Source organism: Xenorhabdus sp. TS4 (assembly GCF_014467265.1).
GTDB classification, from domain to species: Bacteria; Pseudomonadota; Gammaproteobacteria; order Enterobacterales; family Enterobacteriaceae; genus Xenorhabdus; species Xenorhabdus ehlersii.
On record NZ_NKHQ01000024.1, the window covers coordinates 57415 to 271911 of the forward strand.

Here is a 214497-nt window from a genome sequence, read left to right on the forward strand (position 1 = left end):
ACTCCTAATGTGATGGTGACGCCCTGCTCACGCAGGGTATGACCAACCAAGTGCCCCTGGCTCATTAGCCAGGCTACCGGTTGGGAGACACAGCCTATGCCCACTGTTTTTCGGACAAATTCAGAGACCGGAAATGCCTGTTCACACTGGGCAAGCTGATTAACAGAGAAAATTTGGTATGGAATTTGACGCTCTTGTGCCAATTGGATTAACGCCGGCTCGTTTTTTTTCAGTTCGACACTGCCGACGGCTTTTAGCGCCAAGGGTTCAAGGTTATGTTCCGCCAGATGGTGATCCAATAATTCTGCGAGCCGTTCCGCTTCCACTCCCCGCCGACAACCCATGCCTGCAACGATACGGCGCGGAATTAATTTAAAAGTGGGGATTGCCAGTGCCAGATTTGTTCGTTCATAGCTGATGTATACCAGAGCGTCCAGCTCAGGCCGATCTTCCAGAACATCAACTGGAATGAAACCGCGCGTGTCATAGCGATCTTTTTCATCGTCTAAGTTGGGATGCCACCAAATTCCTACCCGCTTGCCACTGACCAGCATTTGATTAACGGTTTTGACATTGGCACGGAAATTTTCCATTTTTCCATCAATTTCTTGCGATAACAGATCCAATGCGGCGACCTGATTAACATCTGTTGCAGTGGTGATCACCGCCTGACCATCGAGAATATCTGCGATCTGTTGTGCCAGCTTATTCGCCCCCCCCATATGCCCCGACAATAAACTGATAGCAAACTGCCCTTTTTCATCCAATACGACAACCGCCGGATCGGTCATTTTGTCCTTGAGCAGCGGGGCGATAACCCGAATAGTGATCCCCGTTGCACCAACCATGATCAACGCACCGTATTGGGTGAATACCTTACGTACCGTATTAGCAAAACCACCTTCAAATGCCATAAACCTGCTACTGGCATCCGTAAATTCACTCTCCACCAATTCAGGGGAAGTGAAACAATCCATCGCTAAATGAGATTGCAAGCGGCGAGCCAACGCCATGCCCCCTTCTGTCAGGCAAAACAAGGCATATTCTTTGTTAGGTGACATTGTCTTAGATGATACGGTGTTAGGTGATATTAAGTCAGGTGCTACGGTATTCATGGCTGAACCTCGCATCGTACAATTTTGAGTAGTGATACTCTTCGCCAAGAAAAGCACCCACCAGGATCAAAGCCGTTTTACGGATGCCGGCGCTACGTACCTGTTCAGCAATCGTCGCCAATGTTCCCCGCACAATCTGGCAATCCGGCCAGGTTGCCTTGTAAACTACGGCAACAGGGGTTTCCTGCCCATATCCCCCCTGAATTAACCGAGCCATAACCTCTGTCATGTTCTGTACCGAAAGGAAGATCGCCATCGAAGTTTGGTGGGCAGCAAAGGCTTCCAGCGTTTCCCGTGGCGGCATTGGCGTTCTGCCTTCCATACGGGTGATAATCAAACTTTGCGCGACTTCGGGCACGGTGTACTCCACGCCCAACTGCGCAGCAGCGCCAAGAAACGAACTCACCCCAGGCACAGAGACAAAACCAATAGCATGATTTGCCAGTTCTTCGGCCTGTTCACGTATGGAGCCAAACAGCGATAAATCTCCCGTTTGCAGGCGAACCACCAATTTGCCCGCTTTCACACCATTCACCATCAATTCCGTGATTTCCGATAACGTCAATCTCGCGCTGTCATGGCATTCGGCATCTGCACGGCAATAATCCAGTAACTCCCGATTAATCAGCGAACCGGCATAAATCACCACTTGGGCCTGACGTAATAATTGATAACCTTTCAGAGTAATCAGGCTCTTATCCCCTGGCCCTGCACCAACAAACCAGACTTTTTCAGTATCAAAACTGACGTTATCTATCTGTGCAGAGTTAATATATTCAGGCATCATCCTGCTCCTTTTGCTCAGACTCTTTCTGGCAAGACAGCAAATAAGTGGGATTGTTGGGTTTGAAATAATGTCCTTGCCCTAGTGCTGTCAGTTCTCCCACCTGAATTTCACGTCCATCAAGCGCGCTCACACGACAGGATTTCAGGTGCGACAATGCTTGCGTGAAGTTTTCCAGCAGGATAAAAGTCATCACCAGACGCCCACCTGGGTTCAGGTGTAGCAATGCCCAATCAATGACTTCTGTCAGATATCCACCCGTTCCGCCAATGAAAATAGCTTCTGCGGTATTGTCTAATGGCATAGGAGCAATACCAGACTGGATACGAACCCTATGACAGCCAAAATGCTGAACATTTTCAGCAAGCAGTAACAAGGCATCTTCCTTGCGTTCAATGGCGAGGATATCCAATGCGGGATAGCGCAATGCCGCTTCAATACTGACGCTGCCAGTACCCGCACCAACATCGATAAGACGGCTGGCTTTTTCCAGTTCCAATCGCTCCAATGCCAGCGCCCTAACCGCTTCTTTGGTCATGGGGATGCGATGACCGCGCAAAAACAGTTCATCTTTCATTCAGGTTCACCATTTAAAATCACCACTACATTCAGGCCATAATCAATGTCGCCGCGGTGCGCGACCTGTTCCGCGTGCAAACAAATAATTTGTTCATGTTCATGGGATAAATTTTTACCAATCACCATGCGACGCTGCTGCCCACGCGCCAGAATCTCTTGCGCAATCTGGTAAGGGCCAATAACGTCATCCGTTACCATGGCGATTTTTTCGTGTTGCAGTAGCCAATCAAAATCCGGTTTACGTCCGTGACTGCTGGTCAGGTAAATGTCGTTCATATCCAGCAAAATCTGGGCGCACAAATATTGGATCGAGCTGATGCCGGAGATAATGCGGGTATTTTGTCCAGAAAAATGCTCAGTGATTCGTTTACCGATGCCATAAAAGAGGGGATCACCCGAAGCCAGCACAATAATTTGCCGATGCTGATTCTGTTCAAGCCATTGCATCAATCCATCCACATCAGCATCCAAACGGCGGGTTTCCCCCTTGAAATGAGGAAATTCGGCAAGATGGCGCTTTCCTCCGACCAACACTTCAGCCTGTCTGATAGCCTCCAACGCAGCCAATGTTTGGTTTGCAACAGCGCCGGGGCCAATACCAACAACGGTGATCATCGGCAATCCTCCATAAAATCCTTCACTATCGCGTCCACAGGCCGATTGCAGCCCAAGACCTGGTTATCAAAAGAGAATAGAATGGCGTCACACTGCGGCTTACCACTGGCGAAACGTAGCATTTGGTCGATACGCCCGCAGATTTTCCGGGCAATTTGTTGGTACACGGCCTGCCAGCCCTGTTCTGCAATCAACTCAATGGCCGCTTCGGTGGTATCACATTGATCCACAGCCTGAATCAGTTCGAAAGGTGCGCCTATTAAGGCCAGATTGGCAATCAGCGTTTCCATGCGACCATCAGCAATATGGCTGTGGGTATGAAAGATACCGGCAGCGATTTTTACCAACTTGCCGACATGCCCTACCAGAACTATATGGCGGAACTCCAGACGCACGGCTTCTTGCAACATATAACCGACAAAATTACTCATCGTGACGACATAATTCCCATCAATACCCAACTGCTGGCTGACAAAACGTTCACCGTGATTTCCCGGCACAAAAATAATGCGATCCAGCCCATCGGCACGTTTGGCTTCTAATTCCAGCGCCAGAGAACGTTTCCAGCTCTCTTCCGACATCGGCGTCACAATGCCAGTCGTGCCAATAACCGAAATACCGCCCTTAATTCCCAACCTGTCGTTATAGGTTTGCTTCGCCCGTTCCTCACCTTCAGGGGCGAAGATGACGATATCTGCCCCACGGTACGGACCGATTACCTCCCGTACTGCTTCTTCAATGGTATGCCGTGGGGTTTTATTAATGGCTGCCCAGCCAATGGGCAAACCAACCCCCACTCGCGTTACCCTGCCAATACCTTCACCGCCATCCAATGTGATCACTTTGCTGTCATTCAGGGAGACACGGGCAAAAATCAACATACCGTGGGTTGCATCCACATCATCGCCACCGTCTTTGCGGATAGCCGCAATCGCCTGTTGTCCTTCAATCAAAGGTTGCTCGACATTCAAGACCAGGGTGACACCAGAAGGTGTGACAATCGAAACCTGATGAATAATCTGCTGACGCAAGATCATCAATGCAGCAACCCGAGCGGCGGCTGTAGCACAAGATCCCGTGGTGTAACCCTTGCGATACTGCTTTCCCCGATGCCAAACTGTTCCGAGGCCATTAGTTTGCGTCTCACTGATTTCATTCATGCCTTACCTCCGGCATCCGATACAAAATGGCGTTGGTAATGGCAGCGGCAATATTGCTGCCTCCCTTGCGCCCTTTTGCTGCAATACAGCTTAATCCGCTATTGATCAGGGCATTCTTTGATTCTTCTGCGCCAACAAACCCAACAGGCACACCAACGACTGCAATGGGTGCAACTTGATGTTCCATCAAACGAAACAGCGCAGTCGGAGCGTTGCCAAAGACAAAAATCTTCTCCCCCGGTTCTTGCAGGGCCAGATCGACTGCCGCCATTGAACGTGTAATTTGCTGGGCTTTTGCCATTTGAATGGCGCGGGGATCGCTGACATAACAACGGCATTCGCTACCATACTGAGCCAGACGCGTTTTATTGATGCCAGATAGCGCCATTGTCGTATCGGTATATAACGTACAGCCACGCAAGATACCGTCGCGAATGAGGTGCAAGACATCGGGGGAAAAATAGAGAATATCAAGCCAATCAAAATCAGCGGTAGTATGGATCACCCGTTTGATCACTGCTTCTTGATCCGCATTCACAAAACGATAATCAGGCCGCGATTCGAAAATAAGCTGGCTGATAATGTCAAAGCTATTTCTTTCGATCTGTTGGGGTTGTCGGATGTAATCGCTCATGCTGTTTCCTCCTTACACCATCACACTGACCAGGCTATGCAGCAGCGCAAACAACAGGAGCGCCATCACTGATGCCACCACCATCATCTGAACAGACTGTGGGATATCGACAGGCGTGACTTCACGCCTTGCATCACCAATCCACGGTTTTTCGACAAGCTGATTAAAGTAGACATTCGGTCCACCAAGACGGATGCCCAATGCCCCTGCTACAGTTGCTTCCGGCCAGCCACTATTGGGACTACTGTGTTGGTAGCGATCACGCCAGCCAATGCGTAGCGCCTGCCTAAAATCTAATCCCTGCCATTTCGCGGCTATTGCCAGCAGAAGCCAACCCAAACGGGCAGGCAGCCAATTCGCCACATCATCCATACGTGCCGAAAACATCCCCAGTGCCCGATAACGAGGCGTTTTATAGCCCACCATTGAATCGAGGGTATTGATTGCCTTATAAGTCATGGCAAGCGGAACACCGCCAAGCATTAAGAAGAACAATGGGGCAATCACCCCATCCACACTGTTTTCAGCCACGGTTTCAATCGCAGCACGGCTGATTTGTGGCGTTTGCAATTGGCAAGTGTCCCGACCGACAATGTTGGCAAGCTGCTTACGGCTGACGTCCAAATCCCCCTGACGCAATGCCTGATAAACAGCGTTTGCCGCATCACCCAAGCTACGTCCTGCCAACACGGTATAAATCAGCCAAACTTCAACCAAACATCCCAGCCAAAACGTCATGCCATAAGCCAATTGCAAAACCCAATAGCTCGCCAGCCAAACACTCCCTACTACCACCAGCCATAACAATACACCGCCCCATTTCAAGTCGGTTTCGGTTTGGCAAATCCGGCGAATAAGCTGCTCAGTCTGGTGAGTAAGTTGCCCTATCCAGCGCACGGGATGCGGCCAATGAGGGGGATCACCCAATTTCATATCCAGAATAAAAGCCGCAAACCACAGTAAGACTGTCATAACAGCCTCCGTGCCATCGTCAGCCAGCGATGGAGAAAATTGGGGCGTTGGGCAAAATGAATATGCAGATAGCCCGCCAGAGTATTGCCATTCTGGTAGCCTCCCAGCCAACTTTTCTGCACTGTTTTTAATGTTCCTGTTGGATCACACCATTTAACACATTGAAAAACAGGAGGTTGAGTCGAAATAAAATCCGAGTAATGGAATTCATGCCCGCGCAGCGTTTCTCCTTTCGCCACTAACGGCGTATCACACATTGCCGTGGCTTCGCAGTAACCAAAACGTTTCAGGTGATCTCCCATCTGGCTTTCACCGGCAATTAACCCCACCATGCCATGCCATACACCGTCCGCATCTGTCAGGGCATCGCCGAGATACATCAAGCCGCCGCATTCCGCATAAATAGGGATACCTTTTTGCTGCGCCTGACGTAATGCCGTATGCATAGCGTGATTGGAAGATAAGGCTTGGGCATAAATTTCAGGGTATCCTCCACCCAAATAGATCATCTGGCATTCAGGCAACTGATGATCATGCAGGGGGCTAAACCGTTTGATAGTCACACCGGCTTTTTCCAACAACAACAGGTTATCAGGGTAATAGAAATGGAATGCCTCATCTTCTGCCAGAGCCAGCGTTAAGCCTTGCCCCATCGCGGGATCAATAAGGGAATCGATATTTCCTTTTGGCAAGGAAGATAGCTGGGTTAATGCCAGCAACTTATCCAAATCCACCGAAGCTTCGATCTGCTGAGCCAGACGAGTCCAGCATTCTTCGCGTTGACTGACTTGTTCTTGCGCAGGGATCAGCCCGAGATGGCGGGAAGGAAGGGTAACCTCTGGCATCACCGGGAGCCGCCCCAAAACAGGAATACCGCAATAACTTTCAATCGCTTGTTTTAATAACTGAAAATGGCTATCCCGATTGACGCGATTGATCAGCACACCCACAATGTTGACCGCTGGATCAAATTGTTGAAACCCCATCACTGTAGCGGCAATTGAGGTGGAAACCGCCTTACCATCCACCAATAAAACCACCGGACAGCCAAGTTGTTTTGCCATTGCCGCGCTACTGCAATAGTTGGGATCAATACCATAGCCATCATACAACCCCATAACCCCTTCAATTACGGCAATATCTTGCTCAACCATAGCTTGGTTAAACAAACCATTCAGGATAGGTTCGGGTAGCATGAAAGCATCAAGATTACATGAAGCGACTCCCGTCACAGCACGATGCCAACCACCATCCAGATAATCAGGCCCGATTTTGAAAGGCTGTACCCGCAGTGAACGGTTCATCAAGGCTCGCATGATGCCCAGCGCAACTGTTGTCTTACCACATCCGCTACCTGTACCTGCAATGACAAAAGCATGTTTCTGTTGCATGTGCTTACCCCAAAACATGTAAATTTTGTATTGGTGTTAAAATCGGTATTAGTTTTAAATCTGCAACTCATATTCTCATTCATTGATATTTATCAAATAAAAGTCTTTTAGTTCATTTTCGACAAAACAATTAATATTTCATGGATAACGCGGATATCTACAATCCCTTTATCTCGTAACAAATAAGCAACTTAATAAAAAGCATTATCACAATATTAATTTCGCATAAAAATAAAATAGAAAAATAGATTTATTTTCAAAATACACATTTTTCATTTTTATAAAAACACCCTTTATTATTTTTGTGATCTTGTTCATGATTATTAATTTTTAAACACTATTTTTATTTCAAACAAAATAGAAACTAATATACAACCACAAACCATGCAATCAATAATCCAACATAACACATTGAATTAATTAAAAAACAATGAGATTAAAATCATTACCTCAATAAAGAAACTTTAATATTGACAAATATTTTCAACAGATAACAAAATTCGATTTGAAAATAATTCATACTTAAGAATACGAACATTGATATAAATCAACTTTACTTACCCCACATTAAAGCAATAATTACAAAAAATTTAAATCGACATAACACCACTCATAAGGAAAAGAGGAAACCATCCATAAAGCAATAAATAAAAAAGTATAAGTCAGAATAAACCGTCCTTTATAAAAATAAAAAACAGAACCTCACCATCCTGATGAAAATATATTTTTCCCTTTGATAATTTATATTTTAATTCCATAGAGGTAATCCAATGAATAAAGGTAACGTATGGTTAGTGGGAGCCGGCCCTGGTGATGCAGGTTTAATCACGGTCAAAGGGCTGCACTGTATCCGATCGGCGGATGTCATTGTCCATGACCGTCTCGTCAATCCTGAACTTATTGCTCAGGTACCAGACCATTGTAAAATTATTAACGTTGGGAAAGAACATGATTACCACCCCATCCCACAGGAAGAGATTAATCAAATTCTGGTAAGGCATGCACAGGCGGGGAAACGGGTTGTTCGCCTAAAAGGTGGCGATCCCTATGTCTTCGGCCGTGGAGGGGAAGAAGCGGAAGTGCTGTCACAACATGGTATCAAATTTGAAATCATTCCGGGGATCAGTTCCGCAATTGGTGGATTGGCCTATGCCGGCATCCCTATAACCCACCGCAATTATGCATCGGGTTTCCACGTTGTGACCGGACATACTTCTCAAGACAACGAACAACAGAACTGGGAAATACTCGCTCAATTGGAAGGAACATTGGTTATTCTAATGGGAATGACCCGCCTGATGGAGATCTGCCAACAGTTGATGCTATATGGTAAATCCCCCACAACACCTGCTGCGGTGATCATGTATGCCAGCCACCCCAAACAAGAGAGTGTTACAGGCACACTGGAAACCCTGGCTGCAAAAGCGGAAGAGAAGGATCTGCATGCACCCGCACTGATTGTGGTTGGTGATGTCGTCAATTTAGGGTCAATGCTCTCCTTCCCTCCCACTTACGGAGCAATACCATGAGTGAACATGGCGGTAATATCATTGGCATTGCCCAGCAATATGGTCTTCCAGCCGATGAGCTGATTGATTTCAGTGCCAATATCAATCCACTAGGTGCTCCAGAACGGGTTAAGGCATTAATCAAAAATAGTCTTGCTGATATTGAAAAGTACCCAGATGTGGAATATCGCCACTTGCATCAGGCGATCGCAGAGACCCATCAATGCGATTACAACTCAGTAATAGCAGGCAATGGTGCAACAGAACTGATCTATGCCGTCACCCGTTACCTCAATCCCAAGCGAGCTTTGCTTTTTATCCCAGGATTTGCTGAATATCGACGAGCCTTGCAGCAAATTGGAACAGAAATTATCGACTATCCATTGACAGAGGAAGCCGGATTTCAACCTGATTTACACCTGCTAGATACACTTTCCACGATTCAACCCGATTGCGTTTTTATCGCCACACCCAATAACCCTACCGGATTAATGCCAGATACCCAATTTATGCAATCGCTGGTGGAATATTGTGAGCGACAAAAGATTTCGCTGATTGTTGATGAATCCTTTATTGATTTTCTCCCTGATAACCGAGGGCTGATTCCGCAACTTACTGTCACTAAGCATCTTTATATATTGCGTTCAATGACCAAGTTTTTTGCTATCCCTGGGTTACGCTTAGGCTATTTAGTCAGCGGAAATATAGCAGGGATCGCAGAGATGAAAAATCGACGTGAACCGTGGTCAATTAATGCCTTTGCTGCGCGAGTTGGTGAGATTTTATTTGATGAACATGACTATATTGCTGCCACACATCAATGGCTAACATCGCAGCAACACTATCTATGGACTCAGCTTTCAACTTTTCCTGAACTGATTGTCTGGCCGCCATCGGCTAATTTTCTGTTCTTCCGCTGCAATCAACCCAATGTTGATTTATGGCACGCTTTGCTTAAACATCGGTTGTTAATTCGCCATTGTAAAAATTATGCAGGGTTAGACGAACGTTACTATCGCATAGCTGTACGCAGTGCGTGGGAAAATCAGCGCCTAATCGCAGCCATGCAGCAGGTTTTTGCCTATGGCTGAAGCCTCTTGTCCCGCTTCCTGTGGAGAACTGCTACAAGGATGGCTGTTTGGCGGAGAAAAGTTAATCTCCTGCCCAATCAATTGGTTCAGTTGTGTTTCCGTTAGCGAAGGTATTCCTATACCGCACGAACGACCACGTATGCGCCAGATGGTAAATTTACTGCTGGATTACTGGCAGGAGCCACCAGAATTGACTTTTGGTTTGCGTATTGAATACCAATCGACAATTCCAGTCGCCAAAGGCATGGCCAGCAGCACAGCAGATATTGCCGCTACCGCCCAAGCCACCGCCAGATTATTGGGCAAATCACTGAAAAGCACAGAGCTAGCGCAACTCTGTGTCAAACTGGAGCCAACAGACAGTACGATATTTAAGCGATTAACCTTATTTGATCATCTCACGGCCCAGACGCAAATCCCCTTTGACTGGCAACCGGATATCGATATTTTGCTGTTGGAAAGTCCACAAACCATTTTGACAGAAGAATATCACCAACAGGATCATCGCGCACAATGGCAAGATAACACCTGTTTATTCCAACAAGCATGGTGGCAATTCCATACAGCGAATCAACGGCACGACAATTACCGCCTTGGGGAAGCTTGCACATTAAGCGCCATCGCCAGCCAATCGATACTACCGAAACCCTGTTTTGATCAACTGCGGGATTTAGTCGAGCAGACAGGCATTTATGGCCTGAACGTTGCTCATAGCGGCAGTATCATTGGCCTGTTATTCAACTCACATCGCCATGACGTAAATTACCTGCGCTGGTGGCTGCATCAAAAAAAGATTTCTGAGCACTATCCGAAAATTCACCAAGTCAAACTCATTGCGGGTGGTGTTCGCTGAAATCTATGCATATCCTCACATTTCCCTTATTATAAATAACATAATTTAAACAATGAATTAAACCCTATGGAAAAGACAACTCTGACACCCGCTACAACTGATACCTTTATGTCACGCGACATTCGCGTTGGAAAAATCATCAATTTCCCCCACCTCAAGGCGTGTTGCAGGATTCAAATCCGAAGTTTTGGTTTTGGCTGCGGTTTGTGACGAGCAAGGAACCGTCCTTATCCAGCCAGCAAGAAACGTGGAATTAGGCACCCGCAGGTTGTAATTTTTAAGCCGTAAAATAGTAGGAATACTATGAGAACACAAAAAAGATGTATGGGTTACGTTGCTATCGTTGTAGATGATTACGATAAAGCTATCGACTATTACACTAATAAATTGGGGTTTACGTTGGTAGAAGATACGCCACAGCCAGGAAAAAGATGGGTTGTTGTAACTCCAAATCCTGAAAGTGATTGCAACTTACTGTTGGCAAAAGCATCTAACGAAAGGCAAGAAGCGTTTATTGGTAACCAATGTGGTGGACGGGTATTCTTGTTCCTGCAAACTGATGGCTTTTGGCGCGATTATCACAAAATGAAAGAAAATGGTGTCCATTTCTGTGAGGAACCTCGTCAGGAAGAATATGGCATGGTAGTCGTTTTTGAAGATATTTATGGGAATCGTTGGGATTTATATCAAAATGCAGTTGCTTAGAGAATACTTATAAATATTACTATTAGCCCAATAATATTGGGCTATATTTAATTATATTAATGTTTATTTATAGAAGTAAACTTATATTATTAACAATAGGGCTATTTATACCTTACACTAATAAAATTATCAATCTTATTCAAAATAGACATGCTATTATTTATCCATACCTATTAATAAATGTTAACCATATCTATATACCAATAATATCATTTCAATAAGCAGCATAATTTTTAAACCAAACTTACATTTTTTATATTTTATCCAACCATACCAATATGTTTAGAATAGCCGCGGTCATAATATATAGATTCATTCTCAATAATAAAATAAATCTCAACTGTAAGGAGAAATCTACCATAATTATAAATAATCACATACTATAGCCATAGTAAAAACGCCGTAAAATAAATAACCAAAAAATTAAAAGCAACAAAAACTATATTTTAATCAATTTTTAAAATAGGATAACACCGTATGAATACAATCAATATAAATATAAGTGGCAGTACCGTTACAGTCATAAGCAATAACGATTCCAATCCAGAACCATTAACTTATAATACAAACACACCAGCATCAGACCCTCTTACAGCCAGTCCTTATAGGGATATGACAATAGAGCCACACTCTTCTATTGAAGCAACAAGAACCGATACACCGATTATTCCCGAAACTCGTCCCAATTACTATGTAGCCAATTCTGGCCCCGCATCATCAGTTAGGGCTGTTTTTTATTGGTCTCATTCTTTCACATCAGAATGGTTCGAATATTCCTCTATCATAGTGAAAGCCGGGAAAGACGGAATATTACAATCACCGAATAACGCTTTATATTACAGTAAAGTTGTCATTTATAACGATACCGATAAACGTGCCTTTGTTACCGGATATAATAAGTAACAAGATGAAAATAACTAACGCACTATTTAACTAAGGAATTAAGGTAAAATAAAATTATGAATATCTCACCGATTAATGTATCTGAAAATGAAACATTACCTGAACTCACTGATGTTATGCTTATTGTGCCTTATACAACATCTACCCCTGATTATGAATGGGATATGTCATCAATTATAAAGGATGCGATTATTGGCGGCGTAGGGTTTATTCCAGGAGCAGGCTCTGCAATGTCCTTCCTATTGGGACTATTTTGGCCTCAACAGAAAGATAATACATGGGAACAGATCCTCCAAAAAGTAGAACAGATGATAGAGAATGCCGTTCTGCAAACTATTAAAGGAATACTTAATGGAGATATACAAGAAATCAAGGGGAAAATGGAACATGTGCAATACATGCTGGAAACCTCGCCTGGCAGTCAGGAAAGTCATGACGCATATATGTTCCTGGCTAGATACCTGGTGAGTATAGATGAAAAATTCAAGTCTTTTGATAATAAAACAAACTACCAGATCCTGCCGATGTACACTAACACGGTTATGTTACAAATCCCTTATTGGAAAATGGGAATAGAGAAGAAAAATGATATTGGGCTGACAGATATTGAAGTCAATGAGTTAAAACAGCTTATCGATAAATTGGTCGACAAGGCCAAGAGTTACATCCATACGATGTATACGAATGAATATAATGATGCCATAAATACATCAACAGCATCGAGTGTCACTAATAATTTACTCTCTGTAAGAGGATATTGTTTATTACACGGTTTAGAGTGTATTGAGTTAATTGAACATCTACAAAACAATAGCCTCGAAAGTGGTTTTTATCCTAAAACTATCAGTTATTCAACTGTATTTGATCGTCAGACTAACAAAATGAGAATTCAGGCTCTTACAGAAGACGATCAAATGCAGGAACCCTTTAAGCCATCTTTAATCAACGGCAAATACAATAAAATACAATCCTTGCTTGGATATGTACAAAGAATTGGAAATGCACCTAGAGTGGGGGGTATTAAAATCACCTTTGCCAACGGTTCATCCTATACACTTGGCACAGTAACATCAGAAACGAGTTCAATTGAACTCAATGATAGTGTTATCGAAAGATTGGAAGTATGGGGCAATGGCGCTGTTGATGAGGCATTATTTACGTTAAGTGATGGGCGTCAACTCAGAGTCGGTGAGCGCTACGCGACAAAATATAGAAAATATGCTGTTGATGGACACTATATTGCAGGACTGTACTTAGCTAGCGATGAACCTTCACTTGCTGGTCAAGCCGCAGGTATTGCCGTTTCATACCATATGTTGGATGATAAAAAATAATACCTGACTAACGGAATTTGAATTGTAGATTAACTCCCCTGGTTACATAGCTAACTATATGTAGCTAGGGTTTTTCCCCCACTATATATTCCAGTTTTACCTCGCCATGAGAATCAACAGATCATAAAAACCAAACATATGTTTGCAATTTCCATAAATCGACCTAATACACTGTTTTAAAAGGGATTATAATAGGATATAATATAGTTTACTTGCTTGATGTATTTAGGTATCTAATTTTTATTAATTTTTCAGCATAATATTTGAGATGAATATCACATTTTTATGTCATTTTTTGGCCTTATCAATCTTACGATCATATTCTCATAAATGAGAAATAAATACAAAAATAGCCTTTACTGTCCGTCAGATATGCAATAAAACATCAGTGTAAAAAAACAACCAAAGGTGTGATATGTCAAAAAGGGAAAACCAGATATTGCAACTTCTAAAGCGTGATCCTTTCATTCAGCAACAAGAAATTGCTGATATTCTCAGAATCAGTCGCTCATGTGTTGCAGGACATATTATGAACCTAAGTAAAAAAGGTTATATTAAAGGCAAAGGATATATCTTATCTAATGATATTTATACTGTAACGGTTGGCGCAGCTAATATAGATTTAACAAGTTATACCTCTGCCAAATTAATTTATGAAGATTCCAACCCAGGGAAAATTATTTCTACACCAGGTGGTGTAGGAAGGAATATCGCTCAAAATATTGCCTTATTAAAAAATGAAAGTTATTTAATTTCTGTTATCGGTAATGACTCAAACGGCAAAATACTGTTTGATCATACAAAGTCGATAGGGGTTAATGTTAACTATTTCCATAAATTAGATGGTGAAAAAACCTCAATCTGCAATTCTGTTATAGATGAAAATGGAAAATGTGTCGTTACAGTTAATGATATGAGTATTCTGGAGAAATTAACTCCTACGTTATTAGCTCAAGCTAAATCTTTAATTCAACATGCGAATGTATTAATCATTGATTGTAATTTAACTGAAGAAACTCTAAAATGGCTATTTAATAATGCCGGCAATGTTCCAATTTTTGTTGATACGGTTTCAAGATCTAAGGCATCCAAAATTCGCAATTTTCTCTCTTATATTCATACTTTAAAACCCAATCGAACTGAGGCAGAAATCCTTAGTGGCATAAAAATTGAAACTCAAAAAGATGCCGCTGATGCGGCACACTGGTTTCATCAACATGGCGTCCAACGCTTAATTTTGAGTATGGATGCAGAAGGTGTTTATTATAGTGAAATGGATAATACATCAGGATGTTCAAGTGCAATCAGTACCAATATTGTTAATACCAACGGAGCGGGTGATGCCATGATGGCTGGCCTGGTACATTGCTGGTTAGAGGGGATGGAACTGAAAGAAAGTATTCGCTTTGCACAACAATGTTCAGCACTAACACTATATTCAGAAAATATTGAAATATTCCCTAAGAATCGTATGTATTTTTGAACGACAAAATTAGAACCATCTGATATATGGGACTGGATTTATCATTCCTATCGCGCCTGTCAGGCCGAAATTAAAGAGCAAATCGTTGATCTCACCATGAATAATTTAGGTATTCGTGTACCGCCCTGGCATTACATATCAACATTAATGCTATTTCTTGCTAGAATTCGCGGCGTGAAATAGGCATTATCGTAATGAATTAACAACAAATAATACCAACAGGGTTAATTAAATGGAAAATATGTGCCAGAAACTAAATGTTCTACGTAAAGTTGATAACTTCTTAATGGCTCATGTGCCTAATAACAGCACAGATGTTAAGCGATTTATTTTAGAGTTTCTTTTTTTTGGATTGATTAATGCACGCTCGTGCTTATTTGCTGGTTTCTTTTTTTTGGCTTTATTTTTGGTTCCAGCAAAAGGCATAGTGGGCATACCACGTTATGATATACTATTAGTATTTGCAGTGACCTTTCAAGCATTACTAATACGGTTAAAACTCGAAACATGGGATGAATTGAAAGCAATTTGTGTCTTCCACTTAGTCGGTTTTATGATGGAGCTATTTAAAACATCAGCATCTATTAGTTCATGGCAATATCCTGATGCTGCGTTTACTAAGCTTTGGGGAGTCCCACTATTTACAGGTTTTATGTATGCGGCCGTGGGGAGCTACATTATACAGTCGTGGCGCTTTTTTAAAGTACGGATTGAGCATTACCCACCTTATTGGATGGCAACACTGGTCGCACTGGCAATTTATATCAACTTCTTTAGTCATCATTATATTGATGATTATCGCTGGTACTTAACTGCTTTTATTTGTGGTTTGTATGCACGCGGCACTGTTTTTTATACGCCGTTGGATAAAGAACGCAGTATGCCACTATTACTTGCTTTTATACTGATTGGTTTTTTTATTTGGTTGGCGGAAAACTTCGGTACCTTCTTTGGGATCTGGCAATACCCAAATCAATTAGGCGCTTGGTCTGTTGTTCATGCGGGAAAATGGGGGGCATGGTCATTATTGGTGGTTGTGACCTTTACGATTGTAGTTCACCTTAAACATATTAAAGCGGATGTGGCAATTGCCCGTTAATTTAGAAATGTCCCTTTTTCATGCATAACAGTATGAAATGATATCATCATAAGGGCATAAAGATCTAAATATATAACCTACAAAAGGGGTCATGATACCAATAGTTAGATGTTGTGATAAACACCTCGTTTTTTATCGGTAAGATGTAGGGGGTGAATAGTTACAAAGCGTATAATTGCTCATGCGTTCGGAAGACAGAACGAAAAAACGCTTAAAAAGCCCCTGAAAAAATTATCTCGATTCAATGTCGCTTTCCCCTGAAATGCCCGACAAAGTTATCAGTACTTTTATCAAAAGAGAATACTACATTTAAGGTAGTTCAACGGATTGAATACGTGCCCCATTGTTTCAGGATATATTGAAATAGATTCTACGCTCTTATTTTTCGTAATTCTATAAACAACAATTTTGTGCAATATTTAACATTTAGGCAGGAATATCGTTAATGTAAATTAAACTTAAGCGAATTATGAGATGATATTTAACACTGATAACTTTTGGATTAGGAACCCCCAACAAATCACTTCAATCGCGACTCTTGGACCTGAAGGAACAAGCAGTCAATCAGCAGCGAAATATCTGACCAACTTAATTGGAGGCCCCTTAGACATACTTCTTTTTGATACTTTTGAACTCGCTTCTGAGTATGTGGAAAAGAATGAGTCATGCATTTTTCTAGTCGCCAATGCATATCAGCGAGTAGATAACTTTTACATGAACAAAAATACCCTTCTACTTGGGTCGTTTTTCTATTCACCTCCCGCTTATTATCTTGGTTGTAAAACGTCCCTCGCCTTAGAGAAAAAGATAGCTGAGCACCAAACCATAAAAATAGCTACGCATCACGCGCCTCTATCTCGTTTAGAGAGCCTAATTGAATCAGCTGAAGACAAGATTTTTGGAATATCTGATGCTCATTTAGAAATAGAGATTACGAACTCTACAAGCAATGGAGCGAGGCTAGTTGTAAACGGCGACGTTGATTGTTGCTTAGCAAATGCTGATGCAATTAAACATTATGGACTTACAGCAATATCTCACCCTCTACATATTGAAATGACATGGGGGGTATTTTCTAACAACCAAATTCATAAAAGGAAAGTGGCATAATGAATGACAAAAAGTGTGTATTGGTAATCGATAAAGATCTTCCTCTTGGAGTCATTGCAAACACAGCAGCAGTGCTAGCTCTTAGCCTTGGCAAGGCTCATCCTGAGCTCGTAGGTGACAATATCAAGAACCGTGATGGAGGGGAACATTTTGGGATCACTCGTATCCCAATCCCAATTCTTGCGGCAACGGCAAGCGAGATAAAGGAAATTCGTTTTCAATTACAATCACACGCTACGATAGTTGACTTCTCGAACGTGGCAAAAAGCACTAAGAGTTATGAGGATTACTCAAGTAGGTTAGAGGCTGCCAGTGAGGACAGCATCGAATATTTGGGCATAGCGGTGTACGGCGACAAAAAAGTCATCATTAAGCAAACTGGAAATATGAAGTTAATACGATGAACAACTTAATTGATATGGTTTTAGTGACAGGATCTCCTTATCTACGCGGTTCAGAGTTGAGCCCTGATGAGCAGCCTGTACACGTAGTTACCCTTAGTGATTTTTTCATTGATGTTCACCCTGTAACCAACGCTGAGTTTGCGGTATTCATTGAGCAGGGGGGCTATAGAAGTAGGGAATATTGGTCAGAAGAAGGTTTTCAGTTTATCCAAGATAATGGCATTTCAGAACCTTTATATTGGCATGATTCTAATTGGAACCAACCAAAGCAGCCAGTAACCGGCATTAGTTGGTATGAAGCTGTCGCATACGCAACATTTGTAGGTAAGGAATTACCAACTGAAGCACAGTGGGAGTTTGCTGCGAAGGGGAACGATAATCGACTCTATCCATGGGGAAATAGCGAGCCATCTATTACGATTGCAAACTATGCCCCAGACTGTGAGCCAGCTGAGCTCAACCGAAAATCCACGGATTGGGATGCACATCCACAGAATCGCTCCCCATTTGGTTGTATTGATATGGCAGGTAATCTAGCTGAGTGGTGTCTAGATAATTACTACCCAAATTACAGTTGGGATAAAACTCATATTGATCCCGTTTATCTTAGTATCCCTACTGACGATCATATAGTTCGGGGTGGTTCAGGGCTGCATGATGAAGATTATATGCGCTGTACATGCAGAGATAACTACCCTCCAACAGTACGAGACAACATCGTAGGTTTACGCTGTGTCAAATCTCTATAATAGATACATAAGAAAGGAAAATATGAGTACTCCATATATTGATAAGAAACCTTCTTCTTTACGGTACTACCAAGAAGGGCCACCTGAATCATATGATTCTATTGATATGAAAGAATGGGCGCTCAAGATATTTTTACCTCATGAGTCAACACCAATTCTTGTCGCATTCGAAGACCTTAAAAACATTGCACCAATAACAGAAAGCCGCCGAGTTGTGTGTGTTTGCAATTGGAGTATCAGAAGAAACTGGACAGGAGTCTTACTAGAAGACCTATTGAAATATCTAGGGATAAACCAAGCAAAATATCTTTCATATAATTTGAAGCAGATAAGTTTAGGTACAAGTAAGGGAGTGTATGACTCTACAATATCCCTTAGTAATGCATTAGAAAATAGAGCGATGATTATTTGGGCGGTGGACGGTGAACCCCTATCTTTGGAAGAAGGTTACCCTATCCGTCTAGTCGACTTTTCTCTATATCGGTACAAAGGGGTTAAGTGCTTGTCTGAATTGTACTTTACTGATGAGTTCGAACAAGGATTTTGGGAAAGCAAAGCTGGTTATTGCAAAGAGGGAAAAATCAAAGCAAAACGGTACCGCATTGTTGATTTGCAAGAACATCGCTTTATTAATGGCTCTGGAGAAGTAACTGATTTTTAGGAGGTAGATGCTTATGTCTCAATTAATTGCAATGGCAGTTTTTGCCCTTGTAACTTCTATATCGCCAGGACCTGTAAACATAATAGCGACAGTTACCGGAGCCAATTGCGGATATATTCGAACTATCCCACATATAACCGGTGCTACAATTGGTTTTGTATCGATTCTATTTTTACTAGGTTTTGGATTAGCCCAAGTTATAAATGAGGTGCCATATCTAACCGAAATGCTTACCTATATAGGAGGCTGTTTCTTGTTATATCTGGCATATAAAGTTGCTATGCAAAACCCGATGATCGGTGATGATAGTGAACTAGAGACCAGTGCTCCATCCCTTATACAAGGAATAATGTGCCAATGGCTTAACCCGAAAGCATGGATTGTATCTTTAGCAGGCATATCTGTTTTTAATAGTCACGATGCAGAGATTAATGCACTACTACTTTTTTGTGCGATTTTTTTTATTGTCTGTTATGCATCAATTTCAGCATGGGCTGTTTTGGGAATAACGATTAGGACAGTTTTGGACATACCTAAACATTATAAGCTTTTCAATCTCACTATGGGGCTATTGTTAGCAATTACGGTCGTATATACTTTTTTTATGTCAAGTTAGGGTCTGTTGATGTTTTAAGGTCATAATTCATTCAACCCACATCGGTAACCAGATAATGATAAATGCCAGTGCCAACATACTGGCATAATTCCGTTCAAGTTTATCGTATCTTGTTGCTATTGCCCTAAAATGTGTAACTCTGGCGAACTGAACAGGCAAACCATAACTATCGATTACCAAATGGATTTTGGTTGAACATCCTCTACAACTTTTGCCAATAGCCTCATCATCTGAAGCCACTCCTGCACTATGCTGGTGAGCCCGGACGATACTTCCGTCAATAAATGACCATTCCCTATCAGCAAATACAGATAACCACTTGAAAATGAGCGGTAGAATACCTTTCTTTGACCAGACATAAAACACTGAAAAACGCTATTCCATTTGCCGAATTCTGACGGTAAATCGCACGCCAAGGAATGCTCGTTCTCATTCGGTAAAGAATGCCTTCAAAGGTCAAGCAATGTTCAGGTTTGTGATAAATCCAAACCGTGTGTTGCATTAACGCAGATAACTTATTCCAATGGAGATCTGTGTTAACATGATTCGCGGCATTGATGGTGAGATCTGGTCGTTTTTTGGCGAAAGTAATTATACCAAATCATCTTACTGTCTAATAATTCCTCACAAAACATCAACAGCCCCTGGAAGGGTATGAACACAGATGACCAAGCAAAAATTCTATCGTTCGAGCGCAGTACCCATTGAGCTGCGCTCTTCTAAAAACTCGAAAGCCTGTTACGGGAAACACACTCATGAAGAATTTTCCATTGGAGCTGTAGATTGCGGTTATAGTGATTACTTCAATAGTAATATTGAACGTAGAATACAAAAAGGTTCTCTTGTCATAATTAACCCTCTAGAGGTCCATTCATGCAACCCAGTACCAGATACAAATTGGAGCTACAAAATGCTGTATGTATGTCCCAAATGGTTAGGTTATGTGCAATCGATGGTTGTAGGTGAAAGAGTAACAAATTTTATCCCGTTCTCAATTAATCATACCGATTCTCCAGAACTTTATGTACAGTTTCAAGAATTAGCCAACACAATTATTCTTGATAAAGACAAAATGAAAACGGAAGAAGAAAGCATCTCTTTTTTTTCCAATCTGTTTTCACAGTCCAACTTAATACCTTTAGAGAAAGTTGTACCAAAAGGTAATGTATCTAAGGCGTATGAATATATTTGTGAAAATTTTCGAAACAATATATCGGTAAAGGATATTGCTGTTCATTCTCAATTGAGTGAATATCATATTATCCACGCATTTCGAAAGGCATATGGTATTACTCCACATGCTATGCAAATTGCAATGCGCATTAATGAAGCAAAAGTACTTTTGAAACAGGGAATGAATATAGCATCTGTAGCCACTGAATTAGGTTTTTATGACCAAAGCCACTTTCATAGAAACTTCAAAAAATTGGTTGCAGCGACTCCTGCGGAGTATAAAAAAATATAGGTCACGTATTCAATCCGTTGAACTACCTTAAATGTAGTATTCTTTTTTCGATAAAAGTACCAATAACTTGGTCGGGCATTTTAGGGGAAAGCGACATTGAATCGAGATAATTTTTTCAGGAGCTTTTTAAGCATTTTTTCGTTCCGCCTTCCGAACGCATGAGCAATTATACGCCGTGATCCTCAACTTGGCCCGTCAATCAGCCAAATTTTCGCCCAATGAACCCGCTAAAAGAGAAAGCTGATTTTCCCGATTTGAAATCGGAGAAGAAATTACCACTTTGAATAAATGATCTTGTGCTTGCCAAGGTATATCAATACGCAGCATCAGTTTCTCTCTGAATAGATTAGGGTTATGAAAGCAACTAACGCCGATTTTTATTATTTATTCTGGCTTTCAGAAACCACCAAATTTCAGGGGAGTAAAGGACTGCTATCAGCACTGAAAATAACAGCATGAATTCGAACTTCAGACTAAATCCACCAATGAAAGTAAACAGCACAAACATGGCTGCTATAAACCCTCTAATTTCCTTAAAAATGCCTTTTATTACCCAAATAAATGCCCGTTTAACCCATTGCAGAAACATCAATATCATCCTTGTTCGTTGCTGTAGTCAGATTATATGTAATACATTCCAGATATTGGAGTCGCCAATTTATCAGCGGCTCTTTATCTGTTTCATTTTTATACCTGTTCTATTTTTCCCATTTTCCTATTCTTTAATCCATCCATAAGTGTTATATCCTTGCGGCTCTTCCGCTGGAATACTGTTCAGATAAGAAACAGAATCCTCGTGGTTCATCGCTAGCTAAGTACAGTTTAGGGGGTACAAAAATATACCCCCATATATCCCCCTGATTGGGATATATTGCAATAGATATCAGTAGACGATAATAGAGTGTAATTTGGGGTTTTTCTTTTATTTTACTGGTATTAGTAGACTTTCATTGACTGCGGGAGATGTTTATTTGGAGCGAGTGAAGGGAATCGAACCCTCGTATAGAGCTTGGGAAGCTCTCGTTCTGCCATTGAACTACACTCGCATCAACGAAGTGATGGCGTTAAATATATACCTCTTACTGAATCTCAACAAGTAGTATATCGTTAATATTTATCTGTATTTTAGCCAGTTATTTAAGTTTTTTTGATATATGTAAAAACGCTCTGGCCGATTAATCGGACAGAGCGTTTAACTGGTTTTAATCAAAAAATGATTATTTATGCGTATGCGGACGCATTGCCGGGAACAGGATAACGTCACGGATGGTATGGCTGTCAGTGAACAACATCACCATACGGTCGATACCAATCCCTAAACCTGCTGTTGGCGGCAAGCCGTGCTCCAACGCAGTAATGTAGTCTTCATCATAGAACATCGCTTCGTCATCACCCTGATCTTTCTGGCGAACCTGCTCTGCAAAGCGCTCTGCCTGATCTTCCGCGTCGTTCAGCTCCGAGAAGCCATTACCAATTTCACGGCCACCAATGAAGAATTCAAAACGATCAGTAATGAATGGGTTATCATCGTTACGACGTGCCAACGGAGAAACTTCTGCCGGATATTCTGTAATGAATGTCGGCTGAATCAGGTGGCTTTCTGCGGTTTCTTCAAAGATTTCACACTGAACACGACCTAAGCCCCAGCCCTTTTCAACATCAATGCCCAAGGATTTCGCGATAGCAACCGCTTTGTCCATATCATCCAGATCCGCCATGTTGGTTTCTGGACGATATTTGCAGATCGCTTCTTTCATAGTCATCTTGGCAAAAGGCTGACCAAAATCGAATTCCTGTTCGCCGTATTTCACCAATGTTGTACCCAGTACTTCTTGAGTCAAAGTACGGAACAGTTCTTCGGTCAGTACAATCAGATCTTGGTAATCCGCGTATGCCATGTAGAGTTCCATCATAGTGAACTCTGGGTTGTGGCGCGGAGAAACACCTTCATTACGGAAGTTGCGGTTGATTTCGAAAACACGCTCAAAACCACCTACCACTAAACGTTTCAGGTACAATTCCGGCGCAATGCGCAGGTACATGTCGATATCCAGCGCGTTATGGTGCGTAATGAATGGACGCGCACTTGCACCACCTGGGATCGCCTGCATCATTGGCGTTTCAACTTCCATGAAGTCTTTTTGGATCATGAAGCTGCGTAATGCCGACATCACGTGGGAACGGATCTGGAATGCCTTGCGTGATTCATCATTCGAGATCAGATCCAAATAACGCTGACGATAGCGAGTTTCCTGATCCGCCAAGCCGTGGAATTTATCCGGTAGTGGGCGCAATGCCTTAGTCAGCAGGCGCAGCTCAGTACAATGGATAGAAAGCTCACCCGTTTGAGTTTTAAACAGCTTACCGCGTGCGCCTAAAATGTCACCCAAATCCCACTTCTTGAACTGAGTATTGTAAATACCTTCCGGCAGATCATCACGGGAAACGTAAATCTGAATGCGACCACCCATATCTTGCAGGGTGGCAAAAGAGGCCTTACCCATAATACGACGTGTCATCATGCGACCAGCAACGGTTACTTCGATGTCCAGTTCTTCCAATTCTTCCTTAGTCTTGTCATCGTATTGGGTATGCAGATCTGCGGAAATGTTTTCGCGGCGAAAATCATTTGGGAAAGCAATGCCATTGCTGCGCAGGGCTGCCAGTTTTTCACGGCGAGTTTTCAGTTCGTTATTTAAATCAGGAGCCTGTTCAGCTCCCTGTTGTTGTTGTGACATTTTAGTTCCTCACAAGCCAGCTTTTAAGCTTGCCTCAATGAATTTATCCAAATCCCCATCCAGCACTGATTGTGTATTGCGGGTTTCTACACCAGTACGCAAATCTTTAATGCGGGAATCATCCAAAACGTAGGAGCGAATCTGACTGCCCCAACCGATGTCCGATTTGTTATCTTCCATTGCTTGTTTATCTGCATTCTTCTTCTGCATTTCCAGTTCGTACAGTTTTGCTTTCAACTGTTTCATCGCCTGGTCTTTGTTTTTATGCTGAGAACGGTCTGTCTGGCATTGGGTTACAATACCCGTCGGTACGTGAGTGATACGTACTGCAGATTCGGTTTTGTTAACGTGCTGACCACCAGCACCAGAGGCACGGTATACATCAATGCGTAAATCAGCCGGATTGATTTCGATATCAATATCATCATCCACTTCTGGGTAGATAAAGGCAGAGCTGAATGATGTGTGACGACGACCACCTGAATCAAAAGGACTTTTACGTACCAAGCGATGAACGCCGGTTTCTGTACGCAACCAACCGTAAGCATATTCACCCATGATCTTGATAGTGGCAGATTTCAAACCAGCAACGTCACCATCAGACTCTTCAATAATCTCTGTCTTAAAGCCTTTGGACTCTGCCCAACGCAGGTACATACGCATCAACATGCTGGCCCAATCCTGTGCTTCTGTACCGCCAGATCCCGCCTGAAGATCCAGATAGCAGTTTGCGCTGTCATATTCGCCAGAAAACATGCGACGGAATTCAAGTTGGCTTAGCTTCTCTTCCAGCTGTTCCAACTCAGCGATTGCCTCATTGAAGGTTTCTTCATCATCAGCTTCAACGGCCAGCTCCAGCAGGCCGTTCACATCTTCCAATCCCTGGGTCAGCTGATCAATGGTTTCTACGATGCTTTCAAGTGATGAACGCTCTTTACCCAACGCCTGTGCCCGTTCCGGTTCATTCCAGACATCAGGCTGTTCGAGTTCAGCATTGACTTCTTCTAAACGTTCTTTCTTGGCATCATAGTCAAAGATACCCCCTCAGAACTGCTGTCCGCTCAGACAGGTCCTGAATGTGATTTTTTACCGGATTAATTTCAAACATATTTTGTGTCTTATACTTGTGTATTATGAATAAATGATGGTCGCATGGATATTTTCGAACCGCGTATTGTAACGGATCTATCAAGGGGTTTATAGCCTTCATCTTTTAAATGCAGTTCGAAAACTAAGTTCATTCAATAGGGCCAAATATGCTGGATCAAAAGCTGGACATCACGATTACCACGAAATTCGTTAATATCCAGTTTATAAGCCAATTCTACCGTTTTAATACTATTATCCGGCCAGCAACTGACATCAATATTAAATGCAATGCCATCTAACATTGGTCCACCATTTAATGGTTCAAGCATGACTTTCAGGTGCTTTTCACCCACGATGCGCTGTTGCAGTAGCTTGAATTTGCCGTCAAAAACGGGTTCCGCAAACGCCTGCCCCCACGGGCCTCCATCACGCAGAATTTCAGCAACTTCCAGCGATAACTCTTCCAATGCTAATTCACCGTCGCTCCAGATCACCCCTTCAAGTTGGGCTATATCCATCCAGTCTGCTACCAACTCGGAAAAATAGCGCTGAAAGAGGTCAAATTTGTCTTGTTCAATCGACAATCCCGCTGCCATCGCATGACCACCAAATTTCAACATCAATCCTGAGTGCAGAGTATCAAGACGTTCAAGTGCATCTCGCATATGTAAGCCATTTACGGAACGTCCTGAACCTTTCAAAGTGCCATCGCCCGCCGGAGCAAAAGCAATGACAGGACGATGAAAACGCTCTTTTATACGTGATGCCAAAATACCCACAACCCCCTGATGCCATTCGGGATGGTAAATTGCTAATCCGTAAGGTAATTGGGTATGGGTTCGCTCGATTTTATCGCAAATCTGCAAGGCCTCTTGCTGCATACCTTGTTCGATTTCCCGACGAGTTTGGTTCAGGCCATCCAACTCGCAAGCAATCTGACGGGCTTGCGTCATGTCATCGGCCAGTAATAATGCCACCCCAACGGACATATCATCCAGACGTCCGGCTGCATTTAATCGTGGCCCCAACGCAAATCCCAAATCACTGGCTGCCAATTTTGTCAATTCCCGTTTGGAAATTTCGAGCAGCGCCCGTATTCCCGCACAGCAACGCCCTGCCCGAATGCGATTGAGTCCTTGATATACCAGAATGCGGTTATTGGTATCGAGGGGAACCACGTCAGCCACTGTACCCAATGCCACTAAATCCAGCAGCTCCGCCAAATTGGGTAATGGAATACCTTGTTGCTCAAACCATGCCAATTTGCGCAATTCAGCCCTGAGTGCAGACATCAGATAAAATGCAACACCAACCCCTGCCAGGGCCTTAGAAGGAAAGGAGCAGTCAACTAAATTGGGATTAATAATGGCATCTGCGGCTGGCAGTATTTCGCCCGGTAAATGGTGATCAGTGACGATCACCTTGATGCCATGTTGATGTGCCGCAGCTACACCATCATGGGACGAGATCCCATTATCTACGGTGATAATCAGATCTGCGCTTCTTTTAACAACTTCATCAACCACCTGAATGCTTAATCCATAACCATCCTCAAAACGGTTTGGAACAAGATAGTCAAGGTTACGATATCCCATTGCACGCAAGGCGCGGATGCTCAATGCGGTACTGGTTGCCCCATCAGCATCAAAATCACCAACAATCACGATACGCCAATGTTCATGTAATGCAGTGATCAACAAGGCAACTGCCTGCTCAATGCCATTGAGGGATTGGTAATTGAGAAGTCCCTTTGCACTACGCTCCAATTCATCGGCTTGACGTATGCCACGCATAGCGTATAAGCGGCGCAATAACGGATGAATATCGTTGGGAAGATGACCAGGATCCGCCACTGGCCGGCGGCGGAGTTGTATTTCTCTACTCACAGTTTCTTATTCACTGATTTTTTATTCACGAGTTTTTGTATTCACTGAATGGGAACATGAACGATTTCAATTATTCGCCATGATGTTCCAACGCAGCCTGCAAATCTTTCGGTGACAAGTAACCACCGAGCACGCTGCCATCTTTTAGGACGATCGCCGGTGTGCCCTGAACACCAAACTGCAAGCCTAACTGATATTGTTTAGCGATATCTGTCTTACACTCTTTAATTGGGGAGATATTTTCGCCTTTGAAAGCAGCATTCAGTGACTTACTCGGTGTTGCACTGCACCAAATAGACTGCATATCTTTAGCTGACTGGTGTTGCAAACCATGACGAGGAAACGCTAGGTAACGGACAGTAATCCCCAATTCGTTGTATTCTTGCATACTCTCATGCAATTTACGGCAATAACCACAGGTAATATCAGTAAAAACAGTAACAACCTGTTTTTCTTTTGGCGCTTTGTAAATAATCATTTGATTTTTCAAAGCTTCCAATTTTTTAATCACAACCTGGCTGCTGACATTTTTGGGTACTTTGCCACTAATATCATAAAGTGGCCCTTGTAACAGGTACTTACCATCATCAGACATATAAATAATGCCATGCTCGGTTAAAATTGAACTCACACCTGGTAGTGGTGATGGAGTGATACTTTCTGCCTTAATTCCCATTTTAGACAGTGTATTATTGATAGTACTCTCATCAGCAAAGGCATTGCTGACAACAGCTGTCAACAGTAATGAAAGGCAAAACGCGATCTTCTTCATTATTCGTTCCTTTATTTTCACTTAACTCCGCAGCTATCCACGGGGGTGATGTTGTTGATGCAGCACTTTGAGACGTTCAGTGGCTACATGGGTGTAAATCTGGGTTGTGGAGAGGTCACTATGGCCTAATAACATCTGCACAACACGCAAGTCTGCACCATGATTAAGTAAATGTGTTGCAAAAGCATGGCGTAAGACATGGGGTGACAAGCGTTCAGCATCAATGCTTGCCAATACGGCATAATGTTTGATCCGATGCCAGAATGTCTGGCGTGTCATCTGCGTTCCGCGCTTACTGGGGAAAAATACATCAGATACAGAACCATTTAATAACCACGGGCGTCCATATTCCAGATATTTTTCCAGCCAATAAACAGCCTCTTCTCCCAAAGGAACCAATCTTTCCTTATTTCCCTTACCCACAATTCTGACCACTCCCTGACGTAAGCTCACATCAGATAAGGTCAGGCCAACCAGTTCTGAAACTCGCAATCCGCAAGCATAAAGCACTTCCAACATAGCTTTATCCCGCAATTCGATTGGTTGGTCAACTAAAGGCGTGTTAAGCAAATCTTCAACTTGTTTTTCACTTAAGTCCTTAGGCAGTCGTTTAGGCAATTTAGGCGCAGATAATAATGCTGTTGGATCATCTTCCCGCATTCTTTCACGATATAGATACTGAAACAATCGTCGCATTGCGCTCAACAATCGGGCTGAACTACTGGCTTTATAACCGCCATCCACTCGCTCAGCCAAAAATGATTGTAATTCTATCGACTGCACTGAAAGTAAATCATGACCATAATGTACCAGCCAATTGTTCAAGGCTTGTAAATCAAGTTGATAAGAAATCAAGGTATTTTCAGCCAGATCTTTTTCCAGCCAGATGGTATCAAGAAATTGCTCTATCAGGGGATTGGCCGATGGATGTGGTTCCGTTGGATGCTGTTTAATTCCATCATCTTCCGATGAGTAGTTATCTGATAGGTGGTGTTTTCTTGGCATTATTTCTCCTTATTCCCCCTTTCTGTCTGCCTATCTGCGCCTTCCAATCGGCTATTATGCCTGAAAAAGCAATTATTCTGTTACAATACCGATCTTGATATTCGAAATTCCCTGATAATTAATGATGAAAATTGGTCTCTTTTACGGCTCCAGTACCTGTTATACAGAAATGGTAGCAGAAAAAATACGCGATATACTCGGTGAAGATCTGATCGAACTACATGATGTCAAGGATTGTGATCCCCGCTTGATGGAGGAATATTCTGTCCTGGTCCTCGGTATCCCTACTTGGGATTTCGGTGAATTACAGGAGGATTGGCTGGCTATTTGGGATCAACTTCCCTCGTTAGATCTGGCAGGAAAAATCGTTGCTATGTATGGAATGGGCGATCAGATCGATTATGGTGAATGGTTTTTGGATGCATTGGGAATGCTGTATCACCATCTGCTACCAACGGGTGTACAGTTTATTGGGTTTTGGCCAACAGACGGTTATGAATTTACCAGCCCGAAACCGCTGTCCGAAGATGGTAAACATTTTGTCGGGCTGGCTCTGGATGATGTGAACCAATTCGAACAAACAGATGAACGCTTAGGCGAATGGTGCATGCAGATATTGGCTGAAATGGAAGCGCTGTTTTAACGGTCGTCACCGTCCAGGGTATTGGCGCATCAATTGATTCAAATGACGCCAGGCAGCAGGCGATATACTATCTGATGCTATCCATAATCGAATTGGCGGTTGGTAGCGCATATTTTCTGCCTGACTATTTTCTGCCTGACTAAATGCATGGAGCATAACCACCATTCCATAGCGATGGAACCACGGTGGCTGAGTGATGCGCCAGGCAGCTTTTTGCCAATGCACTTTGTTGCCTTTGAACAGTACCAACCTGCCCTGACACTGCCGGATATTTTTCTGGCTCCATGCCCAACTGCTTATAATGATGGCAAACAGTGAAAACCAGAAAAATGGAAGCCAAAAACAAGCGCTGTTAATCGGCCAGAGTGCCACCAAAGCAGCAATTGCGACTACACCATGCACGCCCGTGGAAAACAGGCGAGTATGGCGAGACTCCCTTAATTTATTGTTCCACAGGACCACGGGCTTGGTTTCTGCTCTGGATCAATTTCACCATATGATACAGCTCATCATCTTCAGGCCGTCCATGATTCATGAGCCAATTGAAAAGGTCGGGATCTGGGCACTCCAGCAAACGGACGAAAATTCGTTTGTCATCATCACCCAATGAATCATATTCATATTCAAAAAATGGCATGATAGAAATATCCAGTTCACGCATTCCACGACGACATGCCCAGTGAATACGTGCTTTATTATCAATGTCCATGTTTAAAAAGCCTCTTTATCATTTTCATTCGTGCCATTAAGACGGTAATAAGATTATTAACGATTCTGGCCTGTTTTTCATCATCTGCATCGGTGGGATCATGAGATATATCGACAAGATGCGAAGCCTATCGCAACAAATTGACCATGCATGCCTTATCCATAAATAACAAGAATAACTCCTTTGCATTAAACCGCATCTCTTTTACCATTAACGTTATTTCTTAGTTAGTTTACTGGCAGGAGCTGCTATGACTTATCAAACTCCGTTTTCTGCACAAGATCCATCCCCTTCTGCAACACTACCACTGACTTTAATTTCCCTTGATGATTGGGGGATAGTGACAGCCATTGGCGCTGATACGAAAAAGTATCTGCAAGGTCAGATTACAGCCGATCTTACTTCTCTGAATGATAACCAGCATGTGTTAACTGCCCATTGTGATGCCAAAGGCAAGATGTGGAGCAACTTACGACTGTTTCAGCGTGGTGAAGGTTTTGCCTATATTGAACGCCGCTCATTGTTAGAAACCCAATTAACTGAATTGAAAAAGTATGCTGTGTTTTCTAAAGTGACGCTTGCCAAAGATGAAGCAAATATCTTGCTCGGTGTCGCTGGCACAGGAAGTCGGGAAGCGCTGACAACCCTCTTCCCAACCCTGCCTGATACCGAATCTCCTGTTATCCAGCACGAAGCCACAACCCTTCTCCACTTCGCGCTTCCCGCTGAACGTTTCCTTATCGTCACGGACAAAACAACTGCCGCTAAATTGACCGAAACGTTAGTTGAAGAGTTTCAATCGCAGTTGAATGACAGCCAACAATGGCTGGCGCTGGAGATTGAAGCAGGGTTCCCAGTGATTGATGCTGCCAGCAGCGCACAATTTATTCCACAAGCAACCAACCTGCAAGCAATCGAAAACGGTATCTGCTTCAAGAAAGGCTGTTATACCGGTCAGGAAATGGTAGCCAGAGCCAAATATCGTGGGGCAAACAAGCGAGCCATGTACTGGCTGGCAGGTAATGCTTCTTCCCTGCCTGCCGTTGGCGATGATTTGGAATGGCAATTGGGCGATAAATGGCGTCGGACAGGCTCAGTATTGGCAGCGGTCAAACTGGTTGATGGTTCAATCTGGGTACAAGTTGTCATGAATAATGATATGGAAGCAGAGAGTGTATTTCGTATCCGCGATGATGAAGGTAGTGTTCTTACCCTTCAAACATTGCCTTATTCACTAAACGAAGAAAAATAACTATTGAGGTTTTTGTATGTCATTAGCTGTACCTCCTGTTGATTTCGGCCCTTTTACCGATGTCATTGCGTTTATTATGGAACTGGATCAATTAAAATATGTCCATCGCAGAACAAAGTTATTGAATAATACGCGCCATGAAAACTCCGCTGAACATAGCTGGCATTTTGCTATTGCTGTGCTTGGCTTTGCTCCTTATGCCGGAGATGTGGATATTAGCCGCGTCGTACAGATGGCTTTGATTCATGACATAGTTGAGATCGATGCGGGTGATGTTATCGCGTTCGATCTGGCTGCCCGTGAAGCCATTCACGAACATGAAGTGAAAGCAGCTAACCGTATTTTTGGCTTATTACCGGAAACCCAGGGAAAATACTTTTTGGAACTTTGGCACGAATACGAAGACGCCATCACACCGGAAGCGCGTTTTGCTAAAACCCTCGATAGAATTATGCCGGTATTTATGAACCTGCATAACGAAGGACAGAGCTGGGTTGAGAATAATATTCGCTTTGAGCAAGTTTACAATCTGCTCCACTTTGTTGCCGAAAGTTATCCTGAACTATGGAAATACCTGCTACCACAATTAGAAGCAGCAAAAGAAAAAGGCTGGTTGAAATAATTTCCTGCCTTTTCTCCTCTAATCCCCTAAATCAAGCTGTCAGGTACCACTGGCAGCTTTAAGATTCTTTCTTAGTTCCTTTTTTAAGCGAAGCTCACGTTATTTAAGCAAAATAGAAATTCAAGTTGCCAGATACGACGACAAATCACATCAATTTTTGTCATTTGAATATTATGCAAAATCGAAGAATTATAAAATCAATCAGCAAATTGTTATCATGACAGTCATTACCCCGTATATTAATTTAATTAATAAAAAAAGCAGTGTCAGCAATATTTCCTAACACTGCTTTCGTTGAGTCTCGTTAATTTATTTATGACTAACGATAATTTTCAATTGGCGCACAAGAGCAATGTAAATTGCGATCACCGTAAACATCATCAAGACGTTTAACCGTCGGCCAGTATTTATTGGCTTTCGTTTCCGCAGTTGGGAAAACAGCTATTTCACGGCTATAGGCATGATCCCAATCAGAAATGAGTTCAGCCTGAACGTGTGGGGCATTGACCAATGGATTATCTTCCAAAGGCCATTCTCCGCTTGCCACTTTGCTGATCTCTTGTCGAATTGCCAGCATTGCGTCAATAAAACGATCAATTTCAACTTTACTCTCTGATTCCGTTGGTTCAACCATCAAGGTTCCCGCAACCGGGAATGACATGGTTGGTGCATGGAAACCGTAGTCAATCAAACGCTTGGCAATATCCATCTCACTAATGCCGAATTCTTCTTTCAGTGGGCGAATGTCCAGAATACATTCGTGAGCAACGTACCCATCACGTCCGGTATAGAGGATTTCATAAGCGCCTTTCAGACGGGCTGCAATGTAGTTTGCATTCAGGATCGCAACCTGGCTGGCCTGTTTCAGCCCTTTTGCCCCCATCATGCGAATATACATCCAGCTAATTGGCAGGATAGATGCACTGCCAAATGGCGCTGCGGATACTGCACCTAATGTAGTGACTTCATCCATTTCAACCACTGAATGACCTGGCACAAATGGTGCGAGATGTTTTTTCACACCAATCGGTCCCATTCCTGGACCACCACCACCGTGTGGAATACAGAAGGTTTTATGCAGGTTCAGATGCGAAACATCCGCACCAATAAAGCCCGGAGTTGTAATCCCGACTTGTGCGTTCATGTTCGCACCATCAAGATAAACCTGCCCCCCGTTTTGATGAATAATTTCACAAATTTCACGGATGGTTTCTTCATAGACACCGTGCGTTGACGGGTAAGTCACCATGATACAGGCAAGATTGTCACTGTATTTTTGCGCTTTTTCACGCAAATCAACCAGATCAATGTTGCCTTCTTTGTCACAGTCCACAACAACAACGGTCATTCCTGCCATATGAGCAGAAGCCGGGTTTGTGCCATGCGCAGAGCTTGGAATTAAGCAAATATGGCGATGTTGTTCACCACGGCTGGCGTAATAGCGACGAATTGCCAGCAGACCGGCATATTCCCCTTGGGCGCCAGAGTTAGGTTGCATACAGAATGCGTCATATCCGGTCAACAATACCAGCCAATGGGAAAGTTGGCTGATCATCTGGTGATAACCCTGCGCTTGTTCTGGCGGGCAGAACGGATGCATATCAGTGAATTCAGGCCAGGTAATCGGCATGATTTCCGCCGCTGCATTCAGTTTCATGGTACACGAACCCAGCGGGATCATGGCTTGATTCAGCGCCAGATCTTTACGCTCCAGACTGTGCATATAACGCATCATATCAGTTTCGCTGTGGTAACGACGGAAATTGTCATGTGTCAAAATGTCGTCATTACGCAGCATGGAAGCTGGAATAGATTGGCTGCCTGTCGCGATTTCACGATCAAGAGCATCAATATCCAGCACTGAGTCAGAACCTGTAATCACTTGATACAGGGTTACTAAATCATCGCGGCTGGTTTTTTCACTCAAGGATACACCGACGGCACCAAGAATATCGGTACGCAAGTTAATTTGTGCTTTAGCCGCTCTTGCCAGTACCTGAGCCTTATCTGACACTTCAATCGCCAATGTATCAAACCATGTCTTATGACGTAGTGTGATACCCGCCTTTTGCAAACCAGCAGCCAGAATATCTGTCAGTCGGTGAATACGGTTAGCAATGCGCTTCAAACCTTCAGAACCGTGATAAACGGCGTACATTCCCGCAATATTGGCCAGTAAAACTTGCGAAGTACAGATATTGGAATTCGCTTTCTCACGACGAATGTGCTGCTCGCGGGTTTGCATCGCCATGCGCAGTGCCCTGTTACCCGCTGCATCACGGGAAACACCGATAATACGACCCGGCATGGAACGTTTGAATTCATCTCTACATGCAAAGAAGGCAGCGTGAGGGCCGCCATATCCCATCGGCACACCAAAACGCTGTGCAGAACCAAATACAATGTCGGCACCTTGTTTGCCCGGCGCGGTCAATATGACCAATGCCATGAAATCCGCAGCAACGCTGACAATGATTTTACGCTCTTTCAGTTTTGCAATCAGGTCACTGTAATCATGGACTACACCCGTCGTTCCTGTTTGTTGCAGCAGGACACCAAAAACCCCTTCCAGTTCCAGTACTTTTTCTGCTTTATCAACAATGACTTCAAATCCAAATGTTTCAGCACGGGTATGTACTACATCCAACGTTTGTGGATGAATATCATCTGCCACAAAGAAACGTTCAGCCCCTTTCAGCTTACTGATCCGTTTTGCCATTGCCATCGCTTCTGCGGCTGCTGTTGCTTCATCCAGTAGTGAAGCAGAAGCAAGATCTAAACCTGTCAGGTCAATTGTGACTTGCTGAAAGTTCAGCAAGGCTTCTAATCGGCCTTGAGAAACTTCCGGTTGATAAGGGGTATATGCAGTATACCAGCCCGGATTTTCCAACAAATTACGCAAAATAACGGGGGGAAGAATTGCGGGTGAATATCCCATACCGATATACGATTGATAGCGCTGGTTCTGGCTCGCTATCGCTTTCAATTCAGCCAGGGCCTGTTGTTCAGTCACACCTTCACCAACCGCAGGAGGTTCTGATAATGCGATATCACGAGGAACAATTTTATTGGTCAAATCATCAAGAGAATTTGCACCTACTATCGCCAGCATCTCTGTTTGCTGTTCAGCAGAAGAACCAATGTGGCGACGAATGAATTCACCTTGATTTTCAAGTTGGATTAATGTCTGAGTCATTGATGATAATTTCCTGAAACTCGCTATGCCTTCTATCTTTCAAGTTACAGTTTTGATGCCTATCACTTGAAATCCATTGGCTATAAAAAACGGCATACAAAAAAACGCCCCACTCACAATGTGATATGGGGCGATTCAAAAACATTATTCGTCTTCTTCCAAGAGTGACCGATAGCTTTCGGCATCGAGCAAATTAGCGAGTTCACTCTCATCGGTTATTTTAATGCGGAACAGCCAACCTTCGTTATAGGGTTCACTGTTCACTAATTCGGGAGAACTTTCCAGGTCAGAGTTAACCGCAATAATCTTACCACTCACTGGTGCGTAAATATCAGAAGCCGCTTTGACTGACTCTACAACAGCACAATCATCACCACTATTTACTTTTGTGCCTATTTCAGGCAAATCAACAAATACCATATCTCCCAATAAATTCTGGGCATGTTCGGTAATGCCTACGGTATATTCACCATTTCCTTCCGAGCGAACCCATTCATGTGATTCTGTATATTTTAATTCTACTGGTACATGACTCATCGTTGCCTTCTCCTTGTTTTTTGTTCAATCTACAAGTGATTTGCCCATCCGTACAAAGCCAGGTTTAACAACCTGAACAGGAATTTCACGATTACGGAGCTGGACAACCGCCTGTTCACCAATACCTTGCGGTACACGTGCAAGGGCTATACTAAATCCTAAGGTTGGAGAGAATGTTCCGCTGGTAATTACTCCAGAACGCATTTCTCCGGAACCATCAGTGAAACTGACAGTTAAACCACCACGCAATACCCCTTTTTCACGCATGACCAGTCCAACTAATTGTTCAGTATTCGTTTCACGTTGTCTTTCCAATGCTTCACGGCCAATGAACTGACGATCTTCCGGTTTCCAGGCAATTGTCCAGCCCATGTTGGCGGCCAACGGTGAAATAGTTTCATCCATTTCTTGACCATAAAGGTTCATGCCCGCTTCAAGACGCAATGTGTCACGCGCCCCCAATCCTGCAGGTTTTACCCCTACAGCCAACAACTGCTGCCAGAAATCTGCCGCGTGTTCTTTAGGCAGTGCAATTTCATAACCTGCTTCACCGGTATAACCCGTCGTAGCAATAAATAGATTTCCCGACTGGACACCAAAGAAAGGTTTAATGCCAGTTATCGTCTGCTTCTGCTCATCGCTTAGCAGTGATTGAACTTTCACTTGCGCGTTTGGTCCCTGAACAGCAATCAGAGCCAAATCATCACGCACAGTCATTTCAACGTCATATTTCTCAGCATGTTGGTTAATCCATGCCAGGTCTTTCTCGCGGGTCGCTGAATTCACAACCATGCGATAAAAGTTATCAGTGAAGAAATAAACAATCAGGTCATCAATAACGCCAGCGGAAGCATTTAACATTGCGGTATACAGTGCTTTGCCCTGCTCGGTGAGTTTAGCAATGTCATTGGCCAGAAGATAACGGAGAAAATCACGACAACCTGGACCGTGTAGATCCACAATTGTCATATGGGAAACGTCGAACATACCGGCATCAGTACGCACTGTATGATGCTCGTCGATTTGTGAACCATAGTGCAGGGGCATCATCCAGCCATGAAAATCTACCATGCGTGCTCCGCATGCCAGATGTTGATCATATAGTGGGGTGTGTTTTGACATTATTTCCCTCTTTACATTCTTGACATGAAAACATTCGTGACCTGAAAAAACAGACGGCGCATTAACCGGCAGGTGTTGGATCATGAAGCAAAGAAACGGTTAATCACGCAAACGATACCTTGGGATCAGAAGTTACCACTGAAACAGGAAATGAACCATAAAATAAATTAGCTGCATTGCAGCGGCAATCCAAAAAGACCCTTATTGCCATGCAGAATTTTTGTCTAATTTATTACACAAAAACACTCAAAATTTTTAACAAATGACAGAAAACAATATTTTTAGATTGAAAAAAGGCTAAAGTATGAAGTAAATCGACTTAACACACTTTAGCCTAATATGAGAAAAACTAATTCTAATTCGCGGGCTGAATTAGATTTTTTCAACCGAAGCGGTTTGAGAGATTAGCCAATCAGGAAGGTCATTTAGCCCCATTGCATGACGAAGCAATTGCGGCTTCATTGCCGGTAAGTGATCAGCCAAGGATAACCCAATACCGCGCAATAATTTTTTAGCCGGGTTATTGCCATCAAATAGCTGACGAAAACCCTGCATACCTGCAAGCATAACCGCCGCACTGTGTTTACGGCGACGCTCATAACGCCCTAAATAGAGATACTGGCCGATGTCTTTTCCTTGCTGGTTTAAACGGCTCAATTCACCTATCAGTTCTGCCACATCCATAAATCCGAGATTAACCCCCTGACCAGCCAGTGGGTGGATAGTGTGTGCTGCATCGCCCAAGAGTGCCAATCTATGAGCGGCAAAATTGCGGGCATAACGCCCCGTCAATGGAATGGTTTGTCGATCACTGATCAGTTCACATTGACCAAGACGCATATCAAATGTCGCGCTTAGCTGCCGATTGAACAACGCGGATTCCATAGATTTGCGCTGTTGCGCAGATTCAGCCGGTAGTGACCACACAATTGAACATAAGTGAGGATCTGGCAGGGGCAGGAAAGCCAGTATCCCATCACCGTGGAAAACCTGACGCGCAACACCTTCATGAGACTCTTCAGTACGAATTGTCGCTACCAATGCATGATGTTCATAATCCCAGAAAGTCAGCGGAATATCTGCATGTTGACGCAGCCAAGAGTGAGCACCATCTGCACCAACGACTAAGCGTGAAGTCAGCATCCTTCCATCAGATAAAGTGATGAAAGCTTCGTTTTCTCCCCAGACAACATTCTTGAGAGAAGATGGAGTAAAGATCATCACATCTGGCAGATTTTCCGCGCGTTGCCAAAGTGCTTGCCGGATCACACAGTTTTCGATGATATGGCCCAGGTGTGTCAGTCCATTTTCCCCCGCATTAAACTGAATACGCCCGAAACTGTCCTGATCCCAAACTTCCATTCCCTGATAAGGACTCGCTCGCATTGCAAGAATATCTTGCCAGACACCAAGATGGGTGAGTAATCGTTCACTGGCTGCATTGATGGCTGAAACACGCAACGCATATTCATCATTGACACCAAATGGCTTTGTCGGTGGGTGCTCTTCTACAATCGCGATGCGCAAACCACTACCTTGTAAACCACAAGCCAGCGCAAGGCCAACCATTCCGCCCCCTGCGATCACCACATCAAATGATTGCATTTTTTCTTTCCTCTTAATCTGCCAATGGTGACTGTGCAACCCAACCTAATGTCTGACGGGCAAAGAGATCCCGCATTGGGGATAATCTTTCCATTGTCTTCAAGCCAAGATTACGCCCCATTTTTAACGGTAAGTAGTCATTAGCGAATAACCTGACCAGCCCATCCGTGAGTTCAATGGTAGTTTCACGATCTGCCTGACGCTGTTGCTGATACTGTGCCAGTACTTTATAGGCGCCAATATCCTGTCCAGCAGTGGCCGCTACTGAAATGACTTGAGCCAAAGCCATCACATCACGCATCCCTAAGTTAAAGCCCTGTCCGGCTATCGGATGCAAAGTTTGGGAGGCATTACCTACCAGTGCTAAACGGTGGCTAATTTGCCTGCTGGCTGTCGACAACGTCAATGGATAACTATATCGTTGACCGGTTCCCAGCATTTTCCCCAAACGCCAACCAAATGCTTTTTGTAGCTGTTGGAGAAATTCATGCTGGCTCCAGTTATTGACTTCTGACTGTTTTTCCAGTGGATGACACCATACCAGTGAACTGCGCCCTTCCGACATAGGCAACAATGCCAATGGTCCATGTTTGGTAAAACGCTCGAATGCCCTTCCTTGAGGGTGTTCAGAAGTCAGCACATTGGCAATAATGGCTGCCTGTCCATAAGATCGCCGTTGAAAGGGTATATTACACGCCTGAGCTATCGCAGAGTGGCTACCATCCGCCGCGACCAGCAGTTCTCCTGTCAGTTTTTCGCCATTATTCAGCGAAACCACCACAGAACTTTCTAAACGTTCAACGGAACTCATTTTAGCCGGACAGTAAAGTTTAATATTTGGAGATTGTTTTAATAAATCAAAAAGATGAATTCCAGCATCATGCAATTCAATTACATTGCCCAATGCCGAAATATCATAGTCACTGGCGCAGATGTTGACGAAACCGCTATTACCGCGGTCGCTGACATGAACGTGAGTTATTGGGGTAACACAATGTTGCAATGCAGGCCAAATACCGATCTGATGCAAGCGCTGACATGTACCATAAGCCAAGGCAATAGCCCTCGCATCAAAACCAGGATGTTCCTTGGCCGGTTCTGCTGCTTCAATCAAGGAGACTTGTAATTGCCCCCGACTCAACGAGGCAATAGCCAGAGCCAATGTCGCTCCCGTCATTCCTCCGCCCACAATAATCACGTTCATTATAACTTCCTGATTACTTTAACCTTAACTGTGCTTTGCCTGAGCCATCAGAGCTTCTATTTCATCTGGATCTTTCACGACAAGCTCAGTCAGGTTTTCATTTCCTGTTTCCGTTATCACAATGTCATCTTCAATACGGATACCTATACCACGGTATTCCGGCGGGACATCTGCATCGGGTGCAATGTAAAGCCCTGGCTCTACAGTTAGCACCATACCAGGTTCCAGAATTCTATCGCGATCAACGCCGTAATCGCCTACATCATGCACATCCAGCCCCAACCAGTGACTCAAACCATGCATGAAAAATTGACGATAAGCATTGGTTTCGATCAATTGTTCGACTTCACCATGCATAATTCCCAATCTTACCAATCCCTTCACCATGACACGTACAACCTGTCTCGTGACCTCGCTTATGCTGATACCTGGTCTATACAGTTCCAAAGAAAGATTGATAGCTTCCAGCACAATGTCATAAATTTCACGCTGAGGGCGCGTAAACTTGCCATTTACCGGAAATGTCCGCGTAATGTCACCGGCATATCCCTCATATTCACACCCCGCATCAATTAACACTAAATCGCCATCGTTCATACGACGTTCATTTTCAGTGTAATGCAGAATACAGGCGTTTTCTCCCGCGCCAATAATGGTGTTATAAGCCGGATAACGCGCCCCCTGACGGGTAAATTCATGGTGAATTTCGGCTTCAAGCTGGTATTCAAACATACCAGAACGGCAAGCCTGCATCGCCCTGATATGCGCCTGAGCACTGATTTCCCCCGCTTTGCGCAAGATTTCTAATTCAGCTTCTGACTTAAACAGACGCATTTCATGCAGCCACGGGCGCCAGTCTGCCATGATCGTTGGCGCCTTAAAATTACGACGGCTGTTTTTTCGCAATTTATCCAAGGCACTAAAGACGATGTTATCAGCGTACTCAAATTCTCCCTGGGCGTGATAAACCACTTCCAAGCCATTCAATAACAAATAGAGTTGTTCATTGAGATCATCGAATGGCAGGGCACGATCCACCCCCAACTTTTCCAATGCAGCTTCTTGTCCAAGACGACGACCAAACCAAATTTCCGCAGTCAAATCGCGAATACGATTAAACAACACACTATGATTGTGGGTTTCGTCGCTTTTGATCAGTATCAGAACCGCTTCCGGTTCACTGAATCCTGTCAGATACAGAAAATCACTGTGCTGACGGTAGGGATATTCACTATCTGAATTACGTGTCGCAGGCGGAGCCGAAAAAATAATAGCCGCACTGGCTGGTGCCATTTTCGACAATAATGCCTGACGACGAGATAAATATTCTTGTTTAGTCATACCCTCTCCTGCAATTCCATATTGTTAGTTGGGATACCCCTTATCTTTCAAGGCTTGAAATTTATAGGGTGAATACCCCCAATCAGTGCAATGTTGGTTTTTCATTTTTTGCACTGCCTGAGGTTTTAGGTGTCGCAAACGCGATATAACAGAGTTGAACTGCAACACGGACATATTCCAGCACTTCTTCAAGGGCTTGAGATAGCTCTTCTTGATCTTCGTCTTCATCATAGCCCAACATGCCGATGTTACGTAAATCGGTGATAACTTCCTGAATTTCTGGATTTTCTGTCAATTTAGGATTGGCTACGCCCAATCCGAGCAGAAAGTGGTTGACCCATCCCGCCAACGCTTCTGCGCATTCAAAAACCCCCGCCTCTTCATCAGGAAGCAACAGATGGAACGAGAAACTACTGTCATCCAGCAATTCAAACGTCGTTTCGTACAATTCCCTAAGCGGCAGAGCCAAAACCTGAGAAAATGCCAGGCCATCATTCGCAAGATCATGCACCAGTGTCTGCCAACTACTCTCGTGATTACCGCCATGATTTCCACTGCATAGTAACCCACTGATTAAGCCATGCATTTCTGCTGCTGTCAGTGCAACGGACTGTTGATGCAAAATTTCATCAAATGATTGATAATTAGGTAATGAGTTTTGTATAGACATGTATATTGATCATCGTTGGCGATATAAGTTCATGCTATGCTACCATCAAGGGGAGTCGCTATACCAGACAGCACACACCGATATATCCCCAATCGATTTCGAGATGCCGCGTTGATAGCAAGGGCACGAATCCCCAAAACATAGATACTTTATATCTATAACTAATTGACTGGGATAAGTGAACATTGCCCAAAAGCAGCAGTTTGAAGATGAAGGGAAGAAAAAGGGGCTTTTGGTATTGTACGGTAATGATTGGTGTCGGCCTTGTTTTATACCATAATTTACTTTATACCCAATAGATTTCAAATTATAGCTCTGGCAACAAAGCCGCAATTTGAGAGATAAGGGATATATATCAACATCAAGGTATCGGCACAATAATAAATCAGGAAGGTGTCATGTCTGCACAACCAGTAGATATTCAGATTTTTGGGCGGTCATTACGTGTCAATTGTCCAACAGAGCAGATTGAAGCGTTGCAAGCTGCTGCTGAGGAACTTGATCAGCGTTTGCATAACCTTAAAGAACGCACCAGAGTCACTAACACTGAGCAACTGGTTTTTATTGTGGCACTGAATGTCTGTCACGAGTTGGCACAGGAGAAGATGAAAACCCGTGATTATGCTTACAATATGGAACAAAAAATAAAAATGCTCCAGCAATCCATTGAAAAGGCACTGTTAGAGCAAGGTAAAGTTACCTGATACTCCTACCCGCCTACCCGTCAGCTAAATCTTGTTGATAAATCAGGCAGTAGTCACTATAGATTAATATAAGCAGTTGCTTTCTTCGTTTAGTTCCATACAATAGGCTTCATAGCGTTGCTTAAAGCCTATTTAGTTGGTTTAAGCAGCAAAAAATTTCTCTGAGGTGTTCGTGAGCAGGGAAGTCCCCTGAGCCGATATTTCATCTCTATAGAATGTGGTGCTACGTTTCTTGTGAGCATGCTTGGCTAGACCAAGAAGCCTAATAGCAACGACGCTGCGTTCACCTTGAACCAAGGGTTCAAGGGTTACCACCTGTAACGGCATCTTGGAGAACCTCCCATTCTTTATCTGTTTTGTATCCTTTTCTGCGTTAATTAACAGGCAGGTATCATGCAATCAGATGCTCCTTTTTCTCTGCGCAAATCCATTAGAAAAAAAATTCGGCAACTACGTCAAAATCTATCTCCCGAACAACAATTGCAATTTGCCCAGCAAGCCGTTAAACAGGCTATAGCGCACCCTAAGATCCAGCAAGCTGACAAAGTTGCCCTTTACCTCTCCTTTGATGGGGAATTAGATACACGTCCGCTAATGCAACAACTTTGGCAGCAAAACAAACAGGTCTACTTGCCAATATTGCATCCTTTCAGCCGGAATCACTTGCTGTTTCTCCGTTATTGCGCAGACACGCCTCTTATTCGCAACCGTTTTAATATCGAAGAGCCTCAGTTGGATATCCGGCAGGTTTTACCCATCTCCGAACTTGATGTCATGTTTATTCCTCTGGTCGCTTTCGATTGTACGGGGCAACGCCTGGGGATGGGCGGCGGTTTTTACGATAGGACTCTCGCGAAATGGCAACAACAGAATTTTTATCCGATTGGATTAGCTCATAATTTGCAGTTAGTTGAGAAACTGCCCAGTGAGAGTTGGGATATTCCTCTGCCAGAGATCATTACACCAGAAAAAGTATGGCAATGGATATGAATTAGTATGCTACTCAGTGAGTTAACAGGGACTATTGTGCCTTCAATAGCCCCTTATTTTTAATGCGTTTTTTCGTCTTAATCAATAATGACCTTTAACCAGTCATTATATCTTAGTAAAGCAAGCGAGAACGGATCGTGCCTGGCAAGGATTTTAGTTTCTGCAAGACCTGTTCAGCTTGGGCTGAATTCTGCGTCGTAATATCAATCACAACATAACCAATACCGCTGTCAGTCCGCAGATATTGAGCATCAATATTGATTTCTTGCTCAGTGAACACTTGGTTAATACTAGTCAAGATACCTGGGCGGTTTTCATGGATATGCAGTAATCGGTTAGTATCCTTAGCATGAACAGGGAGCGATACTTCAGGGAAATTAACCGCTGATAATGTAGAACCATTGTCGGAATATTTGACCAGTTTACCTGAAACTTCATAACCGATATTTTGCTGGGCTTCTTGCGTCGATCCCCCAATATGTGGCGTCAGCAGCACGTTATCAAACTGGCTTAATGGTGAGATGAAAGGATCATTGTTTGTTGCGGGTTCATGGGGAAAGACGTCAATCGCTGCGCCAGAGAGATGCCCTGTTTCCAATGCCGTGCTGAGTGCATCAATATCGACCACAGTACCACGTGATGCATTGATCAAAATCGAGCCTGGTTTCATCAATTCCAGTTCTGCTACGCCAATCATATTTTTGGTTGAAGCGGTTTCAGGAACATGCAGGCTCACGACATCACTCATATTCAACAATTCAGACAAATGATGAACTTGCTGTGCATTACCTAATGGCAATTTATTTTCAATATCATAGAAATAGACATTCAGGCCAATATTTTCAGCCAATATGCCAAGCTGTGTACCAATATGCCCGTAACCGATAATACCTAATTTTTTACCACGCGCTTCGTAGCAGCCTTTTGCTTGCTTATCCCATATCCCATTGTGGGCTTTGGCATTCGCCTCAGGAATACGGCGCAATAGCAACAACAGCTCACCTAATACCATTTCAGCGACCGAACGCGTATTAGAAAAAGGGGCATTAAATACCGGAATACCACGACTTGCTGCGGCTTTCAGGTCAACCTGATTAGTACCAATACAAAAACACCCAACTGCAACCAGCTTTTCCGCTACGCCGAAAATCTCTTCGGTCAATTGGGTGCGGGAACGAATTCCGACAAATCGGGCATCACGGATCGCTTCTTTCAATTCTTCAGGTTCTAATGCCCCTTTGTGATATTCAATATTGCTGTACCCTGCCGCTTTTAGGCTATCTACTGCGCTTTGGTGAACGCCTTCCAGCAGCAGAAATTTAATTTTGTCCTTTTCTAAAGATACCTTAACCATTTGCCCACCCTAGTTGTACTCACTTTCATAATGCATATCGATTCCACCAAAATAACAAAAAAAACAGTAACGGCAATACAATCGATTGCTTATATTACAGAATAAGCAACAGTAAATAAGTTGTTATGCAAAGTAAAATAATTCGTTACGGGATAAAGACAGAGTTTTGAGGTTTTTTTAGACAGAAAAGTGATATATATCACTAAATTTTCCATTTTGAATAAATATAAAAATATTTTGAGGGCAGATTATTCTGCCCTCAATAAATGATTATTCAGTGAGCGTCTTAACGCCATCCGCAGTACCTACCAGCATCACATTAGCTCCTCGATTAGCAAACAGTCCCACCGTTACCACGCCAGCGATCCCATTGATCTTATCTTCTAACTCAATGGGATCGACAATAGAGAGATTGTGAACATCCAGAATATGGTTGCCATTATCTGTTACTACGTTTTCACGATAAACCGGTGTTCCGCCCAATTTCACCAGCTCACGAGCCACATAAGCCCGTGCCATTGGGATGACTTCAACTGGCAGAGGGAATTTGCCTAACACATCGACTTGCTTAGACGAATCAATAATACAAATAAATTTCTTCGCAACCGCCGCGATGATTTTTTCTCTGGTTAACGCTGCGCCGCCACCTTTGATCATCTGCATTTGGCCATTAATTTCATCAGCACCATCAACATAAATATCCAAAGTGTCAACCTCATTGCAGTCAAACACAGGAATACCGAGACTTTTCAATTTCTCAGTTGATGCCTCTGAACTTGACACAGCACCTTCAATTTTATCTTTGATAGTGCCTAACGCATCAATAAAATGCGCTGCGGTAGAACCTGTACCAACACCGACAATTGTGCCCGTTTTAACGTATTCTAATGCCGCCCAACCTACTGCTTTTTTCAGTTCGTCCTGAGTCATATTGATCACAGCCTATAATCAGTTACAAGGAAAAATCTGACGGCTAGTATAAACAATATTGGCTCACCTCATGAAAAAATATGGCATAGTGCTGGTTAGGCCACATAATGGTTTTAATATTGAGCTGTAACACAAAAAGAGCAAACACGGAGAATCTTATTTTCAATGAAACGTCCTGATTACCGATCATTGCAAGCATTAGATGCAGTGATCAAAGAACGTGGTTTCGAGCGGGCAGCGCAAAAACTTTGTATTACCCAATCAGCGGTATCCCAGAGAATCAAGCAATTAGAAAATATGTTTGGTCAGCCGCTATTGGTACGCACTGTTCCTCCCCACCCTACAGAACAAGGGCAAAAGTTACTTGCGCTATTACATCAGGTGGAACTACTGGAAGCGCAATGGCTTGGTGATGAAAATAGTAATGAGATCCCGTTATTGCTTTCCCTTGCTGTTAATGCGGACAGCCTGGCGACGTGGCTTTTACCGGCTCTCCACCCTGTTTTATCCGATTTGCCTATTCGGCTAAATATTCAAGTGGAAGATGAAACCCGGACTCAAGAGCGTTTGCGGCGTGGTGAAGTTGTCGGAGCGATTAGTATTCAATCCCAGCCTTTGCCAAGCTGTTTAGTTGATAAATTAGGTGCTCTGGATTACCTGTTTGTAGCCTCTCCAGCGTTTGCAAACCGTTTTTTCCCGAATGGCGTCACGCGTTCAGCATTACTGAAAGCACCTGCGGTTGCATTCGACCATTTAGATGATATGCATCAAGCATTTCTACAACAGAACTTCGATTTATCACCGGGAAGTGTGCCCTGCCATATCGTGAATTCTTCCGAAGCATTCGTTCAATTGGCAAAACAAGGTTCGACTTGTTGCATGATCCCACACTTGCAAATCGACAAGGAGCTAAAAGCCGGTGAGTTAATCGATCTCACACCAGGACTATGCCAACGCCGTATGCTTTATTGGCATCGTTTTGCGCCTGAAAGTGGAACGATGAGAAAAGTCACTGACACCCTGCTAAAACGAGGGCGCCAGATGTTACGTCAGGAAGATGAAACTCATTAACGCTGTAATTCAAAAACAGCATCAACGTGATCAGAAAACTCAATACTCTGTGGCTCATAAGTTTCACTGGCTGGGTCAGAAGCTGGTGCTGCCAACAGATCTGTCTGGTATTTCAGACGGCTCATAGGAACAGGCACAGCTTCAGGCGCACGGTAATTAATGCTATATACAGGACCTAACTTACTGTTGAACCCTTTTGCCAATGTAGTTGCCTGTTGAATAGCATTCTCAATAGCTTTTTGTCTGACTTCATCACGATAACGTTGCGGATTGCTTACACCAAACTGAACAGAGTTAATTTCATTCAGCCCTGCTTTCAGGGCACCATCCAATAAGGCATTCAGTTGCTCTAGCTTGTGAACTTTCACTTCAACTGAACGCGACGCCCGATAACCTGTAATACTCGATTTTCCACTCTTTTGTTCATATTGATATTCTGGCTGGGTGCGCAAATTAGCAGCATCAATATCTTTCTTTTCGATGCTACTGTTTTTCAGAAAATCAAAATATTTCGCAACCCGTTCATCGACTTTTTTCTTTGCTTCTGCCGCACTCTTTTGCGTTTCACTCACATGGATTACCAAAGTAGCCATATCTGGTGCCGCTTTAACTATCGCATTACCAGAGGTGGAAATATGTGGAATAGAGAGTGAATCAGCAGCGGAAGCTGTCATGCAAGACAGGCTTCCTAAAGCCATCATTGCAGCCAATACCAGTGATTTACGTTTCACAAGACCTCCTAAAGTTACATGAATAAGGTGCTTTCAGAAACATTAGCACACTATCTATAGAGAAGTAATCTATAGCGTATCTATGGAGAGATATTGTAATTAACAAAAAATCTATATCCTTGCTTAATTAAGCTCCAAGCGATATACCACATCACACAACCAACGAAGATATTGATGATCCGTTGTGCTCTGGGCCGATTAAGGACAGGTGCAAACCACGCAGATAAGAATGACAAGGCAAAAAACCAACTGATCGATGCCATTACTGCTCCGGTGGTAAACCACGGCCGAAGCTCGGCTGACAATTGTCCTCCTATGCTTCCCAATACGACAATGGTATCCAAATAAACATGAGGATTCAGCCATGTCACAGCGAATAGCGTTACTATGACTCGCCAACGGCTTTGGACAGTTTTTTCAGTACCGGAATGTTCGACTTCTGCCGATAACGCTGTTCGAAAAGCCCCCCATCCATACCATAGTAAAAATGCGACGCCTCCCCATGTCACAGTTTGCAATAAAAGTACCGATTGTCCCAGTAAGGCACTACCACCAAATATCCCCGCTATGATGAGCAGAGAATCACTGGTGGAGCATAATGTTGCACTCATTAAATGGAACTGCTTTCTGCTCCCTTGCTGCATCACAAATACATTTTGTGGCCCAAGCGGAAGGATCATCGCAGCACTAAGAAAAAAGCCCTGAATAAATGTTGAGAACATGCAAAGATTCCTAATAATTATTCAATTAGTTACGATATCAATGCATATTAAACAAGATGACGCATTAGTAAAAATGAATGATTCTAATAGATCATTAGGAAAGGTGATGTGAGAAATTCTCACATCACGATATCTTGATTATTCGTCCGTCTTCTTCTGTAAAACACTATTTTGCTGATGCAGATAAACATCCATTTGTGGGAATGGAATGCCGATATTGTGTTTATCCAAAGCACACTTAAAATTTTCCATCAAATCCCAATATACATTCCAGGCGTCACCATTAGTAGTCCACACACGCACAATAAAGTTCAATGATGAAGGAGCCATTTCATGCAGGCGGATAGTGACTCCTTTTTCATGTTGAATGCGTTTATCTGCTTGAATCACATCACCCAACACTTTTTTCACTTCATCAATATCCGCATCATACGCGACCCCCACCATAATTTGGGTACGGCGGTCAGGTTCACGGCTGGTATTGATAATATTGTCTGCAATAATTTTACCGTTGGGGATCACAATGATACGGCCATCTGCCGTGCGCAATGTTGTTGAGAAAATCTGCACTTGCATGACCGTTCCTTCCACAGCGCCAATACTGACATATTCGCCAGTACGAAGTGGGCGGAAAATCACCAATAGCACACCAGCAGCAAAATTAGACAGTGAGCCTTGTAATGCCAGGCCTACCGCCAAACCTGCGGCACCAATTACAGCAATCACAGATGCGGTCTGAATGCCCAATTTCCCAAGAACAGCAATAATCGTAAATGCTATGATAGCGTAACGAATAATCGCGGATAGAAAATCAGAAATGGTGGTATCAATGCCACGCAGTGACATAACACGCTTAGTTGCTTTATTAGCCAATTTGGCAATAAACAAGCCAACGATAAGAATCAAAATGGCAGATACAATGTTTACCGCATACTGAATCAGTAGATCCTGATTGTTGGTAAACCAACTTGCCGCTTTATCAATCTCATGTGACAGATTGATCTTTTCCATACAAAGTCCACCGTTATTGTTGGAACCTATCTCCATTCGATGCCGTTACTCACAATGAACGCCACCAGCAGGGTGTAGGCTCCTGTTCAAAAATAGTTTTCTGTTCAAAAAAATAGAAAACCACTATCACAACACAAAAATGTAATGGAATATAAATTATGGCAGAAAGCCTTCATTGCTTGAACACTAATCCTTACGTTTTCTTTTTTTGTAAAATAAATTCTCTGTAATCAGCCAACATATCGATAAAATCGTCTGTCCCACAAAAAGCCAAACTCTCGTTATCGTAGTAACTCATTCCTTCTTCTATAACCTCTGTATCAAATTGAAGTTGATTAGCCCTGATCATGATCTCATCTTCACTCATCAATAGCGTATATTCATGACCAGCCAACTGCCACTGGCGTTCACTCCCTTTAATCTCTTGCAAGGCCACAATGATTTTATCCAATACACGCAAATCGCCTTTCACTTCTTCATTCAACCAATGACCAATGGCTTCATGATCCATTGAAAAGGATGTTGTTACTTGGCCGGTAACATCCTGCATAAATTCATATTCCATCACATACCCCCTCACCCACTATTTTTACAAATGCCAAATAATTCCATTTGGATTTTAAACAGTTCTGCTACCTCCACCTTGGAAGCAGTCCACAAACTGATACAAAAACTACTACGAAATTGTTATAAAACGGTAGGCAGAAAAACAAAAAAAGGGGAAGCATTTGCCTCCCCATGCATTGCAATATACTTTTTTATACTGCGGTTTGGAAGATCACATCTTCCGCTTTTTCTGTGTATTGATTCAATTGATCAAAATTAAGGTAGCGATAAGTATCTGCAGCGGTTTCATCGACTTGAACCATGAACTGCAAATACTCTTCTGGCGTTGGCAAGCGTCCCAACAATGAAGCGACAGCCGCCAACTCCGCCGAAGCAAGGTAAACATTGGCACCGGAACCAAGGCGGTTAGGGAAGTTACGAGTAGAAGTGGATACCACTGTTGCACCATCCGCCACACGCGCCTGATTCCCCATACACAATGAACAACCAGGGATCTCAATGCGTGCCCCGCTCTTGCCGAAAACGCTGTAATAACCTTCTTCCGTCAATTGGGCGGCATCCATCTTAGTCGGAGGAGCAACCCACAAGCGAGTCGGTAGCTGGCCTTTATGCTGATCCAGCAATTTACCCGCCGCACGGAAATGACCAATATTCGTCATGCAAGAGCCAATGAAAACTTCGTCAATTTTACTGTTAGCTACTTCAGATAACAGACGTGCATCATCAGGATCATTAGGCGCACATAAAATAGGCTCTTTAATGTCTGCCAGATCGATCTCAATAACCGCTGCGTATTCAGCATCTGCATCCGCTTCCAATAATTGAGGATCTTTCAGCCAGTTTTCCATGCCGATAATACGGCGTTCCAATGTCCGGCGATCACCATAACCTTCCGCAATCATCCATTTCAGCAAGACAATATTCGACTGCAAATATTCAATAATTGGCTCTTTATCCAGCTTAATGGTACATCCTGCCGCAGAACGTTCGGCAGACGCATCAGCCAACTCGAACGCCTGTTCGACTTTGAGTTCTGGCAAACCTTCAATCTCAAGAATACGGCCAGAGAAGATGTTTTTCTTGCCTTTCTTCTCAACGGTCAGCAAACCTTGCTGAATCGCATAATAAGGAATGGCATGAACCAGATCACGCAAGGTTATTCCGGGTTGCATTTTTCCTTTAAAACGAACCAGTACGGATTCTGGCATATCCAACGGCATGACGCCTGTTGCCGCAGCAAATGCCACCAGACCTGAACCAGCCGGGAAAGAAATACCAATTGGGAAACGGGTATGGGAATCGCCACCTGTACCCACAGTATCTGGCAACAACATACGGTTCAACCATGAGTGGATAATACCATCTCCCGGACGCAGCGATACCCCACCACGGTTCATAATGAAATCAGGCAGAGTATGGTGTGTCGTCACATCAACAGGTTTTGGATAGGCAGCGGTATGACAAAATGATTGCATGACCAGATCCGCAGAGAAGCCCAGACACGCCAAATCTTTCAACTCATCCCGCGTCATTGGCCCAGTGGTATCCTGAGAACCCACAGACGTCATCTTAGGCTCACAATATTCCCCCGGACGGATACCGCTCTCACCACACGCACGTCCAACCATTTTCTGCGCCAATGAGAAGCCACGATCGCTTTTCGCCACCGCTTTTGCCTGACGGAACACATCACTCAGTGGCAAACCCAATGATTCACGCGCTTTGCCAGTCAAACCACGGCCGATAATCAATGGAATACGACCACCCGCACGTACTTCATCGATCAGTACATCGGTTTTCAATGCAAAAGTAGCCAATAACTCATTTGTTTCGTGATGGCGGATTTCACCTTTATAGGGATAGATATCAATTAAATCCCCCATATTCAGTTTGGAAACATCCACCTCAATTGGCAACGCACCCGCATCTTCCATAGTGTTGAAGAAAATGGGGGCAATTTTTCCACCCAGCACCACACCAGCACCCCGTTTATTGGGCACAAACGGAATATCTTCTCCCATAAACCACAATACGGAGTTAGTTGCCGATTTACGGGAAGAGCCAGTACCGACAACATCTCCAACGTAAGCCAATGGATAACCTTTCTTGCTCAGGGCTTCAATTTGCTTAATTGGGCCTACGACACCGGCTTGATCAGGCTCAATACCTTCACGGGCATTCTTAAGCATAGCCAAAGCATGTAGGGGAATATCAGGGCGTGACCACGCATCAGGGGCAGGAGAAAGATCATCGGTGTTGGTTTCCCCCGTAACCTTAAAGACGGTAACGGTGATTTTTTTCGCTAATTCAGGGCGTCCAAGAAACCATTCTGCATCAGCCCACGATTGCATAATCTGTTTGGCATAGACATTACCCGCTTTTGCTTTCTCTTCTACATCATAGAAACTGTCGAACATCAGCAAAGTATGAGAAAGTGCTTTCGCCGCAATTGGAGCCAACTTTTCATCATCCAGGGCATCAATTAAAGCGTGGATATTATACCCACCCTGCATGGTTCCCAATAATTCAATGGCTTTTTTCTGAGTCACCAAAGGAGAGGTAGTTTCTCCCTTAGCAACGGCAGCAAGGAAACTTGCTTTAACATAAGCAGCTTCATCTACTCCAGGAGGAACACGATTGGTCAGTAGATCTACCAGAAAAGCTTCTTCACCTTTAGGTGGGTTCTTCAGTAATTCGACCAGCGCTGCTGCTTGAGCTGCGTCTAACGGCTTAGGGACGATGCCTTGAGCTGCACGCTCGGCTACGTGCTTGCGGTATTCTTCTAGCACGACTTTCTCCTCGCTCTCATTGTCATTTTATATACCCGGCTGTCAGCACCCGCTAATGATCATTGAAAATGATCATCTGAAAACAATCATCAAGGGTGCCAGGTCAGAGGATTTTGCTCGCATAACATTAGAATTATGCTCAGCTTCGGGCGTTTAGCATACCAAAATTTGAATAGCATGTTAATTCATTCACATAAAATCAACATTGAACCATAATAAAATTCTGGATAAATGAGCTTAGAAAGGGTATTAAAGTTTTAAATGCTACCTGTTGTTATTTTGGCCTGAAAATTCCTTAATTTCTCTCTGTAAACATCTGCAAATAAAAACGGCTTCCCTATTTGAAAGCCGTTTGGAATTTTTTCTTAACCTACTACAAAATCTAAAGAATTACTTCTTTTTCTTTGCTTTAGGGTTTGGTAAGTCAGTGATGCTGCCTTCGTAAATTTCCGCAGCCATACCAATTGATTCGTACAGTGTTGGGTGAGCGTGGATAGTCAGAGCGATATCTTCTGCATCACAACCCATTTCGATAGCCAGACCGATTTCACCCAGCAGTTCACCGCCGTTAGTACCAACAACAGCACCACCAATAACGCGGTTAGTTTCTTTATCGAAAATCAGCTTGGTCATACCATCTGAACAGTCAGATGCAATTGCACGGCCAGATGCTGCCCATGGGAAAGTCGCAGTTTCGTAGCTGATGCCTTTTTCTTTCGCTTCTTTCTCAGTCAGACCAACCCATGCTACTTCTGGCTCGGTGTAAGCGATAGATGGAATCACTTTTGGATCGAAGTAATGTTTCTTACCAGAAATAACTTCAGCAGCAACGTGACCTTCATGGACACCTTTGTGCGCCAGCATTGGCTGACCAACGATATCACCGATAGCAAAGATGTGAGGCACGTTAGTACGCATTTGTTTATCCACGTGGATAAAGCCACGATCATCAACTTCAACGCCTGCTTTGCCAGCATCAATCAATTTACCGTTTGGTACACGGCCGATAGCAACCAGAACCGCATCATAACGCTGTGGCTCTGCCGGTGCTTTCTTACCTTCCATTGTTACGTAGATGCCATCTTCTTTAGCTTCTACCGCGGTCACTTTAGTTTCCAGCATCAAGTTGAACTTCTTACTGATGCGCTTAGTGAACACTTTAACAACGTCTTTATCCGCCGCAGGAATAACTTGATCGAACATTTCTACCACGTCGATCTGAGAACCCAGAGCATGGTAAACAGTACCCATTTCCAGACCAATAATACCACCGCCCATAACCAACAGGCGCCCTGGAACCGTTTTCAGCTCCAGTGCATCGGTAGAATCCCATACACGAGGATCATCATGTGGAATGAAGGGTAGCTGAATTGGGCGTGAACCCGCTGCGATAATGGCATTCTCAAAATTAATCGTTGTTGCGCCGTTCTCGCCTTCTACTACCAGAGTGTTAGCACCTGTAAATTTACCAACACCGTTAACAACGTTAACTTTACGGCCCTTAGCCATACCGCCCAGACCACCTGTCAACTGAGAAATAACTTTTTCTTTCCAGAGACGGATCTTATCGATATCAGTTTGTGGTTCACCAAACACGATACCGTGTTGTGCCAGTGCTTTTGCTTCTTCAATCACTTTGGCAACATGAAGCAGAGCTTTGGATGGGATACAACCAACATTAAGGCAAACACCACCCAAAGTAGAGTAACGTTCAACCAGAACAGTATCCAACCCTAAGTCCGCACAACGGAAAGCGGCAGAATACCCTGCCGGGCCTGCACCAAGCACCACTACCTGGGCTTTAATTTCAGTACTCATCATGACCTCTTAATTGTTTGTCCGGCGAGTCAGACGAAAAAAAAACATATTCCACCGGGACGTACACACCGCGAGCAGTTTACAGAATTGTAAATAACCTGAAAAGCGCGTTAACGTGACAGAAATCCCAACCTGCCAGATGCAAGGTGAAAATCTCTGTCACGGTAGTAATCATTAGGCCGGTTATTTACCGGCCTTTGCATTACATGACCAAACGGCGGATGTCGCTCATCAATTGATTAATATAAGTGATGAAACGTGCACCATCTGCTCCGTCGATCACACGATGGTCGAAAGACAGAGACATAGGCAGAATCAGACGTGGAACAAATTCCTTGCCATTCCAGACTGGTTTCATGGAAGAACGAGACAGACCCATGATTGCCACTTCTGGCGCATTCACAATTGGTGCAAAACCGGTAGTACCGATACCACCCAGGCTAGAGATGGTGAAGCAACCACCCTGCATGTCGGAAGCGGTCAGCTTACCAGCACGTGCTTTCTTAGAAACTTCAGCCAATTCTCTGGACAGTTCCATGATGCCTTTCTTGTTGACGTCCTTGAATACAGGAACAACCAGGCCGTTAGGTGTATCAACCGCAATACCGATGTTGACATATTTTTTCAGGATCAGCTTCTGGCCATCTTCAGAAATGGAGCTGTTAAAGCGAGGCATTGCTTCCAGTGCTTTCGCAGCGGCTTTCATGACGAACACCAGCGGAGTGATTTTCACGCCCAGCTGTTTCTTCTCAGCTTCTTTGTTCTGCTGTTTACGGAACTCTTCAACTTCAGTGATATCCGCTTCATCGAACAGATTAACGTGAGGGATCATGACCCAGTTGCGGCTGAGGTTAGCACCAGAAATTTTCTGGATACGGCTCATTTCAACTTCTTCGATTTCACCAAATTTGCTGAAATCAACTTTTGGCCAAGGCAGCATACCTGGCAGACCACCGCCCGCAGCCGCAGGTGCTGCTTCCGCACGTTTAATCGCATCTTTCACATAAGACTGAACGTCTTCGCGCAGGATGCGACCTTTACGGCCAGTACCTTTTACTTTAGCCAGATTTACGCCAAATTCACGAGCCAGACGACGAATGACTGGAGTAGCGTGAACATAAGCGTCATTTTCAGCAAATTCATTTTTGCCTTCTGCTGGCGCTGGTGCCGCTTTCGCAGGTTCAGCCGCCGGAGCCGGAGCCGCCGCTGGTGCTGCCACAGGGGCTGCACCCGCAACTTCAAATACCATGATCAGAGAACCGGTTTTAACTTTATCACCAGCCGCAATTTTGATCTCTTTCACAGTACCTGCAAAGGGTGCAGGAACTTCCATCGAAGCCTTGTCACCTTCAACCGTGATCAGTGACTGCTCTTCAGCAATAGTATCACCTACTTTTACCATGATTTCGGTCACTTCAACTTCGTCACCACCGATATCTGGTACGTTGACTTCTTTGACCGCAGAAGCCGCAGCCGGTGCTGCCGCTGGAGCTGCACCAGAACCTGCCACGTCAAATACCATGATCAGAGAACCGGTTTTAACTTTATCGCCTGCCGCAATTTTGATCTCTTTCACAGTACCTGCAAAGGGTGCAGGAACTTCCATTGACGCCTTGTCACCTTCAACAGTAATCAGTGACTGCTCTTCAGTAACAGTATCACCTACTTTTACCATGATTTCGGTCACTTCAACTTCGTCACCACCGATATCTGGCACATTCACTTCTTTGCTTTCTACTGCTGCTGGTGCCGCTGCTGCTGGCGCTGCTTGCTGCGCAGGTGCCGCTTCTGCTGCACCGTTTGCGGATTCAAAAACCATAATCAGTTTGCCGGTTGCAACTTTATCGCCAACCACAACTTTGATTTCTTTAACTACACCCGCCTGTGGAGAAGGAACTTCCATAGAAGCTTTGTCACCTTCAACCGTGATCAGTGACTGTTCTGCTTCTACTGTGTCACCAACTTTCACCAGAATCTCGGTAACTTCAACTTCATCTGCACCAATATCAGGTACGTTAATTTCGATAGACATTAATCTTTACCTCTTATGCCAGACGTGGGTTAACTTTTTCTGGGTTGATGTTGTATTTCTTGATAGCGTCTTCAACGACTTTCACATCAACTTCGCCACGTTTAGCCAGTTCACCCAGAGCTGCAACAACCACATAAGAAGCATCAACTTCAAAGTGATGACGCAAGTTTTCACGGCTGTCAGAACGACCGAAACCGTCGGTGCCCAATACACGATAGTCGCTTGCAGGAACGAAGTTACGTACTTGCTCTGCAAACAGTTTCATATAGTCAGTAGAAGCAACTGCTGGAGCTTCATTCATGATCTGAGCAATATAAGGAACGCGAGGTTCTTCTGATGGGTGCAACATGTTCCAACGCTCACAATCCTGGCCATCACGAGCCAGTTCCGTGAAGGAAGTTACGCTGTACACATCGGAACCGATGCCGTATTCAGCAGACAGGATTTTCGCTGCTTCACGAACATGACGCAGGATAGAGCCAGAGCCCAGCAGCTGAATTTGACCTTTCGCACCTTCCAGGCTTTCCAGCTTGTAGATACCTTTACGGATGCCTTCTTCAGCACCTTCAGGCATGGCTGGCATGTGGTAGTTTTCGTTCAGTGTGGTGATGTAGTAGTAGATATTCTCTTGTTTCTCACCATACATACGCTCCAAACCATCTTGCATGATAACAGCAACTTCGAAAGCGAACGCTGGATCGTAAGAGATACAGTTAGGAATAGTCAGAGACTGAATATGGCTGTGGCCATCTTCATGCTGCAAACCTTCACCGTTCAGAGTTGTACGACCAGAAGTACCACCAACCAGGAAGCCGCGAGCTTGCTGGTCACCCGCTGCCCAACACAGATCACCGATACGCTGGAATCCGAACATGGAGTAGTAGATGTAGAATGGGATCATTGGCAAGTTGTTGGTGCTGTAAGAAGTTGCAGCAGCCAGCCAAGATGAAGCAGCACCCAGTTCGTTGATACCTTCTTGCAGGATCTGGCCTTTTGCGTCTTCTTTATAGTATGCAACTTGCTCACGGTCTTGCGGAGTATACTGCTGACCATTAGGGCTGTAGATACCGATTTGACGGAACAGACCTTCCATACCGAAGGTACGGGCTTCGTCAGCAATAATTGGAACCAGACGATCTTTGATTGACTTGTTCTTCAGCATAACGTTCAGTGCACGAACGAAAGCGATAGTGGTAGAAATTTCTTTGGATTGTTCTTCCAGCAGAGAACTGAATTCTTCCAGCGCTGGAATTTCCAGTTTCTCGTCGAAATTAACGCGACGGCTTGGTACATAACCACCCAGTGCGTTACGACGCTCATGCAGATATTTAGATTCTTCAGAGTCTTTGTCGAAAGTTACATATGACAAGTTTTCGATCTGCTCATCAGATACAGGCACACTGAAACGATCGCGGAATTGACGAACGCCTTCCATGTTCATTTTTTTAACCTGGTGAGCGATGTTCTTACCTTCAGCGGTATCACCCATACCGTAACCTTTGATGGTCTGAGCCAAGATTACAGTTGGTTTGCCAGTGGTATCCTGTGCTTTTTTCAGTGCAGCGTAAACTTTCTTCGGATCGTGACCACCACGGTTCAAAGCCCAAATTTCGTCATCAGTCATATCTTTAACTAATGCAGCAGTTTCTGGGTAACGACCGAAGAAGTGTTCACGAACATAAGCGCCATCTTTAGACTTGAATGTCTGATAGTCGCCGTCCAGCGTTTCGTTCATCAATTGAACCAGTTTACCGCTGGTGTCTTTACGCAGCAGTTCGTCCCAACGCTCACCCCACAGGACTTTCAGTACCTGCCAGCCAGCACCGCCGAAGATACCTTCCAGCTCGTTAACAATTTTGCCGTTACCGGTTACTGGGCCATCCAGACGCTGCAAGTTACAGTTGATGATGAATACCAGGTTATCCAGTTTTTCACGAGTTGCGATAGTGATCGCACCTTTAGATTCTGGTTCATCCATTTCACCGTCGCCCAGGAAAGCGTAAACGGTTTGTTTAGAGGTATCTTTCAGACCACGATTTTCCAGATATTTTAGGAATTTAGCCTGATAAATAGCGGAGATTGGTCCCAGACCCATTGAAACAGTTGGGAACTGCCAGAAGTCCGGCATCAATTTTGGATGCGGGTAAGAAGACAGGCCATTACCACCGATTTCTTGACGGAAGTTGTTCATCTGTTCTTCAGTCAGACGACCTTCAAGGAAAGCACGGGCGTAAACGCCTGGAGAAATGTGACCCTGGAAGTATACCAAATCACCGCCATCATTTTCGTTACGAGCGCGGAAGAAGTGGTTAAAACAAACTTCATAAACAGTAGCGGAAGACTGGAATGAAGCCATGTGACCACCCAGTTCCAGATCTTTTTTAGATGCGCGCAGAACGGTCATCACCGCATTCCAGCGGATAGCAGAGCGGATACGGCGCTCTAAATCCAGGTTGCCAGGGTAAGCAGGCTCATCCTCAACAGGAATAGTGTTGATGTAATTGCGGCTTGCAGCACCTGCAGCAACATTAACGCCACCTTTACGAGCTTCGTTCAAAACCTGATCAATCAGGAACTGAGCACGCTCAACACCTTCTTCACGGATGACCGATTCGATCGCCTGTAACCAATCGCGAGTTTCGATCGGATCCACGTCATTTTTCAAAATATCTGACATGGTGTATTCCTTATCTGTTATCTATTTCTAATGGTTATTGGAGCCTATCTTCTGGTCATACCTTTTGACGAAACTGCCTGTTATGACCGGAAGATAGGCCCTGCTATATATTGCCGCTAAAACTCTCGGTAAAGAGTCGACAACTGTACAAACGCAGCAGTCAGGATCTGTACAGTTAAGTTAGAACCTATCCCATTCGGGAATGTGATTTGTCTACGACGCCCTAAGGGACAGGCTCTTATTCCTGATGTTGCTGGAGCCGCCTCAATGAACGCTCACGACGAGTACGCTCACGAGTCAGATCCAATAAAACTTCTTCAATAAAGGCCAAATGACGATGAGAAGCCTCACGGGCTTTTTCCGGTTCTCTCGCCATGATAGAGCGAAAAATTTCAGCCCTATGGTCACTAACTGCTGCCAACATTTCTTTACGGGTATAAATGACTTCAAAATTGCGCCTGATATTTTGTTCTAACATTGGGATCATACAGCGCAATAAATGCAGCAATACCACATTATGGGCAGCTTCCGTGACAACAAGTTGGTATTGCAAGACAGCATCAGATTCCGCATTCACATCACCACTTTGTTGTGCTTCTTGAATGGCAAGATGGCTTTGCTCAATGCGTTGGAAATCCTCATCAGTTCCTCTCAGGGCTGCATAATAAGCAGCAATCCCCTCTAACGCATGACGCGCTTCAAGGAGATCGAACTGGGATTCTTGATTCTCTGCAATAAGTTGGGCAAGTGGGTCGCTGAAACTTTGCCACAGATTGTTCTGTACGAAAGTTCCGCCCCCTTGACGACGGAAAAGAAAGCCTTTGGCTTCCAATTTTTGAATGGCTTCGCGCAATGAAGGACGTGATACTTCAAACTGCTTTGCTAGCTCACGCTCAGGCAGCAGTTTTTCTCCCGGGCGTAGCGAGCCTTCGAGAATGAGCTGTTCAAGACGCTGCTCAATCACATCTGATAACTTTGGTTGGCGAATCTTGCTATAGGCCATATCTGCTGTAAGCCATTCAATAAGTAAATGTTGCTTTGGACTATGCCCTGCTCAACTAAGTCTCACTGACTAAATCTTAGTCATTAAACCCTAGTTAACAGGTCAAAGTCAATTGGTAATACCAATTTAGAATACAGGGTCTTAAAGTAACAAAGTATTCACTAGCTGTCTATAAAGACCTTGGGCTAAATCATAAAAATCTGCAAATTTTAACAAAAGATTTTAAATTTTATTAGAAAATTATAACCGAAGAGGATTTTCAGATGAGAGATATTAAGAAGATTTAACGTTTTTCAAACGCATAGATGAGTAAAGTGAAACGTTACAGCAAGATAACAAATCGGAATTTATGCAAAAAATATGAATTAAAATTCAAGGTAAAAATCATTACAGACAATCCATAAGTCAATCAAAATAGCCAAACTCAAATAGCGACTCCCGATGCCACTGGTAAGCTCAAGCCGCTATCCCTAAAAATTCCCCCAGCGCTATTCTTGTTGCCATAGCAATGTATCAATTTCCTTATACCAAGACTTATTATTCTAAGAGCAAAATAATTTTAAAAAGAAAATCAAAAAATAAAGGGCCTACCTAGCCCTCTATCTCTCTTGTTTGTCAAACTAATGCCCCATAAATCGTCAACAATGCGACAATAATCACAATAGTAAAGGTAGCTTTTTTCGCTAACGTTACAGCAGCAACAGGCGTTTCTATAGGGTCAAGATGGGGTTCTTTACTTAATGCAAATTGTGCTAATTGACTGATTACCTTGTATTGTGATGACCGAAAATCAGTGAGTGATGCAATCCAAGCGGGTAAGGCTTTCTCTCCATGTCCTAACAAAGCATAGGCAATACCTGCCAATCGTGCAGGAAGCCAATCCAGCCAATGCAGTATGCCGTCAACGCCAGATTGTGCTCTCTGCACTGCCGTTGCGTGCTGGGCCAACCAACTTTGATAAGCTCTGAGGCAACCATATCCCATCAAAACCGCCGGACCGAATTTACCCAATACAGCCAACCAAAAAATAGGGGCAAGATAATAACGGAAATTTATCCAAATCAATGAATTCTGTATCTCACGTAAGCGCTCTTCTTTTGTGGTGTCAGGTAATGTTCCCTGAATCATCGTCAGACGAGCAAGATACTTTTTCTGCTGTCCAAAATCATCCTGGCGCACAGCCTGGAGATATCCACGGTAATCATGCCGCAACCTGCCTGCGCCAATACATAACAGACTGATTATGATACCCAGCACAATCGCCAGAATACCAAAAGCAACAGAGCTAGAAATATCAATAAGCTTCCATGTCAATAAAGCGACCAGAAAGGTCATGCCCAAGCTACCCCATAGTGAATGTGATTTGAGTCTGGCAAAAGCCGGGACTAAATAGCGTTCCAGTTGCCAGTGATCCCTCATCTTAAAAACACGTTCCCATGCCAGTATTAACAATAGAATAAAGAGAGTCATCCAACTCGCTCCTTCAATAATTGACGGTAATGTTCCCAATAAAAATAAGGTCCGGGATCGGTTTTCCTTCCCGGCGCGATATCGCTGTGTCCTGTAATATTGTCACGAATATCAGGATATTGGCTAATAAGCAGCTCAGTAACTTCCGCTAATTTAGTGTACTGAATTTCAGTAAATTCCTCATAATCTGTGCCTTCCAGTTCAATGCCTATCGAAAAATCATTACATTTATCACGGTCACAGTAGCAGGAAACACCAGCATGCCAAGCTCTTTTATTGAAAGGAACATATTGTACAATCTCACCATCACGCCGGATTAAGCAGTGAGCAGAAACACGTAAGTGCTTAATTTCATCAAAAAAAGGATCGGTTTTAGGATCTAATGTTCCCATAAATAATTGATCAATATAAGGGCCACCAAACTTGCCAGGAGGTAAACTAATGTTATGAATAACCAATAATGCTGGTGTTTCTCCTTCTGGGCGCAGATCACAATGCGGGGAAATAACCTTTCTCGCACCATCAATCCACCCTTCATGCAGCTTCATTCTTTTACCTCCCCCCTTAATATTTAATATCACCTTGCCAAAATCACTATTCCAATATGACCAATATCAATCAGCTTCATTAAGCGTAATGCCATGGCTTAAAGTGTAACAGGTTAGCATGTTAGCACCTTCAATCGGCCAATATATCGGGTGTTTTCTTATTTACGGGCAGGCTCGAAAAATTTGTGCAAAAAAATGTAATATAAAGTTATTTTTTCGAGCTGGCTTCATAATTTTTATTAACCATATTTTATTTTTCTCTTTTTTCTCCATGATTATTGGCGCCGATACCCAATAGATTGCAACTTAAAAGATGAGGGGTATATCTGCTATTGAACATGGCAATCAACCCAGAGATGTATACAAGGAGAAAAAATGAAGCAACAAGGATTTACATTAATTGAAGTGATGGTTGTTATGGCTATCGTGTCTATTCTCGGCGCAATTGCCATTCCCAGTTATCAGGGATATATCCAAAAAGCCGCATTAACCGATATGCTACAAGCTATTGTGCCTTATAAATCTGGTGTGGAACTGTGTCGCTTCGAGGCTGAAAATTATAAAAATTGTCACTCTGGTCATCCCTCCATTCCATCAGGTCACAATAGCCGCTATATCAGCACCATCTCAGTAAAAGAGGGGGAGATAACGATAGTGGGTCAGCAAAACCTTAATGGACTCCATGCCTCGTTAAAACCTATTCAAGATACGAAGACTGGTTTCACTCAATGGAACGCGATTTGTGAATCTGAAAATGAATCGTTAAAACTAAAATGTCAGGAAACCTTGAAATTTTAAACACCTCCTTTCATTCCTGACAGGCTTTAAATGGAAGAGAAAACAATTAAGTCACGCCAATATTAAAGAAATAAAGATAATGATAAATAAGGATCATCTCTTAATGGAAAAAGAAATAAAAGAACTGTGTCAACGACATCAGGCCATTTTTATAAAAAAAGATTTCCATACGATCACAATTGCCTGTAATAAATCACCTAATGAGGATTTCATTGCTGCACTGAGATTTATTTCAGGTTTAATCGTTAATGTAGATATTTATCCACAAGCAAAAATAGAATCAATGTTGACAGAAGAAAATTCATTAATGTCAGCAAAAAATTACTGCTCAGAAAGTGATGAAGAAGAACCGTACCGTATAGATCGCCTTGATAGCCGCCATGCTCATTATAATGATGCAATACAAACCAATAATCTCCATGATGAGGAAATAGACACACCTATTATTCAATTAATTAATCAGACAATATTAACTTCAATACAAAAAAGAGCTTCAGATATTCACTTTGAACCATCTCAACGTGGCTACCAAATACGTATTCGAGTTGATGGTACATTACATACCATGCAGGCACCTCCTCCTCAAATGAATACGGGTATTCCTGCCCGCTTAAAAATTATGGCAAAGCTCAATATTGCTGAAAAACGCCAGCCTCAAGATGGGCAATTTGACTGGAGTGACAACAAAAACAGTTATGCGATTCGTATATCAACACTCCCCACACTACATGGGGAAAAAATAGTCCTGCGTATTTTAAATACCATACATCAACTATCTCTGGAACAGTTAGGGCTGCCTGAACCACAATTACAACTTTTAAAACAGAAACTCCATTTACCACAAGGGATGATTTTAGTCACTGGCCCGACGGGTAGCGGGAAAACTGTCACATTGTATAGCTGCCTGCAATATTTAAATCAGGCGCAAAAGAATATCTGTAGTGTCGAAGATCCTGTCGAAATTCCTTTAAATGGCATCAACCAAACGCCTGTTAATAACAAAATTGGTCTCGATTTCGCCAAAGTCCTCAGGGCATTATTGCGGCAAGATCCCGATATCATTATGGTTGGCGAGATCCGTGACAATGAAACCGCTGAAATATCAATGAAAGCGGCTCAAACAGGCCACTTGGTTTTATCAACCCTGCATACCAATTCCACTATTGATACGTTATCTCGCCTGCATAATCTGGGAATTTCTGGCTATACCACAACCTCATGTGTGAAATTGATTATTGCACAGCGACTGGTTCGTAAGCTCTGCCCCCATTGTCGACAACAAGACAGTATACCCACAGAAATCCCTAATATTACTGGTTCAACAGAGGGGGCTATTTCTGTAAGACCAGGTTCTACAAGACAATCATTCTCTATAAAAAAATGGAATGCGGTCGGTTGTGATCACTGTTTTTCTGGTTATTACGGCAGAACTGCCATCTATGAATTTCTCGAAATCAAACCTGAACTCCAGCAAGCCCTGTCTGAGTGTTCTAACGCCAGCCTTTCACATTTACTTGCCTTACAACAAGATGCAACGCTTTTTTCAGCAGGACTGACATTAGCGGAAAAAGGAATAACCACTCTTGAAGAGATTTATCAGATTACAGGCCATGAGACAGTATGAAAATAGAATATATTTACCAATGGCAGGCAATTAACAAGAATGGAAAAGCCATAACAGGAGAGAGTATTGGGCACAGTAAAAAAAGTGTATTCCAATACCTCAGCCATCTCGATCTTCAACCCTATGCCATTAAATGTAAAAAAATTATTCATTACAGCAAAAAGGAAGTTGCCTATCGCCTGCATTTTATTCACCAGTTAAGTACGTTACTGACTTCAGGCATCCCTTTACTCAAGGGACTGACTATTTTACTGCAAGAGTGTAAATATGCTCTCTGGCGATGTGTATTGGCGGATATAATTCAGAAAATTCGTCAGGGAGAAGCATTCTCCGCCACACTCGAACACTATCCGAAGCTATTTTCTCCCTTGTTTTGTCAACTTATCGCAGTAGGAGAACAAACCGGTCAGCTTGAAAACTGCTGCCAATTAATCATTAGTCGGTTGGAACAGCAAAATAAGCTGGGGAAGAAAATTCAAAAGGCTTATCACTATCCCTTGATAGTCGCTTTTGTGAGCTTTTTGGTTATTATTCTGATGTTGATTTTTGTTCTGCCAGAATTCCGACAAGTCTATTCTTCGCTAAATGCCACCCTGCCCTTGTTAACACGGTGGGTTCTATCAGGTTCTGATTTATTAATCCATCATGGCGTATTACTACTGTTAATAATATTTATATTATTAACCAGTTATCTATGGCTACGTCACCGTTTTCCCATTTTTAAAGCAAAAGAAAAAATGTTCTTCCTGAGACTCCCTATTTTTAAACAACTCACAATTTATCAACAAACTAATCAAATATTTCATATTCTGTTTATGACACAGAAAGCGGGATTAACACTAATGACAGGGCTTGAATGTGCCCTCAGTGCAACTCAGCATCCTGTTTTTATCGCTGGAGTGAAAAACCTGCACAGGCAAATTCAACAAGGCATTCCAATAAGTGACGCATTGAAACAAACAGCATATTTTCCTGCGTTATGCCAACAATTTGTCATGATAGGTGAAGAATCAGGAGAATTAGAATTATTTTTATTCAATCTTGCAGAATGGTATCAAGAAAAGTCAATCAACCTTGCTGATAGTTTGGTTCAATCATTAGAACCTTTGTTGATGTTAATAATGGCTTTGATTGTCGGTTTATTATTACTGGCTATGTACCTGCCCATTTTTCAATTAGGCGCCATATTAACCTAACAAGGTATTTACATGTTTTGTTATCTTTTCTCAAAACTGCCAAAGCAAGAATTGTACGTGTTTGTTTATAGCCCATCAGCTTCCCTTGAGTTACAATTTGATTATGCTATCAGAGATATTTAAAGGGATAGAATGACTTATATTGTTGCACTTACGGGTGGAATTGGTAGCGGTAAAACGACTATCTCTAATGTATTTTCATCCCTTGGTGTCCCGCTTGTTGATGCAGATATTATCGCCAGAGAAGTTGTAGCGCCTGGCACCCCCGCACTACAAGCAATCACAGAACACTTTGGGGCCGATATATTATTGCCCAATGGCAGCCTTAATCGTGCCATGTTGCGCCAAAAAATTTTTGCTGCCCCAGAAGAGAAACAGTGGCTCAATGCACTTTTACATCCACTGATCCAAATAGAAACACAGCGGCAATTAAACCAGGTGACTGCCTCCTATGTCATCTGGGTAGTTCCTTTGCTCATTGAAAACAATTTAATGCATTTGGCAGAGCGTGTTTTAGTTGTTGATGTCCCAGTTGAAGTACAGATTACCCGAACCATGGCTCGTGATGGAGTAAGCCGTGAGCAAGTAGAAAATATTCTGGCTGCACAGGCCAGCCGTCAGGACAGACTGGAAAAGGCAGATGATGTCATCGTTAACCACAACAGTGAACAGGATATTACCTCTCGTGTGGTCGAGCTACATCAACAGTATTTAAAACAAGCAAAATCAGTCAGACAGGAAAACCGTAATGAGTGATGCAACCTCCACTATTATTTTTGAACATCCACTCAATGAAAAAATGCGTTCATGGTTGAGGATTGAGTCTTCACTGCAACAGTTGGAAAAACAACGTCATCTGGATTCTCAGGCGAGTAGCCTTTCGTTTTTCCGTACAATTGCTGAATTAATTGAGATCATGGAACGCGGTGAAGTCCGTTCTGAGCTATTGAAAGAGTTGGATCGCCAGCAAGCGAAATTAAAACAATGGCTCGGCGCTCCGAATGCCGATACGGCTATGATCCATAGTTTGACAGAGCAACTTAAAGAACGCAGTATTGCCTTGAACCAAGCTCCACGGCTTAACCAATTTATCAAAGAAGATCGTATTATCAGCATGGTACGTCAACGTCTCAGCATTCCTGGTGGATGTTGTAGTTTTGACTTGCCAACATTGCACCTGTGGCTGCATTTGCCACAATCTGTCAGGGATAAATCCGTCGCAGCCTGGCTGGACAGCCTTCGTCCATTACAACAAGCCTTAGAAAGCATTCTGGAACTCATACGCCACTCCGCCGTTTTCACCCCTAAAATCAGCCATAACGGATTTTATCAGGGGAATGCCGATGAAGCCGATTTGTTGAGATTAAAATTGGACGTGGTACCAGATACATTGGTTTACCCACAAGTCTCCGGCTACAAAACACGTTTCGCCATCCGTTTTTTACCAATGGAGAGTGAGCATGGTGTTGTACCTGCCCATTTGTCATTTGAATTGGCCTGCTGTTAACATATGTCCAATAGATTTAAAATTGCAGAACGACAGTAAGGGAATAAACTCCCAATAACATGACTCATTCTGTATTTATATAACTCTGCATTTATCAATACATCACTGAAACAATGAGTTCAGCTAACAAAGCTGCGATATGAGAATGGAGGGTATGACCTTCAAATCAAGCGGGAGAGTGTATTATGTCTGAAGTATTGACTGTCGAATGTCCAACGTGTGGCAACACGGTAGTATGGGGAGAAATTAGTCCATATCGCCCATTTTGCAGTAAACGTTGCCAATTAATCGACTTGGGTGAATGGGCCAGCGAAGAAAAACGAATAGCAAGCCAAAGTGACTGTTCAGAAAATGATAACTGGAGCGAACAGCCTGAATAATATAAGTAATATCACGTAACGTATGTTATAGCGGTGCCTGTTTTATTTGGCGCCGCTTATATTGAATGATTTAACCACCCTAATTTATTAAAAATCCTTTAGCGTGAACCATTTTGGGTTAGAAAGCCGACAATACTACGGTTTGCTGGAGGAAATTCATCAGCAATTAATTCTGATTGTAAAACCCAACGGGAAGGTTGCCCTTCTTTACCAAACGGCTTATCTTTCCATTCATCAACCAGGAAAAAATCAAGGGTGATACTTCTATCAGGAAAATCATGTTTGATGGTGTCAATTAATTCACAATGCGTTACTGTGATCCCAACTTCTTCCTTTAATTCTCTAATCAATGCTTGTTCAGGTGTTTCTCCCTGTTCAAGTTTTCCTCCAGGGAACTCCCAAAAACCACCCATATGTGAATCAGCCCTACGCTGAGTGATAAAAATTTCATCATTGCTATTTTTAATAATACCTGCTGCAATATGCAGATGTTTTTTTTCCATAATCGCTTTTCTTACCGTCTATTATTCAACTTAAGTAACTATCCCTTGCAGATTACATTAGAATGAGTTTAAGCCGCAAATTTGTATTTCATGCAAAGTGTAATCGCTTTTTATTACCAATTACCTCTCTGGAAAAAACAAATCATGTGAAAACAAGCTGTAAACAGTGTCAGAAATTAACCTACAAATAGATTGAAATAACTATTTTAAGAATTAAGGACGCACGGTTTATGCTAAATGACGTTCAATCATTGATCGAAGCACGGCAAATCGCCTATCAATTTTCTGGTGAAACAACGCCCCTATTTTCTGGTATCGATATATTTTTAAATGCAGAACAACATGCGTTAGTTGGACGCAATGGTATTGGTAAATCCTGGCTGGCATCAATACTGGCACAGCAGACCCTTCCCACAGAAGGTAGTGTAAGACATTTTTGTGAGGTGGGCTATTTGTCACAAGATTTAACACCTTTTTCCGGTAATGCCGCGGATATGCTGGGATTAACCAAAATCATGAAAGCCAATGAACGTGTCCTGGCTGGGGTTGGTGATGAAGCAGATTTTGATGCTATGGAAGGAAACTGGGATTGGCAATTTCAAACTGAATCTTTACTGGCAGAAGGTGAACTCAATCCAAGCGTATTAAATCAACCTTTTAATTCCTTGAGCGGTGGAGAACAAACACGGATCAGGTTGTTGGCGCTGAAGCGTCAAAGCGCAGGTTTTATGATTCTGGATGAACCAAGCAATCACCTTGATCGACAAGGCCGCCTTTGGCTGGTTCAATGGTTAAGTGCTTTTGATGGCGGAGTTATGCTGGTTACCCATGATAGCCAACTATTACAGCATGTATCAGTTGTTTACGAACTCAGCGGATTAGGGTTATCCCGCAGTATCGGTGGATGGGAAATCTGGCTGGAAAGTAAAGAGCAACTCCAGCTGGGCATTCAACGTGAAGTGGAGCAAACCAGAAAAAGCCTAAAACAAGCCTTACGTGATAAGCAAAAAGATCGTGAGAAGATCAGCAAAAGGCAAATTCAGGGTAAGCAACGGCGGGAAAATGCCAATCAGGCTAAAATCCTTCTTGATCACGCATTAGGACGCTCAGAAGCAACATTATCACGGATAGCAAAACAAAATGAAGAGCGATTGCAACGCAGCTCTTCATTAGCTACAGAAGCCAGAGCAAAACTCGAAATTATCGATCCGCTGTCAATCGCTGTTGCGACTCCACAAGCAGCAACTTCTCCGTTACTTTATCTTCAGGATGTCATTCTGCCCTTCGGCTCCGGCACTCCCATTAGTTTAACCATCAATAATGGTGATCGGATCGCTATCACAGGTAAAAATGGCAGCGGAAAATCCACCTTATTAAAGGTAATGACAGGTTCACTGGTTCCGAAACAGGGTATCTGTCGTATCACTTCTTCACACAGTCTGATGGATCAGCATTTTTCGTTCCTTGATAAAAACCAATCTGCGCTACATAACTTTCAATTACAGTCACCAGGCTGGACAGAAGATCGTTACCGTACTCGGTTGGCACAATTGCGTATTCGCGGTGAGGAAGCCTTGAAACCTATCGGTTATCTCAGTGGAGGAGAACAACTTAAGGTCGCGCTGGCTTGCCTGTTTTGTGGGCCATATGCACCTGCCCTACTGTTATTGGATGAACCAGATAATCATCTGGATATTGAATCACGTGAACTGCTGCAAAAAGCGCTACATGATTATACAGGAGCGATGGTACTTATTTCCCACGACGATAATTTCATTGAAAATGTAGGCAACATGCAGGAATTAGTATTGTGACAAAACCCTCAAATCTATTTCTTAAGCAAGTTCCATTGAAGAATATTCTTGCAGAATAAGATCTAAGGGTTTTCGATAAATTAACCCATGCCAGTGGTAACTGAATTCGCCACTGGCACGAATTTTTTGCTTATAAACTCACTCTACTTATAAGCGACCGTGGCAATGCTTATATTTTTTACCAGAACCACATGGGCAAGGATCATTGCGTCCAACTTTACGTTCTCCCGTTGCTATTTGAGCTTCGGCCTTTGACATCAACGCACCCTGTTCAACTTCATGACTCAAATGTTGTTGTTTTGCCAAACGCTCAGCTTCTTCACGACGCTGCTGTTCAAGCGCCTCAACTTCTTCCGGCATTCTAACCTGAACTTTGCTCAAGGTACTGATCACTTCATATTTCAGTGATTCCAGCATATTGGCAAACATGGCAAAAGATTCGCGTTTGTACTCTTGTTTTGGATCTTTCTGAGCGTAACCACGCAAGTGAATGCCTTGACGGAGGTAATCCATCGCTGCCAGGTGCTCTTTCCACAATGTATCCAGGGTTTGCAACATGATGCCTTTTTCAAAGTTACGCATCATTTCTGCACCGACAATTTCTTCTTTTTGCTTATAAACTTCTATCGCCTTCTCAAGAATACGTTCACGCAATGTTTCTTCGTGCAATTCAGGCTCTTTGTCCAACCACTCTTTGACTGGCAGATTCAAATCGAAATCGTTGCTTAAACGTTCTTGCAATCCTTCAACATCCCACATTTCTTCCAATGATTGCGGTGGAATGTAAGCATCAATTGTTGCCTTGAAGACATCTTCTCGGATGCTGGTGATAGTTTCGCTAACATCACTCACATCAAGCAAGTCGTTACGCTGAGCATAAATTGCCCTGCGCTGATCGTTCGCAACATCATCATATTCCAGCAATTGTTTACGGATATCAAAGTTACGGCTCTCAACTTTACGCTGAGCATTCGCAATAGCTTTAGTCACCCATGGGTGCTCAATTGCTTCCCCTGGCTGCATACCAAGTTTACGCATCATACCGGTCACACGATCGGAAGCAAAAATGCGCATCAAGGAATCTTCCATTGAGAGGTAGAAACGTGAAGAACCCGCATCACCCTGACGGCCTGCTCGACCACGTAACTGGTTATCTATACGGCGTGATTCATGACGTTCCGTACCGATAATATGTAAGCCGCCTGCTGCCAATACCGCATCATGGCGCTCTTGCCATTCTGCCTTGATTTTCTCGATTTGTGCTTCAGTTGGCTCTTCCAATTTAGCGATTTCCGACTGCCAACTCCCCCCCAACATGATGTCTGTACCACGTCCCGCCATGTTGGTTGCAATCGTCACTGTACCAGCCTGACCAGCCTGCGCGATGATGTCAGCTTCCAATGCGTGGAATTTTGCGTTCAGAACGTTATGTGCAATACCTGCTTTCGTTAATGCGTTAGACACCAATTCCGATTTCTCAATCGATATTGTCCCCACCAAAACAGGCTGCCCATTACTTGTCCGCTCTCTAATGTCTTCAATGATCGCCTCAATTTTTTCCACTTCTGTCATATAGACCAGATCCGATAAATCCTGACGGATCATTGGGCGATTAGTTGGAATAACGATGGTATCTAGTTTATAAATGGATCTGAATTCAAAGGCTTCCGTGTCGGCTGTCCCTGTCATCCCTGCCAATTTTTCGTATATACGGAAATAGTTCTGGAATGTGATTGAAGCCAGCGTCTGGTTTTCATTCTGAATCTCAACACCTTCTTTCGCTTCCACAGCTTGGTGCAAGCCATCAGACCAACGACGTCCTTGCATAGTACGCCCGGTATGTTCATCAACGATGATAACCTCGCCTTCTTTAACGATATAATCAACATCGCGGGTAAACAGAGCATGAGCGCGCAGAGCGGCTGTCACATGGTGCATCAGCATGATATTAGTCGGTGAATACAAGGATTCGCCTTCATCCATCAATTTGGCATCCACCAATAACTCTTCAATCAATATCAGGCCACGCTCTGTCAGGTTGACTTGGCGTGCTTTTTCATCAACAGAGAAATGTCCTTCCCCTTGGAAGGTATCTGAATCCTCTTTCTCCTGACGAACCAGTTTCGGGATCAGCTTGTCTACTTTGATATAAAGCTCAGAGCTGTCTTCCGCAGGTCCAGAAATAATCAGTGGGGTACGAGCTTCGTCGATCAGAATCGAGTCAACTTCGTCCACCAACGCATAGTGCAATTTGCGTTGAACTCGCTCTTCTGGACTAAATGCCATATTGTCACGCAAATAGTCAAAGCCAAACTCATTGTTAGTACCGTAAGTGATATCCCTAGCATAAGCTTCACGTTTTGCCGGTGCTGGCATACCCGGTAAGTTAATGCCGACACTCAAACCAAGAAACTCAAACAGTGGGCGGTTATTTTCAGCATCGCGCTGTGCCAGGTAATCGTTCACGGTCACAATGTGAACGCCTTTACCACTTAGGGCATTAAGATAAGCTGGCAATGTTGCGGTCAGTGTTTTACCTTCACCTGTACGCATCTCTGCTATACAGCGTTCATTCAAGACCATCCCGCCCAGTAGCTGCACATCAAAGTGACGCATACCAAATACACGTTTACTGGCTTCACGCACAGTAGCAAACGCTTCTGGCAGAATTTTATCCAGTGATTCTCCCTCTTTTAAACGGGCACGAAATTGCTCTGTCTTCGCTTTCAGTTCTTCATCAGAGAGTTTTTCAAAATCCGGCTCCATGCGGCTGATTTCATCAACCACTTTGCGCAAACGACGCAAGGTACGGTCATTACGGCTACCAAAAATCTTTGTCAGTAATTTAATCAGCATAATTAGTACATCTCAAATAGGGCTATTGTTGTAGCCAATCAATCATTTATTAAAAATTGCCTTATTACACTTCATTGAAATAAGGCAGTAGCATTAAAGCAAAAATAGATGATTGAGCGTTGGCCCTGCCCTAATTCCCTGAACTTTAGCAATCCAGAGAGCTGGAGTATGGGTATCAGGAAGCACGGCATCAGCCAGCGCAACATCTGAGATCATTTCTTCAAATGGCGCTGGTGCTTGTGTCAGCATAGCATGCAACGTATCCAGCATCAGTTGTTGCATGGATGGAGAAGAAATCCGGGTACTTTCTTTTGCGCCTTCGTACTTGATTGGTTCTGCAACCGAAAAAGCAAAAGAAAGTTGACGGATCACATTACGAACGGCATGTTGCTGCCAATAATTTAAATAATTAGCGGGTTGGCGCTGGACACTTTTTAATTGGAGTAAGTGTAATTTAAATAAGTGCTCAAAAGAGGAAAATGCCTGGTGACGGCTTCCTTGGGCAGAAGAGGTATTTGTATGATGCAGACTTTCTGCCACTCCAGCGAAAACAGTAGGAACACCAATTCCTGTAGCAACCATGCCCAGTAAAAGGTGAGACCAAAAATAACGCCTACCAAATTGTCGCCAAAGATTTAAAATACTCATTAATCCTTCATTAATAAATACTGGAACTGCCCTTATTATGCGAGATAGCCGCCCACAATCACTGGATAAGCTGTTTGAAGACGCGGCAACTGTCGGAAAAAGCCCACTTCAAATCATTCAACAACATGCCATCGCATTATTGAAACTCAACCGTGCCGTTCTCAGTTTGCTTCCTGCACAATTGCACCCATGGTGCAGGGTTGCCAATTATCGCAAACAAATTCTGGTACTGGAAGCAGGAAATGCCAGTTGGATGACCCGGCTGCGTTATGAAATTCCTGTCTTGCTGTCTACATTGAGGAGCGAAATTCTACCATCTTTATCCTCAATCGACATCAGGATTAACCCATCATTAATGGTTAAGTGTGATAATAATGAACAAGGATTCTCAAAATTATCAACAAAAGTACTCAGTAATGATAATCAGGAATTACCAAAGCGCCAGCTCACTCATGAAAGCGCAAAAACATTAATGATATTGGCTGAAAACAGCCCTGAAAAATTAAAAAGGAAATTGGAGCGGTTGGCTGCGCTGGCCGGAGAGGGTACCAGTACAGCCAAAAAGAAGCGTTAGCGCTGAATAAAAAACATCAGCGAAAGAAGCGTGACAGATAGCATAACCCATTGGGGCATCATAGGAATGTTCTCAACATTCTTTATCAATACACATGTCAGCCATTATGCCAACACCAGTGATGGAGCGCGGAAAGCCAATGGCATTTCAGCTTCATCTTCAAATGTGACAAATTCCCAAGCGCTTTCCTGTGCTAAAACAGTTTGCAGTAACTTGTTGTTTAGTGCATGGCCTGATTTAAACGCAGTAAAGGCACCAATGATATTATACCCACACATGAATAGATCGCCGATGGCGTCCAACATTTTATGGCGGACGAATTCATCTTTAAAACGCAAACCATCTTCATTGAGTACACGGTAGTCATCAACGACAATCGCACAATCAAAGCTGCCACCAAGGCACAAGCCTTTAGATTGCAAATACTCAATATCACGCATAAATCCGAAAGTACGCGCACGACTAATCTGGCGAACAAACGAATCCGCAGAGAACTCCAGTCCATAGCGCTGGGTACTCGCATCAATCGCCGGATGATTAAAGTCGATGGTAAAATCCAGACTGAAACCATGATAAGGTGCCAATTCAGCCCATTTATCACCGTCTTCCACACGGACGCTTTCTTTCATTCGCACGAATTTCTTCGCGACATTCAGCTCTTCAATACCCGCATCCAATAACAGGAAAACAAACGGGCTAGCGCTGCCATCCATAATCGGGATCTCTGGTGCATCGACTTCAATAACAATATTATCGATCCCTAAACCTGCCAGCGCTGCATTCAAATGTTCAACTGTTGAAATACGCACATTATGCTCATTCACCAGACAAGTACAGAGCATAGTATCACGCACAGATTTGGCATCTGCCGGAAAATCAACCGGAGGATTCAAGTCAGTACGACGATAGATGACCCCGGTATTAGCCGGCGCTGGACGCATTGTCAGCGTGACTTTTTTACCGGTGTGCAAACCGACGCCGGTCGCTTGAACAATACGTTTTAGTGTCCTTTGTTTGATCATCGTTTATATCTCGCAATGTTACTTATCCCGCCAATCACTATAATGTATGACTGGCAGGATAGTTTAACACAAAAAGCGGAGAAGCCAATTTTTTAGCAATTAATCAGCCTGCTTACGCAAAAATGCAGGAATGTCCAGATAATCAGGCTCTTTACTCGTATGTGCATTTTGGTCATTGACGACTTTTGCTACCGTTTTGTTCTCATCAGATAATGAAGAGATTCCGCCAGATATCTGCTGGTAACGGCGCTCCATCGGGTTTGTCTGAGGAGCCTTGTTATTGGTCACCAGGGTGATTTCTGGACGTTTGTCCATGCCAATGCCTGTTGCCACAACGGTTACACGCAGCTCATCATTCATATCTGGATCCAGTGACGTACCGATAACCACCGTTGCATTATCAGAAGCAAATGCACGGATTGTGTTACCCACTGTTTCAAATTCATCCAAACGCAGGTCGAAGCCCGCAGTAATGTTAACCAGAACGCCACGTGCGCCAGAAAGATCAATATCTTCCAACAATGGGCTGGAGATAGCCATCTCTGCGGCTTCTTCCGCACGATCTTCACCTTGTGCAATACCTGATCCCATCATGGCGTAACCCATTTCCGACATCACGGTACGAACGTCAGCGAAGTCAACATTCATCAGACCTGGACGAGTAATCAGTTCAGCAATACCCTGAACCGCGCCTTTCAGAACATCATTGGCTGCACCGAATGCATCCAACAGGGAAATGCCTCGTCCCAGGACTTTCAATAACTTGTCATTTGGAATAGTGATCAGTGAATCCACATGCTTGGATAATTCAGTGATCCCTTGTTCCGCGAAGGCCATACGTTTTTTGCCTTCAAAATTAAAGGGTTTAGTAACAACAGCAACGGTCAAAATACCAAGTTCTTTGGCAATTTCAGCCACAACAGGTGCGGCCCCCGTTCCCGTGCCACCGCCCATACCAGCGGCAATAAATACCATATCTGCACCTTCCAGTGCAGTACGCAATGATTCGCGGTCTTCTTCTGCAGCAGTACGACCAACCTCAGGGTTCGCACCAGCGCCTAATCCTTTCGTAATGCCGTTGCCAATCTGGATAGTTTGACCAACAGCCGTCTTACGCAGTGCTTGAGCGTCCGTGTTAACCGCAAAGAAGTCAACTCCTTCAATACGCTCACGCACCATGTGCTCCACAGCATTACCGCCGCCGCCGCCGACGCCGATGACTTTAATCACCGCGTCGTTGGTTAATTCCAGTGGTTCAAACATAATTTCTCTCCGTTTTGTGCCTTTATATCGAGGCCGGCGACATTGTCATGGCCTCTGTATAAAAAATCAAAATTCTTTTTTCAGCCAGTTGCTGACTTTCTTAAACCAGCCACTTACTGACGTTCTTTTATCGGCATCGGAATCTCCGCCAAGGTGGGATTCTTTGCCATAATGCAGAAGTCCAACCGCTGTTGAGTAGCAAGACTCCTGCACATAATCTGTCAATCCAGTGATGTTCAGAGGGCGGCCAATGCGAACCTGGGTATGAAATACCCGCTGAGCACACTCGACCAGACCATCAATCTGGGCGCCTCCTCCTGTCAGGACAATCCCTGCCGCCAGGTGGTGTTTTACTCCCTGCCGCCGCAATTGCTCCTGCAATCGCAAAATTTCATCGTTCACTAAGTTCAGCAGTTCGGTATAACGGGGTTCGATCACTTCAGCTAATGTTTGGCGCTGTAAGCTACGAGGAAGGCGTCCTCCCACACTTGGGACTTCTACACTCTCATCCTTGCTCACTATCGAACCCAATGCGCAGCCATGACGAACTTTGATGGTTTCAGCATCACTGGGAGGGGTACCAAACGCATAGGCGATATCACTGGTCACTACATTGCCTGCATAAGGAATTACCTTGGTATGACGCAATGCACCACCAGTATATACAGCGATATCCATCGTCCCGCCGCCGATATCAACGACACAGACCCCCAATTCACGTTCATCTTCTGTTAACACAGCATAACTTGCTGCCAGTCCTGCAAAAATAAGTTGATCAACTTTCAACCCACAACGTTCTACAGCTTTTACGATGTTTTTCGCCATGTCGTTATGGCAGGTAATCAAGTGGACTTTCGCCTGCATACGCACACCAGAGAGTCCAACTGGATTTTTGATCCCTTCCTGATAGTCAATCGCGTATTCCTGTGGGATCACATGCAAAATACGGTGTTCATCACGAACACGAACTGACTTAGCTGTATGGACAACACTGTCCACATCATCCTGTGTAACTTCTTCTTCTGAAACCGGCACCATGCCAATTTCGTTCTGGCAACTAATATGCTTGCCGGAAAGCGCCAGATAGACTGAAGATATCTGGCAATCCGCCATGAGTTCAGCCTGATCAATGGCACGCTGTACGCACTTGACGACCGATTCAAGATCGTTGACACCGCCTTTGTCCATGCCGCGGGATGGGCAACTTCCTACTCCGATAATATTAACCATACCATCGGGCAGAATTTCACCAACCAGAGCAGATACCTTTGCTGTACCGATTTCAAGGCCAACTACCAATTTTCTGTCCGTTGATTTGATCATCGTTATTCTGCCTGTCTCTGTATTATTACCAGTCACTGTTTGTTTTCTTGCCCGTTCATTGAAACAGGCGTATCAGTTAATAAAGGAGCCCAACCTACCGCAGCACCACTGTCATAACGTAAGTCAACATAAGCCACACGTTTTTCAGTGTTTCTCAACAACACAGGATAAAGTTCAACAAAACGTTTCATTCGTTCCATTTTATCTCGATTTCCTAGCTCTAAACGGATATCGTTATCCAAAATCAGTTGCCAGGCATTACGCGCAGTCATGATCACTACTTTTAATTTCATCTGGTGTTTTCCAAGAAAAGTCGCCATTGTGTGGTATTCATTCAATGCGTCTTTTTCTTTGCCTTCTGGCCCATACAACATCGGATACTGCGCATTTGCACTGCGCTCTATAGGTAAGCTAAATACCCGACCTTCAGCATCCAACAGTTGGGTATCATTCCAGCGCGCATAAGGTACGTATTCTACCAGATGTATTTTAAGTTCATCAGGCCATTGTTTCCGAACAGTGACCTGCCGGATCCACGGCAGTTGTTCAATCTTTTCCTGAATGACGTTGACATCCTGAGTCATAAATGTTCCTGGAGATCCCAGGGACAAAATAGCCTGCCTTACATCATCATTCGTGGTGTAATGGCGCTCACCAGTCAGTACCAGCTTTGAGAGCGGTAATCTGCTAGGATCTTTCATCCAGTCCAGTGTCATCCAGCCCCCCCATATGATGGTGCCAACCACCATCAAGAAGAAGGCAATCCCTGCCAGATAGTAACCATTACTGGGACGAGATCTCTGCGTTTCACCCTCCCGCTCCCGGCTATTCCGGGCTGCCTGCGACATATTAATCAGCCAACTCCAAAATTCTCGCTACGAGTTGAGAAAAACTTAATCCAGCCTGACGCGCAGCAGTTGGCACAAGGCTATGGCTGGTCATACCAGGGGAAGTATTCGCTTCCAACAAATAGAAATTACCATTCCCATCATCCATGATATCGACTCGCCCCCAACCATGACATCCCAGCACCTTGTACGCCTTTGAGGCAATATCTAATAGCTCTTGCTCTTTTTCCGCACTCAAACCGCTTGGACAAAAATATTGCGTTTGGTTGGAGATATATTTCGCATCATAATCATAAAATGTGTTTGAAGCCTGAATACGGATAGAAGGAAGAGCCTCGTCCCCCAAAAATCCGACGGTATATTCAGGACCAAATAGCCATTTTTCAACCAATACATCAGTATCGTATTTAAATGCCAGCTCCAGGGCGTTACGCAATTCGGCATATTCATTCACCTTAGTCATCCCTACGCTGGAGCCTTCCAGATTCGGTTTAACCATTAATGGCAGACCTAATTCTTGAACATACTCTTTGAGTTGAAAATCATTAAGTTGTTCAAATTTTGAAGAATTAATTACGACATAAGGTGAAATAGGCAGTTTTGCTCCCTGCCAGAGTTGTTTTGTGCGCATTTTGTCCATTGACAAGGCACATGCCATTACTCCGCTGCCGGTATAAGGAATTTGCAAAAACTCAAGCAAACCTTGCAACGTACCATCCTCACCACCGCGACCATGCAGTGCGATGAAGACTTTATTGAATCCTTCCTCTTTGAGTTTAGTCACATCAAAGTCTTTTGTATCAACTGAATAAGCATTAATGCCTGCTTCCTTCAGCCCTGCCACAACCGCATGTCCTGATTGCAATGAAACTTCGCGTTCAGCGGAAGTTCCGCCCAACAGAACAGCAACTTTATCAACCATGATGTCCTCCCTCATAAAAAGATGGCTGCAATTTTGTTTCAGCCAAATTGCGCGCTATTTTACCGATATTACCGGCACCCTGTACCAAAACTAAGTCATTGTTTTCTATCACCTGCGACAGAATGATTGAAACTTGTTCAGGCTCTGATACAAAAATCGGGTCCAACTTGCCACGACTGCGGATAGTACGGCATAAAGAACGGCTATCCGCGCCTGGGATCGGTGTTTCACCTGCGGCATACACATCCAACATTAATAAAACATCTACCTGACTCAGGACATTGGCAAAATCATCATATAAATCACGAGTTCTTGTATAACGGTGTGGCTGGAATACCATGACAATGCGTTTATCACTCCACCCCGCTCGTGCCGCTTTAATCGTGGCATCAACTTCTGTTGGGTGGTGACCATAATCATCGACCAACATCACGCTACCTTCTTTGCCACTGATATGTTTAAGAGGAAAATCCCCCAGAAAATCAAAGCGGCGTCCGGTTCCCTGAAACTCGGCCAGAGACGCCAGAATAGCGGTATCATCAATGCCTTCTTCTGTTGCCACTGCAACCGCAGCAGTTGCATTCAGCGCATTGTGGCGGCCAGGGGCATTTAACACCACATGCAAATCCGGCAAATCCAATCGGCTGATAGTGAAAAATCCCTGAGCGCCTTTCTGCTCATAATGGGTAATACGGACGTCTGCTTCCTCACTGAAACCATAGGTCGTGATATAACGCCCAATGCGGGGAATCAGTTCTTTCACGACAGGATCGTCAATACACATAACCGCACGCCCATAAAATGGCAGGTTATGCAGGAAGTTAACGAATGTTTGCTTTAAGTTTTCGAAATCCCCTTGATAGGTATCCATGTGGTCGGCTTCAATATTGGTAACAACCGCCATCATGGGCTGCAAGTGCAAGAATGAAGCATCACTTTCATCTGCTTCTGCAATCAGATAACGGCTACTACCTAAGCGAGCGTGCGTGCCCGCCGCTTTGACCAACCCACCATTCACAAATGTAGGATCAAGACCCGCCTGTGCATAAATGCCAGCAATCATTGCCGTCGTCGTGGTTTTTCCATGTGTTCCCGCAACAGCGATACCGTGGCGATAACGCATAAGCTCTGCCAGCATTTCCGCACGGCGGATCACTGGAATTCTCGCTTCACGTGCAGCCACAATTTCGGGGTTTTCCGCCGAAATAGCCGTGGATGCCACCACTACACTAGCGTCCCGCACATTTTCTGGACGGTGATTAAAATAAATAGTTGCACCCAGTGCAATCAATTGCTGTGTGACAGGATTGGGTGCCAGATCAGAACCACTTATCTGATAACCTTCATTAGCCAACACCTCGGCGATACCACCCATGCCAGCACCACCGATGCCAACAAAGTGGATATGCCTGACTTTTCTCATTTCAGGCACTGAAGCTCTTAATTTCGCCAACTGTTGTGTATTCACGTTTTAATCTTCACTCGTTATGTTTACATCACCGTTCTACCTGGAACGGCCTGAATGATTCTCTACAGCCTCAATCAATGCTGCTGCTACACGCTCGGTTGCATTAATGATAGCTACTGAGCGTGCTTTTTCCGCCATTTCTAACAATTGTGGGCGTTGCCACTGGGTCAATAACCCGACGACCGCATCAACCGTAAATTCGGGCTGTTCGAGTATCTTTGCGGCTCCCGCTTTTTCCAGAGGCAAGGCATTCCAATATTGCTGTCGATCTTTATGCTGGAAAGGAACAAAAATCGCCGGTAAGCCTGCGGCGGAAATTTCACTGACCGTAAGTGCACCAGAACGGCATACGACAATATCAGCCCACGCATAAGCCTGCGCCATATCATCAATAAATTCAGTCACTTTGAATTCAGTTTTAACCGAATCTTCATATTGTTTCTGCGTCTCTTCCCTGGCGCCCTTGCCTGCCTGATGCCATAAAGTGATTTTATCGCCCAAGCGAGCGGCAACTTCTGGCATAGTTTGGTTCAGAACCCTGGCACCTTGACTACCGCCAACGACCAGCACTCGAACAGATCCTTCACGCCCAGCCAAACGCCGCATTGGTTCTGGCAATGCCAATACATCCTCCCTTACCGGGTTACCAACAACCGGCGCGCTGGGGAATGCTCCTGGAAATGCCTGTAAAACTGTTTTGGCAATTTTGGCTAACCAACGATTAGTGAGCCCTGCAATGCCATTTTGCTCATGCAATACCACCGGAATGCCACACAACCATGCTGCGATTCCACCTGGCCCAGAGACATATCCTCCCATCCCCAGCACCACATCGGGCTGATAACGGCGCATAATGGCTTTTGCCTGTCGAATAGCCTTAAAAATTCTAATTGGGGCAGCAAGTAACGCTTTAATCCCCTTGCCCCGCAAACCTGAAATCTGAATAAATTCGATATCAATGCCATGTTTCGGAACTAAATCAGCTTCCATGCGATCCGCGGTTCCCAACCAGCGAATATCCCACCCCTGCTCTTTTAAATGGTGGGCAACGGCCAGGCCTGGGAACACATGCCCCCCTGTACCACCAGCCATCACCATCAAACGCCGGTTTTTGCCACTCATTTAGGGCTCCTTACAAACGCCTGTGCTTTTGCCAGACGTACTTCATAATCAATTCGCAACAACAAGACGATGGCCGTTGACATCACTATCAAACTAGAACCACCGTAACTGACTAAAGGTAATGTTAATCCTTTGGTTGGCAACATACCTGCCGCCGCGCCAACGTTAATGAACGCCTGAAAGCTGAACCATATGCCGATGGCGCAAGCCAAAAAACCAGAAAACCGTTGATTAAGCTGCAATGCCCGACGACCGATCATCATGGCACGGAAAGCGACGAAGAATACCATTGCCAGCACTAAAACCACACCGAAATAACCCAATTCTTCGGCCAGAATGGAGAAAATAAAGTCAGTATGGGCCTCTGGCAGATATTCGAGTTTCTGAACTGAATTTCCCAGTCCTTGTCCAAAGAAGTCGCCACGACCAAATGCCATTAACGATTGGGTTAACTGATAACCACTGCCAAAAGGATCTTCCCACGGGTCCAGAAAAGAGGTCACCCTGCGTATACGATAAGGTTCAGCAACAATCAGTACGCACACGGCAAATATTCCGCAGCCAATAATGGCCAGGAACTGCCACAATTTCGCACCTGCCAGAAACAGCAGTGCCAAAGTTGTTACAAATAACACCACCACTGTCCCCAAATCGGGCTGTGCTAACAACAAAATTGCCAGTGCAACCATGACACTCATCGGTTTGCAAAATCCCCAGAAGTTGTTTCTTACTTCCTCAACTTTTCTAACCAAGTAGCTGGAGAGATAACAAAAAAGTGATAGTTTCGACAATTCTGCCGGCTGAATGCGTAATGGGCCAATCGCTACCCAACGTGATGCCCCATTGACTGAACTTCCCACAAACAGCACCACAACCAGCATCATGATTGTCACTAATAACATGACATTGCTATAACGCAGCCAGAAGTCCATCGGAATGCGCAGCGTAATAAGGGACAAGAAAAAGCACAGTGACAAATAAATGGCATCACGTCGTGCAAAGATAAAAGGATCTTGGGCAAGGCGCTGCCCAACGGGCATTGATGCCGACGTTACCATGACAAAGCCAATCACAGCCAACCCTAATATCATCCAGACCAGGGTACGATCATACATAACGGTATCTGTGGCATCGGCCTCCACATTTCCCGCTAACCAAGTTTTAAATTTACCAAGGCCTGGAAGGGTCATCAGCCTAACTCCTCTGCCAAACGGGCAAATTCATGACCACGATGTTCAAAACCATTGAACTGATCGAAGCTCGCACAAGCGGGTGACAGCAGTACCATGTCGCCAGAAACCAGCCTGGGTGCAATTTCTCTCATCGCCTGTTCCATTGTTTTTGTCAGTGTTGCAATTTCCGGGCGCAATTGTGCTAGCTGCCCTCCATCACGACCAAAACAGTAAAGACGAATATGATCTCCAGATATATAGGGTTTCAATGGGGTAAAATCTGCCGCTTTTCCATCTCCCCCCAATAAAAGATAGAGTGTCCCTTCCGGCTTCAATCCACTGAGTGCCGCCTGGGTACTGCCAACATTGGTCGCCTTAGAATCATTCACCCAACGGACACCATTTCTCATGTGAATCACCTGAAAACGGTGTTCTAGTCCAGCGCAAGTACGTAAAGCCTGAAGGCTGGCCGCACGAGGAATACCTACAGCATCTGCCAGTGCTAACGCTGCCAATCCATTGGCATAGTTATGTTGCCCAGCCAACTGCATTTCACGTGTTGCCAGCACAGGATGTTGATTAACCATCAGTTGTTGGTGTTTACTATCAAGCTGATAATCACCACTACCCACACCAAAGCTGATACAACGGCTGTCTTTGCCTGTTTCTGGTAGTGTCAGAGCATCCTGTTCATTGACCACACAAATTTTTGCCTGATTGTAAATACGCAACTTTGCTGCACGATACTGTGCCAACCCTTTGGGATAACGAACCATGTGGTCTTCGGTCACATTCAATACCGTCGCTGCCGCTGCTTTTAAGCTGTAAGTTGTTTCAAGTTGGAAACTGGACAGTTCCAGTACATAGAGCTGACAAGGCTGTTTCAGCAATTCCAGTGCAGGGATACCAATGTTGCCCCCCACACCAACCTGCCACCCCGCTGTTTTCGCCATTTCGCCAAGTAGGGTAGTCACGGTACTTTTACCATTTGAACCCGTAATGGCAACGATTGGCGCAGTCGCTTCGCGGCAAAACAGTTCAATATCGCCGATAATTTCAACACCAACATCAGCCGCCGCTTGCAATTCAGGCGTTGACAGCGCAATCCCTGGGCTGGCAACGATTAAATCGGCATCCATCAACCATTGTGTATTCAGGCTGCCGGTGTGACATTCGACACTATCAGGCAGCTTATCGCGGCCCGGTGGCACTATGCGGGTATCCATCACACGTGGGATCACGCCACGTGTAATAAAAAAGTCAACGCAGGACAAACCTGTCAGCCCTAAACCAACGATAACAACTTTTTTACCCTTGTATTCCGTCATGAGACGCTCAGCCATGATTAACGTACCTTCAGCGTTGCCAGACCAATCAACACTAACATTAAGGAAATAATCCAAAAGCGCACGATAACGCGTGGCTCTGGCCAACCTTTCAATTCATAGTGATGATGAATCGGCGCCATACGGAAAATACGCTGTCCACGCAGTTTGAATGAACCAACCTGCAAGATGACAGACAACGTTTCCACCACAAAAACGCCCCCCATGATGATCAGCAGGAACTCTTGGCGCAGCAACACAGCAATGGTTCCTAATGCCCCGCCCAGCGCCAATGAACCAACATCTCCCATAAACACTTGCGCCGGATAAGTGTTAAACCACAAGAAACCCAACCCTGCACCGACAATCGCAGTACAGACAATCACCAGTTCACCCGCGTGGCTCAAATAAGGGATATGCAGGTAGTTAGCAAAATTCACGTTACCCGTTGCCCATGCCACCAAGGCAAAACCTGCTGCAACGAGTACTGTTGGCATAATGGCAAGGCCATCCAATCCATCAGTCAGGTTCACCGCGTTACTGGTTCCTACAATCACAAAATAAGTCAGCAGAATGTAAAGCAAACCCAGTTGTGGCATAACCTCTTTGAAGAATGGCACGACTAATTGGGTTGCAGATGTATCTTTGCCGATGCTGTACATAACAAACGCGACACCCAGAGCAATAACGGACTGCCAGAAATATTTCCAACGAGCAATGAGTCCCTTGGTGTCTTTACGCACCACTTTGCGGTAATCATCCACAAATCCCACAACGCCATAACCGATTAAAACGAGCAAAACACACCAAACATATAAATTATCCAAACGCGCCCACAGCAACACAGAGATCGTGATGGAGAACAAAATCAACAATCCCCCCATTGTCGGTGTCCCACGCTTACTAAAATGGGATTCAGGACCGTTATCGCGTACAACTTGACCTATTTGCAATTTTTGTAGATAAGCGATCAACCTTGGCCCCATCCATAGCGCGATGAATAATGCAGTAAGCAAGCCGACGATGGCTCTGAACGTCAAATAAGAGAAGACGTTAAAGCCCGTGTGATACTTAACCAAATATTCGGCCAGCCAAACTAACATTGGAAGTTCTCCTTCAGTACGTTCACTACCTCTTCCATTGCGGCACTGCGTGAACCTTTAATTAATATGGAAATCATTTCGTGTTGTTCCAATAAAGGAAGCAGCGCTGCAACTAATTCAGCCTTGTTCGCAAAATGCTGCCCCCGACCACTCGCGTCACTAATATGGGCACTGAAAGCCCCAACGCTGAGTACCTTATCTATATTTGTGGATGCTACGGCTTCGCCCACCTCACGATGGCATTCAATCGCCTGCTCCCCCAACTCTCCCATATCACCAACAACCATGACTCGATAACCGGACATCTGCGCCAGCACATTCGCCGCAGCTATCATGGAGCCGGGATTCGCGTTATAGGTGTCGTCTAATATCATTTTTTCCTCAGTCAGAGGAATAGGAAATAAACGTCCTGCAACCGCTTGCAACCCCGATAATCCGGTACGAATATCATCCAGTGATGCGCCAACAGAAATTGCCAGCGCACTGGCTGCCAATGCATTGGCAACATTGTGTTTTCCCGGCAATGGCAATGTCAGTTCAACATTCCCAATTGGGCTATGGAGACAAAAATGCGTGGCCAACGGTTGTTCTAAAATGTCTGTTGGGTAAAAATCCGCCCCCGTTGCTGATGAAGCAGAAAAGCGCCATACTGTTTGCTGATCGCTAATGCTGTGCTGCCAATTTTCCCAATCATTGCTATCCAGATTGATTATGGCGGTTCCGGTTGAAGCAAGGCCTGCAAAAATTTCACCTTTTGCCTTTGCAACCCCAGCCAACGAACCAAATCCTTCCAAATGAGCAGAAAAGAGGTTATTGACCAATGCACTTTCAGGACGAGTCATTTCAGTGGTGTAAGCAATTTCACCGATATGGTTCGCTCCCAGTTCAATTACAGCAAACTGGTGTTCATCAGTAAGCCTGAACAAAGTTAATGGCACCCCAATGTCATTGTTGAAGTTGCCCGCGGTATAAAGGGTACTTCCACACTGATGCAAGATCGCCGCAGTCATCTCTTTTACCGACGTTTTACCCGATGAGCCGGTTAACGCCACAATGCGTGCTTTACTTTGCTGACGAACCCAGCCCGCCAGTTTTCCCATCGCCAGACGAGTGTCTTTAACCACAACCTGCGGGCAATCAATATCCAGACAATGGCTCACCAATAAAGCGCCAGCGCCCTGCTGTGCTACATCAGCAGCGAAATCGTGGGCGTCAAATTTTTCCCCTTTTAAGGCAATAAACAAACCGCCATGCACGATGTTACGGCTATCAGTTTCCACCGTATGAATTTGCAAAGTTTCAGCTTGTTGCTCGGTAACGCGATATAACAAGCCATCCGTCAACTGTGCCAATTGCTGTAGGGTCAGAGGGATCATGCAATTACCCCCAGCAAACGCGCAACGGTCAGGCGATCTGAGTAATCCAAACGACGATTGCCAACCAGTTGGTAATCTTCATGACCTTTGCCCGCCACAAGAACAACATCTTTCTCACTTGCCTGCATAATGGCACTGGTGACTGCCTCAACCCGCCCATGAATCGCTGTCGCCTGTCCTGGATCGATGAATCCTTGCAGGATATCATCCACAATTGACTGAGGCTCTTCACTACGAGGATTATCATCAGTGACAATCACACGATCAGCGCCCTGCTCTGCGATACTCCCCATTAATGGACGTTTGCCTTTGTCGCGATCACCACCACAACCAAATACACACCAAAGTTGCTCTTTACAGTGCAGGCGAGCCGCAGATAATGCTTTTTCCAAGGCATCAGGCGTGTGGGCATAATCAACCACAACCGTCGGACGACCAGCAGCAGAAAAAACTTCCATACGTCCACAAACAGGCTTCAGACAAGAAGCCGTCGATAGCAGTTTCTCCAGGGGATAGCCCAGGGACAACAAAGTTGCAAGCGCCAATAGTAAGTTACTCACATTGAACGCGCCCATAAGAGGGCTACTGAACGTTCCATTCCCCCAACTGGAATTAAATGTGATGGAAGCACCTTTATCGTGATAATGCACCTCACTGACCGATAACCAACGCCCCTGCCAATTTTCTGGCAAGTTATTTTCCATCGAGACAGCAACTGCATCCGGCAGACGAGACAACCACTTCTGCCCAACAGCATCATCAGCATTAATGATTTTCTGCTTTACATCATGGTCACTGAACAGTCGCCATTTGGCCTCTTCGTAATTTTCCATATCACCATGATAATCAAGGTGATCACGGCTTAAATTAGTAAAAATAGCAGCCTGAAATGGCAGTGCAGCTACTCTTCCCTGAACCAGACCATGCGAAGAAACTTCCATCGCAACAAAAGTGGCATTTTGATTAGCAAGTTGCTGTAATTCAAGCTGAATATCAACCGCAGAGCCAGTCGTATTTTCGCTGGGTACTATCATGCCCAACAAACCATTTCCCACTGTTCCCATCACGGCACTGGTTTCACCAAGCCCCTGGCTCCATTGCGCCAACAATTGGGTTGTTGTTGTTTTTCCGTTGGTGCCAGTCACCCCAACCAATTTCAGTTTATTGCCGGGATGTTGGTAAAACTCGCCGGCCAGCCTGGATAATTTATTATTTAAATCATCCAGATAGACAACAGGCACACCGTGCATTTTCTGCATCGTGCCGTGATCCGCTTTTCCCTTCGCTTCTGCAATCACCGCAACGACGCCTTGAGCGATGGCTTGAGGAATATACTTTCGGCCGTCTGTCTGATGCCCTTGAACCGCAACAAACAGATCTCCGGCAGCCGCCTTACGGCTATCCAATGTCATTTCACGCAGCGGAAGCTCAGGTGTATCAACACCCCAAGGAGCCAATAAATCGCGCAAATTACGATCTGCCACTTTTATCCTCTTTATTGATTAATCACAAATTCGTTTTTATCGCCTACAGGCAATGCATCTGGTTCAACATTCATGATACGCAAAACACCACTCATGATTGTGCCGAAGATAGGCGCTGCAACTGCACCGCCATAATATTTGCCTGCTTGTGGATCATTAATGATCACAACCAGTGAAAACCGTGGATTACTCGCCGGTGCAATCCCGGCGGTATAAGAAATATGCTTATCATTGAGATACCTGCCATCCGGCCCGACTTTTCTTGCCGTACCCGTTTTAACGGCAATGCGATAACCTTTTATCGCAGCCCGTACACCACCTCCTCCCGGTAATGCCACACTCTCCATCATGTGCACCACTGTCCGCATAACAGTTTCAGGAAATACTCGGATGCCCGGTACGGGAGGATCGACTTTGGTAATTGACAATGGGCGATAAACGCCCAGACTGCCTATCGTTGCATAGACTCGCGCTAACTGTAACGGCGTTACCATTAGCCCGTAGCCGAAAGAAAAGGTGGCCCTATCAAGATCTGACCACCGTTGTTTATTAGTTGGAAATAAGCCACTACTTTCTCCGACCAGCCCCAAATTGGTCGGTTTTCCCATCCCAAAGCGTGAATAGGCATCTACCACCTCTGAGGCAGGCATCGCTAACGCCAGCTTGGAAACACCAACGTTACTCGACTTCTGTAAGATCCCAGTGATAGTTAACTCAGGACGTGGTGCAACATCTTTGATTTCATGCCCCCGCGATCCATACGTTAATCGGTATGGTCTGGTATCTAACACTGTATTTTCTTTGACAATGCCACTATTCAGTGCACTCATCACCACCAACGGCTTCACCGTGGAGCCAGGCTCGAAGATATCGGTGATGGCGCGGTTACGCATCGCATCTTTCGGCGTTCCAGCCAAATTATTTGGGTTATAAGATGGGCTGTTTGCCATCGCTAGGACTTCGCCGGTATTGACATCAACCAATACGGCTGTACCTGATTCGGCTTTGTTCAGTGCAACCGCTTTCGTCAATTCGCGATACACCAAAGTCTGAAGACGCTCATCTATGCTGAGCGTCAAATCGTGGGCAGCCCTGCTATCTGTAGATGAAATATCCTCAATAACACGACCCGTACGATCTTTACGAACAGTTCGGCTTCCCGGCATGCCGGTCAACCAGTTATCAAAGCTCTTTTCAACGCCCTCAATGCCTTTGCCATCAATATTAGTCACTCCAATAATATGTGCTGTCACCTGCCCTGCCGGATAATAACGGCGGGATTCCTGACGCAAATAGATACCAGGTAACCTCAATTTCTCGACATAATCGCCGATAGAAGTATTCACTTGACGAGCAAGGTAAACAAAACGTCCCTTGGGATATTCGCTAATTTTGCTGGTTAACTGATCAAGAGGGATAGAAAGGGCATCAGCCAAAGCTTGCCAACGAGTGTCATTTGTGATGCCGCCTTTTTCAAACACTTCCTTGGGATCTGCCCAGACCGCATCAACAGGCACACTCACTGCCAGTGGGCGCCCATTGCGATCATTAATCATGCCACGGGCAGTCGGGATAGATTGGATACGCAGGGAACGCGAATCACCTTCTTTTACCAAACGATCAGGATTGATGATCTGCAAATAGGCAACACGAATCAAAAGCCCGATTAAAGCAACCCCAATGCCTCCACATAGCAAGGCAAAACGCCAGCTTACAAAACTTGCTTTATCTTCTTGCTTTTTCAACTTTAAAGAGCGTGCAGCTTTCATCGCCCACCTTTTGGTTGTCAACTGGACTTATTGAGTAATCACAATATTCTCTTTACTTGGATCAACGTGTTGCATCTGCAATTTTTCAGTCGCAATCCGTTCAACCCGAGTGTGATCACCCAGTGCGTTCTCTTCAAGGAGCAGGTTACGCCACTCAATATCCTGAGCATCAAGCTGGATCACTTGACGCTCTTTTTCCGCAGTCAATAAGCGGGTTTGATGTGCGACCGTCACAACGCTGATAGCTGAAACGACAACGGCTACCAGCAAAATCAGTGGGAGTTTGGCATTACGAATTAAATCATTACCAATCACGCCAACTAACCCATGACGTTCACCAGCCATCACTCACCCGCCTTTTCAGCAAACCGCAAAACCGAGCTTCGCGCTCTTGGGTTTGTGGCTACTTCACCTTCTGAGGGTTTCATTTTGCCAATAGATTTCAGACTTCTTCCTCCCAGCGTTTTTAACTGCGCTTCCGTGAGAGGCAAACCAACTGGAACCTGTGGCCCCTGACTGTGTTGTCGGATAAAGCGTTTCACTATGCGATCTTCCAACGAATGGAAACTGATGACAGATAATCGCCCTTGTGGTGCCAGAACGCGCAGTGCGCCATCTAATGCACGTTCTATCTCTTCCAGTTCACTGTTAATGTAAATCCTGATAGCCTGAAAGCTGCGTGTTGCCGGATGCTTATGCTTTTCTTTAACTGGGCTGGCCTGAGCAATTAACTCTGCCAGCTCTCGGGTACGCGTAATAGGTTGTTCCTGATTACGTGCCACAATGGCTTTCGCAATACGTTTGGCAAAACGTTCTTCGCCAAATGTTTTTAACACCCATGCGATGTCATCTGCTTCAGCCTTCATCAACCATTCTGCGGCAGACTGTCCGCGTGTCGTATCCATACGCATATCCAATGGCCCATCACGCATAAATGAAAAACCACGTTCAGGATCATCCAGCTGTGGGGAAGAAACCCCTAAATCCAGCAATACGCCATTAATTTTTCCAACCAGACCAGCCTCTTCTACATAAGTTGCCAATTCAGAAAATGGCCCATGAGTGATAGAAAAACGCTTGTCCGTAATGGCCTTTGACGCTTCAATGGCTTGTGGGTCACGATCGATCGCCATCAAACATCCATTGGGCCCCAATTTCGACAAAATCAGGCGAGAATGTCCCCCTCGCCCAAATGTTCCATCAATATAAATTCCATCTTCTTGAATATTTAGTCCATTGACAGCTTCATCCAGCAGTACACTGGTATGCTCAAAATGATTATTTGCCATGTTATAGTGATAAATCCTGTAGCCTTGCTGATAGAGGTTCTTGTGTGGATTGCTCAACCGCAATATCATCCTGTACCTGTTGATACCAAACTTGTTCATCCCACAATTCAAATTTATTAAATTGCCCAACCAGCATGACCTCTTTTGTTAGCCCTGCGTGCTGACGCAGTGTGCTGGCTAATAAAAGACGTCCTGCACTGTCCATTTGACATTCACTGGCGTGTCCCAATAACAAACGTTGAACACGACGTTCGGCTGGATTCATGCTGGATAAGCGAGATAATTTTTTTTCGATGATTTCCCATTCGGGTAATGTATAAAGCAACAAACACGGCTGATGAAGATCAATAGTACAAACCATTTGGCCTGTTGATGCTTCATTCAGCATTTCTCTATATCGGGCTGGTACAGTAAGCCGCCCTTTGCTATCGAGATTAACCAGCGTTGCTCCACGAAACATACTCAGGTTACCCCTTGATGGCCCAAATCTCCACATTATCCCACAAATCACCACAATTAAGAGTTTACGGATGGTATGAAAACCTTGTCAAGCCAGAGCCAGTGCGCTTTAGCTAGATTTACAGAAAGATTCGGAAGAGAAAAAGATGGATTTTTTAGTTTTGACTATATTAATAATAGATAACACTATGATAATTTTGAATAATTTAATAAATCTGTAGAGAGCCTTATTGAGGGTGGAATTAAGTGCAATTAAGTGCAATTAATTACCACTTAAATTAATTTATGTAACCCATCTCTCATTGTTGCTCAATTGTTGATCTCTATAAACTTATTAATAATAACTATATATTTAGGTTACAATAGTATAAAAAATAATAACATATTGAAATTTTGCATTTATCTAAAAACATAAAACAATTATATATCAATAAAGTAAAAAAATAACCCTTAAACAACAAATAACTTACATAAACAATAACTTCTTATCACAAAATTATTCATCTTATGAATTTAAATAACACATTATCGATTTTCACGGTTATAAAAAGCCGTTTAGAAGAATTTTAGTAAGAATAATCTCAAAATTACCTCAACACGCGTATTTTGATGATGTTAGGCAGGCAAACAGCACCCTCATCTTTAATGAGGGTACTCAATTAGGCTTTTCGGCTTAACTTACCGCGACGGCATAGATGACGACGCATTCGGGTTATTCCGGGGGTTGGACGCTGCTTTTCATCCAAACTGGCTAATACCAGTTCAAGAGCACGTTCAGCCACATCACGATGGCGTTGTGCCACCGACAATACCGGACACTCAAGGAAATCAAGCAACTCATGATCACCAAATGTGGCAATAACCAATTGACTTGGTAACCGGCCACTGCGCTTGAGGAGTGTATCCATAACGCCCTGAAGTAACGCAAATGAAGTGGTATATAAGGCCTGAGGAACAGGGTTTGCCTCCAACCATGACGCAAATACTTCAGCCGCAGCTTCACGTTCATAGCTATTGGCATAAAGATAGTTTACTTCCCGTGGATCATGCTCCCATGCTTCGCGGAAGCCTTGTTCACGCAAAAAACTGACCGATAATTCAGGCAATGCCCCCAAATAAAGGACAGATTCAGCCGGGAATTGACATAGCTCCTGTGCCAGCATCTTCGCATCTTCGAGATCATCTCCAACCACACTGACAAAGTGTTCGCTGTCCAGAGCACGGTCAAGTGCGATGATTGGTAATGTGCGATTTGCCCAGCGTTGGTAGAAAGGATGCTCAGGCGGTAAAGCGGTGGAAACAATGATAGCATCGACCTGACGTTGCAAAAGATGTTCAACACAGCGCATTTCATTATCAGGCTGATCTTCAGAACATGCGATCAACAACTGGTAGCCACGTTGCCGTGCCTGACGTTCAAGATAATTGGCAATACGTGTATAGCTGGTATTTTCCAGGTCGGGTATGACTAAACCAATTGAACGGGTTCTTCCCGCCCGAAGGCCAGCAGCGACAGCATTAGGATGATAATTATGCTCCCTGACCACTGCCATCACTTTTTCTACTGTTTTATCGCTGACCCGATACTGCTTGGCTTTACCATTGATGACATAACTGGCCGTAGTACGTGAAACACCTGCTAAGCGGGCGATCTCATCCAGTTTCACATTAACCCCTCAGTAAGATTATGAAAAAGCCCTACTTTACAGTAGGGCTCAATGAATATCTGTATTTTAACCCGCAGATTACGATTTTTCATCGCATAATTTTATCTCCGCGCGAGACACCAACTATACCCGATCGCGCCACTTCGACAATCTCTGCCACTTCTCTGACTGAATCAAGAAAAGCGTCCAGTTTTTCACTCGTTCCCACTAATTGAACGGTATAGAGCGTTGAAGTCACATCAACGATCTGCCCGCGAAAAATATCTGTGCTGCGCTTAATCTCTTCCCGTCCATATCCACTGGCTTGTAATTTAACCAGCATGATTTCACGTTCAACATGAGGCCCTGATGTTAATTCGTTGACTCGCAATACATCCACCAACTTATGCAATTGCTTTTCAATTTGCTCCAATACCTTGGCATCACCTTTGGTTTGAATGGTCATGCGTGACAACGTGGGATCTTCAGTCGGAGCAACGGTCAAACTTTCGATGTTATAACCCCGTTGGGAAAACAAGCCAACCACGCGGGATAATGCTCCCGATTCATTTTCAAGTAATACAGACAAAATCCGGCGCATGATCAGGTCCTCTCTGTTTTGCTTAACCACATTTCATCCATTGCTCCGCCTCGGATCTGCATTGGATAAACATGTTCTGTTTCGTCAACGGTAACATCCACGAAAACGAGACGTTGATTTTCAGTGACTTCATGCAGTGCCTGGGTCAATTTAACCTCCAACTCATCATAAGTTTGGATGGAGACACCAATATGCCCATAAGACTCTGCCAATTTGACGAAATCAGGCAGGGATTCCATGTAGGATTGAGAATGACGACCCGCGTATATCATATCCTGCCATTGTTTCACCATACCCAAGAAACGGTTATTCAGATTCAATACCAGAACAGGCAGACCATATTGCAAGGCAGTAGACAATTCTTGAATATTCATCTGGATACTGCCATCCCCTGTAACACACACGACCGTGGCTTCAGGTTTCGCCAGCTTCACGCCAAGCGCAGCAGGCAAGCCAAACCCCATCGTTCCTAAACCACCGGAATTGATCCAACGTCTCGGTTTATCAAATGGGTAATGCAAAGCAGCAAACATCTGATGCTGGCCAACATCTGACGCAATATAGGCTTCCCCTTTGGTTAGACGATAAAGGGTTTCAATGACCGCTTGTGGCTTGATCTTCGCTGTCGTGTGATCGTAATCAAGACACTTGCGGCTGCGCCACTGTTCAATCGAAAGCCACCAATCTTTCAGGGCATCAGGATCTTGGGTATCTTCTTCTATGGAATCCAATAATTCCAGCATTTGACCAAGTACCTGTTTAGCATCCCCAACAATAGGGATATCCGCTGTTACCGTTTTTGAAATTGAGGTTGGATCGATATCAATATGTAATACGGTTGCTTCCGGGCAATATTTGTCCAGATTATTGGTTGTTCGATCGTCAAAACGCACACCCACTGCAAAAATAACATCAGAGTTGTGCATCGCTTTATTCGCTTCAAAAGTCCCGTGCATCCCCAGCATTCCTAAGCTTTGGCGATGTGTTGCAGGAAATGCACCTAATCCCATCAACGAACTGACGACCGGAATATGAAAATGTTCAGCCAACTTCAGCAGTTCAGTTGTACATGCTGAATTTATGGCACCACCCCCGACATAAATCACGGGTTTTTGTGCTGCCACCAACGTCTTCAATGCACGTTTAATTTGCCCCTTATGTCCCTGAACAGTAGGGTTATAAGAACGCATGTTAATTTTTTCAGGATACACATACGGGAATTTCAATGCAGGATTGACGGTATCTTTGGGAAAATCGATAACAACAGGCCCTGGCCGACCACTTGCGGCCAGGTAAAAAGCTTTTTTAATTGTATCTGGAATATCTTCTGCTTTTTTTACCAGAAAACTATGTTTCACGATGGGACGGGAAATTCCCACCATATCGCACTCCTGAAAAGCATCATTACCTATCAGGGAACTGGCAACCTGACCAGATAACACGACCATAGGAATTGAATCCATGTATGCCGTTGCAATGCCCGTCACAGCATTGGTTGCCCCTGGCCCGGAGGTGACTAAAACAACCCCAACTTTTCCCGTACAACGCGCATAGCCATCCGCCATATGAACAGCACCCTGTTCATGACGCACTAAAATATGTTCGATTCCCCCAATCGTATGCAGGGCATCATAAATATCCAGTACCGCCCCGCCCGGATAACCGAACACATGTTCAACGCCCTGATCGATTAGCGATCTGACAACCATTTCGGCTCCTGACAACATCTCCATCGAGTTTGCCTCCAGGCTCTGTTTGCAAGTTAATCGTCGGAATTTCATAATGTAACGAAAAAATTACCTTATTTATTCCATTTCTTATTTATGCCATAACGCTAAGTTAACTAACATAACGTTAGATACAAGTGTTAGCAAACATCAATTTACATATTGAAAACATTTGTTCAAGAAGAGCCGAACTTTTGTCTATTTTCAATCCCGATACATAGATTCAATTTCACGCTGATAACGCTGAGAAATAACCTTGCGGCGTAATTTCAATGTCGGTGTTAATTCACCTTTTTCCATTGAAAAGGCTTCCGGCAAAAGAATAAATCGTTTGACTTGATGGAATTTAACAATATTTTTTTGCATTTCCTTTAACCGGCGTTCAAACAGCTCTACAACCTGGTGATTGCGCAACAACTCAAGGCGATCACGATAATGGAGATTGATAGATTTCGCGTACTCTTCCAGCGCTTCATAACTGGGAACAATCAACGCAGAAACGAATTGGCGGGCATCAGCAATGACGGCAATATGTTCAATAAAACGATCCTGCCCTAGCGTCCCTTCAATCATTTGCGGCGCAATATACTTGCCTGTTGACGTTTTCATTAAATCTTTCAGGCGCTCGGTAATAAACAGGTTACCGCTATCATCCAGCTTTCCGGCATCGCCTGTCCGCAACCAGCCATCTTCCGTAAAGGCATGGACAGTTTCCTCTGGACGGTTGAAATAACCTTTCATTACAATAGGGCCACGCACCTGAATCTCTCCTTCCGCGCTAATGCGAACATCAATATCAGGTAATGGCGTACCAATTGAGCCTAACAGATAATTTTTTTCTTCCCAGCAAGACACCGTGGCACAAGTTTCTGTCATGCCGTACCCATATTTGATATCCAGGCCGATGGACAGAAAAAAACGAGTAATGGCATCGTCGAGGCGTGCTCCCGCCACAGGCAAGAAACGTACTCGCCCTCCTAAAAGACCACGGAGCTTATTCAACACCAATTTGTCAGCCAATTGATAACTACAGCGTGTGAATGGGCAACCTTTTTTATTCTTCTGCTGACGCAACCAGTGCTCTTCTCCCCGCTTCAATGCCCAATTAAAAATCATCCTACGCCAAAAAGGCGCACGGGAAACTTTTTCTAAGATCGCGCTATGAACTTTTTCATAAAAACGGGGGACAGAACACATCACCGTCGGATGCACACCTGACATGGCTTCACGCACAAGATTCGTATCTGTTAAATAGACGTTCAGGGCCCCAGTGTGCATGACATAATAACTCCACGCCCGCTCAAAAATATGGGATAGCGGCAGAAAGCAGAGTGATACATCCTGGTTGGTCAATGTTAATCTCTGATCATGCAGATAGAGCTGTGCCGCCATATTCCGGTAATCCAGCATCACTCCCTTTGGCTCTCCCGTTGTGCCAGAGGTATAGATTAGCGTGAAGAGATCGTTCAAATCCTGATCCGCAATACGGCTATTAAGTTCTGCCTGATATTGCGAATAATCATTGTCAATAAAAGCGGATAAATACAATGCTTGCTGGCATCCTTTCAAGTCGACAGATTCATCCATAACAATAAGATGAGCAAGTTTAGGACACAGTTCAATCAGTGATATTGCAATGTCATATTGCTCCTGCCCGCCAACAAATAACACCTGTACTCCTGCATCATTAAGAATAAATGCAGCCTGATCACCAGTATTGGTCGCGTATAATGGCACTGTCACAGCCCGAAGCTGAAGAATAGCTAAGTCAGCCAATGACCATGCCATACAATTCTGCGCAAAAATACCCACTTTCCCCTGCACTTCTATTTCCAATGACAATAATGCTTTTGCCACGGATCTCGTTGTACGTTCAACCTGCCGCCAATTCATTTCCAACTGTTCTGATGGTGACCATTGCCGAAAGGCAATTTTTTCCGGATATTCATTGAATTGCTGCTGCAAGCGATTAACCAAGTGATAGGAGTGCAGAGGATCTGTTATCACAATATATTCCTGTATAAATATTTCATTCAGCGTCTTTAGTAAGTGTATTACCTACTTTTCAGCTTACAGATGTTAGCTATTTGCGCGCAGTCTACCTATTCCTAGTAAAAGGGGGAAGTCCATTTTTGATAGAGCGCTATCCCAGTATGCAACTATCTTGTATACAACATAGGGATAGACTCTTATTTCATCTATTCTGCTTTAACGTGATCTATTCTTGCTCACCAAGATGGCTTAACAATGATTTCATCCACTGATGGCCTTTATCCCGCTCTGTTGCACCATGCCATATCAAATAACAAGGACGAAAAATTTGACCATTGGGTAAAGATACTGAACAGATATTTAACTGTTCGGAATAGTGTTCAACCATCCATTTTGGCACTATAGCAACTAAATAAGTCTGGGAGACGATATTAAGAACGCTATTTAAATCCGTTCCCTGATAAGAAACAGAACGCAATAATTCATTATTTTCATAGTAAGGCTTACTAAATGAATCTATGTTATCCAACGCAACGATGGCATGTCTTTCTTCCTGCAATTGTTGCTGAGTAATTCGCTTGCTAATTCTGGGGTGATGTTTAGAAACAGCCAAAACTAATTCATCATTGAACAGAGAATAATTATGGAAACCAAGACATTCCAATTGGTTGTAGCTGATAACAAATTCCATTTCCTGATATTTTAATTGTTTTTCAATATCATCATTAATTTGTGTTTTAATGACAACTTCGATATTAGAATCATGTTTTTTTAGCTGCCCAACAATTTGAGCAGCTAAACGAATATCAAGAGGGCTACAAATAGAGAGATGAAATACTCTTGTACTCTTGTTGGGATCAAATCCCACTCCAGGCAGTTCATTATGGACAATTTGCAATGCCTGTCTGAGTGGCCCAAAAAGCTGTTTTGCTCTCGTGGTTGGCTGAATACCCCGGCCATAACGAACAAATAATTCATCACCAAACATCGTCTTCAAACGAGCTACTGCATTACTGACAGCAGGTTGTGACATTCCCAAAGCCTGAGCTGCACGTGTAATATTCTGCATTTGCATTACAGTATCAAAAACAGTCAGCAAATTAAGATCCACACCACGCAATTGAATATCGCATGATTCTTTTTTTTCTGTCGTTATTGATTTGTATTCTGTCATTATTTCACTCCACTAAACTTATAGCAGTGTTCTCATTAAATATGGAAATTAATAAGATCAATCTCCCCAATTTATTAGAAAATATATTGAGATTCATTCTTGTACAAAAAATAAAATATGCATAACCAATACATTCTTATCTACGTAACCGTAATATTTTTATAGGTATGAATATTAATGTGTTATATATGAATGGCAATAACTCAACTTACACTAATGACTTGTATCAAAAACAATTAGCCAACAATGAAATTCCAATCTATCAAAATATAATTTATTAATATTCTATATGGTTATGACTTCTTAACCTAAAACACTGTGGTTAACATCCATCTATCCTTGTTCCTTATCCATCAGAGCAGGATTTTACTCCATATATAGATATGAAAAATAGATAAAAACATCGCTAAAAATGTAAAAAATAGTCACTAAGCTCAACAATGAATCAATAAACAACCAGAAATGCGCACAATCCATGCTAAATTCATACTTAATACTGCTTGACATTACTTTTTAGATAAAGTATCTATAAAATACATTGACAATTAAAACTAAGTTAACAAATTTACAAAGGTTAGCTCACATGATCCACCCTATTCTTCTACTAAGCCTACTAATGATCGCCTTTAATAATGCGCGTGGTATGTTGGTGGGTGAAAAACAGGGATAAGTTAACCTACATCAGACACAAAAAACCCGCGCCATGCGCGGGTTTTTTTTACCTGCCGGCGCTCAGAAATAAAACCCAGTTACAGCAATAAGTTATCTAACAAATAAGTTATCTAACAAATAAGTTATCTAACTAAATTAACTAGTTAGTCTATTTAACAGGAGTACAACATGAGCCAGCAAGTTATTATTTTCGATACTACGTTACGTGATGGAGAACAGGCATTACAAGCCAGTCTGAGTGTGAAAGAGAAACTGCAAATCGCTTATGCACTGGAAAGGCTGGGAGTTGATGTTATTGAAGCCGGTTTTCCAGTTTCTTCTCCGGGAGATTTTGAATCCGTCCAAACCATCGCCCGTGAAATCAAAAATAGCCGTATCTGTGCCTTATCCCGCTGTGTTGACAAAGATATCGATGTCGCCGCTGAAGCCCTGAAAGTCGCTGAAGCCTTCCGCCTGCATATGGTACTGGCTACCTCAAATTTGCACGTCGAACATAAATTAAAAAGAACCTTTGATGATGTTGTGGAGATGGCGGTTCGCTCTATCAAACGGGCACGTAACTACACCGATGATGTTGAGTTTTCCTGTGAAGATGCAGGCCGTACAGATATCGATAATTTGTGCAAAATTGTCGAGCAAGCCATCAAAGCAGGCGCAACCACCGTCAACATTCCAGACACGGTAGGTTACACAACACCTTACCAATTTGGCGGTATTATACGCACATTATTTAACCGCGTACCCAATATTGATAAAGCGATTATTTCAGTCCACTGCCACGACGACTTAGGTATGTCCGTCGCTAACTCCATTACAGCAATCCAGGAAGGTGCTCGTCAAATAGAGGGCACTATCAATGGATTGGGAGAACGTGCAGGTAACTGCTCGCTGGAAGAAGTGATTATGACTATCAAAACGCGCCAGCAAATATTGGGAGTGCATACCAATATCAACCATCAAGAAATTTACCGTACCAGTCAGTTAGTTAGCCAAATTAGCAATACACCGATCCCCGCTCATAAAGCCGTTGTTGGCAGTAATGCGTTTTCCCATTCATCTGGCATTCATCAGGATGGTGTGCTGAAAAATCGTGAAACTTACGAAATCATGACGCCAGAATCCATCGGCCTGAAAGATACCCAGTTGAACCTGACCTCACGTTCTGGACGTGCCGCAGTGAAACATCGTATGACAGAAATGGGCTATCAAGAAAATGACTACAATTTGGATGCGCTGTATCAAGCATTCTTGAAATTGGCAGATAAAAAAGGACAGGTATTTGATTACGATTTAGAAGCCTTAGTGTTTATCAGTCAACAACAGCAAGAACATGAACATTTCCGTCTGGATTATTTCAGTATCCAGTCAGGCTCCAATGTAATACCTACTGCAACCGTTAGCCTGGCCTGTGGAGATGAAATCAAATCTGAAGCCTCGACGGGCAATGGTACTGTTGATGCCATTTATCAGGCCATCAACCGCATTACGGGTTACCCTCTGGAATTAATTTCCTATCAATTATCCGGTAAGGGGCATGGTAAAGATGCGCTCGGTCAGGTTGATATTATCGTGGAATGTTTTGGCCGCCGTTTCCACGGAATGGGTTTGGAAACTGACATTATTGAATCCTCTGCCAAAGCTATGATCCATGTTCTGAACAACATCTGGCAGGCAGAGCAAGTAGAAAAAGAGAAGCAACGCATCTCCCAAAGCAGTAACCAAGACAATCGCCAGAACAACAAAAAGGAAACTGCATAATCATGACCTCAAGCCAATCTATTTCAAATGACGCGACTCCAGGCAAGCAAGAAACTAAGCATTGTCACATTGCTGTTTTACCTGGTGATGGCATTGGCCCTGAAGTTATGAAGCAAGCCTACAAAGTGTTGGATGCCATCCGTCATCGTTTTAATATCCGTATCACAACCAGCGAATATGATGTGGGGGGGATTGCCATTGATCGTCATGGCACACCTTTGCCTCAAGAAACGATTACTGGCTGTGAAAAAGCTGACGCAATCCTATTTGGCTCCGTAGGTGGCCCAAAATGGGAGCATCTGCCGCCCGCCGAACAGCCAGAACGAGGGGCATTATTGCCATTGCGCAAGTATTTTAAACTATTCAGTAACTTACGCCCAGCACGCTTATATACAGGCTTAGAATCATTCTGTCCCCTTCGCCATGATATTGCCGCCAAAGGCTTTGATATTTTATGCGTCCGTGAGCTGACAGGCGGAATTTATTTTGGACAACCCAAGGGGCGCGAAGGTGAAGGAAAATATGAGCGTGCTTTTGACACTGAGATTTATCATCGTTTCGAGATAGAACGGATAGCGCGTATTGCATTTGAATCTGCGCGCAAGCGCCGCCATAAAGTCACTTCGATTGATAAAGCGAATGTTTTGCAAAGCTCCGTGTTATGGCGTGAAGTCGTTGGCAAAATCGCCAAAGATTATCCTGATATTGCAATCGAGCATATGTATATAGATAACGCCACTATGCAGCTGATCAAAAATCCCGCCCAATTTGACGTTCTATTATGCTCCAATATTTTTGGCGATATTTTATCCGATGAGTGCGCTATGATCACAGGTTCAATGGGAATGTTGCCTTCTGCCAGCCTGAATGAAAAAGGTTTTGGCTTATATGAACCTGCTGGCGGTTCAGCTCCTGACATTGCAGGTAAAAATATCGCCAACCCAATTGCCCAAATATTATCCACAGCACTGTTGCTGCGTTACAGCCTTGGACACCTTGATGCCGCTGATGCTATTGAACGGGCGATCAATCACGCTTTGGAACAAGGTTATCGTACCGCAGATCTCGCGGGCAATGACAAAGTGGTCAGCACCGATGCAATGGGCGATATCATTGCACGCTATATCACCGAAGAAGTTTAGGAAAACCTAACCAAAGAGAAACATAGGCATTGAAAAAGGCCAGTAAGATAACTTACTGGCTGGTAAAAATACCATTACTCAAAAATATCAGAGGGAAACACGGCATAAAAGGAGTAAAAATGAACAATTCAGGATGGTTTGATTTTAAATCTGCGTGGATTACGCCTCCAGAGGGTTAATTCACAGAAAAAGCTAAAGTTATAAACATTTATTGTCTGGCCAGAACCATTTTATTCACTTTTTCTGTGGATATGTATGTGAAAAAGAGCGGGGTAAAACGGGTATACTTTTATTACATATTTTTACACTCTCTATAAGAGAAAATAAATACTCTTTGTTTTTCATTATGTTAATATATTTTATACTCCTTTTGACGTTACATATCACTAGTGAAAATTTTTGACCTCCCTCGCACTGGGCAAATATTAACCGCCGGTGAATTTATCCACAGGATATGCCTTTTAGTTAAACAAAAATCGCCTATTTTTGTAGAAAACATCATTCATTAGAGCTGTAAATCAAACCAGTGATCTCACTTTTTATCACTTATCCCATAAAACTGTGGATAACATGGTGTAAGATCCTGTTTATTATCACTGGGAATAAGTGAACAATCATAACGAGTCTATTTTTAATGCAGCAAACAATAATGAAAAAATCTTGTATATCATGCTATTATCAAAATGATCTTGTTAACGATAAATTAATAATGATTTCCCAAAATCCACATGGACATTTTTTAACCAGTAAAAAATATACTCTATAACATGTACTTTACACCTCCAACACCGCCTGAAAACGAACAACAACTCTTCAATCGCGCTCATTCTCTGGCTGGCTTATCTATGGGTGAACTTGCTGCGTTGGCCAGGCTCTCCATTCCTCCCAATTTAAAACGTGATAAAGGTTGGGTTGGTATGCTGCTTGAATACTATTTAGGGGCAAATGCGGGCAGTAAACCTGAACAAGATTTTGAACATATCGGTGTCGAGTTGAAAACTATCCCTGTAGATAGCAAAGGTTATCCATTAGAAACAACCTTTGTCTGTGTTGCTCCTTTAACAGGTAATAGCGGCATTACCTGGGAAAACTGCCACGTCAGGCGTAAATTATCCCGCGTCCTGTGGATACCCGTTGAGGGAGAAAGAAGTATTCCACTATCTGAACGCCGTGTAGGCTCTCCATTGCTTTGGAGCCCGAATGCGATTGAAGAAGAGCGGCTACGACGTGATTGGGAAGAACTCATGGATCTTATTGTATTAGGAAAAGTCGAAAGCATTACTGCTCGTCATGGTGAAGTGCTGCAATTGCGCCCCAAGGCCGCCAATAGCCGAGCATTGACCGAAGCGATAGGTGAATATGGCCAGCCAATTATGACGTTGCCGAGAGGTTTTTATTTGAAAAAAAACTTTACAGCGCCGCTATTAGCTCGCCATTTCTTTTTGTAATTCTTAAATATGTACCTACCCTGGCATCAGTTGTATCTATCAGATTCAGATCAATGGAAAAATTAGTGTGTTGATAATAAGCAATATCACTTCTTCCAATCACAATAATTCCCCTGCTTATATTATTACCATCAGATATATCTTTTAATTTTCAAACCGTAAAAAGAAAACTTATACTCTCAAATAGCATGCTCGCTATCCTATGACGTAGCATAATTTTAAGCTTTTTTATGTGTACTTATCATTAATAAATAAAACAATAGCTATATATAAAACCACAATATTACCAAATATATTAAGAAATAATTTACAGTGTCTTTATTTCTCCAGCAGTTAATCTCCTTTATTTCTTAAATTATTTTTCACTTTTTTCAGTGCCATTTGCCTTTTCAATGGGGACAGATAATCGATAAAAACAATGCCATGTAAATGGTCAATTTCATGCTGCATAACAATTGACAGAAAATTTTCGCTTTCTATCGTAATCGGCTTACCAAACCGATCAAATGCTTCTACCTTTACTTTTTCAAAGCGTTCAACATCTGCATAATATCCCGGTATCGACAGGCAGCCCTCTTGATTCACCACACGACGCTCTTTTTCAACGATTTTCGGGTTAACCAAAACCATGGGCTGATCACGATTTGGAGAAATATCAATGACCGCAATCGCTTCTCTCCGACCAACCTGTGCAGCTGCCAAGCCAATGCCTGCGCTGTACATTGTCTCCAGCATGTCATCAATTAGCGTTTGAATTTTATCAAAATCAGTGACATCAACACATTTTTGTCTCAATCTTTCATCTGGAATTGTGAGGATATCTAGAATTGCCATAACGTATTTCCTTTGTTGTGACTTTTGCCATTGTTGCTATTTTTAACTATATACCTTCTTATTTCCCAAATTGCTACCTTATTAACTGTACTGCACCTTGAAATATATTAAGTATATTCCCATTGTGGAATGATAAAACAAACCAAAAAATAACTTTAATAAAAATGCCAAACGAAAAATATCGCCTGGCATCATTCTTTGGTTATCTTAATTTTTTGATTAAACTAGCTTTCTTATTTTATTTTCTTGTTACAAACTCGCATTTTCAAATGCCTGAGACAAATCCGTTATCAAATCATCTGCATTTTCAATACCGACAGAAATCCGGATCAATTGTGGGGTAATTCCGGCAGCCAGACGCTTCTCCAACGGAATGGAAGCATGGGTCATGGAAAATGGCTGACCAATCAAGCTCTCCACACCACCTAAACTTTCCGCCAATGTAAACAGTTGCAGCGCTTTAATGACTCGACGTGCATAATCTTCATCCCCTTTCAGTACGATGGAGATCATGCCACCAAAACCTCGCATCTGACGTTTTGCCAATTCGTGCTGAGGATGAGAAGCAAGGCCAGGATAATACACTTTCTCAACTTGTGGCTGCTGTTCAAGCCAATGTGCAATCTTCCCTGCGCTGTCAATATGGCGTTCCATACGCAATGCCAATGTCCGAATACCACGCAGGACAAGGAAACTACTGAACGGATCAAGAATGCCGCCAATAGAATTTTGCAAGAAAGCAACTTGCTCGGCCAACTCTGCGTTATTTCCCACCACCGCAAGGCCAGCGACGACATCAGAATGACCATTCAGGTACTTAGTTGCAGAATGCACAACAATATCAAAACCCAAATCAAGCGGACGCTGAATATAAGGAGAAGCAAATGTGTTATCTGCCACGCTGATAATATTATGCCGCCTGGCAATCTGTGCAATCGCCGCTAAATCAGCCAATTTCAATAGTGGGTTAGTCGGAGTTTCCACCCAAATCATTTTAGTGTCGGTCTGAATTGCCGCTTCCAATGCCGCAGTATCCCCAGCCTCAATATAAGTAACTCTCAGACCCGCTGTCCGGCGACGCACTTTTTCCAGCAACCGGTAAGTCCCGCCATAAAGATCGTCTACCGCAATGATGTGGCTGTCTTTATCAAGTAGCTCCAGAATGGTGGAACTGGCTGCCAGACCAGAGCCAAAAGCATAACCACGTGTCCCATTCTCCAATTCAGCAATCGCACGCTCTAAGGCATCACGAGTCGGATTCCCACTACGGGAATACTCATATCCAGTATGCTGGCCAGGTGCAACTTGAGCATAAGTTGATGTGGCATAAATTGCGGGCATCACTGCACCAGTGTGATCAGGTACATAGCCTGCATGAACGCTTTGTGTATCAAATTTAATCCTATTAAACTTAGTCTTATCAAACTTAGCCATTAATTTATTCCTGAAAGAGATCAATTGAGTTGTTGACGCCATGCGTTCAGTACATCGGTACGAGTAACAAGACCCAGAAAATGATTGTTATCATCAACAATCAGGGCCACATGACCAGCATCAAAGGTAGCAATTAACTGCGCCAATGACGCTTTTTTATTGAGCGTATGAACCTGATTGGTCATCGCTTCAATAACAGGCAACGAGAAATGATGTGAATTGGCCTGAATGGCATGCATGAGATCCCACTCATCAATAAGCCCGACAATTTGATCGTTTTCGATCACAGGTAACTGTGAAATGTCATAAAGACGCATGCGGTTATAAGCGATCTGCAAGGTATCTTGCGGAGAAACTGAAACCGTCGCACCATCCTGATAACGATAGGTAATATAATCGCTCAAATTATTTTCTTGTGGTTGCGAACGCAGCCCTTGTTCCAATAACCAGTAATCATTAAACATCTTTGACAGATATTTGTTACCACTGTCACAAGCTAACGTCACTACGCGTTTCGGCGTTGTCTGGGCACGACAATAACGTAGCGCCGCCGCTAACAATGTTCCTGAAGAAGAGCCAGCCAGGAGCCCTTCTGTCAGTAGTAAATCGCGGGCACAGGCAAACGCTTCTGCGTCAGTAATGCGATAAGCATGATGAACCTGAGAAAAATCCCCAAGAGGTGGGACAAAATCTTCTCCGATACCTTCCACAAACCAGCTGCCAGCTTCGTCATAGTGACCATGCTCAACATAATCGGCAAGAATAGAACCCTTAGGATCTGCGAGGATAAATTCCGTATGAGGGGAAACTTCCTTAAAATACTGGCTCAAGCCCCCCAGAGTCCCACCAGAACCGACCCCCACCACCACAGCATCGACATTCTGCTCCATCTGCTGCCAAATCTCCGGTCCCGTGGTAGCAAGATGTGCGGCTGAGTTCGCAGGATTATTGAATTGATCAATATAATAAGCTCCGCTGATTTCTTTCGACAGGCGCAGAGCATAGTCCTGATAATATTCTGGATGCCCTTTTCCGACATCAGAGCGTGTCAGGCGAACATCGGTTCCCAGCGCCCGTAGGTGATAAATTTTTTCGCGGCTCATCTTATCAGGTACAACTAAAATCAGTTTATAGCCCTTCATAGCGGCAACCAACGCCAACCCAATACCCGTATTACCTGCCGTGGCTTCAATGATGGTGCCCCCTGGCTTCAACAACCCCTGTTTTTCCGCCTGCTCAATCATTGAAAGTGCAACACGATCTTTAATCGAACCGCCAGGATTCTGATTCTCTAACTTAATGAATAGCTGGCATGGTCCTGTATCCAGATGAGTCAATTCCAATAGCGGTGTATTCCCTATAAGTTCAAGAACCGAACGTGGTGCTGCCATATTTGCCTCTTGATAATCGGTAAAATTTGCAAACAAAACTTTCAGATTGGGAAAGAATAACGCTGCATGGTAATCAATTTGAAAGAACAAATGAAAACTACATATAACAAAAGGGAATTAGTTAATTCGATATTGATAAATTAAAACATGTCTACAAATCATTATTTTTTATCATTTAATAATAAATAAATCCTCATAACAGGGACTTTATAAAAACAATCCCCTCACAATAATAATTTCATTGCAACCTAAACAGAACATCACTCAACTTATATGTTTCTTAATCCAGAAAATCTGGCAAAATGATATACAATTAAATGACATAAAAATAAATATTCAATAACCTGTTTCCTCAACAAAAAAACAAACAAAAGAGGCACCTATGTATACATACAGAGAGGCCGCCAATTTTGCGGCATTCGTGTTATACGCAGAGAAAATGAATAAACAGTACTACAATAATCCAACTCCCCCAGCCGATCCGCGCATTGAAGAAGACGGCTGGAAAGTTATAGCGTATATCTCAGCAAATGATCTGTCTTTCTCAGTAACGCCCCGAAAAAGCGAATTGCCCGATCATGTCTGTTATGGCTATGTGGCAGAAAAAGTGACAGAAAAAAACCATTCTCCAAGGGAACATATTATTGCTATACGTGGAACCGATCCTACAATTTTGCTAGAAGATGCTCATGATGGACTAATTAATTTTACATCACCGTGGACCCGTTTCCCCAAGATAGAAGTCAGCCAGGGGTTTTTTAGTATCTATGACTCAATGAAGCTCACTACCATTGAGCCTGAATCTCACCGTGATTACAGTAATCTCAAATTAATTGAAGCGATTGCCCAATTTATAGGGGTAAATAGTCAATTCACTATAGTCGGTCACAGCCTTGGAGCAGCAATTGCATCCTATCTGATGTATGAAATTGGCCCTATAGCTCCCAATCACTCAGCCTGTTTATTTGCCTGCCCAAGACCAGGAAACAAAGAATTCTCCAAACACGTTACCCAAAACTTTATCAATTTTGCGGTGTTCAACTATATCGATGATGTCATACCTCATTTGCCACCTAAAATTCTGGGATATGCCTCATTGGACTATATCAACGAATTTAAGCCTCAACCCCATTTAGATATTTCAGATGGGCCGTTATGTAGCCACTATTTAATCGACTACATTGCCAGATTAGATTTAGATGTGTTCAAAAGAGTCACAAAATACGGTGATATCGATTCTTGTATCAACCTATAGTAATTGTTCAATTTACAGCCATTTCTCAAGTTAAGTAAGGTAACTTGATTTTCCCCCCTACTCCCTGTAATACCTATTTCATGTTAGGAGCCCATAATCAACAAACAGGAGCATAAAGATGAAGTGGCGTGGTTACACATACAGCGCAATATTAATAGCAAGCAGCCTGTTTACTTCTGCATTATGGGCAAAAGGGGAAGCACACTTGTTATTCCACATGGGGTTGGGAGCCAATGGTAAATTCTTTGTAGGCGGTACACTGCAAAATAAAGGCGACCAACCTGTGGCGGGGGGCTATCTGGCTGTTTTATCCCTTAACGCTCAATGTGAGCCAGGTACACTGACAGTATACTCATTTGAAGCATTGGCATCGGGGGAAAAGAAAGAATTTCGCATCCCAATAAATGCCCCGCTAAGCAGTTATCGTTTAATTGGTTTTGGTGCCTATGACGATATGGGATTTCCTCTTCCCACCATAGATGAAACAGCAAAAATCATTCAAGAACGCGAATCCAATGAGCGTAAAACCTGTCAATTAGCCCGAACACCAATATCTGCCAATCAGCCTGCAACCCAAAGGTTGTAATATTAGGATGGTTTATCAAAAATAAACCATCCTTTTATAACCCATTATTTCTTATCATAAAAATTTATTATGTAATTTTTCTATCTGTATTGATCCGTAATAATGCAAACCCATCCCAACCTTTTTCCCCTACAGTCTGTAAAGCCGTTACAGTCAGTTCAGGGTAGTTGGACATTTTATCCAGTGCCTGACGCACCCCTTCGACAAGTTCACTCCGCTGCTCATGTACAATTTCGCCTTCGCGGATCACATTGTCCATGATGATAATGCTTCCCGGACGCCCCAACTTGACAGCCCAATCCAGATACAACGGACTATTTTGTTTATCGGCATCAATAAAAATCAAATCAAAGGGAGCTTCAGGACTTAGCGTCTGCAAGGTTTCGCTGGCTTCTCCCACAATAATTTTGATTTTGTGGGCAAGCTGCGCTCTTTCGATATTGTGCTGAGCCACTTCGGCTACACGGGGATCTTTTTCCAATGTGAACAGGATCCCATCATCAGGCAATCCTTTTGCCATATATTGGGCGCTATATCCTCCCAATGTACCAATTTCGAGAATACGTCTTGCGCCACTAATTTGTACCATCATCATCAAAAACTGCCCTTGCAGCGCAGAAACATTAATGGCTGGTAAGCCTTGAGCAGCCATATATTCAAGTGTTTTTTCAAGGTGTGGGGATTTAGGCAATAGGGCTTGTTTAAGGTAGTCGTCAACTTCTGTCCATTGTTGCTGGAGTGCTGCTAGCTGTGCATTGGAACTCATGATCATACTCCTTTCATTGTGAAGGTTAGATATTGAGAGAGCATATCATTTAGAAAAAATGTTTTCGACGCACCATCTTTTGCTTATTTCAATTGGCTAGCGCCTTTTGTGGCCTGACAAAGATAGATATCCGCTGTTAAACCTGTTTTAGTCTTGTATTGTTGCTCAATCGCCTTTTCCACACTTTTCACCAAATCAGGGGGAACCAACGCCACCACACAACCGCCAAAACCGCCTCCCGTCATACGGACACCGCCGTGATCGCCAATCACGTCTTTGACTATTTCCACCAGTACATCTATTTCACGGACAGTAATTTCAAAATCATCACGCATGGAAATATACGATGCAGCCATAAGCTGACCAAGGCGAAACAAATCACCAGCATTTAAAGCATCAGCCGCCAATTTAGTCCGCAAATTTTCACTGATCACATGGCGAACCCGTTTGACAAGCAATGTATCGAGCAACGCTTGTTTAGCATTGAAATCCTCAAGAGTGATATCACGCAATGTTTTCACTCCCAACAAACGGGCAGCTTCTTCACATTGCTGCCTGCGCATATTGTATTCGCTATCCACCAAGCCACGCGGTTTATTGGAATTGATGATCATCACAACCACTTTATCAGGTATACGGACAGATTGCGTAGCCAACGTGAGGCAGTCGATCAACAAGGCGTGACTTTCTTCCCCACAAGCAGAGATTAACTGATCCATGATGCCAGAATTGCAACCAACAAATTGGTTTTCTGACTGTTGCCCACTCAATGCAATCATTTTGGGACTAATATCAAGCTGATAAAGCGACTTAATGGCTTGCCCAACCACGACTTCCAACGATGCAGATGAACTTAAACCCGCACCTTGTGGAATATTGCCACTAATAGCAAGATCCATACCACCAAATGCATAACCACTCGCCACCAGAGCACTCATCACACCACGGATGTAATTCGCCCACATTTTTTCTGGCTGAAAGAGAATTGGTTGGCAGAGATCAAATTCATCACACTGATTATGATAATCAACCGCTATCACCCTGACACGCATATCCCCACGCTTAGCGGCGGCAACTACTGTCTGGAAATTAATTGCGCAAGGCAAGACAAAACCACCGTTGTAATCCGTATGCTCACCGATAAGATTCACCCGTCCCGGAGCCTGAAAAAAGTGCGTTGGAGAATAATTAAAGCACGCATTAAAAGATTCAGTGACGTTTTGGATTAAAGTTTTCATCTCTTTTCCCCCATAAACGTTTCTTAGCGGAAATCAGCGTACCTTAAAATGAATGTCGCTGACATCCCGTAACCGCTGGGCGGCCTGTTCTGGCGTCAAATCACGCTGAGCTTCCGTCAACATTTCATAACCCACCATAAACTTACGGACACTGGATGACCGTAATAACGGCGGGTAAAACAGTGCATGTAATTGCCAGTGATCAATATTGTGTTTGTGTGATGTGGGGCTGGCATCGCATTGATGCTCGAAGAAAGGAGCAAAATGCCAGCCCATTGAATAGGGAAAAGCACATTGAAACAGATTATCATAACGACTGGTCAATTTTTTAATCGCCACCGCCAGATCATCACGTTGTGCTTCCGTCAGTTCATTCATGCGACGGATATGATTTTTCGGCAATAGAATCGTTTCAAACGGCCATACCGCCCAATAAGGTACAACCGCAAGCCAATATTCGGTTTCCACTACCGTACGTGCGCCATCTTTGCATTCAGCATCAAGATAATCCATCAATAAGTTAGTTCCTTGCTGGCAATAATATTGCCGCAACTGTTCATCTTTACGTGCGAGCTCATCAGGCAGGAAATCACTGGCCCAAATCTGCCCATGAGGATGGGGCTGAGAACACCCCATCATTTCTCCTTTATTCTCAAAAACCTGAATCCAAATATAACGTTGGCTCAACTCCTCAATCTGCGCATTCCATGTATCAATGACACGACGGATTTGACTCAACGACAGTTCCGGCAATGTTTTACTGTGATCAGGAGAAAAACAGAGTACTCGACAAACGCCACTCACCGGCTCAATTTTAAATAATGGGTTATCGGTAGGATGAATATCAAAGCGTTCCGGTAGCAAGGCAGAATAATCATTCTGGAATATATAAACGTCCTGATAATCTGGATTGATATTACCTGAAGCGCGGGTATTGTTCGGGCATAAAAAACAGTGTTCATCGTAACTTGGCAAGGCAACGTGGAGTGGTTTTTCATCAATTCCGCTCCACGGTCGTTCTGTTCGGTGTGGTGAAACAATAATCCATTTTCCCGTCAAAGGATTGTATCGCCTATGTGGACAATCAACAGGATTGAATCGCATCTTTGACATATTAGATACCCTCTTGCTTTCACCACACAAACCTTACAGAAAACTAAACTTTTTTTGCTGTTTCTTACTTCGCTTTATAGCCATTGGGATTTTGAGACTGCCAACGCCAGGCATCCGCGGTCATTTCCACGATAGTTCGATTTGCTTTCCAGCCCAGCTCTCGCTCAGCTTTCTCCGGGCTTGACCAACATTCTGCAATATCTCCCGGACGACGTGGACAAATTTCATAAGGCACTGGTTTGCCGCAAGCATGACTGAAAGCTTCTACCATTTCCAGTACGCTGGTGCCTTTTCCAGTACCCAAATTATAAATATGCAGTCCTGCTTTCTTGCCAACGGCACTTAGGGCGGCAATATGCCCGTCAGCCAAATCCATAACATGGATATAATCGCGCACTCCAGTACCGTCGGCTGTTGGATAATCATTACCATACACAGACAGTTTTTCCCGACGGCCTACTGCAACCTGGGCAATATAAGGCATCAAATTGTTGGGTATTCCCTGAGGATCTTCCCCCATCGTGCCCGAAGGATGAGCACCAACTGGATTGAAGTAGCGTAATAACACCACAGACCAATCATTTTCCGCATGATGGAAATCAGACAGGCAGCGTTCAACCATATACTTACTGGTGCCATAAGGGTTAGTTGTATTACCCACCGCAGACTGCTCAGTAATAGGCACAACATCCGGATCACCATATACCGTCGCAGATGAGCTAAAGATAATGCTTTTTACCCCCGCTTTACGCATGCTACGCACCAGCACCAGCGTTCCATTGACATTATTGTCATAATATTCAATAGGTTTGGCGACTGACTCCCCAACCGCTTTCAAACCTGCAAAATGAATAACTGCCTGAATTTGATGACGGGAAAAAATAGCATCAAGGAATGATGCATCACGAATATCCCCTTCATAAAACAGTGGCTGTACGCCAGTCAATGCCTCAATGCGAGCCAGAACTTCACGATTGGCATTGCACAGGTTATCGATGATGATCGGCACCATTCCAGCTTCAATCATTTGAACACAAGTATGGCTACCGATATACCCCATCCCGCCTGTTACTAATATTTCCACAACAACCTCTTTTCAAAAATGGTAACAACGAGGAGTATAAAAAGAGTTAGTACGTTAGTGAACTAAAATTAGGATATGGCAAAATCAGGCCATAAACATTTTTAATTGATCCGTTATCTAATAATCGCAGCTGATAATAAAAAACCATGATGAAAAAAATGACTTTTACTTCTATCCTTACCTCTGCTCAAGCAACTGCCATAAATGATCCTTTTTTTACAGAAATACAAGCAGGTGCGCTGTCAGAACATCCCGATCTTCATGTCATAAAAATTTATTTTGATCAGTCTTGCTATCGGAATGCACTATTTGACGAATGTGGCATTACCTACCCAAACCAATTAAAAAATGCAGTTAATAAACGACGTGCGGAATATCTGGCTGCCCGTTATTGCACTCAACAAGTTTTAAATCGTTTGGGTTACCCTGATTTTCAGGTAACCAATGCGCAAGATCGCTCTCCAATCTGGCCTGACAATATTTGTGGCTCGATTTCTCATTCAGCCAACTGTGCCATTGCCTTTGCGGCTTCTGGCAATAACTACCGAATGATAGGCGTAGATATCGAGCAAGAGATTAAACCAGATACCATCAAAAGTGTTTCATCTAGCATTATCAATGACAATGAAGTGAAATTACTGACAGAATGTCCATTACCTTTTGCACAGGTGTTCACTCTTGCGTTTTCCATCAAGGAGAGTTTGTTTAAGGCACTTTATCCCCACTTAAAACGCTTCTTTGATTTCCATGCAGCTGAAATTACGTTAATTGATTGTAGAGAGCATGCTATAAGCATAAAACTACTGCAAACATTATCTGATGAGTATCGAGCTGGTTCGCAATTCCACGGAAATTTTGCCTTAATGCCGCAGCAGCAAGTATTGACGTATATTGTGCAGTGATATGCGAGTTATCACAGCAAAAGTCATCATCGAAACAATGCAAAAACATGCTCAATGGAAGGTTGGCCTAAAACTCTGGTTAAATGTTTTTGATAAAGCAGCTTGATCTGCGTGGCATTGCAAACCAAAGTGTTATATCAGAGATACTGCATGGAAAACGTTCTATGAGCATTGGGCAAGTAAAAGGCTTTACCAAATTCTTTAACGTTCCTTGAAACCTTTATGGGTTCAGACTAATAAAAAACCACACTGAAACCATCGTGAATAAAGCGGTGGTTTTTCTATAGACACACTCAAATTAACTTTAAGAGTCAAGGCTCACCTTGATGAGCCTTTAAAAACAACTGACAAGATTAATGTATTAAAGATCTTTCTTCGATGCCTGCAAATACAACAACTCCAGTCCAATTGTTGCAGCAGCCAATGCCGTAATTTCAGATTGGTCATAAGCCGGCGCCACTTCCACCACATCCATTCCAACGATATTCAATGGTTGTAAGGCGCGCACTATTTTCAAGGCGCGATCTGACGTCAATCCACCAATCACTGGCGTTCCTGTACCTGGTGCAAATGCCGGATCAAGACAATCAATATCGAACGTCAGATAAATCGGCAAGTCACCAACCACAGTTTTAATCTGCTCAACAATATCATCAACACCGCGATCATTAACCTGACCAGCATCTAATACAGTAAAACCATTATTTGTATCGTGTTCAGTGCGAATACCTATTTGTACTGAATGATGAGGATCTATCAGCCCTTCATTTGGCGCATGGTAAAACATCGTACCATGATCAAATTGACTGCCATTTGCATAAGTATCTGTGTGGGCATCAAAATGGATCAGCGCCATTTTGCCAAAGTGTTTTGCATGGGCACGTAGCAGTGGCAAAGTAACAAAGTGATCACCACCAAAAGACAGCATACGCTTACCCGATGCCAGCACCTTTTCGGCATGTGCCTGCAACTTATCACTCATATCCTGGGCATCACCGAAATTAAATACCAGATCCCCACAATCCACCACATTCAGGTGCTTGCGTAAGCTAAAGTTCCACGGCCAACGGCAGCTTTCCCACGCCAGATTAGTCGATACCTGACGAATAGCGGCTGGCCCGTGGCGACTGCCCGCACGTCCCGATGTAGCCATATCAAAAGGAACACCGGTAATTACCCATTCCGCATCACTGGAGTAGGGTTGAAAATTCAATGGAAAACGCAGGAAGCCGAAAGCATTTGAAACCAAAGAGTTATCAATCTGGTTTCCTAAGGAGCTAATACTCATGATATATCCTCAAAAGTCCCATGCTGGCTTATTACCCGTTTCCAATATTGGCAATAGCTAATAATTGGCAGTAACAAGTAACACAGAGGCTTATTTACACTAGAAGATTAATCTTCCAAATACACTATCGAAACGAATGCGTACACACTCGTATACAAACAAGAAAAGCACCTAACGACCAATCATAGAATGAGCATAATGAGTATATAGTATTAGACATGTTTTCTGCTTACCACAACTTTGAGAAGTTCATACCACAAAATATCAAAATATTGTCTCTATAAGGGCAAAAATACGTCTTACAATATGTAAAATAACATGTCCAAATCTGCACTATGCAGAAAATAAAACATATTGTTAATGCTCTGCTTTCATCCAAAATCATTAATTATTTTTATTGAACTTGGTAAATGCTCTGAAATAAAATCACCCTGTTTTCTGATAAGGTATCTGACATTACGGCAAAATAAATTATTTTTATGCCAATTTATAACATCACATTTTGGAGGTTCTGATTCTTAACCCAATATTTTTCTTGGCATATATTATAAAAATTTTTTTCGCGGGGAGTGATGGTAAATCTGTTATTATCTAATACATTATAGCCTATCCATTTCTCTTGGCATAATTGTCCAGCATATTCATTTTCCAATTTTTCGGACTCTTCCAGATAAAGAACACTTACTCCGTTATCAAACGTGTAAATAATCTCTTTCTCCTCAATGAGAGAATCTTTATCCGGCAAAAAATTAACTTTTTCACTTTTTGCTATGATCTTAACCGACGAAGGTAATAATTTGATAGCCAATATGTAAATTAATAAAGATTGCGTCATTTTACCTTCCCTCTCTATAAACGACATAAAAAATAGTCATCCAAAATCAAGTTATTATATAAAACACATGACCAAGAATGACTATTAATGCAGATCAATGGCTAATCAGGATTACTCATCTTCCAAATAGGTGTAGCCATACAGGCCACTTTCAAACTCTTGCAAGAATTGTTCCTGCAAATTGCTATCCAGATCAGTCGATTTCACTTGATCACGGAAACGAGTCAATAATACCTGCGGTTCCAATTTGACATATTGAAGCATATTAGCGACCGAATCACCTTCCTCGCTTTGCTTATAAGTCACTGCCCCATTTTCTGAAACATAAACATCAATGGCAGCCGTATCACCAAATAAGTTATGCATGTTACCCAAAATTTCCTGATAGGCTCCGACCATAAAGAAACCAATCAATGGCGGAGTTTCTGGATCATACGCTGGCATTGGCATCGTTGTTGCCACACCATCACCATCAATATAATGATCAATCGTACCGTCAGAATCGCAGGTGATATCCAACAAAACGGCACGACGATCCAGCGGCTTATCCAGACCTTCAATCGGCAAAACAGGGAAAAGTTGATCAATCCCCCACGCATCTGGCATTGACTGGAACAGCGAGAAATTCACGTAGAATTTATCCGCCATGCGTTCCTGTAATTCATCAATAATCGGACGATGGGCACGGTTACTTGGGTCAAGATCTTGCTGAATGTGGCGACAGATATTTAAATACAATTCTTCCGCCCATGCACGTTCTGACAGATCCAACATGCCGTGAGCATACTGGGTATGGACATCGTGCAGATCAAACTGGCTGTCATGCAACCATTCACGCAGGGAACGGCGGCTACTGTCAGATTGCATCTCCTGCCAGGTTTCCCACAAACTAGTCAGAGGACGCGTTGCACCTTCTGTTGGTGGCGTTGTTTGAGTAAATTCATTGCGCTCTACGCCAATCACATTGGAAACCAAAACGGTATGATGGGCGGTCAATGCACGGCCAGATTCCGTGATCACTGTTGGGTGAGGCAACCCATGTTCTTCACACGCATCACCAATCCCCCAAATAACGTTATTCGCGTATTCATTTAAACCGTAGTTAACCGAGCATTCTGACTGAGAACGTGTCCCTTCATAATCGACACCTAAACCCCCACCAACATCAAAGCACTGGATCTTGACACCTAGTTTGGACAACTCGACATAAAAACGGGCAGATTCACGCACCCCCGTCGCCACATCACGGATATTCGCCAATTGGGAACCCAAGTGGAAATGCAGCAATTGCAAGCTATCCAAACGCCCTGCTGAACGCAACCTTTCAACCAATTGCAATACCTGCGCGGCAGCCAATCCAAACTTAGATTTTTCACCGCCACTGGCCTGCCATTTACCAGAACCCTGGGATGCCAAACGGGCCCGAACCCCCAAACGTGGGATAACATTCAGGCGCTTAGCTTCTTCCAGTACCATCTCAATTTCAGACATCTTCTCGATAACCAGATACACCTTGTGTCCCAGCTTTTCACCGATCAATGCCAGACGAACGTATTCGCGATCCTTATAACCATTACAAACAATCACAGTACCTGTCATGCCCGCATGAGCCAACACTGCCATTAATTCCGCTTTGGAACCTGCCTCCAATCCAATCGGTTCATCAGCATTTGCTAATGTCTCAATGACGCGGCGATGCTGATTGACCTTAATTGGATAAACAAGGAAGTAATCTCCTTTATACCCATAAGATTCACGTGCACGTTTAAACGCTGCATTTATCGAGCGCAAGCGATGTTGCAAAATCTGGGGAAAACAAAACAATGCCGGCAAACGCAATTGTTCTTTTTCTTCCTGAACTTTCTTCACCAGAGCGGCGAGTTCAATTTGAGCTCCCGGTAAGTCAGGGTTTGGGCAAACACTGACATTACCCAGATCATTGACATAGTAATAGCCGCCGCCCCAGTATGCGATGTTATAGGTCTGTCGCATTTTGCGAGCGATATTATCATTCATGGCAGTCTCCTTCATGGAGTCGAGGTTTGCCTTCACCTGTAAAGTCAATAACCCAAGACACTATTTTATCGTGCGTATCTTGCGCATTAAAAAATGTCAGGGAACAGCATGCTCTTAGATTATAGGGACGTTTAGAGAGTACTAAACAACTAGTTACTGCGTGACTATATAATGATGTCAACCCAATTTATCTGTGGCTTAGCTGCGGGTAACATCGAAATGACTGCATATTTAAAAGGAAGGAACAAGATATGGATACATCAATGGCATAATGTGGCTGTTGGCCGTTAACACTCAGCAGATAATGGTTCATAACCCCATTCACCCCCACGTGGCTTACCTACCGCAAGCCATTTCTCAATTGAGAAGCAGGATACGCATACATCTCCTGCAAACACCTGTAACTCCAAGTGCAAAAAATGACTTGTGTTACGCGCGCAAGTTTATACCTGTAATCCAGCAAAATTGCAAAACGAAATTTATCTAACAGGGGCTGAACAACCCTCATACTTTTTAGATATGGAAACTAAAATGTCACACACTGAAAGGTAATTAAAATTAAAAAAACTGGTAACCTTAGCAAGAGTAACTTAGAATAGCCGTCTAGACGGTAATACATCCCATCCGCCTTTAAACCAATATTATATTTAAGGTAATAAAATATAATGACTACACATCTTTTTACTTCTGAATCTGTTTCAGAAGGACATCCAGACAAAATTGCCGATCAGATTTCCGATGCCGTCCTTGATGCAATTTTAAAACAGGATCCTAAAGCTCGCGTAGCCTGCGAAACTTATGTTAAAACAGGCATGGTCATGGTTGGTGGTGAAATCACTACCAGCGCTTGGGTTGATATAGAAGAAATTACTCGCAGTACAGTACGTGAAATCGGCTATACCAGCTCAGATATGGGGTTTGATGCCAACTCATGTGCAGTTATCAGTGCCATTGGTAAACAATCCCCTGATATCAACCAAGGTGTTGATCGTACAGATCCTCTGGAGCAAGGTGCAGGAGATCAGGGCCTGATGTTTGGTTATGCGACCAACGAAACTGATGTTCTCATGCCAGCCCCAATCACTTATGCACACCGTTTGGTTGAGCGTCAGGCCGAAGTTCGTAAAAACGGCACCCTGCCGTGGTTGCGCCCTGATGCAAAAAGTCAGGTCACTTTCCAGTATGAGAACGGTAAGATTGTTGGTATTGATGCCGTTGTCCTTTCAACCCAGCACAGCGAAGATATCGATCAAAAAGCACTGCATGAAGCCGTGATGGATGAGATCATCAAACCGGTATTGCCTACCGAATGGCTTACTCCGATGACCAAATATTTCATCAACCCAACAGGTCGCTTTGTGATCGGTGGGCCAATGGGTGACTGTGGTCTGACTGGCCGTAAGATCATTGTTGATACCTATGGTGGTATGGCTCGTCACGGTGGTGGCGCATTTTCAGGTAAAGATCCCTCCAAAGTTGACCGTTCGGCAGCCTATGCAGCGCGTTACGTTGCCAAAAACATCGTTGCGGCAGGCCTGGCTGATCGCTGTGAAATCCAGGTTTCTTATGCCATCGGTGTTGCAGAGCCAACCTCTATCATGGTGGAAACGTTCGGTACAGAGAAAGTCCCAACTTCCACACTGATTCAACTAGTCCGTGAATTTTTTGATCTGCGTCCTTACGGCCTGATTAAGATGCTGAATCTGTTACAACCCATTTATCGCGATACTGCGGCTTACGGTCATTTCGGTCGTGAGCAATTCCCGTGGGAAGCAACAGATAAAGCTGAAATTCTGCGCTCTGCGGCAGGATTGAAATAAATTCTTTGCTAGCCTATGAAGCCCGCAAATACTGCGGGTTTTTTTATGATCAAAAGTACAATATTAAGCCGTAATGAAATCCGTTAGAGTTCCCCTTTTCCTACAACAAGCGGTTATGCGTACCCTGCGACAGAAATTAACTCATGCGAGTCATTTTCTACAGCAAAGGTTTCCCGAACCCCACATAACCTATCAGCAACGGGGAACAATTGCAGGCAGTGCCAGACTGCAAGATTGGGAAATCCGCCTGAATCCTGTTTTGTTAATCGAAAATCAGCAGGTATTCATAGATGAAGTTATCCCGCATGAACTGGCTCATCTGTTGGTTTATCATCAATTTGGGCAAGTTGCCCCACACGGAAAAGAATGGCGCTTTATCATGGAAACGATATTTGCAGTACCTGCCAACCGGACGCATCCGTTCCCCGTACATTCTGTACGCAGTAAGACATTCACTTATTATTGTCGTTGTCAGCAACATGAACTAACGATAAGGCAACACAATAAAGTCCTCAGAGGAAAAAATTGCTATGTTTGCCGCCAATGTGGCGAAAAACTAACTCTGTTGGAGTCAACTTAATAAGATATATACTCATTTTTTGTTCATGCTGGCCGCTTTAATTTTCTCTGCTTCTTCAATAACTTGATCAGCTGTTTTTCCATGAAGGGATTGAAAAAATTTCTGTTCCAACTTTTGTATATCTGCATGTTTGATATTTCCATTCTTGTTATCCTTAAACAGATCATCAAAGTCGATACTATTGCTCATGACAACATTTAATGAATCATCAAATTGTAATCTTTTATCTTCTGGTAAAGTATCTCTGATTTTCTCAATGGATGTTTTTACAGCGATTTCATTTGTTCCATCAATTTTGAGTTGATTATCACATCCAGTCAATGCAAATCCCAACAAACAAATAGTTAACAATTTTTTCATGATCAGCCCCGCTTATTACCGATAAAGTAATAATAGCAAGAATGAGAACATATAAATCGGTTTAAAGAAAATTTCATTATGAAATTAGGGATATTTATAACTTGATTATTGTTTACTCCAGGCTATTAATGGGTGTGGTTTCTAATAATCAACGTATTATCGAATTCATTTTCTGCGTTACTGAAATACTTCAATAAGGCTATTATTCATTCTTCTTTGTCATTTTTAAATGCATTTCTCCCATATTGTCAAAAGATAGTTTTGTTATAATGATTTGTTATTAAAGTAAAAATTCACAATTAAATGTTTTCATGTCAGTAAAAGTGTAAAAACTGTTGATTGATTTGAATAATAACCACTATCATCTGTTTTGAACTGAAATAATGACAGAAACATCAACGTTCCCACGTTGGGAAGAAGTATATTTGAAACACATAAGATTTAAAAAACATAAGAGAACAGGAATTGATGATAAGTAACTTAACCACACCTATATATTGATATTCCTTATATAATTTCCAATAAAAGGAGAAACAATGTTTAACATTCATTACCCCATAAAAAGTTTTCTGTCCGCGTTATTCATATTACTCCCCATATATGCTCAAGCAGAAAAAATTACCGTCAAAGATATTATGGGACGTGAAGTAACAGTCAACGCCCCTGTTAAACGCGCCATGCTGGCAGATAGCCGAATGGTTATTGCCCTAAATATTCTGCATCCCTCTGAACCATTGAAAGGCATTGCCGCGTGGGATAATGCATTGGAGAAAAAAGCGCCTGATCTTGCGACAGCCTATGAAAAGAAATTCTCTCAGCTAAGGAAAATTCCAGTCTTCCCCAATCCCTATACCAGTGATTTCAATGTTGAAAAGGCCATGATGTATAAACCCGATCTGGTTATTTTCGATATTGGGTTAAAATCCAAACTGGATAGCAGTAATACGATTAACTTATTGGAAAAAATAGGTGTTCCTGTCATTTTCATCGACTTTCGCCAACATCCTCTATCCAATACGGTTCCCAGCATGAGATTATTAGGGAAGGTTTTTAAACAGGAAGAAAATGCCAATAAATTCATTCAATTTTATGAAAATCGCCTGTCCATAATTAATAAACGTATTATGCCATTATCTCCTAAGCAAATTCCTGACGTCTTTATTGAGCGTCATGCAGGTATGTTAGGTACTGAAGATTGTTGCAATACCTTTGCCACTAATAGCTTCGGAGAGTTTGTTACTGCCGCGGGTGGCAATAATATGGGGAGTAAATGGTTTTCTGGTATGGGAGGCAAAATTAATGAAGAACAACTATTGGCTACCAATCCTGATTATTATCTGATGACCGTAGCAAATTGGGACACTGTTCATTCAAACAGCCAATCTGTCCCATTAGGTTATACCGGAGAGTTGGCAGCATCGGAGAAACGTTTTCAAAAATTGCTCTCTCGTCCCAAGCTAAAGATTTTAGAATCGTATCGTGAAAAACGTGTTATGGCGATTTATCATCAATACTATGATACTCCATTCAATATTATTGCTGTAGAAGCCATTGCAAAATGGTTACATCCCGATCTTTTCAAAGATCTTGATCCCCATGCAGACAATATTTATGTTCACCAAACCCTTACAGCATTAGATGGCAGCGGTCTTTTCTGGATAACCGCAAAATAACACCTCTTCTGAATCAAACCCACTCGTCTTCGAGTGGGAACTTCTTACTATTATAAGTTTATAAAAAAATACAGTTTTATACTTATTTCTTATATAATGCTTTTTTATTTATTTAATAAACAATTCTTGGTTTTACGATCTTGATACTTGTTCACAACAAAAATTCAGAGTAATTTTAACATCAGTCTTATTGTCCCAATAATACCTTCCATAATAATGAGATGAATTCTCATTATTATGGAAGACGTTACGACTTTCCAATCAAAGAGAAACATTAAATTAATTAATAAAAAAATAAATCGCCAATATCAATATTAACACTATGGATAAAAACAGGAATCCTATGTCTACAATTCTAAAGAAGAAACCTTTATACCAGATACTCTATGTTCAAGTCATATTTGCCATTTTACTGGGTATCACCCTTGGTCATTTTTATCCTGATATTGGAACATCGTTAAAACCATTAGGTGATGCATTCATTAAAATTGTGAAAATGATCATTGCACCTGTTATCTTTTTGACAGTAGTCACAGGGATAGCAGGAATGAATAATATAAAAAAGGTTGGGAATGTTGCAGCAAAATCAATGTTATATTTTTTAACATTTTCAACGCTCGCATTAGTTATTGGATTAATTATCGCCAATATTGTCCGCCCCGGCGATGGCTTAAATATCTCTCCTGATTCGTTAGACAACAGCAAGGTTATTGGTTATGTGGAGAAAGCCCATGAATCATCCATTGTTGACTTTCTCATGAATATCATACCTGACACTGTTGTCAGCCCACTTGTGAATGGCAATATTCTCCAGGTTCTGTTTATTTCAGTTATTTTTGGTATCGCTTTAGCCGCTACAGGGAAAAAAGGGGAACCTGTTTTAGAGTTTTTACAACACCTCTCAGAACCTATCTTTAAAATGGTAGGAATTTTAATGAAATTAGCACCAATTGGTGCATTTGGAGCAATGGCCTTTACCATAGGTAAATATGGTATTGCATCAATTGGGAATTTGATGATGTTAATTGTGACTTTTTACATTACATCATTGCTTTTTGTTCTTATTATATTGGGAGCGGTTGCTAAATATAACGGGTTCTCTATCATTCAATTAATAAAATATATTAAAGATGAGCTATTGTTAGTTTTAGGAACCTCATCCTCAGAGGCTGCGTTACCCGGCCTAATGAAGAAAATGGAAAATCTGGGTTGTGAGAAATCGGTTGTTGGTTTAGTTATTCCAACAGGTTATTCATTCAACCTTGATGGTACTAATATTTATATGACGATGGCTGCATTATTTATTGCTCAGGCAACCAACATTGAATTAAGTCTATATGAGCAAATTTCTTTATTATTAGTTGCTATGATCAGTTCAAAAGGTGCAGCAGGTGTAACAGGAGCCGGTTTTATTACACTAGCTGCGACCTTATCTGTTGTACCCAGCGTGCCCGTAGCTGGCATGGCTCTTATTTTGGGCATTGACAGATTTATGTCTGAGTGCCGCGCATTGACAAATTTAGTTGGCAATGCTTGTGCCAGCATTGTTGTAGCTCGCTGGGAAAATGCTTTAGATAAAGAAAAGATGCATCAAATATTAAATGGTAACATGCAAAATTCAGTAGAAAAAACACCAAATAAATAAGGTATATTACCTGCGGTAAATAATAAAACTCACATCCCCCTGCTATAAATGGGGGATATATCCCTTCAAAAACGCAATAAATAAAAAACAACCCACAATAAATATTCCACTAAAATAAAAAATAATAGAAAAATTTCTCATAAAAATATATAACACATCGTTATTGATTTCAGGACAGATATCCCACTAGAAAAAGAAACCATATAAAAAAAGCAATTTCCCACATCGTTATCCTAACTATTAATATTTTATATTAATTGATGGAGATCTCTTATAGTTAAATTCAATTTTGATAAAAATTAAGAATTAGTCTAATAATAACTTAGGAATATATGTCCTAACATACCAAAAAACCAAAGTACCCGGAGAATATAATGAAAAAACTACATGATATAGAAAAAGAATTGTTGCCTTGTGAATCTTACAAGATGCTGATTAATGGTGAGTGGGTTGATAGCGTTTCAAAAAATACGATACAAAGCTACAACCCTGCAACAGGTGAATTATTGACAGAATATGCAGCAGGAAATGCCGAAGATGTTGAACTTGCCGTCAAGGCTGCCCAAAAAGCCCTGCCTGCATGGAGCAAAACATCCGCAGCTGAAAGGCAATCTTTATTACTGAAAATTGCCGACTTACTGGAAGCCGAAGCTGAACGCTTTATTGCCCTTGAAACATTGGATGGTGGTAAAACTCAGGCTCTATGTCGTCATTTCGATATTCCTTTTTCTGTTGATCATTTCCGCTACTTTGCCGGTGTTATCCGCGCTCATTCTGATACTACTGATGTCATTGATAGTCACACACTGAGCTTAGTCATCAGAGAACCAATTGGTGTAGTCGGACAGATTATTCCGTGGAATTTCCCGCTATTGATGGCTGCCTGGAAACTCGCTCCCGCCCTTGCTGCCGGTAATACTATTGTTATCAATCCTGCAAGTCTGACCCCAATCACTCTGCTTGAGCTGGGGCACATCATGAATCAAGTTCTGCCAGCGGGCGTTGTCAATATTGTTACAGGGCGTGGCTCAGTTGTAGGCCAAGCCATCCTCGACCATGACGGCATTGACAAGGTCGCCTTTACCGGCTCAACAGAAGTCGGTTACAACGTTGCCGCAGCGGCAGCAAAAAGGCTCATTCCGGCAACGTTGGAATTAGGTGGTAAATCGGCTAATATCGTTTTCCCTGATGCCAATATGAAAAAGGCGATCACATATGCAGCCAATGCAATTTTGCTGAACCAAGGGCAAGCCTGTGAATCCGGTGCCCGCCTGTTCCTGCATAAAGATATTCATGATGAATTCCTGAAATCACTGAAAACCGTGTTTGAATCCATTAAAGTCGGCGACCCTATGCTGGCAGAAACAGAAATGGGCTGCCAAGTCAGTGAAGAACAGATGAACACTATATTAGGTTATATCGACCTGGCAAAACAGGAAGGTGCAACCATCTTGACTGGCGGAAAACGCATAACCGGAACAGAATATGATGATGGATTCTTTATCCAGCCGACAATTCTTACCAATGTCACCAACAAGATGCGGGTGGCACAGGAAGAAATTTTCGGGCCTGTACTATGCGTTATTCCATTCAGCAACGAAGAAGAAGTCGTCGAAATGGCCAATGATTCCGAATATGGCCTGGCAGGTGCCGTATGGACACAGGATATTAACCGTGCCCTGCGCATCGCTAAGGCAATAAAAACAGGCCGTATGTGGATTAATACCTATCACGAATTGCCGGCTCATGCTCCTTTCGGTGGCTATAAGAAATCGGGACTTGGACGTGAAACCCACAAGATGATGTTGGATGCTTATACTGAGGTGAAAAACATCTATATCAGTACTAAAGAAGACTAACACAATCGCCACCTGCAAGGGTGGCGATTTTGAGCATGGCTTATTCAAGCATTAAAAGCCAGAAGGAATTACAGCCAGAAGAACCAGGCAATCACAGAAATAATGGCAATACATGCCAAATTCAGCACTATGCCTACCCTGACCATTTCAATTTGTTTGATATAACCAGTGCCATAAACAATCGCGTTAGGTGGCGTTGCTACAGGTAGCATAAATGCACAGGATGCCCCTATACCGATTATCAGAGTCAAAACCACAACCGGCATTCCCAGCGCTTCTGCAACCGTAGCAAAAATAGGTACAAGAAGCGCTGCGCTCGCAGTATTACTTGTAAATTCTGTCAGGAAAATAATAAACGTAGCAATCGCAACGATGATCACAAACCAAGAGCTGGTACCGAAAGTCGCTGCCATGCCATTTGCCATAACTTCACTGGCACCGGAATCTTTTAAGACGGCACTCAATGTCAGGCCACCACCGAACAGCATCAATACGCCCCATTCGGTGTTATTTTGAATCTGTGACCATGTTGATACGCCAGTGATACCAATCAGGATGGCTGCGCTCACTGCAATAATCGTATCCAGATCTTTGACACCACCCAGTGCATCACTAATAAATGAACTGAAAATCCAGCACACTACGGTTAACAGGAAAATGCCCATGGCAATAACACGTTTACCATTCCACTCCAGGTACTCCAATTCCAGATCAAATTTATGATTCAGATTTGGACGCAGCATGAGGTACATCAGTCCCACCATGACTGGCATAAGAATAATGACCATTGGCACGCCGTATTTCATCCATGTAAAGAAATCCATACCCAATTGTGCAGCAGCGATGGCATTGGGTGGACTACCGACCAACGTTCCCAGGCCACCAATACTAGCGCTATATGCAACACCAAGCAGCACAAAAATAAAGGTATTACGCTCAGTACGTACATCCAGATTAGCCAGAATTCCAAGGACTAGTGGTAACATCATGGCAGCAGTTGCCGTGTTACTTATCCACATAGAAAGCAAGGCAGTAATACCAAATATCAGCAATACCGCTACAGATAAACGTCCACGGGCAATCATCAGCAAACGGTTAGCTATCAATCTGTCCAAGCCTTGGATATGTAGCGCCGTTGCCAGTGCAAAGCCACCGAAGAACAAAAAGATTATGGGGTTTGCAAAAGATTTCAGTGCATCACCGGTATTCATCAATCCCATGCCGACCGCCAGAATAGGAATACACAGTGCAGTAATGGTGACATGAATGGCTTCTGTTAACCATAACACGCCAACAAATACCATTAATGCCAAGCCTGCATTTGCTTTTTCTCCGTAAGGTAAAAACTTAAGCAATGTCACAAACAAAATGATGTCCAGCGCGAGAATAATTAAGCCTCTTTTATTTGAGGGTGCAGGCCCAATCGCTGGGGTTAAAGATTCAGAAGCGTCCATGAAGACTCCATAAAACAATGAAACATAACTCTGTAATGTAAAAAGAATAATTGATGAATCATTGCCACAAATGTTAAAGAATTACATTACATGTGAAATAATAAGGAGTATTAACAAGGAATAAAATACGAGTTGTATAATTTTGGGATCTGCTACGCGGGATTTGTCTGGCTACTGAATTATTGTTCAAAAAAAGAACTGAATTTCTGTTGTCATATCACACTTCCATCCTGCAATAAGATAAGTAACCGGTATGAAAAATAAAATTTTCTTTCAATAAAAAGGCGAAAGAGGATACTCTCTTTCGCCAAAACATAAAAAATATTTACTTTTCAGCAGAAAAAACCGGCAATTATGCCTGGCCTTTCACTTCTTTCAGGCCGTTGAAAGGAGCACGATTACCCAGTGCTTCTTCAATACGGATCAACTGGTTGTATTTAGCAACACGGTCAGAACGGCTCATAGAACCCGTTTTGATTTGACCCGCAGCAGTACCAACAGCCAGATCAGCAATAGTTGCATCTTCAGTTTCACCAGAACGATGAGAGATGACCGCGGTGTAACCTGCATCTTTTGCCATCTTGATTGCAGCCAGCGTTTCAGTCAAAGAACCGATCTGGTTGAACTTGATCAGGATGGAGTTTGCGATACCTTTTTCGATACCTTCTTTCAGGATCTTGGTGTTAGTTACAAACAGATCGTCACCAACCAACTGAATTTTGTCACCCAGCACTTTAGTCTGGTAAGCAAAACCGTCCCAATCAGATTCGTTCAGGCCATCTTCAATAGAAACAATTGGGTACTCTTTGGTCAATCCTTCCAGGTAGCGGGTGAATTCCTGAGAGGTGAAAGTCTTGCCTTCGCCTTTCAGTTCATAGTTGCCAGTTTCTTCGTTATAGAATTCAGAAGCTGCACAGTCCATCGCCAGAGTAATGTCTTTACCCAGTACGTAACCCGCTTTCTCAACTGCTTCTTTGATTGCTGCCAGCGCTGCTGCGTTAGATTCCAGGTTTGGTGCATAGCCACCTTCATCACCCACCGCAGTGTTCATACCTTTGGCTTTCAGCACTTTCGCCAGATTGTGGAATACTTCGGAACCCATGCGTACAGCTTCTTTCAGTGTGCTTGCGCCAACTGGCTGGATCATGAATTCTTGAATATCTACGTTGTTATCTGCATGTTCACCACCGTTGATGATGTTCATCATTGGCAGAGGCATGGAGAATTTGCCCGGAGTACCGTTCAACTCAGCGATGTGCTCGTATAGAGGCATACCTTTCGCTGCAGCGGCTGCTTTGGCGTTCGCGAGAGAAACAGCCAAAATCGCGTTAGCACCGAAGTTAGATTTGTTTTCAGTACCATCCAGCTCGATCATGATCTTGTCGATGTTAGTCTGATCTTTCGCATCCTGACCAACCAGAGCCTGTGCAATTGGGCCGTTAACCGCAGAAACAGCTTTCAGTACACCTTTACCCATGAAACGAGACTTATCGCCATCACGCAGTTCCAGCGCTTCGCGAGAACCGGTTGATGCACCTGATGGCGCAGCAGCCAGACCAACAAAGCCGCCTTCCAGGTGTACTTCTGCTTCTACCGTTGGGTTACCACGGGAGTCGATGATTTCACGGCCAAGCACTTTAACGATTTTGGACATTAGGTTTTCCTCAGTACAAGTTAAATTACGGACAACCGATTGAAACTAAACTATTTTCTTAAAAAATGATTACCTTAAAAGCAAATTAGCTTAATATCAATCCATTGCCCCATATCTTATTTCAACTGGCCTTTCTGATATTTGCCAGCAGCTTCGACAAAGCCAGCAAATAGCGGATGACCATCGCGAGGCGTTGAAGTGAATTCTGGATGGAACTGACACGCCACGAACCATGGATGCGCTGGGTTCTCAATGATTTCCACCAGTTTTTTGTCGATTGAACGGCCAGCAATGCGCAAGCCTGCATCTTCAATGCGTTTCAACAGTAAATTATTCACTTCATAACGATGGCGATGACGCTCAATGATGTCACTCTGGCCATAAAGTTTATGTACCAGACTGTTTTCAGTCAGATGGCACAATTGACCACCAACGCGCATCGTTCCGCCGAGATCGCTCTCTTCGCTACGTACTTCTACGTTGCCATTCTCATCACGCCATTCGGTGATCAGAGCAACAACCGGTAACTTACATTCAGGATCGAATTCAGTGGAGTTAGCCCCAGCCATTCCCGCAACATTGCGAGCGAATTCAATCAGGGCCACCTGCATACCCAAACAAATGCCCAAATATGGGATCTTGTTTTCACGGGCATAACGTGCGGTCATGATCTTACCTTCGATACCACGGCCACCGAAGCCACCTGGTACCAGAATCGCATCCAGACTGTTTAATACGTCAACACCACGCGTTTCAACATCCTGCGAATCGATCAGCTTAATGTTGACTGTCAGGCGATTTTTCAGCCCGCCATGTTTCAGTGCTTCAATCACTGATTTGTACGCATCTGGCAGTTCAACGTATTTACCCACCATCCCAATGGTCACTTCACCCGATGGGTTGGCTTCTTCATAAATGACCTGTTCCCATTCAGACAGATCCGCTTCTGGGCATTCGATGCTGAATCGTTTACAAATATAATCATCTAAGCCCTGAGATTTCAAGAGGGCTGGAATTTTATAAATGGAATCAACATCTTTTAAAGAGATAACCGCTTTCTCTGGTACGTTACAGAAAAGAGCAATTTTTGCACGCTCATTGGCAGGAACGATGCGATCCGAACGGCAAATCAATACGTCTGGCTGAATACCAATAGACAGTAATTCTTTCACGGAATGCTGGGTCGGCTTAGTTTTCACTTCGCCCGCTGCGGCCATATAAGGCACCAGAGTCAGGTGCATGAACAGCGTGTTTTCACGGCCTACTTCCACCGCCATCTGACGAATGGCTTCAAGGAATGGCAGGGATTCGATATCACCGACAGTGCCACCGATTTCCACCAACACAACATCATGACCTTCTGCACCACGGATGATGCGGTCTTTGATTTCATTGGTGATGTGGGGGATAACCTGAATGGTTGCACCCAAATAATCGCCACGGCGTTCTTTGCGCAACACTTCTGAATAGACACGACCCGTCGTGAAATTATTGCGGCGTGTCATTTTGGTTCGGATGAAACGTTCGTAATGACCTAAATCAAGATCAGTTTCAGCGCCATCTTCGGTAACGAAAACTTCCCCGTGTTGGGTTGGGCTCATTGTGCCTGGATCAACGTTGATATACGGGTCCAGTTTCATAATGGTGACATTGAGTCCACGGGCTTCGAGTATAGCCGCCAAAGAGGCTGCGGCAATGCCTTTACCCAGAGAGGATACGACCCCGCCGGTCACAAAAATATAATTAGTTTTCATGCTGAACCTGAAAGTTTAGGTTTAAAAGGATGATGAATATAACAGGACGGGAAAGCAGTATACCCTAACCTTAATTTCGCTACAAACCATCTAAATGAGGTAAAGTGTCACATAAACAGTAACACTGCGAAACAAACACCCTTCTTTCTCTTTAAATTCATTAAGTTATTGGTGTGAAATTTTTTCATCCGGCTCAGATTATTCAGCCGTTTCAGCGACATCTTTTTCGCTATTTCCATGATTTTTTGGCAAGATGAAGCAACACAGGAGTTGCACGCGAATCTATAAAATTTTCTACCCCGAAAAATGTTGTCATCATGCCACCTGGTTTGTGATTGCTATATCTTCTGGCTTTTCACTCGCTGCCACATAGCTTCCATTTCATCTAACGTAGCCCTTTCCAATGACAAGCCTCTGTCGAGGATCAGTTTTTCGACATTACGGAAACGGTTCTCGAATTTCTGGCAAGCTTTTTGTAGTGCTATTTCTGGCTTATGCCCCAAATGACGGGATAAATTAACCACTGAAAACAGTAAATCCCCCAACTCTTCTTCTAATCGATCTTTATCAACCACCGCCTGTTTTGCTTCGTCCATGACTTCATCAATTTCTTCATAGACTTTGCCCAGCACAGGGCCAATGGTATCCCAATCAAAACCGACCGAAGCGCAACGTTTCTGGATTTTATAAGCCTTCATCAGGGCTGGTAAACTGGCGGGAATATCATCCAGTACCGAATGCTGATCTTTCTCCGCCCTTTCTGCGGCCTTACGTTGTTCCCAACTGCCCATTGCCTCTTCGCCGCTGATACCCGCTTGTTGATTGAAGATATGAGGATGACGGCGCTCCAATTTGTCACATACCGCCTCACAGATATCACCAAAATCAAACTGTTGCTGCTCCTGAGCCATCTGGGCATAAAATACGATATGAAATAACAAATCCCCTAGCTCTTCTTTTAACGCGTTGACATCATTGCGCTCAATCGCATCAAGCACTTCATAGGTCTCTTCCAATGTATAAGGGGCAATCGTAGCGGAGGTTTGTACCTTGTCCCAAGGACAGCCATCCTGGGGATGGCGCAACTGCGCCATAATCCCCTTCAATCGTTCAATAGAGTTCGGTTTCATCTTAATCCATGTCTTAATCAATTACCGTGCAAACGTCTGGCTTCAATCACATCAGACAATTGATTGAGCTTTGCCAATACCCGCCCAAGCACTTGCAAGTTATAAATCTCAATGTTCATATCAATGGTGGCAAGTTGTTGCTTAACATCACTACGGCTACTGACACCCAACACATTGATCTTCTCATTGGCGAGAATGGTTGTGATATCACGCAATAATCCACTACGGTCGTTGGCAAGAACGCGTACCACAAGTGAATAGCCGCTCGAATAACTCTCTCCCCACACTGCATCGACTATCCGTTCCGGTGAACTGGCTTCGAGTTCCGCCAACTGATCACAATCAGCACGGTGGATGGAGATCCCTCGCCCGCGTGTGATAAATCCAATAATCTCATCACCAGGGATAGGCTGGCAGCAACGGGCAATGTGGTGCATTAAGTTACCTACCCCTTCCACGACAATACGTCCATTATCTTTGCTGGTATTACGTGGTGTATAGGTTTTGTTCTCCAGGTTGCGAAGTGCCTCGCGATCTTCTTCTTCTGCCGTAATTTTATTGAATTTGTTTTGCAGGAAATTCACTAACTGGTGGATACGGATATCACCGACGCCAATGCCCGCCAACACTTCTTCCAATGTGTGGACGTTATAACGGGCAATCAGCTCTTTTTCTGCTTCCTTGACCGTGAGCCCCAAATGTGCCAACTCATTGTCCAGCATCTGGCGGCCGGCAATGATGTTTTTGTCACGATCTTGCTTACGGAACCAATTGTGGATTTTTGCGCGTCCACGGCTGGTTGTCACATAGCCAAGGTTCGGGTTCAACCAGTCACGGCTTGGATTAGGTTGTTTCTGGGTAATGATTTCAATCTGATCGCCCATCTGAAGCTGATAGCTGAATGGTACGATGCGTCCGCCAATTTTTGCCCCAATACAGCGATGACCGACATCACTGTGAATATGATAGGCAAAATCCAACGGCGTAGAGCCAATTGGCAAATCAATGACATCCCCTTTTGGCGTAAAGACATAAACGCGATCATCAAATACCTGACTGCGCACTTCATCCAGCATTTCGCCGGTATCCGCCATTTCCTCCTGCCATGCGATCAATTTCCGCAGCCATGCTATACGGCTTTCATAACTGCCGGATTTACCACCACCAAGCGCAGCGCCTTCTTTGTATTTCCAATGCGCCGCTACGCCAAGTTCCGCATCATCATGCATCTGGCGGGTGCGGATTTGAATCTCAAGCGTTTTGCCATTTGGCCCCAAAACGACTGTATGAATAGACTGATAACCATTCGGTTTCGGATTGGCAACGTAATCGTCAAATTCATCCGGCAAATGACGATAGTGAGTATGCACTATCCCCAGCGCTGCGTAGCAATCCTGCAAACGCTCGACAACAATCCGCACGGCGCGCACGTCAAACAATTCATCAAAGGAGAGAGATTTTTTCTGCATTTTGCGCCAAATGCTGTAAATATGCTTCGGACGCCCGTATATTTCAGCACGAACCCCTTCTTTCAGCATATATTTACGCAAAGTTGTCACAAATTTCTCGATATACTGCTCACGATCAATTCGGCGCTCATGCAATAACTTGGCAATTTTCTTATATTCATCGGGATGTAAGTAACGGAAACAGAAATCTTCCAGCTCCCATTTTAGCTGCCCAATTCCCAACCGATTGGCAAGAGGAGCATAGATATTGGAACACTCTTTGGCAGCCAGCACCCGCTCATCTTCACTGGCATCTCTCACTTCCCGCAAATGGGCAATGCGTTCTGCCAGCTTAATAATTACACAACGAAAATCTTCCACCATCGCCAGTAGCATCCGGCGAACATTGTCGACCTGTACCGAACAAATCGCATCGGTATGCGTGGCTTTCAGTTGGCGAATGGCATCCATTTCCAATACACCATGCACCAGATTTGTGATGGCTTTACCAAATGTTTCGGTCACTGTTTCGCTATCGAGTAGCTTGGCATTAAGGATGGGAAAAAGTAGCGCAGCACGCATACTGTCATTATCCATGCTCAATGTGGACAGGATCTCCACCATTTCCACACCGCGCCATAGCAACAGTTCCGCATTGGGGTGACCCTGGACTTTTTCGTGACAATATCGCCAGGTTTCAATCAACTTTTCACTGGATTGTGGGTTAGTAATGTTTAAACTCGCGATCCACTTATCGACCGCAAATTCACCTGCCGGCGTGAGATGCGCACTTCTTACCGCAACCATAATTTCTCCCTACTCGATATCCATTGGCTCACTGCTAAACAGCGCCATAGATTCTAGATGGCCTGTGTGTGGAAACATATCCAGCATCCGCACACTGACAAGATGATAACCCGCCGCCAACAAGACCTTGCTGTCCCGCGCAAGTGTTGTGGGGTTACAGGAAACGTAAACTACTTTTTCGGGGGCCAATTTTACAATATGTGCCATAACACCCGCTGCACCAGCGCGGGCCGGGTCCAGCAGCACCTTATTGAACCCTTGTGCTGCCCAAGGCTGCTGGTGAATATCCGATTCCAGATTTTCATGAAAAAAATCGACGTTATTAAGTTTATTGAGCCGGGCGTTATATTGCCCGCTCGCCACCAGCTCAGCAACCCCTTCCACACCCACGGTTGCCTGTACTTTCGTGGCGATCGGCAAGGTAAAGTTTCCCATGCCACAAAACAGATCCAAAACTCTGTCTGTTGGTTGCAAATCCAACCACGCCAACGCCTGTGCGACCATTTGTTGGTTAACGACATCATTCACCTGAATAAAATCTTGGGGGCTGAACACCAATTTCAACCCATTCACCTGATACCACGGTGCTATTTGCCCTTCCATCAACGGTTCAAGGGATTTTTCTTCACCAAGCAGATAAATTGAGACATTGTACCGCACCGAAAAAATGCGCAGTATTTCCTTATCTTCCTGCTTAAGTGGATCAAGATGGCGCAACACGACTAATGGTCCACTATCAGCCAATACCAATTCCACGTGCCCTAATCGTTTTACTGCATACAGGCTATTCAGGCACTGGTACAACGGCTGCAATAATTGTTCCAATTCAGGGCGCATAACAGGACAATGTTTAATACTCACCAAATCGTTGGTCTGACTCTGGCGAAACCCCATCAATAATGTGCGTTGTTTGCCGTGATATTGCAGACCAAGCCTGGCCCTGCGCCGATAGCCATATTCTGGGCTGCGAATGACGGGATGTGCACTGATGTTAATTCCTGTTTCCCGCTGGATCAGGTGTTCCAGTACACTGGCCTTAGTTTTAACTTGCAGCTCAGTGGCAACGTGCTGCTGTTGGCACCCGCCACACACTTTAAAATGTGGACAGTGAGGTGCTACGCGATGCGGGCTATCTGATAGCCTTTTCACGACCTTAGCTTTAGCAAATTGGCGTTTTTCTTCTGTCAGTTGGATTTGTGCCTGTTCACCCGGCAATAATCCTGCAATAAAGATAGTTTTTCCCTGATGACGAGCAATGCCTTGCCCTTGTGCATCAAGGTTATCTGCGGTAACGGAAATAATGCCTCGGTTTACGGAGCGACGATTTGGGGAGTAAAATTGCACCATGATTCTGACTGACTTTGAAAAATTGAGTTCTGATTTTCCCACAATGGACGCCTATGACCAAATATAGCCTACGCACCCGTATGATGAGCCTGATATTGGTTCCTGTTTTACTGGTCGGAACGCTTGTGAGTATATCATTTATCTCATACCGCTATTACGAGTTGAAGAGCCTGATAGTCCGCAGTGGGATCAGCATTATTGAACCCTTATCCATCGCCAGCGAGGTTGGCATTAATCTGGACAATTGCCAGCAAGTTGACTCATTGATAAACAGCCTGCATCGCCGAAACTCTGAAATTATCAGGGCAATTGCGATCTTTGATAAGCATAACAAGTTATTCGATATTTCGAATGACAAGTATGATGTCAATCGCTTGAGGCTCACTTCCAACGAAGCCATGCCTACAACCTTGTCCAAAATGGAATACGGCAACAGTATCATCCTGAAGATGCCAATTATCTCAGAAAACGCTTCTTCTAATCCCTGGAACACGTCCACCAGGGATACGCCGCCGATTGGCTATATCGCCATTGATTTGGACTTACGCGCTGCCCAGCTCCAGCAATACAAGGAGATTGCCACCTCCATCATTCTGCTGATTTTGTGCCTTGGAGGAACAGCACTGTTTGCTCATGTGCTGGTGCGCAAAGTCACCCAACCCCTGAACTGCATGGTTAAAGCCGTTGATCGTATCCGTCAGGGACAACTAAACAGCCGCGTGACAGGTGCCATGCCAGGGGAATTATCCGCGCTCCAGAATGGTATCAACACCGTGGCAGAATCACTCTCGAAATACAAAGATGAGATGCAGCTTCATATTGATCAAGCCACTTCCGACCTGCAAATTACGATGGAGCAGCTAGAAATTCAGAATGTTGAACTGACTATCGCCAAAAAACGTGCCCAAGAGGCGGTCAGGATCAAAACGGAATTTCTGGCGAATATGTCCCACGAATTACGCACACCGCTTAATGGGGTCATTGGCTTTACCCGTCAAATGTTAAAAACCCCCATTACGCCACAACAGATGGAGTATCTGTATGTCATTGACAGATCAGCCAATAACCTACTGAAAATCATCAATGATATTCTGGACTTCTCACGACTGGAATCCAATAAACTGGTATTGGATCAAGTGCCTTTTCTGCTAAGGGATACCGTTAATGAAGTTATTGAACTGCTAACGCCTGCTGCCAATGCGAAAAATCTTCCCCTGCACCACCATATTGATGATAAGTTACCCAATCTGATGATTGGCGATCCCATTCGCTTGCAGCAAATACTGACTAACCTGATTGGCAATGCCATTAAATTCACAGATAAAGGCAGTGTGACGCTGGATATCAAATTACGCCAGCAGCAACACCATCTTGTACAGATCGATTTTACCGTGACTGATACGGGTATCGGTATCAAACCCGAATACCGTCCGATTCTGTTCCAGGCCTTCAATCAAGCAGATGCCAGCATTACCCGCCATTACGGGGGAACCGGGCTGGGATTGAGTATCACTAAGCGGTTGGTCAGTGAGATGAAAGGAGACATTGACTTTACCAGTGAAGTCGCTAAAGGAACGATATTTTACTTTGATATCTGGCTGGAAAAAGAAGAATATTCATTCGGATCATTGCCAGAACATCTGCCAGTCTGTTCGGCATCATCGCGTTTACCCATGACCGTTATGGCAGTGGACGATAATCCCGCTAACCTGAAATTGATCGGTACACTGCTGCATGAACTCGTTGAAAATACCTTTCTGTGCAGTAATGGTATAGAGGCGCTGGAAATAGCGAAACAACATGCGCTGGATCTGATTTTGATGGATATTCAGATGGCGGATATGGATGGTATCCAAACGTCTGAGCAAATCCAACAATTCCCCCAACATAAGGAGACACCGATTGTGGCTGTTACGGCCTTTGCCTGCCACGAAGCGAAGAATGCACCGTTCATTGACTGTCTTTCCAAGCCTTTGGATGAAAACTGCCTGAAAACATTGCTGAACCAATACTGCCGGCAGAAAAAACCACAAGCCATTGACTGGGAGATGGCGTTGCAGAAGACCGCCGGCAAAGAAGCATTGGCGCGGGAGATGCTAGAAATGCTGGTGAAATCATTGCCCGACATGAAGGGAATGATTAAACAGGTTTTAACCGCCGATGGTGAAGCGATCCGCAAACACTTTCAGCATCATGTCCACCAATTACACGGCAGTTGCTGCTATAACGGCGTTCCTAAACTGAAGGCAATTTGCGAATTGGTTGAAAAACAACTGCACCAAGGGGTTGCCTTGGCTGATCTGGAACCTGAATTGCTGGAATTCATGGACGAGATCAATCATGTAATGGCAGCCACTCCTGACATACTTGAGGCTACCATGCCACTCGAACCCGTTACTTCGTGACCATAAACTTACGATATTCTTCATAAGCATAATTATCCGTCATGCCACTGATATAGTCCTGAATAAGACGTGCCCGATAATAAAACTCGATCACATCTTTTTCAGTCTCATCAGTGGCAACAATTCCTTCCACGGCCTCACCATAAGCTAAACGATGTTTGGTCGAAAGCTTGTGCAGCAAGCGCGTTTCAATAAAGTATTGTTTGTGAAAATTATTCTGGTTCAGTTCCATAAAATCCTGACGAGGTAATGCCAGCAAAGGACTATATACATCCAGCAATCCGGTAATAATTCGGTATCCCTGTAATTCCAGTTCTTCCACTTCAGGGTGATTGAAAACCCGTTTACGGGTGACATTTTTCAAGGTTTTCAATAAACGGTGTTCTTCCCCATGTCCTTCCAACAGGGCGTGATTAAATGTACCTGCATAGATTTCAGGCAGATGTTCAATAAACAATTTGGCAGTATAAGGTACCAATTTCCCGGTGATAAACACCCGTAAATACATGAAAAATTGTTCGTGGATATTACGACGTGCTTCGTTATTGGTGGTTTTCTTGTAAGCTTGTATCACCGTAGATTCGAACAAATCACCTTTCCCGTATCCTCCGTTTTCTTCCCACTCTTTTTTCAGATATTCCACCAGTTGTTCGACGTTAAAAATGTCTTTTTCAACCGCATCATCCAAATCTGCGATGCAATATGAAATATCATCTGCGGCTTCCATAATATATGTCAGTGGGAAGCGACAGAATTCCCCCATTTGCAGTTCTTTTCTCAATTCACAGATAAAGCTCTCTTCTGACCAGTAGTAACCTATTTTCTTCATCAGGTAACTGAATTCAACAGGCGTCTCTTCCAGACGATAGGCCGGACAGGTATATTTCAATATGCAGCCAATCTGGGCATAAGTGAGATTCAAGCGCAGCAGATTATGTGCCAGACGGATAGCCTGGGCATTACCTTCAAACTGACATAAATCTCGGCGCAATTGTCGACGGAATAGATCTTTCTTTTCTTCTCCTGTCAGGCGCAATGCCGCGACCTTACAGGCATCCTGCCTATTCTCCGTTTTCAGCATATGGAGCGAATAGTCAGGATCTAATCGGCGAGAGAACCAATCTTTAATCGCTGCCTCGCCAAAATGGCCAAATGGAGGATTACCAATATCGTGCATCAGGCAAGCCATCTCAATCAGGCTTTCAAAGGCAAGTAGGCGATCATTCAGCCCATATTTTTCCAATAAGTTCTGCTTTGCCAGCTCCGCAATAATTGTTTTTGATATATAGCGCCCTATTTGCTGCACTTCGAGCGAATGCGTCAGCCGACTGCGTACTGCCGCATTACGTTCCAGTGGAAATACCTGTGTTTTTTGTTGCAACCGCCGAATAGCGGCAGAGTTGATGATCCTCCCACGATCGCTTTCAAATTGGCGAATTATTTGCTCTTCATCATCGGGATGAATGGAAGATTTACTGAACTTACGTTGGTAATTCAACTTCTGCTTGAAATCAATCTTAGACATTAATTCCCCCATGCTAAATGAAACGATTATTTAGAATTGGAATCTGCGGTAAATAACTATTCAATGATACACTTGCCGGTTAAATCAGCCTGTTAATATAGGCATCAATCCATTAATAACAAACGAGTATGACACAATGAAAATAGGCGTAATAGGTGCAATGGAACAAGAGGTGACTTTATTGCGTGACCAGATTGAAGGTCTGCAAACATTGTCACGAGGTGGATGCGAAATTTATACCGGCAAACTGAATGGCGTTGATATCGCCTTGTTGAAATCTGGTATTGGTAAAGTTTCCTCCGCACTTGGAACCACCTTGTTGATTGAGCATTGCCAGCCAGATATCGTGATTAACACGGGTTCAGCCGGTGGCCTTGATCCTAACCTGAAAGTGGGGGATATCGTGGTTTCCGAAGAAGTTCGCTACCATGACGCCGATCTTACCGCTTTCGGCTATGAGCCGGGACAAATGGCGCAATGTCCAGCCGCATTTATTGCTGACGCTAAATTGATCGCCCTGGCAGAAAAATGTATCCAATCCCTCAACCTGAACGCCGTTCGTGGTCTGGTTTGCAGCGGCGATGCCTTTATCAATGGTTCTGAGCCATTGACACGCATTCGGGCTACCTTCCCGAAAGTTGCTGCGGTTGAAATGGAAGCTGCGGCCATTGGTCATGTTTGCCATCAATATAACCTCCCCTTTGTTGTCGTTCGTGCTATTTCTGATGTTGCCGATCAAGAGTCCCATATCAGTTTTGATGAATTTTTAGTTGTCGCAGCGCGTGAATCGACGCGGATGGTCAATGCCATGCTGACCGAACTCAGCAAACAGTAAGTCGTCATTTACAGTGGAGCATCGATAATGAAATCATTGTTGAAAATAATTCCCCATCGATCCATTTGGCTGGCATTCTTATTCCTTTTGTACAGCTTTTGGTCTGGTTTCAGTGCTCCACTTTATGCAGCAGCGTCCCGTGTTATTAGCCTTGCCCCATCAACGACAGAGCTGGCATATGCTGCGGGACTGGGCGACCGACTTATCGCTGTTAGCGCTTATTCCGATTATCCCGAAGCCGCTAAAAAGTTAGAGCAAGTTGCTGATTGGCAAGGCATCAATGTTGAACGGATCATCGCCCTGAAACCTAATCTGATTTTGGCATGGCGTGGCGGTAATCCCCAACGTCCTCTGGAACAACTCGCTGCTTTCGGCATCCCCATTTTTTATTCGGATGTGAAAAATGTAGAAGATGTTGCGTCAGAGCTGGAACGACTGGCTGCTTATAGCCCACATCCCGATATGGCTAAGAAATCAGCCACAGATATTCGCGACAAGTTCAATCAATTAAAACAAAAGTACGCCAACCTGAACCCTAAGCCCGTGTTCTTGCAGTTTGGTATGCATCCCATTTTTACTTCCTCCAGCCATACTATCCAAAGCGAAATTGTCTCCGTATGTGGCGGTAAAAATATTTTTGCTGATAGCCCTGTTCCGTGGCCACAGGTTAACCGTGAGCAAGTACTTACCCGCAAACCGGAAGTCATTATCATAGGCGGAACGGAAGGGCAAAAACAGCAGGTGGCTGATTTTTGGCGACCACAAATGAATGTCACTATTATCGCTCTGAACGATGACTGGTTTAGCCGTGCGGGACCGAGGGTTATTTTAGCGGCAGAACAACTTTGTAAGCAGTTAAATCGTCCCAATTAAAATAGCCTCCTAAATAAGAGGCCATTTATTGCAATAGTGAATTTTCCAATTAGACACTGAAAGAAGAGCCACAACCACAAGTGGTTTTTGCATTCGGATTGGCAACAATAAAACGGGAGCCTTCCAACCCTTCTGTATAATCCACACAAGCGCCTATCAGGTATTGCAGGCTCATGGGGTCAACAACCAATTCAACCCCTTGTTTCTGAATCGTCATATCACCTTCGTTAATTTGGTCATCGAAAGTGAAACCATACTGGAAGCCGCTACAACCACCACCGGTAATGTAAACCCGCAGGCGCAAATTCGGGTTATCTTCATCAGCAACCAGTATTTTGACTTTATTGGCTGCGGCATCAGTAAACTGCAAAGGCAATGCAGCATCATCGCTCATACTTTTACTCCAGTCCGGTTCTCCGGTAAAAATTCTCGGAAAGTTATTTTATGCTTTCTGATCAGTTAGCCGAGATTATCCAATACCTGACTGATTCGTTCAAGTTTTGTCACGTGAATGCAATAATCCAAATGATGAGAGGATATGATGATTTGGCTTCCCTATCGGGGTAATTTAGAATGGAATTCCCATATCCCGCTATTTTTCAGGAGCTTTTATTAATGAGCCAGTCCGAAACGCTTTACTCTCAGGCAAAACATGTGATCCCTGGTGGAGTCAATTCACCCGTACGTGCTTTTAACGGTGTTGGTGGGACACCTGTTTTTATTCAACGTGCTAATGGTGCTTATCTTTATGATGTTGATGGCAATGCCTATATCGATTATGTCGGTTCATGGGGGCCAATGGTTCTTGGACATAACCACCCGGCTATCCGCAACGCCGTCATTGAGGCCGCGGAACGTGGTTTGAGTTTTGGCGCACCAACCGCCGCCGAAGTGGAAATGGCAAAACTGGTCACTGAACTGGTGCCTTCCATGGATATGGTTCGTATGGTGAATTCAGGTACAGAAGCCACCATGAGCGCCATTCGTCTGGCTCGTGGTTATACCCACCGTGACAAAATCATTAAATTCGAAGGTTGCTACCACGGCCATGCCGATTGCTTGCTGGTAAAAGCCGGATCGGGTGCCCTGACTATCGGTCAGCCAAACTCTCCAGGCGTACCCACTGATTTCGCTAAACACACCCTGACTTGTGTTTACAATGACCTGAATTCTGTCCGTGAAGCCTTCGAAAAATATCCAGAAGAAATCGCCTGTATTATCGTCGAACCCGTCGCAGGTAATATGAACTGCATTCCACCGTTACCAGAATTCCTGCCGGGTCTGCGTAAATTGTGTGATGAATTTGGTGCACTGCTCATTATTGACGAAGTGATGACAGGTTTTCGTGTCGCACTAGGTGGTGCACAAGAATATTACGATGTTAAACCAGATTTGACATCTCTTGGCAAAATCATCGGTGGCGGTATGCCTGTAGGTGCTTTTGGTGGCCGTCTGGAAATTATGGAAAAACTGGCACCAACTGGCCCTGTTTATCAGGCCGGAACTCTTTCGGGCAACCCAATTGCGATGGCGGCTGGCCTTGCTTGCCTGAAAGAAGTTGCCCAGGTTGGTGTTCATCAGCGCTTGAGCGAACTGACTGACAAACTGGCGGATGGTTTAAAAAATGCGGCATCAGCAACCGGTATCCCCTTGGTTGTGAACCACGTTGGCGGCATGTTCGGTATCTTCTTTACCAATGCGGAAAGCGTTACCTGTTATCAGGATGTCATGAGGTGCGATGTAGAACGTTTCAAGCAGTTCTTCCACTTGATGCTGGATGAAGGCATCTATCTGGCTCCTTCTGCATTTGAAGCGGGTTTTATGTCCATCGCTCATTCAGAGGAAGATATCCAACGTACTGTTGATGCGGCAGCACGTTGTTTTGCAAAACTGCAATAAAATATTTTGCTTTCCCAAATCCCAGACGTCACTATTCGCCTTATCAGTGACGTCTTCACACCAAAGCCCGTATCGCCTGAATAGCTGACATCACCGCCAACACGCCAAGTAATATTAGCATTAACCAGCGAAAATGATGTTGACTGATACGCGATCTTAGGCGTGTACCAATAAAGAGAGAAAGCAGAGATAAAACCGTTAATATGAGTATCGGCCATAAATAGGTTGAAGAAAACAATTCGAACGCTTCCTGGCGTAACACCACTAATTGACTGATCTTGCCAAGTAAAAAGCATAAATTGGCTGCCCGTGCAATTTCATGGCGATCACTGCTCATTGCCAATAAACACATAATCAGGATAGGTGACATCGCATTGGTTGCCCCACCAATAATCCCAGCGGCTAAACCAAACAGCGACAAAATAATTGGATTGTCCGGCAAATGGAAATGACGGCTACGAGTACTGCTGACAATATAAAATGCAATGACACCACTCAATAATAATTGCAAGTAGGCCGGATTAATTAAGAATAAAAGTTTCGCTCCGATAAAACTGCCAATTAATGAAAAAAGTGCCAATAAGCCATATTTATGGAATACCTTACCAATCTTTCCACCTGAAATAACGCTTAAGATACTCACCAATAAAGTCGGCCATAAGGCTAATACCACCGCCTCTTTTAATGGCATAAATAGACTTAACGCTGTTGTACTGGCTATCGGAAAACCGATCCCGCTGATACCATGCAATAATGCCGCAGTAATAAAGAGTAAGGATAAGATAAGGATATTCAAAGTGTTATGCCCACTGATTCAAGATGTTTCGTTTTCCAACGATAATACATTTAATTAAGCTCCCTACTCATTTTCGAGTCGGGAGCTATATTTTATTATTTGTCAAAAAATTATCACTGACCAAACATCTCACGTAGCCAGCCAGGCGCTTCTTCTTCATTCTTCTCTATAGGCTGCTGTACTGATTGCTGGCACAGCTTCTGCGAATCATCAGTCCAAACCGGTAATACTCTGATACCGCTTCCTTCACAGTTGAAACTACCATCTTCATTGACTGACATATCCACAATCCCTTCCGGTGGACGGTTATTCAGTTCCAGTGGCGTTTCATTTTCCAGATAACGACGGTAAATCGTCAGTGCCCCCGTTGCTCCGGTTAAATTCGTCGGGCCATTGTTATCACGTCCAGTCCAAACAATCGCGACTTCTTTACCATCAATGCCTGTAAACCAACTGTCACGAAGATCATTGGTTGTTCCAGTCTTGCCTGCCAGGTGATATTTGCCATATTTTCCTGTCAGTGAGCGCCCTGTACCTCTCTCTACCACCTGCTGCATACCGTATAGCGTCAGATAAGCAGCCTGTGGCGGCACAACACGCTCTGCCTGTGGATAGCTCTGGTAAATCACCGTACCATCTTCAGCAATGATAGAGCGTAACGCAGAAAGTTTCGCCCGATTACCACCACTGGCAATAGTCTGGAATTCTTGTGCCATTTCCATTGGCGTTAGGTTAATCGCTCCCAACAACATAGAAGGGTTCTGTTGGATCTCTTTCGCAGGAATACCCAGTGCAATCAGGGTACTGGAAATGCGATCTAACCCAACATCCAGCCCCAAATTCACTGTCGGCACATTCATCGAACGTGCTAACGCGTCGATCAACATGACACGCCCACTGAAAGTACGGCTAAAGTTCTTCGGTTTCCAAGGCTTTCCGCCCGCCTGAGGGATAGAGATAGGTTCATCTGCCAGCCAGGTATTCAGGCGATATTGATCCGGTTGACTCAATGCGGTCAGATAAGTGGCTGGTTTGGCAAGCGAACCAATCAAACGACGGGCATTCAATGCTCGGTTAAATCCGGCATATTGTGGCTGGGAGCCGCCAACCATGGCACGAACCTCACCGCTGAAACGATCAACAACGACCATCGCCCCTTCTAAATCATCAATCTTGCGGGCTTTTCGCAGGGCAGAAACGCCCTCTTCAATAGATTTTTCCGCCGCATCCTGCGAAACAGGATCGAGGGTCGTAAATATCTTCACTCCTGATAAATCATTGACTTTATCGCCCATCTTTTCCTGCAATTCCTGACGAACCAATTGCATAAAGGCTGGCTGTGGCGTAATTACCCCACTTTTCGGTTTTACACCTAACGGACGGGCACTGAGTAGATCATACAGCTCTTGATCGATGATTTTTCGGTTTTGGAGGATTTTCAAAACGATATTGCGCCGCTCCAACGCGGACTTAGGATTACGCCATGGGTTATACCACGAAGCTCCCTTGACCATTCCCACCAGCAACGCCTGCTGATCCAAACTCAGTTCATCAACCGGACGCCCAAAATAGTACAAACTCGCCAATGGGAAACCATGGATCTGCTCATCACCACTTTGTCCTAAAAAAACTTCGTTCAAATACAATTCCAGAATGCGATCCTTGCTATAACGTGCGTCCATCAGCAACGCCATATAAGCTTCATTCGCTTTACGACTCAAGGTACGTTCGTTGGAAAGGAACAAGTTTCTCACTAATTGCTGCGTCAGGGTACTGCCCCCCTGAACCGTACGTCCTGCCGTCAAGTTAGCTAAAAACGCACGGGCGATGGAAAGCGGCCTGACGCCATCATGTTCATAAAAGTGCCGATCTTCTGTTTCCAGTAAAGTCTGAACCAGTAAATCAGGAAAGCCAGAACGCGGGACAAACAGACGTTGTTCACCATTCGGCGATTGCATCATTGTGATCAATTTTGGATCAAGGCGGAAAAAACCAAACTGGCGATGGTTTTCCATGTTTTCAATGCTGGCAAGGTGGTTATTATCAAAAATTAATCGTGCCTGAATTTGCTCTTCTTTACCATCAGGGAAATCAAATGGGCGGCGTAGCATCTCTATGCTATTCCCCCTGACTACAAATTCACCTGCTCGGGTCATTTTTGTCACTCTTCGATATTGCATACCTTCCAGCAGATGGATCATTTCGTCTTTGCTGTAATTCATGCCGGGTTCAAGATTGACCATCCGTCCGTACACGGCGGCCGGTAAATCCCAGACTTTTCCGTCAATACGCTCGCGAATTTTGTTATCCAGATAGAAGCCATAAATGACAATGAGTACCGCTAGCACAATAAAGATCTTTAGCAGCAACCATAAAAACCAATGCCCTCCTCTTTTAGGTGGGCGGGACTTAGGACTACGGGCGTTCTTCCCTTTTTTAGTCATGACTTCATCCTCATCATCGTCATTAAAATCATCATTTTTATCATAGTCATCCCGCCGATCGCGTTTGTTAGATGTTTGTCCACGACGAAGTTCAGATTTTTTACCCTTGCGTCCGATTGGCTGACGATCATCATCAGACATACCGAATTCTCCAAATGTTTATTAATTAACTGAAACAATTACATCTGTTTTTTCACACGCCTGGTCGGTGCCGTGTTGGCAGGATCATCAGGCCATAAATGTTTGGGGTAACGCCCTTTCATCTCTTTTTGCACCTCACGATAAGTTCCCTGCCAAAACGCGGCGAGGTCTTGCGTGATCTGTAATGGACGATGGGCAGGAGATAACAACTCAATAACAACCGGAACCCGTCCTTTCGCCAATACTGGATTTTGCTGCTCTCCGTACATTTCCTGCATTCTCACTGCCAGTGCAGGAGGTTTATCATGGAAATACTGGATAGTGATCCTGCTCCCAGTTGGCACAGTGTAATTAGTAGGCAATTCATTATCCAGTATTTGCCGTTGTTGCCAATCAAGCAATCCCATCAAACAGGAGGACAGCTCAATCTGGCGCAAGCCTTTCAAGTCCTCAACACCATCCAAGGCAGGAAGCAACCACTGTTCAAGAGAGTCCAACAACGCTTCGTCATCAACCGCAGGCCACTCCACCTCCGGTAACCATTCTGTCGCCCTTTGCAGGCGAATACGCAACTGTAACGCTTCCTGTGACCAATTCAATGCCGACAATCCTTCCTGCCTGACCCAATTCAGCAAGGCTTCCTGTAATTCTGATGCCGAAGGTTTTGCCAATGGCTGGGCTTTGACAATTAATCGCCCACATTGCAAACGCTTCCACGCCCGTAACGAACCTTTACTATCATCCCACTCTACGGTTGTATACTCAGTAAACAGAAGAGGGTGTCGCTTTATGGTCTGTTCAATCTCCAACGGGCAGGCAAGCAAAATCCGTGCATCAGGATGGCTGCTTCCCTGCTGTAACGTAGGGATCACCAACCAGGCCTCTCCCGAAAGCGGCTCTTCACGTTCCAGTGCTACCCCTAAGCCATTAGCTAATTGAAAACGCCCAAGATTATCGCGGTTTTTGGCTATCCGGTCTGGGAAACCCTGCACCAATAGTTCAGGCACAAGATCCAATCTGAGATTTTCAGGGTGGCTTATCAGATGATTTGTAAAATTCCTGACGAGCTGATTGGCTCGTTGCTGCCAATGACGTTGATTCGTCGTCATCCAATAGAGAAGATCAGGCTGTCCACGACGCGGTGGTTCTTCCAAAATGGCAACCAATTTCGCTGCCGTTATCAATGCTGCACAGCCTTCGCCTTCTTTACCTTCGCTCTCCTGAGTTGAACACAGTATTGCAGCCAAACGCGGTTCACTGCCGAATTCTGCCATTTGCCAACCACGGGAAGTCAGTTGCTGGTTGTCGTCCAACGCTCCCAGACGAAGCAACAGGGATTCTGCAACCGCCAATGCGGGTTGTGGTGGATTGTCCAGCCAATGAAGGTGGGTGCTATCACGGCATCCCCACTGCAATAAAGAGAGCAGTAATCCACTTAGATCTGAATGTAACATCTCCGGCTCGCTATGCTCTCTGGCTCTTTCTGCCTGATCCTGACTAAATAAGTGCCAACAGACACCTGCCTCTAATCGCCCAGCCCGCCCTGCTCGCTGAACCATAGATGCTTGGCTGATGCGTTGAGTAATCAAACGCGTTAGACCAGTCTTCGGTTCAAATCGACCAGATCGCTCCAGTCCGCTGTCTACCACTAGGCGGATACCTTCAATCGTCAAACTGGTTTCTGCAATATTGGTGGCGAGCACAATTTTACGCATCCCGACAGGCGCTGGCGTTATTGCCTTGCGTTGTTCTGCCAACGACAATGCACCATATAATGGACACAATAGCGTATCGTCATTGATCTTGCCTTCCAATTGCGACAACACCCGCTGAATTTCACCGATACCGGGCAGAAACAGCAACAACGATCCCGTCTCCTGCTGCAATAATCGCAATACCGCCGATGCAACTGATTGTTCAAAAGATTGATGAGAAGGAAGTGGATGATATGACCTCGTTACCGGATAACTGCGCCCTTCTGACACAATCACCGGCGCATCGGGTAATAAAGCAGAAAGGCGCTGGTTATCCAATGTTGCCGACATTACCAGGATACGCAAATCATCACGCAACCCTTCCTGTACATCCAGCAGCAGTGCCAATGCAAGATCGGCCTGTAAGCTACGCTCATGAAATTCATCAAGAATGACGAGAGAGACACCACTCAATTCAGGATCTTGTTGCAGCATACGCGTCAGAATCCCTTCGGTCACAACCTCAAGCCGTGTTGCAGCACTGACTTTGGTTTCCGAACGCATCCGGTAGCCTATAGTCATACCAACAGGCTCATTGAGTTGTTCGGCAAGACGCTCAGCCACACTACGTGCAGCAATACGCCGTGGTTCCAGCATAATAATGCGCCCCGACAACTGCGCCTGCTGTAAAATTGCCAATGGCAATCCGGTCGATTTTCCAGCTCCCGTTGGTGCATGTAATAACACTTGCTTCGATGTTTGCAATGCAGCAATAACGGAGTCCACGACGTTATAAATGGGTAATAAGTCACAAATGGGCAATGACAAAGGATCACCATAATGAATTAACTTTCAATGGATGCCATTGTAGCATTAGCGCCTTTGATTTCATTCGCCCACCGGTTATGAAGGAAAGTTTATGGAATTTTCACCGCCCCTAAAACCTGCTACCTTAATCCGCCGCTATAAACGCTTTCTTGCGGATGTCCTCACGCCAGAAGGTGAAATACTCACTATACACTGTGCCAATACGGGTGCCATGACAGGATGTGCCACGCCAGGGGATACCGTGTGGTATTCCACATCCGATAATCCCAAACGCAAGTACCCCAATAGCTGGGAACTAACGCAAACCCAAGATGGTCACTGGATTTGTGTCAACACCCTCAGAGCCAATGACCTGGCCTATCAAGCTATTGAAAAAAATACCATTTCAGAATTATCTGGATATGAGCACATGAGTCGTGAAATTAGCTATGGAAAAGAGAAAAGTCGTATAGATTTATTGTTACAATCAAAACAAAAGGTTAACTGCTATATTGAAGTCAAATCAGTCACATTGTTACAGGAAAATTATGGATATTTTCCTGACGCTGTCACAATTCGAGGGCAAAAACATTTACGTGAGCTATCATTGATAGCACAACAAGGCCAGCGTGCTGTTTTATTATTTGCTGTTTTACATTCTGGCATCAGTCAGGTTGCAGCAGCAAAACATATTGACCATGATTATGCTGTTCTTTTGGAACAAGCATGCCAATCAGGGGTCGAAGTAATCTGTTATAAGGCCAGCATGACAGAAAACGGGATGGTTATAAGTGACAAATTACCTTTCGTATCAATGGGATAATTTGTAAACAAATCATACTGACGAGAGGGGTTTTGCAACATATTTAGGCAGTAAACATGCCTGCCTTCACACCATTGCAAAACTAATGGCAGGAACAATTGCCAACCTCGCAGTCATCTGCTATTTATAGCGGCCTATTTTTTTCCCCCTCTTGTCGGGGGGTCGTTTGATAGTGCGTGTGTAAGGAGAAGCATTATGCAAGAAGGGCAAAAACGTAAAACCTCGTCCTTGAGCATTCTCGCCATCGCTGGGGTAGAACCTTACCAGGAAAAGCCAGGCGAAGAATACATGAACGATGCCCAGTTAAAGCATTTCAAGCTGATTCTGGAAGCATGGCGCAATCAACTCAGGGATGAAGTAGACCGTACTGTATCTCATATGCAAGATGAGGCAGCAAACTTCCCTGATCCAGTTGACCGTGCGGCGCAAGAAGAAGAGTTCAGTCTTGAATTACGTAATCGGGATCGTGAGCGTAAGTTGATCAAAAAGATCGAAAAAACGCTGAAAAAGGTCGAAGAAGAAGACTTTGGCTATTGTGAAGCCTGTGGGATTGAAATCGGCATCCGCCGTTTAGAGGCTCGTCCAACAGCCGATTTATGTATTGACTGCAAGACGTTGGCCGAAATTCGTGAAAAACAAATGGCTGGCTAACCAATAGGGTTAAGTACGGCGCTAAATGCGCCGTATGCCCCTATGTTGAATCCACTATGACTCAATCTGGACATTCCTCGTTATATATTGGGCGGTTTGCTCCATCTCCTTCCGGCGATCTCCATTTTGGTTCTCTGGTAACTGCACTAGGTAGTTATCTGCAAGCCCGTGCCTGTCACGGAAAATGGCTGATGCGTATTGATGATATTGATCCCCCACGGGAAATTCCCGGAGCAGACAAACGGATATTGCAAGCTCTTGAGCATTATGGGCTTTACTGGGATGGTGAGATACTCTATCAATCTCAGCGTCATGACGCTTACCGTGCCATCCTCGATCAATTAAAACAGCAAGGAGATAGCTATTACTGTACCTGTACCCGCCAACGCATCCAACAACTAGGTGGTTTTTATAATAGCCACTGCCGACATTTACCTCTGCCAGCTCACAACGCTGCAATTCGTCTAAAACAGCACCATCCGATTTATGGTTTTTACGATAAATTGCAAGGCCATATCACTGTGCCCACGGAAATGGCTGAGGAAGATTTCATTATTTATCGCAAAGACGGTTTATTTGCCTATAATCTTGTCGTTGTTATTGATGATAACTATCAAGGTGTCACTGAAATTGTCAGAGGAGCGGATTTAATTGAACCCACGGTTCGTCAGCTGTCTCTATATCAGCATTTAAATTTTGCAACACCAGATTATGTGCATTTACCTCTCGTGCTAAATAAAGAGGGAAATAAACTTTCTAAGCAAAATCATGCCCAGCCGATCCCATTGAGCGATCCAAGGCCATTGCTTATTGATGCGTTATCATTTTTAAATCAGCCCACTATCGCAGGCTGGCAGGATCTCACGACAGATCAACTGCTACAGCAAGCTGTCGTCGGTTGGAATATAAACGCGGTTCTGCCAAAAAAACCTAGCTAATAGACTAAGTTAAATAAAGTCTTTCTATTGGTACTGTAAGCATTCTCAAAAAATGTCCAGTAAGTTATGATTGGCGGCTGTTTTTTGTTTTAATTGATCAGTCACTACCGAGGTGTACCATTTTTAACCGAGTAGCAACTTTCTGCCGTAATTTATTAATCCGCGATCACAGAACAAAGCGCGTAACACCGGCAGTCAGTGAAAGGCCAGTCACCGTATCTGACCATTCTGCTCAAACAGAGAGCAGTCCTCTGCGTCAACGTCGCAGAGGGAATCATTCATCTTCATCACATGCCGAAAACGACAAAATGAAGAAAAAATCCGTCAGGGCAATACCTTCGGACTCCCCGATCACGGTGATCCCACGCGACCAGCACCCAATTTCACGCAAGGACATCAGTGATAATGCCTTGAAGGTTCTGTACCGCCTAAATAAATCAGGTTTTGAAGCTTATCTGGTCGGTGGTGGAGTTCGTGATCTACTACTGCACAAAAAACCCAAAGATTTTGATATAGCGACCAACGCTACACCTGAACAAGTTCGCCAACTGTTCCGTAACTGTCGCCTTGTCGGACGTCGTTTTCGCCTTGCCCATATCATGTTTGGCCCTGATGTGATTGAAGTTGCCACCTTCCGCGGGCCACATGATCAAATTGAAAACAATGACCGCAACCAGTCACATAAAGCCCAAAGCGGCATGTTACTGCGGGATAATATTTTTGGTTCAGTAGAAGAAGATGCTGTTCGTCGCGATTTCACGATCAATAGCCTCTATTATGGCATTGAAGATTTCTCACTACGGGATTACGTTGGTGGCATGGCCGATCTGAATGCAGGTATCATTCGCCTGATTGGTGATCCAGAAACGCGCTATCGGGAAGACCCCGTGCGTATGCTGCGGGCTGTCCGTTTTGCCAGCAAACTGGATATGACTATCGAGCCAGCTACCGCTGAACCTATCCCGCGCCTTGCATTTCTGTTGAAAGATATTCCAGCAGCACGTCTGTTCGAAGAATCTCTGAAACTGTTACAGACAGGACAGGGTTACAAGACTTATAAACTGCTGCGCGAATATCATCTGTTCCAGCCATTATTTCCGCTTATTCAACCTGGTTTCACCCAACGTGGTGATTCGTCAATGGAAAAGCTGTTGACACAAGTGCTGAAAAATACCGATTTTCGCTTACAAAGTGACAAAAGAGTGAATCCCGCGTTCTTATTTGCGGTCATGTTATGGTATCCATTGATTGAACATGCGGAAAAATTGACACAAGAAGGCGGATTACAGTATTACGACGCCTTTGCGTTAGCAATGAATGATATTCTTGATGAACAGTGCCGCTCTATTGCGATCCCGAAACGCCATACCACAACCATGCGCGATATTTGGTTGCTTCAGCTTCGCTTGCCGCGCCGTCAAGGAAAACGAGCAAATAAATTGATGGAACATCCGAAGTTTCGTGCTGCATATGACTTACTAGAATTACGCGCCAGCATTGAACCACGCCATGAACTGAAAGAACTGGTGCAGTGGTGGACTGCATTCCAACAATCAACTTCATCACAACAGCGCGAAATGATATCCGATCTGGGCAGCGAACCCATTCGCCGCAGGACACGCCCCCGCCGTGGTGGACGCGTTCGCCAGAACAGGAATAACGGTTATTAATATGACTCGAGTCTATATCGCCATTGGCAGCAATCAGGCCGATCCTTTGCAGCAAGTCAATAACGCACTTGCTGCCTTAAGCAAGATCCCTGATACCATTTTTGTGGTGCGATCATCTTTTTACCGAACCAAACCAATGGGGCCACAGGATCAGCCAGATTACCTCAACCTTGCCGTTGCATTGGAAACCCAATTACCTCCAGAAGCATTGCTTGATCACACCCAAGCAATCGAACTGGAACAAGGACGCGTTCGTAAGGACGAACGCTGGGGGCCAAGAACGCTCGATTTGGATATCATGCTGTTTGGTAATCACATCATCAACACCGAACGCTTGACGGTTCCCCACTATGGGTTAAAACAGCGTGAATTTATGCTTTATCCACTTGCAGAAATCGCACCAGACCTTGTGTTTCCCGATGGAGAATCCCTGACAGAGCAATTAAAAAAAGTTCCGGAAAATGGCCTGATGCTTTGGTTGTAGCTTGTAGTAGAAAGTAGAGAGGCAACTTAAAAAATAGAGGGTATAACTATTCAGGAGAGAATAATGATGAAACCAACAACTCTGGCTGATTTAAGTCAGTTAAAAAAAGAAAAGCGCAAATTTGCAACTATCACAGCTTATGATGCCAGTTTCGCCCACCTTTTCGCTGAACAAGGCATTAGTGTCATGCTCATTGGTGATTCACTCGGCATGACCATACAGGGGTTCGACTCTACCCTGCCGGTTACCATTGAAAATATCTCCTACCACACCCGAAGTGTTCGCACTGGCGCCTCTCATGCTTTTCTCATCGCAGATATGCCTTTCATGAGCTACGCAACCCCCGAACAAAGTTTTGACAATGCGGCTGCACTCATGCGTTCTGGTGCCAATATGGTCAAAATTGAAGGTGGAGACTGGCTATGTGATACCGTCAAAAGGCTGACCGAGCGTGCCGTCCCCGTTTGCGGCCATTTAGGTCTGACACCACAATCAGTCAATGTACTCGGTGGCTATAAAGTTCAGGGGCGTGATGACTCCTCAGCCCAAAAGTTATTTGACGATGCTATTGCTTTGGAAAAAGCAGGTATGCAACTCCTGGTGTTAGAATGTGTTCCGACTGCACTGGCGCAGCGTATCACTGAAGCCCTGGAAATTCCGGTTATTGGCATTGGGGCAGGCAATATGACTGACGGTCAAATTCTGGTTATGCATGATGCCTTGGGTATCACCGCAAGACCACCCAAATTTGCCAAAGACTTCCTCAAAGAAACTGGCAATATAAGGGATGCTATCCGCCTATATATTGAACAAGTAGAAAGCGGCGCCTATCCCGACCAGGCACACTCATTCAACTGATTATTCCCCAGCATGACGACGAATTAAAGGAGTACAGCAATGCTGATTATAGAAACGATCCCAATTTTACGCCGGGAAATCCGTCGCTGGCGCCAGGCGGGCAAGCGTATTGCCTTCGTTCCCACGATGGGAAACTTGCATGATGGTCATATGGCGTTAGTTGATACCGCCAAAGCACAGGCTGATGTTGTTATCATCAGTATCTTCGTCAATCCGATGCAATTTGATCGAGAAGACGATCTGGTCAATTATCCTCGAACCTTGCAGGAAGATTGCGAAAAACTAAGCCGTCGCAATGTCGAGTTGGTATTCGCCCCTAATACTAACGAGATGTACCCACATGGTTTAAACGGCAACCAAACTTTTGTTGAGGTACCAGAACTCTCTTATATCCTTGAAGGTGCCAGCCGACCAGGACATTTCCGTGGCGTCACTACCGTTGTCAGCAAATTGTTCAACCTGATCCAGCCCGATCTGGTTTATTTCGGCGAAAAAGATTTCCAACAATTACAGATTATCCGCCAGATGATTGCCGATATGGCTTACGATATTACATTGGTTTCCGTGCCGATCGTCCGTGATAAAAATGGATTGGCGCTGAGTTCACGTAATAGTCTTCTGTCCGCTGAAGAGAAAAAAACTGCGCCTTTGCTGAACAAAATTATGCAATCTATGGCAGAAAGGCTGAAAAATGGCGAACGGGATACTGAACGACTCATTGAACTGGCATCTGCACACTTGCGGGAAGAAGGCTTTATGCCGGATGAGTTATTTATCCGTGATGCAGAAAACCTGATGCCATTAACGGCACAAAGTAAAAAAGCCGTGATCCTGATGGCTGCATGGTTAGGGCAAACAAGACTGATTGATAATCAGCAGGTTGATTTGGCTGACTGATTTTAATTGTGGGATATATGTGTGTCCCTCACTCCGCCGCAATCAACGGCGGAGTATTATATTTTGGCTATTAAGTTCTTAGCCCTCGCCCTGATTCAATGAGATACCAGGCCAATGCATAGAATCCAACAATAAAGATCCCCAACATACCTAATGTCATCGCCAGAGAAACATCCATAATACCGAGAAAACCATAACGGAAGCCGCTGATCATATAGACGATCGGGTTAAGCTTTGACACTACCTGCCAAAAAGTAGGCAACAGGGTAAGGGAATAGAATACGCCCCCCAAATAGGTCAACGGAGTCAGAACAAATGTTGGGATGATACTAATATCATCGAATGTTTTCGCAAAAATGGCATTCAATAGCCCCGCCAATGAAAATAGGATCGAAGTTGCCAGTAAAGTGATAACCACCATTCCCCATGAATGTATCTGCAACGGTACGAATAATAGGGAAACCAATGTCACCAGAATGCCAACGCATACCCCACGAGCTACCCCTCCCCCAATAAATCCAGCAATGATGACATGGGTTGGAACCGGAGCAACCAGCACTTCTTCAATGCTGCGTTGGAACTTAGCACCAAAGAAAGATGAAGAAACGTTAGCGTAAGAGTTGGTGATCACTGACATCATGATCAATCCAGGCACAATAAACTGCATATAACCAACTCCCCCCATTTCGCCAATGCGGGAACCAACCAGGTTGCCGAAGATAACGAAATAAAGGGACATCGTGATCACTGGCGGCAATAATGTCTGTACCCAAATACGACCAAAACGGGTAACCTCTTTAATCCAAATGGTTTTCAGAGCCACCCAATATAGTTGGATCATTAACTATCTCCTTGATTACTATTGGTTAATCCGACAAACAGCTCTTCCAGACGATTCGCTTTATTACGCATACTGCTGATTTGTATACCCTGCGTACTTAACTGGGAGAAAACATCATTTAATCCCTGCCCACGTTTTACATCCACTTCCAGTGTTACTGCATCAATCAGACGGTAGTCGTAGCCTTCAACAACAGGATTTGCTTCTTTTGGTAATAAATCCAGCAAGAATGTTTCACTTTCAAGTTGGCTAAGCAGGTTTTTCATGCTTGTGTTTTCCACCAGCTCGCCATGTTGGATAATGCCGATGTTTCGGCACAACATCTCAGCCTCTTCAAGGTAGTGAGTCGTCAGAATGATGGTAGTTCCCTGCGCATTCAATTCTTTCAAAAATTCCCACATAGATCGGCGCAGCTCAATATCTACTCCCGCCGTAGGTTCATCAAGAATTAACAATTTTGGCTGGTGCATTAAGGCACGGGCAATCATTAAACGCCGTTTCATACCACCAGATAAACGAATTGCCCGCTCGTTGCGCTTTTCCCATAGATCCAATTGAGTAAGGTAGGTTTCCACCCTCTCCTGTGCCACATTGCGCGGGACACCATAATATCCCGCCTGGTTTAATACAATCTGAATCACCGTCTCGAATGGGTTGAAATTAAATTCCTGTGGAACAAGGCCAAGCTGCCGTTTGGCATTAACGAGATCCATATCGATATCGTAGCCAAAAACCTTGACCTTACCCCCACTTTTATTAACCAAAGAACTAATAATACCTATCGTGGTGGATTTCCCTGCACCATTTGGCCCCAAAAGCGCGTAGAAATCGCCTGCTTCTACACGCAAATCAATTCCTCGCAGCGCTTTTATTCCACTCTCATAGACTTTCGTGAGCTGCCTCAATTCCAATGCGTAAGCCATAAGTAAAAAATACCTTTATTATTTGCTATTTCTGACTGCTGAAAAATAGAAATTATGCCATTATTTTTCCCCTATTTCTTAGCAATGGTAGGGGGTAAAATAAAAAACATTCTTCAATTAAATGTTAAATTCTCAATTAATGTCGTATATGATTCTATCTCAAAAATGTTATCAGGCTATTAGTTATGATGAGAAAAATTGAAGAGCTGTTTGCCAGGAACAAACAGTGGTCAAAGTCCGTAAACGAAGAAAACCCAGTTTTTTTCAAAGAATTATCAAAATCGCAAAAACCTCATTTTCTGTGGATAGGCTGCTCTGATAGCCGAGTACCTGCCGAAAAACTGATTGATGCAGCCCCCGGCGATCTTTTTGTTCATCGAAACGTCGCTAACCTCGTTATCCATACCGATTTAAACTGTTTATCTGTTGTACAATATGCCGTTGATGTTTTGCAGGTTGAACACATCATCATCTGTGGTCACTACGGTTGTGGTGGTATTGAAGCTGCCGTAGATGGCACTGAATTGGGCTTAATCAATAACTGGCTGCTCCATATCCGTGATTTGTGGTACAAACACAGTTCCATGCTTGGTGAGTTACCTCCTAACGACAGGCTGAATCGCCTGTGTGAATTGAATGTCATTGAACAGGTTTACAACCTTGGCCACTCAACCATTATGCAATCCGCATGGAAACGCGGGCAGAAAGTGATGATTCATGGTTGGGTATATGGTTTAAAGGATGGTGAATTACATGATCTGGATATTACAGCTGACAGCCGTGAAAAATTGGAACTTAATTACCGTCAGGCTATTTCCAAGTTATCCCAGACAAAATAGCAGATCGAAGGACAACCTATTAATTATAAAAAACAAATGGCAGCAAAAAAGCTGCCATTTGCTTATGCCGAATTGATTATTTCTGTTTGTCGCAAAAATTAATCTTCTAACAGGGTGACATGCCCGATATAAGGCAGATGGCGATAATGCTGTGCATAGTCAATGCCGTAACCGACGACAAATTTATCTTCAATTGAATAACCAATCCACTCAACTGGAACATCGACTTCGCGACGAGATGGTTTGTTCAACAAAGTACAAATCGCCAGTGAATTAGGCTCACGCAACGCCAGAATCTCGCGGATTTTGTTCAGTGTATTGCCTGAATCGATAATATCTTCAACGATCAACACATCTTTACCACGAATGTCTTCATCCAGATCCTTGAGGATTTTCACATCGCGGGTAGAACTCATCTCATTGCCATAGCTGGATGCAGTCATAAAATCCACTTCGTGGGGAACCTGAACTTCACGGCATAAATCTGCCATAAAGATAAATGACCCTCTCAACAGGCCAATCAATACTAATTCACGATCGCTATTACGATAGTGCTCTGTAATCTGTTGCCCCAGCTCAGCAATACGTTGCTTAACCTCCTGCTCGGAGATCATTACTTCTACAATATGTTTCAATTTTCACATACCCATTTGTTTTAAAACAATAAACTCATCTTTAATTATGTGATAAATCACCAATATTGATACACCGAGTGATATACAGTTAGTCGCACAAAGGCGGACACATAAGCAAACATGAGAACAAAATATTTGCGGAGTATACCAGAAGGTATCGATTGCGGTAAAAGAGGAAGCTGGGCTTAGATGAACGTCTATCGACAAAAATCATCGTCAGTGAGTAGGTTGGTACACTGAACGTTTCGATCTTATGAAGAGGTTGCAGTGTATTTCGTCGGGAGTTATTGAAATGGCTGTTAATTGGTATCCCTACCAGTGAGAAGATACCCCGTTACGGTTATCTTCCCTGTGACTTCAAATTGCAGTCAGGCTATTGACTTATTGCGAGCCTTACGCTCAATGAGTTGACCATTAATATCAAAATAGCGACTAGGCCAGATTTCTGAGGGATGTAATTCGAGACGCTCCGCAATAATCCATTCGCCTTTCGGCCATGGTCTGCTGAGCGTATTTGCTAGTGTAGATGAACTGAGGCCAGATTCACGAGAAACAGCCGCTAAGGTTGTACCGCGTTTACGTAATGCAGCGATGATATCGGCTTGATGCCAGTCGTTTTTGGTATTGAACATTCCTGCTACCCCTTCCATTAATTAATATTGATGGTGGCGATTCAAACAGGGTTCTCACAACTGGGAACTATCTTCCAGCGAGGCCGAAGCCTCCCCCGTCTGAACCGCCATTGAAAGGGCGATAGCAGACACACTGGCAGAAACTTCCTACCAGTGGATAGTTCTTTACAAGGGTGAGAATCCTTGACCACTAGATTTTGCTAATGGCGGGGCTACTTTAACTGATTGGTTTATCTGGTTCAATAAGCGAACCAGTATAAACGCTTAACTTTTTACGTCATATCCTATTAGATACCTCAAGGTTCTATTGCTGTTTGCACTTGAAAATTTGCCATGTGTCAAAATTCATCAGAGACTTTTTCGTTCTGTTATAGTGTGATTAGTGCGTTTTGTTAGCGATGGGAGAACTTATGATATTTCGGAAAAGTATCGTTTAGACGTCCATGTCCAGATTGGTATGAGGTCAATACATGGCTACAAACCTTGTCATCCTTTTGGCAGTTCAGGCCACACAATATCAGGCGCAGTAGAGCAATCAATTCTACTGAGTAACACCCTGTATTTACGCCATTCTATGAGTATGGCTTTCTCTTCATCTGTAGCGAGGCTTAAATCAACGGCATCCTGACAGATATCAATTTTTTCATTAGCTGCTCTCAGTAACTCCTGTTTTTGAAATTCAGCATGTTTTTTTAATTCATCTACCGTTAATGGAGGCAATGGAGGAAGTTTTTCCCATGTGGGCAATCCGTCATTTCCAATGATCCGAGTTTTGCCTATTGGTGGTGTGGCAGTGTATTTTTTGAAAACCGATTCATCAACATCAATTCCATCATTAGGCCATATACCAGATTTTATATAATCCTATTTCAATATGTATGGATAAAATTCATTATTAGAATATTGATATTTCATAAGAATTATTCCATCAATATCCAATCGCCAACCACATAACAGATTGTTTTGTTGGTATATTGGGCAATTCTCCTGCTTTGATCGGACGCCTCATAGGAATTGCAGCCCATGTATTACTATTCATATCTGATGCTAAATGGAATAGTGCAGTGGATGGATCTGAGACACCCCATAGTGTTACAAGCATACATGATAGCTCATGAGGGAATGGTATAGGGAAATGAGCATCAGCATAAAAAAATCCTTCATTTTCCCTTGAAAACCAAGATCTACCATATTGGATAATTCTACCATCAGGCATTTTGAACCAATTAGCCCCTGACGTGAAAAATGACATATCCGGTATCTGGTTAGGTCCATTTCCTATAGTTCTATAAACCAGTTCTGATAAATCTAGATTCTTTACAAACTCTGCTTTATCAGGAATATCTGCGCCGTTCTGTTCTTTTGACAAACGAGTGTTAGCATTATCATTTGCTACCTTTATTGCTTTAGATGTTGCTGCATGAGTTTCACTATCGCTACAAACATCATTACTGAGAGTGACAAAACCTCTATCGTCCAAAGTTGCATAAGGATGATTACGACTTGCGGCATGTTCTTCAATTGCTTCTTTGATTGCTTTTCTGACATCGTCCATTGTCGGAACTACTACGGAGCTATTACTATCTTGAGTACTCATAATTTATTCCCTCATTTAATCAACAATACACATTGCTAAATAACATGAAGGCGGTGGGATACTTCTCCGCCAGTGAACATCAATAAAATCGGTTCATCAATATTGGAGAGTACGGCTTGATTTCATTCAGTGGATGAGTTGCATGTTTTAATGGCAGGATGACATAAAATAACAGATGAATAATTAATCAATTTCATCAGATGACTGATAAAACTTAGTAAAATATCTCACCTTTTGAGCATTTGATTTAATTAAACCCCATCAAAACTATCCAGTCTCTGCTGTTGCTCTTCACTTAAGTTAAACGCAAACTCTTTATGCTCCACCTGCCATGTCCCAAAGCTCATCAGAAACGCAATTGCAGGATCTATCTTATTGGCGGATTTCTTCTTGTTCGGTTTGATATTGGCGTTCGCGTCTGTCTCCATCACGACATTAGACATCGCCCACACCAGTACCGGATCGCCGTTGTGACGAATGATTTTACGGTTAACGAACACCTCAGCAGATTTCGCTACTGGGCTAAAACGCATATAGGTTTGCGGAAAGGGTTCAACATCAAGCCCCGCGCCTTGTAATTGGGTTCGTAGGTGAGTGGCGTTCCATGTATCAAAACCCACCAGCTTGATATCAAAGTGCTGGCTGTCTTTAAGAATATCATCACGGATACGATCATAATCAATGCAGTCGCCTACAGTGGTGCGTATCCAGCCCATTTTTACCCACTGTCGATATACAGCGCGATTCTTATTGGCAGGATTCTGTAGCTGGACTTCGGGCAGATAATGGCGGGTCAGCAATAACATTTCATTATCCGATGCCGCAATCTGCCTGCCCTCATGCCTTCCCCTCCGCTTGTTTCTTGATTTCCACTGTCTGTTTCCATGCCTGACTAAATTCATCGCCACCAGCACGGGGCGATAATCCCTCCCGTTCACGGGCTTCATTCGGGCACATGACACCGGATTTAATCGCCGTCTCGTAACTTTGGAAGCGTTCTTTCGGATTTGTTCGCAGCAGGTCGGCGGTATCAAATTCCACTTGGTAACGAATGCCGCGTTTCGGTGATGCCATCAGCAAAGCAGCTTTGATTTGTTGCTCAAAATTAGCCAGCCACGGGCGCATAGTGATGGTCAGAAAGGCGCGGGACGCTTCACTAAAGTTGCTGTAGATGCTGTTCGAATACTCTTGCAGAAAGATCGGACTGACGTTGAACATACGGGCGATATCTTCAATGGTGAAACGACGAGACGCCAGCCACTCGGCATCTTGGTTACTCATGCCTAATTGTTGATATTCCATGCCACCCTCAAGAATGGGCGTTTTCCCAGCATTGCGAGCGCCTTTATAACGTTCGAGGGCTTCCAGTGCCTTATTTCCCTTGATGCCATCCAGCCAGTCAGCGGCTTTAATCATGCCTGCTGCCATCATGCCTTCTTTCATAATGCTTGCCCCGTGGCGCTGTTGTGCCAGACCTAAGCCCAATGTTTCACGGCAAATCGTGACAGGCGAACGCCCTAAAAAGCCATCTTCGGTGGCATAACGCAAATGCAATACTTCTTCCTGTAGATAGGTTCTGATTTTGCCGCTATAGGGTTCGGTGATGGTGTAGGCAAATCGGTGATCGGATAATCGCTGTGGGACAACCGCTGACGGCGGGTAAGGGTGTAATGATTGTGGCTGTCCGTCTTTTCCCCAGACGATGACTGCATACGCATTGCCATTTAACAGGCAATGGCGCATTAGCGTTCGCTTAAACTGAAATGGGGTCTGGCAGTCATTCGGGCATTCATTAAGCAAATAATCTACGGGATGATCACTCAACCATTCGCGGGATTCTTTGCCGTGCAGGTGCTGAATCCGATAGAGATAACAGGGCATGGTGGCGACCGCTTCACTAATCACTGTGACGGCATTCATCACGGCAGGTAAACCCTCGGCGGTTGAGGGGGAAACATGCTCGCCGGATTTGGTATTAGACATACCCGCCAGAGAAAGAAACTCATCAATACTGATACTACGAGTCTCAGCGGCTTTACGCTTAAAAGGCCACATAACTACACCTCAGACAGTTGCAGCCAGTAATGGCGCAAATCCACATTGCAGGGCTTGGCTGCGTTTAATGAGCGTTTGGCAATTTCAACGCCACTTTCAGGATAGGCAGGCAAACTGGTGATGGTGATTTCCCGAAGTTCGGCTTCTAAAACAGTTCTGACATACGGTGTTTGGCTGGTATCCCACTGATCTTTAACGGCACGAAAACCAAAGGACATACCGGAAATATCACCCCGTTCAACCAACGCCAGTACATCGCGCCCCAATTGGGTATCAGGCGGGGTTAACTCAAAGCGTAATCCGGTGGCATCTTCGGCAAGCTGCAATGTACCAGACGTAGTACGGCCTAACAGGTTCATGTGATCATGCTCATACAATGCCCTGACATCTGCACTCGCTGTTAAGCTGGCACTAAATGCATTCGGGGCGAACTGTTCGACAAACTCATCCCACAAGACTTGTGATCGGCTGTTCCACTTAATCACATAGCCTGTCAGTTTCTTATCACTGGCAGAAAGTGATGCCGTTCTTAATTCAATATTATTCATTCGATAGACTCCAAGACTACAAAGGGGCATCGTGCCCCTTGCTATTAACCCGCTTTAGTGCCTTTGATTTCCAGCACCTTGATTGCGTTGGAGTCCACCAGCCCACCACCCAAATATTTATCAGTATGTACCTTATAGAATCCCGGTTCGGTGATATTGTCAGGACGGGTACGAGTGCCCGTTTGATGGTCAACGATGAAGTAACCACGTTTGAAATCCCCCAGAGCAATGATGTTATCCGGCATAAATTCGAGATAATGGATAGGCAAGCCCAGCAACATATCAGGATCACCCGCTTGCAGACGTTCGCGCCAGATGTAATCTCCATTGCCGTTTTTCAGCTTCTGCACCTGAGCCGCTGTTGTCGAATTCATCACCCAAACAGCATTCTTACGGGATTTGTTCTTGAGTAGGAATTTCAGGTTGATGAGGCTATCGGCTTCCAGTTTGGCAGCATCCAGCTTTTGCAGTGTACCGAACGCACGTATCTTGTCGGCTTGAGTATCACGGGGATACGACAGGAAGCCTTTTGCTTTCTTGCTGCCGTCACCACTGACAAGATCGGTTTCTTCGGTATCAACAAAGGTGTCAGCGATTTCTGAGGTTAACCAGCCCAGAATATCGACATCGCTAAAATCGATGATTTCTTGGGTAGTCTTAGGATAAGCATAGATAGGAAACAGTTTGATGCTGACTTCTTCCATCTTCGGCGTGGCTGTCTCAGCGCGTACCTTGCCTTCTTCCCCGTGGGCAACGGCTGCGCCACCGACCGAAACAAGCTGTTTGTATTCGTTGCTGCGCGTGGTCTTAATCGTACAAATCCGGCGCATGACAGACTCATCAGCTAATTGCTGCATGATTTGTTTGTTCAGCTCAGGGATAACGGTATAGCCACCGTCTGCCGGGATACCCGTAGACAGGTAACGTGTTTCCCCAGTCAGAATATAGTGACGCAGCTCGTCATTACTGAGTGTTTTATTGGTCGGCTGGTTTTTCCCTACCTGATTACGTTCTTCATCAGACAACACCTCATAACGAGCGATTTCTGTATTCAGGGTATCTGATTGGCTGCGCAGCTCGTCGAACTGTTTGGCTTCATCGGGATTCAGTGAGCGCTTTTCGTCTTCGGCTTTGGTAAGCAGCGAACGCATTTGATGAGTTAAATCGGCTTTTTGCTGGCGTAATTCGAGTAGTTTTTTCATGGTGTTTTTTGGAATAGTTATTTTCTTTAAAACACTATTTAACACCGTGAAAAATAATAAAAAAGCCTCTGTTATTTAGAGGCTAAACAAGGGGAAACATGAAGACAGAATATTTACAAACTTTTTCATTTACAAAGTGATAAATTTTTTACGTAGGTTGTTGGTGACATCCACGATATTTTATCACATGTAACATACCCCTCGTTTTTTAATTTATAGCTAACATACAAAGATATAGGAAAGCTAATGAAAAATGATGCAATCATCAACATGCTCAGGTATTTAACAATTATCTTATTATATTTTGGCAGCCTGTCGAATATAAAGAAAAAAACAGAACCTGATATGGAATAAAACAATAGAGGGGAAGATATAAAACCTATAACAACAGAGCTAGAAAATGTTATTTCATCCTCCATAAGGATTAATGAAAAAACACTTTTACTCACTAGATACATCATAAATGTGAGAAATAATAAAAGTATTAATCCAGCTAATGCTTTTAAATATTTGTTATTCACCTGATGTTTCCCATTGTATTAAAGAAATATTGTAAATCGGCTTCCCGTGTTCTTGGCTTTCTTTTCATTTCTTCTTTTAGAAATGCTATTACTTTATCACTTATTCCATATTGTTTATCAAGAACGTCTAAACCATAAGCTACCACAATTCCAGTAATCAAAACTATTCCAGCAACAGCAATAATGCTACCACCTACAATAGCCGTCGCTGTTAAAAGTGTACCGACAGCCCAAGAAGAAGCAGCAACAATAGCGGTTTTAGCCATATCCATTGTTATGTTGCCAATAAAATCAGCTAAGGTATATTCATCCTTAAAAATACTTTCTATTATGCGATATCCAATAGAAAAAATAATACAAAATCGAACACCCTTAATAATACTTGCATTAAGGCCTTGTTGTCCTATTCCCATTGCTAACATTTGGGGATGGCTAGCACCATATCGTGTTCCCCTGACGAGACGTCTAAGGCCTGCATGACCTGACAGGTGAATATATTTTTTTCCATTTTCTCCCATATAGGTTTTTGCAGTAATGCTTAACCGCTTGAATTCTCGGCAAATGTCAGAGAACCCAAATGAGTCATAGATATTTCCAGCATAAGTAGAAATAGGATCTGTGATAGAAAATAAAGACCAAGCTGGTTTTTCTTTATGGCGTTCTACTTCTGTCCCCCTTGCAAAGTCTTCGCCATAAATTGGATTTCGTGGAGGACTAGGATTAATATCTTCGATAATACTTTGAGCTTGAGCCAATGTGAGCACATAGTGATATTGGGTATTATCACTTAATACCTTTTCCAATCCTATAGAATCAAAAAACTCATGTTGAGGGGTTAACTGGTTAATTCCCACTTTCCCATTTAAGTAATCGCCAAGATAGCCATCCCAAGTAGGGTTATAATTTTTGCGCCTTGTCATTTAATAAAATCTCCATATTATTTCATTTTGAAATTAGTATGATGGTAATAAAAATAACTTTTCTCAGGGTGCTCCCCTAAAAATCTTTTTAGAGCCATCGATTGTGCATGTATAGCAATTAAGACGGTATTCACCAGCTATACACCTGTTCACCTAAATTTTCCAACTATGTATAAAGTGCATAATAGATGTACATTTTGGTAATAATTATACATGCTATTTTTATATTTAATATCATAAAAATACAGGGTTTAATGCACCGATTGTATAGTTAAACCTCAAAAGCTATTATGGTATCGTACTGAGATATCTATGCTCAGGCATTTTTTCTATAGTCACTTTGGATATTATTTCAATTGAATTAATCAACCATGAAAGTGATTTGTTTTCTAACATTAATGGGAGAGCTATAGCTCTTCCATTATTTAAATTAATATCAATTTAAATAAAAATCATCTAAATATTTATTTGCCTTTTTTACTAATATGTTACTTGGTGGTGTTAATTTAAAGATGAAGATAAATAACATCAGACCATAAAAACCAAAAGTTATTGAAGGATATATTAGAAATTTATTTGAAGAAAACATAAATAATAAAGCATCGACAGCTAACGCCACAAATAAATAATAAGAAGATCGTCTATTTTTATTTATCCTTGTTTCGTCTATGTTTAACCTAATTCCATCCATATGCAAATATTCATCAAAGATCTTAAAATATTTAACATTTGAATAACCATCAGGATGGGATTTAAGTATTTTAACAACTTAAACTTGATTATTGCAATTTTTTACACCTAAAACTCTTTTACAATATAAGCGTTGCTTTTCTTTTTCAGCCAAATCAGAAGTGTCTTCATCAAATTCGTTATCATCAATAATTTCTTTTAATTTTTTAGGTATTCTTTCATCCAGAGAAAATAACCTATCAATAAGTACATTAGGATCTATTTGAAACATCCAAAAAATGAATTTAAAAACTAAAAATATAATTAATCCAGAAGCAATGCCATAATTTAATAATGTAACAATAAGAGATTCCATAATTCTTCCTTTTTACCATCTACTTTTCTACCAAGAGAGTCCTCTAAAAACCTTTTTCGCCCTCTCAGTTATGCACCCTATACGCAATACTCTGAAAGCCTTGCTACATCTGGCTTTACGGTAATTAATATGATATTCACTGACTGTATCCTCTGTTCACCCTCCTTTTTTACCCTAATGAAGAGAATGTATATTTGATGTATAGCTAAGAAATAACTATACATCTATTATTTTCTTTTAAATACAGATGGATACTTAAAATGATGCAGGGAATGCAGACTTAAATTCAAAAAGTTTATAGCGGGGATTTAAAGCCCCGGCATTCAGGCAATGACGGCAACCACTCTTCGGCTTCTTCCGACAACTCAACGTTATAAGAGTAACCTTTCTTGGTTCGCATTTTCCGATACTCCTTTTTGTATTCCAGCATAATTTTAGGTAGCGATTCGCCGAACTTGGTCAGTGTCAGAGGGCGTTCAAAGCCGTGCGCTTCCATAAAAGAAAGATACCAACTTAGCAGCAACAAAGACAGCGATCCCTTTGGTTCTTGCTACTAAATCCAGCCCATCGCCATGATTTGGTTCATCACACTGGCGGCAATGCCAGTCGCCATGATGGTTATCGTCGATAAAGTGGAAACGATCAGTGCCACCACATATCGGACAAGCACCGTGCTTACCCTTTGCGGGAACATCAACGCTACAAGCAGGTAACAGGCTTTGCCAACGATTGATGGCTGATGTTTTAACTGTTCGAATCACATCTAACGGGTGGCTTTTCTGATTATTATTTCCCTGACTCATGATCACTCGTCCTCTCCATTAACTGCCACATAAAGCGCATGGTAAACTTCCTGATTGATATCACAGGCCAGTGAAAGCAAATCATGTAGCTCTTCCGAACAATGCTGGCTGGCCTGCTCAAGAATGATTTCATATAAAGAGGTACATAAGCCCGCACGAAATGAAGCCTGACCTAACGGGTCGGATTTTCTGTATACAATGCAATTTAATAATTTATTCATCGGTGGCTGTGGAGCATGTTTCAACAGGGCGCGGTGAACTTCCTGATGAATGCCGTGTGCCAATGCAATCAGGTTATTTAAGTTGGTTTCGCAGCGTTCATCCTTGGCTTTTTTGGTAATGTACGTGAAAAGTGAAATCCCCAGACCTGCGCGATACAGCGCCTGTTTTAGTGAGATAGGTTTATTACTCATGGTATGCCCCCTGACGTGATACGAAGATCAGTGAGGACATACCAGCCAGCCGCTGAGTGCCGGATGCAATTAGGAATGTAAATTTTAGGCGAGTTTGGTTAGACTGTGTATCAGCCATAGCATTAGCTCCGATAATGTTGTGGTTAAACGCCTCGATAGTGTTGGTAGCACTTCGGGGCGTTGCTATTTTCTGCCTTGAATTCATCAAGGTGTATTTCACTTTATCCTTGAGCGAAATAAACGTCAATACTTTTTCCAGTTTACTTTTTATGTATAATGAAATACACCAAATCGTAGAGGATTCAGTAATGGCAACTGGTGCAAAGAATGCAAAATCACAAATGACTACTGTCCGCATACCACATGAAGTCATGGAGGATATGGAACAGGTTAAAACCAATGGTGAAAGCAATGCTGGTTTTATTGTTGCTGCAATGAAAGGTGAGATCAAACGCCGCCAGCGCAAAGCTAAATCATCATCGGAGTGAGAATAATCAATTAACCCTCTTAAAGAGGGTTGTCTCTCAAATTGATGGCTGCTTAAGCTTAAAGAGCCTCTATAGCTAATATCTACCATCACGCCCCCTATTCCCCAAAATTAAGTTGCTTTTAGAATGAGTTAGGCCGCTGCCAATCAAGACAGTTAATTTTTCCATGATGTTATTCTTTAATTGGAAGATTTACGGCTATATGGGTTATTTATATTTTCTACTATTGGCGGATTACGTACCCAATGCAGTAGATCACTAAGCAACCAAGCACAAGAATTGCGGCCTAATGGCTTACGGGCAGGGAAGCGGCCTTCATTTTCCAGTTTCCATGCTGACGTTCTGGAAATAGAGGTGATGTGCTGGCGTTCCTTTTCACGTATAAGACGATCGTAAGGTTCGCCATATTCAGAAAGGATAGCGCGGCGTTCTTCTGGTGTAGGAGTACTGTATTGAATGGTCATGTTACCCTCACTGTTTAATTGTTTTTGTGAGGGTATTTTACTTAATAGAAATTATTACGAAAGAAAGGCACATTTGTTACGTATATATCACAATGGTCATGCACAGAATGAAACTCATTAATTTCCATTATTGAGCTGCCCTTAATATAACCACATTTTCATAATTACCCGCCAATACATCTAATCGCTCACACCACTTGTTTAAAGCGTCCAGCTTCTCTGGTAGGTATTGGCTCTTGTTATATATAGCCATCACACCCGGTAATGTATGACCTAATAACAACTCAACAATATGGGGAGCTATGCCAATATTATTCAGCCCTGTTGAAAATGTTCGGCGTAAATCGTGCAATGTCCACGGTTCTGAGTGTTTGAAATCTTTATAGAGCCTACGTCCTTTTAATGATACTGATGCACGAGTTCGATCTTCACCCAATAATAACCCTGATTTACCCGTTTCTTTTTTTAACTCCATCAGCCAAGGTCTAATCGCCTCAGGAATTGAGCGCACTATTTTTTCACGGGTTTTGCTATGCTCTTTAGGTACTGTCCATATCCATGATTCAAAATCCCACTCAGGCCAACGAGAAAGCCTTGCTTCCATCGTTCGAGCACCAAACAAAACCAGAATTTTTAATAACCTCAAATAGTACGGATGCTGCTCATTGCCATATGTGCAACGCCAGACATCGGTTAACTCAGAATCAGACAAAACGCGATCACGCTGTCCTGCTGGTTGTCCTACGTCTTGAATGGTGAGAATAGCTAAAGCATCACTTGTGGCATAACGTCGGACTTTGCAAAACCTTAATGCTTGCTTTGAAATCTGAAACATTCTCCCAGAGGTCATAGGCTGTTTTTCACTTATTTCATCGAAACAGGTTACCCAGTGACGAGTTTCACACCGTGCAAGGGGGTAATGCCCCAATCGAGGGTAAATGTGTTTTCTTAGCTGCGCTCTTGTAAGTTCTTCATCCGTTCTTTTTGTTCGCGCATAATGCACCAGCCAATATTCTAATGCGTCCTCTACAGTTACAGGCTTTAGTGTTTCTTCTTTCCCTAATTCGAATTCTGTCCGGGGATCGAAACCTTCCGCTAGCCATCTTCTACACTGATCGCGTTTTTCCCTTGCCACTTTTAGGGAAATGTCAGGATAACGCCCCAGAGTTAGACGCTCTAACCGACTGCCTCGCCCACCATGACGATATGCAAATACCCAACTTAGTTGTCCACCTTTGGAGGCTTTAACACTTAATCCTTCACCATTTGCAAACATAGCCGGAGCATTTCTCTCAGCACCTAAAAGAGCTTTTAGCTTTTTGTCACTTAGCTTGTTTGTACCCGCCATTTCCTTACCTCAAAACATGACTTTTGAGTGATACACCGAGTGATACACCGTTCATTGCAACAGTCAAAAAAGACGCATAAACACTCAAACACAAAAGTAGTCTATTTGATTGATATCATAGGATAAAAAGGCAGGATAATGAAAGCGCGTAATAGCATAAAAACACGATGTCTTTTGCTTCTACAATATGTTTCTTCATTAATATAACCAGTTGATTTTATTCTAAATAATCACAAGTCAAACCAAAAAATGAATGTGACTATTTACATACCGCTCAATAGCATAAGCTTCATCGAGCGCATAAAATAACACTCTCTGCCATCAGAACAAACCTGTTCGTTAACATACAACCCAATTTTCTCACTGGCAGAAAAAACGGTAATTTTATTAAAATGAAGCAAATAAAGTTTGGCTAACAAAGATATTAATATGTTAATTTAAGTAAAATAGTAGAAAATCAGTATAATAGAAATTATGCAAAAAATTGCCTTATTCGCGTACATTCTGGCTCTGTTTAGTTTTGCTCAACCTGCAACAGCGCTGTCTGAGAATGAAGCTGAAGATCTCGCCGATCTGACAGCCGTCTATATCTATCTAAAACATGACTGCGGCTATAGCCAAATCCCAGATTTTCAAATTAAGCGTACAATTATCTATTTTGCCCAACGTAACAAGTGGGATCTCAGTAACTATGATAGTCAGTTAATGCAAGAACTAAATCAATTAGGTTACAAAGATTTAAAGGGAATCAACCTGCCTCATGAGGTTAAATGCCGTTCTCTTGCAAGGAACTCCCTCAGCCTACTCTCTTATATAAAATAATTCCTTTTGAATACTTCCAAGGTTAATTTCATGTTGAAACTAAGTGACAGCAATGTAAATTATTGGCTACTATGTGCAACCAATGCCGATGAAGATCACAATGGAGGAATAGCGGAACATGTCACAAAAAGAAATTTGGTATGAAACGTTGCATCCCAATTTCGGTCAGTATTTCGCTGTTGAAAACGTGCTTTATCACGATAAAACAGAGCATCAAGATCTAGTTATTTTTGAAAATACAGAACTAGGCCGCATCATGGCACTTGATGGTGTGGTTCAAACCACAGAGCGCGATGAATTTATCTATCATGAAATGATGGCCCATGTACCACTATTTGCTCATGGCCAAGCCCAAAAAGTGTTGATCATTGGCGGTGGTGATGGCGGGATGCTGCGTGAAGTTTGCCGTCATCACTATCTCGATAATATTACAATGGTAGAAATTGATGCTGGTGTAATCGAATTCTGCCGCCAATATTTGCCGAACCATAACGCGGGAGCCTATAATGATCCCCGTTTCAAGCTGGTGATTGACGACGGTGTTAATTTTGTCAAAACCACATCTGAAAAATTTGATGTCATCATTTCTGATTGTACTGATCCTGATGGACCAGGTGAAAGCCTGTTTACTTCTGACTTCTATGCAGGCTGCGCTGGTTGCTTAAACGAAGGTGGTATTTTTGTCGCCCAAAACGGTGTCTGTTTCTTTCAGCAGAATGAAGCCGTTAACAGCTATAAAAAGTTAAGCCACTATTTTACTGACAGCAGTTTTTATCAGGCAGCCATTCCAACCTATCACGGTGGGATCATGACATTTGCATGGGCAACCCAAAATTCTGCCTTGCGTCAGGTACCTCTGACAACGCTACAACAACGCTTTGAAGATGCGGCCATAACCTGCCGTTACTACACACCTGCCGTACATGCAGGAAGTTTCGCACTGCCGCAATACTTACTGAATGCCCTATCTGATCCCCCATAAACCGGGAGGTGAACTAAATTGCGCAAACTGAAATTGCACGGCTTTAATAATCTGACAAAAAGCTTGAGTTTCTGTATTTATGATATCTGTTATGCAAAAACGAAAGCCGATCGCGACAGTTATATCGCGTACATTGATGAACAGTATAATGCAACCCGCCTGACTGAAATACTCAGTGAAACCTGTTCAATTATTGGTGCAAACATTCTTAATATTGCTCGTCAAGACTATGACCCCAAAGGAGCGAGCGTTACCATTCTGATTAGTGAAGAACCCATTTCTGCCAAACGGGTGGATAATACGGAAAACCCAGGCCCACTCCCTGACTCTGTCGTCGCCCATTTGGACAAGAGCCACATCTGTGTGCATACCTATCCAGAAAGCCATCCAGATGATGGTATATGTACCTTCAGGGCAGATATTGAAGTATCAACCTGTGGTGTTATTTCTCCCCTTAATACTCTGAATTACCTGATTTATAAATTGGAATCTGACATTGTAACAATGGATTATCGCGTTCGTGGTTTTACCCGAGATATCAATGGCATAAAATACTACATTGACCATGAGATTAGCTCCATCCAGAATTATGTGACAGAAGAAATTCAATCTCAGTACCATATGATTGATGTGAATATTTTTCAGGAAAATCTCTTCCATACCAAAATGATGCTGAAAGAATTCGATCTGAATGAATATTTGTTCAATACCACAGCGGAAGAACTAAGCGAAATGGAAAAGAGAGAAATCACCCGTTTACTTAAAAAAGAGATACAGGAAATCTATTACGGCCGAAATTTACCCGATCTATAGATAATTGTATTCGACCTGATCTATTTGACTGGCAGAATATCAGTCTGCCAGTCATTCATTTTTTATCAAACATAGCATTCTTTATTTTGACGGCACACCTAACTCAGTGCTTGTGATAATTTTAGCGCCATAAATTGTTTTCAAATAATCAAGGGCGGCTCCATGATCAACGCCAGGAAAAACAATAAAGCATATCTGATGATGCAATAATATCGCTTCCTATATAGAAAAATATCCAATATTTTTTATAGGAGAATCTAGCATAATTCCCCCTACAAAGGGATTATGGTAAAATTTTTTTCATATCATTCACCATAAAATAACACATGAAATATAATAATGAAAATATATAAAATAACAGTGTAATTTCTTTATTAAACCCACCAGTTTCATTTAATAAAGAAAAAACACTATTTAATATCAATAAATATTTTTATTTTGTTATTGAGAATTAATAAAAACAGAATTCATCATTACGATATGGAGGTATAGAAATGGAAATAATAATAACCAATTGAAATCGATATGATTTAGCTGCCTTAAAATAAATTTTGTTATCTAACTAACAAATTTAGTTTATTTATTTGCATGAATTTTATTTTATGAACATTATGATATCTAAATGATTTATAATAAAACTCCCTACAACATACAATAAAAATGACTATAAAAATTGCTCTCATTGATGATCATGTTGTTGTCCGTTCAGGTTTTGCCCAATTATTGACACTTGAAGATGATATTATAATCGTTGGTCAATACAGCAGTGCCGATGAAGCATGGCCGGATTTACTAAGAAAAACGATTGATATCGTCATCATGGATATCTCCATGCCCAACGAAAGTGGCCTACAACTTCTGACCCGGCTTCGTCCCACCGGCCCAAATTTTCGTACGATCATGTTAAGTATTTATGACACTGCTGCGCTTGTACAAAGTGCGCTAGATTCAGGTGCGCGAGGTTATTTGACAAAATTTTGTGGGCCAGAGGAATTAGTACAAGCCGTCCGGTTAGTCCATCAAGGAAACATTTATCTTTGTGCTCATGCACTGAAAGCACTTCGCCAAAAACCTCAAGAAATTACAGCACTACACGCTCTGACACCAAGAGAAAGAGAAATTTTTACCTTATTAGTCAATGGGAGCAGTGTAAAAGTGATTGCTGAGCAACTTGAACTTAGTCACAATACAGTTCATGTTCATCGAGCCAGAATTTTAGATAAATTACAATGTAATACTACTATTGATCTAGTTCATTATGCCCTCAAGAATCAAATCATTATGACGAGTTAATCAATCAATGAATGAAAAATTTCTCTTCATTTTACAATCACTATTCCTCTGTCTATTTTATTCACTGATTTGGATTTCATTATGGGTAATTAGTTTTTATTTTCACAATAGTGGATTACAGGCGACACTATTTTTACCCCAAGGGATACGTTTAGTATTTATGATTTTACTGGGGCGGCGTTATCTTCCAATCCTTCTGATGAGTGAAACCAGTATATTGCTATGGCTAAAAAGCGAGCAACTTATTATATATCCAATCATTCTGCTTTCACCATTTATTAGTGTGATCACTGCACTAACTATTCAAAAGATATGGTGGAATTATTCTCTTTATTGGCAACAGCTTTCTATCTTGTTGGCAGGCGTTATCATTAATAGCCTTTTACAAATCTTGTTTTTAAGCTTTTCGTTGCCCGATCAAATCAGCTTTATTTTTCTCTCTTCCTTAACTGGCGGATTTTTACTCTCCCCATTCATCTATCTGATTTATGTTTATTTATATGAGAAATATTGGAAGAATCAGCATACTAAAGCTGATATACCCGATCCACAATTAAGAATATCCTTGCTGATATGGTGTTTCCTGTTTAGTTTTCTGGGAATAAGTGGCCAATATCTTCTATCCTCAGAAATAGAATGGTTACTATCAATTTTAGTCTTTATTCCTAATATATTTATGGCTTATCATTATGGTTGGCAAGGCGGTGTTCTCTCCGCATTGTTAGGAAGTTTACTCGTCACTTCTGCCCGTCAATTCAATGGTTCATTCAGCGAATTACAGGAATTGGAGATTTTTTTAACCACTCAGGCTTTATTAGGGATAGGGCTTGGTATTGCCATCAGTCGCCAGCAACAATTGGCAGGTAGCCTAACCTATCAAAAACAGTTGGCAAATAATTTAAACCGTTATCGTGAACGATTAGAAAAAGAGTTAGCAACACGCCATATTTTGATGCAAAAATTAGTACATACAGAAGAAGATATCCGTAAAAATATTGCCAGAGAACTTCATGATGCCATTGGACAAAATATAACTGCCATTCAAATTCAATCTATGCTAATAAAACGAACTTCAACGTTAGCATTAGCTCATAACTCTGCCGAACAGATTAATCACCTCTCCCAACAAATACATCAAACAACTCGTCAACTGCTGCGTGAACTTCGCCCACCTGCACTTGACGAAATGTCTCTTGAGCAATCAATTAATCACTTAATAAATGAGTTTGCTTTTGAAGAACAAAACATTTTCTGCCATTTTGATTACCAGTTACCACACACTCCCAGTGATAACACGATCACTCTGACACTTTATAGGCTGATTCAAGAATTACTGAACAATATCAGTAAACATGCTAACGCCAACCAAATAAACATTACATTAAAGCAAAAAAGAAATTTAATCGTACTTCAGGTTGGCGATAATGGTATTGGTATTATTGATGATAAAAAAAATACGGGATTTGGGCTTAAGGGTATTGAAGAACGTGTCCGGGCGCTTGGAGGCCATTGGAGGCTCAAAATCCAACAAGGAACCCATGTCATTATATATTTACCAATAGATTCAGGTAGTGATACTGCATAACAAAGTATCCTCTTTGGGACGACTAAAGCAACAACGACTACTCGTATCTTTTTTATGGAGGCACTTATGCAAGGCACCAGCCATGAGCAAATATCACAACATTATCGTTATTGGCGAAGCCATTTGCTCATGTCAATGATTATAGGCTATGCCACATTCTACCTAACTCGCAAAAGTTTAAATGTAGTTATGCCAACCATGCAGCTGGAATTGGCTCTTAATAAAACTGATATTGGATGGATAACCAGTTTATTTTACCTTGCTTATGGCAGTTCAAAATTTTTTTCCGGCATTTTTCATGATCATACTGGTTATCGCTGGTTCATGGGGGTAGGGCTATTAATGACAGGAGTACTGAATATTATTTTTACCTTCTGCTTATCACTGCCTTCCTTACTATTTGTCTGGACATTGAATGGCTTTTTTCAGGGATGGGGATGGCCAACATGTGCTCGACTTCTCACTCACTGGTATTCTCGTAATGAGCGAGGTTTCTGGTGGGGCTGCTGGAATATATCCATCAATATAAGTGGTATTTTTCTGCCATTGTTGTCTGCACTTTTAGCAAATTATTATGGTTGGCGCGCTGCATTATTCGTTCCTGGACTCATTAGCATTGTGCTTGGCATTTGGTTATGCCGGAGAATACGGGGAATTCCACAAGAACATGGTTTACCTAGCGTAGGGCATTGGCGACAAGATACTATGGAGCTACGACAAGAACGGTTGTCTTTACCCATGCCCATAATAAAAATCTTAAAGGAAACCATTTTATTCAACCGTACCATCTGGCTCCTTGGTTTTTCTTATATTCTCATCTATTTCATTAGGATCGCAATTAATGACTGGGGTAATTTATGGTTATTAGAAAAACATGGAGCTAATTTACTGAATGCCAATGCCACTCTATCACTATTTGAACTGGGAGGGTTATTAGGTGCTCTTTGTGCTGGATGGGGCTCTGACTTATTATTTCGCAGTCAACGTACACCAGTGATTCTACTATTTTCTCTCGGTCTTTTCTTTTCTATGGCCGCGCTCTGGTTAATTTCTATAAATAATTATTTACTATTATCTCTCTGTATTTTTAGTATTGGTTTTTTTGTATTTGGTCCCCAGATGTTAATTGGCCTTTCAGCAACTGAACACTGCCACAAAAAAGCGGCAGGTACGGTAACTGGATATTTAGGATTGTATGCCTATTATGGTGCTGCAATTGCTGGTTGGCCATTAAGCCAAATCATTGACCACTATGATTGGACAGGCATGTTTGCCTTGCTGACTCTTGCAGCCGCTGTGATGGGGTTATTACTGATGCCAATATTAATGACTGACGTCAGTAAAGAGTATAAAACATACTGATAACAGAATTACCTCCCTGTAGTGTTCAAGTAAATTGAACACTGCACTATTAAAACAACTCTATATTATGAATACAATAAAATTTGCAGATCCACAAAGCTCAGGTACATCCGATACATTACTGTATGCAGGCATTGCTACCCCCATTACCGCCATTTTCGGGTTATTGATTGCCTATATCGTGGTACACAGCAATTCCGCGGCAAAAAAATCATTGAGTTCACTACCATGCTCTGTTTTGCCGTTCCCGGTACAGTAACAGGGATATCTTATCTCCTGGCTTTCAATAACACGCCATTCTATATCACGGGTACAGCATTCATTATCATCATCTCCATGACGATGCGAAATGTACCCGTTGGCATTCGAGCTGGTATTGCAGGACTTGGGCAAATTGATAAATCACTGGATGAGGCCTCTCTCAGCCTGCGAGCAGGTTCAATGAAAACAATTTTGCATATTCTGCTACTACTCTTACGTCCCGCTATTTTATCTGCATTGGTTTACAGCTTTGATGATGGTGACTGGCATGGATAAACGCTGCTATTGCAAGTTAATGCTACTCAACTGCAACCAAAACATAAATCGCTTGTTCTGCCTATCAAATCATCAATAAACCCTGTAAAATCAGCTATGCTTTCTAGGTATGTCACACCGCAAAAGACCATTCATTTCACTTCTAATAAATAGGTTTTACTAATGCATCAGTCTGATGTTGTTAATCGCTCTCTTTTTTCGTTAAGTTGGCCGATTTTCATTGATATCTTTCTGCATATGGCGACGTTATTAATCAATACGTATATGGTCAGCCATATTTCTTCTGCTTATCTTGCTGCAATGGGAGTGGGTAATCATGTTTTTGATCTCTTTATTACAATTTTTAACTTCATCAGCGTAGGTTGCAGTGTTGTCATTGCACAATATTTGGGATCAGGGAGACGTGATAAGGCTAGTCAGGCTATTCACATTTCCATTGCTTTTAATTTTGTGCTGGGTTTCAGTTGTGCTCTGATCACGGTGTTCTTCGGTTATAAGATCCTGCATATCATGAACCTGCCCGAAAATCTGATGAAAGATGGGTTCGCTTATCTGCATGTTCTTGGTATCTGTCTGATACCCGAAGCGATTTCGATTATTCTGGCAGCCTGTATGCGGGTTTATGGAAAGTCAAAATCGGCCATGTATGTCACGCTAATTGCCAACCTGCTTACCATTGTCGGCAATATGATCGTGCTGTATGGATTCTTTGGATTGCCTCAATATGGACTCGAAGGCGTGGCTTGGTCTACGGTATTTGGTCGTACTGTCGCTGTTATTTTGCTCTGCGGATTACTGTTTTGTGGTTTGAAGATCAAGTTCGAGCCTAAATTGTTCGTGAACTGGTCTAAGAATATATTGGGCAAAATCCTGCATATCGGCTTACCCGCCGCAGGTGAAAATTTGGTGTGGATCCTGCAATATATGACTGCACAGGCGTTTATCGGCCTGATGGGTGAAATGTCTCTGGCCGCGCAAACACTGTACTTCCAGCTATCTCTGTTCATTATGTTGTTTGGCATCTCTATCAGCATTGGCAATGAGATTATGGTAGGTCACCTTGTTGGGGCAAAGCGTTTTGAAGATGCCTATCTTCGGGGGCTGAAAAGCCTGAGAATTGGTGTGATTGTTACTGTAGGCATCGTCTTAATGTTCTGGATTTTCAGGGAACCGCTTCTCTATGTCATGACGGAAGATCAAAAGATTGTTGAACTTCTGTTACCCTTGTTCCTGCTCTCAGTCTTTTTGGAACCAGGACGTACTTTCAACATTGTGATGGTCAATGCCCTACGTGCTTCTGGTGATGCCCGTTTTCCACTCTATACCGCGTTGATTTGTATGTGGGGAATATCTATTCCCGTCGGTTATTTTTTGGGTATTACCATGGGTATGGGGATCTTGGGGATCTGGATAGGGTTCTTCTGCGACGAGTGGATCCGCGGGTTAGTGAACTCTTGGCGTTGGAAGTCTAAAAGATGGCAAACCAAGCGATTGGATGTCTAATTAAAAAATAACAGCAAAAAATGCCATAAGTCTATTTGTGGCATTTTAATTTCAATCAAAGGTGGATTCAACTAATAAGTGCAATGGTAACTTGAACAATTTTCTCATTAAGAATTAAAAATAATTCACCAAGTATTTATCTGATAATTTAATTTCAGGACTGTTACGAAATAAAAATAAAAAAATTGGGCTGTTTCCATTTTATTTTTATCAATGACACGATTCTATTCTTTTTTATTAATCCCAAATCCATCGTAAAATAAGGCTTACCAATTAGGTATTGATTTGTCTTTATTTCTCATCGGAAAGCAGGATTAAACTATGCATCACCCCCTTTCACTAGTAAAAAATTCTAGATTAATCCCCTGAACTACAGCATAATATTAACGATAAAAAGGATTTAATCCTGACAAAGTGTTTTCGACAATTTTCTTTTTTGCGCAGTTTCCCTTTGCAATTTCTTCTTCATGAAGAAGTTGTTCTCCTTGAAATCATTGACTATTAGCACACGATAATTCACTTACTAAAAGATATGAAAACAGCAACAAAAAACAATGATGTCACGCCACTGTTATCTCCATCGGCCAAACGCGCCAACATGACGGAGGAGGAGTGGAAAAAAGCAATAAAATTCGACCATACCGATACTGGCTGGGTCATTATGAGTATCGGCATGGCAATCGGGGCCGGAATTGTTTTCTTGCCTGTTCAGGTTGGATTGATGGGATTGTGGGTTTTCCTGCTCTCTTCCATTATTGGTTATCCTGCCATGTATCTCTTTCAGCGGCTCTTCATCAATACCCTTGCAGAGTCACCAGAATGCAAAGATTATCCTAGTGTTATCAGTGGTTATCTTGGTAAAAATTGGGGCATTCTGTTAGGAATACTCTACTTTATTATGCTGGTGATCTGGATGTTTGTTTATTCCACCGCGATAACCAATGATAGTGCTTCTTACCTGCAAACATTTGGGGTCACCGATGAATTAATGTCGAAAAATCCGCTTTATGGATTGGTATTAATCTGTGTATTAGTCGCCATCTCTTCCCGTGGTGAACAATTACTGTTCAAAATATCCAGTCTGATGGTCATAACAAAGTTATTTGTTATCGCGGCATTAGGATTTTCCATGATCGGTATGTGGCATCTTTACAATATCGGGGCATTGCCTCCTCTAGGGCTATTGATCAAACAAGCCATCATCACGTTACCTTTTACGCTCACGTCCATCCTGTTTATCCAAACACTTAGCCCAATGGTGATTTCTTATCGCAATCGGGAGAAAAACCGTGAAGTTGCCCGTCACAAGGCACTGCGAGCTATGAACATTGCCTTTGGTATCCTGTTTTGTACGGTATTTTTCTATGCCATCTCTTTTACGCTGGCAATGGGACATGACGAAGCACTCAAAGCCTATGAACAGAATATTTCAGCATTAGCAATTGCCGCCCAATTCTTTCCCGGCGGTTGGGTTATTGCCGTCAGTATCATGCTCAATGTCTTTGCTGTGATGACTGCATTTTTTGGTGTTTACCTTGGGTTTCGCGAAGCCAGCCAAGGCATTGCCATGAATATTCTTAGTCGCCTGGTACCTGCCGAAAAGATCAATGAAAAGTGGGTACAAAAAGGCATCATGGTTTTTGCCATCTTATTGGCATGGAGCGCGATCCTCCTGAATGCTCCAGTCTTAAGTTTTACTTCTATTTGTAGCCCAATATTTGGCATCGTTGGCTGCCTTATTCCGGCTTATTTGGTCTACAAGATCCCTGGCCTGCGCTATTACAAAGGGGTATCGCTCATCTTGATCATCTTTACTGGGATCTTGCTATGTATTTCCCCTTTCCTGGCCTTCTCCTGATATAAGGGCTTATTATTAAGGTTTACCCAGTGCGCCCTAAATTCTCATCTTTCTGTTAGGAGATATAAGGCGCATTCAACTAATCAACTCCCTACAAAATCTACTGCACTTATTCAGGACTAGCGGAAGCATTTGAACAGCAACTTACGTGTAGGGGTTGTAAGCCGGAATAGTCCAAAATTTTGTCGTACTAATTTTGGGGTCGTCTGATAAAACGGAAAAAATCGTACATACCCTGCATTCATAGGACGAAATGAACAGTGGCTTATACAACCTAACACCCGTGAACTTTCCGACTTTCATTTGCAGGGTAATCCTGCAGTATTGACAATGGCCGCATCCAGAATTATTGTCCATGCTGTGGAACTATCTGGTTCTGATATAAAACTCGCAGTTTTAAGCGAGCTGCCGAGGGGACTGTATGATTGATGATATTTCTCTTACCGATGATATTACCTTAAGAGGATAAACAAATTAAATTAGCCGGTTAATTTTTTTAGATCCCATTATAGTAAGATTATTTTGTATCATTAATTCTATTTACAATAGGAATACTATATTAGTCTAAAGGAGATTGTGTGGCTAATTTAATATATGCAACGATGAAAGGGAAGAAACAAGGTTTGATATCTGCGGGTTGCTCTACCTTTGATTCCATAGGTAATAAATATCAAACGGGTCATAAAAATGGGATCTTGATTTTTTCCTTTGAGCATGAAATAACAAGAATGAGTAATGTTAATCATCGTCAGGTATCTTTTATTAAACCAATAAACAAATCCTCTTTATTACTTGGTGTGGCGATATCTAATAATGAAGAGCTGGAAATCATCAACAGTACAATAAAGATTTTTCATTTTTACATCTTCCATATGATAATAATATTAAGATGATTTTGTGGCAATCTATGAATAAAATCCACATGTTTTTAATTAGGATTAGCAGGAGCATTCATTAAATAATCCTTTTAATGATGATTCCATACATAATTAATCATGAAAAATATCTATTTAATTAAACTTTACAAACAGAACAAAAAACGACCAATCAATTCAATCCAAATAAAGATATAATAAACAATGAAAACTATAACTAATGTTATTAAGTTAACGAAAACCCTTCCTTTAACCTAATGTTATTTCAAACATTATCTCTTGATCACCCTCAGTATTTCTCATTTTTCATCCAAAAAACGCAGTAACTTAGAATAAAAATCCAATAATAGATAAAAAATTAAAATATTATTTCAAAAACTCCAAATAAAAGTTAATTTTCAATCAATAATAAGGCATTATCTAAACAACTTAGATAAATCATTTACTTTTTCCACTAAATACAGTAAAAATACAAACCCAATACACTTAAAAGAGTTTTTAAAAGAATAAAAAACTAAAAAACAAACCAGGCCAAATGATTAGTTGTAAAGTTCAATAGAGCTGTTTTTATATATGGAATTCTATTTATGATTGCCTCATTCTGTGTATCAGAATCACATAACACGTATTTATACGATTTCAATTAGCATTTTCATTAAAAACAAGACAAAAATAAGCAGCAATTTTTTTATTTGTGTTATTCCAATTAAATTAATCTGGTATTTAGTTAATTATGTTTAAAAAATACTAATGTTTTGTTGTATTCGATTAACTTAAATACCTTGCTATTTACAATTTATCTCTCTGATTTCATAGGAATGATAATTTCATGAAACAACGTAAGTTTTTAACCCGATACGAAATAGACGCAATTCTGGCAGCAACAAAACAAGGACGTCACGCAGAACGGGATTATTGCATGCTGTTAATGTGTTTCATTCACGGCTTTAGGGTAAGTGAGTTATGTAATCTATGCCTATCTGATCTTGATTTGAATTCAGCGATCATTCATATCAGACGGTTAAAAGGTGGACTTTCAACCACACATCCTTTAATTCCAGAAGAAATTGAAGCGTTAAATAAATGGCTAGATATTCGCCAAAAATGGCGCGAAGCCGATTCTCCGTGGGTATTTCTTTCTCAAAAATCGGGTCCTGTTTCACGGCAACAAGTTTATGGTTTATTAAAACGTTATGGAAAGCAGGCGTCTGTCAGTGTTTCTCCACATCCGCATATGTTAAGACATGCTTGTGGTTATGCATTAGCTGATCTCGGTCGCGATACCCGCTTGATTCAAGACTATCTCGGACACCGTAATATTTCACATACTGTAATTTACACCGCCAGTAATGTGAAACGTTTTTCCAGAATTTGGGAATCTCACTCTAAATAGTTGTGTTATTTTTTCTGCTGTTTTCACTCACATGATCTGTTATTGTAACAATCTCCACTAGTTAATTTGTGGAGATTGCTGGCAGATAAAATAGACAATGTCATGAAAATCTAAGATAAATGACTATTTTTTACGTATGATAAACTCAATTTGTAAATGGTTTTTATTTTTATTGTTTTACACTTGTTAGCACACCAAGTTGGTTCTTTAAAAAACTTAAGTCTAACAGGTAAATATATAAATTTTTATTTAATTTTGAGCAGCGAATTTATATGAACAATTTCACTACTCAATAAGAAATAAAAATGAACAATTAAAATTCCATAAAAAATTATTACTCAATCAATTATTCTTTAAACAATTCCGCAAATTTTTCACGGATTTTCTGTTCTGGCAGATCTATACCAATAAAAACCAGCACACTTTCACGTACTTCATTATCGCGCCATTCTCTATCCCAATCCGCGCCATACAGACGCTGAACCCCTTGAAACAGTAACCGACATGGTTCTTCTTTGATAGCAAGAATACCTTTGTATCGCAGGAGATTATCCGCGAAACTCAGTAATAGCTCGTCCATCAGGTTAGAAACTTCCGGCAGTTCAACTGGGTGTGCTAAGTTAATGACAATCGACTGAACCGAGTTTTGTTGTTTGGGTGCAAATCGAAAAGTGGGTGTCGAAACCGTCAGTTTGTCATTCAACATAAAACCTTCGATATCGAACAGTAAGTCTAAATCGGCTTCACCTTGAATAACCTTATGAATCGGTGCCCTGGCATTGATTCGCTGCAAACGTTCAACTAAGGCATCATGAATGGGAGCAATATCTGTTTTGGTTAAAAGGATCCTGTCTGCATATCCTACCTGCGCCTGTGCAATGGAAAAACGATCTAACTGTTGTTCCGCATGAACTGCATCCACCAGCGTAATAATGCCATCGAGTAAAAAACGCTGGCACAAAATTTCATGGGAAAAGAAAGTTTGCGTAATCGGGCCGGGATCAGCCATGCCGGTACATTCGATAATCAAGCGGTCAAAGTTGATCTGCCCTTTATCCATGCTATCCAGCAAGTCCAATAATGCATCTTCCAGCTCATTCGAACGACTACAGCAGATACATCCGTTGATTAATGTCTTAATTTGAGTTGCACGATCACCAATCAATTCATCATCAATGGGGACTTCACCAAATTCATTTTCAATGACGGCTATTTTGTAACCATGATCAACATTGAGGATATGACGCAGCAGCGTCGTTTTGCCTGATCCCAAAAAACCGCTCAGGATCGTGACTGATATTGGTTGCATTTTCGTTTCCCGATGCTATTGATTGCTAAATAATTTTCAATGAATTAACCACTTTTTTCACTAACAGCAGCGCATTCCGCCTTTGCCATCGCCACCATAGCGAGCATTCTGACGTTCGCGAAAAAATTCTTCATAAGACATATAAGGCTTATCAGGGTGGTTTTCTTTCATATGCTGTACATATGTGTCATAGTCGGGAACGCCCACCAACATTCGGGCAGCCTGCCCCAAATACTTGCCTGCCCGACCAAGATTACCAAACATAAATTGTTCTCCAAGGCTTGTTCTATAAGGAATAGTTCCCCAATAAAAAATACCCCACATAGTACAAAGTCAATTATGTGGGGTATAGCGGTTACTGATACGGAATGATTTGGTCGGTATCAGTTTTAGTATTGCATCAGTGCGTAGAAGAGACTTTCACCCCACCTTCAGGAACCGGAACATAAGGCGTTTCATTATCGGTACGCGTCGGGTTTTTGCTTGCTTTAATCGCAGTTTTGATACCATAAATAATGATGCTGTACACCACTATCAGGAACAGAATGCTTAATCCCGCATTGGTGTAGTTGTTCACAACAATGTGATTCATGTTACTGATTTGCCCAGCCGTCAATTCTGCACCACCTTCGGCAATTCGCTGCTTGTATTCTTTCGCCAGGAAGAAAAAGCCCTCAAGCCGTGGGTTATCACTGAATAATTTCAGCCCCAGCGCCCATGTGGTACAAATCAACAACCAAACCGCAGGAATAACCGTTACCCAGATATATCGGGTGCGTTTCATCTTGATCAAGACAACCGTACCCAATACCAACGCAACGGCGGCCAACATCTGGTTAGAGATACCAAATAACGGCCATAAGCTCTTGACGCCACCCAATGGATCAACCACGCCTTGATACAGCAAATAACCCCATAAGCCAACACAACCGGCTGTACCAATGATACCCGCAATCAAAGAGTCCGTTTTTTTCAGGAATGGAACGAAGTTACCCAAAAGATCCTGCAACATGAAACGACCAGAACGTGTGCCCGCATCCAACGCCGTCAGGATAAACAACGCTTCAAACAGAATACCAAAGTGATACCAAAAGCCCATGTCTGCCGCAGGAATGATCTGATGGAATACATGGGCAATACCCACTGCCAAAGTTGGCGCTCCTCCTGCGCGGTTCAGAACGGATGGCTCACCAATGTCTTTTGCCGTTTGCAGAATTTGATCGGGGGAAATAACAAAGCCCCAAGAACTTACAGTCGCGGCCGCATGGCTCGTTACTTCTTTCAAAGAGGCCATAATCATTGGCGCCTCGGCAGTGCCCAAATTATGCAGGTCAGGCATAGTAATACCCAGCGCGGCCGGAGGGGTATTCATCGAAAAATACAGACCCGGCTCAATGATGGATGCAGCAACCAATGCCATGACCGCCACAAACGACTCCATTAACATCGCACCATAACCAATGAAACGTGCATCTTTTTCATTTGCCAACAGCTTAGGTGTCGTCCCCGAAGAGATCAAAGCATGGAAACCAGACACCGCACCACAAGCGATAGTAATGAACAAGAATGGGAACAGCGTTCCTTTCCAGACTGGCCCAGTACCGTCAATATATTGTGTGACGGCTGGCATTTTCAGTTCAGGATTCAGGATGATAATCCCAATTGCAAGACCAACAATAACCCCAATTTTCAGGAAAGTTGCCAGATAGTCACGCGGTGCCAAAATAAGCCAAACTGGCAATAATGCAGAGATAAATGCATATCCGATCAGCGCATAAGTGATGGTGGTATCTTTGAAAGTCAGCGCGGGTCCCCAGTAAGGATCGGCGGCGACAACACCACCAAACCAAATGGCGGCAATCAGCAGGAGAATACCGATCACAGAGACTTCACCCACACGCCCCGGGCGGATATATCGCATGTAGATCCCCATGAAAAGCGCAATCGGCACTGTTGAACAAACCGTAAATACGCCCCACGGGCTTTCTGCCAATGCTTTCACGACGATTAACGCCAGTACCGCCAGAATGATGATCATGATTAAGAAGCAACCAAACAGAGCTATTGTGCCTGGCACACGCCCCATCTCTTCCTTGACGATCTCACCCAATGATGCCCCATTACGGCGGGAGGAGATAAACAGCACCATAAAGTCCTGCACCGCTCCGGCAAGCACTACCCCTGCCAGCAACCACAATGTTCCTGGCAGATAACCGACCTGTGCCGCCAATACTGGCCCGACTAACGGACCTGCCCCCGCGATAGCGGCAAAATGATGACCAAACAAGACATTTTTGTTGGTAGGAACATAGTTCAAACCATCATTATTGACAACAGCGGGGGTTGCTCGCGTGGCATCCAGTCTCATTACCTTCGTGGCGATATACAGGCTATAATACCGATAAGCAACCAAGTAAACGGCTACGGAAGCGACAATGATCCACAAAGCGCTAACGTGTTCTCCCCGACGCAGCGCAACGACTCCAAGACAGAATGCGCCAATTATCCCCAATATCATCCAGGGGATATGTTTTAACAATTTATTATTCTTCATAAAACTTCCTTTTCCACAGTAAGACGAACAGCGAGTCATTATTTAATTTTTACTTCCTTCTCCATAAACCGACCATCTACAGCCGGCAGGAAGCAATACCCATAAAAGGGATATACTCCTCGTCACACTGCACTATGATATAAAACTCTCCCTGATAAGAGGGAGAGGATCTTACTCAGCGGTTGAATACCAACATTAAGCGGTCAAAATCCCCCAATCAGTGGTTCATACATATAAAGCATGAGCCAAGTTTTGTGAGGTAACTCACTTCCTTAATAAATTGCAAGACGAAGGTATATTCATCAATCGAAGTTAATGGCGTCATCCTTTAGGTGGTTAAAGTCTTTATATTCGTTACTGAATGAAATCACTGTATGTTGGTTCAGACACGCTTGGTTGGAAAACCAAGCACATTTGGATACCAAGCGAAGTTCTTCAATTCCCAACCATGTGGATAACATAGACAGTAGATTCAAACCGCTGCGGTGAGCATCTATGATATTTTTGCTTGCTGTGTTCTTGTCGGCATTGTTAATGACATAGTCATAACCGGTAATAATAAAGGGAACTTGATAATTCTGCTTATTACTATCGTTATGGGTCAGATTCTCGCTATCTGTATTCTTATTCACAAGTGACAAACCATGATCCGCAAAGTAAAGCATTGTCCAGTGCAATTGATTTTTATTGGCAATACTTTCAATGTCAGCTAGCAGTCTGTCCGTATTATGAATACTCTGAAGATAACATGAAATATTTTTGGAATGAAAATAGGTGCCATATTTATCATTCGTTCTGGTGCAAGGTTGTGGATGCGAACCCATTAAGTGAATAATAATCAGTTTCTTTTTCTGCTCATTCTTCATTAATGCCTTGCGAATATAAGGCAATAAATTTTCATCCGGCATATAACTGCGATCATCTGAATTGCCTTCTTTTAGAAAAGTATAATGATTGGCCTGCTGCCCAATCAGTGCTACAGGAGAATCAAACCCTCCCTTCATTCCCTGGTTGGACAGCCAGTAAGTTTCAAATCCCGCTTTTTTCGCCAGTGAAACAATACTGTTATTCAGTTGAATTTCATTTGCTTCACGAACCGCCAAAGAGTTAGTCAACGATAACTGTGTCGATGGTGCCGCAGAAATATAGTTGGTTAACACGGTGGCATTCGCGTTATCCAACCAAGGGGTATTTTTATCCGGGAACCCATAGACACTCATAAAATCTTTTCGGACGCTCTCACCAATCACCATGATATAAGTGTCGTATTTCTCTTCTTTCACCACTGGCTGCCAGTCATCCCGATATTTAATAATCTTGGCAAATCGGTGATTTTCTGACATGACTTGCTGGTAGCTCTGATAGGCATCACTGAAAAAGCGAACTTCCGGTAAACTGGTATTCAAAAGTTCCGAGCTATCTTCAAAACCCGATTTTATATACCCTTTGGCTGGGGACCAGAAAGCCGAAATAAAAAACAGGGTAAACAACCACTTTTTACTTTTGCTTGTTAAGGTAACATTTAGCTTAAGTGAAAATATCATCAGAACAAAAATAGCTATAGCAGTTAAATAAGTTGAAACAGAAAGTCCACTAATATATTCCGTTGTTTCATTCCTATTTGTATAAATTAATGATCCTACCGCATTGATGTCTGGATAACCGTAATTGAGGCCAATTGGAGTATAGAGCATTCCTATCAAGGAAAAAAAAGCAATCAAAAAGATATAAATTCGTCTACTGATAGCAGCCAAAAATAAAAAGAGTGCAAAGGCACTGAAGACATATATTAGTTTTAACTGATACCCCAAACATTTATGTATCAGAAAAATAAGAAAAAAGAGAACAATAAAACAAGAGAGATTCTTGTTTTTATAAAGCCAAGACATAATCACCCTGTAATTTCACATAGCCATAGTTAAATTTCTACAAACCCAACGTGGCGATATTTTAGCCAAATAAAACCCAACACTGCGCAATACAGTATTGGGAAAACTATCACATCATAAATTATAATTTATTGAGTGATCGACAGGTCACGTGCAAAAACTTCGTGTTCTTCATCCCGCAGCGTCAACACTTTAAAACCATCATGGGTTACCAAGATCGTATGCTCAAACTGAGCCGATAAATAGAATTCAAGTGCTTTATGCCATCTGCTTTCCTATTATTTGTTATTTGATAGTATGACTCAAACTAAACAACAATCGAGCCGCTTCGCAATCCTGCTGAATTGTGAAAAAATCTGATACATTCCTGCGAGTAATCCTGCTAACCTACCGTTTAAATCTTCTAATCGCATCCACAGATGAATCACACAGATTATCAGTGATAAGATAGCGTTTTCGCCCAGGATGAGGTCTATTAACGTTCCATCCTTAGCTGATTATATTTAGGTTTTGTCATTTAGATGGGTTGACTGAGCGTCGATGGCCCAACTGAGTCAACAGGAATAATAGAATTGAATCAAGTCAATATGAAAGAATCTCCAGCAAAGGATATAGATAGCCACACTCCCATGATGCAGCAGTATCTGCGTCTGAAAGCGCAGCACCCTGATATTATGCTGCTGTATAGAATGGGGGATTTTTACGAGTTGTTCTATGACGATGCCAAAAAGGCGGCGAAGTTACTGGATATCTCCCTAACCAAGCGCGGACAATCGGCTGGTCAACCTATTCCGATGGCGGGTGTTCCTTATCACGCAATCGAAAACTATCTGGCAAAACTGGTACAACTTGGTGAATCTGCGGCGATCTGCGAACAAGTTGGAGATCCTGCAACCAGTAAAGGCCCTGTTGAACGCAAAGTTGTGCGTATTGTCACTCCAGGCACCGTAACTGATGAAGCTTTACTACAAGAACGTCAGGATAATCTGCTCGCCGCTATCTGGCATGATAATCAGGGATTTGGTTACGCGACGCTGGATATCACTTCTGGCCGTTTCCGCGTTTCTGAAATGTCCGATCAAGATAGTATTGCCGCAGAATTGCAACGCACCCATCCCGTGGAATTGCTTTATCCTGAAACCTTTGAGCATATGGCGCTGATTGAACGTTGTCATGGTTTGCGCCGGCGCCCAATGTGGGAATTTGAGCTGGATACAGCAAGACAACAACTTAATTTGCAATTTGGCACCCGTGACCTGATTGGCTTCGGGGTGGAAAAAGCGACGCTCGCTCTGCGTGCCGCAGGCTGTTTGCTGCAATATGTCAAAGACACTCAACGTACCACTTTACCTCATATTCGCAGCATGACGATGGAACGCCAGCAGGAAACGGTTATTATGGATGCTGCCACCCGCCGTAATCTGGAGCTGACACAAAATTTGTCCGGTGGCACTGAGAATACGCTGGCGGCGGTACTCGATCAATGTGTGACACCGATGGGCAGCCGAATGCTGAAACGCTGGCTGCATGCACCAACCCGCAATAAAGATATACTGGAAAATCGCCATCAAGCCATTTCCGCATTACAGGAAATCGGTTATGAATTACGGCCGTTTTTGCGCCAGGTCGGTGACTTAGAGCGTGTGCTTGCCCGTCTTGCTCTGCGCTCTGCCCGCCCCCGTGATCTGGCCAGAATGCGTCATGCTTTCCAGCAATTGCCTGATATTCATCAGATCCTGACATCCTCAGATGCCCCTTATATCCAAGCGCTACAGCAGCGTGTGGGACATTTTGATGAATTGCAGACTCTGCTAGAGAATGCGATTGTCGAAACGCCTCCTGTTCTGGTGCGTGATGGTGGTGTCATTGCCACGGGCTATAATGCTGAATTGGATGAATGGCGAGCACTAGCCGATGGCGCCAGTGATTACCTCGATAAACTGGAGATCCGTGAACGCGAGAAACTTGGCATTGATACCCTGAAAGTGGGCTTTAATGCAGTGCATGGTTATTATATTCAGGTCAGCCGTGGACAAAGCCATTTAGTCCCTATCCATTACGTTCGTCGTCAAACGCTCAAAAACGCAGAACGCTATATCATTCCTGAATTAAAGGAATATGAAGACAAGGTACTGACTTCCAAAGGCAAAGCGCTTGCCATCGAAAAAGCTCTGTACGAAGAGTTGTTCGATCTATTGCTGCCTCATCTGGCCGATTTGCAAACCTGTGCCGAAGCACTGTCAGAACTGGATGTACTGGCAAACCTTGCTGAACGCGCTGAAACTCTAAATTACACCCGCCCGATACTAACCGATAAAGTGGGTATTCAGATCACTGGCGGTCGGCATCCGGTTGTCGAACAAGTATTAAGTGAACCGTTTATTTCTAACCCATTGACGCTCTCGTCACAGCGCCGTTTGCTGATTATTACAGGGCCAAATATGGGAGGTAAAAGTACCTATATGCGTCAGACGGCTTTGATTACGTTGATGACTTATATTGGAAGCTTTGTTCCTGCCGAAAAAGCGGTTATTGGCCCTGTAGATCGTATCTTTACTCGTGTCGGTGCATCCGATGACCTGGCATCAGGACGCTCTACCTTTATGGTGGAAATGACCGAAACTGCCAATATCTTACATAACGCGACTGAACATAGTCTGGTTTTGATGGATGAGATCGGTCGTGGTACATCAACTTATGATGGTTTATCCCTGGCGTGGGCCTGTGCTGAAAATTTAGCTAATCGCATCAAAGCAATGACCCTGTTTGCGACTCACTATTTCGAACTGACAACATTGCCTGAGAAACTGGAAGGAGTTGTCAATATTCACCTTGATGCTGTCGAGCATGGCGACACCATTGCTTTCATGCACAGTGTGCAAGAAGGGGCAGCAAGCAAGAGTTATGGGCTAGCTGTTGCTTCGCTGGCAGGTGTTCCACGCGATGTCATTAAACGTGCGCGCCAAAAATTGAAAGAGCTGGAATCACTCTCCAATAATGCGGCAGTAGGCCATGTCGATACACCACAGTTAACCTTGCTGACAGAAGAGACCTCTCCGGCAATTGAAGCATTGGAAAACCTTAATCCAGATACCTTGACACCACGTCAGGCATTAGAGTGGATTTATCGTCTGAAAGATATGGTTTAACAATGAATGAAACAGCCATGAATGGAACAACAATGAAGTTTGATACTAATCTGTTAGCTCCCATTTATCAATTTTTACAGTGCGAAACTCCCGACCAATGGGTAGAAAAAGCACGGCTGCCTGAGAATTTGCCAATCTTATTGCGCGATCATCTGCTATGTGAATTGAAAGCGGCACAAAGTGCTATGTTCTTAATTCGTAAATATGCCGTTGCTCCTGAGAGTGCTGATGCTCTGCTCGCTTGGTTTCAGCCCTATGAGGATTTTGCCTATAAAAAAATGGGTGATATTCATTCATTGAAAGGAAAAAATCAGGCCACCAAGCAAATTACCGCGCGAGCAAAATCACCTTATAGTCAAGATCTCATCGATAAGATGGTGTTATTGATTAAGGAAGAGTTGCATCATTTTTACCAAGTATTAGAAATCATGGATGCCAGAGGGGTAAGATATGACAGTATCGGTGCTAGTCGCTATGCTAAATCCCTATTTCAGCATGTTACCAATCATGAACCTTATACGTTGGTCGATAAACTGATTATTGGTGCTTATATTGAAGCACGCTCATGCGAACGTTTCGCAAAATTAGCTCCTCATCTGGATGAGGATTTGGGTAAGTTTTATATTTCTCTGCTGCGTTCAGAAGCTCGCCATTACCAAGATTATTTGATGCTCGCTCAGTCAATATCTAAAGAAGATATTACAGAAAGAGTGAATTATTTCGGCCAGGTTGAAGCAGAACTTATTCAAACTCCCGATCATGATTTTAAATTTCATAGTGGTGTTCCGATTATCTAAAATTGATAAATGTCACACCAAATGGTAATGAAAATATAAATGAGTAAATAAAAGGTGGGCTTATTTAGCCCACCTTAGGATTACCGCCTATCTTCTCTATACCTTTATCTTTATCTTTTCAATTGTCACTTTTGGACTTACTTCTACTCTTGCCATCACCAAGTTTTCTAATTATCTTTGTTTCTGGAAATTCATCTACTTTCCACTAACACTGCAATTTGAAATTTCTTAGGTATACGTTCTCAGGAATAAAGAATTAAGTACGGAATAATGATTCTATATTCAAACCTTGGGTATGCAATATGTCTCTAAGACGGCGCAATCCCTCAACTTGAATCTGACGAACTCTCTCTCTTGTTAAACCAATTTCTCGCCCAACATCTTCCAATGTTTCTGCTTCGTATCCAAGCAAACCGAAACGACGGGCCAAAACTTCACGCTGTTTTGCGTTCAGTTCAAACAACCATTTCACGATACTCTGTTTCATATCATCATCTTGAATAGTTGTTTCTGGCCCTGAATCATTTTCATCAGATAAAATATCCAATAATGCCTTATCTGAATCACCACTAATCGGTGTATCGACAGAAGTAATGCGTTCGTTCAGCCGCATCATACGACTTACGTCTTCAACCGGTTTATCCAGTTTTTCCGCAATTTCTTCGATACTCGGTTCATGATCCAATTTATGTGCCAGTTCTCTTGCAGTACGTAAATAGACATTCAATTCTTTGACTATATGAATAGGCAAGCGAATTGTGCGAGTTTGATTCATAATGGCACGTTCAATGGTTTGACGGATCCACCATGTCGCATAAGTGGAAAAACGAAAACCCCTTTCAGGATCAAATTTTTCCACTGCACGAATAAGCCCAAGGTTACCTTCTTCAATCAGATCTAGCAGTGCTAATCCACGATTGCTATATCGGCGGGATATTTTTACAACCAATCGCAAGTTACTTTCAATCATGCGTTGGCGTGCAGCAACATCCCCTCGTAGTGCTCGTCTGGCGAAAAGAACCTCTTCCTCTGCTGTCAGCAGAGGTGAGAAACCAATCTCTCCAAGATAAAGCTGTGTTGCATCAAGAACCCGTTGGTTTACTCCTTGCAACAAATCCAAATCTTCATCAAGACCAGTTATATCATCCTCATCTTTCAGCAACGCTTCATCAAAGTCATCAGCTTCCATGCTATTTTCGTCTAAATTCGCATCATCATACAACTCATTAACTTTAAGCGTACTTTGGCTCATCAGCTGCTCCTACCCATGATAATGCGGGCAGGAATTTCAGATCCCTGCCCCGGTTTATCGCTGCGTAAGATAACGCAGCGGGTTTACGGATTTTCCCTTATAGCGAATTTCAAAATGTAATCTTACTGAACTTGTTCCGGTGCTACCCATCGTGGCAATTTTTTGCCCCGCTTGAACATCCTGTTGCTCACGAACCAACATGGTGTCATTGTGCGCATAAGCACTTAGGTAGTCATCGTTATGTTTTATTATTATTAGATTTCCATAGCCACGTAATGCATTTCCGGCATAAACCACTTTTCCACGGGCTGTAGCAAATACGGGTTGGCCACGATTCCCCGCAATATCAATGCCCTTATTTCCTCCTTGAGAATCAGAGAAGCCTTCAAGAATTTTTCCTTCTGCCGGCCATCTCCAACTATTAATAGTATCAGCACCATTAATAGCATTATTTACCCCTGTATCTGTTGCTATAGATACTTTTGGGACAGAATTATCGTCATCAGAAATGGTTGCCTTTGGCAACATTTTTCCTGACCTTGGTCTATCAATATTTGCAGGATACGCATTAATTTTTTGAAAATCAACCTGACTAATTTTTGATTCAGTACTATTTGATGCTATTAATACACCATTTTTGGAGGTTGAATTACCTATTCTCAGGACCTGACCAACATTTAAGCTATAAGGCTCTGAAATATTATTTCTGAGAGCCAGATCACGGAAATCACTGCCTGTAATCCAGGCTATATAAAACAAAGTATCGCCATGTTTAACCGTATAAGTGCTTCCGTTATAGCTTCCTTTGGGAATACTTTCGTAGTTACGGCGATAAATAATTCGCCCTTGAGATGAACTGCTATTGGCAGCATTATTCACTAGCTGGCGATTTTTAATAGCATGATTATCTGAAACACGATTTGTGTCGATATTCACAATTGGGGCTGGACGATTTGGTGTATTACTGCAACCTATCAATACAACGCCCATAACAGTACTGGCGATTATCCACTTTATTTTTTTCACTGGTTTTTCTAGATTCATACTTTATTCCCCCATAAAGGCAAATATAAGTGAAAATAATAATAATTTATAAAAATTTAGAATTACGGAAGATTTAAAGCGAAACATTTTGCTTAATTTCAGAAAAAATAACAGCTAATTTGAAACTCCCCCCCTCAAATAAATTAGCTGATTATGTTAGCTCGCCTTGAATTAGGGGTACAAAACGGACAGGTTCAATAACGTCGCCATGGAAATCATTCCCATAACGATGTACTACTTTCAGTAACTGAGTACGCTCGCCGACAGGTAAAACCATCACGCCTCCATCGGCAAGTTGATGGAGTAATGCCTGCGGAATTTCTGGTGGTGCGGCTGTGACAATAATAGCGTCAAAGGGTCCTTTTGATGGCCATCCATCCCAGCCATCACCGTGGCGGGTTGAGATATTATGTAGGTCGAGTTGCTTCAATCTGCGCTTAGCCTGCCACTGCAATCCTTTAATCCGCTCCACGGAGAAAACGCGTTTGGCTAAGTGGGCAAGTATTGCTGTTTGATAACCTGAGCCTGTTCCAATTTCCAATACACTGGATGCCGGGGTTAAATTCAGCAACTCAGTCATGCGAGCAACAATATAAGGTTGGGATATCGTTTGCCCATGACCAATAGGCAGTGCGGTATTTTCATATGCCTTATGGGCGAGAGCTTCATCAACAAAACATTCTCGAGGTACTTTGCCAATAACCGCCAACAGGGGCTCATTGTGAATTCCTTGCTGACGCAGTTGCGCCAGCAAATTTTTCATTGATCGGTTTAACATTCCCCAATATCCCCGACTTTTGTCAACCAATCACTTATCAGCTCCTGGGCTTTATAAGCTGTTAAGTCCACTTGCAAAGGGGTAATGGAGACAAATCCTTCTTCTACCGCCGCAAAATCTGTTTCAGGCCCAAAATCACTTTTTTCTCCCGGAGGGCCCAGCCAATAGAGCATATTGCCTTTGGGATCTTCCATCGCATAAACCTGCTCAGCCGCACTACGGCGACCGCATCGCGTCACCCGAAACCCCTTGATTTGTTCAATGGGAATATCAGGTACATTAACATTCAAAATATTGCCCGCTCTCAATGGGGTTTTTTGCAGCAAAGCTAATAAACGCACGGTCACTTCTGCCGCTGTTTCGTAATGTTGGTCACCATTGAGTGATACCGCCAATGCGGGTAAGCCTAAGTGACGTCCTTCCATTGCAGCCGCGACCGTGCCAGAGTAAATCACGTCATCACCAAGGTTAGGACCACAGTTGATACCAGAAACGACAATGTCAGGACGAGGGCGCACCAAATTATTTACGCCCAAATAGACACAATCCGTCGGTGTACCTTCCTGAACAGAAATATCACCATTGTTCAGTGTGTTAATACGCAAAGGGCGATCCAGCGTTAAGGCATTCGACGCACCACTACGGTTACGGTCAGGTGCAACTACCTGAACATGATAGTGTTTCCGCAATGTAGCCGCTAAGGTTTGAATTCCCGGTGCGGTGACACCATCATCGTTACTCAGCAATATCCGCAGCATTGATATATCTCATTGATTTAACTAAAAATAAATAGGTTAATAATGTAAATTACCCTGTGTGTGTTTGATCTTAGCATGACGTTAACAGTTTTGTAGAGTGCTTTGCATTCAAGCCACATCAAGGGAAGAGTCGAGATCCTGATTGATCAGTTCTCTAACGACACTGGTTGCAAAGCTACCAGATGGCAAAGAGAAATGCAGAGTGACAATTTGGTCATCTTGCCATTCCCAACACAGGTTAAGTGGTTTCACCAATATTGCCCGACGGGCGCTCTCCACACGCTCACGTTTGACTAATGCCCAAAGCGCTTCGTAATCCAATAAACATTGTTGTTCGAAATCCAGGGCCTGATACTGCGTCCCTAATGCCTTGTCACCCGGTAAAGGAGCCGTTATCTGTAATTCTCCACCCATAACTCGCTGCTGCAATACCGACAATTCAGATTCATCAGCGACAAACCAGCTACTACGCCCTGTTAATTGTAATGCATCGCCATTTTTTACCTTTTGATGTTTACCTTGGACAATACGTCGGCTGGCAATGGCATTAAACATCGCGCTGCGACAAGCAGAAAGATAAAAACTGCGGCGGTTACGTTCTTTGACATGGATTTCATTAGCTGCCCAGCGTTGAGCCTGAACTAAATTTTGTCCATCCCGCCCGAAACGCTGTTCACCAAAGTAATTTGGAACGCCGGTTTGCGCTATCTGCTGCAAGCGTTTTTCCACCGATTGCCGGTCAGAAATGTCTCTTAATACCAGAATGAAATCATTGCCTTTCAATGCGCCAATCCGTAGTTTGCGTTTCTGGCGGGAAGTTGCCAGCACTTCACAACCTTCAAGTTGAAATGCCGCTAAATCCGGATCTTGTTTCCCCGGTAAGTGTAAGCAGAACCACTGTTCCGTCACTGCGTTGCGATCTTTCAACCCCGCATAGCTGACAGAGCGAGCCGGTATTTTGGCAAAACGGGCAAGATGATCCGCGACAAATTGGGTGTTACATCCTGTTTTACGGATATGTACCATTAAGTGCTCGCCTTCTCCATCAGGAGAAAATCCCAAATCTTCGCGAACAATAAAATCTTCTGGTGTGGCTTTAACAATACCGGTCGCTTCCGGTCGACCATAAAGCCAATGTAATTCACTCAATATCATACTTATTTCTTTTACCCGCTTATTCTTTTACCAACAAAGCAACCGCTTCGCAGGCAATACCTTCTTTACGACCAACAAACCCCAGTTTTTCTGTTGTTGTCGCTTTAACGTTAATATCATCTATATGGCATTCAAGATCTTCCGCCAGGTTAACCCGCATCTGAGGAATATGCGGCAACATTTTCGGCGCCTGTGCGATAATGGTGATATCCAAGTTTCCTAACCGATAGCCCTTTGCACGGATACGGCGGTAGGCTTCTTTCAGTAGTTCACGGCTATCTGCGCCCTTGAAGGCAGGATCGGTATCGGGAAATAATTTGCCAATATCTCCCAATGCTGCCGCTCCCAATAGGGCGTCTGTAGCAGCGTGCAAGGCGACATCACCATCTGAATGGGCAATTAATCCTTGTTCATAAGGAATGCGGACACCGCCAATGATCAATGGCCCTTCTCCGCCAAATTTATGCACATCAAAACCATGTCCAATTCTCATACGATAGATTCCTTAGCTTTTTGGGATAGGTAAAATTCAGCCAATGCCAAATCTTCAGGTTGGGTTACTTTTATATTGTCCGCCCGTCCATTGATCAGCATGGGACGATAACCACAGTGCTCAAGTGCCGAAGATTCATCGGTGATACAGGCTTGATCTGCAAGTGCCTTGATCAAACAGTCACGCAATAACTGCAAAGGGAATAATTGTGGAGTCAAAGCATGCCACAGTCCGTTACGGTCAACGGTATGAGCAATCAATGTGTGGTTAATTGTGGATGACTCTGCTACTGGCAGCGATACCATGCGTTTCATCGTATCCCTCACCGGTGATGCCAACAATCCACCGCATATGTCAGGAGATCCAACATTGTGATCAATAATCCGCAACAGGCTATCGAGATCATTTCTATGAAGACAAGGACGGGCTGCATCATGCACCAAAACCCAGATTGTCCTGTCTGTAGGCAAACCAGCCAGATAATCTAACCCAGCCAGAACCGAATCAGCTCGCTCTTCACCGCCAATAACTGTCGTAATTCTTGGATCAGAAGCGATAGGCAATTGCGCAAATTGTGTATCAGCTGGATTCAGCGCAATAATAACGCGTTGTATACGAGGATGCTCAAACAGTGCTGCCAAGGTATGTTCAAGAATCGTTTTTCCGGCAACTTTCAGATACTGTTTTGGGCACTCGGATTTCATCCTGCTACCGATACCCGCAGCAGGGATCAAGGCGATAATTTCAGTAAGAGAAACACCAGCAGGGGAATGAAGTTGTGACTTATTCATTTCGATTATTATTTACTGTTTTGATTTAAAGGTTATTGCGCATTATGCTTTGAGGTATCAGGCACCATACGATAAAAAGACTCTCCCGGTTTAATCATGCCCAATTCATTACGAGCGCGTTCTTCAATCGCTTCCTGCCCCCCTTTAAGATCCTTGATTTCAGCAAACAACTGGTCGTTACGTGCTTTTAGTTTTAGGTTATCAACCTCTTGTTTATCAACTTCGGCTTTGACCCGCATATAATCGTGAATGCCGTTTTTGCCAAACCACAGCGAATACTGTAACCAACCCAGAAGAACCAATAATAGTAGCGTTAGTTTGCCCATCTCCCCCCCTGAAAACCCGCTAATCATCCCACAACTGAAAGCATGACGCCACTGACTCTCACAAAACCATTTACAAAACCATTCGCAAAAAACCACTTGCAAAACAGGATTGCACGACATAATAGAAATGCATTGCATTAAATGAGTGTAGAAACACATTATTTCACTAACAATAATAATGTGTTTCATGACAGTTTGTTGGGTTTGGTCGTTAAATTGGCAGGATATCGTCGTTTCTCAGGGCAAAAAGCAGTTTTTCAATCAAAGATTCTACAGACTGTGAACCATCTAAATAGACTTCTGGCTGTTCGGGAGCTTCATAGGCAGCATCAATTCCGGTGAAATTGCGCAATTCTCCCGCTCGTGCTTTTTTATATAGTCCCTTGGGATCACGGGCCTCACATACCTCCAGTGGTGTATCGACATACACTTCAATAAATCGTCCCTCTTCCATTAGTTCACGTATTTTTTGCCGTTCTGCTTTATGGGGAGAAATAAATGCTGTCAGGACAATTAACCCCGCATCAACCATCAATTTTGCGACTTCACCGACTCGTCGGATATTTTCCTGCCGATCTATTTCAGAAAAGCCCAAATCACTGCACAGGCCATAACGCACATTATCGCCATCCAGTAAGTATGTTTTGATACCCTGTGCAAACAATGCCTGCTCCAATGCCCCTGCAAGAGTGGATTTTCCTGAGCCAGACAATCCTGTGAACCAAATCACCCGTGCAGGATGTCCATTTGCGCTTTCCCGCTGTGCCCTATCCAAAACATGTGAATGCCAGACGATATTATCCTGAGCCACTTATTTTCCTCCCAATAGATCACGTACTCCCCAGTGTGGGAAGTGGCGACGAACTAATTGGTTAAGTTCCAGTTCAAACTCACTGTATTCTTTAGGCTCTTCATAAACATCTGCCTGGATTTCACGCACCAATCCCGCGCCTACGGTAACATTGGTTAGACGATCAATTAGGATAATGCCACCGGTATCTGCATTTTGCGCGTAACTGTCGAGCAATAAAGGTTCATCAAATGAAAATTCCACCCGCCCAATGGCATTGAGGGGTAACTCAACCGCGACTTTCTGTGTCAGGTTGTTAATATCCACTTGATATTGAACATTATCGACTTTACCACGGCTTTTTTTGCCCGCGACTTTGATATCCAAACTTTGTCCTTGAATCAGTGGCTGTTCTGACATCCAGACGACATCAACCAAAGCGTGGCGGGTCGCGCTCATTTGATCTTCAACAGCAATCAATAAATCACCACGGCTAATATCTATTTCATCTTTTAATACGACGGTAATAGCCTCTCCGGGTACGGCAAATGTGAGATCGCCATTAAAAGTGACAATTCTTTCCACTGTAGAAATCACACCAGACGGCATAACTTTTATTTGCTGGCCTTGCCATAAAATCCCCGATGACAATGTGCCGCTATATCCACGAAAATCAAGATCAGGGCGGTTGACATACTGTACGGGGAAACGCAAGGGTTGCTCCGTCGCTTTTGTTTTTACGTCCACGGATTCCAGGATATCCAGTAGCGTTTCTCCCCTGTGCCATACCATTTTTGCACTGCGGGTAACAATGTTATCCCCTTCCAACGCCGAAATGGGGACGAAATAGATGTTTAGGTCAGTAGGTAATTGTGCTGCGAAATTCAAATAATCTTGCTTGATCTGTTCAAATAGCTCTTGCTGATATCCAACCAAATCCATTTTATTGACTGCCACCACCAAGTGACGAATACCCAGCAAGGTACTGATAAAACTGTGGCGGCGAGTCTGTTCCTGAACACCTTTGCGTGCATCGATCAATAAAATGGAAAGATTACTGGTTGAAGCGCCTGTCGCCATATTGCGGGTATATTGTTCATGCCCTGGTGTGTCCGCAATGATGAATTTACGCTTTTCCGTGGAGAAATAACGATATGCGACGTCAATGGTGATACCCTGTTCCCGTTCAGCCGCTAATCCATCAACTAATAAAGCCAGATCGAGCTTTTCTCCCTGAGTCCCTATTCGCTTACTATCGCTTTGTAAAGTTGCAAGTTGATCCTCATAAATTTGACGGGTGTCATGCAGCAAACGTCCAATTAGGGTACTTTTGCCATCATCCACGCTACCGCAGGTTAAAAAGCGCAGTAATCCTTTTTCCTGCTGCGTCCGAAGATAGGCTTCAACTCCGCCTTGTTGCTTGATCTGACTAGCAATAGTTTCATTATATGCAAGTGCTGGCATATCTGGACTCCTTAAAAATAACCCTGGCGCTTTTTCAGCTCCATAGAACCTGACTGATCACTGTCAATCAGCCGCCCTTGCCGTTCGCTAGTGGTCGATATCAGCATTTCTTCAATGATTTCCGGCAACGTTTCTGCTTCTGATTCCACAGCTCCTGTCAGCGGCCAGCAGCCAAGTGTCCTAAAGCGCACTTTACGCTGGCTAATGACTTCCCCGGCTTTCAGGTCGATTCGATCATCGTCAACCATAATTAATGTTCCCTCACGCTGAACAACCGGACGAGATTTAGCAAAATAAAGGGGGACGATATCGATCTGCTCCAAATAGATGTATTGCCAGATATCCAATTCTGTCCAATTGGATAACGGGAAGACGCGGATACTTTCCCTTTTGTTAATCTGGCCGTTATAGTTGCGCCAAAGTTCAGGACGCTGGTTTTTGGGGTCCCAACGATGGGAGCGGTCACGGAATGAGTAAATTCGTTCTTTGGCTCGCGATTTTTCTTCATCACGCCGCGCTCCGCCAAATGCTGCATCAAAGCCGTATTTATCCAGTGCTTGCTTCAATCCTTCTGTTTTCATGATATCGGTATGTTTGGCACTGCCATGAATAAAAGGATTAATTCCCAACACCTCTCCTTGTGGATTGCGGTAAACCAGTAACTCAAAACCATATTTTTCCGCTGTGCGATCACGGAAGTCGTACATGTCCTGAAATTTCCAGCCTGTATCTACGTGCAATAAAGGGAAAGGCAGTTTTCCCGGATAAAATGCTTTACGTGCAAGATGTAGCATCACAGAGGAATCTTTACCAATCGAATAGAGCATAACGGGGTTGGTAAATTCAGCAGCCACTTCCCGAATAATATGGATACTTTCAGCTTCAAGTTGCTGTAAGTGTGTCAGTCTTTTTTCGTCCATTGGGCACTCCTTATACTAAATCAATCACAGCAGGGCGATTTACTTGATCAGCAGCATTTTTGCTTTCAAACCATCCTATCTGATAGTGGAGTTGAGCCACTTCTCCTATTACCAGCAAGGCGGGTGATGGTGCTTCTTGTGCCAATCGCTCCAATTCAGATAATGTCCCGGTCAATACTTGCTGTTCTGGACGAGTGCCACAACCAATCACGGCAACGGGGGTATTGCTATCCCGACCGTGTGAAATCAGCTTTTGGCTGATCAAGGCTGCTTTCATGATCCCCATATAAATGGCTAATGTTTGATTGCCCCGCGCTAGTGCTGGCCAATCCAATTCATTGCCATTTTCACGGCAATGTCCGGTAATAAAGGTGACGCTTTGCGCGTGTTCTCTGTGGGTCAATGGGATACCTGCGTAAGCAGAAGCGCCCACTGCTGCTGTAATGCCGGGCACGACTTGAAAAGGAATCCCTGCTGCTGCTGCAATCTGTAACTCCTCTCCACCACGACCAAAAATAAAGGGATCCCCCCCTTTTAAGCGAACCACTTTTTTCCCCTGATTCGCTAATTTGATGATCAGTGCATGGATTTCTTCCTGCGCCACGGAGTGATTACCCGCCCTTTTTCCAACACAGATTTTGTCTGCATCACGGCGAACTAATTCCAGAATTTCTGCACTCACTAAATGGTCATAAAGAATGACGTCAGCCTGCTGAATCACCTGCAAACCTTTTAAAGTCAATAACCCTGGATCACCTGGCCCAGCGCCTACCAGCGCGAGTTCTCCTTGAGAATGAGAATCATCTTGTGCCAACTGCAGTTCAAGTTGCTCTTCTGCTTGTTGTAATTGCCCATTGGCGATCAGTGTGGCAAAACGCCCATTAAACGCCTTTTCCCAAAAATGACGCCGTTGACGTATGGAAGTAAGACGCTGTTTCACGCGTTCGCGCCAGCGCCCCGCAATATTTGCCATCGTACCAAGGCTAAATGGAAGCAAAGACTCCAGCTTTTCTCGCAATAATCTGGTTAATACCGGAGATTTTCCAGCCGATGAGATCGCCACGATAATCGGGGAGCGATCAATAATTGATGGGAAAATGGCCGAACAGAGCGGTTGGTTATCCACAACGTTGGTCAAGATAGCGCGCTTATTGGCTTCGGCAAAAATATGTTGATTTAGGTTGTGATCGTCTGTGGCGGCAATCACTAAAAATACACCATCAAGATATTCTGTTTTAAACGTTCCCTGTAACCACTCAAATTCTCCTGTTTGATGGCGTTGTTGCAGTTCTGCATGTAGCTTAGGAGCAACAACCGTTAACGCTGCACCAGTACGAAGTAATAAGTCTGCTTTGCGAGAGGCGATTTCTCCGCCTCCAACCAGCAGTACAGATCGGGCTTTAAGCTCAATAAATAAAGGTAAATAATCCACGATACCATCCTGCGTTAGAACCTGTTCATGTTCTACCCTATGGATTTCAAGTCACAAAGGATATAGCTCTTAATTATTATGATAACCAGAGGATGAATATATGAGGCTGTGATCAGGTTATGAAATGACAAAAAGTAATTATTTGTTCCTGAATCGCATAAGCTAATTTTTTCGTATGTTATAAGGTCGATTAAGCAAGAAATTCAGAATAAAAAAACAGCGCTTCTTTTTGCGAGATGCGCTGTCTAATAGAAATTATTGTGAGCTAAAATATTAAATTAACCTTCGTGCAAACCACATTCGCGTTTCAGGCCAAAAAAACGGGTTTGTTCTTCACTCATACCTGGTTCCCATTTTTGGGTGGTATGCGTATCTCCGACAGAAAGGTAACCCTGCTCCCATAATGGATGGTATTCAAGGCCATGCTTGGTCAGGTATTGGTGAACCTGCCGATTATTCCAATCAATTATAGGCAGGATTTTAAAAACTCCCCGTTGAATTGCCAGCACAGGTAAATTAGTCCGGCTTTCTGATTGCTGACGACGCAAGCCCGCAAACCAGCTTTGTGCCTGTAGCGTTTTTAATGCACAATTCATCGGCTCAACTTTGTTGATTTGGTTATAACGTTCAATCCCTTCTATTCCCTGTTCCCATAATTTGCCATAACGTACTTCTTGCCAAGCCGGAGAGTATTCTGCACGAAAAATCTTCAAGTTCAGGTTGAGTTTTTCAGTCAATTTATCGATAAATTGATAAGTTTCAGGAAATAAGTATCCCGTATCGGTAAGAACCACAGGAATATCAGGGTACTCCTGTGTCACAAGATGCAAGCAAACTGCCGCCTGAATACCAAAACTAGAGGAAAGCACAAATTCACCAGACAGATGTTCCAATGCCCATCTCACACGTTCACTGGCATCCAACATCTCCAGTTGTTGATTGATTTCTGCCAATGACGTGATTTGCTGCTCTGGAGCCAATACCACCAGCTCCGATAAATTCAGTCGGCTCATACTGCCTCCTGCCAATCATAAAAATCGACGGCTGAATTCAATACTGGCTTGATGATATCAGCACGGATCAGAAAATCACCGAAACATTCATCGACATGACGTTCCGATGCCCAACGACCAATTAATTCATCCAGTATCTCAAGGATCTCTGCTGATGTGATATTTTCCCTGTACATGCGGGGAATTCGATCACCTATGCGATTTCCCCCAAGATGCAGGTTATAACGATCAAGCGCTTTACCCACCAACCCAATTTCTGCCAGCATCGCCCTGCCACATCCATTCGGACAGCCTGTAACACGCAGTATGATCTCTTCATCACCAACACCATGCTTTTCCATTAATGCATCAACATAATCGACAAAAGTCGGCAGGAAACGTTCTGCTTCGGCCATCGCTAACGGGCAAGTAGGAAATGAAACACAAGCCATAGCATGGTGACGCAAAGTTGTCACGCTATCGTCAATTAAACCATGAGCACGGGCAGTTTCTTCGATCTGCGATTTTTCACCCTCAGGTATCCCTGCCACAATCAGGTTTTGGTTGGCAGTCAGACGAAAATCCCCTTTATGGATTTTCGCAATTTCTGCAATCCCAGTTTTTAATGGCTTGTTGGGATAATCCAGTACACGGCCATTTTCAATAAATAAGGTCAGATGCCATTGATCATCGATGCCTTTTAACCAACCAATTTGATCACCCCGACCAGTGAATTCATACGGGCGAATTGTCGCAAATTTCACGCCAGCACGTTTCTCAACCTCTTGTTTGAAGGTTTCAATGCCTACACGTTCAAGGGTATATTTAGTTTTCGCATTTTTACGGTCAGTTCGGTTACCCCAATCACGTTGGGTGGTAACTATCGCCTCTGCAATTGCCAGTGTGTGCTCCAGTGCAATAAAACCAAATTCACTCGCCAGCCGTGGAAAGGTTTTTTTGTCGCCGTGGGTCATGGCTAATCCCCCACCCACTAATACGTTAAAGCCAATTAATTGATCATTTTCCGCAATGGCGACAAAGTTCATATCGTTGGCATGCAGATCCACATCATTTTGTGGCGGGATCACCACCGATGTTTTGAATTTACGTGGCAGATAAGTAGTACCAAGAATCGGTTCTTCATCGGTTGTTGCGATTTTTTCTTTATCCAACCAGATTTCAGCATACGCATTGGTACGAGGCAGCAGATGTTCCGATATTTTTTTCGCCCACTCGTAAGCCTGTTGGTGTAACGCAGATTGCACCGGATTAGATGTACACAACACGTTACGATTGACGTCGTTGGCAGTAGCCAGTGAATCCAACCCCATCTGTGCTAATAATTGGTGTGCAGGCTTAAGATTATTTTTTAAGATCCCATGAAACTGGAATGTCTGGCGGTTGGTCAATCTAATACTGCCATACAACGTATTTTCTGTCGCAAACCGATCAATGCCCAGCCACTGTTTTGGGGTAATAATTCCCCCAGGCAAGCGACAACGCAGCATCATGGCATGGCGCGGTTCAAGTTTTTGTTCTGTACGCTCAGCCCGAATATCACGGTCATCTTGCTGATACATGCCATGAAAGCGGATAAGGAGGAAATTATCCCCCTCAAATCCGCCTGTCAGCCCATTTTTTAAATCTTCGCTAATCGTTCCTCGCAGATAATTGCTGTCCAACTTCATGCGTTCACTGTCTGCAAGTTTGCCTTCAACGATCAAAGGATCTGGTTTTTCTTTGCTCACATTGCTCATATTAGTAAACATCTCTCTGATAACGGCGCTCAAGGCGCAATTCACTCAAGAATTCATCAGCCTGTTCAGCATCCATGCCACCATGTTGTGAAATAATGTCCAATAGGGCTTGTTCTACGTCTTTTGCCATGCGATTCGCATCGCCACAAACATACAGATGAGCGCCATCCTGAATCCAGCGCCAGACTTCTCCTCCCTGTTCACGCAGTTTGTCTTGTACATAGACTTTATGCTGCTGATCCCTTGACCATGCCAGATCCATGCGGGTCAATAAGCCCTCTTTCACATAGCGCTGAAATTCAACCTGATAAAGAAAATCTTCAACAAAATGTGGGTTACCAAAAAACAGCCAGTTTTTACCTTCAGCTCCCTGACTATCACGGTGTTGCAAAAATGCCCTAAACGGAGCAACCCCCGTTCCCGGCCCAATCATGATGATTGGTGTATTAGGATCGGCTGGTAAACGGAAATTGTCGTTCTGTTCGATAAACACACGGATGTTGTCATCTTCCTGCAAACGATCCGCCAAATAACCTGATGCACCGCCAGTGCGGGCACGCCCTTCAATATCATAACGAACGACTCCCACAGTAATGTGGACTTCATTTTCCACTTCAGATTGTGAAGAGGAGATAGAATAAAGACGTGGTGTCAGTGGGCGCAATAAATCAATAAATTGCTGGGCTTCTGGATGTGAAGCAGCAGCTCTGACCATATCTACAATGGGTGTTGCCTGGGCATATTGCTGCAATGCTTGTTTGTTAGCGGCTAGCGATAACAGTTTTTCATCTTTCGCCAACGCTGCATATTTCCCAACAATCACACCGGTATTTTGGGTCAACTCTACATGGCTAATCAGCGCCTCACGCAATGGAAGGGATTTTCCATGCATATTGACCTGTTCTGAACCTTCCAACCAAAGCAGGGCTATTAATTCATCCACTAAAACCGGATCGTTTTCAAACCAGACTCCAAGGACATCCCCTGGTTGATAACACAGCCCTGAATCCCCTATATCAATTTCAATATGGCGAACATCTTTGTCAGAACCACGTCCCGTTATTTTCTGGTTAGTCAACAGAGAGGCCATTAGAGGGCTTTCTTTGGTATACGTTTGGGTTTCCTTGACATGCGCTGGAATAATCGATGCAGTAGCTGGCGAAGTGACAGCATTTGCTTGTACTGACAAACGCTGCTTCAAAATAGCCGTAATTTGCTGACGCCATTGAGCAGCCTGTGCTTGATATTCCACATCAGCATCAACACGATCCAGTAGGCGCTGGGCACCAAGCTCATGCAGACGACTGTCAAAATCTTTCCCTGCCTGACAGAAGTTTTCATATGACGTATCCCCAAGGCCAAATACGGCATATATCGTCTCTTTCATTGATGGCGCTTTTTTGGAATAGAGATACTTATGGAGTGCTACAGCTTCTTCTGCGGGTTCACCTTCACCTTGTGTTGAAGCAACAATAATCAATACACGTTCCTGGGAAATTTGCTTAAATTTATAGTCACCAGCATTAATTAAATTTACATTGATATTTTCAGCTAATAGTGAATCTCTTAGCTGTTCAGCCAGACGACGGGCATTGCCTGTTTGCGATGCGGAAAGCAACGTCACGGTTTCCTGTACGGAAACGGCCGGTGTCTCTGCACCAGTTTGTGGCTGATGATTTACCATTCCCCAAAAATAGCCAGACAACCAAGCTAATTGATGGGGAGAAAAATCGCTAATTGCAGATTGCAAGCGTGATAATTGTTCTGGAGAAACAGGTAGTAATGCAATTGAAGGTGGTTTTGCGGTCATTGTCCCAGTGCCTTTTGCTATAGCCAGTATCCATGTTGTAAAAGATGCAGGAATCAATCCAGTCATGAACATGAATTGATTAAGGTTATCCCAGAATGGGAGCGGTATTTAAAGAAAGGATCGCAATATCTCATAACCAAAACGCCTAACTTTATTTACAGATTTAATATATCAATAAAGTCGTTAAGCATTGTGCTTTTTACTTCCAGAAAAATCACGTTAAGCTCGCAAAGTTCAGGTAGAATAGCCGACCTTTTGAAATCAGGGGAAAGCACAATGAGTACAACCATCTTTAAAGATTTTCAATTCGAAGCAGCACATCGCCTTCCACACGTACCGGAAGGGCACAAATGTGGGCGTTTGCATGGGCATTCATTTATGGTACGTCTGGAGGTCACCGGAGAAGTCGATCCGCTTAGTGGCTGGCTCATGGATTTTGCCGATGTCAAAACTGCCTTTAAACCTGTCTGGGAACAGCTCGATCACCACTATCTCAATGAGATTCCCGGGCTTGAAAATCCAACCAGCGAAGTGTTGGCCAAGTGGATCTGGGAGAAGTTAAAACCGACATTGCCTCAACTCAGTGCTGTTATGGTTAAAGAGACTTGTAGCGCAGGTTGTATCTATCGGGGAGAATAAGGATTCAGCACCAGAGCCTGGTGCTGAATCAGATTTAAGCGATATTTAAGTATTTATGGGTTTGCATCGAAAAACGCCAATTACGGGCAATGCACGTTTCGATGCACAGGCGAGTAGCATCTTCTTTCTGACTGATCGGCTGTAAGGCAATAACCGGAGTAGGATTTCCATCAAGCATAGTCAATAATTCATCTAATGCTTCAATATCGCGCCGCCGCCCGACAGGGTGCTTAATTTCATCAGCGCGTTTAATAGCTTCAGGCAAGACCTGATAGCCTCCGCGCATTTTCACTTTCGGAGAAACCGTCACCCACGTTTTATCAGAACACTGAATCGTATGTGTACCACTCGTCTCTATCTGACATTGATAGCCTTCACTTTCCAGTGTTTCAGTCAAAGGACACAAATCATATAAGCACGGTTCTCCCCCGGTAATGACAATATGCTTCGCACTGTAACCTTGGCGAGTGAATATACTCAGCAATTGTCTTGCAGTGGCAACGCCCCACAGATCGCTGTCTTGCGATTTCAGCAAGATATTTTCCATCGGTTGCTGTTTATCAGCCTCTTTTTCCCACGTATGTTTGGTATCGCACCAACTGCACCCTACCGGACATCCTTGCAATCGAATGAAAACCGAAGGTACACCGGTAAACACGCCTTCTCCCTGTAAAGTTTGGAAGATTTCATTTATTGGGTAAATCATAAAAAAACTCTGGTTTTAATAAACTGCCCGTTATTATTACAGATATCTATCCCGCGAACATCCATCTTTATGGTATTGTACCAGGTTGCTTTTGCTGGCATCTCACGCCAGACAGAGCATCGTATGCCTAAATACTCTCAGGCTGAAAGGATTGATGGGAATAACGAATGCAAAATAATGAAAATCAGCTTAAACAGGGTCTAAGCGTGCGGCACATCCGTTTTATGGCTTTAGGCTCTGCAATAGGCACGGGGCTGTTTTATGGCTCAGCAGCAGCAATACAGCAAGCTGGTCCCGCTGTATTGCTGGCCTATTTACTCGGCGGAGCTGCCGTATTTATCGTGATGAGAGCACTTGGCGAAATGGCCGTTCACCATCCTGTTTCTGGTTCTTTTTCGCAATATGCCAGCCATTATCTGGGACCTTTGGCCGGTTTTTTAACTGGTTGGATTTATATTCTTGAAATGCTGTTTGTTTGCCTGGCTGATGTTACTGCATTCGGCACGTATATGAAGCTCTGGTTCCCACATGTTGATCAGTGGATTTGGGTTTTAGGGATTGTATGTTTTATTGGTGCCTTGAATCTGTGCCACGTAAAAATCTTTGGTGAAATGGAGTTTTGGCTTTCAATCATTAAAGTCACTGCCATTATGGCCATGATTATCGGTGGCCTTGCCATTATGTTTTACGGTTTCGGGCAAGCAACCGAACATGCAACCGGTCTGTCCAATTTATGGGAGCATGGTGGTTTTATGCCAAATGGTATCAGTGGGGTGATAGCTTCATTCGCCATTGTTATGTTCGCTTTTGGTGGCATAGAAGTCATTGGTATCACTGCCAGTGAAGCAAAAAATCCAGAAAAAACAATCCCTCAGGCAATTAATGCTGTCCCGTTTCGTATCTTGATCTTCTATGTTTTGACTCTGTGTATCCTGATGAGCATCTATCCATGGAATCAAATTGGTCAGGATGGAAGCCCATTTGTACAGATCTTTTCCAATTTGGGAATTAATTCAGCCGCAAATATTTTAAATGTGGTCGTGATTACTGCTGCTATTTCCGCTATCAATAGTGATATTTTTGGTGCGGGCAGGATGATGTATGGTATGGCACAAGAAGGACAGGCTCCCGAATCATTCAAAAAATTAACTCGTAATGGTGTGCCATGGATGACGGTTCTTGTCATGACTGCGGTTCTGTTACTTGGCGTAGTGCTAAATTATCTGATCCCTGAAGAGATCTTCATTCTTATCGCTTCCGTTGCCACATTTGCAACCGTCTGGGTATGGTTGATGATTTTAATCTCGCAAATTGCCATGCGTCGCCAAATGAGTGCGGAAGAAGTCAAGACATTGAAATTTCCAATTCCGATGTGGCCTATAGCCCCGATAATCACGCTTGTCTTCATGGTCAGTGTCATCGCATTACTGGGTTATTTTGAGCAAACAAGAGACGCGCTATATGTTGGTCTGGGTTGGGTATTTATTCTGACTCTAGCCTATTTCTTCGGTGTGAAGAAGAAACTATCAGCAAAACGCTCTTCTAACCAATAAACTATTCAAGTATGTTTCAAAAAGCGTCGATAATCTCCGACGCTTTTTTATCTTTTCTCTGCAAGATCAATACGCCACTTTATCCATCAGTTATCATCACATAGAGAAATCGTCATAAAGAGAAGTTCACCATCAATGGGTTATGATCAGAAGCACCGGTCATTACAACTGCTGCACGGGAAACTTTTAATTCACGATAAAAAACAAAATCCAGCGGTTTGCCAAAAACAATCGTTCTATGATCATCATTAAAATATACTTCTTCCAAATGCATACGGTGTGCAAAACGTTCTAATATTTTTAACCTCTGCCGACTCCACGTATTAAAATCTCCAGCAAAAATGACGGGGCCGTTATGTAAGCTTATATGAATACCAATGTTATTTAATTGTCGACTATAAACATCAACGCCAAGGCTAAAGTTAATGGCATGCACGTTTATCACCATTAACTGGCGTTTGTCTGGCAATGGATAAATTGTAATTAATGACGATTTAGATAGCCTAAATATCGGTTCTTTTTCACGCAGCGGACAGCAATAAACTGGTGAAGACGAGGACAATGTCATCACACCTGATGGGTGTTGAGGGATAGCAAATGCAGGAACCTGGTCCGCGACCAAGCCGCTGTCTGTAATGAATTTCAATAAAGCTGGGGTCGTTTGTGCTTCTTGTAGCAAGACAAGGTCACTCTTCTCAATCAAAGAAGCCAAAACATACTGCCATGATGGACGCTGTTGTTTATAGATATTCCAGATGGCAACAGAAAGCTCACGATTATGGTCAAGAAGCGGTTCTCCACGTGGTAGCGACTCATCCTCAAGTAATTGCTTAGAAGTAGGGAAAACCCGTTCCACAGGCTGTCCAGCAACATATCTCATGGCAAAATTTTTTTGAGCGTAATCTTTTCTCGCCCAGCTTTTTCTTAAATAACTATTCCTGATCAAGTTTCCCCCAGCTTACCTCAACACCTTTATCTCCACTAATATGACATCTTGGTAATTGATTTCAATCTCTAGTGCTTAAAAAAGCAACAAGGTTGTGTAACTATATAATAACAGCACAACATATTAGTAAAACAATTACTCATTAGAATGAGTAGATTGATTTATTTAATATTAAAAAATAAATTTCTCTTGGGTAAGGACATATAAGGATAAGATTAATTAAAATTATTTTGATAAAATTAATTAATTTATAAAAGCTGTAATTATTCCACTATACATTAAAAGATCATCGCTCTAATGGAATAAAATAAAACGTAAATAAGCTCATTTAGCATCTAAATGAAAAATACGAATTTAAAATCATTGATAAGGATATAAGCAATAAGCTGTAGATTAGGCAACAGAAAAAACCCTGAGAGATGTCTCTCAGGGTTTCATCTAAATACGGTGGCGGTGCGGACGGGACTCGAACCCGCGACCCCCGGCGTGACAGGCCGGTATTCTAACCAACTGAACTACCGCACCACCGAATTTCTTTATCCTGCTGCCTTTTATGCCGGCAACACTTATAAATTGAATGTCTGGCAGTGTCCTACTCTCACATGGGGAGACCCCACACTACCATCGGCGCTACGGCGTTTCACTGCTGAGTTCGGCATGGGATCAGGTGGGACCACCGCGCTGTTGCCGCCAGACAAATTCTGTTTTCAATCCCGAACAAGCCTGCTTTCTCTGAAACTTCTCTCTCAAACCCCAAAACACCTTCGGTGTTGTCAGGTTAAGCCGCACGGGTCATTAGTACCGGTTAGCTCAACGTCTCGCAACGCTTACACACCCGG

At 43.2% G+C, this 214497-nt stretch carries 182 protein-coding genes, 2 tRNA genes, 1 rRNA gene, 1 other RNA gene and 8 pseudogenes (1 of these 194 only partly in view); 68 read left to right on the forward strand and 126 right to left on the reverse strand.

The annotated features are described in order from the left end of the window. The 8 genes in view from cbiG to Xets_RS11700 are tightly spaced (at most 12 nt apart) and all read right to left on the reverse strand, a layout consistent with a single transcriptional unit that may run on beyond the window. Positions 1-1115, reverse strand: partial view of a cobalt-precorrin 5A hydrolase gene (gene cbiG / locus Xets_RS11665; protein WP_370588229.1) — the 5' portion only. It extends 16 nt beyond the left edge of the window; only the first 1115 of its 1131 coding nucleotides appear in the window; it begins with the start codon at positions 1113-1115; the stop codon falls past the left edge of the window. Next, the gene (locus Xets_RS11670) at positions 1096-1902 is read right to left on the reverse strand and encodes a cobalt-precorrin-4 methyltransferase (protein ID WP_370588230.1); all 807 of its coding nucleotides are present in this window, start codon (positions 1900-1902) and stop codon (positions 1096-1098) included. The genes cbiG and Xets_RS11670 overlap by 20 nt, the downstream gene beginning before the upstream one ends. Then, a complete protein-coding gene (locus tag Xets_RS11675) occupies positions 1892-2476 on the reverse strand; it encodes a decarboxylating cobalt-precorrin-6B (C(15))-methyltransferase (RefSeq protein ID WP_099131673.1) in 585 nt (194 codons plus the stop codon). Before Xets_RS11675 ends, Xets_RS11670 begins: the two co-directional genes overlap by 11 nt. Then, the gene (locus Xets_RS11680) at positions 2473-3093 is read right to left on the reverse strand and encodes a cobalt-precorrin-7 (C(5))-methyltransferase (RefSeq protein WP_099131672.1); all 621 of its coding nucleotides are present in this window, start codon (positions 3091-3093) and stop codon (positions 2473-2475) included. The genes Xets_RS11675 and Xets_RS11680 overlap by 4 nt, the downstream gene beginning before the upstream one ends. Next, positions 3090-4253, reverse strand: coding sequence for a cobalt-precorrin-5B (C(1))-methyltransferase CbiD (gene cbiD, locus Xets_RS11685; protein ID WP_099131671.1), 1164 nt, complete (start codon positions 4251-4253; stop codon positions 3090-3092). The genes Xets_RS11680 and cbiD overlap by 4 nt, the downstream gene beginning before the upstream one ends. Further along, positions 4246-4887: a cobalt-precorrin-8 methylmutase gene (locus Xets_RS11690; RefSeq protein WP_187651707.1), complete on the reverse strand. Its 642-nt coding sequence runs from the start codon at positions 4885-4887 to the stop codon at positions 4246-4248. The genes cbiD and Xets_RS11690 overlap by 8 nt, the downstream gene beginning before the upstream one ends. Positions 4888-4899: 12 nt before the next feature. Continuing rightward, a complete protein-coding gene (gene cbiB / locus Xets_RS11695) occupies positions 4900-5859 on the reverse strand; it encodes an adenosylcobinamide-phosphate synthase CbiB (RefSeq protein ID WP_099131669.1) in 960 nt (319 codons plus the stop codon). Further along, positions 5856-7250, reverse strand: a complete 1395-nt coding sequence (locus Xets_RS11700; RefSeq protein ID WP_187651708.1) for a cobyrinate a,c-diamide synthase — start codon at positions 7248-7250, stop codon at positions 5856-5858. The genes cbiB and Xets_RS11700 overlap by 4 nt, the downstream gene beginning before the upstream one ends. Before the next feature lie 770 nt (positions 7251-8020). Here Xets_RS11700 and cobA point away from each other — a divergent pair. From cobA to Xets_RS11765, 13 genes are all read left to right on the forward strand, one after another. Beyond that, the gene (gene cobA, locus Xets_RS11705; protein WP_099131667.1) at positions 8021-8779 is read left to right on the forward strand and encodes a uroporphyrinogen-III C-methyltransferase; all 759 of its coding nucleotides are present in this window, start codon (positions 8021-8023) and stop codon (positions 8777-8779) included. After that, positions 8776-9849 carry a threonine-phosphate decarboxylase CobD gene (cobD, locus tag Xets_RS11710; RefSeq protein ID WP_099131666.1) on the forward strand — a complete coding sequence of 358 codons (1074 nt, stop codon included), beginning with the start codon at positions 8776-8778 and terminating at the stop codon, positions 9847-9849. Before cobA ends, cobD begins: the two co-directional genes overlap by 4 nt. Further along, positions 9842-10702 carry a GHMP kinase gene (locus Xets_RS11715; protein ID WP_187651709.1) on the forward strand — a complete coding sequence of 287 codons (861 nt, stop codon included), beginning with the start codon at positions 9842-9844 and terminating at the stop codon, positions 10700-10702. Before cobD ends, Xets_RS11715 begins: the two co-directional genes overlap by 8 nt. 303 nt (positions 10703-11005) lie before the next feature. Next, positions 11006-11407, forward strand: coding sequence for a VOC family protein (locus tag Xets_RS11720; protein WP_099131664.1), 402 nt, complete (start codon positions 11006-11008; stop codon positions 11405-11407). A gap of 477 nt (positions 11408-11884) precedes the next feature. Beyond that, positions 11885-12310, forward strand: a complete 426-nt coding sequence (locus Xets_RS11725) for a JHE-like toxin PirA (RefSeq protein WP_099131663.1) — start codon at positions 11885-11887, stop codon at positions 12308-12310. A gap of 56 nt (positions 12311-12366) precedes the next feature. After that, positions 12367-13644 carry an insecticidal delta-endotoxin Cry8Ea1 family protein gene (locus tag Xets_RS11730; RefSeq protein WP_099131662.1) on the forward strand — a complete coding sequence of 426 codons (1278 nt, stop codon included), beginning with the start codon at positions 12367-12369 and terminating at the stop codon, positions 13642-13644. Between the two features lie 415 nt (positions 13645-14059). After that, positions 14060-15127, forward strand: a complete 1068-nt coding sequence (locus tag Xets_RS11735) for a PfkB family carbohydrate kinase (RefSeq protein ID WP_099131661.1) — start codon at positions 14060-14062, stop codon at positions 15125-15127. A 232-nt stretch (positions 15128-15359) separates the two neighbouring features. Then, on the forward strand, positions 15360-16226 hold the full coding sequence (locus Xets_RS11740; protein WP_099131660.1) for a DUF817 domain-containing protein: 867 nt from the start codon (positions 15360-15362) through the stop codon (positions 16224-16226). 474 nt (positions 16227-16700) lie between these two features. Beyond that, on the forward strand, positions 16701-17336 hold the full coding sequence (locus Xets_RS11745; protein ID WP_208638601.1) for a hypothetical protein: 636 nt from the start codon (positions 16701-16703) through the stop codon (positions 17334-17336). Continuing rightward, positions 17336-17740: a DUF2000 domain-containing protein gene (locus Xets_RS11750; RefSeq protein ID WP_099131659.1), complete on the forward strand. Its 405-nt coding sequence runs from the start codon at positions 17336-17338 to the stop codon at positions 17738-17740. The genes Xets_RS11745 and Xets_RS11750 overlap by 1 nt, the downstream gene beginning before the upstream one ends. Next, positions 17737-18489: an SUMF1/EgtB/PvdO family nonheme iron enzyme gene (locus Xets_RS11755; RefSeq protein WP_099131658.1), complete on the forward strand. Its 753-nt coding sequence runs from the start codon at positions 17737-17739 to the stop codon at positions 18487-18489. Before Xets_RS11750 ends, Xets_RS11755 begins: the two co-directional genes overlap by 4 nt. Before the next feature lie 22 nt (positions 18490-18511). Then, a complete protein-coding gene (locus tag Xets_RS11760; protein ID WP_099131657.1) occupies positions 18512-19150 on the forward strand; it encodes a molybdopterin-dependent oxidoreductase in 639 nt (212 codons plus the stop codon). Between the two features lie 13 nt (positions 19151-19163). Further along, positions 19164-19766, forward strand: coding sequence for a LysE family translocator (locus Xets_RS11765; RefSeq protein ID WP_099131715.1), 603 nt, complete (start codon positions 19164-19166; stop codon positions 19764-19766). A 27-nt stretch (positions 19767-19793) separates the two neighbouring features. Here the strand turns inward: Xets_RS11765 and Xets_RS11770 are convergent. Then, positions 19794-20321, reverse strand: a pseudogene (locus Xets_RS11770) (transposase). Between the two features lie 109 nt (positions 20322-20430). On the opposite strand from Xets_RS11770, the gene Xets_RS11775 reads away from it, so the two are divergent. After that, positions 20431-21231: an AraC family transcriptional regulator gene (locus Xets_RS11775; RefSeq protein WP_099131656.1), complete on the forward strand. Its 801-nt coding sequence runs from the start codon at positions 20431-20433 to the stop codon at positions 21229-21231. Between the two features lie 195 nt (positions 21232-21426). Here Xets_RS11775 and Xets_RS24680 read toward each other — a convergent pair whose 3' ends face one another. From Xets_RS24680 to xerD, 7 genes are all read right to left on the reverse strand, one after another. Then, positions 21427-21558, reverse strand: a complete 132-nt coding sequence (locus Xets_RS24680) for a hypothetical protein (protein ID WP_255430616.1) — start codon at positions 21556-21558, stop codon at positions 21427-21429. A 645-nt stretch (positions 21559-22203) separates the two neighbouring features. Then, positions 22204-22277 (reverse strand) — tRNA-Gly (locus Xets_RS11780). Between the two features lie 171 nt (positions 22278-22448). Then, positions 22449-23969 carry a lysine--tRNA ligase gene (gene lysS, locus Xets_RS11785; protein WP_187651710.1) on the reverse strand — a complete coding sequence of 507 codons (1521 nt, stop codon included), beginning with the start codon at positions 23967-23969 and terminating at the stop codon, positions 22449-22451. Positions 23970-23978: 9 nt separating this feature from the next. After that, positions 23979-25077, reverse strand: a protein-coding gene (prfB, locus tag Xets_RS11790) for a peptide chain release factor 2 (protein ID WP_187651711.1) whose coding sequence is annotated in 2 segments (ribosomal slippage) — positions 23979-25001 and positions 25003-25077 — 1098 coding nt in all. Because the reading frame shifts where the segments join, the coding sequence is not laid out codon by codon here. 133 nt (positions 25078-25210) lie between these two features. Continuing rightward, positions 25211-26944 (reverse strand): single-stranded-DNA-specific exonuclease RecJ, encoded by a 1734-nt coding sequence (recJ, locus tag Xets_RS11795; protein ID WP_187651712.1) that lies wholly within the window; start codon positions 26942-26944, stop codon positions 25211-25213. A gap of 70 nt (positions 26945-27014) precedes the next feature. After that, positions 27015-27716, reverse strand: coding sequence for a bifunctional protein-disulfide isomerase/oxidoreductase DsbC (dsbC, locus tag Xets_RS11800; protein ID WP_099131651.1), 702 nt, complete (start codon positions 27714-27716; stop codon positions 27015-27017). Between the two features lie 33 nt (positions 27717-27749). Beyond that, on the reverse strand, positions 27750-28721 hold the full coding sequence (gene xerD, locus Xets_RS11805; protein ID WP_255430617.1) for a site-specific tyrosine recombinase XerD: 972 nt from the start codon (positions 28719-28721) through the stop codon (positions 27750-27752). A 124-nt stretch (positions 28722-28845) separates the two neighbouring features. On the opposite strand from xerD, the gene fldB reads away from it, so the two are divergent. Further along, positions 28846-29364 (forward strand): flavodoxin FldB, encoded by a 519-nt coding sequence (gene fldB, locus Xets_RS11810; protein ID WP_099131713.1) that lies wholly within the window; start codon positions 28846-28848, stop codon positions 29362-29364. A gap of 6 nt (positions 29365-29370) precedes the next feature. Here fldB and Xets_RS11815 read toward each other — a convergent pair whose 3' ends face one another. Together Xets_RS11815 and sdhE are read right to left on the reverse strand one after the other, a co-directional pair. Then, positions 29371-29826 carry a protein YgfX gene (locus Xets_RS11815; protein ID WP_187651713.1) on the reverse strand — a complete coding sequence of 152 codons (456 nt, stop codon included), beginning with the start codon at positions 29824-29826 and terminating at the stop codon, positions 29371-29373. Continuing rightward, the gene (gene sdhE, locus Xets_RS11820) at positions 29807-30073 is read right to left on the reverse strand and encodes an FAD assembly factor SdhE (RefSeq protein ID WP_099131649.1); all 267 of its coding nucleotides are present in this window, start codon (positions 30071-30073) and stop codon (positions 29807-29809) included. Before sdhE ends, Xets_RS11815 begins: the two co-directional genes overlap by 20 nt. Positions 30074-30323: 250 nt before the next feature. Between sdhE and ygfZ the strand changes: the two genes are divergently transcribed. Next, a complete protein-coding gene (ygfZ, locus tag Xets_RS11825) occupies positions 30324-31325 on the forward strand; it encodes a tRNA-modifying protein YgfZ (RefSeq protein ID WP_099131648.1) in 1002 nt (333 codons plus the stop codon). Between the two features lie 16 nt (positions 31326-31341). Next, entirely contained in the window at positions 31342-31947 is a 606-nt protein-coding gene (locus tag Xets_RS11830) for an HD domain-containing protein (protein WP_099131647.1), read from the forward strand. Positions 31948-32266: 319 nt separating this feature from the next. Here the strand turns inward: Xets_RS11830 and gcvP are convergent, their stop codons facing one another. The 7 genes from gcvP to Xets_RS11865 form a co-directional block, all read right to left on the reverse strand. Then, a complete protein-coding gene (gene gcvP / locus Xets_RS11835) occupies positions 32267-35143 on the reverse strand; it encodes an aminomethyl-transferring glycine dehydrogenase (RefSeq protein WP_187651714.1) in 2877 nt (958 codons plus the stop codon). Between the two features lie 144 nt (positions 35144-35287). After that, on the reverse strand, positions 35288-35680 hold the full coding sequence (gene gcvH / locus Xets_RS11840) for a glycine cleavage system protein GcvH (protein ID WP_099131645.1): 393 nt from the start codon (positions 35678-35680) through the stop codon (positions 35288-35290). 24 nt (positions 35681-35704) lie between these two features. Beyond that, on the reverse strand, positions 35705-36802 hold the full coding sequence (gene gcvT, locus Xets_RS11845) for a glycine cleavage system aminomethyltransferase GcvT (protein ID WP_099131644.1): 1098 nt from the start codon (positions 36800-36802) through the stop codon (positions 35705-35707). 372 nt (positions 36803-37174) lie between these two features. Next, complete coding sequence (ubiI, locus tag Xets_RS11850) at positions 37175-38407, reverse strand: FAD-dependent 2-octaprenylphenol hydroxylase (protein WP_099131643.1); 1233 nt, start codon at positions 38405-38407, stop codon at positions 37175-37177. 13 nt (positions 38408-38420) lie between these two features. Then, positions 38421-39611 carry a 2-octaprenyl-6-methoxyphenyl hydroxylase gene (ubiH, locus tag Xets_RS11855; protein WP_099131642.1) on the reverse strand — a complete coding sequence of 397 codons (1191 nt, stop codon included), beginning with the start codon at positions 39609-39611 and terminating at the stop codon, positions 38421-38423. A 24-nt stretch (positions 39612-39635) separates the two neighbouring features. Continuing rightward, positions 39636-40952 carry a Xaa-Pro aminopeptidase gene (gene pepP, locus Xets_RS11860; protein WP_099131641.1) on the reverse strand — a complete coding sequence of 439 codons (1317 nt, stop codon included), beginning with the start codon at positions 40950-40952 and terminating at the stop codon, positions 39636-39638. An 82-nt stretch (positions 40953-41034) separates the two neighbouring features. After that, a complete protein-coding gene (locus Xets_RS11865; protein WP_187651715.1) occupies positions 41035-41622 on the reverse strand; it encodes a YecA family protein in 588 nt (195 codons plus the stop codon). Positions 41623-42020: 398 nt separating this feature from the next. Between Xets_RS11865 and zapA the strand changes: the two genes are divergently transcribed. The 3 genes from zapA to Xets_RS11880 all read left to right on the forward strand — a co-directional run bounded on the left by zapA (position 42021) and on the right by Xets_RS11880 (position 43316). Next, the gene (zapA, locus tag Xets_RS11870; RefSeq protein ID WP_187651716.1) at positions 42021-42326 is read left to right on the forward strand and encodes a cell division protein ZapA; all 306 of its coding nucleotides are present in this window, start codon (positions 42021-42023) and stop codon (positions 42324-42326) included. A gap of 155 nt (positions 42327-42481) precedes the next feature. Continuing rightward, positions 42482-42665: non-coding RNA, 6S RNA (gene ssrS / locus Xets_RS11875), on the forward strand. Between the two features lie 54 nt (positions 42666-42719). Beyond that, a complete protein-coding gene (locus Xets_RS11880) occupies positions 42720-43316 on the forward strand; it encodes a 5-formyltetrahydrofolate cyclo-ligase (protein ID WP_099131638.1) in 597 nt (198 codons plus the stop codon). 112 nt (positions 43317-43428) lie between these two features. Here Xets_RS11880 and serA read toward each other — a convergent pair whose 3' ends face one another. Both serA and rpiA read right to left on the reverse strand, forming a co-directional pair. Further along, positions 43429-44670: a phosphoglycerate dehydrogenase gene (gene serA, locus Xets_RS11885; protein ID WP_187651717.1), complete on the reverse strand. Its 1242-nt coding sequence runs from the start codon at positions 44668-44670 to the stop codon at positions 43429-43431. 270 nt (positions 44671-44940) lie between these two features. After that, positions 44941-45600: a ribose-5-phosphate isomerase RpiA gene (gene rpiA, locus Xets_RS11890; protein WP_187651718.1), complete on the reverse strand. Its 660-nt coding sequence runs from the start codon at positions 45598-45600 to the stop codon at positions 44941-44943. Positions 45601-45765: 165 nt separating this feature from the next. Here rpiA and Xets_RS11895 point away from each other — a divergent pair, with 165 nt between their 5' ends. After that, complete coding sequence (locus Xets_RS11895; protein ID WP_099131635.1) at positions 45766-46671, forward strand: LysR family transcriptional regulator ArgP; 906 nt, start codon at positions 45766-45768, stop codon at positions 46669-46671. Here the strand turns inward: Xets_RS11895 and Xets_RS11900 are convergent. From Xets_RS11900 to ampD, 11 genes are all read right to left on the reverse strand, one after another. Further along, positions 46668-47402: an oxidative stress defense protein gene (locus Xets_RS11900; protein ID WP_099131634.1), complete on the reverse strand. Its 735-nt coding sequence runs from the start codon at positions 47400-47402 to the stop codon at positions 46668-46670. The two genes, Xets_RS11895 and Xets_RS11900, sit on opposite strands and share 4 nt — an antisense overlap. Positions 47403-47482: 80 nt before the next feature. Next, entirely contained in the window at positions 47483-48124 is a 642-nt protein-coding gene (argO, locus tag Xets_RS11905) for an arginine exporter ArgO (protein ID WP_099131633.1), read from the reverse strand. A gap of 138 nt (positions 48125-48262) precedes the next feature. After that, a complete protein-coding gene (gene mscS, locus Xets_RS11910; protein WP_187651719.1) occupies positions 48263-49135 on the reverse strand; it encodes a small-conductance mechanosensitive channel MscS in 873 nt (290 codons plus the stop codon). 193 nt (positions 49136-49328) lie between these two features. Beyond that, positions 49329-49700, reverse strand: coding sequence for a YacL family protein (locus Xets_RS11915; RefSeq protein ID WP_187651720.1), 372 nt, complete (start codon positions 49698-49700; stop codon positions 49329-49331). A 193-nt stretch (positions 49701-49893) separates the two neighbouring features. Beyond that, entirely contained in the window at positions 49894-52491 is a 2598-nt protein-coding gene (gene acnB, locus Xets_RS11920; protein ID WP_187651721.1) for a bifunctional aconitate hydratase 2/2-methylisocitrate dehydratase, read from the reverse strand. 390 nt (positions 52492-52881) lie between these two features. Next, positions 52882-54309 (reverse strand): dihydrolipoyl dehydrogenase, encoded by a 1428-nt coding sequence (gene lpdA, locus Xets_RS11925; RefSeq protein ID WP_099131629.1) that lies wholly within the window; start codon positions 54307-54309, stop codon positions 52882-52884. Positions 54310-54511: 202 nt separating this feature from the next. Continuing rightward, positions 54512-56341 carry a pyruvate dehydrogenase complex dihydrolipoyllysine-residue acetyltransferase gene (gene aceF / locus Xets_RS11930; protein WP_187651722.1) on the reverse strand — a complete coding sequence of 610 codons (1830 nt, stop codon included), beginning with the start codon at positions 56339-56341 and terminating at the stop codon, positions 54512-54514. A 13-nt stretch (positions 56342-56354) separates the two neighbouring features. After that, positions 56355-59018 (reverse strand): pyruvate dehydrogenase (acetyl-transferring), homodimeric type, encoded by a 2664-nt coding sequence (gene aceE, locus Xets_RS11935; protein ID WP_099131627.1) that lies wholly within the window; start codon positions 59016-59018, stop codon positions 56355-56357. Positions 59019-59256: 238 nt separating this feature from the next. Further along, complete coding sequence (gene pdhR / locus Xets_RS11940; protein WP_099131626.1) at positions 59257-60021, reverse strand: pyruvate dehydrogenase complex transcriptional repressor PdhR; 765 nt, start codon at positions 60019-60021, stop codon at positions 59257-59259. 615 nt (positions 60022-60636) lie between these two features. After that, positions 60637-61491: a beta-lactamase regulator AmpE gene (gene ampE / locus Xets_RS11945; RefSeq protein ID WP_099131625.1), complete on the reverse strand. Its 855-nt coding sequence runs from the start codon at positions 61489-61491 to the stop codon at positions 60637-60639. Then, entirely contained in the window at positions 61488-62039 is a 552-nt protein-coding gene (ampD, locus tag Xets_RS11950) for a 1,6-anhydro-N-acetylmuramyl-L-alanine amidase AmpD (RefSeq protein WP_099131624.1), read from the reverse strand. Before ampD ends, ampE begins: the two co-directional genes overlap by 4 nt. Positions 62040-62414: 375 nt before the next feature. Between ampD and ppdD the strand changes: the two genes are divergently transcribed. The 6 genes from ppdD (at position 62415) to yacG (ending at position 67544) form a co-directional block, all read left to right on the forward strand. Then, on the forward strand, positions 62415-62837 hold the full coding sequence (gene ppdD, locus Xets_RS11955) for a prepilin peptidase-dependent pilin (RefSeq protein ID WP_099131623.1): 423 nt from the start codon (positions 62415-62417) through the stop codon (positions 62835-62837). Between the two features lie 79 nt (positions 62838-62916). Continuing rightward, complete coding sequence (gene gspE, locus Xets_RS11960; RefSeq protein ID WP_099131622.1) at positions 62917-64461, forward strand: type II secretion system protein GspE; 1545 nt, start codon at positions 62917-62919, stop codon at positions 64459-64461. Then, positions 64458-65657: a protein transport protein HofC gene (gene hofC / locus Xets_RS11965; protein ID WP_187651723.1), complete on the forward strand. Its 1200-nt coding sequence runs from the start codon at positions 64458-64460 to the stop codon at positions 65655-65657. The genes gspE and hofC overlap by 4 nt, the downstream gene beginning before the upstream one ends. Before the next feature lie 132 nt (positions 65658-65789). After that, entirely contained in the window at positions 65790-66413 is a 624-nt protein-coding gene (coaE, locus tag Xets_RS11970) for a dephospho-CoA kinase (protein WP_099131620.1), read from the forward strand. Further along, entirely contained in the window at positions 66406-67164 is a 759-nt protein-coding gene (gene zapD / locus Xets_RS11975; RefSeq protein ID WP_187651724.1) for a cell division protein ZapD, read from the forward strand. The genes coaE and zapD overlap by 8 nt, the downstream gene beginning before the upstream one ends. 185 nt (positions 67165-67349) lie before the next feature. Further along, positions 67350-67544 (forward strand): DNA gyrase inhibitor YacG, encoded by a 195-nt coding sequence (gene yacG / locus Xets_RS11980; RefSeq protein WP_099131618.1) that lies wholly within the window; start codon positions 67350-67352, stop codon positions 67542-67544. Positions 67545-67642: 98 nt separating this feature from the next. Here the strand turns inward: yacG and mutT are convergent, their stop codons facing one another. Continuing rightward, positions 67643-68047: an 8-oxo-dGTP diphosphatase MutT gene (mutT, locus tag Xets_RS11985; RefSeq protein WP_099131617.1), complete on the reverse strand. Its 405-nt coding sequence runs from the start codon at positions 68045-68047 to the stop codon at positions 67643-67645. Positions 68048-68277: 230 nt separating this feature from the next. Here mutT and Xets_RS11990 point away from each other — a divergent pair, with 230 nt between their 5' ends. Continuing rightward, complete coding sequence (locus Xets_RS11990) at positions 68278-69861, forward strand: ATP-binding cassette domain-containing protein (RefSeq protein ID WP_187651725.1); 1584 nt, start codon at positions 68278-68280, stop codon at positions 69859-69861. 147 nt (positions 69862-70008) lie between these two features. On the opposite strand, the gene secA is transcribed toward Xets_RS11990, so the two are convergent. Both secA and secM read right to left on the reverse strand, forming a co-directional pair. Further along, complete coding sequence (gene secA / locus Xets_RS11995) at positions 70009-72717, reverse strand: preprotein translocase subunit SecA (protein ID WP_099131615.1); 2709 nt, start codon at positions 72715-72717, stop codon at positions 70009-70011. 93 nt (positions 72718-72810) lie between these two features. Then, positions 72811-73365 carry a secA translation cis-regulator SecM gene (gene secM, locus Xets_RS12000; RefSeq protein ID WP_099131614.1) on the reverse strand — a complete coding sequence of 185 codons (555 nt, stop codon included), beginning with the start codon at positions 73363-73365 and terminating at the stop codon, positions 72811-72813. Between the two features lie 37 nt (positions 73366-73402). Here secM and Xets_RS12005 point away from each other — a divergent pair, with 37 nt between their 5' ends. Further along, positions 73403-73939, forward strand: a complete 537-nt coding sequence (locus Xets_RS12005) for a DUF721 domain-containing protein (RefSeq protein ID WP_099131613.1) — start codon at positions 73403-73405, stop codon at positions 73937-73939. A gap of 104 nt (positions 73940-74043) precedes the next feature. Here the strand turns inward: Xets_RS12005 and lpxC are convergent, their stop codons facing one another. From lpxC to leuO, 21 genes and pseudogenes are all read right to left on the reverse strand, one after another. Further along, positions 74044-74961: a UDP-3-O-acyl-N-acetylglucosamine deacetylase gene (gene lpxC / locus Xets_RS12010; RefSeq protein ID WP_099131612.1), complete on the reverse strand. Its 918-nt coding sequence runs from the start codon at positions 74959-74961 to the stop codon at positions 74044-74046. 99 nt (positions 74962-75060) lie between these two features. Next, on the reverse strand, positions 75061-76224 hold the full coding sequence (gene ftsZ, locus Xets_RS12015) for a cell division protein FtsZ (RefSeq protein WP_099131611.1): 1164 nt from the start codon (positions 76222-76224) through the stop codon (positions 75061-75063). Between the two features lie 66 nt (positions 76225-76290). Then, a complete protein-coding gene (gene ftsA, locus Xets_RS12020) occupies positions 76291-77547 on the reverse strand; it encodes a cell division protein FtsA (protein ID WP_099131610.1) in 1257 nt (418 codons plus the stop codon). A 32-nt stretch (positions 77548-77579) separates the two neighbouring features. Further along, a complete protein-coding gene (gene ftsQ, locus Xets_RS12025; RefSeq protein WP_099131609.1) occupies positions 77580-78395 on the reverse strand; it encodes a cell division protein FtsQ in 816 nt (271 codons plus the stop codon). A gap of 1 nt (position 78396) precedes the next feature. Next, positions 78397-79317, reverse strand: a complete 921-nt coding sequence (locus tag Xets_RS12030; protein ID WP_099131608.1) for a D-alanine--D-alanine ligase — start codon at positions 79315-79317, stop codon at positions 78397-78399. After that, positions 79310-80785 (reverse strand): UDP-N-acetylmuramate--L-alanine ligase, encoded by a 1476-nt coding sequence (gene murC / locus Xets_RS12035; RefSeq protein ID WP_099131607.1) that lies wholly within the window; start codon positions 80783-80785, stop codon positions 79310-79312. The genes Xets_RS12030 and murC overlap by 8 nt, the downstream gene beginning before the upstream one ends. Before the next feature lie 36 nt (positions 80786-80821). After that, entirely contained in the window at positions 80822-81907 is a 1086-nt protein-coding gene (gene murG / locus Xets_RS12040) for an undecaprenyldiphospho-muramoylpentapeptide beta-N-acetylglucosaminyltransferase (RefSeq protein ID WP_187651726.1), read from the reverse strand. Continuing rightward, positions 81904-83097 (reverse strand): cell division protein FtsW, encoded by a 1194-nt coding sequence (gene ftsW / locus Xets_RS12045; RefSeq protein ID WP_187651727.1) that lies wholly within the window; start codon positions 83095-83097, stop codon positions 81904-81906. The genes murG and ftsW overlap by 4 nt, the downstream gene beginning before the upstream one ends. Then, positions 83097-84407, reverse strand: a complete 1311-nt coding sequence (gene murD / locus Xets_RS12050; protein ID WP_187651777.1) for a UDP-N-acetylmuramoyl-L-alanine--D-glutamate ligase — start codon at positions 84405-84407, stop codon at positions 83097-83099. Before murD ends, ftsW begins: the two co-directional genes overlap by 1 nt. A 17-nt stretch (positions 84408-84424) precedes the next feature. Further along, positions 84425-85507, reverse strand: a complete 1083-nt coding sequence (gene mraY / locus Xets_RS12055; RefSeq protein ID WP_099131603.1) for a phospho-N-acetylmuramoyl-pentapeptide-transferase — start codon at positions 85505-85507, stop codon at positions 84425-84427. Continuing rightward, on the reverse strand, positions 85501-86883 hold the full coding sequence (gene murF / locus Xets_RS12060; protein WP_187651728.1) for a UDP-N-acetylmuramoyl-tripeptide--D-alanyl-D-alanine ligase: 1383 nt from the start codon (positions 86881-86883) through the stop codon (positions 85501-85503). The genes mraY and murF overlap by 7 nt, the downstream gene beginning before the upstream one ends. Next, complete coding sequence (gene murE, locus Xets_RS12065) at positions 86880-88367, reverse strand: UDP-N-acetylmuramoyl-L-alanyl-D-glutamate--2,6-diaminopimelate ligase (RefSeq protein ID WP_099131601.1); 1488 nt, start codon at positions 88365-88367, stop codon at positions 86880-86882. The genes murF and murE overlap by 4 nt, the downstream gene beginning before the upstream one ends. Next, positions 88354-90136 (reverse strand): annotated as a pseudogene (locus tag Xets_RS12070) (peptidoglycan glycosyltransferase FtsI). The gene murE and the pseudogene Xets_RS12070 overlap by 14 nt, the downstream one beginning before the upstream one ends. Positions 90137-90163: 27 nt before the next feature. Further along, positions 90164-90484 (reverse strand): cell division protein FtsL, encoded by a 321-nt coding sequence (ftsL, locus tag Xets_RS12075; protein WP_099131599.1) that lies wholly within the window; start codon positions 90482-90484, stop codon positions 90164-90166. Beyond that, a complete protein-coding gene (rsmH, locus tag Xets_RS12080; protein WP_099131598.1) occupies positions 90481-91425 on the reverse strand; it encodes a 16S rRNA (cytosine(1402)-N(4))-methyltransferase RsmH in 945 nt (314 codons plus the stop codon). The genes ftsL and rsmH overlap by 4 nt, the downstream gene beginning before the upstream one ends. Position 91426: 1 nt before the next feature. Next, positions 91427-91885 carry a division/cell wall cluster transcriptional repressor MraZ gene (gene mraZ / locus Xets_RS12085; RefSeq protein ID WP_099131597.1) on the reverse strand — a complete coding sequence of 153 codons (459 nt, stop codon included), beginning with the start codon at positions 91883-91885 and terminating at the stop codon, positions 91427-91429. A gap of 658 nt (positions 91886-92543) precedes the next feature. Then, positions 92544-93551, reverse strand: a complete 1008-nt coding sequence (cra, locus tag Xets_RS12090; protein ID WP_099131596.1) for a catabolite repressor/activator — start codon at positions 93549-93551, stop codon at positions 92544-92546. An 88-nt stretch (positions 93552-93639) separates the two neighbouring features. Continuing rightward, positions 93640-94131 (reverse strand): acetolactate synthase small subunit, encoded by a 492-nt coding sequence (ilvN, locus tag Xets_RS12095; RefSeq protein WP_167450619.1) that lies wholly within the window; start codon positions 94129-94131, stop codon positions 93640-93642. A gap of 2 nt (positions 94132-94133) precedes the next feature. Then, positions 94134-95864, reverse strand: a complete 1731-nt coding sequence (gene ilvI / locus Xets_RS12100) for an acetolactate synthase 3 large subunit (RefSeq protein WP_099131595.1) — start codon at positions 95862-95864, stop codon at positions 94134-94136. A gap of 198 nt (positions 95865-96062) precedes the next feature. Next, entirely contained in the window at positions 96063-97862 is a 1800-nt protein-coding gene (locus Xets_RS12105; RefSeq protein ID WP_370588233.1) for a long-chain fatty acid--CoA ligase, read from the reverse strand. Positions 97863-98076: 214 nt separating this feature from the next. Next, positions 98077-99024, reverse strand: coding sequence for a transcriptional regulator LeuO (gene leuO / locus Xets_RS12110; RefSeq protein WP_187651730.1), 948 nt, complete (start codon positions 99022-99024; stop codon positions 98077-98079). Between the two features lie 840 nt (positions 99025-99864). On the opposite strand from leuO, the gene leuA reads away from it, so the two are divergent. From leuA to mutH, 3 genes are all read left to right on the forward strand, one after another. Further along, positions 99865-101454: a 2-isopropylmalate synthase gene (leuA, locus tag Xets_RS12120; protein WP_187651731.1), complete on the forward strand. Its 1590-nt coding sequence runs from the start codon at positions 99865-99867 to the stop codon at positions 101452-101454. A 2-nt stretch (positions 101455-101456) separates the two neighbouring features. After that, positions 101457-102596, forward strand: a complete 1140-nt coding sequence (leuB, locus tag Xets_RS12125; RefSeq protein WP_099131591.1) for a 3-isopropylmalate dehydrogenase — start codon at positions 101457-101459, stop codon at positions 102594-102596. Between the two features lie 767 nt (positions 102597-103363). Further along, positions 103364-104044, forward strand: coding sequence for a DNA mismatch repair endonuclease MutH (gene mutH / locus Xets_RS12130; protein ID WP_099131590.1), 681 nt, complete (start codon positions 103364-103366; stop codon positions 104042-104044). Between the two features lie 333 nt (positions 104045-104377). Here the strand turns inward: mutH and def are convergent, their stop codons facing one another. From def to Xets_RS12145, 3 genes are all read right to left on the reverse strand, one after another. Continuing rightward, the gene (gene def, locus Xets_RS12135) at positions 104378-104878 is read right to left on the reverse strand and encodes a peptide deformylase (RefSeq protein ID WP_187651732.1); all 501 of its coding nucleotides are present in this window, start codon (positions 104876-104878) and stop codon (positions 104378-104380) included. A gap of 249 nt (positions 104879-105127) precedes the next feature. Further along, positions 105128-106312 carry a PLP-dependent aspartate aminotransferase family protein gene (locus tag Xets_RS12140; protein ID WP_099131588.1) on the reverse strand — a complete coding sequence of 395 codons (1185 nt, stop codon included), beginning with the start codon at positions 106310-106312 and terminating at the stop codon, positions 105128-105130. A 20-nt stretch (positions 106313-106332) separates the two neighbouring features. Next, complete coding sequence (locus Xets_RS12145) at positions 106333-107703, reverse strand: cystathionine beta-synthase (protein ID WP_099131711.1); 1371 nt, start codon at positions 107701-107703, stop codon at positions 106333-106335. Between the two features lie 382 nt (positions 107704-108085). Between Xets_RS12145 and Xets_RS12150 the strand changes: the two genes are divergently transcribed. Both Xets_RS12150 and Xets_RS12155 read left to right on the forward strand, forming a co-directional pair. Further along, positions 108086-108958 (forward strand): lipase family protein, encoded by an 873-nt coding sequence (locus tag Xets_RS12150; RefSeq protein WP_187651733.1) that lies wholly within the window; start codon positions 108086-108088, stop codon positions 108956-108958. 118 nt (positions 108959-109076) lie between these two features. Then, on the forward strand, positions 109077-109544 hold the full coding sequence (locus Xets_RS12155; RefSeq protein WP_187651734.1) for a membrane-associated Zn-dependent protease 1: 468 nt from the start codon (positions 109077-109079) through the stop codon (positions 109542-109544). A gap of 67 nt (positions 109545-109611) precedes the next feature. On the opposite strand, the gene Xets_RS12160 is transcribed toward Xets_RS12155, so the two are convergent. The 4 genes from Xets_RS12160 to galE all read right to left on the reverse strand — a co-directional run bounded on the left by Xets_RS12160 (position 109612) and on the right by galE (position 113745). Continuing rightward, positions 109612-110310 carry an O-methyltransferase gene (locus Xets_RS12160; RefSeq protein WP_099131585.1) on the reverse strand — a complete coding sequence of 233 codons (699 nt, stop codon included), beginning with the start codon at positions 110308-110310 and terminating at the stop codon, positions 109612-109614. A gap of 83 nt (positions 110311-110393) precedes the next feature. Beyond that, positions 110394-111548 (reverse strand): galactokinase, encoded by a 1155-nt coding sequence (gene galK / locus Xets_RS12165; protein WP_099131584.1) that lies wholly within the window; start codon positions 111546-111548, stop codon positions 110394-110396. A gap of 33 nt (positions 111549-111581) precedes the next feature. Next, a complete protein-coding gene (locus tag Xets_RS12170; protein ID WP_187651735.1) occupies positions 111582-112661 on the reverse strand; it encodes a UDP-glucose--hexose-1-phosphate uridylyltransferase in 1080 nt (359 codons plus the stop codon). 64 nt (positions 112662-112725) lie between these two features. Beyond that, positions 112726-113745, reverse strand: a complete 1020-nt coding sequence (gene galE / locus Xets_RS12175) for a UDP-glucose 4-epimerase GalE (protein WP_099131582.1) — start codon at positions 113743-113745, stop codon at positions 112726-112728. A gap of 158 nt (positions 113746-113903) precedes the next feature. Between galE and Xets_RS12180 the strand changes: the two genes are divergently transcribed. Next, a complete protein-coding gene (locus Xets_RS12180) occupies positions 113904-114647 on the forward strand; it encodes a 4'-phosphopantetheinyl transferase (RefSeq protein WP_255430618.1) in 744 nt (247 codons plus the stop codon). 361 nt (positions 114648-115008) lie between these two features. Here the strand turns inward: Xets_RS12180 and speB are convergent, their stop codons facing one another. From speB to speA, 3 genes are all read right to left on the reverse strand, one after another. After that, positions 115009-115935 carry an agmatinase gene (gene speB, locus Xets_RS12185; RefSeq protein WP_099131581.1) on the reverse strand — a complete coding sequence of 309 codons (927 nt, stop codon included), beginning with the start codon at positions 115933-115935 and terminating at the stop codon, positions 115009-115011. Positions 115936-116422: 487 nt separating this feature from the next. Further along, on the reverse strand, positions 116423-116770 hold the full coding sequence (locus Xets_RS12190) for a hypothetical protein (RefSeq protein WP_187651736.1): 348 nt from the start codon (positions 116768-116770) through the stop codon (positions 116423-116425). A 111-nt stretch (positions 116771-116881) separates the two neighbouring features. Continuing rightward, complete coding sequence (gene speA / locus Xets_RS12195; RefSeq protein WP_099131579.1) at positions 116882-118786, reverse strand: biosynthetic arginine decarboxylase; 1905 nt, start codon at positions 118784-118786, stop codon at positions 116882-116884. 665 nt (positions 118787-119451) lie between these two features. Between speA and metK the strand changes: the two genes are divergently transcribed. Together metK and Xets_RS12205 are read left to right on the forward strand one after the other, a co-directional pair. Further along, positions 119452-120606, forward strand: coding sequence for a methionine adenosyltransferase (gene metK / locus Xets_RS12200; RefSeq protein ID WP_099131578.1), 1155 nt, complete (start codon positions 119452-119454; stop codon positions 120604-120606). Positions 120607-120679: 73 nt separating this feature from the next. Further along, positions 120680-121186 (forward strand): SprT family zinc-dependent metalloprotease, encoded by a 507-nt coding sequence (locus Xets_RS12205; RefSeq protein WP_187651737.1) that lies wholly within the window; start codon positions 120680-120682, stop codon positions 121184-121186. Between the two features lie 12 nt (positions 121187-121198). Here the strand turns inward: Xets_RS12205 and Xets_RS12210 are convergent, their stop codons facing one another. Then, complete coding sequence (locus Xets_RS12210) at positions 121199-121546, reverse strand: DUF6694 family lipoprotein (protein WP_187651738.1); 348 nt, start codon at positions 121544-121546, stop codon at positions 121199-121201. A 536-nt stretch (positions 121547-122082) separates the two neighbouring features. Between Xets_RS12210 and Xets_RS12215 the strand changes: the two genes are divergently transcribed. The 3 genes from Xets_RS12215 to Xets_RS12225 all read left to right on the forward strand — a co-directional run bounded on the left by Xets_RS12215 (position 122083) and on the right by Xets_RS12225 (position 126723). Further along, complete coding sequence (locus Xets_RS12215) at positions 122083-123219, forward strand: ABC transporter substrate-binding protein (protein WP_099131575.1); 1137 nt, start codon at positions 122083-122085, stop codon at positions 123217-123219. Positions 123220-123562: 343 nt separating this feature from the next. Then, positions 123563-124864 (forward strand): dicarboxylate/amino acid:cation symporter, encoded by a 1302-nt coding sequence (locus Xets_RS12220; RefSeq protein ID WP_187651739.1) that lies wholly within the window; start codon positions 123563-123565, stop codon positions 124862-124864. Positions 124865-125238: 374 nt separating this feature from the next. Beyond that, on the forward strand, positions 125239-126723 hold the full coding sequence (locus Xets_RS12225) for an aldehyde dehydrogenase family protein (protein WP_187651740.1): 1485 nt from the start codon (positions 125239-125241) through the stop codon (positions 126721-126723). A gap of 68 nt (positions 126724-126791) precedes the next feature. Here Xets_RS12225 and Xets_RS12230 read toward each other — a convergent pair whose 3' ends face one another. The 6 genes from Xets_RS12230 to rlmD all read right to left on the reverse strand — a co-directional run bounded on the left by Xets_RS12230 (position 126792) and on the right by rlmD (position 136317). Beyond that, positions 126792-128177: a DASS family sodium-coupled anion symporter gene (locus tag Xets_RS12230; protein WP_099131572.1), complete on the reverse strand. Its 1386-nt coding sequence runs from the start codon at positions 128175-128177 to the stop codon at positions 126792-126794. 352 nt (positions 128178-128529) lie between these two features. Then, positions 128530-129831 carry a phosphopyruvate hydratase gene (eno, locus tag Xets_RS12235; RefSeq protein WP_187651741.1) on the reverse strand — a complete coding sequence of 434 codons (1302 nt, stop codon included), beginning with the start codon at positions 129829-129831 and terminating at the stop codon, positions 128530-128532. Positions 129832-129947: 116 nt separating this feature from the next. Next, positions 129948-131585 carry a glutamine hydrolyzing CTP synthase gene (gene pyrG / locus Xets_RS12240; RefSeq protein WP_187651742.1) on the reverse strand — a complete coding sequence of 546 codons (1638 nt, stop codon included), beginning with the start codon at positions 131583-131585 and terminating at the stop codon, positions 129948-129950. Positions 131586-131923: 338 nt separating this feature from the next. Beyond that, positions 131924-132715 carry a nucleoside triphosphate pyrophosphohydrolase gene (gene mazG / locus Xets_RS12245; protein ID WP_099131569.1) on the reverse strand — a complete coding sequence of 264 codons (792 nt, stop codon included), beginning with the start codon at positions 132713-132715 and terminating at the stop codon, positions 131924-131926. 17 nt (positions 132716-132732) lie between these two features. Next, complete coding sequence (gene relA, locus Xets_RS12250) at positions 132733-134970, reverse strand: GTP diphosphokinase (protein WP_187651743.1); 2238 nt, start codon at positions 134968-134970, stop codon at positions 132733-132735. A 9-nt stretch (positions 134971-134979) separates the two neighbouring features. Further along, positions 134980-136317 (reverse strand): 23S rRNA (uracil(1939)-C(5))-methyltransferase RlmD, encoded by a 1338-nt coding sequence (rlmD, locus tag Xets_RS12255; RefSeq protein ID WP_099131709.1) that lies wholly within the window; start codon positions 136315-136317, stop codon positions 134980-134982. Positions 136318-136370: 53 nt separating this feature from the next. Between rlmD and Xets_RS12260 the strand changes: the two genes are divergently transcribed. Continuing rightward, positions 136371-138722: an ATP-binding protein gene (locus tag Xets_RS12260; RefSeq protein WP_099131567.1), complete on the forward strand. Its 2352-nt coding sequence runs from the start codon at positions 136371-136373 to the stop codon at positions 138720-138722. Here the strand turns inward: Xets_RS12260 and dgt are convergent. Next, positions 138712-140247, reverse strand: coding sequence for a dGTPase (gene dgt / locus Xets_RS12265; RefSeq protein ID WP_099131566.1), 1536 nt, complete (start codon positions 140245-140247; stop codon positions 138712-138714). The two genes, Xets_RS12260 and dgt, sit on opposite strands and share 11 nt — an antisense overlap. A 136-nt stretch (positions 140248-140383) precedes the next feature. Here dgt and mtnN point away from each other — a divergent pair, with 136 nt between their 5' ends. Then, positions 140384-141082 carry a 5'-methylthioadenosine/S-adenosylhomocysteine nucleosidase gene (mtnN, locus tag Xets_RS12270; RefSeq protein ID WP_099131565.1) on the forward strand — a complete coding sequence of 233 codons (699 nt, stop codon included), beginning with the start codon at positions 140384-140386 and terminating at the stop codon, positions 141080-141082. Between the two features lie 27 nt (positions 141083-141109). After that, positions 141110-141955, forward strand: a complete 846-nt coding sequence (btuF, locus tag Xets_RS12275; RefSeq protein ID WP_187651744.1) for a vitamin B12 ABC transporter substrate-binding protein BtuF — start codon at positions 141110-141112, stop codon at positions 141953-141955. 49 nt (positions 141956-142004) lie between these two features. On the opposite strand, the gene erpA is transcribed toward btuF, so the two are convergent. Beyond that, positions 142005-142349: an iron-sulfur cluster insertion protein ErpA gene (gene erpA / locus Xets_RS12280; protein WP_099131563.1), complete on the reverse strand. Its 345-nt coding sequence runs from the start codon at positions 142347-142349 to the stop codon at positions 142005-142007. Between the two features lie 221 nt (positions 142350-142570). Between erpA and hemL the strand changes: the two genes are divergently transcribed. Then, positions 142571-143854, forward strand: a complete 1284-nt coding sequence (gene hemL, locus Xets_RS12285) for a glutamate-1-semialdehyde 2,1-aminomutase (RefSeq protein WP_099131708.1) — start codon at positions 142571-142573, stop codon at positions 143852-143854. 55 nt (positions 143855-143909) lie between these two features. On the opposite strand, the gene Xets_RS12290 is transcribed toward hemL, so the two are convergent. From Xets_RS12290 to hrpB, 3 genes are all read right to left on the reverse strand, one after another. Continuing rightward, on the reverse strand, positions 143910-144650 hold the full coding sequence (locus tag Xets_RS12290; RefSeq protein ID WP_187651745.1) for a sulfite exporter TauE/SafE family protein: 741 nt from the start codon (positions 144648-144650) through the stop codon (positions 143910-143912). Between the two features lie 113 nt (positions 144651-144763). Continuing rightward, positions 144764-147235, reverse strand: coding sequence for a bifunctional glycosyl transferase/transpeptidase (mrcB, locus tag Xets_RS12295; RefSeq protein ID WP_099131561.1), 2472 nt, complete (start codon positions 147233-147235; stop codon positions 144764-144766). A gap of 38 nt (positions 147236-147273) precedes the next feature. Beyond that, positions 147274-149757 (reverse strand): ATP-dependent helicase HrpB, encoded by a 2484-nt coding sequence (gene hrpB, locus Xets_RS12300; RefSeq protein ID WP_099131560.1) that lies wholly within the window; start codon positions 149755-149757, stop codon positions 147274-147276. Between the two features lie 91 nt (positions 149758-149848). Here hrpB and sfsA point away from each other — a divergent pair, with 91 nt between their 5' ends. From sfsA to panC, 7 genes are all read left to right on the forward strand, one after another. Next, a complete protein-coding gene (gene sfsA / locus Xets_RS12305; protein WP_099131559.1) occupies positions 149849-150559 on the forward strand; it encodes a DNA/RNA nuclease SfsA in 711 nt (236 codons plus the stop codon). A 195-nt stretch (positions 150560-150754) separates the two neighbouring features. Further along, complete coding sequence (dksA, locus tag Xets_RS12310) at positions 150755-151210, forward strand: RNA polymerase-binding protein DksA (protein WP_074019168.1); 456 nt, start codon at positions 150755-150757, stop codon at positions 151208-151210. Positions 151211-151266: 56 nt separating this feature from the next. Then, positions 151267-152148, forward strand: coding sequence for a tRNA glutamyl-Q(34) synthetase GluQRS (gene gluQRS / locus Xets_RS12315; RefSeq protein WP_099131558.1), 882 nt, complete (start codon positions 151267-151269; stop codon positions 152146-152148). 308 nt (positions 152149-152456) lie between these two features. Next, positions 152457-153818 carry a polynucleotide adenylyltransferase PcnB gene (gene pcnB, locus Xets_RS12320; RefSeq protein ID WP_208638600.1) on the forward strand — a complete coding sequence of 454 codons (1362 nt, stop codon included), beginning with the start codon at positions 152457-152459 and terminating at the stop codon, positions 153816-153818. A gap of 1 nt (position 153819) precedes the next feature. Next, complete coding sequence (folK, locus tag Xets_RS12325; RefSeq protein ID WP_099131556.1) at positions 153820-154302, forward strand: 2-amino-4-hydroxy-6-hydroxymethyldihydropteridine diphosphokinase; 483 nt, start codon at positions 153820-153822, stop codon at positions 154300-154302. Positions 154303-154368: 66 nt separating this feature from the next. After that, positions 154369-155160: a 3-methyl-2-oxobutanoate hydroxymethyltransferase gene (gene panB / locus Xets_RS12330; protein ID WP_099131707.1), complete on the forward strand. Its 792-nt coding sequence runs from the start codon at positions 154369-154371 to the stop codon at positions 155158-155160. Between the two features lie 39 nt (positions 155161-155199). Then, positions 155200-156057, forward strand: coding sequence for a pantoate--beta-alanine ligase (panC, locus tag Xets_RS12335; protein WP_187651746.1), 858 nt, complete (start codon positions 155200-155202; stop codon positions 156055-156057). Between the two features lie 70 nt (positions 156058-156127). Here panC and Xets_RS12340 read toward each other — a convergent pair whose 3' ends face one another. Beyond that, positions 156128-156898 (reverse strand): ABC transporter permease, encoded by a 771-nt coding sequence (locus Xets_RS12340; RefSeq protein WP_099131554.1) that lies wholly within the window; start codon positions 156896-156898, stop codon positions 156128-156130. After that, positions 156898-157821, reverse strand: a complete 924-nt coding sequence (locus tag Xets_RS12345; protein WP_099131553.1) for an ABC transporter ATP-binding protein — start codon at positions 157819-157821, stop codon at positions 156898-156900. The genes Xets_RS12340 and Xets_RS12345 overlap by 1 nt, the downstream gene beginning before the upstream one ends. Positions 157822-158006: 185 nt before the next feature. Here Xets_RS12345 and can point away from each other — a divergent pair, with 185 nt between their 5' ends. Next, positions 158007-158660, forward strand: coding sequence for a carbonate dehydratase (can, locus tag Xets_RS12350; RefSeq protein WP_187651747.1), 654 nt, complete (start codon positions 158007-158009; stop codon positions 158658-158660). Positions 158661-158758: 98 nt separating this feature from the next. Here the strand turns inward: can and hpt are convergent, their stop codons facing one another. The 15 genes and pseudogenes from hpt to Xets_RS12425 form a co-directional block, all read right to left on the reverse strand. After that, positions 158759-159295: a hypoxanthine phosphoribosyltransferase gene (hpt, locus tag Xets_RS12355; RefSeq protein ID WP_187651748.1), complete on the reverse strand. Its 537-nt coding sequence runs from the start codon at positions 159293-159295 to the stop codon at positions 158759-158761. Positions 159296-159663: 368 nt separating this feature from the next. Next, entirely contained in the window at positions 159664-159927 is a 264-nt protein-coding gene (locus Xets_RS12360; protein ID WP_187651749.1) for a helix-turn-helix transcriptional regulator, read from the reverse strand. 486 nt (positions 159928-160413) lie between these two features. Further along, the gene (locus tag Xets_RS12365; RefSeq protein WP_187651779.1) at positions 160414-160785 is read right to left on the reverse strand and encodes a tail fiber assembly protein; all 372 of its coding nucleotides are present in this window, start codon (positions 160783-160785) and stop codon (positions 160414-160416) included. Between the two features lie 70 nt (positions 160786-160855). Beyond that, positions 160856-161524 (reverse strand): tail fiber protein, encoded by a 669-nt coding sequence (locus Xets_RS12370; RefSeq protein ID WP_187651750.1) that lies wholly within the window; start codon positions 161522-161524, stop codon positions 160856-160858. Positions 161525-161775: 251 nt separating this feature from the next. Then, positions 161776-162339, reverse strand: a pseudogene (locus Xets_RS12375) (terminase TerL endonuclease subunit); the annotation flags it as partial. Positions 162340-162361: 22 nt separating this feature from the next. Further along, complete coding sequence (locus Xets_RS12380) at positions 162362-163579, reverse strand: phage portal protein (RefSeq protein ID WP_187651751.1); 1218 nt, start codon at positions 163577-163579, stop codon at positions 162362-162364. Positions 163580-163581: 2 nt separating this feature from the next. Next, positions 163582-164127, reverse strand: a complete 546-nt coding sequence (locus Xets_RS12385) for an HK97 family phage prohead protease (protein WP_187651752.1) — start codon at positions 164125-164127, stop codon at positions 163582-163584. A gap of 44 nt (positions 164128-164171) precedes the next feature. Beyond that, positions 164172-165329 carry a phage major capsid protein gene (locus tag Xets_RS12390; protein WP_187651753.1) on the reverse strand — a complete coding sequence of 386 codons (1158 nt, stop codon included), beginning with the start codon at positions 165327-165329 and terminating at the stop codon, positions 164172-164174. Positions 165330-165454: 125 nt separating this feature from the next. Next, positions 165455-165850 carry a DUF1240 domain-containing protein gene (locus Xets_RS12395; protein ID WP_187651754.1) on the reverse strand — a complete coding sequence of 132 codons (396 nt, stop codon included), beginning with the start codon at positions 165848-165850 and terminating at the stop codon, positions 165455-165457. Beyond that, a complete protein-coding gene (locus Xets_RS12400) occupies positions 165847-166770 on the reverse strand; it encodes a hypothetical protein (RefSeq protein ID WP_187651755.1) in 924 nt (307 codons plus the stop codon). Before Xets_RS12400 ends, Xets_RS12395 begins: the two co-directional genes overlap by 4 nt. Before the next feature lie 769 nt (positions 166771-167539). Continuing rightward, positions 167540-167815, reverse strand: coding sequence for a hypothetical protein (locus tag Xets_RS12405; RefSeq protein WP_187651756.1), 276 nt, complete (start codon positions 167813-167815; stop codon positions 167540-167542). Positions 167816-168110: 295 nt separating this feature from the next. Beyond that, on the reverse strand, positions 168111-168311 hold the full coding sequence (locus Xets_RS12410) for a primase-like DNA-binding domain-containing protein (RefSeq protein ID WP_255430621.1): 201 nt from the start codon (positions 168309-168311) through the stop codon (positions 168111-168113). A gap of 7 nt (positions 168312-168318) precedes the next feature. Next, positions 168319-168618, reverse strand: a pseudogene (locus Xets_RS12415) (primase-helicase zinc-binding domain-containing protein); the annotation flags it as partial. Positions 168619-168620: 2 nt separating this feature from the next. Next, positions 168621-169031, reverse strand: coding sequence for a hypothetical protein (locus Xets_RS28680; protein ID WP_370588231.1), 411 nt, complete (start codon positions 169029-169031; stop codon positions 168621-168623). Then, positions 169024-169278: a hypothetical protein gene (locus tag Xets_RS12425; protein WP_187651757.1), complete on the reverse strand. Its 255-nt coding sequence runs from the start codon at positions 169276-169278 to the stop codon at positions 169024-169026. Before Xets_RS12425 ends, Xets_RS28680 begins: the two co-directional genes overlap by 8 nt. 61 nt (positions 169279-169339) lie before the next feature. Here Xets_RS12425 and Xets_RS12430 point away from each other — a divergent pair. After that, positions 169340-169513, forward strand: a pseudogene (locus Xets_RS12430) (YlcI/YnfO family protein); the annotation flags it as partial. A gap of 185 nt (positions 169514-169698) precedes the next feature. Here the strand turns inward: Xets_RS12430 and Xets_RS12435 are convergent. Further along, positions 169699-169983: an AlpA family transcriptional regulator gene (locus Xets_RS12435; RefSeq protein ID WP_187651759.1), complete on the reverse strand. Its 285-nt coding sequence runs from the start codon at positions 169981-169983 to the stop codon at positions 169699-169701. Between the two features lie 127 nt (positions 169984-170110). Next, on the reverse strand, positions 170111-171331 hold the full coding sequence (locus Xets_RS12440; RefSeq protein ID WP_187651760.1) for a site-specific integrase: 1221 nt from the start codon (positions 171329-171331) through the stop codon (positions 170111-170113). A 474-nt stretch (positions 171332-171805) separates the two neighbouring features. Between Xets_RS12440 and Xets_RS12445 the strand changes: the two genes are divergently transcribed. The 11 genes and pseudogenes from Xets_RS12445 to Xets_RS12495 all read left to right on the forward strand — a co-directional run. Next, positions 171806-172153: a YacC family pilotin-like protein gene (locus tag Xets_RS12445; protein ID WP_099131550.1), complete on the forward strand. Its 348-nt coding sequence runs from the start codon at positions 171806-171808 to the stop codon at positions 172151-172153. A gap of 118 nt (positions 172154-172271) precedes the next feature. Next, positions 172272-173135: a polyamine aminopropyltransferase gene (gene speE, locus Xets_RS12450; protein ID WP_187651761.1), complete on the forward strand. Its 864-nt coding sequence runs from the start codon at positions 172272-172274 to the stop codon at positions 173133-173135. Positions 173136-173153: 18 nt separating this feature from the next. Further along, positions 173154-173948, forward strand: coding sequence for an adenosylmethionine decarboxylase (gene speD / locus Xets_RS12455; protein ID WP_099131548.1), 795 nt, complete (start codon positions 173154-173156; stop codon positions 173946-173948). A gap of 660 nt (positions 173949-174608) precedes the next feature. Then, positions 174609-175241, forward strand: coding sequence for a response regulator transcription factor (locus Xets_RS12460; protein WP_099131547.1), 633 nt, complete (start codon positions 174609-174611; stop codon positions 175239-175241). Positions 175242-175248: 7 nt separating this feature from the next. Beyond that, positions 175249-176826 carry an MASE1 domain-containing protein gene (locus Xets_RS12465; protein WP_099131546.1) on the forward strand — a complete coding sequence of 526 codons (1578 nt, stop codon included), beginning with the start codon at positions 175249-175251 and terminating at the stop codon, positions 176824-176826. A gap of 66 nt (positions 176827-176892) precedes the next feature. Next, positions 176893-178188, forward strand: coding sequence for an MFS transporter family glucose-6-phosphate receptor UhpC (gene uhpC / locus Xets_RS12470; RefSeq protein WP_370588232.1), 1296 nt, complete (start codon positions 176893-176895; stop codon positions 178186-178188). A gap of 112 nt (positions 178189-178300) precedes the next feature. Then, positions 178301-178701, forward strand: a pseudogene (locus Xets_RS12475) (ABC transporter permease subunit); the annotation flags it as partial. 186 nt (positions 178702-178887) lie between these two features. Continuing rightward, positions 178888-180228 (forward strand): MATE family efflux transporter, encoded by a 1341-nt coding sequence (locus Xets_RS12480; protein ID WP_099131544.1) that lies wholly within the window; start codon positions 178888-178890, stop codon positions 180226-180228. Between the two features lie 532 nt (positions 180229-180760). Next, positions 180761-182086 (forward strand): amino acid permease, encoded by a 1326-nt coding sequence (locus Xets_RS12485; protein ID WP_099131543.1) that lies wholly within the window; start codon positions 180761-180763, stop codon positions 182084-182086. Between the two features lie 578 nt (positions 182087-182664). Beyond that, positions 182665-182949 (forward strand): annotated as a pseudogene (gene tssD / locus Xets_RS12490) (type VI secretion system tube protein TssD); the annotation flags it as partial. A gap of 838 nt (positions 182950-183787) precedes the next feature. Next, positions 183788-184354 (forward strand): annotated as a pseudogene (locus Xets_RS12495) (tyrosine-type DNA invertase); the annotation flags it as partial. A gap of 346 nt (positions 184355-184700) precedes the next feature. Here Xets_RS12495 and yjiA read toward each other — a convergent pair. The 4 genes from yjiA to Xets_RS12515 form a co-directional block, all read right to left on the reverse strand. Then, complete coding sequence (yjiA, locus tag Xets_RS12500) at positions 184701-185663, reverse strand: GTPase (RefSeq protein WP_099131541.1); 963 nt, start codon at positions 185661-185663, stop codon at positions 184701-184703. A gap of 60 nt (positions 185664-185723) precedes the next feature. Further along, positions 185724-185927 (reverse strand): YbdD/YjiX family protein, encoded by a 204-nt coding sequence (locus tag Xets_RS12505; protein WP_099118661.1) that lies wholly within the window; start codon positions 185925-185927, stop codon positions 185724-185726. A 136-nt stretch (positions 185928-186063) separates the two neighbouring features. Next, positions 186064-188217: a carbon starvation CstA family protein gene (locus Xets_RS12510; protein WP_099131540.1), complete on the reverse strand. Its 2154-nt coding sequence runs from the start codon at positions 188215-188217 to the stop codon at positions 186064-186066. Positions 188218-188519: 302 nt separating this feature from the next. Further along, the gene (locus Xets_RS12515; protein ID WP_167450616.1) at positions 188520-189623 is read right to left on the reverse strand and encodes a phosphoethanolamine transferase; all 1104 of its coding nucleotides are present in this window, start codon (positions 189621-189623) and stop codon (positions 188520-188522) included. Positions 189624-190693: 1070 nt separating this feature from the next. Between Xets_RS12515 and mutS the strand changes: the two genes are divergently transcribed. Both mutS and miaE read left to right on the forward strand, forming a co-directional pair. After that, complete coding sequence (gene mutS, locus Xets_RS12520; RefSeq protein ID WP_187651782.1) at positions 190694-193255, forward strand: DNA mismatch repair protein MutS; 2562 nt, start codon at positions 190694-190696, stop codon at positions 193253-193255. Between the two features lie 32 nt (positions 193256-193287). After that, a complete protein-coding gene (miaE, locus tag Xets_RS12525; RefSeq protein ID WP_187651764.1) occupies positions 193288-194052 on the forward strand; it encodes a tRNA isopentenyl-2-thiomethyl-A-37 hydroxylase MiaE in 765 nt (254 codons plus the stop codon). 256 nt (positions 194053-194308) lie between these two features. Here the strand turns inward: miaE and rpoS are convergent, their stop codons facing one another. The 15 genes from rpoS to cysJ form a co-directional block, all read right to left on the reverse strand. After that, a complete protein-coding gene (gene rpoS / locus Xets_RS12530; protein WP_099131538.1) occupies positions 194309-195304 on the reverse strand; it encodes an RNA polymerase sigma factor RpoS in 996 nt (331 codons plus the stop codon). 54 nt (positions 195305-195358) lie between these two features. Beyond that, a complete protein-coding gene (gene nlpD / locus Xets_RS12535) occupies positions 195359-196348 on the reverse strand; it encodes a murein hydrolase activator NlpD (RefSeq protein ID WP_187651765.1) in 990 nt (329 codons plus the stop codon). A gap of 151 nt (positions 196349-196499) precedes the next feature. After that, positions 196500-197126, reverse strand: a complete 627-nt coding sequence (locus Xets_RS12540) for a protein-L-isoaspartate(D-aspartate) O-methyltransferase (RefSeq protein WP_187651766.1) — start codon at positions 197124-197126, stop codon at positions 196500-196502. Beyond that, positions 197120-197884: a 5'/3'-nucleotidase SurE gene (gene surE / locus Xets_RS12545; protein WP_099131535.1), complete on the reverse strand. Its 765-nt coding sequence runs from the start codon at positions 197882-197884 to the stop codon at positions 197120-197122. Before surE ends, Xets_RS12540 begins: the two co-directional genes overlap by 7 nt. Positions 197885-197992: 108 nt before the next feature. Beyond that, the gene (truD, locus tag Xets_RS12550) at positions 197993-199039 is read right to left on the reverse strand and encodes a tRNA pseudouridine(13) synthase TruD (RefSeq protein WP_099131534.1); all 1047 of its coding nucleotides are present in this window, start codon (positions 199037-199039) and stop codon (positions 197993-197995) included. A gap of 19 nt (positions 199040-199058) precedes the next feature. Further along, complete coding sequence (gene ispF, locus Xets_RS12555) at positions 199059-199532, reverse strand: 2-C-methyl-D-erythritol 2,4-cyclodiphosphate synthase (protein ID WP_092513684.1); 474 nt, start codon at positions 199530-199532, stop codon at positions 199059-199061. Continuing rightward, a complete protein-coding gene (ispD, locus tag Xets_RS12560) occupies positions 199529-200323 on the reverse strand; it encodes a 2-C-methyl-D-erythritol 4-phosphate cytidylyltransferase (RefSeq protein ID WP_099131533.1) in 795 nt (264 codons plus the stop codon). The genes ispF and ispD overlap by 4 nt, the downstream gene beginning before the upstream one ends. Positions 200324-200355: 32 nt before the next feature. Further along, the gene (ftsB, locus tag Xets_RS12565) at positions 200356-200649 is read right to left on the reverse strand and encodes a cell division protein FtsB (RefSeq protein ID WP_099131532.1); all 294 of its coding nucleotides are present in this window, start codon (positions 200647-200649) and stop codon (positions 200356-200358) included. Between the two features lie 211 nt (positions 200650-200860). Further along, complete coding sequence (gene cysC / locus Xets_RS12570) at positions 200861-201460, reverse strand: adenylyl-sulfate kinase (RefSeq protein ID WP_187651767.1); 600 nt, start codon at positions 201458-201460, stop codon at positions 200861-200863. Further along, positions 201461-202903, reverse strand: a complete 1443-nt coding sequence (cysN, locus tag Xets_RS12575; RefSeq protein ID WP_187651768.1) for a sulfate adenylyltransferase subunit CysN — start codon at positions 202901-202903, stop codon at positions 201461-201463. A gap of 11 nt (positions 202904-202914) precedes the next feature. Continuing rightward, on the reverse strand, positions 202915-203823 hold the full coding sequence (cysD, locus tag Xets_RS12580) for a sulfate adenylyltransferase subunit CysD (RefSeq protein ID WP_099131529.1): 909 nt from the start codon (positions 203821-203823) through the stop codon (positions 202915-202917). Between the two features lie 10 nt (positions 203824-203833). Then, positions 203834-205255, reverse strand: coding sequence for a siroheme synthase CysG (gene cysG, locus Xets_RS12585; protein WP_099131528.1), 1422 nt, complete (start codon positions 205253-205255; stop codon positions 203834-203836). 278 nt (positions 205256-205533) lie between these two features. After that, the gene (locus Xets_RS12590) at positions 205534-206268 is read right to left on the reverse strand and encodes a phosphoadenylyl-sulfate reductase (RefSeq protein WP_099131527.1); all 735 of its coding nucleotides are present in this window, start codon (positions 206266-206268) and stop codon (positions 205534-205536) included. Beyond that, positions 206265-208004, reverse strand: a complete 1740-nt coding sequence (gene cysI, locus Xets_RS12595) for an assimilatory sulfite reductase (NADPH) hemoprotein subunit (RefSeq protein WP_099131526.1) — start codon at positions 208002-208004, stop codon at positions 206265-206267. The genes Xets_RS12590 and cysI overlap by 4 nt, the downstream gene beginning before the upstream one ends. 1 nt (position 208005) lies before the next feature. Beyond that, positions 208006-209814 (reverse strand): NADPH-dependent assimilatory sulfite reductase flavoprotein subunit, encoded by a 1809-nt coding sequence (gene cysJ / locus Xets_RS12600; RefSeq protein ID WP_187651769.1) that lies wholly within the window; start codon positions 209812-209814, stop codon positions 208006-208008. 276 nt (positions 209815-210090) lie between these two features. Between cysJ and queD the strand changes: the two genes are divergently transcribed. Then, positions 210091-210453, forward strand: coding sequence for a 6-carboxytetrahydropterin synthase QueD (gene queD, locus Xets_RS12605; protein WP_099131525.1), 363 nt, complete (start codon positions 210091-210093; stop codon positions 210451-210453). A 34-nt stretch (positions 210454-210487) separates the two neighbouring features. Here the strand turns inward: queD and queE are convergent, their stop codons facing one another. Continuing rightward, on the reverse strand, positions 210488-211159 hold the full coding sequence (gene queE / locus Xets_RS12610) for a 7-carboxy-7-deazaguanine synthase QueE (RefSeq protein ID WP_187651770.1): 672 nt from the start codon (positions 211157-211159) through the stop codon (positions 210488-210490). Between the two features lie 167 nt (positions 211160-211326). Between queE and Xets_RS12615 the strand changes: the two genes are divergently transcribed. Beyond that, a complete protein-coding gene (locus tag Xets_RS12615; protein ID WP_099131523.1) occupies positions 211327-212712 on the forward strand; it encodes an amino acid permease in 1386 nt (461 codons plus the stop codon). Between the two features lie 112 nt (positions 212713-212824). On the opposite strand, the gene Xets_RS12620 is transcribed toward Xets_RS12615, so the two are convergent. The 3 genes from Xets_RS12620 to rrf form a co-directional block, all read right to left on the reverse strand. Then, complete coding sequence (locus Xets_RS12620) at positions 212825-213658, reverse strand: endonuclease/exonuclease/phosphatase family protein (protein WP_255430622.1); 834 nt, start codon at positions 213656-213658, stop codon at positions 212825-212827. A gap of 448 nt (positions 213659-214106) precedes the next feature. Next, positions 214107-214183: transfer RNA gene (locus Xets_RS12625), tRNA-Asp, on the reverse strand. A gap of 54 nt (positions 214184-214237) precedes the next feature. Beyond that, positions 214238-214353, reverse strand: a 5S ribosomal RNA gene (gene rrf, locus Xets_RS12630). Positions 214354-214497 lie beyond the last annotated feature (144 nt).

Excerpts from the sequence above, each read along its gene's own strand:
- aceE (WP_099131627.1), bottom strand. The coding sequence starts at position 59,018 with ATGTCAGATATTTTGAAAAATGACGTGGATCCGATCGAAACTCGCGAT.
- Xets_RS12435 (WP_187651759.1), bottom strand. The coding sequence starts at position 169,983 with ATGACCATTCAATACAGTACTCCTACACCAGAAGAACGCCGCGCTATC.
- speB (WP_099131581.1), bottom strand. The coding sequence starts at position 115,935 with ATGAGTATTAGCTCCTTAGGAAACCAGATTGATAACTCTTTGGTTTCA.
- dsbC (WP_099131651.1), bottom strand. The coding sequence starts at position 27,716 with ATGAAGAAGATCGCGTTTTGCCTTTCATTACTGTTGACAGCTGTTGTC.
- cobD (WP_099131666.1), top strand. The coding sequence starts at position 8,776 with ATGAGTGAACATGGCGGTAATATCATTGGCATTGCCCAGCAATATGGT.
- Xets_RS11680 (WP_099131672.1), bottom strand. The coding sequence starts at position 3,093 with ATGATCACCGTTGTTGGTATTGGCCCCGGCGCTGTTGCAAACCAAACA.
- Xets_RS12540 (WP_187651766.1), bottom strand. The coding sequence starts at position 197,126 with ATGTTAAACCGATCAATGAAAAATTTGCTGGCGCAACTGCGTCAGCAA.
- ubiH (WP_099131642.1), bottom strand. The coding sequence starts at position 39,611 with ATGAACGTGATTATTGTGGGCGGAGGAATGACGGGAGCGACATTGGCT.
- ygfZ (WP_099131648.1), top strand. The coding sequence starts at position 30,324 with ATGACTTATCAAACTCCGTTTTCTGCACAAGATCCATCCCCTTCTGCA.
- Xets_RS12360 (WP_187651749.1), bottom strand. The coding sequence starts at position 159,927 with ATGTTCAATACCAAAAACGACTGGCATCAAGCCGATATCATCGCTGCA.
- mraZ (WP_099131597.1), bottom strand. The coding sequence starts at position 91,885 with ATGTTTCGTGGAGCAACGCTGGTTAATCTCGATAGCAAAGGGCGGCTT.
- mraY (WP_099131603.1), bottom strand. The coding sequence starts at position 85,507 with ATGTTAGTTTGGCTGGCCGAATATTTGGTTAAGTATCACACGGGCTTT.
- Xets_RS11915 (WP_187651720.1), bottom strand. The coding sequence starts at position 49,700 with ATGGAATATGAATTTATGCAGGATGTTACCGGCCAAGTAACAACATCC.
- ampD (WP_099131624.1), bottom strand. The coding sequence starts at position 62,039 with ATGAAGCTGCATGAAGGGTGGATTGATGGTGCGAGAAAGGTTATTTCC.
- cysI (WP_099131526.1), bottom strand. The coding sequence starts at position 208,004 with ATGAGCAATGTGAGCAAAGAAAAACCAGATCCTTTGATCGTTGAAGGC.
- leuB (WP_099131591.1), top strand. The coding sequence starts at position 101,457 with ATGACCTCAAGCCAATCTATTTCAAATGACGCGACTCCAGGCAAGCAA.
- cobA (WP_099131667.1), top strand. The coding sequence starts at position 8,021 with ATGAATAAAGGTAACGTATGGTTAGTGGGAGCCGGCCCTGGTGATGCA.
- mutS (WP_187651782.1), top strand. The coding sequence starts at position 190,694 with ATGAAAGAATCTCCAGCAAAGGATATAGATAGCCACACTCCCATGATG.
- Xets_RS11700 (WP_187651708.1), bottom strand. The coding sequence starts at position 7,250 with ATGCAACAGAAACATGCTTTTGTCATTGCAGGTACAGGTAGCGGATGT.
- zapD (WP_187651724.1), top strand. The coding sequence starts at position 66,406 with ATGAGTGATGCAACCTCCACTATTATTTTTGAACATCCACTCAATGAA.
- gcvP (WP_187651714.1), bottom strand. The coding sequence starts at position 35,143 with ATGACTCAGACATTAATCCAACTTGAAAATCAAGGTGAATTCATTCGT.
- leuO (WP_187651730.1), bottom strand. The coding sequence starts at position 99,024 with ATGACAGAATACAAATCAATAACGACAGAAAAAAAAGAATCATGCGAT.
- Xets_RS12400 (WP_187651755.1), bottom strand. The coding sequence starts at position 166,770 with ATGACAAGGCGCAAAAATTATAACCCTACTTGGGATGGCTATCTTGGC.
- rpiA (WP_187651718.1), bottom strand. The coding sequence starts at position 45,600 with ATGACTCAGGACGAACTGAAAAAAGCAGTAGGTTGGGCGGCATTAGAA.
- Xets_RS24680 (WP_255430616.1), bottom strand. The coding sequence starts at position 21,558 with ATGCTGCGTATTGATATACCTTGGCAAGCACAAGATCATTTATTCAAA.
- mtnN (WP_099131565.1), top strand. The coding sequence starts at position 140,384 with ATGAAAATAGGCGTAATAGGTGCAATGGAACAAGAGGTGACTTTATTG.
- Xets_RS11755 (WP_099131658.1), top strand. The coding sequence starts at position 17,737 with ATGAACAACTTAATTGATATGGTTTTAGTGACAGGATCTCCTTATCTA.
- mazG (WP_099131569.1), bottom strand. The coding sequence starts at position 132,715 with ATGAAACCGAACTCTATTGAACGATTGAAGGGGATTATGGCGCAGTTG.
- ppdD (WP_099131623.1), top strand. The coding sequence starts at position 62,415 with ATGAAGCAACAAGGATTTACATTAATTGAAGTGATGGTTGTTATGGCT.
- Xets_RS11735 (WP_099131661.1), top strand. The coding sequence starts at position 14,060 with ATGTCAAAAAGGGAAAACCAGATATTGCAACTTCTAAAGCGTGATCCT.
- truD (WP_099131534.1), bottom strand. The coding sequence starts at position 199,039 with ATGATATTGAGTGAATTACATTGGCTTTATGGTCGACCGGAAGCGACC.
- Xets_RS11865 (WP_187651715.1), bottom strand. The coding sequence starts at position 41,622 with ATGTCTATACAAAACTCATTACCTAATTATCAATCATTTGATGAAATT.
- secM (WP_099131614.1), bottom strand. The coding sequence starts at position 73,365 with ATGAGTATTTTAAATCTTTGGCGACAATTTGGTAGGCGTTATTTTTGG.
- ubiI (WP_099131643.1), bottom strand. The coding sequence starts at position 38,407 with ATGCAATCATTTGATGTGGTGATCGCAGGGGGCGGAATGGTTGGCCTT.
- ispF (WP_092513684.1), bottom strand. The coding sequence starts at position 199,532 with ATGAGAATTGGACATGGTTTTGATGTGCATAAATTTGGCGGAGAAGGG.
- yjiA (WP_099131541.1), bottom strand. The coding sequence starts at position 185,663 with ATGCAACCAATATCAGTCACGATCCTGAGCGGTTTTTTGGGATCAGGC.
- Xets_RS12145 (WP_099131711.1), bottom strand. The coding sequence starts at position 107,703 with ATGGCAGCACCACGTTCGGTTCTTGAACTTATAGGGAATACACCGCTA.
- Xets_RS12405 (WP_187651756.1), bottom strand. The coding sequence starts at position 167,815 with ATGGAATCTCTTATTGTTACATTATTAAATTATGGCATTGCTTCTGGA.
- Xets_RS11675 (WP_099131673.1), bottom strand. The coding sequence starts at position 2,476 with ATGAAAGATGAACTGTTTTTGCGCGGTCATCGCATCCCCATGACCAAA.
- ftsA (WP_099131610.1), bottom strand. The coding sequence starts at position 77,547 with ATGATCAAATCAACGGACAGAAAATTGGTAGTTGGCCTTGAAATCGGT.
- cbiD (WP_099131671.1), bottom strand. The coding sequence starts at position 4,253 with ATGAATGAAATCAGTGAGACGCAAACTAATGGCCTCGGAACAGTTTGG.
- erpA (WP_099131563.1), bottom strand. The coding sequence starts at position 142,349 with ATGAGCGATGATGCTGCATTGCCTTTGCAGTTTACTGATGCCGCAGCC.
- lysS (WP_187651710.1), bottom strand. The coding sequence starts at position 23,969 with ATGTCACAACAACAACAGGGAGCTGAACAGGCTCCTGATTTAAATAAC.
- panC (WP_187651746.1), top strand. The coding sequence starts at position 155,200 with ATGCTGATTATAGAAACGATCCCAATTTTACGCCGGGAAATCCGTCGC.
- Xets_RS12505 (WP_099118661.1), bottom strand. The coding sequence starts at position 185,927 with ATGTTTGGTAATCTTGGTCGGGCAGGCAAGTATTTGGGGCAGGCTGCC.
- fldB (WP_099131713.1), top strand. The coding sequence starts at position 28,846 with ATGAAAATTGGTCTCTTTTACGGCTCCAGTACCTGTTATACAGAAATG.
- Xets_RS12440 (WP_187651760.1), bottom strand. The coding sequence starts at position 171,331 with ATGGCGGGTACAAACAAGCTAAGTGACAAAAAGCTAAAAGCTCTTTTA.
- Xets_RS11765 (WP_099131715.1), top strand. The coding sequence starts at position 19,164 with ATGTCTCAATTAATTGCAATGGCAGTTTTTGCCCTTGTAACTTCTATA.
- xerD (WP_255430617.1), bottom strand. The coding sequence starts at position 28,721 with ATGCCAAGAAAACACCACCTATCAGATAACTACTCATCGGAAGATGAT.
- ilvI (WP_099131595.1), bottom strand. The coding sequence starts at position 95,864 with ATGGAGATGTTGTCAGGAGCCGAAATGGTTGTCAGATCGCTAATCGAT.
- sfsA (WP_099131559.1), top strand. The coding sequence starts at position 149,849 with ATGGAATTTTCACCGCCCCTAAAACCTGCTACCTTAATCCGCCGCTAT.
- Xets_RS12485 (WP_099131543.1), top strand. The coding sequence starts at position 180,761 with ATGAAAACAGCAACAAAAAACAATGATGTCACGCCACTGTTATCTCCA.
- relA (WP_187651743.1), bottom strand. The coding sequence starts at position 134,970 with ATGGTTGCGGTAAGAAGTGCGCATCTCACGCCGGCAGGTGAATTTGCG.
- murF (WP_187651728.1), bottom strand. The coding sequence starts at position 86,883 with ATGATCCCTCTGACCCTACAGCAATTGGCACAGTTGACGGATGGCTTG.
- Xets_RS28680 (WP_370588231.1), bottom strand. The coding sequence starts at position 169,031 with ATGAGTAATAAACCTATCTCACTAAAACAGGCGCTGTATCGCGCAGGT.
- Xets_RS11745 (WP_208638601.1), top strand. The coding sequence starts at position 16,701 with ATGATATTTAACACTGATAACTTTTGGATTAGGAACCCCCAACAAATC.
- Xets_RS12260 (WP_099131567.1), top strand. The coding sequence starts at position 136,371 with ATGACCAAATATAGCCTACGCACCCGTATGATGAGCCTGATATTGGTT.
- gcvH (WP_099131645.1), bottom strand. The coding sequence starts at position 35,680 with ATGAGTCATGTACCAGTAGAATTAAAATATACAGAATCACATGAATGG.
- cysJ (WP_187651769.1), bottom strand. The coding sequence starts at position 209,814 with ATGACCGCAAAACCACCTTCAATTGCATTACTACCTGTTTCTCCAGAA.
- rlmD (WP_099131709.1), bottom strand. The coding sequence starts at position 136,317 with ATGGTGCAATTTTACTCCCCAAATCGTCGCTCCGTAAACCGAGGCATT.
- rsmH (WP_099131598.1), bottom strand. The coding sequence starts at position 91,425 with ATGGCAAATAATCATTTTGAGCATACCAGTGTACTGCTGGATGAAGCT.
- Xets_RS12225 (WP_187651740.1), top strand. The coding sequence starts at position 125,239 with ATGAAAAAACTACATGATATAGAAAAAGAATTGTTGCCTTGTGAATCT.
- ampE (WP_099131625.1), bottom strand. The coding sequence starts at position 61,491 with ATGACTCTCTTTATTCTATTGTTAATACTGGCATGGGAACGTGTTTTT.
- Xets_RS12480 (WP_099131544.1), top strand. The coding sequence starts at position 178,888 with ATGCATCAGTCTGATGTTGTTAATCGCTCTCTTTTTTCGTTAAGTTGG.
- ftsW (WP_187651727.1), bottom strand. The coding sequence starts at position 83,097 with ATGACCCTTCCAGGCCTTGGTAAATTTAAAACTTGGTTAGCGGGAAAT.
- Xets_RS11830 (WP_099131647.1), top strand. The coding sequence starts at position 31,342 with ATGTCATTAGCTGTACCTCCTGTTGATTTCGGCCCTTTTACCGATGTC.
- cbiB (WP_099131669.1), bottom strand. The coding sequence starts at position 5,859 with ATGACAGTCTTACTGTGGTTTGCGGCTTTTATTCTGGATATGAAATTG.
- Xets_RS12160 (WP_099131585.1), bottom strand. The coding sequence starts at position 110,310 with ATGAGTTCCAATGCACAGCTAGCAGCACTCCAGCAACAATGGACAGAA.
- ispD (WP_099131533.1), bottom strand. The coding sequence starts at position 200,323 with ATGAATAAGTCACAACTTCATTCCCCTGCTGGTGTTTCTCTTACTGAA.
- gluQRS (WP_099131558.1), top strand. The coding sequence starts at position 151,267 with ATGACTCAATCTGGACATTCCTCGTTATATATTGGGCGGTTTGCTCCA.
- Xets_RS12445 (WP_099131550.1), top strand. The coding sequence starts at position 171,806 with ATGCAAAAAATTGCCTTATTCGCGTACATTCTGGCTCTGTTTAGTTTT.
- ftsQ (WP_099131609.1), bottom strand. The coding sequence starts at position 78,395 with ATGTCGCAGGCAGCCCGGAATAGCCGGGAGCGGGAGGGTGAAACGCAG.
- secA (WP_099131615.1), bottom strand. The coding sequence starts at position 72,717 with ATGCTGATTAAATTACTGACAAAGATTTTTGGTAGCCGTAATGACCGT.
- Xets_RS12370 (WP_187651750.1), bottom strand. The coding sequence starts at position 161,524 with ATGAGTACTCAAGATAGTAATAGCTCCGTAGTAGTTCCGACAATGGAC.
- galK (WP_099131584.1), bottom strand. The coding sequence starts at position 111,548 with ATGAAAACTTTAATCCAAAACGTCACTGAATCTTTTAATGCGTGCTTT.
- Xets_RS12030 (WP_099131608.1), bottom strand. The coding sequence starts at position 79,317 with ATGGTTGATAAAGTTGCTGTTCTGTTGGGCGGAACTTCCGCTGAACGC.
- leuA (WP_187651731.1), top strand. The coding sequence starts at position 99,865 with ATGAGCCAGCAAGTTATTATTTTCGATACTACGTTACGTGATGGAGAA.
- zapA (WP_187651716.1), top strand. The coding sequence starts at position 42,021 with ATGTCTGCACAACCAGTAGATATTCAGATTTTTGGGCGGTCATTACGT.
- dgt (WP_099131566.1), bottom strand. The coding sequence starts at position 140,247 with ATGTCTAAGATTGATTTCAAGCAGAAGTTGAATTACCAACGTAAGTTC.
- Xets_RS12170 (WP_187651735.1), bottom strand. The coding sequence starts at position 112,661 with ATGTCAAAGATGCGATTCAATCCTGTTGATTGTCCACATAGGCGATAC.
- pdhR (WP_099131626.1), bottom strand. The coding sequence starts at position 60,021 with ATGGCCTATAGCAAGATTCGCCAACCAAAGTTATCAGATGTGATTGAG.
- Xets_RS11730 (WP_099131662.1), top strand. The coding sequence starts at position 12,367 with ATGAATATCTCACCGATTAATGTATCTGAAAATGAAACATTACCTGAA.
- speE (WP_187651761.1), top strand. The coding sequence starts at position 172,272 with ATGTCACAAAAAGAAATTTGGTATGAAACGTTGCATCCCAATTTCGGT.
- queE (WP_187651770.1), bottom strand. The coding sequence starts at position 211,159 with ATGATTTACCCAATAAATGAAATCTTCCAAACTTTACAGGGAGAAGGC.
- ftsB (WP_099131532.1), bottom strand. The coding sequence starts at position 200,649 with ATGGGCAAACTAACGCTACTATTATTGGTTCTTCTGGGTTGGTTACAG.
- Xets_RS12205 (WP_187651737.1), top strand. The coding sequence starts at position 120,680 with ATGAAATCCGTTAGAGTTCCCCTTTTCCTACAACAAGCGGTTATGCGT.
- surE (WP_099131535.1), bottom strand. The coding sequence starts at position 197,884 with ATGCTGCGGATATTGCTGAGTAACGATGATGGTGTCACCGCACCGGGA.
- ilvN (WP_167450619.1), bottom strand. The coding sequence starts at position 94,131 with ATGCGCCGGATTTTGTCTGTATTACTTGAAAATGAATCGGGAGCATTA.
- Xets_RS12380 (WP_187651751.1), bottom strand. The coding sequence starts at position 163,579 with ATGTGGCCTTTTAAGCGTAAAGCCGCTGAGACTCGTAGTATCAGTATT.
- gspE (WP_099131622.1), top strand. The coding sequence starts at position 62,917 with ATGATAAATAAGGATCATCTCTTAATGGAAAAAGAAATAAAAGAACTG.
- eno (WP_187651741.1), bottom strand. The coding sequence starts at position 129,831 with ATGTCCAAAATCGTTAAAGTGCTTGGCCGTGAAATCATCGACTCCCGT.
- mutH (WP_099131590.1), top strand. The coding sequence starts at position 103,364 with ATGTACTTTACACCTCCAACACCGCCTGAAAACGAACAACAACTCTTC.
- Xets_RS12340 (WP_099131554.1), bottom strand. The coding sequence starts at position 156,898 with ATGATCCAACTATATTGGGTGGCTCTGAAAACCATTTGGATTAAAGAG.
- coaE (WP_099131620.1), top strand. The coding sequence starts at position 65,790 with ATGACTTATATTGTTGCACTTACGGGTGGAATTGGTAGCGGTAAAACG.
- mutT (WP_099131617.1), bottom strand. The coding sequence starts at position 68,047 with ATGGAAAAAAAACATCTGCATATTGCAGCAGGTATTATTAAAAATAGC.
- serA (WP_187651717.1), bottom strand. The coding sequence starts at position 44,670 with ATGGTTAAGGTATCTTTAGAAAAGGACAAAATTAAATTTCTGCTGCTG.
- Xets_RS12590 (WP_099131527.1), bottom strand. The coding sequence starts at position 206,268 with ATGAGCCGACTGAATTTATCGGAGCTGGTGGTATTGGCTCCAGAGCAG.
- Xets_RS11720 (WP_099131664.1), top strand. The coding sequence starts at position 11,006 with ATGAGAACACAAAAAAGATGTATGGGTTACGTTGCTATCGTTGTAGAT.
- cysN (WP_187651768.1), bottom strand. The coding sequence starts at position 202,903 with ATGCCAGCACTTGCATATAATGAAACTATTGCTAGTCAGATCAAGCAA.
- Xets_RS12190 (WP_187651736.1), bottom strand. The coding sequence starts at position 116,770 with ATGACGCAATCTTTATTAATTTACATATTGGCTATCAAATTATTACCT.
- murG (WP_187651726.1), bottom strand. The coding sequence starts at position 81,907 with ATGAGTGGCAAAAACCGGCGTTTGATGGTGATGGCTGGTGGTACAGGG.
- Xets_RS12390 (WP_187651753.1), bottom strand. The coding sequence starts at position 165,329 with ATGAAAAAACTACTCGAATTACGCCAGCAAAAAGCCGATTTAACTCAT.
- Xets_RS12615 (WP_099131523.1), top strand. The coding sequence starts at position 211,327 with ATGCAAAATAATGAAAATCAGCTTAAACAGGGTCTAAGCGTGCGGCAC.
- pepP (WP_099131641.1), bottom strand. The coding sequence starts at position 40,952 with ATGACTAAACAAGAATATTTATCTCGTCGTCAGGCATTATTGTCGAAA.
- Xets_RS12005 (WP_099131613.1), top strand. The coding sequence starts at position 73,403 with ATGCGAGATAGCCGCCCACAATCACTGGATAAGCTGTTTGAAGACGCG.
- gcvT (WP_099131644.1), bottom strand. The coding sequence starts at position 36,802 with ATGTCAAAACACACCCCACTATATGATCAACATCTGGCATGCGGAGCA.
- Xets_RS11670 (WP_370588230.1), bottom strand. The coding sequence starts at position 1,902 with ATGATGCCTGAATATATTAACTCTGCACAGATAGATAACGTCAGTTTT.
- yacG (WP_099131618.1), top strand. The coding sequence starts at position 67,350 with ATGTCTGAAGTATTGACTGTCGAATGTCCAACGTGTGGCAACACGGTA.
- Xets_RS12510 (WP_099131540.1), bottom strand. The coding sequence starts at position 188,217 with ATGAAGAATAATAAATTGTTAAAACATATCCCCTGGATGATATTGGGG.
- Xets_RS12385 (WP_187651752.1), bottom strand. The coding sequence starts at position 164,127 with ATGAATAATATTGAATTAAGAACGGCATCACTTTCTGCCAGTGATAAG.
- btuF (WP_187651744.1), top strand. The coding sequence starts at position 141,110 with ATGAAATCATTGTTGAAAATAATTCCCCATCGATCCATTTGGCTGGCA.
- Xets_RS12155 (WP_187651734.1), top strand. The coding sequence starts at position 109,077 with ATGAAGTGGCGTGGTTACACATACAGCGCAATATTAATAGCAAGCAGC.
- sdhE (WP_099131649.1), bottom strand. The coding sequence starts at position 30,073 with ATGGACATTGATAATAAAGCACGTATTCACTGGGCATGTCGTCGTGGA.
- rpoS (WP_099131538.1), bottom strand. The coding sequence starts at position 195,304 with ATGAGCCAAAGTACGCTTAAAGTTAATGAGTTGTATGATGATGCGAAT.
- Xets_RS12180 (WP_255430618.1), top strand. The coding sequence starts at position 113,904 with ATGACTTTTACTTCTATCCTTACCTCTGCTCAAGCAACTGCCATAAAT.
- Xets_RS11715 (WP_187651709.1), top strand. The coding sequence starts at position 9,842 with ATGGCTGAAGCCTCTTGTCCCGCTTCCTGTGGAGAACTGCTACAAGGA.
- Xets_RS11895 (WP_099131635.1), top strand. The coding sequence starts at position 45,766 with ATGAAACGTCCTGATTACCGATCATTGCAAGCATTAGATGCAGTGATC.
- Xets_RS11760 (WP_099131657.1), top strand. The coding sequence starts at position 18,512 with ATGAGTACTCCATATATTGATAAGAAACCTTCTTCTTTACGGTACTAC.
- mrcB (WP_099131561.1), bottom strand. The coding sequence starts at position 147,235 with ATGTCTGATGATGATCGTCAGCCAATCGGACGCAAGGGTAAAAAATCT.
- Xets_RS11725 (WP_099131663.1), top strand. The coding sequence starts at position 11,885 with ATGAATACAATCAATATAAATATAAGTGGCAGTACCGTTACAGTCATA.
- Xets_RS11775 (WP_099131656.1), top strand. The coding sequence starts at position 20,431 with ATGACCAAGCAAAAATTCTATCGTTCGAGCGCAGTACCCATTGAGCTG.
- can (WP_187651747.1), top strand. The coding sequence starts at position 158,007 with ATGATGAGAAAAATTGAAGAGCTGTTTGCCAGGAACAAACAGTGGTCA.
- Xets_RS12465 (WP_099131546.1), top strand. The coding sequence starts at position 175,249 with ATGAATGAAAAATTTCTCTTCATTTTACAATCACTATTCCTCTGTCTA.
- Xets_RS12215 (WP_099131575.1), top strand. The coding sequence starts at position 122,083 with ATGTTTAACATTCATTACCCCATAAAAAGTTTTCTGTCCGCGTTATTC.
- Xets_RS12140 (WP_099131588.1), bottom strand. The coding sequence starts at position 106,312 with ATGGCTAAGTTTGATAAGACTAAGTTTAATAGGATTAAATTTGATACA.
- mscS (WP_187651719.1), bottom strand. The coding sequence starts at position 49,135 with ATGGAAAAGATCAATCTGTCACATGAGATTGATAAAGCGGCAAGTTGG.
- cysD (WP_099131529.1), bottom strand. The coding sequence starts at position 203,823 with ATGGACGAAAAAAGACTGACACACTTACAGCAACTTGAAGCTGAAAGT.
- hemL (WP_099131708.1), top strand. The coding sequence starts at position 142,571 with ATGAGCCAGTCCGAAACGCTTTACTCTCAGGCAAAACATGTGATCCCT.
- miaE (WP_187651764.1), top strand. The coding sequence starts at position 193,288 with ATGAAGTTTGATACTAATCTGTTAGCTCCCATTTATCAATTTTTACAG.
- Xets_RS11990 (WP_187651725.1), top strand. The coding sequence starts at position 68,278 with ATGCTAAATGACGTTCAATCATTGATCGAAGCACGGCAAATCGCCTAT.
- ftsZ (WP_099131611.1), bottom strand. The coding sequence starts at position 76,224 with ATGTTTGAACCACTGGAATTAACCAACGACGCGGTGATTAAAGTCATC.
- speA (WP_099131579.1), bottom strand. The coding sequence starts at position 118,786 with ATGAATGATAATATCGCTCGCAAAATGCGACAGACCTATAACATCGCA.
- aceF (WP_187651722.1), bottom strand. The coding sequence starts at position 56,341 with ATGTCTATCGAAATTAACGTACCTGATATTGGTGCAGATGAAGTTGAA.
- metK (WP_099131578.1), top strand. The coding sequence starts at position 119,452 with ATGACTACACATCTTTTTACTTCTGAATCTGTTTCAGAAGGACATCCA.
- queD (WP_099131525.1), top strand. The coding sequence starts at position 210,091 with ATGAGTACAACCATCTTTAAAGATTTTCAATTCGAAGCAGCACATCGC.
- uhpC (WP_370588232.1), top strand. The coding sequence starts at position 176,893 with ATGCAAGGCACCAGCCATGAGCAAATATCACAACATTATCGTTATTGG.
- Xets_RS12345 (WP_099131553.1), bottom strand. The coding sequence starts at position 157,821 with ATGGCTTACGCATTGGAATTGAGGCAGCTCACGAAAGTCTATGAGAGT.
- argO (WP_099131633.1), bottom strand. The coding sequence starts at position 48,124 with ATGTTCTCAACATTTATTCAGGGCTTTTTTCTTAGTGCTGCGATGATC.
- lpdA (WP_099131629.1), bottom strand. The coding sequence starts at position 54,309 with ATGAGTACTGAAATTAAAGCCCAGGTAGTGGTGCTTGGTGCAGGCCCG.
- nlpD (WP_187651765.1), bottom strand. The coding sequence starts at position 196,348 with ATGAATCTAGAAAAACCAGTGAAAAAAATAAAGTGGATAATCGCCAGT.
- Xets_RS12220 (WP_187651739.1), top strand. The coding sequence starts at position 123,563 with ATGTCTACAATTCTAAAGAAGAAACCTTTATACCAGATACTCTATGTT.
- panB (WP_099131707.1), top strand. The coding sequence starts at position 154,369 with ATGAAACCAACAACTCTGGCTGATTTAAGTCAGTTAAAAAAAGAAAAG.
- def (WP_187651732.1), bottom strand. The coding sequence starts at position 104,878 with ATGGCAATTCTAGATATCCTCACAATTCCAGATGAAAGATTGAGACAA.
- Xets_RS12230 (WP_099131572.1), bottom strand. The coding sequence starts at position 128,177 with ATGGACGCTTCTGAATCTTTAACCCCAGCGATTGGGCCTGCACCCTCA.
- Xets_RS11740 (WP_099131660.1), top strand. The coding sequence starts at position 15,360 with ATGGAAAATATGTGCCAGAAACTAAATGTTCTACGTAAAGTTGATAAC.
- pcnB (WP_208638600.1), top strand. The coding sequence starts at position 152,457 with ATGAAGAAAAAATCCGTCAGGGCAATACCTTCGGACTCCCCGATCACG.
- Xets_RS11750 (WP_099131659.1), top strand. The coding sequence starts at position 17,336 with ATGAATGACAAAAAGTGTGTATTGGTAATCGATAAAGATCTTCCTCTT.
- folK (WP_099131556.1), top strand. The coding sequence starts at position 153,820 with ATGACTCGAGTCTATATCGCCATTGGCAGCAATCAGGCCGATCCTTTG.
- Xets_RS12410 (WP_255430621.1), bottom strand. The coding sequence starts at position 168,311 with ATGGAAGCGCACGGCTTTGAACGCCCTCTGACACTGACCAAGTTCGGC.
- Xets_RS12150 (WP_187651733.1), top strand. The coding sequence starts at position 108,086 with ATGTATACATACAGAGAGGCCGCCAATTTTGCGGCATTCGTGTTATAC.
- dksA (WP_074019168.1), top strand. The coding sequence starts at position 150,755 with ATGCAAGAAGGGCAAAAACGTAAAACCTCGTCCTTGAGCATTCTCGCC.
- lpxC (WP_099131612.1), bottom strand. The coding sequence starts at position 74,961 with ATGATCAAACAAAGGACACTAAAACGTATTGTTCAAGCGACCGGCGTC.
- murD (WP_187651777.1), bottom strand. The coding sequence starts at position 84,407 with ATGACGGAATACAAGGGTAAAAAAGTTGTTATCGTTGGTTTAGGGCTG.
- Xets_RS12210 (WP_187651738.1), bottom strand. The coding sequence starts at position 121,546 with ATGAAAAAATTGTTAACTATTTGTTTGTTGGGATTTGCATTGACTGGA.
- Xets_RS11880 (WP_099131638.1), top strand. The coding sequence starts at position 42,720 with ATGCAATCAGATGCTCCTTTTTCTCTGCGCAAATCCATTAGAAAAAAA.
- Xets_RS11690 (WP_187651707.1), bottom strand. The coding sequence starts at position 4,887 with ATGAGCGATTACATCCGACAACCCCAACAGATCGAAAGAAATAGCTTT.
- hofC (WP_187651723.1), top strand. The coding sequence starts at position 64,458 with ATGAAAATAGAATATATTTACCAATGGCAGGCAATTAACAAGAATGGA.
- pyrG (WP_187651742.1), bottom strand. The coding sequence starts at position 131,585 with ATGAAAACTAATTATATTTTTGTGACCGGCGGGGTCGTATCCTCTCTG.
- Xets_RS12460 (WP_099131547.1), top strand. The coding sequence starts at position 174,609 with ATGACTATAAAAATTGCTCTCATTGATGATCATGTTGTTGTCCGTTCA.